General features: G+C 66.5%; 203 protein-coding genes, 1 rRNA gene and 3 pseudogenes (1 of these 207 only partly in view). 86 read left to right on the top strand and 121 right to left on the bottom strand.

The window, feature by feature from the left end:
* From zapE to LRS53_RS01025, 3 genes are all read right to left on the bottom strand, one after another.
* Nucleotides 1–940, bottom strand: partial view of a cell division protein ZapE gene (zapE, locus tag LRS53_RS01035; RefSeq protein ID WP_017640912.1) — the 5' portion only. It extends 155 nt beyond the left edge of the window; 940 of the gene's 1095 nt are visible here — the first part of the coding sequence; its start codon is at nucleotides 938–940; its stop codon lies beyond the left edge, outside the window.
* Between the two features lie 86 nt (nucleotides 941–1026).
* Nucleotides 1027–2373, bottom strand: coding sequence for a tryptophan--tRNA ligase (locus LRS53_RS01030; protein WP_231354648.1), 1347 nt, complete (start codon nucleotides 2371–2373; stop codon nucleotides 1027–1029).
* Between the two features lie 33 nt (nucleotides 2374–2406).
* Complete coding sequence (locus tag LRS53_RS01025) at nucleotides 2407–3042, bottom strand: alpha/beta hydrolase (protein ID WP_231354647.1); 636 nt, start codon at nucleotides 3040–3042, stop codon at nucleotides 2407–2409.
* A 185-nt stretch (nucleotides 3043–3227) separates the two neighbouring features.
* Here LRS53_RS01025 and LRS53_RS01020 point away from each other — a divergent pair, with 185 nt between their 5' ends.
* From LRS53_RS01020 to LRS53_RS01000, 5 genes are all read left to right on the top strand, one after another.
* Nucleotides 3228–3668: a YhcB family protein gene (locus tag LRS53_RS01020; RefSeq protein ID WP_064307427.1), complete on the top strand. Its 441-nt coding sequence runs from the start codon at nucleotides 3228–3230 to the stop codon at nucleotides 3666–3668.
* Between the two features lie 276 nt (nucleotides 3669–3944).
* Complete coding sequence (locus tag LRS53_RS01015; RefSeq protein ID WP_007160615.1) at nucleotides 3945–4307, top strand: ArsC family reductase; 363 nt, start codon at nucleotides 3945–3947, stop codon at nucleotides 4305–4307.
* 73 nt (nucleotides 4308–4380) lie between these two features.
* Complete coding sequence (dapD, locus tag LRS53_RS01010; RefSeq protein ID WP_042137936.1) at nucleotides 4381–5415, top strand: 2,3,4,5-tetrahydropyridine-2,6-dicarboxylate N-succinyltransferase; 1035 nt, start codon at nucleotides 4381–4383, stop codon at nucleotides 5413–5415.
* A 50-nt stretch (nucleotides 5416–5465) separates the two neighbouring features.
* On the top strand, nucleotides 5466–6674 hold the full coding sequence (locus LRS53_RS01005) for an aminotransferase class V-fold PLP-dependent enzyme (protein WP_231354646.1): 1209 nt from the start codon (nucleotides 5466–5468) through the stop codon (nucleotides 6672–6674).
* On the top strand, nucleotides 6671–7069 hold the full coding sequence (locus tag LRS53_RS01000; RefSeq protein WP_093254558.1) for a SufE family protein: 399 nt from the start codon (nucleotides 6671–6673) through the stop codon (nucleotides 7067–7069). Before LRS53_RS01005 ends, LRS53_RS01000 begins: the two co-directional genes overlap by 4 nt.
* Here LRS53_RS01000 and tadA read toward each other — a convergent pair.
* The gene (gene tadA, locus LRS53_RS00995; protein WP_231354645.1) at nucleotides 7066–7569 is read right to left on the bottom strand and encodes a tRNA adenosine(34) deaminase TadA; all 504 of its coding nucleotides are present in this window, start codon (nucleotides 7567–7569) and stop codon (nucleotides 7066–7068) included. The two genes, LRS53_RS01000 and tadA, sit on opposite strands and share 4 nt — an antisense overlap.
* Before the next feature lie 253 nt (nucleotides 7570–7822).
* On the opposite strand from tadA, the gene LRS53_RS00990 reads away from it, so the two are divergent.
* Nucleotides 7823–10045 carry an ATP-binding protein gene (locus tag LRS53_RS00990; RefSeq protein ID WP_231354644.1) on the top strand — a complete coding sequence of 741 codons (2223 nt, stop codon included), beginning with the start codon at nucleotides 7823–7825 and terminating at the stop codon, nucleotides 10043–10045.
* A 206-nt stretch (nucleotides 10046–10251) separates the two neighbouring features.
* Nucleotides 10252–10839 carry a LysE family translocator gene (locus LRS53_RS00985; protein ID WP_231355391.1) on the top strand — a complete coding sequence of 196 codons (588 nt, stop codon included), beginning with the start codon at nucleotides 10252–10254 and terminating at the stop codon, nucleotides 10837–10839.
* Here the strand turns inward: LRS53_RS00985 and LRS53_RS00980 are convergent.
* From LRS53_RS00980 to LRS53_RS00960, 5 genes are all read right to left on the bottom strand, one after another.
* On the bottom strand, nucleotides 10819–11655 hold the full coding sequence (locus LRS53_RS00980) for an AraC family transcriptional regulator (RefSeq protein ID WP_231354643.1): 837 nt from the start codon (nucleotides 11653–11655) through the stop codon (nucleotides 10819–10821). The two genes, LRS53_RS00985 and LRS53_RS00980, sit on opposite strands and share 21 nt — an antisense overlap.
* 69 nt (nucleotides 11656–11724) lie before the next feature.
* Nucleotides 11725–12606, bottom strand: coding sequence for an NAD(P)-dependent oxidoreductase (locus LRS53_RS00975; protein ID WP_231354642.1), 882 nt, complete (start codon nucleotides 12604–12606; stop codon nucleotides 11725–11727).
* A gap of 72 nt (nucleotides 12607–12678) precedes the next feature.
* Entirely contained in the window at nucleotides 12679–13434 is a 756-nt protein-coding gene (locus LRS53_RS00970; RefSeq protein WP_017640012.1) for a molybdopterin-dependent oxidoreductase, read from the bottom strand.
* Nucleotides 13421–14047, bottom strand: coding sequence for a cytochrome b/b6 domain-containing protein (locus LRS53_RS00965; RefSeq protein ID WP_017640013.1), 627 nt, complete (start codon nucleotides 14045–14047; stop codon nucleotides 13421–13423). Before LRS53_RS00965 ends, LRS53_RS00970 begins: the two co-directional genes overlap by 14 nt.
* Before the next feature lie 66 nt (nucleotides 14048–14113).
* The gene (locus LRS53_RS00960; protein WP_017640014.1) at nucleotides 14114–14725 is read right to left on the bottom strand and encodes a hypothetical protein; all 612 of its coding nucleotides are present in this window, start codon (nucleotides 14723–14725) and stop codon (nucleotides 14114–14116) included.
* Between the two features lie 120 nt (nucleotides 14726–14845).
* On the opposite strand from LRS53_RS00960, the gene LRS53_RS00955 reads away from it, so the two are divergent.
* The 3 genes from LRS53_RS00955 (at nucleotide 14846) to LRS53_RS00945 (ending at nucleotide 22175) form a co-directional block, all read left to right on the top strand.
* Nucleotides 14846–15517, top strand: a complete 672-nt coding sequence (locus LRS53_RS00955) for a heavy metal response regulator transcription factor (protein WP_093254533.1) — start codon at nucleotides 14846–14848, stop codon at nucleotides 15515–15517.
* Nucleotides 15514–16896 (top strand): heavy metal sensor histidine kinase, encoded by a 1383-nt coding sequence (locus LRS53_RS00950; protein WP_231354641.1) that lies wholly within the window; start codon nucleotides 15514–15516, stop codon nucleotides 16894–16896. The genes LRS53_RS00955 and LRS53_RS00950 overlap by 4 nt, the downstream gene beginning before the upstream one ends.
* Before the next feature lie 140 nt (nucleotides 16897–17036).
* Nucleotides 17037–22175: a DUF4011 domain-containing protein gene (locus LRS53_RS00945; protein WP_231354640.1), complete on the top strand. Its 5139-nt coding sequence runs from the start codon at nucleotides 17037–17039 to the stop codon at nucleotides 22173–22175.
* Nucleotides 22176–22565: 390 nt separating this feature from the next.
* On the opposite strand, the gene LRS53_RS00940 is transcribed toward LRS53_RS00945, so the two are convergent.
* Nucleotides 22566–23921, bottom strand: coding sequence for an OprD family porin (locus LRS53_RS00940; RefSeq protein ID WP_231354639.1), 1356 nt, complete (start codon nucleotides 23919–23921; stop codon nucleotides 22566–22568).
* 153 nt (nucleotides 23922–24074) lie between these two features.
* Between LRS53_RS00940 and LRS53_RS00935 the strand changes: the two genes are divergently transcribed.
* Nucleotides 24075–25013, top strand: coding sequence for a DNA/RNA non-specific endonuclease (locus LRS53_RS00935; RefSeq protein ID WP_231354638.1), 939 nt, complete (start codon nucleotides 24075–24077; stop codon nucleotides 25011–25013).
* Between the two features lie 380 nt (nucleotides 25014–25393).
* On the opposite strand, the gene LRS53_RS00930 is transcribed toward LRS53_RS00935, so the two are convergent.
* Nucleotides 25394–26401, bottom strand: coding sequence for a YrzE family protein (locus LRS53_RS00930; protein WP_231354637.1), 1008 nt, complete (start codon nucleotides 26399–26401; stop codon nucleotides 25394–25396).
* Nucleotides 26402–26526: 125 nt separating this feature from the next.
* Nucleotides 26527–27873 (bottom strand): Nramp family divalent metal transporter, encoded by a 1347-nt coding sequence (locus LRS53_RS00925; protein ID WP_269216607.1) that lies wholly within the window; start codon nucleotides 27871–27873, stop codon nucleotides 26527–26529.
* A 218-nt stretch (nucleotides 27874–28091) separates the two neighbouring features.
* On the opposite strand from LRS53_RS00925, the gene mntR reads away from it, so the two are divergent.
* Both mntR and LRS53_RS00915 read left to right on the top strand, forming a co-directional pair.
* Entirely contained in the window at nucleotides 28092–28541 is a 450-nt protein-coding gene (gene mntR / locus LRS53_RS00920; protein WP_231354636.1) for a manganese-binding transcriptional regulator MntR, read from the top strand.
* A gap of 101 nt (nucleotides 28542–28642) precedes the next feature.
* The gene (locus LRS53_RS00915; RefSeq protein ID WP_231354635.1) at nucleotides 28643–29956 is read left to right on the top strand and encodes a methyl-accepting chemotaxis protein; all 1314 of its coding nucleotides are present in this window, start codon (nucleotides 28643–28645) and stop codon (nucleotides 29954–29956) included.
* A gap of 20 nt (nucleotides 29957–29976) precedes the next feature.
* On the opposite strand, the gene LRS53_RS00910 is transcribed toward LRS53_RS00915, so the two are convergent.
* Nucleotides 29977–31137, bottom strand: a complete 1161-nt coding sequence (locus tag LRS53_RS00910; protein ID WP_231354634.1) for an MFS transporter — start codon at nucleotides 31135–31137, stop codon at nucleotides 29977–29979.
* Nucleotides 31137–31670, bottom strand: a complete 534-nt coding sequence (locus tag LRS53_RS00905; protein WP_231355389.1) for a GNAT family N-acetyltransferase — start codon at nucleotides 31668–31670, stop codon at nucleotides 31137–31139. Before LRS53_RS00905 ends, LRS53_RS00910 begins: the two co-directional genes overlap by 1 nt.
* A 64-nt stretch (nucleotides 31671–31734) precedes the next feature.
* Between LRS53_RS00905 and LRS53_RS00900 the strand changes: the two genes are divergently transcribed.
* The 10 genes from LRS53_RS00900 to LRS53_RS00855 all read left to right on the top strand — a co-directional run bounded on the left by LRS53_RS00900 (nucleotide 31735) and on the right by LRS53_RS00855 (nucleotide 44456).
* Nucleotides 31735–32658, top strand: a complete 924-nt coding sequence (locus LRS53_RS00900; RefSeq protein ID WP_231354633.1) for a LysR family transcriptional regulator — start codon at nucleotides 31735–31737, stop codon at nucleotides 32656–32658.
* A gap of 71 nt (nucleotides 32659–32729) precedes the next feature.
* On the top strand, nucleotides 32730–33053 hold the full coding sequence (locus LRS53_RS00895; RefSeq protein ID WP_231354632.1) for an ArsR/SmtB family transcription factor: 324 nt from the start codon (nucleotides 32730–32732) through the stop codon (nucleotides 33051–33053).
* Nucleotides 33054–33136: 83 nt separating this feature from the next.
* A complete protein-coding gene (gene arsB, locus LRS53_RS00890) occupies nucleotides 33137–34183 on the top strand; it encodes an ACR3 family arsenite efflux transporter (RefSeq protein ID WP_231354631.1) in 1047 nt (348 codons plus the stop codon).
* Nucleotides 34180–34605 carry an arsenate reductase (glutaredoxin) gene (arsC, locus tag LRS53_RS00885; protein WP_231354630.1) on the top strand — a complete coding sequence of 142 codons (426 nt, stop codon included), beginning with the start codon at nucleotides 34180–34182 and terminating at the stop codon, nucleotides 34603–34605. Before arsB ends, arsC begins: the two co-directional genes overlap by 4 nt.
* Nucleotides 34606–34615: 10 nt before the next feature.
* The gene (gene chrA / locus LRS53_RS00880) at nucleotides 34616–35791 is read left to right on the top strand and encodes a chromate efflux transporter (RefSeq protein WP_231354629.1); all 1176 of its coding nucleotides are present in this window, start codon (nucleotides 34616–34618) and stop codon (nucleotides 35789–35791) included.
* 177 nt (nucleotides 35792–35968) lie between these two features.
* Nucleotides 35969–37219 (top strand): hypothetical protein, encoded by a 1251-nt coding sequence (locus LRS53_RS00875; protein ID WP_231354628.1) that lies wholly within the window; start codon nucleotides 35969–35971, stop codon nucleotides 37217–37219.
* 146 nt (nucleotides 37220–37365) lie between these two features.
* On the top strand, nucleotides 37366–38043 hold the full coding sequence (locus LRS53_RS00870) for a type 1 glutamine amidotransferase domain-containing protein (protein ID WP_231354627.1): 678 nt from the start codon (nucleotides 37366–37368) through the stop codon (nucleotides 38041–38043).
* Nucleotides 38044–38458: 415 nt separating this feature from the next.
* Nucleotides 38459–40405 (top strand): putative bifunctional diguanylate cyclase/phosphodiesterase, encoded by a 1947-nt coding sequence (locus tag LRS53_RS00865; RefSeq protein WP_231354626.1) that lies wholly within the window; start codon nucleotides 38459–38461, stop codon nucleotides 40403–40405.
* Between the two features lie 276 nt (nucleotides 40406–40681).
* The gene (locus tag LRS53_RS00860; protein WP_231354625.1) at nucleotides 40682–41116 is read left to right on the top strand and encodes a hypothetical protein; all 435 of its coding nucleotides are present in this window, start codon (nucleotides 40682–40684) and stop codon (nucleotides 41114–41116) included.
* The gene (locus tag LRS53_RS00855; RefSeq protein WP_231354624.1) at nucleotides 41076–44456 is read left to right on the top strand and encodes an SIR2 family protein; all 3381 of its coding nucleotides are present in this window, start codon (nucleotides 41076–41078) and stop codon (nucleotides 44454–44456) included. The genes LRS53_RS00860 and LRS53_RS00855 overlap by 41 nt, the downstream gene beginning before the upstream one ends.
* A 327-nt stretch (nucleotides 44457–44783) precedes the next feature.
* On the opposite strand, the gene guaA is transcribed toward LRS53_RS00855, so the two are convergent.
* Nucleotides 44784–46361, bottom strand: coding sequence for a glutamine-hydrolyzing GMP synthase (gene guaA / locus LRS53_RS00850; protein WP_208692242.1), 1578 nt, complete (start codon nucleotides 46359–46361; stop codon nucleotides 44784–44786).
* Between the two features lie 87 nt (nucleotides 46362–46448).
* On the bottom strand, nucleotides 46449–47918 hold the full coding sequence (guaB, locus tag LRS53_RS00845; protein WP_017638609.1) for an IMP dehydrogenase: 1470 nt from the start codon (nucleotides 47916–47918) through the stop codon (nucleotides 46449–46451).
* A gap of 165 nt (nucleotides 47919–48083) precedes the next feature.
* On the opposite strand from guaB, the gene LRS53_RS00840 reads away from it, so the two are divergent.
* The 6 genes from LRS53_RS00840 (at nucleotide 48084) to LRS53_RS00815 (ending at nucleotide 55365) form a co-directional block, all read left to right on the top strand.
* Nucleotides 48084–50210, top strand: coding sequence for a TonB-dependent siderophore receptor (locus LRS53_RS00840; protein ID WP_231354623.1), 2127 nt, complete (start codon nucleotides 48084–48086; stop codon nucleotides 50208–50210).
* A 295-nt stretch (nucleotides 50211–50505) separates the two neighbouring features.
* On the top strand, nucleotides 50506–51450 hold the full coding sequence (locus LRS53_RS00835) for an ABC transporter substrate-binding protein (RefSeq protein WP_231354622.1): 945 nt from the start codon (nucleotides 50506–50508) through the stop codon (nucleotides 51448–51450).
* 59 nt (nucleotides 51451–51509) lie between these two features.
* Nucleotides 51510–52487 (top strand): FecCD family ABC transporter permease, encoded by a 978-nt coding sequence (locus tag LRS53_RS00830; protein ID WP_442968475.1) that lies wholly within the window; start codon nucleotides 51510–51512, stop codon nucleotides 52485–52487.
* A complete protein-coding gene (locus LRS53_RS00825) occupies nucleotides 52484–53497 on the top strand; it encodes a FecCD family ABC transporter permease (protein ID WP_231354620.1) in 1014 nt (337 codons plus the stop codon). Before LRS53_RS00830 ends, LRS53_RS00825 begins: the two co-directional genes overlap by 4 nt.
* Nucleotides 53479–54285 (top strand): ABC transporter ATP-binding protein, encoded by an 807-nt coding sequence (locus LRS53_RS00820; protein WP_231354619.1) that lies wholly within the window; start codon nucleotides 53479–53481, stop codon nucleotides 54283–54285. Before LRS53_RS00825 ends, LRS53_RS00820 begins: the two co-directional genes overlap by 19 nt.
* A gap of 108 nt (nucleotides 54286–54393) precedes the next feature.
* Complete coding sequence (locus tag LRS53_RS00815) at nucleotides 54394–55365, top strand: D-2-hydroxyacid dehydrogenase family protein (RefSeq protein WP_231354618.1); 972 nt, start codon at nucleotides 54394–54396, stop codon at nucleotides 55363–55365.
* A gap of 93 nt (nucleotides 55366–55458) precedes the next feature.
* Here LRS53_RS00815 and LRS53_RS00810 read toward each other — a convergent pair whose 3' ends face one another.
* The 3 genes from LRS53_RS00810 to LRS53_RS00800 all read right to left on the bottom strand — a co-directional run bounded on the left by LRS53_RS00810 (nucleotide 55459) and on the right by LRS53_RS00800 (nucleotide 58485).
* Nucleotides 55459–56346 carry an alpha/beta fold hydrolase gene (locus tag LRS53_RS00810; RefSeq protein WP_231354617.1) on the bottom strand — a complete coding sequence of 296 codons (888 nt, stop codon included), beginning with the start codon at nucleotides 56344–56346 and terminating at the stop codon, nucleotides 55459–55461.
* Nucleotides 56347–56548: 202 nt separating this feature from the next.
* The gene (locus LRS53_RS00805; RefSeq protein WP_231354616.1) at nucleotides 56549–57319 is read right to left on the bottom strand and encodes a sulfite exporter TauE/SafE family protein; all 771 of its coding nucleotides are present in this window, start codon (nucleotides 57317–57319) and stop codon (nucleotides 56549–56551) included.
* Nucleotides 57320–57420: 101 nt separating this feature from the next.
* On the bottom strand, nucleotides 57421–58485 hold the full coding sequence (locus LRS53_RS00800; RefSeq protein ID WP_173149498.1) for an SDR family oxidoreductase: 1065 nt from the start codon (nucleotides 58483–58485) through the stop codon (nucleotides 57421–57423).
* A 165-nt stretch (nucleotides 58486–58650) separates the two neighbouring features.
* Here LRS53_RS00800 and LRS53_RS00795 point away from each other — a divergent pair, with 165 nt between their 5' ends.
* From LRS53_RS00795 to LRS53_RS00780, 4 genes are all read left to right on the top strand, one after another.
* Complete coding sequence (locus tag LRS53_RS00795; protein WP_231354615.1) at nucleotides 58651–59649, top strand: LysR family transcriptional regulator; 999 nt, start codon at nucleotides 58651–58653, stop codon at nucleotides 59647–59649.
* 174 nt (nucleotides 59650–59823) lie between these two features.
* Nucleotides 59824–60891 carry an NAD(P)-dependent alcohol dehydrogenase gene (locus tag LRS53_RS00790; RefSeq protein ID WP_231354614.1) on the top strand — a complete coding sequence of 356 codons (1068 nt, stop codon included), beginning with the start codon at nucleotides 59824–59826 and terminating at the stop codon, nucleotides 60889–60891.
* 118 nt (nucleotides 60892–61009) lie between these two features.
* Nucleotides 61010–61870 carry a KPN_02809 family neutral zinc metallopeptidase gene (gene ypfJ / locus LRS53_RS00785; protein WP_017638621.1) on the top strand — a complete coding sequence of 287 codons (861 nt, stop codon included), beginning with the start codon at nucleotides 61010–61012 and terminating at the stop codon, nucleotides 61868–61870.
* 18 nt (nucleotides 61871–61888) lie between these two features.
* Entirely contained in the window at nucleotides 61889–62911 is a 1023-nt protein-coding gene (locus tag LRS53_RS00780) for an alpha/beta hydrolase (RefSeq protein WP_231354613.1), read from the top strand.
* A 3-nt stretch (nucleotides 62912–62914) separates the two neighbouring features.
* Here LRS53_RS00780 and LRS53_RS00775 read toward each other — a convergent pair whose 3' ends face one another.
* Together LRS53_RS00775 and LRS53_RS00770 are read right to left on the bottom strand one after the other, a co-directional pair.
* Nucleotides 62915–65104 (bottom strand): ATP-binding protein, encoded by a 2190-nt coding sequence (locus tag LRS53_RS00775; protein ID WP_231354612.1) that lies wholly within the window; start codon nucleotides 65102–65104, stop codon nucleotides 62915–62917.
* A 92-nt stretch (nucleotides 65105–65196) separates the two neighbouring features.
* Nucleotides 65197–65784: an HAD family hydrolase gene (locus tag LRS53_RS00770; RefSeq protein ID WP_231354607.1), complete on the bottom strand. Its 588-nt coding sequence runs from the start codon at nucleotides 65782–65784 to the stop codon at nucleotides 65197–65199.
* A 99-nt stretch (nucleotides 65785–65883) separates the two neighbouring features.
* Between LRS53_RS00770 and LRS53_RS00765 the strand changes: the two genes are divergently transcribed.
* From LRS53_RS00765 to LRS53_RS00740, 6 genes are all read left to right on the top strand, one after another.
* Complete coding sequence (locus LRS53_RS00765) at nucleotides 65884–66633, top strand: haloacid dehalogenase type II (protein ID WP_017638625.1); 750 nt, start codon at nucleotides 65884–65886, stop codon at nucleotides 66631–66633.
* 54 nt (nucleotides 66634–66687) lie between these two features.
* On the top strand, nucleotides 66688–67314 hold the full coding sequence (locus LRS53_RS00760; RefSeq protein ID WP_064309382.1) for a CatB-related O-acetyltransferase: 627 nt from the start codon (nucleotides 66688–66690) through the stop codon (nucleotides 67312–67314).
* A gap of 69 nt (nucleotides 67315–67383) precedes the next feature.
* Complete coding sequence (locus tag LRS53_RS00755) at nucleotides 67384–67656, top strand: hypothetical protein (RefSeq protein WP_231354604.1); 273 nt, start codon at nucleotides 67384–67386, stop codon at nucleotides 67654–67656.
* 31 nt (nucleotides 67657–67687) lie between these two features.
* Nucleotides 67688–68383: a tRNA (N6-threonylcarbamoyladenosine(37)-N6)-methyltransferase TrmO gene (tsaA, locus tag LRS53_RS00750; protein WP_231354601.1), complete on the top strand. Its 696-nt coding sequence runs from the start codon at nucleotides 67688–67690 to the stop codon at nucleotides 68381–68383.
* 119 nt (nucleotides 68384–68502) lie between these two features.
* A complete protein-coding gene (gene ppnN / locus LRS53_RS00745) occupies nucleotides 68503–69879 on the top strand; it encodes a nucleotide 5'-monophosphate nucleosidase PpnN (RefSeq protein WP_231354600.1) in 1377 nt (458 codons plus the stop codon).
* Between the two features lie 351 nt (nucleotides 69880–70230).
* Nucleotides 70231–72456: a putative bifunctional diguanylate cyclase/phosphodiesterase gene (locus LRS53_RS00740; RefSeq protein ID WP_231354598.1), complete on the top strand. Its 2226-nt coding sequence runs from the start codon at nucleotides 70231–70233 to the stop codon at nucleotides 72454–72456.
* Here LRS53_RS00740 and LRS53_RS00735 read toward each other — a convergent pair.
* Both LRS53_RS00735 and fpr read right to left on the bottom strand, forming a co-directional pair.
* On the bottom strand, nucleotides 72453–73139 hold the full coding sequence (locus tag LRS53_RS00735; protein ID WP_231354597.1) for a dihydrofolate reductase family protein: 687 nt from the start codon (nucleotides 73137–73139) through the stop codon (nucleotides 72453–72455). The two genes, LRS53_RS00740 and LRS53_RS00735, sit on opposite strands and share 4 nt — an antisense overlap.
* Before the next feature lie 137 nt (nucleotides 73140–73276).
* Entirely contained in the window at nucleotides 73277–74056 is a 780-nt protein-coding gene (gene fpr, locus LRS53_RS00730; protein WP_007160677.1) for a ferredoxin-NADP reductase, read from the bottom strand.
* A 120-nt stretch (nucleotides 74057–74176) separates the two neighbouring features.
* Between fpr and LRS53_RS00725 the strand changes: the two genes are divergently transcribed.
* The gene (locus LRS53_RS00725) at nucleotides 74177–75106 is read left to right on the top strand and encodes a LysR family transcriptional regulator (protein WP_231354596.1); all 930 of its coding nucleotides are present in this window, start codon (nucleotides 74177–74179) and stop codon (nucleotides 75104–75106) included.
* Here LRS53_RS00725 and LRS53_RS00720 read toward each other — a convergent pair whose 3' ends face one another.
* Nucleotides 75107–75544: a DUF4345 family protein gene (locus LRS53_RS00720; protein ID WP_160923307.1), complete on the bottom strand. Its 438-nt coding sequence runs from the start codon at nucleotides 75542–75544 to the stop codon at nucleotides 75107–75109.
* 196 nt (nucleotides 75545–75740) lie between these two features.
* Here LRS53_RS00720 and pdxY point away from each other — a divergent pair, with 196 nt between their 5' ends.
* Nucleotides 75741–76634: a pyridoxal kinase PdxY gene (pdxY, locus tag LRS53_RS00715; protein ID WP_231354595.1), complete on the top strand. Its 894-nt coding sequence runs from the start codon at nucleotides 75741–75743 to the stop codon at nucleotides 76632–76634.
* Between the two features lie 377 nt (nucleotides 76635–77011).
* Here pdxY and dksA read toward each other — a convergent pair whose 3' ends face one another.
* Nucleotides 77012–77416, bottom strand: coding sequence for an RNA polymerase-binding protein DksA (gene dksA / locus LRS53_RS00710; RefSeq protein ID WP_231354594.1), 405 nt, complete (start codon nucleotides 77414–77416; stop codon nucleotides 77012–77014).
* Between the two features lie 193 nt (nucleotides 77417–77609).
* On the opposite strand from dksA, the gene LRS53_RS00705 reads away from it, so the two are divergent.
* The 6 genes from LRS53_RS00705 to otnI all read left to right on the top strand — a co-directional run bounded on the left by LRS53_RS00705 (nucleotide 77610) and on the right by otnI (nucleotide 83557).
* Nucleotides 77610–78314 (top strand): FadR/GntR family transcriptional regulator, encoded by a 705-nt coding sequence (locus LRS53_RS00705; RefSeq protein WP_017638637.1) that lies wholly within the window; start codon nucleotides 77610–77612, stop codon nucleotides 78312–78314.
* A 21-nt stretch (nucleotides 78315–78335) separates the two neighbouring features.
* Nucleotides 78336–79229 (top strand): L-threonate dehydrogenase, encoded by an 894-nt coding sequence (ltnD, locus tag LRS53_RS00700; RefSeq protein WP_231354592.1) that lies wholly within the window; start codon nucleotides 78336–78338, stop codon nucleotides 79227–79229.
* A 5-nt stretch (nucleotides 79230–79234) separates the two neighbouring features.
* Nucleotides 79235–80527, top strand: a complete 1293-nt coding sequence (gene otnK / locus LRS53_RS00695) for a 3-oxo-tetronate kinase (protein WP_231354590.1) — start codon at nucleotides 79235–79237, stop codon at nucleotides 80525–80527.
* The gene (gene otnC, locus LRS53_RS00690; RefSeq protein WP_231354589.1) at nucleotides 80524–81162 is read left to right on the top strand and encodes a 3-oxo-tetronate 4-phosphate decarboxylase; all 639 of its coding nucleotides are present in this window, start codon (nucleotides 80524–80526) and stop codon (nucleotides 81160–81162) included. The genes otnK and otnC overlap by 4 nt, the downstream gene beginning before the upstream one ends.
* A 139-nt stretch (nucleotides 81163–81301) precedes the next feature.
* Complete coding sequence (locus LRS53_RS00685; RefSeq protein WP_027601498.1) at nucleotides 81302–82762, top strand: GntT/GntP/DsdX family permease; 1461 nt, start codon at nucleotides 81302–81304, stop codon at nucleotides 82760–82762.
* Nucleotides 82763–82777: 15 nt separating this feature from the next.
* Nucleotides 82778–83557 carry a 2-oxo-tetronate isomerase gene (gene otnI / locus LRS53_RS00680; protein ID WP_231354588.1) on the top strand — a complete coding sequence of 260 codons (780 nt, stop codon included), beginning with the start codon at nucleotides 82778–82780 and terminating at the stop codon, nucleotides 83555–83557.
* A gap of 351 nt (nucleotides 83558–83908) precedes the next feature.
* On the opposite strand, the gene LRS53_RS00675 is transcribed toward otnI, so the two are convergent.
* Nucleotides 83909–84460 (bottom strand): sugar ABC transporter ATPase, encoded by a 552-nt coding sequence (locus LRS53_RS00675; protein ID WP_231354587.1) that lies wholly within the window; start codon nucleotides 84458–84460, stop codon nucleotides 83909–83911.
* 102 nt (nucleotides 84461–84562) lie between these two features.
* On the opposite strand from LRS53_RS00675, the gene xseA reads away from it, so the two are divergent.
* On the top strand, nucleotides 84563–85942 hold the full coding sequence (gene xseA / locus LRS53_RS00670; RefSeq protein WP_231354586.1) for an exodeoxyribonuclease VII large subunit: 1380 nt from the start codon (nucleotides 84563–84565) through the stop codon (nucleotides 85940–85942).
* 10 nt (nucleotides 85943–85952) lie between these two features.
* Here xseA and LRS53_RS00665 read toward each other — a convergent pair whose 3' ends face one another.
* Nucleotides 85953–86147: a hypothetical protein gene (locus LRS53_RS00665; RefSeq protein WP_231354582.1), complete on the bottom strand. Its 195-nt coding sequence runs from the start codon at nucleotides 86145–86147 to the stop codon at nucleotides 85953–85955.
* Nucleotides 86148–86307: 160 nt separating this feature from the next.
* Between LRS53_RS00665 and LRS53_RS00660 the strand changes: the two genes are divergently transcribed.
* The 3 genes from LRS53_RS00660 (at nucleotide 86308) to LRS53_RS00650 (ending at nucleotide 88614) form a co-directional block, all read left to right on the top strand.
* Nucleotides 86308–87414, top strand: coding sequence for an SMP-30/gluconolactonase/LRE family protein (locus LRS53_RS00660; RefSeq protein WP_231354580.1), 1107 nt, complete (start codon nucleotides 86308–86310; stop codon nucleotides 87412–87414).
* A gap of 76 nt (nucleotides 87415–87490) precedes the next feature.
* Nucleotides 87491–88312 (top strand): M23 family metallopeptidase, encoded by an 822-nt coding sequence (locus tag LRS53_RS00655; RefSeq protein ID WP_231354579.1) that lies wholly within the window; start codon nucleotides 87491–87493, stop codon nucleotides 88310–88312.
* Between the two features lie 95 nt (nucleotides 88313–88407).
* Nucleotides 88408–88614, top strand: a complete 207-nt coding sequence (locus tag LRS53_RS00650; RefSeq protein ID WP_064309397.1) for a hypothetical protein — start codon at nucleotides 88408–88410, stop codon at nucleotides 88612–88614.
* Nucleotides 88615–88619: 5 nt separating this feature from the next.
* Here the strand turns inward: LRS53_RS00650 and LRS53_RS00645 are convergent, their stop codons facing one another.
* Together LRS53_RS00645 and LRS53_RS00640 are read right to left on the bottom strand one after the other, a co-directional pair.
* Entirely contained in the window at nucleotides 88620–89174 is a 555-nt protein-coding gene (locus LRS53_RS00645) for a DUF488 domain-containing protein (protein WP_231354578.1), read from the bottom strand.
* Between the two features lie 6 nt (nucleotides 89175–89180).
* On the bottom strand, nucleotides 89181–89570 hold the full coding sequence (locus LRS53_RS00640) for a DUF6491 family protein (protein WP_231354576.1): 390 nt from the start codon (nucleotides 89568–89570) through the stop codon (nucleotides 89181–89183).
* Nucleotides 89571–89682: 112 nt separating this feature from the next.
* Between LRS53_RS00640 and LRS53_RS00635 the strand changes: the two genes are divergently transcribed.
* Together LRS53_RS00635 and LRS53_RS00630 are read left to right on the top strand one after the other, a co-directional pair.
* Nucleotides 89683–90963, top strand: coding sequence for a mechanosensitive ion channel family protein (locus tag LRS53_RS00635; protein ID WP_017640651.1), 1281 nt, complete (start codon nucleotides 89683–89685; stop codon nucleotides 90961–90963).
* Nucleotides 90964–90991: 28 nt separating this feature from the next.
* Nucleotides 90992–91660 carry a glutathione S-transferase family protein gene (locus tag LRS53_RS00630; protein WP_231354574.1) on the top strand — a complete coding sequence of 223 codons (669 nt, stop codon included), beginning with the start codon at nucleotides 90992–90994 and terminating at the stop codon, nucleotides 91658–91660.
* A gap of 174 nt (nucleotides 91661–91834) precedes the next feature.
* On the opposite strand, the gene LRS53_RS00625 is transcribed toward LRS53_RS00630, so the two are convergent.
* The gene (locus LRS53_RS00625; protein ID WP_231354571.1) at nucleotides 91835–92266 is read right to left on the bottom strand and encodes a DUF4174 domain-containing protein; all 432 of its coding nucleotides are present in this window, start codon (nucleotides 92264–92266) and stop codon (nucleotides 91835–91837) included.
* 363 nt (nucleotides 92267–92629) lie between these two features.
* Between LRS53_RS00625 and leuA the strand changes: the two genes are divergently transcribed.
* From leuA to LRS53_RS00610, 3 genes are all read left to right on the top strand, one after another.
* Complete coding sequence (gene leuA, locus LRS53_RS00620; RefSeq protein ID WP_231354570.1) at nucleotides 92630–94300, top strand: 2-isopropylmalate synthase; 1671 nt, start codon at nucleotides 92630–92632, stop codon at nucleotides 94298–94300.
* Between the two features lie 142 nt (nucleotides 94301–94442).
* Nucleotides 94443–97748, top strand: coding sequence for an EAL domain-containing protein (locus LRS53_RS00615; protein WP_231354568.1), 3306 nt, complete (start codon nucleotides 94443–94445; stop codon nucleotides 97746–97748).
* A 53-nt stretch (nucleotides 97749–97801) separates the two neighbouring features.
* Nucleotides 97802–98752, top strand: coding sequence for an aldo/keto reductase (locus LRS53_RS00610; protein ID WP_231354567.1), 951 nt, complete (start codon nucleotides 97802–97804; stop codon nucleotides 98750–98752).
* Nucleotides 98753–99204: 452 nt separating this feature from the next.
* Here LRS53_RS00610 and LRS53_RS00605 read toward each other — a convergent pair whose 3' ends face one another.
* Nucleotides 99205–99666, bottom strand: coding sequence for an Lrp/AsnC family transcriptional regulator (locus LRS53_RS00605; protein WP_231354566.1), 462 nt, complete (start codon nucleotides 99664–99666; stop codon nucleotides 99205–99207).
* 131 nt (nucleotides 99667–99797) lie between these two features.
* On the opposite strand from LRS53_RS00605, the gene LRS53_RS00600 reads away from it, so the two are divergent.
* A complete protein-coding gene (locus LRS53_RS00600; RefSeq protein WP_231354565.1) occupies nucleotides 99798–100946 on the top strand; it encodes an aminotransferase class V-fold PLP-dependent enzyme in 1149 nt (382 codons plus the stop codon).
* On the opposite strand, the gene LRS53_RS00595 is transcribed toward LRS53_RS00600, so the two are convergent.
* From LRS53_RS00595 to trmJ, 20 genes are all read right to left on the bottom strand, one after another.
* Complete coding sequence (locus LRS53_RS00595) at nucleotides 100947–101738, bottom strand: amidohydrolase (RefSeq protein ID WP_231354564.1); 792 nt, start codon at nucleotides 101736–101738, stop codon at nucleotides 100947–100949.
* A complete protein-coding gene (locus tag LRS53_RS00590; RefSeq protein WP_231354563.1) occupies nucleotides 101726–102874 on the bottom strand; it encodes a pyridoxal phosphate-dependent aminotransferase in 1149 nt (382 codons plus the stop codon). The genes LRS53_RS00595 and LRS53_RS00590 overlap by 13 nt, the downstream gene beginning before the upstream one ends.
* Before the next feature lie 525 nt (nucleotides 102875–103399).
* The gene (gene der, locus LRS53_RS00585; protein ID WP_093256019.1) at nucleotides 103400–104887 is read right to left on the bottom strand and encodes a ribosome biogenesis GTPase Der; all 1488 of its coding nucleotides are present in this window, start codon (nucleotides 104885–104887) and stop codon (nucleotides 103400–103402) included.
* Nucleotides 104888–104965: 78 nt separating this feature from the next.
* Complete coding sequence (bamB, locus tag LRS53_RS00580; protein ID WP_231354562.1) at nucleotides 104966–106108, bottom strand: outer membrane protein assembly factor BamB; 1143 nt, start codon at nucleotides 106106–106108, stop codon at nucleotides 104966–104968.
* Nucleotides 106108–106749, bottom strand: a complete 642-nt coding sequence (locus LRS53_RS00575) for a tetratricopeptide repeat protein (protein ID WP_231354554.1) — start codon at nucleotides 106747–106749, stop codon at nucleotides 106108–106110. Before LRS53_RS00575 ends, bamB begins: the two co-directional genes overlap by 1 nt.
* An 11-nt stretch (nucleotides 106750–106760) precedes the next feature.
* Entirely contained in the window at nucleotides 106761–108068 is a 1308-nt protein-coding gene (gene hisS / locus LRS53_RS00570; RefSeq protein ID WP_231354551.1) for a histidine--tRNA ligase, read from the bottom strand.
* Nucleotides 108069–108092: 24 nt separating this feature from the next.
* The gene (gene ispG / locus LRS53_RS00565) at nucleotides 108093–109205 is read right to left on the bottom strand and encodes a flavodoxin-dependent (E)-4-hydroxy-3-methylbut-2-enyl-diphosphate synthase (RefSeq protein ID WP_231354549.1); all 1113 of its coding nucleotides are present in this window, start codon (nucleotides 109203–109205) and stop codon (nucleotides 108093–108095) included.
* Nucleotides 109206–109232: 27 nt separating this feature from the next.
* Nucleotides 109233–110216 (bottom strand): RodZ domain-containing protein, encoded by a 984-nt coding sequence (locus tag LRS53_RS00560; RefSeq protein WP_231354543.1) that lies wholly within the window; start codon nucleotides 110214–110216, stop codon nucleotides 109233–109235.
* Nucleotides 110213–110983 (bottom strand): type IV pilus biogenesis/stability protein PilW, encoded by a 771-nt coding sequence (gene pilW, locus LRS53_RS00555; RefSeq protein WP_231354542.1) that lies wholly within the window; start codon nucleotides 110981–110983, stop codon nucleotides 110213–110215. The genes LRS53_RS00560 and pilW overlap by 4 nt, the downstream gene beginning before the upstream one ends.
* A gap of 10 nt (nucleotides 110984–110993) precedes the next feature.
* Complete coding sequence (gene rlmN / locus LRS53_RS00550) at nucleotides 110994–112133, bottom strand: 23S rRNA (adenine(2503)-C(2))-methyltransferase RlmN (RefSeq protein ID WP_231354541.1); 1140 nt, start codon at nucleotides 112131–112133, stop codon at nucleotides 110994–110996.
* Between the two features lie 93 nt (nucleotides 112134–112226).
* On the bottom strand, nucleotides 112227–112658 hold the full coding sequence (ndk, locus tag LRS53_RS00545) for a nucleoside-diphosphate kinase (protein WP_007162425.1): 432 nt from the start codon (nucleotides 112656–112658) through the stop codon (nucleotides 112227–112229).
* 91 nt (nucleotides 112659–112749) lie between these two features.
* A complete protein-coding gene (gene iscX / locus LRS53_RS00540; protein ID WP_017639750.1) occupies nucleotides 112750–112950 on the bottom strand; it encodes a Fe-S cluster assembly protein IscX in 201 nt (66 codons plus the stop codon).
* A gap of 11 nt (nucleotides 112951–112961) precedes the next feature.
* On the bottom strand, nucleotides 112962–113300 hold the full coding sequence (gene fdx, locus LRS53_RS00535; protein ID WP_017639751.1) for an ISC system 2Fe-2S type ferredoxin: 339 nt from the start codon (nucleotides 113298–113300) through the stop codon (nucleotides 112962–112964).
* Between the two features lie 7 nt (nucleotides 113301–113307).
* Complete coding sequence (hscA, locus tag LRS53_RS00530; protein ID WP_231354539.1) at nucleotides 113308–115167, bottom strand: Fe-S protein assembly chaperone HscA; 1860 nt, start codon at nucleotides 115165–115167, stop codon at nucleotides 113308–113310.
* A 45-nt stretch (nucleotides 115168–115212) separates the two neighbouring features.
* Entirely contained in the window at nucleotides 115213–115734 is a 522-nt protein-coding gene (hscB, locus tag LRS53_RS00525) for a co-chaperone HscB (RefSeq protein ID WP_017639753.1), read from the bottom strand.
* 8 nt (nucleotides 115735–115742) lie between these two features.
* Nucleotides 115743–116066 carry an iron-sulfur cluster assembly protein IscA gene (iscA, locus tag LRS53_RS00520; RefSeq protein ID WP_231354537.1) on the bottom strand — a complete coding sequence of 108 codons (324 nt, stop codon included), beginning with the start codon at nucleotides 116064–116066 and terminating at the stop codon, nucleotides 115743–115745.
* Nucleotides 116067–116075: 9 nt separating this feature from the next.
* The gene (gene iscU / locus LRS53_RS00515) at nucleotides 116076–116462 is read right to left on the bottom strand and encodes a Fe-S cluster assembly scaffold IscU (RefSeq protein ID WP_007162419.1); all 387 of its coding nucleotides are present in this window, start codon (nucleotides 116460–116462) and stop codon (nucleotides 116076–116078) included.
* Nucleotides 116463–116489: 27 nt separating this feature from the next.
* Nucleotides 116490–117704: an IscS subfamily cysteine desulfurase gene (locus LRS53_RS00510; protein ID WP_017639754.1), complete on the bottom strand. Its 1215-nt coding sequence runs from the start codon at nucleotides 117702–117704 to the stop codon at nucleotides 116490–116492.
* Nucleotides 117705–117735: 31 nt separating this feature from the next.
* A complete protein-coding gene (gene iscR / locus LRS53_RS00505; RefSeq protein ID WP_017639755.1) occupies nucleotides 117736–118233 on the bottom strand; it encodes a Fe-S cluster assembly transcriptional regulator IscR in 498 nt (165 codons plus the stop codon).
* A gap of 84 nt (nucleotides 118234–118317) precedes the next feature.
* Entirely contained in the window at nucleotides 118318–119106 is a 789-nt protein-coding gene (gene trmJ, locus LRS53_RS00500) for a tRNA (cytosine(32)/uridine(32)-2'-O)-methyltransferase TrmJ (RefSeq protein WP_017639756.1), read from the bottom strand.
* Nucleotides 119107–119246: 140 nt separating this feature from the next.
* Between trmJ and suhB the strand changes: the two genes are divergently transcribed.
* Nucleotides 119247–120062, top strand: coding sequence for a type III secretion system regulator SuhB (gene suhB / locus LRS53_RS00495; protein ID WP_007162415.1), 816 nt, complete (start codon nucleotides 119247–119249; stop codon nucleotides 120060–120062).
* Nucleotides 120063–120147: 85 nt separating this feature from the next.
* Here the strand turns inward: suhB and LRS53_RS00490 are convergent, their stop codons facing one another.
* The 16 genes from LRS53_RS00490 to LRS53_RS00415 form a co-directional block, all read right to left on the bottom strand.
* On the bottom strand, nucleotides 120148–120552 hold the full coding sequence (locus LRS53_RS00490) for a ClpXP protease specificity-enhancing factor (protein WP_160923278.1): 405 nt from the start codon (nucleotides 120550–120552) through the stop codon (nucleotides 120148–120150).
* 11 nt (nucleotides 120553–120563) lie between these two features.
* Nucleotides 120564–121178, bottom strand: coding sequence for a glutathione S-transferase N-terminal domain-containing protein (locus LRS53_RS00485; protein ID WP_017639758.1), 615 nt, complete (start codon nucleotides 121176–121178; stop codon nucleotides 120564–120566).
* Nucleotides 121179–121249: 71 nt separating this feature from the next.
* Nucleotides 121250–121915 (bottom strand): cytochrome c1, encoded by a 666-nt coding sequence (locus LRS53_RS00480; protein WP_231354535.1) that lies wholly within the window; start codon nucleotides 121913–121915, stop codon nucleotides 121250–121252.
* On the bottom strand, nucleotides 121912–123105 hold the full coding sequence (locus tag LRS53_RS00475; RefSeq protein ID WP_231354533.1) for a cytochrome b: 1194 nt from the start codon (nucleotides 123103–123105) through the stop codon (nucleotides 121912–121914). The genes LRS53_RS00480 and LRS53_RS00475 overlap by 4 nt, the downstream gene beginning before the upstream one ends.
* The gene (petA, locus tag LRS53_RS00470) at nucleotides 123102–123680 is read right to left on the bottom strand and encodes a ubiquinol-cytochrome c reductase iron-sulfur subunit (protein ID WP_231354531.1); all 579 of its coding nucleotides are present in this window, start codon (nucleotides 123678–123680) and stop codon (nucleotides 123102–123104) included. Before petA ends, LRS53_RS00475 begins: the two co-directional genes overlap by 4 nt.
* The gene (gene murB, locus LRS53_RS00465) at nucleotides 123677–124699 is read right to left on the bottom strand and encodes a UDP-N-acetylmuramate dehydrogenase (protein WP_231354529.1); all 1023 of its coding nucleotides are present in this window, start codon (nucleotides 124697–124699) and stop codon (nucleotides 123677–123679) included. The genes petA and murB overlap by 4 nt, the downstream gene beginning before the upstream one ends.
* The gene (locus LRS53_RS00460) at nucleotides 124689–125156 is read right to left on the bottom strand and encodes a low molecular weight protein-tyrosine-phosphatase (RefSeq protein WP_231355388.1); all 468 of its coding nucleotides are present in this window, start codon (nucleotides 125154–125156) and stop codon (nucleotides 124689–124691) included. The genes murB and LRS53_RS00460 overlap by 11 nt, the downstream gene beginning before the upstream one ends.
* 6 nt (nucleotides 125157–125162) lie before the next feature.
* Nucleotides 125163–125927: a 3-deoxy-manno-octulosonate cytidylyltransferase gene (gene kdsB, locus LRS53_RS00455; RefSeq protein ID WP_231354525.1), complete on the bottom strand. Its 765-nt coding sequence runs from the start codon at nucleotides 125925–125927 to the stop codon at nucleotides 125163–125165.
* Nucleotides 125924–126109, bottom strand: coding sequence for a Trm112 family protein (locus LRS53_RS00450; protein ID WP_007162406.1), 186 nt, complete (start codon nucleotides 126107–126109; stop codon nucleotides 125924–125926). The genes kdsB and LRS53_RS00450 overlap by 4 nt, the downstream gene beginning before the upstream one ends.
* A 14-nt stretch (nucleotides 126110–126123) precedes the next feature.
* On the bottom strand, nucleotides 126124–127131 hold the full coding sequence (gene lpxK, locus LRS53_RS00445) for a tetraacyldisaccharide 4'-kinase (RefSeq protein ID WP_231354524.1): 1008 nt from the start codon (nucleotides 127129–127131) through the stop codon (nucleotides 126124–126126).
* Nucleotides 127128–127568 (bottom strand): ExbD/TolR family protein, encoded by a 441-nt coding sequence (locus tag LRS53_RS00440; RefSeq protein ID WP_017639766.1) that lies wholly within the window; start codon nucleotides 127566–127568, stop codon nucleotides 127128–127130. The genes lpxK and LRS53_RS00440 overlap by 4 nt, the downstream gene beginning before the upstream one ends.
* Nucleotides 127565–128200, bottom strand: a complete 636-nt coding sequence (locus LRS53_RS00435) for a MotA/TolQ/ExbB proton channel family protein (RefSeq protein ID WP_064309423.1) — start codon at nucleotides 128198–128200, stop codon at nucleotides 127565–127567. Before LRS53_RS00435 ends, LRS53_RS00440 begins: the two co-directional genes overlap by 4 nt.
* 48 nt (nucleotides 128201–128248) lie before the next feature.
* Nucleotides 128249–130489: a DNA internalization-related competence protein ComEC/Rec2 gene (locus tag LRS53_RS00430; protein WP_231354522.1), complete on the bottom strand. Its 2241-nt coding sequence runs from the start codon at nucleotides 130487–130489 to the stop codon at nucleotides 128249–128251.
* 104 nt (nucleotides 130490–130593) lie between these two features.
* The gene (locus LRS53_RS00425; RefSeq protein WP_231354520.1) at nucleotides 130594–131835 is read right to left on the bottom strand and encodes a lipoprotein-releasing ABC transporter permease subunit; all 1242 of its coding nucleotides are present in this window, start codon (nucleotides 131833–131835) and stop codon (nucleotides 130594–130596) included.
* A 7-nt stretch (nucleotides 131836–131842) separates the two neighbouring features.
* Nucleotides 131843–132544 (bottom strand): lipoprotein-releasing ABC transporter ATP-binding protein LolD, encoded by a 702-nt coding sequence (gene lolD, locus LRS53_RS00420; protein WP_231354518.1) that lies wholly within the window; start codon nucleotides 132542–132544, stop codon nucleotides 131843–131845.
* Nucleotides 132537–133787, bottom strand: a complete 1251-nt coding sequence (locus LRS53_RS00415; protein ID WP_231354516.1) for a lipoprotein-releasing ABC transporter permease subunit — start codon at nucleotides 133785–133787, stop codon at nucleotides 132537–132539. Before LRS53_RS00415 ends, lolD begins: the two co-directional genes overlap by 8 nt.
* Nucleotides 133788–133894: 107 nt before the next feature.
* Here LRS53_RS00415 and LRS53_RS00410 point away from each other — a divergent pair, with 107 nt between their 5' ends.
* The 3 genes from LRS53_RS00410 to LRS53_RS00400 are packed head-to-tail and all read left to right on the top strand — an operon-like array spanning nucleotide 133895 to nucleotide 135465.
* Nucleotides 133895–134446, top strand: coding sequence for a PilZ domain-containing protein (locus LRS53_RS00410; RefSeq protein WP_231354514.1), 552 nt, complete (start codon nucleotides 133895–133897; stop codon nucleotides 134444–134446).
* Complete coding sequence (locus tag LRS53_RS00405) at nucleotides 134443–134733, top strand: outer membrane protein assembly factor BamE (RefSeq protein ID WP_231354512.1); 291 nt, start codon at nucleotides 134443–134445, stop codon at nucleotides 134731–134733. The genes LRS53_RS00410 and LRS53_RS00405 overlap by 4 nt, the downstream gene beginning before the upstream one ends.
* Before the next feature lie 15 nt (nucleotides 134734–134748).
* Complete coding sequence (locus tag LRS53_RS00400) at nucleotides 134749–135465, top strand: glycerophosphodiester phosphodiesterase (RefSeq protein WP_231354510.1); 717 nt, start codon at nucleotides 134749–134751, stop codon at nucleotides 135463–135465.
* Between the two features lie 327 nt (nucleotides 135466–135792).
* Here the strand turns inward: LRS53_RS00400 and sthA are convergent, their stop codons facing one another.
* Both sthA and LRS53_RS00390 read right to left on the bottom strand, forming a co-directional pair.
* Nucleotides 135793–137187 (bottom strand): Si-specific NAD(P)(+) transhydrogenase, encoded by a 1395-nt coding sequence (gene sthA / locus LRS53_RS00395; protein WP_064309428.1) that lies wholly within the window; start codon nucleotides 137185–137187, stop codon nucleotides 135793–135795.
* 209 nt (nucleotides 137188–137396) lie between these two features.
* Nucleotides 137397–138839 carry a glyceraldehyde-3-phosphate dehydrogenase gene (locus LRS53_RS00390; protein WP_017639775.1) on the bottom strand — a complete coding sequence of 481 codons (1443 nt, stop codon included), beginning with the start codon at nucleotides 138837–138839 and terminating at the stop codon, nucleotides 137397–137399.
* Nucleotides 138840–138993: 154 nt separating this feature from the next.
* On the opposite strand from LRS53_RS00390, the gene mfd reads away from it, so the two are divergent.
* Nucleotides 138994–142443 (top strand): transcription-repair coupling factor, encoded by a 3450-nt coding sequence (gene mfd / locus LRS53_RS00385; RefSeq protein ID WP_231354507.1) that lies wholly within the window; start codon nucleotides 138994–138996, stop codon nucleotides 142441–142443.
* A gap of 45 nt (nucleotides 142444–142488) precedes the next feature.
* Here the strand turns inward: mfd and LRS53_RS00380 are convergent, their stop codons facing one another.
* The 3 genes from LRS53_RS00380 to LRS53_RS00370 all read right to left on the bottom strand — a co-directional run bounded on the left by LRS53_RS00380 (nucleotide 142489) and on the right by LRS53_RS00370 (nucleotide 145024).
* Complete coding sequence (locus LRS53_RS00380; RefSeq protein ID WP_231354506.1) at nucleotides 142489–143229, bottom strand: S-methyl-5'-thioinosine phosphorylase; 741 nt, start codon at nucleotides 143227–143229, stop codon at nucleotides 142489–142491.
* An 11-nt stretch (nucleotides 143230–143240) separates the two neighbouring features.
* Nucleotides 143241–144233 (bottom strand): beta-N-acetylhexosaminidase, encoded by a 993-nt coding sequence (nagZ, locus tag LRS53_RS00375; protein ID WP_231354505.1) that lies wholly within the window; start codon nucleotides 144231–144233, stop codon nucleotides 143241–143243.
* Between the two features lie 80 nt (nucleotides 144234–144313).
* On the bottom strand, nucleotides 144314–145024 hold the full coding sequence (locus tag LRS53_RS00370) for a TetR/AcrR family transcriptional regulator (RefSeq protein ID WP_160923262.1): 711 nt from the start codon (nucleotides 145022–145024) through the stop codon (nucleotides 144314–144316).
* Nucleotides 145025–145260: 236 nt separating this feature from the next.
* On the opposite strand from LRS53_RS00370, the gene lexA reads away from it, so the two are divergent.
* Both lexA and sulA read left to right on the top strand, forming a co-directional pair.
* The gene (gene lexA / locus LRS53_RS00365; RefSeq protein ID WP_026083698.1) at nucleotides 145261–145872 is read left to right on the top strand and encodes a transcriptional repressor LexA; all 612 of its coding nucleotides are present in this window, start codon (nucleotides 145261–145263) and stop codon (nucleotides 145870–145872) included.
* 184 nt (nucleotides 145873–146056) lie between these two features.
* Complete coding sequence (gene sulA / locus LRS53_RS00360; RefSeq protein ID WP_017639780.1) at nucleotides 146057–146557, top strand: SOS-induced cell division inhibitor SulA; 501 nt, start codon at nucleotides 146057–146059, stop codon at nucleotides 146555–146557.
* Between the two features lie 63 nt (nucleotides 146558–146620).
* On the opposite strand, the gene LRS53_RS00355 is transcribed toward sulA, so the two are convergent.
* The 6 genes from LRS53_RS00355 to fadB form a co-directional block, all read right to left on the bottom strand.
* A complete protein-coding gene (locus tag LRS53_RS00355) occupies nucleotides 146621–146857 on the bottom strand; it encodes a hypothetical protein (RefSeq protein WP_007162387.1) in 237 nt (78 codons plus the stop codon).
* A gap of 130 nt (nucleotides 146858–146987) precedes the next feature.
* On the bottom strand, nucleotides 146988–147506 hold the full coding sequence (locus LRS53_RS00350; RefSeq protein ID WP_231354503.1) for a DUF6586 family protein: 519 nt from the start codon (nucleotides 147504–147506) through the stop codon (nucleotides 146988–146990).
* Nucleotides 147507–147564: 58 nt separating this feature from the next.
* Nucleotides 147565–150171, bottom strand: coding sequence for a type I DNA topoisomerase (gene topA / locus LRS53_RS00345; RefSeq protein WP_231354502.1), 2607 nt, complete (start codon nucleotides 150169–150171; stop codon nucleotides 147565–147567).
* A 149-nt stretch (nucleotides 150172–150320) separates the two neighbouring features.
* A complete protein-coding gene (locus tag LRS53_RS00340) occupies nucleotides 150321–150572 on the bottom strand; it encodes a DUF1653 domain-containing protein (protein WP_026083700.1) in 252 nt (83 codons plus the stop codon).
* Nucleotides 150573–150644: 72 nt separating this feature from the next.
* Nucleotides 150645–151823, bottom strand: coding sequence for an acetyl-CoA C-acyltransferase FadA (gene fadA / locus LRS53_RS00335; protein ID WP_017639784.1), 1179 nt, complete (start codon nucleotides 151821–151823; stop codon nucleotides 150645–150647).
* A 15-nt stretch (nucleotides 151824–151838) separates the two neighbouring features.
* Nucleotides 151839–153986, bottom strand: a complete 2148-nt coding sequence (gene fadB, locus LRS53_RS00330; protein WP_231354501.1) for a fatty acid oxidation complex subunit alpha FadB — start codon at nucleotides 153984–153986, stop codon at nucleotides 151839–151841.
* A 413-nt stretch (nucleotides 153987–154399) separates the two neighbouring features.
* Here fadB and LRS53_RS00325 point away from each other — a divergent pair, with 413 nt between their 5' ends.
* Nucleotides 154400–154840, top strand: coding sequence for a universal stress protein (locus LRS53_RS00325; protein WP_017639786.1), 441 nt, complete (start codon nucleotides 154400–154402; stop codon nucleotides 154838–154840).
* A gap of 18 nt (nucleotides 154841–154858) precedes the next feature.
* Here the strand turns inward: LRS53_RS00325 and LRS53_RS00320 are convergent, their stop codons facing one another.
* Nucleotides 154859–156775 carry an ATP-binding cassette domain-containing protein gene (locus tag LRS53_RS00320; RefSeq protein WP_231354498.1) on the bottom strand — a complete coding sequence of 639 codons (1917 nt, stop codon included), beginning with the start codon at nucleotides 156773–156775 and terminating at the stop codon, nucleotides 154859–154861.
* 220 nt (nucleotides 156776–156995) lie between these two features.
* Here LRS53_RS00320 and LRS53_RS00315 point away from each other — a divergent pair, with 220 nt between their 5' ends.
* From LRS53_RS00315 to phnE, 5 genes and pseudogenes are all read left to right on the top strand, one after another.
* Nucleotides 156996–158924: a transglycosylase SLT domain-containing protein gene (locus LRS53_RS00315; RefSeq protein WP_231354497.1), complete on the top strand. Its 1929-nt coding sequence runs from the start codon at nucleotides 156996–156998 to the stop codon at nucleotides 158922–158924.
* Nucleotides 158925–159121: 197 nt separating this feature from the next.
* Nucleotides 159122–159970 (top strand): putative selenate ABC transporter substrate-binding protein, encoded by an 849-nt coding sequence (locus tag LRS53_RS00310; RefSeq protein WP_231354494.1) that lies wholly within the window; start codon nucleotides 159122–159124, stop codon nucleotides 159968–159970.
* Nucleotides 159967–160776 (top strand): phosphonate ABC transporter ATP-binding protein, encoded by an 810-nt coding sequence (locus LRS53_RS00305; protein WP_231354490.1) that lies wholly within the window; start codon nucleotides 159967–159969, stop codon nucleotides 160774–160776. The genes LRS53_RS00310 and LRS53_RS00305 overlap by 4 nt, the downstream gene beginning before the upstream one ends.
* Nucleotides 160770–161582: pseudogene (locus LRS53_RS00300) on the top strand (PhnE/PtxC family ABC transporter permease); the annotation flags it as partial. The gene LRS53_RS00305 and the pseudogene LRS53_RS00300, both read left to right, overlap by 7 nt.
* Nucleotides 161583–161633: 51 nt before the next feature.
* Complete coding sequence (phnE, locus tag LRS53_RS00295) at nucleotides 161634–162365, top strand: phosphonate ABC transporter, permease protein PhnE (protein ID WP_231355387.1); 732 nt, start codon at nucleotides 161634–161636, stop codon at nucleotides 162363–162365.
* Between the two features lie 8 nt (nucleotides 162366–162373).
* On the opposite strand, the gene selA is transcribed toward phnE, so the two are convergent.
* Nucleotides 162374–163783: an L-seryl-tRNA(Sec) selenium transferase gene (gene selA / locus LRS53_RS00290; protein WP_231354487.1), complete on the bottom strand. Its 1410-nt coding sequence runs from the start codon at nucleotides 163781–163783 to the stop codon at nucleotides 162374–162376.
* Between the two features lie 276 nt (nucleotides 163784–164059).
* Between selA and LRS53_RS00285 the strand changes: the two genes are divergently transcribed.
* Nucleotides 164060–165085 (top strand): hypothetical protein, encoded by a 1026-nt coding sequence (locus tag LRS53_RS00285; RefSeq protein ID WP_231354484.1) that lies wholly within the window; start codon nucleotides 164060–164062, stop codon nucleotides 165083–165085.
* A 340-nt stretch (nucleotides 165086–165425) separates the two neighbouring features.
* On the top strand, nucleotides 165426–165950 hold the full coding sequence (locus LRS53_RS00280) for an ankyrin repeat domain-containing protein (protein WP_231354482.1): 525 nt from the start codon (nucleotides 165426–165428) through the stop codon (nucleotides 165948–165950).
* Here LRS53_RS00280 and LRS53_RS00275 read toward each other — a convergent pair whose 3' ends face one another.
* The 8 genes and pseudogenes from LRS53_RS00275 to LRS53_RS00240 all read right to left on the bottom strand — a co-directional run bounded on the left by LRS53_RS00275 (nucleotide 165951) and on the right by LRS53_RS00240 (nucleotide 181912).
* The gene (locus tag LRS53_RS00275; RefSeq protein ID WP_231354479.1) at nucleotides 165951–166874 is read right to left on the bottom strand and encodes an SdiA-regulated domain-containing protein; all 924 of its coding nucleotides are present in this window, start codon (nucleotides 166872–166874) and stop codon (nucleotides 165951–165953) included.
* 67 nt (nucleotides 166875–166941) lie between these two features.
* Nucleotides 166942–170936 (bottom strand): annotated as a pseudogene (locus LRS53_RS00270) (Pls/PosA family non-ribosomal peptide synthetase).
* Nucleotides 170937–171166: 230 nt separating this feature from the next.
* Complete coding sequence (gene katG, locus LRS53_RS00265; RefSeq protein ID WP_231354476.1) at nucleotides 171167–173428, bottom strand: catalase/peroxidase HPI; 2262 nt, start codon at nucleotides 173426–173428, stop codon at nucleotides 171167–171169.
* A 493-nt stretch (nucleotides 173429–173921) separates the two neighbouring features.
* Complete coding sequence (gene fdhE, locus LRS53_RS00260; protein WP_064309442.1) at nucleotides 173922–174839, bottom strand: formate dehydrogenase accessory protein FdhE; 918 nt, start codon at nucleotides 174837–174839, stop codon at nucleotides 173922–173924.
* A gap of 188 nt (nucleotides 174840–175027) precedes the next feature.
* Nucleotides 175028–175639, bottom strand: a complete 612-nt coding sequence (locus tag LRS53_RS00255; protein WP_231354467.1) for a formate dehydrogenase subunit gamma — start codon at nucleotides 175637–175639, stop codon at nucleotides 175028–175030.
* Nucleotides 175640–175684: 45 nt separating this feature from the next.
* Nucleotides 175685–176644: a formate dehydrogenase subunit beta gene (gene fdxH / locus LRS53_RS00250; RefSeq protein WP_231354465.1), complete on the bottom strand. Its 960-nt coding sequence runs from the start codon at nucleotides 176642–176644 to the stop codon at nucleotides 175685–175687.
* Nucleotides 176644–179722: pseudogene (gene fdnG, locus LRS53_RS00245) on the bottom strand (formate dehydrogenase-N subunit alpha). Before fdnG ends, fdxH begins: the two are co-directional and overlap by 1 nt.
* Nucleotides 179723–179848: 126 nt before the next feature.
* Nucleotides 179849–181912: an acyltransferase family protein gene (locus tag LRS53_RS00240; protein ID WP_231354463.1), complete on the bottom strand. Its 2064-nt coding sequence runs from the start codon at nucleotides 181910–181912 to the stop codon at nucleotides 179849–179851.
* A gap of 461 nt (nucleotides 181913–182373) precedes the next feature.
* Here LRS53_RS00240 and LRS53_RS00235 point away from each other — a divergent pair, with 461 nt between their 5' ends.
* Nucleotides 182374–183834, top strand: coding sequence for a SulP family inorganic anion transporter (locus tag LRS53_RS00235; RefSeq protein ID WP_231354461.1), 1461 nt, complete (start codon nucleotides 182374–182376; stop codon nucleotides 183832–183834).
* Nucleotides 183835–183894: 60 nt separating this feature from the next.
* Nucleotides 183895–184740, top strand: a complete 846-nt coding sequence (locus LRS53_RS00230) for a universal stress protein (protein WP_231354459.1) — start codon at nucleotides 183895–183897, stop codon at nucleotides 184738–184740.
* A 17-nt stretch (nucleotides 184741–184757) separates the two neighbouring features.
* On the opposite strand, the gene arfB is transcribed toward LRS53_RS00230, so the two are convergent.
* The 5 genes from arfB to LRS53_RS00205 all read right to left on the bottom strand — a co-directional run bounded on the left by arfB (nucleotide 184758) and on the right by LRS53_RS00205 (nucleotide 187835).
* Nucleotides 184758–185168 carry an alternative ribosome rescue aminoacyl-tRNA hydrolase ArfB gene (arfB, locus tag LRS53_RS00225; RefSeq protein WP_037063345.1) on the bottom strand — a complete coding sequence of 137 codons (411 nt, stop codon included), beginning with the start codon at nucleotides 185166–185168 and terminating at the stop codon, nucleotides 184758–184760.
* Between the two features lie 2 nt (nucleotides 185169–185170).
* Nucleotides 185171–185806, bottom strand: coding sequence for a DsbA family protein (locus LRS53_RS00220; protein WP_017639807.1), 636 nt, complete (start codon nucleotides 185804–185806; stop codon nucleotides 185171–185173).
* A 1-nt stretch (nucleotide 185807) separates the two neighbouring features.
* The gene (trhO, locus tag LRS53_RS00215) at nucleotides 185808–186761 is read right to left on the bottom strand and encodes an oxygen-dependent tRNA uridine(34) hydroxylase TrhO (protein ID WP_064309448.1); all 954 of its coding nucleotides are present in this window, start codon (nucleotides 186759–186761) and stop codon (nucleotides 185808–185810) included.
* Between the two features lie 123 nt (nucleotides 186762–186884).
* A complete protein-coding gene (locus LRS53_RS00210; protein ID WP_231354457.1) occupies nucleotides 186885–187196 on the bottom strand; it encodes a BolA family protein in 312 nt (103 codons plus the stop codon).
* Between the two features lie 102 nt (nucleotides 187197–187298).
* The gene (locus tag LRS53_RS00205; RefSeq protein ID WP_017639810.1) at nucleotides 187299–187835 is read right to left on the bottom strand and encodes a DUF2059 domain-containing protein; all 537 of its coding nucleotides are present in this window, start codon (nucleotides 187833–187835) and stop codon (nucleotides 187299–187301) included.
* 169 nt (nucleotides 187836–188004) lie between these two features.
* Between LRS53_RS00205 and LRS53_RS00200 the strand changes: the two genes are divergently transcribed.
* The 3 genes from LRS53_RS00200 (at nucleotide 188005) to LRS53_RS00190 (ending at nucleotide 190811) form a co-directional block, all read left to right on the top strand.
* Nucleotides 188005–189399 (top strand): class II fumarate hydratase, encoded by a 1395-nt coding sequence (locus LRS53_RS00200; RefSeq protein ID WP_017639811.1) that lies wholly within the window; start codon nucleotides 188005–188007, stop codon nucleotides 189397–189399.
* On the top strand, nucleotides 189386–190006 hold the full coding sequence (locus LRS53_RS00195) for an NAD(P)H-dependent oxidoreductase (protein ID WP_007162355.1): 621 nt from the start codon (nucleotides 189386–189388) through the stop codon (nucleotides 190004–190006). The genes LRS53_RS00200 and LRS53_RS00195 overlap by 14 nt, the downstream gene beginning before the upstream one ends.
* Before the next feature lie 244 nt (nucleotides 190007–190250).
* Entirely contained in the window at nucleotides 190251–190811 is a 561-nt protein-coding gene (locus LRS53_RS00190; protein WP_231354451.1) for an RBBP9/YdeN family alpha/beta hydrolase, read from the top strand.
* A gap of 14 nt (nucleotides 190812–190825) precedes the next feature.
* Here LRS53_RS00190 and LRS53_RS00185 read toward each other — a convergent pair whose 3' ends face one another.
* The 12 genes from LRS53_RS00185 to LRS53_RS00130 are packed head-to-tail and all read right to left on the bottom strand — an operon-like array spanning nucleotide 190826 to nucleotide 202089.
* Nucleotides 190826–191518, bottom strand: coding sequence for a hypothetical protein (locus tag LRS53_RS00185; protein WP_231354449.1), 693 nt, complete (start codon nucleotides 191516–191518; stop codon nucleotides 190826–190828).
* Entirely contained in the window at nucleotides 191515–191937 is a 423-nt protein-coding gene (locus tag LRS53_RS00180) for a hypothetical protein (protein WP_231354439.1), read from the bottom strand. The genes LRS53_RS00185 and LRS53_RS00180 overlap by 4 nt, the downstream gene beginning before the upstream one ends.
* Entirely contained in the window at nucleotides 191934–193100 is a 1167-nt protein-coding gene (locus LRS53_RS00175; RefSeq protein WP_231354436.1) for a general secretion pathway protein GspL, read from the bottom strand. Before LRS53_RS00175 ends, LRS53_RS00180 begins: the two co-directional genes overlap by 4 nt.
* A gap of 4 nt (nucleotides 193101–193104) precedes the next feature.
* Nucleotides 193105–193692, bottom strand: coding sequence for a prepilin-type N-terminal cleavage/methylation domain-containing protein (locus tag LRS53_RS00170; protein WP_231354433.1), 588 nt, complete (start codon nucleotides 193690–193692; stop codon nucleotides 193105–193107).
* Complete coding sequence (locus LRS53_RS00165) at nucleotides 193689–194033, bottom strand: type II secretion system protein (protein WP_231354422.1); 345 nt, start codon at nucleotides 194031–194033, stop codon at nucleotides 193689–193691. Before LRS53_RS00165 ends, LRS53_RS00170 begins: the two co-directional genes overlap by 4 nt.
* Nucleotides 194030–194488: a GspH/FimT family pseudopilin gene (locus LRS53_RS00160; RefSeq protein ID WP_231354420.1), complete on the bottom strand. Its 459-nt coding sequence runs from the start codon at nucleotides 194486–194488 to the stop codon at nucleotides 194030–194032. Before LRS53_RS00160 ends, LRS53_RS00165 begins: the two co-directional genes overlap by 4 nt.
* Nucleotides 194489–194494: 6 nt before the next feature.
* Entirely contained in the window at nucleotides 194495–194935 is a 441-nt protein-coding gene (gspG, locus tag LRS53_RS00155) for a type II secretion system major pseudopilin GspG (protein ID WP_017639819.1), read from the bottom strand.
* A 23-nt stretch (nucleotides 194936–194958) separates the two neighbouring features.
* The gene (gene gspF / locus LRS53_RS00150; RefSeq protein ID WP_231354417.1) at nucleotides 194959–196164 is read right to left on the bottom strand and encodes a type II secretion system inner membrane protein GspF; all 1206 of its coding nucleotides are present in this window, start codon (nucleotides 196162–196164) and stop codon (nucleotides 194959–194961) included.
* A 24-nt stretch (nucleotides 196165–196188) separates the two neighbouring features.
* Complete coding sequence (locus LRS53_RS00145; protein ID WP_231354409.1) at nucleotides 196189–197646, bottom strand: GspE/PulE family protein; 1458 nt, start codon at nucleotides 197644–197646, stop codon at nucleotides 196189–196191.
* Complete coding sequence (gene gspD / locus LRS53_RS00140) at nucleotides 197646–199655, bottom strand: type II secretion system secretin GspD (protein WP_231354407.1); 2010 nt, start codon at nucleotides 199653–199655, stop codon at nucleotides 197646–197648. The genes LRS53_RS00145 and gspD overlap by 1 nt, the downstream gene beginning before the upstream one ends.
* Entirely contained in the window at nucleotides 199652–200419 is a 768-nt protein-coding gene (locus tag LRS53_RS00135; protein ID WP_231354399.1) for a hypothetical protein, read from the bottom strand. The genes gspD and LRS53_RS00135 overlap by 4 nt, the downstream gene beginning before the upstream one ends.
* Nucleotides 200419–202089 (bottom strand): lipoprotein UxpA, encoded by a 1671-nt coding sequence (locus LRS53_RS00130; RefSeq protein ID WP_231354395.1) that lies wholly within the window; start codon nucleotides 202087–202089, stop codon nucleotides 200419–200421. The genes LRS53_RS00135 and LRS53_RS00130 overlap by 1 nt, the downstream gene beginning before the upstream one ends.
* 196 nt (nucleotides 202090–202285) lie before the next feature.
* Here LRS53_RS00130 and LRS53_RS00125 point away from each other — a divergent pair, with 196 nt between their 5' ends.
* The gene (locus LRS53_RS00125; protein WP_231354387.1) at nucleotides 202286–204322 is read left to right on the top strand and encodes a PhoX family protein; all 2037 of its coding nucleotides are present in this window, start codon (nucleotides 202286–202288) and stop codon (nucleotides 204320–204322) included.
* 255 nt (nucleotides 204323–204577) lie between these two features.
* Here LRS53_RS00125 and gspK read toward each other — a convergent pair whose 3' ends face one another.
* From gspK to LRS53_RS00085, 8 genes are all read right to left on the bottom strand, one after another.
* Complete coding sequence (gene gspK / locus LRS53_RS00120) at nucleotides 204578–205597, bottom strand: type II secretion system minor pseudopilin GspK (protein ID WP_231354385.1); 1020 nt, start codon at nucleotides 205595–205597, stop codon at nucleotides 204578–204580.
* Between the two features lie 212 nt (nucleotides 205598–205809).
* Complete coding sequence (locus LRS53_RS00115) at nucleotides 205810–206025, bottom strand: TOBE domain-containing protein (RefSeq protein ID WP_010795839.1); 216 nt, start codon at nucleotides 206023–206025, stop codon at nucleotides 205810–205812.
* Nucleotides 206026–206048: 23 nt separating this feature from the next.
* On the bottom strand, nucleotides 206049–206858 hold the full coding sequence (ssuB, locus tag LRS53_RS00110) for an aliphatic sulfonates ABC transporter ATP-binding protein (protein ID WP_231354382.1): 810 nt from the start codon (nucleotides 206856–206858) through the stop codon (nucleotides 206049–206051).
* Nucleotides 206855–207643 carry an aliphatic sulfonate ABC transporter permease SsuC gene (ssuC, locus tag LRS53_RS00105; RefSeq protein WP_093255924.1) on the bottom strand — a complete coding sequence of 263 codons (789 nt, stop codon included), beginning with the start codon at nucleotides 207641–207643 and terminating at the stop codon, nucleotides 206855–206857. Before ssuC ends, ssuB begins: the two co-directional genes overlap by 4 nt.
* Nucleotides 207644–207654: 11 nt before the next feature.
* Nucleotides 207655–208803 carry an FMNH2-dependent alkanesulfonate monooxygenase gene (gene ssuD / locus LRS53_RS00100; RefSeq protein ID WP_017639829.1) on the bottom strand — a complete coding sequence of 383 codons (1149 nt, stop codon included), beginning with the start codon at nucleotides 208801–208803 and terminating at the stop codon, nucleotides 207655–207657.
* Between the two features lie 23 nt (nucleotides 208804–208826).
* Complete coding sequence (locus LRS53_RS00095; protein WP_231354379.1) at nucleotides 208827–209792, bottom strand: sulfonate ABC transporter substrate-binding protein; 966 nt, start codon at nucleotides 209790–209792, stop codon at nucleotides 208827–208829.
* A 15-nt stretch (nucleotides 209793–209807) separates the two neighbouring features.
* Nucleotides 209808–210395 carry an NADPH-dependent FMN reductase gene (gene ssuE / locus LRS53_RS00090; RefSeq protein WP_064309467.1) on the bottom strand — a complete coding sequence of 196 codons (588 nt, stop codon included), beginning with the start codon at nucleotides 210393–210395 and terminating at the stop codon, nucleotides 209808–209810.
* A gap of 163 nt (nucleotides 210396–210558) precedes the next feature.
* Nucleotides 210559–211197, bottom strand: a complete 639-nt coding sequence (locus LRS53_RS00085) for a peroxiredoxin (protein WP_059315912.1) — start codon at nucleotides 211195–211197, stop codon at nucleotides 210559–210561.
* 297 nt (nucleotides 211198–211494) lie between these two features.
* On the opposite strand from LRS53_RS00085, the gene LRS53_RS00080 reads away from it, so the two are divergent.
* Nucleotides 211495–211710, top strand: a complete 216-nt coding sequence (locus tag LRS53_RS00080; RefSeq protein ID WP_231354376.1) for a DUF6316 family protein — start codon at nucleotides 211495–211497, stop codon at nucleotides 211708–211710.
* Nucleotides 211711–211765: 55 nt separating this feature from the next.
* Nucleotides 211766–213703: a bifunctional tRNA (5-methylaminomethyl-2-thiouridine)(34)-methyltransferase MnmD/FAD-dependent 5-carboxymethylaminomethyl-2-thiouridine(34) oxidoreductase MnmC gene (mnmC, locus tag LRS53_RS00075; protein WP_231354374.1), complete on the top strand. Its 1938-nt coding sequence runs from the start codon at nucleotides 211766–211768 to the stop codon at nucleotides 213701–213703.
* Here mnmC and LRS53_RS00070 read toward each other — a convergent pair.
* Entirely contained in the window at nucleotides 213700–214533 is an 834-nt protein-coding gene (locus LRS53_RS00070; protein ID WP_093255913.1) for an aldo/keto reductase, read from the bottom strand. The genes mnmC and LRS53_RS00070 overlap by 4 nt on opposite strands.
* Nucleotides 214534–214699: 166 nt before the next feature.
* Here LRS53_RS00070 and LRS53_RS00065 point away from each other — a divergent pair, with 166 nt between their 5' ends.
* Nucleotides 214700–215683 (top strand): DctP family TRAP transporter solute-binding subunit, encoded by a 984-nt coding sequence (locus tag LRS53_RS00065; protein WP_231354373.1) that lies wholly within the window; start codon nucleotides 214700–214702, stop codon nucleotides 215681–215683.
* Here LRS53_RS00065 and LRS53_RS00060 read toward each other — a convergent pair.
* Nucleotides 215680–215889: a hypothetical protein gene (locus tag LRS53_RS00060; RefSeq protein WP_017639836.1), complete on the bottom strand. Its 210-nt coding sequence runs from the start codon at nucleotides 215887–215889 to the stop codon at nucleotides 215680–215682. The genes LRS53_RS00065 and LRS53_RS00060 overlap by 4 nt on opposite strands.
* Before the next feature lie 100 nt (nucleotides 215890–215989).
* On the opposite strand from LRS53_RS00060, the gene LRS53_RS00055 reads away from it, so the two are divergent.
* Nucleotides 215990–217096: an alpha/beta hydrolase gene (locus tag LRS53_RS00055; protein WP_231354371.1), complete on the top strand. Its 1107-nt coding sequence runs from the start codon at nucleotides 215990–215992 to the stop codon at nucleotides 217094–217096.
* A 51-nt stretch (nucleotides 217097–217147) separates the two neighbouring features.
* On the opposite strand, the gene LRS53_RS00050 is transcribed toward LRS53_RS00055, so the two are convergent.
* From LRS53_RS00050 to LRS53_RS00030, 5 genes are all read right to left on the bottom strand, one after another.
* The gene (locus LRS53_RS00050) at nucleotides 217148–217585 is read right to left on the bottom strand and encodes a DNA methylase (protein ID WP_231354356.1); all 438 of its coding nucleotides are present in this window, start codon (nucleotides 217583–217585) and stop codon (nucleotides 217148–217150) included.
* A 78-nt stretch (nucleotides 217586–217663) separates the two neighbouring features.
* Nucleotides 217664–218089: a group I truncated hemoglobin gene (locus tag LRS53_RS00045; RefSeq protein ID WP_231354350.1), complete on the bottom strand. Its 426-nt coding sequence runs from the start codon at nucleotides 218087–218089 to the stop codon at nucleotides 217664–217666.
* Entirely contained in the window at nucleotides 218089–218940 is an 852-nt protein-coding gene (locus LRS53_RS00040; protein WP_231354348.1) for a DUF3034 family protein, read from the bottom strand. Before LRS53_RS00040 ends, LRS53_RS00045 begins: the two co-directional genes overlap by 1 nt.
* On the bottom strand, nucleotides 218937–221252 hold the full coding sequence (locus LRS53_RS00035; RefSeq protein ID WP_231354346.1) for a putative bifunctional diguanylate cyclase/phosphodiesterase: 2316 nt from the start codon (nucleotides 221250–221252) through the stop codon (nucleotides 218937–218939). The genes LRS53_RS00040 and LRS53_RS00035 overlap by 4 nt, the downstream gene beginning before the upstream one ends.
* Nucleotides 221236–221901: a methylamine utilization protein gene (locus tag LRS53_RS00030; protein WP_231354343.1), complete on the bottom strand. Its 666-nt coding sequence runs from the start codon at nucleotides 221899–221901 to the stop codon at nucleotides 221236–221238. Before LRS53_RS00030 ends, LRS53_RS00035 begins: the two co-directional genes overlap by 17 nt.
* A gap of 228 nt (nucleotides 221902–222129) precedes the next feature.
* Between LRS53_RS00030 and lon the strand changes: the two genes are divergently transcribed.
* The 4 genes from lon (at nucleotide 222130) to cmoB (ending at nucleotide 226740) form a co-directional block, all read left to right on the top strand.
* Complete coding sequence (lon, locus tag LRS53_RS00025) at nucleotides 222130–224520, top strand: endopeptidase La (protein WP_231354341.1); 2391 nt, start codon at nucleotides 222130–222132, stop codon at nucleotides 224518–224520.
* Between the two features lie 61 nt (nucleotides 224521–224581).
* Nucleotides 224582–224974 (top strand): protease inhibitor I42 family protein, encoded by a 393-nt coding sequence (locus tag LRS53_RS00020; protein WP_231354338.1) that lies wholly within the window; start codon nucleotides 224582–224584, stop codon nucleotides 224972–224974.
* Nucleotides 224975–225037: 63 nt separating this feature from the next.
* A complete protein-coding gene (gene cmoA, locus LRS53_RS00015) occupies nucleotides 225038–225775 on the top strand; it encodes a carboxy-S-adenosyl-L-methionine synthase CmoA (protein WP_231354335.1) in 738 nt (245 codons plus the stop codon).
* A complete protein-coding gene (cmoB, locus tag LRS53_RS00010; RefSeq protein WP_231354325.1) occupies nucleotides 225772–226740 on the top strand; it encodes a tRNA 5-methoxyuridine(34)/uridine 5-oxyacetic acid(34) synthase CmoB in 969 nt (322 codons plus the stop codon). Before cmoA ends, cmoB begins: the two co-directional genes overlap by 4 nt.
* 476 nt (nucleotides 226741–227216) lie before the next feature.
* Here cmoB and rrf read toward each other — a convergent pair.
* A 5S ribosomal RNA gene (rrf, locus tag LRS53_RS00005) occupies nucleotides 227217–227332 on the bottom strand.
* Between the last annotated feature and the right edge of the window lie 5 nt (nucleotides 227333–227337).

The following is a 227337-nucleotide window of genomic DNA, read 5'->3' as shown; positions in this document are numbered from 1 at the left end:
ATTCGTCGACCAGGTTGATGAAGCGCCGTGCCATGTCGTCCTTGAGCGCATCCATCTGCTCGACGTTGCTGACCAGCACCGTCTGGAAGATCTTGCCCAGCTCGATGTAGTCGTTCTGGCTGCGCGGACCGTCGCACAGGGCGCGGAAATCGAACCAGGCGACGTCTTCGCAGGTGCGGCGGGCGCGAATCTCGCGATTCTCGATCATCAGCGGTACGTCTTCGCAGAGGTCGTTGCACTCGACGGTGAGCGAACGGAAGCTCTTGGCCATCGCGGCCTCGACCTCCTCACTCAGTGGATAGTGAAAGAGCTGGGCCTGCTCCAGGGCGCGCAGGCGATAGTCCACGCCGCTGTCGACGTTGACGATCTCGGTGTGCTCCTTGAGCAGCGCGATGGCCGGCAGGAAGCGCGCGCGCTGCAGACCGTCCTTGTAGAGGCCGTCGGGCACGATGTTCGAGGTGGCGACCAGACTCACGCCGTTCTTGAACAGCTCTTCGAGCAGGGTCGCCAGGATCATGGCGTCGGTGATGTCGGAGACGAAGAATTCGTCGAAGCAGATCACCCGCGCCTCGTCGGCGAAGCGCCGGGCGATGATGGTCAGGGGATTCTTCTCGCCCTTGAGGGTGCGCAACTCTTCATGCACGCGCTTCATGAAGCGATGGAAGTGAGTGCGCATCTTCTGCTTGAACGGCAGGGCGTCATAGAAGGTATCGACCAGATAGGTCTTGCCGCGCCCTACCCCACCCCAGAAATACAGCCCCTTGACCGGCGTGACCGTCTTGCGCCCGAGCAGCTTGCCGAACAGGCCGCCCTTGGCCGCGGGCTCGGCGAGCAATTCATCATAGAGGCGCTGCAGATGGCGGACGGCCTCTTCCTGGGCAGCATCGTAGAAAAACTCCGGGCGCTTGAGGTCGGCCTGGTAACGCTCGAGGGGGGTCATGGCGGCTTCTGGTCGGGTGGGAAAAAAGGGTGGTCACTGTAATGGCGGTCCCTGGCGTTGACAACGCCGGGGACCGCGGGTGCCCTTTAGGCTTCGGCCAATTGCGCCAGGGCGGCGCGGGTGCGCTCGACAAGGGCGTCACGGGCGGCGGGGGAATCGCTGGCGACGCCTTCGGCCACCACCTGATCGTCCAGCAGCAGCTGGAAGCCGTTGCCGTCTCCCGCCACGACACTGGCCGGCGTCGCGACCAGCTGCTTGCTGGTGATGCCGGCGGTCTTGGCTTCGGCGAAGGGGATCGACAGCGCCAGTTCGGTGCCGTCGGTGTCGAGCAGGCGGAAGCGGAAGCTATCACCCTCACGGAAGCTGACGAAGCGGGCGGTCTTGCTGGTCTTCTTCTTGGTGCTGCCGACGGCGACCTGGGTCTTGAGCGAGCGCAGGCCCACGGCTTCGCGCAGTTCGCCGAGGAAGGGCGTGGCATCGCGGCGGGCCTTGGCGGCGCCGGCCAGCAGGATGTCTTCCAGATCGTCGGGACGGGCGATCAGCGCCGCATAGCGCTCGCGGGCTTCGCCCAGCTCGGCATCCAGTACCTCGAACAGCTGACCCTTGGCTTCGCCCCAGGCCAGGCCATCCTGCAGGGCCGCGCGGAAGGCCGCGCTCTGCTCGGGGGTGGCGAAGGCCTGGTAGAGGGTGAAGAGATGGGCGCTGTCAGGATCCTTGGGCTCGCCGGGCAGGCGCGAATCGGTGACGATCCGGGCGATGGCGTCCTTGAGCTGCTTGGCGCTGCCGAACAACGGGATGGTGTTGTCGTAGCTCTTGGACATCTTGCGGCCGTCGAGACCGGGCAAGGTGGAGACGCTTTCCTCGATGACCGCTTCGGGCAGCGCGAAGTAGTCGCGACCGTTGCCGAACAGGTGATTGAAGCGCTGACCGATGTCGCGGGCCATTTCCACGTGCTGGATCTGGTCCCGCCCGACCGGCACGCGCCGGGCGTTGAACATGAGGATGTCCGCGGCCATCAGCACCGGGTAGCTGTAGAGGCCCATGGTCACGCCCGCGTCGGGATCCTCGCCCTGCTCCAGGTTGCGATCTACCGCGGCCTTGTAGGCATGGGCGCGATTGAGCAGGCCCTTACCGGCGACGCAGGTGAGCAGCCAGGTCAGTTCGGGGATCTCGGGGATGTCGGACTGGCGATAGAAGGTCACGCGCTCCGGATCCAGGCCGCTGGCCAGCCAGGTGGCGGCGATCTCCAGGCGCGAACGCTGGATGCGCGCGGGATCGTCGCACTTGATCAGGGCATGGTAGTCGGCGAGGAAATAGAAGGAGTCGGCATCGGCGGCCAGGCTGGCGCGGATGGCGGGACGGATGGCCCCGGCGTAGTTGCCCAGGTGCGGGGTACCGGTGGTGGTGATGCCAGTGAGGATGCGAGTGGTCATGGAGGCGCTGGGAATCCGAGAGACTAACGAGGGTCAGGCCTGCAGGCGCGGCAGGACCAGATCTTTGAGTTCGACGAGTTTGCCATGGAAGAAATGGCTGCACTCGGCGACGCGGAGCAATTCGTGCGGCTGTTCGAGTGCGGCGGACCAGGCATAGACCCGCTCAGGGGTCACCACCTCGTCGGCTTCGGGCTGGATCACCGTGAGGCGCGCCCGCTGTGGCAGGCGACCGTCGACCGCGAAGCGCTCCACCGGCGGCGCCAGCATGAACAGCCGTTCCACCGCGACGCCCTCGCCTTCCAGGCGGCCGCCCAGGCAGGCGGCGACACAGGAACCGAAGGAGAAACCGCAGAGGGTCAGCGGCAGGTCGGGATGGTGCTCGCGCAACCAGGCCACGGCGGCCGCGGCATCGTCGATCTCGCCTTCACCGCCGGCATGCACACCGGCGCTGGCGCCGACGCCGCGAAAGTTGAATCTGAGGGTGGCCTGGCCGGCGTCCCGGGCGATGCGCTGCAGGGTGGCGACCACCTTGTTCTGCATGGCGCCGCCATGCAGCGGATGGGGATGGCAGAGCAGTACAGCGCCGGCAGGGGCGTCCGGGCTCTGGTACAGCGCTTCCAGAGTGCCCGCGGGGCCCTCCAGTAGCAGAGATTGTTCACGGGCTGACACGCTTGACTCCGTGACCCCGGACGAACAGTGCTCATCCAAGGAGTTGATTTTGATAGGGTCGATCCTGCGCGATGCCTGAGTGCGGGGTATGATGACGCCCAGCGAATGGCAGATGACGCAACCCAGTGTACAGGCTCGCCGGTCTGCCGTTACCGTAAAGCAAAGCCGCTCATAGAGGAAGTTTCGTGGAACAGTCGCTCACTACCTGGTTGTTGCCCCTGATCGCGCTGCTGATCGGGGTCGGGATAGGTTTTCTGCTGGCGCGCCTGGTGCCGGGTGCCGCGCCGAGCCGCGTGCAGCGCCAGCTGGATGACCTGCAGAAGAAGTTCGACGACTACCAGCACGAGGTCACCAGCCACTTCAGCACCACCGCCGGCCTGGTGCGCAAGCTCACCCAGACCTACCAGGACATGCAGTCGCACCTGTCCGAAGGCGCCGAGCGTCTGGCACAGGATGAGCTGACCCGTCAGCACCTGCTGGCCTCGCTGCACAGCGCCGAGCAGCGTTACCCGTCCAGTCGCGAGCGCATCGACGGTCCGACCGAAGCGCCGCGGGACTACGCGCCCAAGGGTGACGGCACCCCCGGCACCCTCGACGAAACCTACGGCGTGAAAAGCCGCGGTTGATCGCCAGGGCCGGGGACTCCCCGGCCTTCTGCTTTCCGGCGCCCGCCCTCGTCACTCGGGGCGCGACGTCCGGCCCTTTTCCGGCCCGTCATGGCATAATCCGCGGTTGTTAGAGCCTGTTCAAAGGCTCGCGAGCTAGAGCCAAACAAGGCAAAAATGGCTGAGGAAGCGGAGTTTACGAGTGGTAAATGAGCATTCCGAATGCCATTTTTAACGCCGTTTGGCCGACGCGCAGCAGACTTTGAGCAGGCTCTTAGTCTTTCGCAGGAGAACACCATGCCCGCAGCGGCCAGTGGCCTGAGCCTCTACGGCATCAAGGCCTGTGACACCATGAAGAAGGCCCGCCTATGGCTCGACGAGCACGGCCAGGCCTATCACTTCCATGACTACAAGCAGAGCGGCATCGACCGCGAACGGCTGGCGGCCTGGTGCGCGGAACATGGCTGGGACAAGGTGCTCAATCGCGCCGGCACCACCTTCCGCAAACTCGACGACGCCCAGAAGGCCGACCTCGATACCGCCAAGGCCATCGACCTGATGCTGGCGCAACCCTCGATGATCAAGCGCCCCGTGCTCGATCTCGGCGACCGTACCCTGCTGGGCTTCAAGCCCGAGCTCTATGCCGCGGCCCTGAACTGACCCCGCGGGCTCCGCCCCTACTACCGAACATCTCGCACCGACCGGATCGGTGCCTCTGCACAGGAACAGTCATATGTCGAATGCCCTCTTCAGTATCGCCTTCGGTGTCGGCACCCAGAATCGCCAGGACGCCTGGCTGGAAGTCTTCTATGCGCAGCCCCTGCTGAATCCCCCGGCGGCGCTGGTCGAGGCGGTCGCACCGCTGCTGGACTACCAGGGCGGCAACCAGGCCATCGCCTTCGCGCCGGCCCAGGCCCGCGGTCTGGCCGAAGCCCTCAAGGGCATCGATGCCGTGCAGTCGGCGTTGCTGACCCGCCTGGCGGAAAGCACCAAGCCGCTGGTGGCCACCCTGCTGGCCGAAGACGCCGCCCCCGCCTCCACCCCCGAGGCCTACCTGAAGCTGCATCTGCTGTCCCATCGCCTGGTCAAACCCCATGGCCTGAACCTCAGCGGCATCTTCGCCCTGCTGCCCAACGTGGCCTGGACCAACCAGGGCGCCGTGGACCTGGCCGAGCTGCCGGCCGAGCAGTTGGAAGCCCGTCTGCGCGGCAAGTTGCTGGAAGTCTTCTCGGTGGACAAGTTCCCCAAGATGACCGACTACGTGGTGCCGGCCGGCGTGCGCATCGCCGATACCGCCCGCGTGCGTCTGGGTGCCTACGTGGGTGAAGGCACCACCGTGATGCACGAAGGCTTCGTCAACTTCAACGCCGGTACCGCCGGCCCCGGCATGATCGAAGGCCGCGTTTCCGCGGGCGTCTTCGTCGGCAAGGGCTCGGACCTGGGCGGTGGCTGCTCCACCATGGGCACCCTGTCGGGTGGTGGCAACATCATCATCAGCGTCGGCGAAGGCTGCCTGATCGGCGCCAACGCCGGCATCGGCATCCCGCTGGGCGATCGCTGCACCGTGGAATCCGGTCTGTATGTGACCGCCGGGACCAAGGTGGCGGTGCTGGACGACCAGAACCAGCTGGTGCGGGTGGTCAAGGCTCGCGAATTGGCCGGTCAGAGCGATCTGCTGCTGCGCCGCAATTCGGAAACCGGCGCGGTCGAATGCAAGACCAACAAGACCGCCATCGAACTCAACGAAGCGCTGCACGCGCACAACTGAGTCCACAACCGGGCAGCCCGCGCCATGCGGGCTACCCCGGAGCTGTCGCCATGTCGCTACCCTCTCCCTGGAGAGCCGAGTTTCCGGCTTTCACTGCCTTCGCCGCCGACGGCATCACCTACCTCGACAGTGCCGCCACGGCGCAGAAACCCCAGGTGGTGCTGGATGCCCTGCTGGCCAGCTACTGCCTGGGCGCGGCCAATGTGCACCGGGCCCAGCACTGGGCTGCCGAGCGCGCCACCGCCGCCTACGAAGGCGCCCGGGGGCGGATCGCCGCCTGGCTGGGCGCTACCTCGCCGCACGAGGTGGTGCTGACCCGCGGTGCCACCGAGGCGCTCAACCTGCTGGCCTATGGTCTGGAAGACGCCCTTGCCGCCGGGGATGAGATCCTCATCAGTGCCCTGGAACATCACGCCAACCTGCTGCCCTGGCAGCAGTTGGCCCGGCGTCGAGGCCTTGAACTCAGGGTCATCCCCCTGACCCCGAGCGGTCATCTGGACCTGGAAGCCGCCGAGCGGTTGCTGGGGCCGAGAACGCGCGTGGTCGCGGTCAGCCAGCTGTCCAATGTCCTTGGTACCTGGCAACCGCTGGCGGAACTCGCCGCCCTGGTACGGGCGCGCTCGCCGGCCTGGCTGGTGGTGGACGGTGCCCAGGGCGCGGTCCACGGACGTCATCGCCCAGGCGACTTCGACGCCGATTTCTATGTCTTTTCCGGCCACAAGCTCTATGCGCCCGAGGCCATCGGTGTGCTCTGGGGCACGACCGACTGCCTGGCGCAGCTCAAGCCCTGGCAATTCGGTGGTGAGATGGTGCAGCACACCTCCTTCACCGACGCCCGCTTTCACGCCGCCCCCATGGGCTTCGAGGCGGGGACGCCGCCCATAGGGGCAGCCATCGCCCTGGGCGCGGCGGTCGACTGGTTGCAAGGCCAGGATGAGACGCTGATCCGCGGTCACGAGCAGGCCCTGAGTCTGAAGCTGCTGGCCGGGCTGGCCGCCCGCGAGGGTGTCCGGGTACTGGGCGAGCCGCAGATCGCCCTGGCCAGTTTCCAGGTAGCTGGCGTCGATGTCGGCGATCTTTCCCACCTGCTGGGTGAACAGGGCATCGCGGTGCGTGCCGGTCAGCACTGCGCCATGCCGCTGTTCCAGACCCTGCAGACGCCTGGTGCATTGCGGGTGTCCCTGGGCCTGTACAACGATGCCGAAGACCTGCAGCGCTTTTTCACGGCACTCGACAACGCCTTGGAGCTCTTGCGATGAATTTGCTTCCCGATGCAGCGGAAGCCCGCCGCGCCTTCGTCATCGCCAAGGGCTGGGAAGCGCGCTCGCGCCTGCTGCTGCAGTGGGCCGAGCGCCTGCCGGCGGTGCGCGAAGAACGCGACGAGGATCTGGTACAGGGCTGCGAGAGCCGGGTACGACTGACCCATGAAGCCCAGGGCGATCGCCACTTCTTTCGCGCCAGCAGCGAATCCCGGGTACTCAAGGGGCTGCTCGCGGTGGTGCTGGTGCGGGCCAATGGCCTGACCCGCGACGAGTTGGGCCGTCTCGATATCCATGGCTGGCTGACCGAGCTGGGCCTGGAACGGCAGCTGTCGCAATCGCGCAGCAATGGCCTGAATGCGGTGCTCACGCGGATGCGCGAACTGGCGGCCTAACCCTCGCCAGCCACCGGATGGCGTCGCGCGCGAAAGAACTCGGTCAGCACCTGGCCGCAGGCCTCGGCCAGCACCCCACCTTCCACCAGCACCCGATGGTTGAGAAAGTCCTGCTCGAAGAAGCGCCCGCGACTCTTGGCCATGCCGGCGCGGGGCTCGCTGGCGCCATAGACCAGCCGCTGGATGCGACTGTGGACGATGAGGCCGGCGCACATGCTGCAGGGTTCGAGCGTCACATAGAGGGTCGCCCCCGGCAGCCGGTAGTTGGCCAGGCGCGCGGCGGCATCGCGGATGGCCTGCATCTCGGCGTGGGCGCTGGGATCATGGGCCCCGATGGGCCGATTGAAACCGCGGCCTATGACCTCTCCATCCAGCACCACCACCGCGCCGACCGGCACCTCGCCCTGCCCCGCGCCCTGCTCCGCCAGGGCCAGGGCCTCACGCATGAACAGGTCATCCCGGCTGCGGTCGATGATGGGCAAGGGACGGAAGCGGGCCATGTCAGGACTCTGGGCAAAAGCCCATGATACCGCCGTCAGGCAGGGAGGCCAGCCAGGACATCTCAGGTCAGTCCAAGAACCCTTCGTCCGAAAGAGAAGCGCAGTAATCGTTATCGGATACTGCGAATGCGAAACTAGTGCAACGGATGCTGAAACTGCGTGACCGGCATCACATTCACAGCCATTCGGTGCTAAAGCTTTAACAGGATCGCCCTGGAGCGGTCCTATTCAAGAGTTCATTTGAGACAGTCGCATGATTGCTGCACCTTCCGGTCAGTCGCAGCAAAGCTGCGAAAGCGAGCCGATCCGCATTCCAGGCGCTATCCAGGCGCACGGCTATCTCCTCGCGTTCGACGAAAGAGAGCAGCTGATCAAGCACATCAGTCGCAACCTGACCGACCTGCTGGGCAAAGCGGAAAGCGAGTTGTTGAATCAGCCTCTGGCGCGGACCCTGCCGCCCGAGCTGTTCGAACAGGTGCAGCACGCCCTGACCTTGGAGCATCTGGAAGAGGTCAATCCGCTGGCCTGGGCACGCTCGACCCGGGACATGGATGTGATCCTGCATCGCAATCGTGGCCTGGTCTTCATGGAGTTCGAGCCGGACGACCATGGCGGCGTCGAACCAGCCGGTCTGGCTCGCGCTTTGGCGCGCCTGCAGCAGGCCCGTACCTTGCCGGAACTGTGCGAAGGCGCCGTGCGGGAGGTGCGAGCCCTGACGGGCCTCGACCGGGTGGTGGTCTATCGCTTCGACGACGGTGGCGATGGTCAGGTGGTGGCCGAGAGCCGCGTCGAGGACATCGACAGCTATCTCGGTATGCACTTCCCCGCTGCCGACATTCCCGCTCAGGCACGCGCCCTGTATCACGAGAACTGGATTCGCAACATTCCAGACGCCAATTACGAGGCGGTGCCGCTGGTACCGGCCTTCCTGCATGGCACCACCAAGGATCCCATCGATCTGACCCATGCCGTGCTGCGCAGCGTATCGCCCATCCATTGCCAATACGTGCGCAATCAGGGCCTGCGCGCTTCCATGAGCGTGTCGCTGATCAGCGATGACAAGCTCTGGGGCCTGATCAGCTGTGGCCACCGCGAACCCCTCTATCTGCCCTTCCGCACCCGCATGGCCTGCCGGTCAGTGGGGGTGCTGGTCTCGTTGATGATCCGCGCGCTGGAGAATCGTCAGGTCCAGCGCGAGATCGACGCCCGAGAAGCGCAATTGGCCGCGCTGATCCAGGGCATGTGCGACAGCAAGGGCGAGGTGCTCAGCGGTCTCTGCGAACGGGCGACGGATCTGCTGGAACTGGTGGATGCCAACGGTGCCGCGGTCCTGGTGGAGGAAGAACTCTGCACCCTGGGTGAATGCCCGAATGCGGAAGACATCCGCATGCTCGCGGCCTGGGTGACGGCGGAAATGGATGCCTCGGGCATCTATGCGACCCGCTGCCTGACCGACGAACTGCTGGAGGCACGGCGCTACAGTGACAGGGCCAGCGGTGTGCTGGCGCTGTCACTGCCCAAGCCGGTACGCAATCTGGTGCTCTGGTTCCGCCCCGAGATCGTGACCACCGTGGTCTGGAGCGGCAATCCTGCCAAGCTGGAACCCACGACCTCCGCCTCGGGCTCAGGCCTCAACTATCCTCACCCGCGGCGCTCCTTCGATGCCTGGAAGGAACTGGTACGACTGCGCTCCGAGCGCTGGCGGCCCTCCGATCTGTTCGCCGCCAAGGATTCGCGCCGCTCGGCGGTTGAGCTGGATCTGGCGCGTCAGGTGGAGCGCGAACGTCAGGCGGTGCGACTGCGCGATGAGATCGTCGCGGCCGTCTCTCATGACCTGCGCAGCCCCATCACCATCATCCTGATGAAGGTGGGAATGATCCACCGCATGCTGGAAAAGCTGGCGCTGGGCGATGACCGATTGCCCAGTTCTCTGGAGGTGATCGAGACGGCCGCCAATCGCATGAACGCCCTGATCAACGATCTGCTGGATCTGTCGAAGATCGAATCGGCTCGACTCGCATTGGACCTGAAACCCGCGCGTCTGACAGACGTCTGCGCTCAGCCCATCCTGCTGTCGCGTCCGCTGGCGGAGATCAAGAACATCAGCCTGGAGTATGCGGTCGACCCGGATCTCCAGGTACTGGTGGAGGCCGAGCGCATCTTCCAGGTACTGATGAATCTGCTGGGCAACGCCATCAAGTTCACCGCGCCGGGTGGTCTGGTCCAGCTGAGCATGCAGCGGGTCGGTCCCATGGCCCAGATCAGCGTGAGCGACAACGGTCGTGGCATGAGCCAGGCGCAGCAGGCGCGGGTCTTCGAGCGTTTCTGGCATGTGCAGGAAGACAACCCCACCGGCCATGGGCTGGGGCTGTATATCGCCAAGGGCATCGTCGAGGCCCATGGGGGCGAACTGAGCGTCGTCAGTGCCCTGGGCGAGGGCAGTACCTTCAAGTTCACCCTGCCGGTCGCGCCTTAGCGAGGCAGGACACAGAAAGGGAAAGCCCCGGTGGCCGACAGCGACGTTGAAACCACCGGGGGAGCCAAGGCTCGCTGTAATGGACGTTAGCGAAACGCCGTGAATTCCCACCTTTCGTCGGCATTGAAGGTCATTTTCTTCAATACGGCAGGCGGTCACGCTCGCTAGGGTCAGGTCTCCTCAATCGACGAGACCTAGCGATGACCCTGACCCTGATCCTGTCCATGGCCACCTTTGCCCTGGTGGCTTCCCTTTCGCCCGGCCCGGTCAACCTGGTGGGCTTCAATACCGGCCTGACCCATGGCTGGCGCCCGGCCCTGTGGCATGTCGCGGGTGCCACCCTGGGCTTCGTGGTGTTGCTGGTGGCGGTCGGCCTTGGCCTGCATGGGGTGCTGGCGACCTGGCCGATGCTGCTCTGGGTCTTGCGCGCGGCCGGCGCGCTCTTTCTGCTGTACCTGGCGTGGAAACTGGCGAGGGCCTCCGGGGACCTGGGCACCGGCCAGCTGCGGCACTGTCCGGGCTTTCGTGATGGCGCCCTGCTGCAGTGGCTCAATCCCAAGGCCTGGCTGGCCGCCGCGGCCGGGGTGGCGCTGTTCGTCGGCGAGGATCGCGGGCGCCTGGTGCTGTTCGCCGTCCTCTATCTGGTGATCTGCTTCGCCTCGCTCGCCTGCTGGGCGGTGGCCGGCGAATGGCTGCGCGGTCGCGCCCTGGCGGCGCCCCGCCTGCGCCTGCTCAATCGCGGCCTGGCGGTGCTGCTGGTGCTGTGCGCCGCCTCACTGCTGTGGGAGGGTTGAAGCGGTGCGGTACTGGCCAGGGGTGGCCGCCACCAGGCGCTTGAAGGTGCGCTGCAGATGCGCCTGGTCGGCGAAGCCGGTGGCCAGGGCGACCTCCGCCAACTCCTCGCCCTGGCGCAGTCGTTGCCGCGCCAGCCGGATGCGGCGGTCGATCAGATAGGCGTGGGGCGTCAGGCCATAGCGCCGGCGAAAGCTGCGAATCAGCTGAGTGGGCGAGAGATCCGCCACCTGGCTGAGCTGGTCGAGACTGACGCCCTCGCCGCAGTGGGCATCGAGAAACTCGGCGGCCCGGCCCAGGCGACGATCCTCGCGCTCCCGCACGGCGGCGACGGACGTACGTCCCAGCCGCGCCAACACGGCTTCGAAATACAGCAGCGCCTGGCTCTGGCGCTGCAGGGTGAGGCTGTCGGGATCGACCAGGCAGGCATGCAGCGCCTCCAACCCGGCGTACAGCTGGCCGTCCTGGGACAGCTGCACCGCCAGCGGCTGGAAGTCGTCGGCACCCGGGCGCTGCAGCTCGGCCAGCCAGCCGGCGTCCACGTGCAGCATGCGATAGCGCCAGGCGTCCTCGCCCTGGGGATTGCAGGCATGGACGTCGCCGGGATTCATCAGCACCAGGGTACCCGCCCCTACCAGTTCGCGGGTCGGTCCATTGTGATAGCGGCTGCGCCCACCCAGCACGGTGCCGATGGAAAAGGTCTCATGGGAATGGGGGGCATAGCAGAGCGCGCGACCGTCCTGGATGGAACGGGCTTCGAGAAAGGGCAGCGCGGGATCGCGCCAGAAGTGGGGTACGGCGGTGCCGGTAGCGGTCATGCGGCGGGAATTCCGGGACGACGGACCGGATCAGTCTAGACGTCGTCCCGGAAGGGGGAAAGCCAGGCGTCAGCGCGTGGCGGCGTCCTCGGCCTCTTCCAGCAGGACATCGGCCGTGATGACGTAGTCGGCGTCGGGATGCAGCTCGGCACCCAGCGCCAGTTGCTGCGCCGCGGCGGCCAGAGTCGGTGCGCCCTGGAAGGTGGCATTGAGTTCGGCCAGCAGGAGGCCCATGTCCTTGTGCATCAGGGCGGCGGGGAATTGCGGCGCGAAGTCGCCCTCGCGCAGGGCCGCCAGCTTGCGCTGGTGGTGGGGCGAAAGCACTGCCAGATCACCGAACACCTCGAACAACACCTCGGCATCGAGACCGGCGCGGGTGGCATAGGCCAGGGCTTCGGCCAGGGCGGCGAGACCCGCGCCCATCAGGCCGTTGATGGCCAGCTTGATGGCCGCGCCTTGCCCGGTCGGACCGACGTGATGCACGGTCTTGCCCAGGGTTTCGAGGATCGGCCGCGCACGCTCCACCGCCTCGGGTTCGCCGCCGGCCAGGACCACCAGTTGCGCCTGTTCCGCCTCGGGGGTGCTGCCGGACACCGGTGCCTCGACCACGGCGATGCCACGGGCGCGGCCGGCCGCTTCCAGGCGCAGCGACAGCGCGGGCGAATTGGTGCTGGTATTGATCAGCAGGCGCCCGCTTTCCAGACGGGCGACGACGCCGTCGGCACCGAGCAGCACCTGTTCGAGGATGGCGTCATTGGGCAGAGAAACGATCACCACTTCCGCCTGGGGCAGCAGGGTCGCCAGGGGCTCCATGGGCGTGCCGTGGCGCTCGCCGTCCTGCTGGTGTTCGGCGTAGGCGCGGACCGGATAACCGGCCTCGCGCAGGTTGGCGCCCATGCGCTGGGCCATGGCGCCAAAGCCGATGAAACCGATCGAGGGATGAGCGGACATGAGGGGAGCTCCCGGTAGAGGATGGTGGTATCTCGACTCTACCTCCGGGCCGGGGTTCCGCCCTGCCAGGCCCTATATCCCGCTGAACCAGTTGTAGCCCTGGTCCTCCCAGTACCCGCCGGGATAGTCGTTGGTCACGAACAGCGCCTGGATGTGCTTGGGATTCTTGAAACCGAGCTTGGTGGGCACCCGCAGGCGCAGCGGATAGCCGTAGTCCGGCGGCAAGGCCACCTGGCCGAAGTCCAGCGCCAGCAGGGTCTGAGGATGCAGCGCCGAGGCCATGTCGATGCTGGAGTAGTAGCGGTCGGCGCACTTGAAGCCGACGTACTTGGCCGTGGTGTCGGCGCCGATGCGTTCGAGGAAGGTACGCAGGGGCACCCCACCCCACTGGCCGATGGCGCTCCAGCCTTCGATGCAGATGAAGCGGGTGATGTCGGCGCGCTGCGGCAGGCGGCGCAGGTCTTCCAGGGTCCAGGCCTGCTTGTTGGCGACCAGGCCGGAGACCTCCAGGCGGTAATCGCTCAGGTCGACTTCCGGAACGTTGTATTCGGGATAGAAGGCGTTGAAGGGAAAGGGATCGGTGATCTGGCTGGCGGCATAGGTCGGCGCCAGGCGTTCGCGGCCGAACAGCCAGGCCTGCACCCGGTCGTTGAAGCGCGACATGGACCAGAGCACCTTGTCGACGCTGTCGCCGTCCTGCAGGTTGCAGCCGCTGAGCATGGCCAGGGCGCCCACCGTCAGGCCCTGCTTGAGCAGCAGGCGTCGCTGCAGATTCTCCACCTGCCGCTGTTGCGCCGGTTCCAGGCGCAGGCGTTCACGCCGACTCATCGTTAACCTCCTCGTGCGCCCGACCGGTGATCATCGGCGGCAGGGTGCGGGGGACCAGGATGACCAGGGCCAGGTGCACGACGACGAAGGCGCCGATGCCGGCCATGGCGAAGAAATGCACGTAGCGAGCGGTGTCGAAGCCGCCGAGCAGGGCCGCCAGCCCCTGCAATTGCACCGGTTTCCAGATCGCCAGGCCAGAGAGCACCACCAGCACGCCGAGGGCCAGTACGCCCCAGTAGAGCAGGCGCTGCACGGCGTTATAGGTGCCGAGGTGATGACCCAGACGCAGGCGCACGGCCGCGGCGAAATCACGGCCGATGGCGCGCGGTGACAGCGGCAGGAAATCCCGCCGGAAGTGGCCGCTGAACAGGCCATAGAGCAGATAGATCAGGCCGTTCGCCAGCAGCAGCCAGAAGACCGCCAGGTGCCAGGCGATGGCGCCGCCCAGCCAACCGCCAAGGGTCGCCCAGGCGGGAAAGGTGAAGGGGAACAGCGGCGAGGCGTTGTAGATCGCCCAGCCGCTCATGAACATGCAGGGCATTGCCAGGGCGTTGAGCCAATGGGTGAGGCGCACCGGCCAGCGGTGCACCAGACGCCGTCGCGAGGTGGTCATGATCTGTCCCTCTTCACCGCGAGATGGAGGCGGTCGCCATCCCAATCAGGCGACCGCGGGGGGGTCTTACATGGGCGGGGTGAAACCGTCCTTACCTACGGCTACGCCCTTGGCGTGCTTGCCGTCTTCGGCGGGGAACAGCACCACCTTGGCGCCGGGCTTGAGCAGGCTGCGGTCGCCCTTCTCGACATAGGCGATGGGCACGTCTTCCGGTACTACCAGCTGCTTCTCGCCGCCTTTGTACTGCACGGTCAGGGTACGGCCATTGGCCTTCTTGAGTTCACCCACGGTACCGTTGGTCATGGTGCCGGTGCTGCCGTCAGCGTTTTCCCAGCCGTAGTGGCCTTCACCGGAGCCGCGCAGGCTGGCCTCGAACACGGTCACCTCCAGCGCCTTGAGGGTGCCATCGGGTTGGGGGGTGGCGGCGGAGCCGATGAAGCTGTTGGCTTCGATGCGATCCAGGTTGGCCTTGGATACGGCGCGGTAGCTGGTCTTGTCGTCCAGCATTAGCGTCTGGTGGGCACCATTGCGGGTGGTGAAGGCCAGGGTGTCGCCCTGGACGCTGTCCACGGTGCCACGCATGGGCTTGACGGTGGGCATGGGCGCGGCCTGGGCCAGCAGGGCGCTGCTGGCGAGCAGCAGGGCAAGGGAACCGCGGAGCAGGGTCTGGGTACGCATGAAACCTCCTGGGATAGGGAATCGCCCCGCCACAGTGCGACGCGTGGGGGGTCAGCAAGATGACCGGCGAATGACAAAAATGTCACCCAGCGAGGCGACCGGAAGCCCTACCATTACGCCATGCACATTCTCCTCATCGAAGACGACCAGAAGACCGGCGAGTACCTGAAAAAGGGCCTCGGCGAATCCGGCTACGCGGTCGACTGGACCCAGCACGGCGCCGACGGCCTGCACCTGGCGCTCGACGGCCGTTACGACCTAGTCATCCTCGACGTCATGCTGCCCGGCATCGACGGCTGGCAGATCATGGAGGTGCTGCGCAAGAAGCTCGACGTGCCGGTGCTTTTCCTTACCGCCCGCGACGGTCTGCAGGATCGCATCCGCGGCCTGGAGCTGGGCGCCGACGACTACCTGGTCAAGCCTTTCTCCTTCGTCGAGCTGTTGCTGCGCATCCGCACTCTGCTGCGCCGTGGCGTGGTGCGCGAGCCTGAGCACTTCCACCTGGCCGATCTGCAGCTGGACCTCCTGCGGCGGCGGGTGACCCGTGGCGACGACCTCATCGTCCTGACCAACAAGGAATTCGCCCTGCTGCACCTGCTGCTGCGCCGCGAAGGCGAGGTGCTGTCGCGCACCCTGATCGCCGCCGAGGTCTGGGACATGAATTTCGACAGCGACACCAACGTGGTGGACGTGGCCATCAAGCGGCTGCGCGCCAAGGTCGACAATCCCTACCCGGTCAAGCTGATCCATACCGTGCGCGGCATCGGCTATGTCTGCGAGGTCCGGCCTTGAGTGCACGTGCGCCTTCGCTGATCCTACGCGCCACCCTAGGTTTCGCCCTGGTGGCGTTGCTCGCCGTGGGTGGCGCAGGCATTTTTCTCTACCACAGCCTGGAACGCACCGTGCTGGAGCGCGCCGACTACGCCCTGCTCGGTCGCCTGGCGCACTTTCGCAGCCTGCTCAGTGCCGACCTGTCCCTGGAGACCCTGGGCCGCAGTCCGCAGCTGTTCGCCAATATGCTGGGCAACGAGCAGGATGTCTTTCTCATCGGCGCGCCGGGCGCCAAGCCGGTGATCGCCTCCAACCCGCTGCAGATCGCCCTCCCCGATCTTCCCGTCATCCCCCAGACCCGGCGGCCGACCCGGGCCGATCTGCGCGAAGGGCGGCTGGCCGACGGTACTCGCTGGCGTGCGGCACGGGTCGCGGTGAACACTCCCGAAGGTCCGGTGGAACTGACCGCCGCCCACGTGCTGCGCAACGAGGACACCACCCTGGCCGATTTCCGGCTGGGCCTGCTCGGCGCCGTGACCCTGGCCTTCCTGGCTACCGCCGGGCTTGGCTATCTGCTGCTGCGCCGGGGCCTGGCCCCCTTGCGGCGCATCGCCCGCCATGCCGGTGGCATCACCCCGACCCGGTTGGCTGCCCCCCTGGAACTGGCCGATGCTCCGCGCGAGCTGCAACCGCTGGTGGAAAACTACAACGCCATGCTGGCGCGGCTGGCCGACGGCTATGGTCGGCTGGTGCAGTTTTCCGCTGACCTCGCCCACGAGATCCGCACCCCGATCAATGCCCTCATGGGCCATACCGAGGTCGCTCTGCGCCAGGTACGCAGCAGCGAGGAATACCAGACGCTGCTGGCCTCCAACCTGGAAGAGCTGGAGCGCATCTCGCGCCTGGTGGAAAGCATCCTCTTCCTTGCCCGCGCCGACGACGCCCAGGCGGTGCTGACCCCGCAACCGCTGCAACTGGACGAAGAGCTGGCACGCATCGCCGACTATTTCGAAGGGCCGGCCGACGAGCGCGGCCTGCGCCTGGTCGTGGCAGGCGGCGGTGAGGTGATCGCCGATCCGCTCCTGCTCCGTCGCGCCTTGAGCAACCTGGTGGCCAATGCCATCCGCTATGCCGACCCGGATGGCGAGATCCAGCTGCAGGCGGACGGCGGGCGCATCCGCGTCAGCAATGCCGGTCCCGCCCTGGCGCCGGAACACCTGCGACGGCTATTCGATCGCTTCTATCGCGCCGATCCCTCGCGTCATCAGCCCCATGATTCCAACGGTCTGGGCCTGGCCATCGTCGCCGCGATCATGCGTCTGCATGGTGGGCGTGCCGAGGTCGAGCAGGATGCGCGGGGCATCCATTTCAGCCTGGTCTTCCCGACCCCGGCCGCCTGAACCGCGACCTGCCGCTCAAACCACGCAACCGCCCGTCACCAAAGGACTTTTTCCGCTTGCCCAGGCAGGCTATGGGCTGCATCGACCCGCCCACTACTGTACATTCATCTACCTTAGGCAATAAGCAAGGGTGGTAGGCGATGAGCGTGGATGTCGAACTGGTGCTGGCCGGCAAGATCGGCTTCGCGGCGCACCAGAACGCGGTGCCCGTGCTGCGTGAATTGCGCCTCACCCACAGCGGCCCTGAATCCCTGGCCGACCTCAGCCTCACGGTGACCGCCGAGCCGGCTTTCGTGGTGCCGCGCACCTGGCACCTGGAGCGCCTCGATCCCCAGGGCACCCTCTATCTCGATGATCGCGACCTCGAATTCGACGCCGCCCTGCTCGGCAGCCTCCAGGAAAGCCTGGTCGCCCAGCTGACTTTCACGGTGCGCCAGGGTGACGAGATCCTGCAGACGCGGCGCTATCCGGTCGAGCTGCTGGCCCGCAACCAGTGGGGCGGCGTGGACAGCATGCCGGAACTGGCGGCGGCCTTCGTCATGCCCAACGACCCGGCGGTGGATCGCCTGCTGGGGGCAGCCGCCGAGGTGCTGCGCCGCGCCGGCAAATCCACGGCGCTGGATGGTTACGAGGGGGAGTCGCGCCGCCGGGTCTGGGAGCTCGGTTCGGCACTCTGGTCGGCCCTGTGCGGCTTGCAGCTGACCTACGCGGTGCCGCCGGCCAGCTTCGAGCGACAGGGCCAGAAGATCCGCACGCCCGGCGCCATCCTCGACGGTGGCCTGGCCACCTGCCTGGATCTCGCCCTGCTCGCCTGCGCGGCGCTGGAACAGGCCGGCCTCAATCCGCTGCTGGTCATTACCCGCGGCCATGCCTTCGCCGGCGTCTGGCTGCAGCCCCAGGAATTCGCTCAGCTGCTCACCGACGACGCCGAGCCGGTTCGCAAGCGGGTGGCGCTCAAGGACCTGCTGGTATTCGAGACCACCCAGGCCACCGCCTCACCACCGCCGTCCTTCAGCCAGGCGGTGCAACTGGCCGAGCGCCAGCTGGACGACGACAGTTTCGTACTGGCCCTGGATGTCCGCCGTGCCCGCCTGCAGCGCATCCGCCCGCTGGCGGTGCCCGGACAGCTCGCCACCCCCTTGGACGGCCTGCTGCTGCCGGGCGAAGCCCTGGAAGAGGCTCCGCCGTTGCCAGCCTTCGATGTGGACGTCGAGGCCGCGCCCACCACCCCGGTCGGTCGCCTGGCGCTCTGGCAACGCAAGCTGCTCGACCTCACCACCCGCAATCGCCTGCTGCATGTGCCGGAAAACGCCCGCAGCGTACCCCTGCTCTGCCCCGAACCGGCGGCGCTGGAAGATCGTCTGGCCGAGGGCCGGGCGCTGCGCCTGGTGCCGTTGCCGGATCTGGCGGTGAGCGGGCGCGACGCGGTGCTGCACGAGGCCCGCGAGCATGAGAATCTGCAAGATGAGTACGCCCGCGGCGCCCTGGCCCGCGGCGAGGTGGTCGCCCCCCTGGATGCGACCAAGCTGGACGCGGCGCTGGTGGAGCTCTATCGGCGCGCCCGCAGCGACCTCGACGAGGGCGGCGCCAATACCCTCTACCTGGCGCTAGGCTTCCTGCGCTGGAAAAAGGCCGCCGACGATCCCAAGCATTACCGCGCGCCGCTGATCCTGCTGCCGGTGCGCCTGGAACGGCAGAGCGCCGCCAGCGGCATCACCCTGCACCTGTTCGAGGACGAGCCGCGCTTCAACCTCACCCTGCTGGAACTGCTGCGCCACGATTTCGACCTGGACATCCCCGGGCTCGACGGCCCCCTGCCCGGGGATGGCAACGGCATCGACGTGGACGGGATCTGGACCAAGGTCCGCCGTGCGGTACGCGACCTGCCCGGCTTCGAGGTCAGTAGCGAGCTGCTGCTCGGCCAGTTTTCCTTTGCCAAGTACCTGATGTGGAAGGACCTCACCGAGCGCAGCGACCAGCTGATGGAAAGCCCGCTGGTGCGGCACCTGCTGGAGCGCACCACGGAATCCGGCGCCTACCTCAGCGGCGGCAGCTTTCCTCGCGAGCGCGAGCTGGATCGCCAGGTGACCCCGGCCGAACTCTTCACCCCGCTGCCGGCGGATTCCTCGCAACTGGCGGCGGTGCTGGCCTCGGCCGGTGGCCAGGATTTCGTCCTCGACGGCCCGCCCGGCACCGGCAAGTCCCAGACCATCGCCAACATGATCGCCCACAACCTGGCGCTCGGCCGGCGGGTCTTGTTCGTCGCCGAGAAGCGCGCGGCCCTGGACGTGGTGTATCGCCGTCTTGAGGCCCAGGGGCTTGGTGAATTCTGCCTGGAACTGCATTCGAGCAAGGCCTCCAAGGCCGAGGTGCTCAAGCAGCTGGAGCGCGCCTGGGACACCCGCGACGGCCTCGACGAAGAGGAATGGCTGGTCGAGGCCGCCGAGGTGGAGCGCCTGCGGGATCGTCTCAACGCCGTGGTGGAGCGCCTGCACCGCCGCTGGCCCAATGGCCTGACCCTGCAGCAGAGCATTGGCCGCGTCTTGCGTGACGCAGCTCCCGATACCCCACGCCTGGCATGGTCCCAGGCCGATGCCCACGACGCCGAGGCCCTGGCCGAGTTGCGCAGCGCCGTGCGCCGCCTGGCCCTGCACGCCGAAACCGGGCGCAGCCTGGCGGCGGATTTCGCCCTCTTGCCGGCGCATCCCTGGTCCAACGCCTGGCAGGACGCCCTGGTCACCGCTGCCGAACGGCTGCGCGACACCCAACAAGCCTTGCAGCAGGCGCGGCAACGCCTGCGCGATGTCCTCGGTCTGCCACTGGCCGACCAGGTGGCGCCCCGCCGCCTGCTGGACTTCGCTGAACTTCTGCAAAGCGCCGCCGGCCAGGACCTGGCCTTCGCCTTCGGGCCCGGCGCCGCCGAGCGCCAGCGTCACCTGGGACGCGCCCTGGAATTGCTGCGGGACTACCAGGCGCTGGAGCGCGAGCTGTCGGTGCCCTATGCCGCCGAAGCCTGTCGCCGCGTCGCCCTGACCCAGCTGGAAACCGCCTGGGATGCCGCCGCTCGCCGCTTCTGGATCTTCGCCAGCCGCGCCCAGCGACAGGTCACCCAGGACCTCGCCCGCCAGGGCGAAACCCAGGGCCAACCCGATGTCGCCGCCGACCTGCCGCGCCTGCGCCGCCAGCGTACCCTGCTCACCGAGCTGGACGATCTGGCGCCCACCCTTGGCGGTATCGCCGGCTGGCAGGGCGTCACCAGCGACCTCGACGCCCTGCTCGCCCGCCGCGCCTTGGCGGAAAGGCTGAGCACGGCGCTGCCAACCCTGGCGGAAACGCCCGAGCAGCTGCTGGCCCTACGCCAGGCGGCAGCGCGGCGGTTGCAGCATCCCGAGGATCAGCCGATGGACAACACCCTGGCCCCGGCCAGCAGTGCCTTCGCCGAGGCCCTGGATGCAGCCGAAGCCGCTCGCCAGGCATTCGCCGCGCAGGCGGGACTGGCCGGTGATACCGCCGCCGCCGAGCTGGTACGCACCGCCGCCGCGCTGCTGCGGCAGCCCGGTCGACTCAAGGCCTGGTGTGACTGGCAACGCGTCCGCGAAGAAGCCGACGCCCTCGGCCTGGCACCCCTGATCGCCCGCGCCACGACCGCCGCGGCCGACGATCTCCCGACCCTGTTCGAGACCGCCTATGCCCGCTGGTTCGCCGCCACCGCCCTGGACGCCGAGCCGCTGCTGCGCGATTTCGTCCCGGCCGAGCACGAGAGCGACATCCAGGCTTATCGCCGGCTGGACGACCGTCTGCAGACTCTCGCCGTGCGCCATATCCGCGCCCTGCTCTGCCATGGCCTGCCGCCGAAGAACGATGCGGCGCGCCAGGGTGGCGGCTTCGCCGTGCTCAAGCACGAGTTGCAGAAGCAGCGCCGACACCGGCCGCTGCGCCAGTTGGCCCTGGAAATGGGCGACGCCCTGGCGCGACTGGCGCCCTGCATGCTGATGAGTCCGCTGTCGATCGCCCAGTACCTGCCCCCGGACGGCGGCCTGTTCGACCTGGTGATCTTCGACGAAGCCTCGCAGATCGCGCCTTGGGACGCCGTAGGCGCCATCGCCCGGGGCGTGCAGGTGGTGATCGCCGGCGACCCCCGGCAGATGCCGCCAACGCGCTTCTTCGACCGCGCCGCCGGCGAGGACGACACCGCCGAGGACCTGGAAAGCATCCTCGACGAATGCCTGGGTGCCGGCATCTACAGCCACAGCCTCAACTGGCACTACCGCAGTCGCCACGAGAGCCTGATCGCCTTTTCCAACCATCACTACTACGACGGCAAGCTCATCACCTTTCCCGCCCCGGAGATCCGCCCGAGCGCGGTGGAGTGGCGGCGGGTGGACGGCGTCTACGCCAAGGGCAAGGGGCGCCACAACGCCCTGGAAGCCCAGGCCATGGTCGCCGAGGCGGTCAAGCGCCTGCTGGATCCGGCCTTCGCCGGGCTGAGCCTGGGCATCATCACCCTCAACAGCGAACAGCAGCGGCTGGTCACCGACCTGCTCGACCGTGCACGCCAGCAGCACCCGGAGATCGAGGCGCACTTCGCCGAGGACCTGGCCGAGCCAGTGGTGGTCAAGAACCTGGAAACGGTCCAGGGCGACGAGCGCGACCTGATCATGCTCGGCATCGGCTTCGGTCCCACCGAGCCGGGCGCCAATACGATGTCGATGAACTTCGGTCCGCTGAACAAGGACGGTGGCTGGCGCCGCCTCAACGTGGCCGTGACCCGGGCGCGGCGGGAGATGCTGGTGTTCTCCTCCTTCGATCCGGGGCTGATCGACCTCAACCGTACCAATGCCCGCGCCGTGCGCGATCTCAAGCTGTTCCTGGAATTCGCCCAGCGCGGTCCCCAGGCCCTGGCGGCCGCGGTCAAGGGTTCGCTGGGCGGGCACGACTCGCCCTTCGAGGAAGCCGTGGCCCAGGCGCTGGAAGCCAAGGGCTGGCGCGTGGTGCCGCAGATCGGCGTCTCGCGCTTCCGCATCGACCTGGGCATCGTCCATCCCGACCGCCCGGGGGACTACCTCGTCGGCATCGAATGCGACGGCGCCACCTACCACAGCGCCGCCACCGCCCGCGACCGCGACAAGACCCGCAGCGCCATCCTCCAGGGTCTCGGCTGGACGCTGCTGCGCGTCTGGTCCACCGAGTGGTGGATCGACCGTGCCGGGGCGACCGAGCGGTTGCATGGGGAGATCGAGCGGCTGCTGGAAGAATCGCGGGCGAAGGCCCGAGGGTGAGGCCTGTTGGGCTTCGCTGCGCTCAGCCCAACCTACGGCGGTTTGCCTGATGCCGTAGGTTGGGCTGAGGCGGCTCCATCGCCGAAGCCCAACAAGCCGGGCGCGACCTCGGTACCGTTGGGCTTCGCTGCGCTCAGCGCCAACCTACGAGAATGGTACGTAGGTTGGGCTGAGGCAGCTCCATCGCCGATGCCCAACAATCCGCGCCCGACCTTGGCACCGTTGGGCTTCGCTGCGCTCAGCGCCAACCTACGGCGGTTTGTCTGGAACCGTAGGTTGGGCTGAGGCGGCTCCATCGCCGAAGCCCAACAAGCCGCGCTGACCTCGGCACCGTTGGGCTTCGCTGTGCTCAGCGCCAACCTACGGCGATTTGCCCACCACTCGGCGGTATCAAAGAATATTCAGCGGATACTCGGTGATCAGCCGCGTCTCGGCCACGGTGCCGCCAGTGCTTTGGCTGCCGGAATGCCAGGCCTGGCGCAGGCGGAAGCTCAGGTCCTTGGCCGGGCCGTTCTGCAGGACGTACTTGGCCTCCAGATCGCTCTCGTGTTCCTTGTCGCCGTCGCCATAGAGCCCGGCATAGGCCGAATCCGCCGCAACCTTGCTGCCGTCGATGCCGCTGCCACGGGTATGGCGCACCATCAGGCTCAGCCCCGGCACGCCGTAGCTTTCCATGTCCAGGTCGTAGCGGGCCTGCCAGCTGCGCTCGCCCGGACCGTTGAAGTCGGAGAACTGCATCGAGTTGCCGAGCAGGATGGAGTCACCGAAGGCACCCGGCACCGGCGCGCCAAAGACCGCGTAGTCGAAGGGCTGGTCGCCATGGATGCGCTGGTGGATCAGGGTGAAGGTGTGGGCGCCGGTTTGGAAGGCGGCGGCCAGCGAGCCGGCGGTGTTGGCGATGCTGCCGGCCTTGGCGCTGCCGGCGTCCAGGGTGCGGTAGAGGTTGGCGTCGAAGGTCAGACTCTGCTCGGCGGCCAGCGGCAGCACATAGTTGAGGTTGCCGTAGTACTGGTCCCAGACGTCTTCGAAGTGCCCGGCGTAGAGCGAGGCACTGAGATGATCGCTGAACTTGTAGACGCCCCCGGCATAGCTGGCCGAGGCCGCTTCCACGCCGGCGTAGCCGGCGAAGATGCCGCCGTCCGCGCCGGTGGTGCGCGGCGCCGTGGCGGCGGTGAAGTGACCGCCTTCCAGCATCAGGTGATCGACCTCCTGGCTCACCAGGCTCCAGCCACGGGCGGTCTGGGGAAACAGCCAGTTACCGCCCGCCGCCAGTACCGGCGCCGTGGGTTGCTGGTCGCCGTACTTGAGCACGGTGTTGGAAACGCGCAGCTTGACGGCCGCTCCGCCCTTGCTGAATTCGCTGCGCTGGCTGCCGTCACCGTCCACCGGCATGTTCGGGGTGTTGGCGTGGCCATCGCCGCCATCCAGCTTGAGGCCCAGGTAGCCATAGGCATCCACCCCGACCCCCACGGTGCCCTGGGTGAAGCCCGAGGTGTAGTTGAGCAGAAAGGCCTGGGTCCAGCTGCGCGGATCCCGGCTGTTGCGTGCCTCGGCGCCATGACCGTCGCCTTCGTTCTGGCGCAGGTAGTAGTAGTTGCGCAGCAGCAGGGTCAGGTCACCGTCTTCGACGAAGCCCTTGGCATCGGACTGCTGACTGGCCAGGGCGGCGCCGCTGAGGAGCAGGCCGGGCACGCCGAGCAGCCAGGTACGCCGATGGGCAAAGGGGGAAAACAGCGATAGCTTCATGGGCGGTTCACTCGGGGATCTCGGTGGGAATCGTTAGGTCGCGAACGAGTTTGCCAGCTAGCGCCGGCGCATACCACTTCGCTGACCGTGGTCATCGTCCGGTCACCTTCCTGTGCTGCGCTGACGGTTCGCCCTCTGCACCCGAGATAACCCATGCCCAGCCAGCCCTTTGCCGTCGATCTCGCCTATCGCCCGCGCCTCGCCGACCTGCGTCCCCTGTTGCCGGCGCAACCCGCCGGTCTGAGAAGCGCCGAGCCGCGGATCACCCCCGCCGCCAGCCTGGCGGATCGCCAGGGTTACCAGGCCGACTTCCTGGGCGCCTTCCAGGTCCCCTGGCCAGGCCCGAGCGCCGCCCTGGCCACCGACGTCCATCCCCTGCCCGCCTCGGGCGATCGCCTGGACTACACCCATTTCTCGGTCACCCTCTCGCGCAGCCGACGGATGGCGCTCTGGGTCGGGGTCAATATCGATGGCGGTCAGCACCGGGACGTGCCGCGTAGCCGCGACGCCTGGGCCTATGACGGTCGAGTGCCGCTGGAGGCCCAGCTCGGTGAGGCGCTCTATGCCGACAACCTGCTCGACCGGGGCCACCTGGTGCGGCGCCAGGATCCCAACTGGGGCCCCGCTGCCGCCCAGGCCAACCGTGACACCTTTCACTTCACCAATTGCGCGCCGCAGATGGCCGCCTTCAACCAGCGGACCTGGCTGGAACTGGAAGACTATCTGCTCGACAACACCCAGCGCTGGCAGGCACGTATCACCGTCTTCAGCGGCCCGGTGCTGCGCCCGGACGACCGGGTCTATCGCGACGCCCGGATTCCCGAGGCCTTCTGGAAGGTGGTGGCCTTTCTCGGTGACGACGGCAAACCCTCTGCCAGTGCCTACCTCATCGACCAGCGCCGGGAGCTGGACGAGTTATCCATCGCCTTCGGCCGCCTGCGCACCTACCAGTGCAGCGTCGTGCGCATCGAACAACTGACCGGCATCGACTTCGGTCCGCTGCGCGACCATGACGGCTTTTCCAACGAAGAGCGCGCCACGGGCCAGGCGGTGGAGAAGGCCATCCAGGGACCGGGGGACATCCTGCTCTAGCTGAGCTGGCCGCAGGCGCGTGACAGGCTGTTGCGCAGCCCCAGCAGGAGAGCCCGGCCAGGTAGAGTTCGGCAGCATTCGCCAACCCCAGGCGCAGCGCCCAGGTGCTCACCGCCAGGGCCGGTCGGTAGAAGGCCAGGTCGCTCAGCACTTAGCAGGCCGCCAGCAGTCCAGTCCAGTGCGGCCAGGCCAGGCTCAGGCAGGCTCAGGCTCAGGCTCAGGCCCACCCTGGTCGCCCCGCTGACCTATCGCCACCTGTTCGTGCCGAGCGGCCAGACAGCTAGAAAAAGCGATCACCCAAAAACGCCGATGCCCGGACCGTCGCCAGTCCGGGCATCTAGTCCTACAGCGGAAGCCGAAGGATCCGCCAGAGGGGGCGCTTAGGCAGCGACCACCTTGTTGGCCGGCTGGGTACGACGACCCAGGGCACCACCGATGGCGCCGACGATGCCACCGATCACCAGGCTGATCAGCAGCACCCAGCTGGCCTGGGAGACCTTGCGGGCGGCCACGTCAGCGGCTTCACGAGCCTTCTGCTCGGCCTGGGCCTTGAGCTCCTGGTACTTGGCATAGGCCTGCTGGTAGGTCTGCTGGGCCTTGTCGACGATGGCATTGGCCTCGGCGTCGCTCTTGCCGGTACGGGCCTTGATCAGGTTGACCAAGGCCTGACGGTCGGCGGCGTTCCAAGCCTGGTCGCCACGGGCCTTGAGACGGTCCAGCAGTGCGGTCAGCTGGTCATCGGTCTGCTGCGGATTGTTGGCGCTGTTCTGGGCGGTGTTCTTGGCATCCTGCTCGGCGCCCTGGGCCTGCTGCTGCAGATTCTCCGGCTGCAGTTCGGTTTTGCCGGTCTGGCGCAAGGCGGTTTCCAGTTCGTTCTGCAGATCGCCCAGGTCGAGCTGGATGCCCTGCTGGCGCAGTTGGTCCTGAACCTGATTGGTCAGCGCCGGTGCGGCCTGGGAAAGGCCACTGCCGATCATCGACAGGCCGCTGCCCGCCACGTTGAGGCCGGTACGCACCACGCCGCTCATCGCGCTGGACACCAGATAGACGCTGACCAGGGTCACACTGGCCCAGACCAGGATGCCGTGCAGGGCGCCTTCGCGCTGGGCCAGGCGACCGGCGATCCAGGCACCGATGAAGACCGAGACCACGGCGCTGACGCCGACCCAGATGCCGGTGCCCTTGCCCAGGCCATCCAGCGGATTGGCTTCCTGCTGCGGATCGATGGAGGCGGAACCGATGGCGGTGCCGAGCAGGCTCAGCAGCAGCGAAACCGTCAGGGCGATGACCACGCCGGCGATGATCGAGCTCCAGGAGATACGCTTGAGCAAGGGGGCGGTGGCCGTGGTGGCCGCATAGGCTGGGGTTTGGCGGGCGTCGTAGGACATGGCGAGTGCTCCGGGGTGGTTAGGGGAAGAACTTATTGTGGTAACGGATGGATACCCTTCCGCTTTCACAAGTTCCCAAACCAGCACGCCAGAGCCACCGAAGGTCATCAGACCTCAGATATCCTCTAACCCAACAGGATATCGGCCAGCAGCTTCACATTGAGCACCACGATCAGTCCGGCGATCGCCCAGGCCAGCACCTGCGTGACCCGACCGATCACGAAAGAACCCATCAGCTGGCGATCCGAGACGAAACGCACCAGCGGGATCACCGCGAAGGGCAGCTGCATGGACAGCACCACCTGGCTCAACACCAGCAGCTTGGCCGTGCCGCTCTCGCCATAGAGACCGGTCACCACCACCACCGGGATGACAGCGATACCCCGGGTAATCAGCCGCCGCGCCCAGTCGGGGATGCGCAGCGACAGAAAGCCTTCCATGACGATCTGGCCAGCCAGGGTCGCGGTGACCGTGGAGTTGATACCCGACGCCAGCAGGGCGACCGCGAACAGCAGCGAAGCGATACCCACGCCCAGCATCGGCGACAGCAGGTGATAGGCGTCCTGGATCTCGGCCACGTCGGTGCGCCCGGCACTGTGGAACACCGCCGCGGCGGTGATCAGGATGGCGGCGTTGACGAACAGCGCCAGCATCAGCGCCAGGGTGCTGTCGGCCACCGCCCAGCGCAGCCCCATGCGCCGCCCCTCCTCCGTGCGCGGATAGGCGCGGGTCTGGACGATGGAGGAATGCAGGTAGAGGTTATGGGGCATCACGGTGGCACCGATGATGCCGATGGCCAGGTAGAGCGCGGCCGGATTGGTGACGATTTCCGCCTTGGGCAGGAAGCCGTCGGCGATCGCGGCGATGGACGGCTGGGCAAGCACCATCTGCACGCCAAAGCAGACGAAGATCAGCGTCAGCAGCGCGATGACGAAGGCTTCCAGCCAGCGAAACCCGCGATTCATCAGCAGCAGGATGAGAAAGACGTCCAGCGCCGTGAGGATGGCGCCCCACATCAACGGGATGCCGAACAGCAGATTGAGGGCGATGGCGGTACCGATCACCTCGGCCAGGTCGCAGGCGATGATGGCGATCTCGCAGGCGATCCACAGCAGCAGACTGACCGGCCGCGAATAACGTGCGCGACAGGCCTGGGCCAGGTCCAGCCCAGTGGCGATGCCCAGCCGCGCGGCCAGGGCCTGCAGCAGGATGGCCATGAGGTTGGAGAGCAGGATCACCGACAACAGCAGGTAGCCGAATTGCGAGCCCCCGGCCAGGTCGGTGGCCCAGTTGCCCGGATCCATGTAGCCCACCGAGACCATGTAGCCCGGGCCGACAAAGGCCAGCAGCCGGCGTAACCAGCTGCCACCCTCGGGTACCGGCACGCTGGCATTCATCCGCCCCAGACTGGGCTGGGCGGAAGGCGCGGACTCCTGCCAGGCTGGCTCGACATAGCTGGCGGATTCTTTCATAGCTGACTCGTGCGGCAAAATAGGAATACCCTTTGGAGAATTTAGCCTAGGCTAAAATTCACACATTCAGCAATAAAAAATCTCTATCTCATCCGTCGATAACGCCCATTGGCGAAGGAATCTTTGGTATTCGCCCGCAACTCGGTCAAAATGGCGCCCGAACGCGTCCTCTTGACGCGCCTCAGGTCTTTGCGGAGAAGGTCATTCAGGTGGGCAACATGACAAAGGACGACGAACTGCTGAATCGGTTGGTCGATCCATCCATTCATATGGAAGGTTTTCAACAGGTCCGCGAGGCGCATCGTCAGGAGCTGATCGAAGACTATGTCGAGCTCATTTCCGATCTCATCCGGGACGGCGGTGAAGCGCGCCAGGTGGACATCGCCGCGCGCATCGGCGTGGCCCAGCCGACCGTGGCCAAGATGCTCAAGCGCCTGGCCGCCGCCGGCCTGATCGTGCAGCGGCCCTATCGCGGCGTCTTCCTCACCCCTGAAGGCGAGGCCCTGGCCGAAGCCAGTCGCGCGCGCCACCATGTGGTGGAGACCTTCCTGCTGACCCTGGGCGTGGACGCCGATACCGCGCGCCGCGACGCCGAAGGCATGGAGCACCATGTCAGCGAGGCTACCCTGGCAGTCTTCCGGCGCTTCATCGCCGGTCGTCAGGCATAGGCTGCGGCTTTAGTCGAAAGTCGCCACGGCTCCCCCTTCAGAAAATCCGGGTACCGTCGAAGTAGTGGAAGTCATACTTTCACTCCTCTTGGTGCCCTGCCATGTTCAATCGCCCTCTCAAGACCGAAATCGCCCAACTGCGGGCCGAGGTCGCCGAACTGCGTCAGCTGCACGCCGGCTTCGAAAGCCAGGCGCTGAGTCTTACCGTGGATGACCGCGGCAATATCGAACGCGTCAACGAGCGCTTCTGCCGCGAGATGGGCTACCGCTCCGAGAACGTGGTGGGGCGTCCCCTGGACGCCTTCATTCCGGAATACGTCAAGCAACTGCCCTGCTATCGTGACCTCAAGAGCGCGCTCAGCCAGGGCAACCAGACCAGCGGCATGTACCGCCTGCTGCGGGCCAACGGCCAGGAAGCCTGGCTCTATGCCACCTGGCAGCCGCTGCGCGACGCTAACGGCCGCATCCACAAGACCATCTGCTACGGCAACGACCGTACCGAACAGGTCGAGACCTCCACCGAGCACTCCGGGCTGATCAACGCCCTGCTGCGCTCCACCGCGGTCATCGAATTCAACCTGGCCGGCGAGGTGCTCACCGCCAACGACCGCTTCCTGCAGGGCATGGGCTATTCGCTCAAGCAGATCCAGGGCAAGCACCACCGGCAGTTCTGCACCAGCGAAGATGCCAATTCCGCCGACTACCAGGCGTTCTGGGCGCGGCTCAATCGCGGCGAATTCATCGCCAGCCGCTTCAAGCGCATCGACAGCCATGGGCGTACCGTCTGGCTGGAAGCCTCCTACAACCCGGTACTCAACACCCGCGGCGAACTGTACAAGGTGGTGAAGTTCGCCACCGTCATCACCGAACAGGTCGAGCAGGAACAGGCGGTGGCCGAGGCGGCCAAGGTGGCCTTCGACATTTCCCAGCAGACCGACGAGAGCGCCCGTCAGGGGGCGGAGGTGGTGCAGGACACCGTCTCGGTGATGCGCAAGATCGCCGAGGAGCTGCAGGTCGCCTCCAACGGCATCGAGGCCCTGGGCGAGCAATCGCTGGTGATCAGCACCATCGTCAAGACCATCAGCGGCATCGCCGAGCAGACCAACCTGCTGGCGCTCAACGCCGCCATCGAGGCGGCGCGGGCCGGTGAACAGGGCCGCGGGTTCGCCGTGGTGGCCGACGAGGTCCGTCAGCTGGCCGGTCGTACCAGCAAGGCCACCGAAGAGATCGTCGGCGTGGTGCAGCAGAACCAGCAACTGGCGCAGACCGCGGTCGCCAACATGGCCGCGAGCAAGCACCAGGCGGAACAGGGCCTGCAGCTGGCCAACGCCGCGGGCACCCGCATCACCGAGATCCAGGACGGGGCCCAGCGTGTGGTCGGTGCGGTGGGTCAGTTCGCCCGGCGCCTGAACTAGCTCGCGGGCCGGCTCCCGCCTCAGGCTGGCGCCGGACGCCGCCGCTCGAGCAGCCCCAGCGCCGCCAGGGTCACGCCCAGGCTGACCAGTAGGCACAGCCCGAGCAGGCCCCGATCACCCCAGCTCTCCCGCGCCAGGGCATAGCACCAGGGCGCGGCCGCCGAGAGCAGAAAACTCGGCGCCAGCAGCTTGCCGGTCAGGCGTGCGTAGAGCGCCCGGTCGAACAATTCCAGCGGCAAGCTGGCCCGCAACACCGCCACCAGGCCGTTGAGGGCGCCATAGAGAAAGACGAAGCCGGCGGTGAGGCCGAAATGGCCTTCGCTCGCCAGCGCCAGGGCGAAACTCAGCGGCAGGCCGAGGCCCAGCAGCAGATTGAGCTGACGCGCCGACAGCCGCTGCCCGGAGGCCAGTTCCACCAGCCGCGCGCAGACCTGGCCGATGCCCCACAGCGCCGCCACCCCCACCGGCACCCCACGCTCGGCCAGCAGCGCCGGCAGATGCGCCGACAACCCCGCCGAAAGAAAGCCGATCAAGGCCATCCCGGTGGCGAACAGCACGCCGGCGAGGCGTGGCGAGCCACCCCCCGCCGTGGGCGGTAGCTCGGCACTGGGCAAGCGTCCGCGCACATTGGGCAGCGGCAGGAGCAGTAGCAGGCCGGCCAGGGCGATGCCGGCATAGACCACCAGCCCCAGGCGCCAGCCCAGCGCCTCCAGCAGCCAGTGCCCCAGGGGCCAGAACACCGCCGACGCCAGCCCGCCGAGCAGGGTGATGCGCACCATCACCGCCCGCGAGCGTTCGCCGGCCAGGCGCGCCAGGGTGGCGAAGGCGGCGTCGTACAGCGACAGCCGCATGCCCACCCCCAGGGTCACCCAGGCCAGATAGAACAGCGGCGCCGACTGAGACGCGGCAAGGCCCAGGCAACCGAGGGCGTCGAGCACCAGGCCGAGTTGCAGGGTGCGGCAGCCACCCAGGCGTTCGATCACCGCGCCGCTGAAAGGCGACACCAGCCCCATGGTCAGCATCGCCAGGGAAAAGCCGCCATAGACCCAGCGCGCATCCCAGCCTAGTCCCGCGGCCATCGCCGGGCCATAGACCCCCGGCAGATAGAAGGCCAGGCCCCAGGCCAGCAACTGCATCAACCCCAGCTGCCAGATGGCGCGATCGCTCGGCATCGGCGTCATCAGCGTGTCCCCGGGGTACGCTCGCCCTCGCCCAGGCTGAGTTGCATCAGGACCGTGTCCACCCAGCGTCCATGCTTGAAGCCCACCGCCGCGAAGGTGCCGACGGTGCGAAAGCCCAGCCGCTGGTGCAGGGCGATGGAGCCCTGGTTGGCGCTGTCGCCGATCACCGCTACCAGTTGGCGAAAGCCCGCCGCCGTGCAAGCCGCGACGATATCCTCCAGCAGCCGCCGGCCGATCCCCTGACCACCCAGGCCGTCGCGCACGTACACCGAGTCTTCCGCGGTATGGCGATAGGCCGGGCGTGGGCGATAGAGCACCGCATAGGCATAGCCCAGCACCTCACCGTCCCGCTCGGCCACCCGATAGGGCAGCCCGGCCTGACGCACCGCCGCCAGGCGCCGTTCCAGCTCGGCCACGTCCGGCGGCTCCAGCTCGAAGCTGGCGCAGCTGTGCAATACGTGCTGGGCATAGATGGCCTGGATGAAGGGAAGATCGGCGGAGGTGGCGTCACGCAATTGCAGGGCGGTGTTCAAGAGGGCGGTCCATCCAGGGGTCGATGGGGCGATCATGCCGGGACGCCCAGCCAAAGATAAAGCTATGCTCGGTTATCCTCGGTATAAGCGAAACCTTGGCATGGCCGACCTCAACCTCACCCAACTGCAGACCTTCGTCCAGGTGGTCGCCACCGGCAGCTTTTCCGCCGCGGCCGATCGCCTGGGGCTGAGCCAGCCGGCGGTCAGCCTGCAGATTCGCCAGCTGGAGCGGCGCCTGGGGCTCAAGTTGCTGGAGCGCCTGGGGCGCGGTCTCAAGCCCACCGCGGCGGGCAGTCTGCTGCTGGAACACGCCGACCATATCCAAACGGCGGTGGACCAGGCCCTGCAGGCCCTGGCCAGCCATGGCGAGACGGTCAGCGGACGGGTCGCCATCGGCACCGGCGCCACCGCCTGCATCCATCTCCTGCCGCCGCTGCTGGGCCAGTTGCGCCAGCGTTTTCCCCAGCTGGATGTGCGCGTCAGCACCGGCAACACCCTGGACGTCTTGCGCGCGGTGGAAGACAACCGCCTCGACCTGGGGCTGGTCACCCTGCCCGCCAGTGGCCGCAACCTGCAGGTAGAGCCGCTGCTGGAGGATGCCTTCGTCGCCCTGCTCCCGCCTGCCAGTCCGCTGCCCAGGGGCGCGCTGGCGCCGGCGGCCCTGGCCGAAGCGCCGCTGCTGGCCTTCGAGACCGGCAGCAGCACCCGGTTGCTGATCGACGACTGGTTTCGCCGCGCCGGCCAGGCCAGCCGGCCGGTGATGGAGCTGGGCAGCATCGAGGCGCTCAAGGAACTGGTGGCCGCCGGACTCGGCTACAGCCTGGTGCCCGGCATCGCCGTGGCCACCGAGCACCATCGCCACGGCCTGAGGGTCCAGCCGCTGGCGCCGCCCCTGACCCGCACCCTGGCCCTGGTGCTGCGCCGCGACAAACCCCTGAGCCGTCAGCTGCAGCAGGTACTGGAAGCGCTGCGGCGGTTGCGCCGCTGAGCGAGAGACTCGACTTGGCAACGAACACGCCTTATCATTCAATGATTCAACGATCCTTGAATTATCGAATCATGCATGAAGACAGTGCCGTATCCGCCCTCGCCGCCCTCGCTCACGCCCAGCGCCTGAGGGTTTTTCGCGCCCTGGTGGTGGCGGGCACGGGTGGCCTCACCCCCAGCCAGTTGGCCGACCAGCTCGAAGTGAGCCGCAGCAACCTTTCCTTCCACCTCAAGGAGCTGGCCACCGCCGGCCTGGTCTCGGTGGAACAGCAGGGTCGCAACCTCATCTATCGCGCGGCCTATGACCAGATGAACGCCCTGCTCGGCTACCTGACCGAGCACTGCTGCGCCGGCGGCGACTGCATGGTCAGCGAACCCTTGCGCTGTTCCTGCTGATCCTCGACCAACCCCCATCCACCGACCGCAAGACCAGGCCCGCCATGCACAGTCCTCACGCCTGCCCACCGGCAGCACCCTCAATGAACAGCTTCGAGCGTTACCTCAGCCTCTGGGTAGCGCTCTGCATCCTCGCCGGCATCGCTCTCGGCCAATGGGCGCCGGATCTGTTCCGCTTCATCGGCCGGATCGAGGTGGCCCAGGTCAATCTGCCGGTCGGCCTCCTGATCTGGGTGATGATCGTGCCGATGCTGCTCAAGGTGGATTTCAGCGCCCTCGGCCAGGTGCGCCAGCACTGGCGCGGGATCGGCGTCACCCTGTTCGTCAACTGGGCGGTCAAGCCCTTCTCCATGGCGCTGCTCGCCTGGCTGTTCATTCGGGAAGTCTTCGCCCCCTGGCTGCCGAGCGACCAGCTGGACAGCTATATCGCCGGGCTCATCCTGCTGGCGGCGGCGCCCTGCACGGCGATGGTCTTCGTCTGGAGTCGCCTCACCCAGGGCGATCCGCTGTTCACCCTGTCCCAGGTCGCGCTGAACGACACCCTCATGGTGTTCGCCTTCGCCCCCATCGTCGGCCTGCTGCTGGGGCTGTCGTCGATCGCGGTGCCCTGGGCCACCCTGCTGCTTTCGGTGATCCTCTACCTGGTGCTGCCGGTGATCCTCGCCCAGCTCTGGCGACGCGCGCTGCTGCGCCAGGGCCAGGCTGCCTTCGAGCGCACCCTGGCCCGCCTGGGACCCTTCTCGATGGGCGCCTTGCTGGCCACCCTGGTACTGCTGTTCGCCTTCCAGGGCGAGGCCATCCTGGCGCAGCCGCTGGTAATCGCCCTGCTGGCCGTGCCCATCCTGATCCAGGTGCTGTTCAATTCGGCGCTGGCTTATTGGCTGAATCGCCTGGTGGGCGAGAGCCACAGCGTCGCCTGTCCGTCGGCGCTGATCGGCGCGAGCAACTTCTTCGAACTGGCGGTGGCCGCCGCCATCAGCCTGTTCGGCTTCCACTCGGGCGCCGCCCTGGCTACCGTGGTGGGAGTCCTCATCGAGGTACCGCTGATGCTGCTGGTCGTGCGCCTGGTGAACGGCTCGCGCGGCTGGTACGAACGCGGCGCCCTTTCCTCTCGTCGAGACCGTCCATGAACAGCGACATCACGATCTATCACAATCCCGCCTGCGGCACCTCGCGCAACGTGCTGGGCCTGATTCGCAACAGCGGCGTCGAGCCGACGGTGATCCACTACCTGGAGACACCGCCCGACCGGGCGCAGCTGGAACGGCTGATCGCCAGCCTGGGCATGCCGGTACGCGAGCTGCTGCGCCAGAAGGGGACGCCCTATGCCGAACTGGGTTTGGACAATCCGCAGTTAGACGACGCGGCCCTGATCGCCGCCATGCTGCAGCATCCTGTCCTGATCAATCGACCCATCGTGGTGACCCCCTTGGGTACCCGGCTCTGCCGGCCCTCGGAACGGGTGCTGGAGATCCTGCCCGCGCCGCAACGCGGCCCCTTCGTCAAGGAAGACGGCGAGGTGGTAGTACCACCGGCCGCGCCGCACGCCTAGGGAAGCCACCATGCGCGAAGCCGCCCACGGCCAGGAGAGCGCCTGGCAGGTCTTTGTGATCTTTCTGCGCCTGGGCTGCACCAGCTTTGGCGGCCCCATCGCCCACCTGGGCTATTTCCGCCAGGCCTTCGTCGCCCGTCGCCAATGGCTGGACGAGCCCGCCTATGCCGAGCTGGTCGCGCTCTGTCAGCTCTTGCCCGGTCCGACCAGCAGCCAGGTCGGCATGGCCCTGGGCCTGGGCCGCGCCGGGGGCTGGGGCCTACTGGCAGCTTGGCTCGGCTTCACCCTGCCTTCGGCCCTGCTGCTGATCTTCTTCGCCCTGGGCCTGGCCCACTATCCTGGGCTGGCCGACTCGGCGGCGGTGCATGGCCTCAAGGTCTTTGCCGTGGCGGTGGTGGCCCAGGCGGTCTGGAGCATGGGCCGCAGCCTATGCCCGGATACGCCGCGCCGCCTCCTCGCGCTGGTCGTCGCCGGCCTGGCGCTCTGGCTGCCCGGTTCGGCGGGGCAACTGCTGGGGCTGGGCCTGGCCGCCCTGGTCGGTCGCCTGGTACTGGCGCCGACCGCCACGCCGCCGGCCCTGGGCCTGCAAACGGGAACCTCCCGGCGCCTGGGGGTGGTCGCCCTGCTGCTGTTCCTGTTGCCGCTGCTGCTGTTGCCCGCCTGGAGCAACTTGGCCGAGGGTGTCTATCGCGCCGGCGCCCTGGTCTTCGGTGGTGGCCATGTGGTGTTGCCACTGCTGCAGGCGGTGGTGGTGCCCAACGGCCTGGTCAGCGATGGCCAGGTCATGGCCGGCTATGGCCTGGCCCAGGCGGTACCGGGCCCCTTGTTTACCTTTGCCGCCTACCTCGGCGCCCTGGTGCCCTCGGCCTTGCCCGCCTGGCTCAACGGCTTACTCTGGACCCTGCTGATCTTTCTGCCCGGCGCCCTCGTCCTGCTCGCCGCCCTGCCCTTTTGGCAGACCCTGCGCCAGAACCCCGGCTGGCAGCGCGCCCTCACCGGGCTCAACGCCGGCGTGGTCGGCCTGCTGCTGGCGGCGCTCTACGATCCGGTCTGGACGGGTGCCATCCACGGCCTGCTGGACGTCGCCCTCGCCGCGCTGGCCCTGGCGCTGCTCTTGCGGACCCACTGGTCGCCGGTGCTGATCGCGCTATTGGTCGTTCTATTCGTCAGTCTATTGAACTTTTAGCGCACTACCGTTTGGCGGCGTGCCACTAGTGGCCCGATGAAATTGCGGCGTGGTTCGCTGTAGCTCCGTGGAAAGCTAGGCACTGTCAGCGTGACGTTCAGCTGTATGAAACGTCTTGCCCTGCGCGAGAACGTGTCCAGCGAGCGCTCGGCCTGACATGCATTAAGGATGACCGCCATGACCTACAAGAACCCCCTGGACACCACCGCCCCGCTGTTCACCGCTGCCCTCGCCAAGGCGCCCCTAGTCGCCGCGCCCGCCAAGCCAGCCGGCACCTTTGATGGCGTCACCTACTACGCCTTCCAGAGCCAGCCGCGGCTCACCCTCGATGTCAACGCCGCCCCCGAATACGTCGGCTTCGCCAAGACCTTCGATGCCAAGGGCCCGCACTTTGCGGCCGCCTCGACCCTGAGCGAACTGACCCTGACCGGTCATTGGGAAGGCCAGCTGACGCGCCTCGACGGCCATACCCGCGGCGCCACCGCCAGCGACAGCACCCTGGATTCGTCCATTGCCAAACTGACCGTCAGCCTCACCGACACCGCGGACAACCAGTTCCAAGAGAGCGACCTGATCACACTGGACAACTTCGACGGCTTGCAGACCTTCGACGGCTCTACTTCCACTGCCGGCCTGTCGATTGACTTCCTGCATGGCTACACCGAAGGCCATGACTACACCTATGCCAGCCAGAGCGCCTTCCTCAAGAACGTGACCACGGGCAGCGGCGGCGATCTGCTCCAGGTCAGCACCATCACTGCCCCGGAGCTGGACAGCGTCGCCGCGCTCGCCCACTCCCGGGTCAAGGCCATCACCGTCGATAGCGGCGCCGGTGGCGACCAGATCGGCGCTCATATCCAGCAGGCCGACGTCATCATCAACGCCGGCTCCGGCAATGACTATGTCGACCTGCTGTTCGTCAAGGGCGTGGCCGCACACAACGCCAACCTGAGCGGCAGCTTCGGCCACGGCGCCACCGTCACCCTGGGTGAGGGTCACGACGTCCTTACCGTCGATCCCAGCCTGGTCAACTTCGATGGCAGCAGCACCGTCGCCGCCAATCGCTCCCTGGCAGCCAACCATGTGACGGTCACCGACTACAACGCGAACGATGACCACATCATCTTCGGCTTCGCGGTGTACGACGAGAAAGCCGTGGTCACCATCCAGGACGCCGCCCTGGCGAAGGCCACTAGCCTGTTCGCCGCGCTCAACACCGTGACCCATTCCACCACCGGTCTGGTCAATGCCGCCGTCTTCCACTACGGCCAGGACACCTATGTCTTCCGTGACGCAGGCTACGAAGGCCAGGTCGACAACCTGGACTCGCTGATCAAACTGGTAGGCGTTCATAACCTCGATGACGTCGCCAGCACCGTTTCCGCTCGTGAGCGCTATGAGCCGGGCGGCACGCTTGGCTGGGGTTGATCGCCCCTGAACGCCACGGCCGCCCCAATCGGGCGGCTCGCCGGCTGCTTCTGTGAGGTATTCGTGGCTTACCACAAGAGCCGGGCACTCACAGCAGGAACCCAGGGTCTGTCTAGCGATACCCTTCCGAACACGAGGAACGCGCGATGAAGATCCTGATGGTCCTGACCTCCCACGACCAGCTCGGCGACACCGGCAAGAAAACCGGCTTCTGGCTGGAAGAATTCGCTGCCCCCTACTACGTGTTCAAGGATGCCGGTGCCGAGATCACCCTGGCCTCCCCCGCCGGTGGCCAACCGCCGCTGGACCCCAAGAGCGACGCCCCCGACGCCCAGACCGAGTCCACCGAGCGTTTCAAGAACGATCCCGAGGCGCAAAAGGCGCTGACCGGCACCGTCAAGCTCGCCGAAGTGCACGCCGACGACTACGACGGCCTCTTCTATCCTGGCGGCCACGGCCCGCTCTGGGATCTCGCCGAATCCCGCGACTCCATCGCCCTGCTCGAAGCCTTCGCGCACGCCAACAAGCCCTTCGGCCTGGTCTGCCACGCTCCCGGCGTGCTGCGCCACGTCAAGGCAGCCGATGGCACCCCGCTGGTCAAGGGTCGCACCGTCACCGGCTTCACCAACAGCGAAGAAGCCGGGGTGCAACTCACCGACGTGGTGCCCTTCCTGGTGGAAGACGAGTTGAAGAAGCTCGGCGCCCGCTACGAAAAAGGGCCGGACTGGGGCGAGTTTGTGGTCGAGGACGGCAACCTGGTCACCGGCCAGAATCCAGCCAGTTCGGAAGCCGCGGCGGATGCCTTGCTGACCAAGCTGGGTTGAGCGTCCCGAACCTGAAAACGCCCGCCTAATGGCGGGCTTTTTCGTTGTGGTCCATCACCACCGACCTGGCGGCTCGCGCACGGGAGAGCTGAGCACAAGGCTGCCCCCGTTTCCCGAATGCTCAGACGGACCGGCCAGGCACGCGCATCTTCATCGCTGAACGACCACTGGAGGTCTACGCCAAGCGTTTGATCGCCGGCAATCGTCAAGGCTGTTCACCAGCGCTCGCCTCGCCTATAACTATGACGATTGGCAATTCGAACAAGATCAAAGTGCCATTAGTCGCCAAGGTTGCAGAAATCCAGGCGCCAGCCGACACCCCTTCCATGAGCGCAGCCTTCAACCCTGCTCCGCCCAGGCTGGAAAGGATATCCGTGCAGTTGGTTACCTGGTCGTATTTTCAGAGCATTGCCCGATGAAGAGAATCCTGCTCGGCGTGCGCGTCCTGATGTCGGTGCCCAAGGACAATCCCGGCCTGGTCAAGGCGCAATACCTCGCGCTGTCGCGCCAGCTGCCGATGATGTATTTCATCCTGCTGACCAACACCCTGATGCTGGCCGGCACCCACTATGCCGTCGCGCCGCGCTGGCTGGTGGTGTATTGCCCGTTGCTCATGACGCTGTTCGGCGTGATCCGGGCGGCCGAATGGTTCCGCACGCGCAATCAGCCGCGCAATCCGGCGCAGATGCTCTCGGCCCTGAAGCGCACCAACAGGCTCGCGCCCATCGTGGCCTCGGCCTTCACCGCCTGGGCGCTGGCGCTGTTTCCCTATGGCGACAGCTATACCCAGGCGCATGTGGGCTTCTACATGGCGATCACCGTGATCGGCTGCATCTTCTGCATGATGCACCTGCTGCCAGCGGCCTTGGCCACCACCGCCGTGGTCAACACGGCCTTCGTGGTGTTCTTCGCTTCCACCACCATCGGCACCTTCGTGGCCACGGCGATCGACGTCCTGCTGGTGTCCATCGCCATGCTGGTCATCCTCAAGGCGCAGTACGGGGACTTCACCCGGCTGGTGAACATGCAGGCGCAAACAGCCAAGCTCAGCGAGGAAAACCTCAAACTGGCCAATCAGGACAGCCTGACCGGCCTGGCCAATCGACGGCAGTTCTTTGCCCGCCTCGATACCCTCCTGGCCGACGCGCGTGCCCAGGGGACCCGCCTGGCCGTGGGCCTGATCGATCTGGACGGCTTCAAGCCGGTCAACGATCTCTATGGCCACAGCGTGGGCGACCGGCTGCTCTATCAGGTCGGCCAGCGCCTGAGCACGCTGCTGGGCGAAGACGTCCACCTGGCCCGACTGGGCGGCGACGAATTCAGCCTGATCATCACCGGGGTCTTGAACGATGAGCAGCTGCGGGCGTTTGGCGAAAGGGTCTGCGCCAGCCTGCGCGAGCCCTTTCTGCTGGTGGACCTGCCCATCCAGATCAGTGGCTCGCTGGGCCTCGCGACCTTTCCCGACCAGGCCTTTACCGCCACGGACGTCTATGAATACGCCGACTACGCCCTGTACCAGAGCAAGCGCCACCGCCCCGGCACGGCCTGCCTGTTCAGCACCGCCCATCGCCAGCAACTCAATCGCGAAGGCCTGACCGAACAGGCCCTGCGCCGGGCCGACCTGGAGCGCGAGTTCTACATGGTCTTCCAGCCCATCGTGGACATCCACAGCAAGCAGACGGTGGCCTTCGAGGCCCTGGCGCGCTGGGAAAGTCCGGAGCTGGGCAACGTGCCACCGGGTGATTTCATCGCCACCGCCGAGCGCGTCGGTATGGTCAATCGCCTTACCCTGCCCCTGCTGAGCAAGGCCCTGAACGCGGCCGCGCGCTGGCCCGCCGGCATCCGCCTGGCCTTCAACCTCTCCGCCCACGACTGCGGCTCGGAAGACGCCGCCCAGCAGATCGTCGAACTGATCAAGCGAAGCGGCTTCGACCCGGCCTGCCTCGACCTGGAAATCACCGAAACCGCCGCCATCCAGGACCTGCCCCAGACCCAGCGCGCCATCAGCCGCTTCCGCGAACTGGGCTGCGGCATCTCCCTTGACGATTTCGGCACCGGCTATTCCAGCCTGAGCCAGATCCACGCCCTACCCCTGACCAAACTCAAGGTGGACCGCACCTTCGTCACCGACCTCCACCTCGACCCGGCCAGCTTCAAGATCGTCAAATCCCTGATCGCCCTGTGCCAGGACATGCAGCTGGAATGCATTGTGGAGGGGGTGGAAACGGCAGCAGAACTGGGTGCGCTGAAGAATCTTGGCTGTACTAGGGCGCAGGGCTATCTGTTCGCCAAGCCGATGCGGGCGAGTGAGATTGGGAGTTGGTTGGAGGGGGAGCATTTGGCTGAGGTGTTGGCGGTTTGATTTGTCGAGAGGGCCAAGTGCAACTAATGCCCTTCTTGAGAGCTTCTAAATCGGACCGGTTGGACATCGTGGCTAGTACGTCTAATCTTTTGAGATAGTGCTATAGTCTCAGTTGCTCTAAAAATTGCGGCCCTCGCGATACCAATCAAGCAACATTATTGATGGATTGCAAAGATACGTCAGCACTTGACTTTGCATGACTGAAAATTCTTGGTCAATCTTCCCCGACCCCGCTCCAAATTCTTGTATTTTCAATTTTCTTGGTCATATTAAGAAATGCGCTTTGTCGAAAATGGTCCATCACTACCTGCCCACCTGCTTGAGGAACAAGCTAAAGGAAATGTAATCTTTTTCTGCGGTGCAGGGGTATCAATACCCGCCGGGCTTGATAGCTTCTGGGCTCTGACCAACCGCATTATCGATACGCTTGACGCGACCAAGGCACGCCAAGCGATGGTTGATAAGGAAAGCTTTGATCGCGTCTTCAACGTGCTCGTACGCGAATTCGGACGCGAGGAAATCGACAGCCAGATCTATGCCGCGCTAGGTGTCAGTACTCCTCGTACGCTCAAACATCATTGCGATATCCTCGCGCTGTCGCGTGGCGCAAGCGGCAATACCCAAATTGTTACCACCAATTTCGATAGGCTATTCGAACAAGCAGGCCAGAATGTTCTGGCCAATCGTTCCGCCGGGCCTGCCCGACATTGAACTTAATCAGCCGATCCGCGGCGTTGTCTACCTGCACGGGCGCCTTGCCGACCCGCGACAACCAGAGGAAATCCCAAGTTACGTTATTAGCAGTAGCGACTTTGGGCTAGCCTATCTTGCCGAAGGATGGGCAACACGCTTCGTAAAGGCACTGCGTGAAAAGTACACGATCGTATTGCTTGGATACAGCGCGGACGATCCACCGATGCGCTACCTGCTTGAGGGACTCAACGTCCGTGCGGGCTTCATCTATCAATCACCAATTTACGTCTTTACTGACCGGTCGACCGACGACGCGGAAGAAATTTGGCAGGATCGCGGGGTCACGCCGATCTGCTACACGCCAGACAAAACACATTCGGCATTGTGGCGGACCGTCGCCGGCTGGGCACAGGCGGCACGCTCGCCGGATCGCTGGATTGATAGGGTTCTCTCGCTGGCGCGACAATCACCGGCTGACCTCAAGCCGTATCAGCGTGGACAGGTTGTTCAGCTGGTCAGCACATCGAAAGGCGCGAAGGCGTTTGCCGATGCTGATCCCGCGCCCGGCGCAGAGTGGCTGGCAGTATTCGACCCTAACGTGCGCTACCTCAAACCTGCCCGGGGATTGCAAGATCGCGATGCTAAGGAAATCGACCCTCAAGATTTCTATGGACTAGACGACGATCCCCTACGACCTTCGCCCAGTGAGCACAGGCTGGTTCCTGAAAATGCTCGCAACACCCTCGCCTGGCAGAAAGGGGACGGCGCTCAACCGGAGCGCATGACGCTACAGGGTGGCAGCTCCTTGTGGAGTTATACCCTACCAGACCGCCTCCATCATCTGGCACGTTGGTTCGGCAAGCAAAGTCACCAGCCGGCCGCCTTATGGTGGGCATCTGCCTATTATCGTCCCAATCCGTTACTGCTCCGGTTTGTTTCGAACCGAGTCCGTAGCCGGCATGGTAAAGAGATGCCACCGACTGCACAGACGCTGTGGAGCCTCTATCTTGAGGCGCTCGATATGCTACCCGAGGAAGAGCGCAGCGACCGCTGGTTCGCGTTCGAAGGCATGCTGAAGCGATCCGGCTGGACACCGGCGGTGGCGCGATTCTTCGAACGCTGCGTCACACCCTTCGTTGAAATCTCCCGGCCATTGATGTCGCCACCGCGTCCGCCTCTTGATGATTGGGACAAATTGCGCCTGCGCGACGTCGTCGACCTCAAGGTCGCATCACTCGACCGGCATGGTCATGATGTGAAGTACCCGCCCGAGGCACTGGCGCAAGTCGCCCAGATCGTTCGGGGATCCCTTGAGCGCACCTCAGCGCTACTCGACGAGATTGGGGACCTTTTTTGGCATCCACCGACGTTGCTGCCCGAGACGGACAGGAACGGATTTTCGGGTAAGGAGACGCACAACGTCCTATGGTTCAGGGAAATATACCTAGCCCTAGCCGCGCACAATAGCGACCTTGCGCGCCGCGAGTTTCTTGCCTGGTCAACCACAGAGACGCGAATCTTTTCCAAGTTCCGGCTCTGGGCGGCAGCAGATCCGAAGCTTGCCACCGCAGCCGAAGCGCTAGCGGTCATCGCGTCGTTGCCGCGAGACGCAATGTGGAACGCCTATAATCAGCGCGAACTACTCCATCTGATCAAGGGGCGATGGGGCGAGTGGTCATACCGACAGAAGCGGACGGTCGAGCGGCTCCTGGAAGCTGGCCCGCCAACCTATCACGACGAGAAACGCCGGCAATATCGTGAGCGCCGCGCCGCCTACGCCGCCACCAATTTGCGTTGGCTTGAGCTGCATCAATGTCAACTGACCACCGCCGGTCAGCACGCTTTAGCCAAGCTGAAGCTGATCCATCCCAAGTGGACCGACAGATGGGCGGACCATGCTGACGAAAGTTATGAGAGCCGTGGGGGCTGGGTCCGGGAGATCAGCGATCCCGGCGATCTCGACCTCCTACCGCTTGATCAGGTGGTCGACACCGCATTGGCGCGAACCAAGCGCCCGGTGCGGGAATTGGCGAGCCATCACCCTTTTCGCGGACTGGTAAATGAACACCCCTTTAAGGCGCTGGCTGCGCTCCGCTCCGCTTATCGCAAGGGCGCGTTCCCCGCGGAGCTGTGGCGCGACCTGCTCAACAATTGGCCCGAAGACACAACGCCCAAACTGCGATGTTTGCTCGCGCATTCGGTCGTGCGGCTCATCCCGGCACAAGCGATCACGCTACGATATGAAGCACCGAACTGGCTCAAACAGCATCTTCCCGCGCTATACGCAAATGGCCGTACCAACGCGCTCGCTATCTTCGACGGATTTCTGCACCCCTTCCTGTCGAGTGCGGCCGACGCGACCGATAGCGGGATCGGCGCAATTACGATCGGCGGTGTCGAACAGCAGCAGTCGGAAGTGTCGATTAACAAGGCGATCAACAGCCCGATCGGGACGCTTACCCAGGCGCTGTTGAAACTGACGCCCCAGAAGGCCACGCGCCACAAGTCGTTGAACCGCAATCTCGCCATCCGTTTCGAAGCGCTAGTCGCTGCGCCCGGCCACGGCGGTGGCCATGCCGTCGCCGTCCTCACCCAGCATATGGGCTGGATCAACTACTGCTTCCATGAATGGGCAGAGGCGTTCCTGTTGCCGATGTTTCAAATTGATCATCCGCTCGCCGAAGCAGCTTGGCATGGTCTCGCCTTCAATAGAAACGCCATGCCCGCGCCATTCTGGCAGCAGCTCAAAGCGCCAATGCTCAAAATCCTGAAGGGCGAAGCCGGCTGGACACTCGACGAACAGGAACGCGACTCTTTTGGCTCTCTGCTGGTCTGGTTGTCGCGGCCGGCGCCTAATTTTACCCCGCTGTTCAGCTCTGAAGAAATTCGAGACGTGCTCACCGCGATTGACGATGATCTGCGCGGCAGGATTCTCTGGACGCTAGGCAATAGCCTCCAAAAGCATGGTCAATGGGTCGAGTTCATCAAGCCGTTCATCCAGAACAGTTGGCCCCGCGCCATGCGCTATCGCAGTGATGAAACTACTCGTGGCTTCGTCCAGATCGCCGAACAGGCAGGCGACCATTTTCCCGACGCGGTGAAGACGATCCTGCCGCTGATCCGCCCGGCGCCAAATGCTGACATGCTGACCTATCGCATCTCGAGAGACCGCGAAGACAAAGAGAATATTGCCCGCAACCACCCGAAAGAGGCGATGCGACTGCTCAACGCGATCATGCCCGATGACCGTGCCCGAATGCCTTATGAACTGGCGGGGGCGCTCGACGCGCTTGCCGAACTTGATCCGCATATCAAGGACATGCCTGAATATCGTCGATTAAAAGACATACTCGACTAAAACATGCGATGCCCCAAAGACTGCTATCACTGCAATCTGACATTACCGCGACTGAAATGAACGACGTGTACTGGCCACTAGCCGACACCGCATAAGCGTCAGCTATCTTTACAAGTCTTCTCCGAACCGAACATTAAAAAGAGGGGAGCAGATTTATTTAACCACTCACTTTCTTCTAACTTGCGCTTGATCTTGGCCAGCTCGGTACTCTGCCAGACCAGCAATATGACGCTGATGTAGAATACTGCGGAAATTTGGCGGACAAAAATCTAAGCCCGCCGTTAAGCGGGCTTCGGAGCATTTTTCGCTAGATCGTACCGAGCAGCATCACTCCCACTCAATCGTCGCCGGCGGCTTGCTCGAGACGTCGTAGGTGACGCGGGAGATGCCGTCGATTTCGTTGATGATGCGGTTGGAGACCTTTTCCAGCAGCTCATAGGGCAGATGGGCCCAGCGGGCGGTCATGAAGTCGATGGTTTCCACCGCGCGCAGGGCGACGACCCAGGCGTAGCGGCGGCCGTCGCCGACCACGCCGACGGATTTCACCGGCTGGAAGACGACGAAGGCCTGGCTGACCTTGTGGTACCAGTCGGCCTTGCGCAGCTCGCTGATGAAGATGTCGTCGGCGCGCCGCAGCAGGTCGGCGTATTCCTTCTTCACTTCGCCGAGGATGCGTACGCCCAGGCCCGGACCGGGGAAGGGGTGGCGGTAGACCATGTCGTAGGGCAGGCCCAGTTCCAGGCCGATCTTGCGCACCTCGTCCTTGAACAGTTCGCGCAGCGGCTCGACCAGCTTGAGGTTCATTTCCTCGGGCAGGCCACCGACGTTGTGGTGGGACTTGATGACGTGGGCCTTGCCGGTCTTGGCGCCGGCCGACTCGATGACGTCGGGATAGATGGTGCCCTGGGCCAGGAACTTGATGTTGTCGAGCTTGCTGGCTTCGGCGTCGAAGACGTCGATGAAGGTGCGGCCGATGATCTTGCGCTTCTTCTCCGGGTCGGCTTCGCCTTCCAGATTGGTCAGGAAGCGCTGCTCGGAGTTGGAGCGGATCACCTTGACGCCCATGTTCTCGGCGAACATGGCCATCACCTGGTCACCCTCGTGCAGGCGCAGCAGGCCGTTGTCGACGAAGACGCAGGTCAGTTGGTCGCCGATGGCCTTGTGCAGCAGGGCCGCGACCACGGAGGAGTCGACGCCGCCGGAGAGGCCCAGCAGCACGTTGGCGCTGCCGACCTGGGCACGCACCTGGGCGATGGCGTCCTCGACGATGTTGGCCGGGGTCCAGAGGGCTTCGCAGCCGCAGATGTCCTTGAGGAAGCGCGAGAGGATGCGCCCGCCCTGCTTGGTGTGGGTCACCTCGGGGTGGAACTGCACGCCGTACCAGCCGCGCTCGTCGTCACCCATGGCGGCGATGGCGCAGCTCGGGGTGCTGGCGACGATGTGGAAGCCGTCCGGCAGCTTGCCGACCTTGTCGCCATGGCTCATCCAGACGTCCAGGCCGAGTACGCCGTCGTCGTCGAGGTGGTCCTGGATGCCTTCGAGCAGGCGGCTCTTGCCGACCACGTCGACCTTGGCATAGCCGAATTCACGGATGTTGGAGCCTTCGACCTTGCCGCCGAGTTGCTCGGCCATGGTCTGCATGCCGTAGCAGATGCCGAACAGCGGTACGCCCAGATCGAACACCGCCTTGGGTGCGCGCGGGCTGCCGGCCTCATGGACCGACTCGGGCCCGCCGGCGAGGATGATGCCGCGCGGAGCGAAGGCGCGGATGTCGGCGTCGTCCATGTCGAAGGGGTGCAGCTCGCAATAGACGCCCAGTTCGCGCACGCGGCGGGCGATGAGCTGGGTGTACTGGGAGCCGAAGTCGAGGATGAGGATGCGGTGGGCGTGGATGTCTTGGGACATGGCCAGGTCTCGATAGCGCTAGGTTCAGACGATTCGGGGCTGTCTAGACAGCCCCGAATCGCAACGATAAGAACGACAGATTAGGAATCAGCTAACGCGGTAGTTAGGCGCTTCCTTGGTGATCTGCACGTCGTGGACGTGGGATTCGGCCATGCCGGCGCCGGTGATGCGCACGAACTGCGGCTTGGTACGCATCTGCTCGACGGTGGCGCAACCGGTGTAGCCCATGGAGGCACGCAGGCCGCCCATCAGCTGGTGGATGATCGCCGCCAGCGGGCCCTTGTAGGGAACGCGGCCTTCGATGCCCTCGGGGACCAGCTTCTCGGCGCCGGAGGCGGAGTCCTGGAAGTAGCGGTCGCTAGAGCCCTGGGTCTGGGACATGGCGCCCAGGGAGCCCATGCCGCGGTAGGACTTGTAGGAGCGGCCCTGGAACAGCTCGACCTCGCCCGGAGCCTCTTCGGTACCGGCGAACATGGAGCCCATCATCACGCAGTAGCCACCGGCGACGATGGCCTTGGACAGGTCACCGGAGAAGCGGATGCCACCGTCGGCGATCAGCGGCACGCCGGTGCCTTCGAGGGCGGCGGCGACGTTGGCGATGGCGGAGATCTGCGGCACGCCGACACCGGCGACGATGCGGGTAGTGCAGATGGAGCCCGGGCCGATGCCGACCTTGACCGCGTCGGCACCGGCGTCAGCCAGGGCCTTGGCGGCTTCGGCGGTGGCGATGTTGCCGCCGATCACCTGCACCTGGGGGTAGGTCTGCTTGACCCAGCGCACGCGCTCGATCACGCCCTTGGAGTGACCGTGGGCGGTGTCGACCACGATGACGTCGACGCCGGCGGCGACCAGGGCGGCCACGCGCTCGGGGGTCTCGGCACCGGTACCGACGGCGGCACCGACGCGCAGGCTACCGGCGTCGTCCTTGCTGGCGTTGGGATAGGCCTTGGCCTTCTCGATGTCCTTGACGGTCATCATGCCCTTGAGCGCGAAGGCTTCGTCGACGATCAGCACCTTCTCGATGCGGTGCTTGTGCAGCAGCTCGCGGACTTCCTGCTTGTCGGCGCCTTCGCGCACGGTGACCAGGCGATCCTTGGGGGTCATGACTTCGCGCACCGGCACGTCGAGACGAGTCTCGAAGCGCACGTCGCGGGAGGTGACGATACCCACCAGGTCACGACCGGAGATCACCGGTACACCGGAGATGTTGTGCAGGCGGGTCAGGTCGAACAGATCGCGCACGCTGGCGTCGGCGTCGATGGTGATGGGGTCCTTCACCACGCCGGCCTCGAAGCGCTTGACCTTGCGGACTTCCGCGGCCTGCTGCTCGACGGTCATGTTCTTGTGGATGATGCCGATGCCGCCTTCCTGGGCCATGGCGATGGCCAGACGGGACTCGGTCACGGTGTCCATGGCGGCGGACACCAGGGGAATGTTCAGCTCGATGCCACGGGTCAGGCGGGTCTTGAGACTGACGTCTTTCGGCAGGACATCCGAATAGCCGGGGATGAGGAGAACGTCGTCGAACGTCAGGGCTTCTTGGCTGATGCGCAGCATGGCGGGCGCTCCCGGGCGGGAAAATTTAGGAGCGCGACATTATACCTGCGCTTGGGGATGGGCGGCAACGCACCCGAGCATCAACGGTATGAGGATTCGATTTACGTGAGAATGACTATCAACATAGAATCGCCGCCACCTTTTCCGCTCCTCCCGAGATCGCCCTTGAACACGCCGCCCAGAGCCCTTCGCCGTTTCGCGCCCTTCGCCTTCAGCACCCTGGCCCTGGCGACCAGTTCGGGCCTGCTGGCCGCGGAAAACGCCAGCCTCGCCCCCATGGACATTTCCGCCACGGCCAGCGAGGCGGACGACAGCTATCGGGCGACCCGCGCCTCGACCGCGAGCAAGAGCGACGTGCCGATCAAGGAAGAGGCGCAGTCGGTGCAGACCGTGACTCCGCAACTGCTCCAGGACTACGAGGTGCGGACCCTGGACGACGCCTCCAAATTCGTCAGCGGCGTGACCCAGAGCAATACCTTGGCCGGGACCAAGGATGCCTTCGTCAAACGCGGCTTCGGGACCAACGCCGATGGCTCCATCTTTCGCGATGGCGTGCGCTCGAATCTGTCGCACAACTTCGATGCCACCGCCGAGCGGGTCGAGGTGCTCAAAGGGCCGGCCTCCCTGCTCTATGGCGCCCTGGAACCGGGTGGGCTGATCAACGTGGTCAGCAAGCAGCCGCAATACCAGCAACGCACCACCCTGAGCGGCTCGGCCTACAGCGAAGGCGGCGGCAATCTCGGCATCGACACCACCGGCCCCCTGGGTGACAGCGGCTTCGCCTATCGGCTGATCGCCGAGCGCCAGAGCGAGGACTATTGGCGTAACTACGGGGTGGATCAGCACAGTCTGGTGGCGCCGTCGCTGTCTTGGACCGGCGAGCGCGCCAGCCTGACCCTGGCCTATTCCTACAACGATTACAGCGGCCCGGTGGATCGGGGGACGGTGTTCGTCAATGGGCATCCCAGCAGCGCCAGCTACGACAAGCGCCTCGACGAGAAATGGGCCGAGACCAAGGGCATCACCGAGACGGCTAGTGCTCGCTACGAGTACCAGCTCAGTGATGACTGGAAGACGCGGCTGATCTATGCCTGGAACAACGACCGCTACAGCCTGGACTTCGCCCAGCCGGTCTCCTTGGCCGCGAATGGCAATCTGCTGCGGACGGCCAATGGCGCCCATTACGATTACGAGACGACGTACGCTAGTTGGGACGTCCTCGGCCGGCAGGATCTGCTGGGCCAACGCCATGATCTGCTGGTGGGCCTCGATCACGAGGATAACGACCAGTACCGCGGCAACACCTACCGCAACAACAATGCCTCGCGCCGCAACATCAATATCAACGCGCCGGTGTACGGCAGCCTGGCAGTACCCAGCCTCCTGAGCACGACCCAGAGCGATCAGGACAGCAGCCTGGAATCCACTTCGCTGTACTTCAAGGACAACTGGCACCTGAACGATCGCTGGATCCTGGTGCTGGGCGGCCGCTACCAGACTTTCAAGCAGTACAGCGATCAAGGCCTGGGCCGGGATTATGTCGTCAATCTGGACAAGCGCGATCACGCGGCCCTGCCGCTGGCCGGTGTGGTGTTCCAGGCCACCGATACCCTGTCGCTATACGGTAACTACAGTCGATCCTTCGTGCCGAACACCACCGTCGACGACCGCGGCAACACCTTCGATCCCGAAGAAGGCCGCAGCTTCGAGGTGGGTGCCAAGTACGACCTGACGCCTGGTCTGAATCTGAACGTGGCGCTGTACGACATCCAGAAGAAGAATGTGGTGACCACCAGCAACGTGGCGGGTGTGAGCGTGAGCGAAGCCGCCGGCAAGGTCGGCTCGCGGGGCCTCGAAGTGGACCTCACCGGCCATCTGGCCGAGCGCTGGGACATGATTGCCACCTACGCCTACGATCACACCGAGGTGCTCGATGATCCCAGCAACGAGGGCAAGCGCCTGCCCCAGGCGCCCAAGCACAGCGGCAGTCTCTATCTGACCCACCACCTGCTGGTGCCGTCCAACCTGGGTGGCTGGCACCTCGGCGGCGGCGCGCGCTACGTCGGCGAGCGGGCCGGCGATGCGGCGAACAGCTTCTACATGAGCAGCTACACCGTGGCCGACGCCTTTTTGCGCTGGGACCTGCCGGTGACCGGCTACCAGACCCGCCTGCAGCTGAACGTCGACAACCTGTTCGACAAGCAGTACTACCCGTCGAGCGCCAACAGCCCCTTACAGGTGGCGGTGGGCGAGCCGCGGACGGCGCGGTTGAGTGCGACGGTGAGTTTCTAAGCCAGCGACCTGCCCTCACCCCAGCCCTCTCCCGGGGGGAGAGGGGGCGGATCGAAACGTGCAACACAGTGGAAAACGCTTCGCGGTTTTCCACGCTACGCCCAAGTTTGCATCACCTGTAGGAGCGGCCCATGGCCGCGATCCGCTAGCAGCCTGCGCTAACACCAAAGGGAGAGGGACCGGCCCGGCGTCCTTAGCGGATGCCAGGCCCGTAGCGATGCTCTATCCTAGCCGCCCCGCCGTGGGGCCTCGGCCCGCCTGGCGGGCCTCTTTCCGTCTTCAGCCAGTCTCCGTCATGCTCGATCGTCGCGCCCTTCTTCGATTCGCCGCCGGTAGCGCCCTGCTCGCCGGGTTGCCCGCAGGGGTGTTCGCGCGTGCGTCGGCGGCGGATGGTGAATTCCCGCGGCAGGTGGCGCATGTGGTGGGCAGCACCCTTATCCCACGCCAACCCCAGCGGGTGGCCGTGATCTCCACCGGCCAGCTGGACGCCGCTCTGAGCCTGGGCGTGATCCCGGCCGGCACCACCCGGGTGGACAATCGCGAACTGGCACCCGGCTATCTGCGCACCGCCCTCGCCAGCCGCCCCAGCGAGCTGGACGCCATGGTCGATCTGGGCAGTCGCCAGGCGCCGGATCTGGAAGCCCTGGCGCGCCTGGCGCCGGATCTGATCATGCTCAATCGCACCGTGCTCAAGGCCGGCGGCCTGGAGCTGTTTTCGCGCATCGCCCCCACGGTGGTGGCGCGCGGCACCGGTGGCAATTGGCGGCCGGACTTCCTAGTGCTGGCCGATGCCCTGGGGCGGCGCCAGCAGGCCGAGCGCCTGCTGGCGGAGCTGGATCGGGATCTCGCCGGCATGACGCAGCACCTGGGAACTCAGCCGCCCTCCGCCTCCCTGCTGTTTTCCAGTGGCGCCCGGCTGCGCCTGATGGGCGCGGATTCCTTTGCCGGCGGCTTGCTGCAGGCCATGGGCGTGACCCGCCCGGCAGCGCAGCGCTTCAAGGGCACCTCGCGGGATGTCAGCGCCGAGTTGCTGGATCTGGCAGACGCCGACTGGCTGTTCTACGCCGAGCAGGGCACCGCCCTGGCCAGCCTGGCGCGGCAACCGATGTGGCCGCGGCTGACTGCGGTGCGTCAGTCCCGGGCCGTTCGCGTGGATACCGACGCCTTCTATCTCAACGCCGGGCCCCTCGCCGCCCGCCAGGTGATCGGCACGGTCGCCGGCGCCCTGGGGATGACATGACCCCGCCGGCCCGCCCCGCGCCTCTTGCACAACGGGCATCCGCCGCCCGCGGTGGCCTGGTGCTGGTCCTGCTGCTGATCGTCCTGGCGCTGGCGGTGGTGGCGAGCCTGGGCATAGGCGCCCGGCCGCTGTCGGCGGCTCACCTCCTGCACCTGCTCTTCGCCCCCGATGACTCCACCGATGCCGTGGTGCTCTGGGAACTGCGGCTGCCGCGCACCCTGCTCGGGCTGCTGGTGGGCGCCGCCCTAGGCCTGGCCGGTGCCCTGATGCAGGCGCTGACGCGCAACCCCCTGGCCGATCCCGGGCTATTGGGCATCAACGCCGGGGCGGCCTTCGCGGTGGTGGCCGGGCTGTCGCTGGTGGGGCTGGACGATGCCCCGACGCGCCTGGCCTGTGCCCTGCTGGGGGCGGCCCTGGCCGCCGGCCTGGTCTATCTGCTCGGCGGCAGCGCGCCGGCTCGCGGCCAGCCGCTGCGGCTGATCCTCGCCGGCATCGCTCTGAGCGCCAGCCTCAACGCCTGCACCGGCATCATCACCCTGTTCGACAGCGCGGTGTTCGACAGCTACCGCTTCTGGGCGGTGGGCGCCCTGAGCGGCCAGACGCCGGGTGGCGCCCTCGGCATCCTGCCGCTGCTGCTGATCGGCCTGCTGCTGGGTCTGCCCCTGGGCGGTCGCCTCAATGCCCTGGCCCTGGGCGACGACCTCGGGCGCGCCCTGGGCGCCCGCCCCGGGCAACTGCGGCTGCTGGCCTTCGTCGCCATCGTGCTGCTGTGCGGTGCGGCCACCGCGGTGGCCGGCCCCATCGGCTTCCTGGGGCTGGTGGTGCCCCACGCCCTGCGCCTGCTGGTGGGCGCCGACTGGCGCAGGATCCTGGCGCTGGCGCCCCTGGCCGGTGCCAATCTGCTGTTGCTGGCCGATACCCTGGGCCGCCGCGTGGCCCTGCCAGGGGAGCTGGAGGCTGGAATCGTCTGCGCCCTGCTCGGCACCCCGGTGCTGCTCGCGCTGATCATCCGTTCCGCCCGGCGGGTGCGCCCTTGAGTCGTCATCGTTTCGCCCCGCGCCGCTCGGCACGCTTCCAGGCCTGCCTGTTGCTGCTCGGGCTGGCTGCCATCGGTATCTGCGCCCTGACCCTCAGCGGCGGCGCCTTCGCCCCGACGCCGCACCGGGTGGTCGCCACCCTCATGGGTCAGGGTGATGCCCTGGCCAGCCTGGTCCTGCTGGATCTGCGCCTGCCGCGGCTGCTGGCGGCCTTTGGCGTCGGCGCGGCTCTAGGCGCCAGTGGCGCCATCTTCCAGCGGCTGGCGCGCAATCCCCTGGCCAGTCCGGATCTGGTGGGGTTCACCGTCGGCTCGGCCAGTGGCGCCCTGATCACCCTGCTCTGGCTGCAACTGGGCGGCGCGGCGCTGATGGTGGGTGCCCTCAGCGGCGGGCTGCTGGCCGCGGTGCTGGTGGCCGGACTCGCCGCCCTGGCCGGCATCCGCGGCGAGCGGATGATCCTGCTCGGTATCGCCATCAGCGCCCTGCTCGCCTCGCTCAACGAATACCTGCTGACCCGCGCCGAGCTGGATGAAGCCCAGGAGGCCCGGCTCTGGCTGTTCGGTAGCCTGGACATGCTGACCTGGAGCCGCACCCTGACCCTGCTCGCCGGCTGCCTGTTGCTGCTGCCGCTGGCCGCCTGGCTGGCGCGCCGGCTGCGCCTGCTGGAGCTGGGTGACGACCTGGCCCGCGCCCTGGGCCTGGCCGTGCTGCCCAGCCAGAATCTGCTGCTGACCGTCGCCGTGGCCCTGGCCGCCCTGGCCATCGCCACCGCCGGTCCCATCGGCTTCGTCGCCCTGGCGGCGCCCCAGCTGGCCCGGCGCCTGACCCGCAGCGCCGATCTGGGTATCCTCGCCCCCGCCCTGCTCGGCGCCTGCCTCACCGCCCTGGCCGACCTGCTGGCCCAGCGGCTGCTGGCGCCCTTCCAGATTCCGGTCGGGTTGCTCACCGGCGCCCTGGGCGGCCTCTATCTGATCTTCTTGCTGAGCCGCGAATGGCGGCGGACCTCATGACCCAAGACGCCCCCTACAGTCGCCTCGCCGCCCACGGTCTCACCGTCGGTTATGGCGGCCAGCCGATCTGCGCCGACCTCGATGTGCGGCTGCCCGATGGCCGCTTCACCGTGATCATCGGCCCCAATGGCTGCGGCAAGTCGACCCTGCTGCGCAGCCTGGCACGGCTGATCCGTCCCAGTGCCGGCGAGGTGCGCCTGGACGGCCGGCTGATCCGGGATCTGCCGACCCGCGAGGTGGCCCGTCGCATCGGCTTGCTGCCGCAGAGCGCGGTGGCACCGGAGGACATCCTGGTCAGCGATCTGGTGGCGCGCGGGCGCCATCCCCATCGCCAGGCCTTCGCCGGCTGGACGGATGCCGACGAGCGCGCGGTGCAACATGCCCTGGAAGCCACCAATACCCTGGCACTGGCCGAGCGGGCGGTGGACAGCCTGTCCGGCGGCCAGCGCCAGCGGGTGTGGATCGCCCTGGCACTGGCCCAGGAGACCCCGCTGCTGCTGCTCGACGAGCCCACCACCTACCTGGACATCGCCCACCAGGTGGAGTTGATGGAGTTGCTCTGCCGGCTCAATCGCGAGGGTGGTCGCACTCTGGTGGCGGTGCTGCACGACCTCAACCAGGCCTGTCGCTACGCCGACCACATCATCGCCCTGCGCGCCGGGCGCATCCTCGCCGAGGGGCCACCGGCGGAAATCGTCACGCCCGAGCTGATCGAGGCGCTGTACGGCCTCAAATGCGCGGTGATCGAGAATCCCCTGGCGGGCACGCCGCTGGTGATTCCTTATTAGGCTCTGAACGTTGGGTTTTGACGGTGAAGCGGTCTCAGCGGCGCCCGAGCTTGTCGGACGACCTTGCAGGTGCTCCACTGGCGGTCCAGAACAACAACGGAGCCCGCCATGCATATCGTCATCCCGGACGACTACCAGCACGTCGTCGAAACCCTGGATTGCTATCCCCTGCTCCAGCGCGCCGGGCACCAGGTGACGCTCTATCACGATGCCGAGCGCGATCCCCAGGTGCTGGTGGAGCGCTTCCGCGATGCCGATGCCCTGGTGCTGACCCGCGAGCGTACCCGTATCGACACCGAGCTGCTGGCGCACCTGCCGCGGCTCAAGCTGATCAGCCAGACCGGCAAGGCCACCGCCCATCTCGATGTGGCCGCCTGCACTCGCCAGGGCGTGGCGGTCTGCGAAGGCAGCGGCTCGCCGGTCTCCACCGCCGAGCTGACCTGGACCCTGATCCTCATGGCCCGCCGCCGGCTCAAGCCGGCCATCGACGCCCTCTATGCCGGGCGCTGGCAGGTCAATCTGGGCGAGCGGCTGGATGGACAGATCCTCGGCATTTGGGGCTACGGCAAGATCGGCCAGCGCCTGGCGCGCTACGGCCAGGCCTTCGGCATGCCGGTGCTGGTCTGGGGCAGCGAAGCCTCGCGTGCCCGCGCCGAAGCCGACGGCCATCGCGCCGCCGCCAGCCAGGACGCTTTCTTCGCCGAGGCCGATGTCATCAGCCTGCACCTCAGATACAGCGAGCGCAGCCGCGGCTGCGTGCGCGCCGAGGACTTGGCACGGATGAAGAAGAGCGCCTTGCTGGTCAACACCGCCCGCGCCGGCCTGATCGAGCCCGGCGCCCTGCTCACGGCGCTGGAGCGAGGGCATCCCGGCCAGGCGGCGCTGGATGTCTTCGAGCAGGAACCCGTGGCACCGGACGATCCGCTGCTCGCCCATCCCCAAGTGCTCTGCACGCCGCACCTGGGCTATGTGGAAAAGCACAGCTACGAACTCTATTTCGGCGAGGCCTTCGCCAACCTGGTGGGCTTCTTCGCGGGTGAACCGACGGGTGTCGCCAACCCGGAGGTGTTGGGGCGGTAGCCTCGAATACGCACGCCAAGGCGGCAGCGTTTTCACCACCTTGGCTTAGCTGCATCCGTTGAGCTTCGACGATGGACCCGTCTCAGCGCCAACCTACGGCAGCCGTTCCCTTACCGCGGCGGCGAAGGCGGCCGGGGCTTCCTGGGGGATGTTGTGGCCGCAGCGTGGCAGCATCTTGTAGCGGAAAGGTCCATGGAAATGCCGCGCCACGGCAGCTTCGCCCTGCACCGGGGTCACCCCGTCGTCGGCGCCGGCCAAGACCGTGGTGGGCACGCTGATGGGTGGCTGCGCGGCGAGCCGGCGCTCGGTCTCGGCATAGGTTGGATCGTCCGATGCCAGGCCGTAACGGTGGCGATAGGAGTGGATCACGGTGTCGACGAAATCGGGATTGTCGAAGGCCGCGGCGGTAAGCGCGTAGGTGGCGTCGCTGAAGCGCCAGCTGGGCGACCACAGTGACCAGAGCAGTCGACAGAAGTCGCGGCGATGTTCCGCCAGGCCGGCGCGCCCCCGTTCACCGTGGAAATAGTACTGGTACCAATAGCGCAGCTCCGCCGCCGGCTCGGCCGGCTGGGTCGCCGCGGCGGCGATGTCCTGGATCGGATAGCCGTCGCCCAGCACCACCCCCGCGACCCGCTCGGGCCAGAGGGCGGCGACGATGCCAGCGGCGCGGCCACCCCAGTCGTAGCCGGCCAGGGTCGCCCGCTCCAGGCCCAGGGCATCGAGCAGCGCCAGGACGTCATGGGCCAGGGCCGCCTGCTGGCCGGAGCGCGGGGTATCGGCGCTTAGGTAACGGGTGGCGCCGTAGCCGCGCAAATAGGGCACATAGACCCGGCAGCCAGCGGCGGCCAGTTCGTCGGCCACCTCGGTGTAGGCGTGGATGTCGTAGGGAAAGCCATGCAGCAGCAGGACCGGCGCTCCAGTTTCCGGTCCCTGGACCTGATAGGCCACGTCCAAGACGCCGGCCTGGATAGAGGTGAGCATGAGAGTTCTCCGCCGTTGGGGGTATAGAGCGGAGAGGGATGAGAGGTTGGGAGTTCCCGCCGTTGGCCTGCGCGTGGAAAACGTCGGCGGTTTTCAACTTAAGGCATCCACGCCTATCGCGGCCATGGGCCGCTCCTACAAAAGCCCGATCATCCGTAGGAGCGGTCGCTACGGCGCACCGGCATGGCCGCGATAAGCCTGCTTACCCTGCCAGATACCGTCCGATCAGGGTCACGCCGGAGACCAGCACCAGCCAGGTCACCAGGCGGGTGAAGCGTTCGCGGGACAGGCGCCGCTGCAGGTGGCGACCGATCCAGCCACCAAGCAGCATGGCGGGCAGCAGGCAGACCGCCAAGAGCAGCAGGCTGCCGTCGCTGTATGCACCGGCGATCAGCAGCAGGACGATGCGAATGGAAGCGCTGCAGCCGATGAGAAAGCTCTGGGTGCCGCGGATGGCGTTCTTGTCCTGCAGGCGGCCATTGAGATAGAGCGCATAGAGAAAACCGCCGCTGCCGAACAGGGCGCCGCACAGGCCCCCGACGCCGCCCGCCGGGATCGACCAGGCCGGCGCCAGTTGGCGAAAGCCCTTGGGACTGAGCAGGCTGTAGGTGGAATAGGCGACCACGAAGAGGCCCAGCCAGAGCATCAGCAACCGGGCATCGGTGCGCATCAAGAGATAGGTGCCCAGGGCGGCGCCGAGCAGCAGCATGGGCAGCAATCGCTTGAGTTCGCGCCCGGCGATGGCACGGCGATCCGGTAGCCAGTTGTGGAAGGAGGCGAGGAAATCCAGCATCACCAGCAAGGGCACGATGCGCGATAGCGGCATCCAGCTGGTGAGCAAGGGACCGGCGACCAGGGCACTGCCGAAACCGGCCACGCCGAAGATCAGATAGGCCAGGACCACGATGGCTTCGATGAACAGCCAGTCGAGCGGACTGAAGGCGGGAACGAGGGCAGCGAGGGTTTCGAGCATGGGGCGCATCCTGCGACAGGAAAGCGCATTCTGCGCCCCGGGAATGGCCTATGAAAACCGCCGGCTGCCCGCGTTCACGGGAACCGGCGATCCAGAGCGACTCAGGGAATCAGGCGCTGAGCTCTGAGGCGGGTGAAGAGGTCGAGAAAGCTCGCCCGGGTGTCGCGATAGCCGAAGAAGCCCAGGTCGCGGCTCTTGGTCATGTCGTTGAGGCACTCGATTTCACGGCCAAGGTCGGCGTCGCTGTGCCACCAGGAGGCGAGCTTGTCGACATCGGCCTCCACCAGGCCATGTTCCTCGGCCAGCTTGCGCCACTGCGCCGGGGCCGTGTCCTTCATCCGCGCTTCCAGCGGCATGGGCTGCTCGGGATAGGGTGCCGGCTCCAGGTCGAAGAAGGCAGCGATCTCGCTCCACAGCCAGCGCCAGCGGAAGACGTCGCCATTGACGGTGTTGAAGGCCTGGTTGCGCGCCGCAGGCGCCAGGGCCGCCCACTCCAGCTGCTCGGCCAGCAGGCCGGCGTCGGTAACGTCGGTCAGGCTGTCCCACTGGGTACGGGAGCCGGGAAAGACGAAGGGTTGGCCGGTGGCCTTGCACAGGGAGGCGTAGACCGCCAGGGTCAGGCCCATGTTCATGGCGTTGGTGCCCTTGGCCTGGCCGATCATGCTGTGGGAGCGGTGCACGCTCCAGCCGAAGCCATGCCGTTCGGCGGCGGCGAAGAGGATGTCTTCCAGGGTGTAGTAGAAGTTGGCACCGGGCTGGCGCGGCTCGCTTTCGCGGAAGGGCGTCTCGGCCTTGCCGCTGCCGTATTCCTCGAAGGAGCCCAGGTAATGCTTGGTACCGGTGACCAGCGCCAGGTGCTGCAGCGGCGCGCCGGCCAGGGCCTGGCAGAGGTTGTTCATCATGGCGCCATTGGCCTCGACGTTTTCCTTCTCGGTGTCACGGCGGGTCCAGGTGCAGAAGAACACGTGGCTGATCGGCAGGCCGGCCAGGGCCTGGCGGGTGGACTCGGCGTCGAGCAGGTCGGCGGCGACCGGGATGACGCCTTCCTGGGCCACGGGTTTGCGGGCCAGACCATAGACGGTCCAACCCGAGGCCACCAGGGTATGGGCCAGGTTGTAGCCGGAAATGCCGGTGACGCCGACGATAAGAGCGGTGCCCTTGCGCATGAAACCTCCAGATAGGGAAGGATAGGGGCCTGCGGCAGTGCAGGCGCTGTAGATAAGGGAGTGCCTTGTCTCAGGGTTGATTCCAGCCTATTGGAGAATTAACGGCGTATCCTGGGTATAAATTCCTATTCAATAGGAATCACATTCCATAATAGCAAGCCAGCCTTGTATTCCTCCGAACGCCTCAAGGGCCTCGACGTCTTCGTCACCGTGGCCGATCTCGGCAGCTTCACCGCCGCCGGCGAGCGCCTCAACCTCACTGGTTCGGCCGTCGGCAAGAGCGTGGCGCGGCTGGAAAGCCGACTGGGCGTGCGGCTGTTCCAGCGCACCACCCGCCGTCTGCGCCTGACCGAGGCGGGCGCCAGCTTCTATCGCACCTGCACCGGGGTGCTGGCCGAACTGGAACAGGCCGAGCTGGGGCTGACCGCGCAGGACGGCGAGCCCCACGGCCGGGTGCGCATCGACCTGCCCGCCTCCTATGGTCGCCTGCACGTACTGCCGCTGATCCTGGAGCTGCTGCATCGCTATCCCCTGCTGCAACCGGATCTGTCGCTGTCGGATCGCTTCGTCGATCCGGTCCACGAGGGCATCGACATCCTGGTACGCATCGGCGGCTCCGATGCCTGGCCAGCCAGCCTGGGGCATCGCTTCCTCGGTACCCAGCGACAGGTCTTTTGCGCCGCTCCGGCCTATCTCGCCCAGCATGGCCGACCCCAGACCCCGGCTGACCTGGTCGAGCACCAGTGCATCGGCTTTCGCCAGGCCGACGGCCTGATCAGCCCCTGGCAGTTGCGCGGCGAACAGCCGGGCGACAGCGAACGCTGGATCTTCCAGCCACGCCTGGTGGTGGGCGATGGCGAAGGCGAGGTGCTGGCCGCCCTGGCCGGCCATGGCATCGCCCAGTTGCCGACCTGGCTGATCGCCACGCACCTGGCCAGTGGCGCCCTGGTCGATGTGCTGCCCGAGCATGGCGTCGAGGGCTCGCCGATCAACCTGGTATGGCCACGCAGTCGCGAGACCCTGCCCCGGGTCCGGCTGCTGCTCGACCACCTGGCCACGCGCCTGTTGACCCACCGTGGCGCCCAGGCTGTCCCGCTAGGCACGACCGGTCGACGGCGGGCCGTGGCAAGGGCGGGAACATCCGCTCCGGCACCCCGGTCGTAAGACCTCGTGCCCTGCCCGCCCATGAGTTCCATCGATGGGCGGCATGACCGATATCGAGACGATCGATTGGTGCCGCCGTGCCTGGCTGCGCAGGATCGACGGTTTGCTAGCTGGCCAGGCCCGCCTGGCCGCCCCGCTCCACCCTGCAGTTCCACCATCTAGATGAGGTATCTCATGAGCCAAGCCCAAGGCTACGCTGCCCAGTCCGCCGACCAGCCCCTGGCGCCCTTCTCCTTCGAGCGGCGTGAACCCGGCGCCCACGATGTGCAGATCGACATCCTCTTCTGCGGCGTCTGCCATTCCGACCTGCACACCGCACGCAACGAGTGGAACAACACTCTCTATCCGTCCGTGCCCGGCCACGAGATCGTCGGTACCGTCACCGCGGTCGGTGCCCATGTGAAGAACTTCAAGGTCGGCGATACCGTCGGCGTCGGCTGCATGGTCGACAGCTGCCAGCACTGCGCCCCCTGTGATGCCGGCGAAGAGTCCTATTGCGAGAACGGCTTCACCGGCACCTACAACGGCAACCTCTACGGCGGCAGCGAAAACACCCAGGGCGGCTACTCCGACCACATCGTGGTCAACGAGAAGTTCGTGCTCAAGGTGAGCCACACCGAGAACCTGGCCGCCGTGGCGCCGCTGCTCTGCGCCGGCATCACCACCTACTCGCCGCTGGCCCACTGGAAGGTCGGCCCGGGCAAGAAGGTCGGCATCGTCGGTCTGGGTGGCCTCGGCCACATGGGCGTGAAGATCGCCCACGCCATGGGTGCCCACGTGGTGCTCTTCACCACCAGCGCCAACAAGAAGGACGACGCCCTGCGTCTGGGCGCCGACGAGGTGGTGGTGTCGAAGAACGAAGACGAGATGGCCGCGCACGCGAACAGCTTCGACTTCATCCTCAACACCGTGGCCGCGCCGCACAACCTGGACGCCTTCCTCACCCTGCTCAAGTGGGACGGCACCATGACCCTGGTCGGCGTACCCGCTGAGCCGCACCCGGCGCCCAGCGTCTTCAACCTGGTGATGAAGCGCCGCCAGCTGGCCGGCTCGCTCATTGGCGGCATCCGCGAGACCCAGGAGATGCTGGACTTCTGCGCCAAGCACGGCATCGTTTCGGACATCGAGCAGATCGCCATCCAGGACATCAACGACGCCTATGAGCGCATGCTCAAGAGCGATGTGAAGTATCGCTTCGTGATCGACATGCAAAGCCTCAAGCAGGGCCAGACCGCGGCCTGATCCCGCGCTCCGCTCCGCTGACAACGCCCGCGCCCGTCGCGGGCGTTGTCATTTCCGGTAACGCATTTTTGCTGTGACCTGCGGTCTTAGCGATAGCAAAGATCAGGAGGCAAGCGCCATGCAGTGGGACAAGGGACAACGTAGCGACAACGTGCAACAGGCCAGCGGCGGACGCGGCATGAAGATCGGCGGCGGCCTGGGCCTGGGTGGCGTGGCCCTGGTGGTGGTGTTCGGCCTGCTCAGCGGCCAGAGTCCGACGCAGATCCTCGGCAACCTGATCAGCCTCAGCGGCCAGAGCGCGCCCAGCCAGCAGGAGACCACCGCCCCGGCCGACAATCGCCAGGTGGACTTCGTCCGCGTGGTGCTGGGCGAGACCGAAAACACCTGGACGCGCATCTTCCAGGCCCATGGCGAGCAGTACCAGCCGCCCAAGCTGGTGCTGTTCAACGGCCAGGTGCAATCCGGTTGCGGTGGCGCCACCGCGGCCAGCGGCCCCTTCTATTGCCCGGTGGACAGCAAGGTCTACCTGGACCTGACCTTCTTCCAGGAACTGCAGCAGCGCTTCGGCGCCGACGGCGACTTCGCCCGCGCCTACGTCATCGCCCACGAGGTCGGCCACCACGTGCAGAACCTCACCGGCACCACCAACAAGATGGAAGCAGCGCGCCGTCGCGGTATCCCCACCGAAGGCGCCACCGGGTTGTCGGTGCGGTTGGAGTTGCAGGCCGACTGCTATGCCGGGGTCTGGGCCAACGACGCCCAGAAGCGTTTGAACTGGCTGGAGCCGGGTGACCTGGAGAAGGCGCTGAACGCCGCCAACGCCATTGGCGATGACCGCTTGCAACGCCAGTCCCAGGGTCGCGTGGTACCGGATTCCTTCACCCACGGCAGCTCCGCGCAGCGGGTCAAGTGGTTCCGTACCGGCTTCGACAGTGGCAAGGTGGAGAGCTGCGATACCTTCGCCGCCAAGGCACTCTAACGTCACCGGGAGCCTCCCATGCGTCGCCTGCTCGCGCTGTGCCTGGCCTTGGCCTGGGGCTCCGCCCTGGCGGCGCCTCATGAGGGGGTCGCCCGTATCGTCAGCGACCGCTTGCCGCTTGCCGCTTGCCGCTTGCCGCTTGGTCAGGCGCAGGCCGCGTTGCAGCTATCCACCGACTGGAATCAGCCGCATCCGGAAATTCGCCGCGCGCTGGTGATCGTCCATGGTCGCCTGCGCAATGCCGCGACCTATTTCCGTTCCGGCGAGACGGCCACCGCGGCGGCCGGCGCTGCGGCGGACACCCTGGTGATCGCCCCGCAATTTCTCAACGAAAAGGACGTCCAGCGGCATCGCCTGCCGGACGACCTGCTGCGCTGGCAGGGCAATGCCTGGATGGGTGGCGAACCCGCCCTGGGTCCGCAGCCGCTGAGCAGCTTTGCCGTGTTCGACGCCCTGCTCGCCCGCCTGGCGGACCGCCAGCGCCTGCCCAATCTGCAGGAGGTGGTGCTCGCCGGCCATTCCGGCGGTGGCCAGGTGGTGCAACGCTACGCCGTGCTCGGCCACGGCGAGCGCGCCCTCGCCGCCACGGGCATCCGCCTGAGATACGTGGTGGCCAATCCGTCGTCCTATGCCTATTTCGATGCCCGTCGCCCGGATGCGCAGGGCCAACCCGTGCCCTTCGCCGGCGCGGCCAGTTGCCCGGATTTCGACACCTGGAAATACGGCTTGCAGGGCCTGCCGGCCTATGCCGAAGGACGCTCGGCGGCCAGCCTGGAGCAGCACTATGCGGGGCTCGACGTCACCTATCTGCTGGGCGCCAAGGACACCGACCCCAACCATCCGGCGCTGGACAAGGGCTGCGCCGCCGAGGCCCAGGGCCCCTATCGCCTGGCCCGCGGACTGAACTACTACCGTTACCTGCAGGGCCGTCATCCGGAGCTGCGCCAGCAGCTGGTGGAGGTGCCGGGCGTCGGTCACAACGGCGATGCCCTTTTCACCTCGCCCGAGGGTCGTCGGGCGCTGTTCGGCGCTGGCGGCTAGCGCTCAACCCTCCAGGGTTTCGGGCTTGCCCAGCAGCTCCTGTACCCGGTCGACCAGGACCTCCAGGGTGAAGGGCTTGCCCAGCACGGCCATCCGCTCGCCGACCAGGGGCACGGGTGGCGCGTTGCCCGCCGCATAACCGGTGATGAAGAGGATCGGTAGATGCGGTCTGAGGGTACGGGCCGCGTTGGCCAGCAAGCGGCCGTTAAGCCCCGGCAGCCCGACATCGGTGATCAACAGGTCGAAGCCTTCGCCTTCGCGCAGCGCTGCCAGCGCCGCTTCGGCATCGACGGCGTCACGATACCGCCAGCCCAGTTCGACGAACAACTGCACCAGCAACGTGCGAATGACCGCATCGTCTTCCACCAGCAGCACCCGGACGCTGGGTAGCACGCGGCCGGTCGTGGCGCTGGGGAGCGCAAGCGGCGCGCGGATCGGCGTGGCCGGATGACGCGGTAGCAGCAGGCTCACCCGGCAGCCCTGTCCTGGCGCACTGGTCACGCTCACCTGGCCGCGGGACTGGCGGACGAAGCCATAGATCATGGACAGTCCCAACCCCGAGCCCTGGCCCACCGGCTTGGTGGTGAAGAAGGGCTCGAAGACTCGCTCCAGTACCTCCGGCGCCATGCCCACGCCGTCGTCAGCCACTTCGATCAGCAGGTAGTCGCCCGCTGGCAGCGCCGCGTCGTCGTCGGGCTGCACCCAGTTGCGCGCACCTATGGTCAGGGTGCCCCCCGCCGGCATGGCATCGCGGCTGTTGATGGCCAGATTGAGCAGGGCGTTTTCCAGCTGGTGGGGATCGGCGTCGACCGACCAGAGCCCGGCGTCCAGCTCGAGCTGGCAGCGGATCTGCGGCCCCAGGCTGTGCAGCAGCAACTCCTGGAAATCGCCGATCAGCCGGGCGACGTCGACCGCCTGGGGATTGAGCGTCTGGCGACGGGAAAAGGCCAGCAGCCGATGGGTGAGACTGGCGCCTCGGCCCACCGACTGGGTGGCGGTGTCGAGCAGACTACCGACCCCGGCGAGGACCTCCGGCGCCAGGCGGCGACGCATGAGGTCCAGGCTGGCCTGGATGCCGGCCAGCAAGTTGTTGAAATCGTGGGCGATGCCGCCAGTGAGCTGCCCCACGGCTTCCATCTTCTGCGCCTGGCGCAGCAGCTCCTCGGCCTGGGCGCGACTTTGCATCTCCTCGCGCAGCTGGCGATTGCTCTCCTCCAGTTCGGCGGTCCGCGCCTGGACCTGAACCTCCAGGGTGGCGCGCTCGCGGCGCAGGGCCTCTTCGGCCTCGCGGCGGTCATCGATGTCTTCGCTGGTGCCGTACCAGCGGATCACGGTGCCCGCCGCATCGCGCCGCGGATAGGCACGGGTGCGCAGCCAGCAATGGCTGCCATCCGCCACCTGTACCCGGTGTTCCTGGTCGTAGGGCCGACCGGCGCTGCGCGCCGCGTCCCAGGCCTGCCGGGTCGCCTGGCGATCGCCCGGATGCACCACCGTCCAAAAGCTATCGGCTTCCAGCATCGGCTGGCCGGTCAGCTGCTGCCAGCGCGGCGAAAAGACCATGTGCTGACCGCTGGGATCGCAGGTCCAGGTGTACTGGGGATTGAGCTCCACCAAATGGCGATAGTGGTCTTCGCTTTCGCGCAGCTGAAGATCCGCCTGATAGCGCTCGATGGCCAGGGCGGCGGTCTCGGTGACCAGGCGGAAGGCGTTGCGCTCGGCCGCCAGGGGGTGCCGTGGCTCGAGGAAATAGTTGGCGAAGGTGCCCAGCAGCCGGCCATCCAGGGCCAGCAGCGGCATCGACCAGCAAGCCCGCAGGCCGTAGCGTAGCGCCAGGTCACGGGCGCCCGCCCATAGCGGATCGCAGGCAATGTCCTCGACATAGACGGCTTCGCGCCGGTAGGCAGCAGTGCCACAGGAGCCCGCCAGCGGGCCGATCTCCAGCCGACCGAGATCGCGGCTGTAGGCTTCCGGCAGACTGGGCGCGATGCCGTCCTGCAGATAGCGGCCGTCCTCGCTGAGCAACAGGATGCAGGCATGCAGGCGAACCTGGGCCAGAGCCTCCACCCGCTGCATCAGCGCGTGCAGCACGCTGGTCAGAGGCAGCCCGGTGGCAAGGCTTTCCAGCGTCTGGCGCTCGTACTGGCGCAGATCGCTGGCAGAGGGCTGATCGCTGGAAGCGGCGTGGAGGCTCATAGGGCTGGCCCGACATGGATCCGAAGCCGGCATCTTAGCCAGCCCCCAGACAAACGACAGACTATTTACGCCTAACGGACAAATTTCCAGCGTCAGAGCGCCGCCAGGATCTCCGCACAGGTCTCGAAGCGCTGGTCACGCGCCGCGGGCCAGGGATCACCGGGCTGATTGACCTGCAAGGTGCGACACCCCACCGCCCGCCCACACTCCAGGTCGTAGCGGTGATCACCGACCATCACCAGACTGGCGGGCGCCACCCGCCAGCGCTCGGCCAGCCGCAGCAGACCGCCCGGATCGGGTTTGGGCGCCGCCTCGTCGCGGCCCAGTACGGCAGCCGGATCGAAGCAGTCCTCCAGGCCGATGGCAGCCAGGGTCAGCAGTGCCAGGTCGCGAGCATTGCGGGTGAGGATGCCCAGGTGGCAGCCGCGCTCATGCAGCGCGCGCACCAGCGCCGCCGCGCCCGGCGCCGGGCGGGCGGCCACCGCCAGTTCGCGCTCGTGCTCGAACAGCCAGGCGTGCTTGGCCTCGCGCTCGGTGGCGGGCAGCTCGGCCAGGTGGTGGAGGATGTCGGCCTGCTCGGGAATGCCCAGGTGCCGGCGAATGGCGGCGAAGTCGTGTACCGCCAGGGTCAGGGTGCCGTCCATATCGAACACCCAGTGGCTGAGGTGGCGCAGCGTCATGCAGAGATCCTTTGGCTAGGGTGACCTTCGGGCACTCCGGGGGAACCCCCGTCACCCGTGATCCGTCTGGTGGAGACAACCTTCTGCAGGAGTCTACCCATGACGACGACCGTTCGGGCGCTACTTTTCGATGTCTTCGGCACCGTGGTGGATTGGCGCGGCAGTCTGGTCACCGGTCTGCAAGGACTGTCCGCCAAGCACGGCGTCCAGGGCGACTGGGAGCGGCTGGCCGATGCCTGGCGCGCCGAAGCCTATGAGGCCATCCTGCCGCAGATCGCCGCCCGCAGCCTGCCCTGGTTGCCCCTCGACGAGGTCCATCGTCTGGCGTTGGACGAATTGCTGCCACGCCACGGCCTGGTCGGCCTGACCACCGCCGAGGTGGCCTGGATCAATCGCCTCTGGCACCAGCTGACGCCCTGGCCCGATGCCGTACCGGGTCTCACGCGGCTGCGCCAGGGTTATCCGGTCTGCGCCCTGTCCAATGGCAATGTCAGCCTGTTGCTGGACATGGCCCGCCACGCCGGTCTGCCCTGGGACATGCTGTTCGGCGCCGATCTTTTCAAGCGCTACAAACCGGCCGCGGAGGTCTACCTTGGCGCCTGCGCCCTGCTCGACCTGCAACCGGAACAGGTGATGCTCTGCGCCGCCCACAATGGCGACCTGCAGGCGGCCAAGGAGCTGGGCCTGGCCACCGCCTTCATCCAGCGCCCACGGGAAAAGGGTCCGGCGGGTGGCGAGGTGTCCAGCGGCGGCTGGGATCTGGAAGCGAGCGACCTGCAGGACCTCGCCGACCAGTTGGGCATGGCGGCCATCGAGCGAGATCCGGCAGAGCCCGAGCCCGGCGATTGAGCGCGGCCCGGGCGCTTCGGTATCCTGCCGGATACCTTTCGCCAGGGCACCGCCATGGGTTTTCTCGACAAGCTGCGCAAGAAACGTGAACGCCAGGCGCTGGCCGCCCTGCCCCGCCTGCACCAGCGCACGGCGCGCCTGCGCCGCGAGCTGCCCGACTACGAGATCGGTGCCGGCACCTACGGCGCGCCCAGGGTGTTCGATCTCAAGGAAGGCGCCACCCTGCGCCTGGGACGCTACACCTCCATCGCTGAGGGGGTAAGGATCCTGCTCGGCGGCCTCCACCGGCTGGACTGGGTGACTACCTATCCCTTCCCTGCCTTCGTCGACGACCTGGCCCACATCACCGACTACGGCGGCACCCGCGGCGACGTGGTGATCGGCAGCGATTGCTGGATCTGCACCGATGCGCTGATCCTCTCCGGCGTCACCATCGGCCATGGCGCCGTGGTCGCCGCCGGTGCCGTGGTCACCCGTGACGTGCCGCCCTATGCGGTGGTGGGCGGCAATCCGGCGCGCTTCATCCGCTGGCGCTTTCCCGAAGCCACCTGCCAGGCGCTGCTCGACATCGCCTGGTGGGACTGGCCCGAAGCGGAGATCCTGGCTGCCGGCGAACACCTGTGCAGTGCCGATATCGAGGGCTTCATCGCCTACGCGCGGGCGCGCCATCCGGCGCCCTGAAGCCGTCGCCTGGAACTCGGAACCGCTCCCAGGGTTCACCTTCATTAGTCACTTCGTTGAAGGTTCTCCATGGAAGCGCTCGATCTGTTGCAATGGCCGGCCATGGCCATCACCCTGCTCGCCGCCTGGCTGGTAGCCTCTCAGCGTCAGGGCCGGCGCAACCTGGGCTTCTGGGTCTTCCTGCTCAGCAACGGCCTGTGGATCGCCTGGGGCCTGCAGGCCGAGGCCTATGCTCTGATCGTGCTGCAGCTGGGCCTGGCGGCGATGAATCTGCGCGGGGTGCGCCGCAACGCCAGCGAAGCGCCGGCTGCTGCGGTCGCGGAGGCCTCGGGCAGGGCATAATGACCGGCCCTGCGTCAGACGGCCCCCGCCCATGCAGTACAGCGTCACCCCCATCGGCCACGTCCGCTCCTGCTTCAAGGAGAAATTCGCCATTCCCCGGCAACCCGCGCTGGCCCCGGCCGCCCGTGGCGTGCTGGAACTGCTGCCGCCCTTCGACCGGCCCGAAGCGGTCGCGGGCCTGGAAGGCGTCAGCCATGTCTGGCTGCTGTTCCTGTTCCACCAGGCCCTGGAAAGCCAGCCGCGGCTGCGGGTGCGGCCACCACGGCTGGGTGGCAATCGCTATCTGGGCGTCTTCGCCACCCGCGCCACCCACAGACCCAATGGCATCGGCCAGTCGGTGGTGCGCCTCGACGGCCTGGAACCGGGACGGCTGCTGCTCTCGGGGATCGATCTGCTCGACGGCACCCCGGTACTGGACATCAAGCCCTATGTGCCCTATGCCGACAGCCCCCCGGGCGCCCTCAACGCCATCGCGGAGGCGCCCCCGCTGGCCCTCGCGGTCAGTTGGGCGGACGCGGCGCGGGTCCAGGCCGAGGCTCATGGCCAGCGCCTGGGCGAGCCCCTGGCCGAACTGATCGAGCAGTGCCTGGCCCAGGATCCACGCCCGGCCTACCAGACGCCGACGCCCGAGCGGCGCTACGGGGTGCGGCTGTGGGATGTGGAGGTGCACTGGCACTATCCAACCGCGACCTCCATCCAGGTGCTGAACGTCACCGCCGCGGTCTGACACGGCCCCGTTTGCATTCCGGCGCCCGCGCCCCCAACAATGACAGTGCCGGATCGCATGAAGTGGTCCGCACCCGGCTACGGCCGCCGTTCGGCCGTATCACCGATAGGGAAGCATCTATGGCTCCAAGCAGACAGGTCATCAACGCTCAGGTCAGCCCCAAGGGCAGCCTGGAGACCCTTTCCCAGCGCGAGGTCCAGCAGCTCAGCGCCGCCGGCTCGGGCAACCTCTACCAGCTCTTTCGCCAGTGCGCCCTGGCCATCCTCAATACCGGCGCCCACAGCGACAACGCCAAGACCATCCTCGAGGCCTACCAGGACTTCGAGATCCGCATCCACCAGCAGGACCGCGGCGTGCGCCTGGAACTGGTCAACGCCCCGGCCGATGCCTTCGTCGACGGCGAGATGATTGCCAGTACCCGCGAGATGCTGTTCAGCGCCCTGCGTGACATCGTCTACACCGAGAGCGAGCAGAGCAGCCTGCGCATCGATCTGGAGAGCTCCGAGGGCATCACCGATTACGTCTTCCACCTGCTGCGCAATGCCCGCACCCTACGCGCCGGCGTGGAGCCGAAGATGGTGGTCTGCTGGGGCGGTCACTCCATCAGCACCGAGGAATACAAGTACACCAAGAAGGTCGGCCACGAACTCGGCCTGCGCAACCTGGACATCTGCACCGGCTGCGGCCCGGGCGTGATGAAGGGCCCGATGAAGGGCGCCACCATCGCCCACGCCAAGCAGCGCCTCCAGGGCGGTCGCTACCTGGGCCTCACCGAGCCGGGCATCATCGCCGCCGAGGCACCCAATCCCATCGTCAACGAACTGGTGATCCTGCCCGACATCGAGAAGCGCCTGGAAGCCTTCGTCCGCGTCGGCCACGGCATCATCATCTTCCCGGGCGGCGCCGGCACGGCAGAGGAATTCCTCTATCTGCTGGGCATTCTCATGCATCCGGACAACAGGGACATTCCCTTCCCGGTAGTGCTCACCGGACCGCAGAGCGCCGCGCCCTATCTGGAGCAACTGCACGCCTTCATCGGCGCGACCCTGGGCGAAGCCGCACAACGCCACTACCAGATCGTGGTCAACGATCCGGTCGAGGTGGCCCGGCTGATGGCCCAGGGCCTCAAGGCGGTCAAGCAATTCCGCCGCGACCGCCACGATGCCTTCCACTTCAACTGGCTGCTGCGCATCGAAGAAGGCTTCCAGCGGCCCTTCGATCCCACCCACGAGAACATGGCCGCCCTGCAGCTGACCCATGCCGTGCCACCCCATGAACTGGCCGCCAACCTGCGCCGCGCCTTTTCCGGCATCGTCGCCGGCAACGTCAAGGCCAAGGGCATCCAGTTGATCGAGGAGCGCGGGCCCTACGAGATCCATGGCGATCCCGACATCATGCGGCCGCTGGATCGGCTGCTGCAGGCCTTCGTCGAGCAGCACCGCATGAAGCTACCCGGTGGCGCGGCCTACGAGCCCTGCTATCGCGTGGTCAGCTGAATCCTTTCACGCGGGCCTTTTTCGGCCGGTTTCCAGCTTCCATGACCGTTCGTCAGCGTCCTGTTCGACGAACGGTCATCATGCTGGCTAGGTGATATCAAAAATTCGCTAGCTAGCTATCTAGAGCGCTTTGCTGACCTTTCTCTGCCGGGTGACGGAGTGACTTTGTCGCTCCAAAAAAACCTCGCGCGCTAACTGCATGACACTGGCCTCAAGCCCCTCTTCACCACGCCGATAGGGCAAGGCAAGCTAACCTCAGAGCGCGGGTTGCCGTGGTGAAATCTACCCGGACGGAGAACCCGTCGGGCCGTCTTCCTCCAGCCGCGCCAGACTTCCTGCCGAGGCCATGGAATGAACAACTGGCTGGGACTCGACTTTCTCGTCGCTCCTCTCGACCACACCCAGATCCACCTCCACGGTCAGTACGACGGCTGGCTGGTCGCCCTCGCCTATCTGGTCGCGGTCAGTGCCTGCTACGTGACCCTGGTATTCGCCGAGCGCATCGGCCAGACCCGCACCCTGGCGCGGCGGCGGGCCTGGAGTCTGATGGGCGCCCTGAGCTTCGGCTTCGGCGTCTGGGGCATGCACTTCATCGCCATGCTCGCCTTCACCGTGCCCACCCGGGTGCACTACGACCTCTTCATCACCATCGCCTCGCTGCTGATCGTGGTACTGGCCGGACTCATGGCCATGCCCGCCCTCAGCCAGCCCGACCTCACCCTTGGGCAGCGCCTCAAGGCCGGTATCGTGCTGAGCGTGGGCATCGTGCTCATGCACTACACCGGCATGGCGGCGGTGCATACCGAGGCTGTGGTGCTCTATCGACCACTGCCCTTCCTGCTGTCGATCGGCATCGCCGTAGGGGCCAGCTTCGCCGCGCTGCAACTGATCCAGATCTTCCGTCGCCACTACACCGGCATCTATCGCTGGCTGCGCATGGCCACCGCCCTGGTGATGGGACTGGCCATCGCCGCCATGCACTTCACCGGCATGTGGTCCATGGTGCTGATCGCACCGACCCAGACCGAAAGCATCCTGCAAGGCGCCAGCAATTCCTGGCAGCTGGGGGTGGGCATCGCCATCATCGCCCTGTTGCTGGGGGTGGGCGGCCTGGGCGCGGCCTGGGCGGATCGCCAGCTGCAACGTAAGGAAAACGACCTGGAGCGGGTCAACTCCCTGGTCGGCCAGCTCGACGAGGCCCGCGCCTCACTGCAGCAGGCGGCGCACTACGACCCCCTCACCGATCTGCACAATCGCCGCGCCTTCAACCAGGCCTTCGCCGAGATCCTCGAACGCCACGCCCAGCAGGGGCGCAACCTGGGAGTGATGTTTCTCGACATCGATCACTTCAAGCGCATCAACGACAGCCTTGGCCACGATGCCGGTGACCAGCTGCTGGTGGCCATGGCCAAGATCATTCGCGATGCGGTGCGCGAAGGCGATCTGGTGGCGCGCTTCGGCGGTGACGAATTCTGCATCCTGGCCAGCCTCGCCGGGCCCGAAGAGGCCCGGCAGCTGGCCCAGCGCATTCTGGAACGCCTGCGCAACCCCGTCACCATCGGCAGCCGCACCCTGGTCATGACCACCAGCATCGGCATCAGTCTCTATCCCCGCGACGGCGGCTGCTGCGAGGAACTGCTCAAGAGCGCGGATCTTGCGCTCTATCTGTCCAAGGGCAATGGCCGCAACACCTACAGCTTCTTCGACGAGACCCTGCGTGAGAAGATCTCGCTGCAACTGGAGCTGGAGGCCGAACTGCGCGAGGCCCTGGTCGAGGAACGCGGGCTGCAGCTCTACTATCAGCCGATCCTCGATGTCGCCAGCGGCCAGCTGGACAAGGCCGAAGCCCTGATCCGCTGGGATCACCCCCGCCTCGGCATGCTGGCACCGAACTGCTTTCTCGGCGTGGCCGAGGCCAATGGGTTCATCGAGGACCTGGACGCCTGGGTGCTCAGACGTGCCTGCCAGGACCTCGCCGAGCTGACCTCCGCCGGTCTCACGGAGTTGCGTCTAGCGGTCAACTGCTCGGCCTTGAGCCTGAGCAATGACGCCCTGCCCGGACAGATCGCCTGGCGGCTGGACGACCATCGGCTGTCGCCGCGGCGCCTGGAACTGGAGGTGACCGAGAATGCCCTGGTCAAGAACGTGCAGCCTACCGCCGAATTGCTGCAGCGCATCCGCGACTTGGGCGTGACGGTGTCCATCGACGACTTCGGCACCGGCTATTCGTCGCTGGCCTATCTCAAGCGCCTGCCGATCGACACCGTGAAGATCGACCGCTCCTTCGTCACCGGGTTGGCCGAGGGCAATGCCGACCACCAGATCGTCCAGGCCATCATCGGCATGGCCCGGCCGCTCAAGCTCAAGGTCACCGCCGAGGGCGTCGAGCACCTGGAGCAGCTGCGCCTGCTCTGCGACCTGGGCTGCGACTTCATCCAGGGCTATCACATCAGCCGACCGGTCCCCCTGGCCCAGGTGCCCGAGGTGATCGCCCGCTATGCCAGCGGAGTCTGTCCACTGCAGGCCCAGGCCGAAGCGGACGCCGATGCCCTGGCCCTGGCCAAGGCGCTCGGCTAGCCGCGCCGATAGCGCAGCCAGACGCTGCCGTCGTCCTGGGCTACGGCCGAATCCAGCGTGAGGTAGAGCGGCTGCTGCCAGGCCTGCTCGGCGATCTCGAAGGACGCCGGATGGGCGCCGCGACCGTCCACCAGCGGAATGATCAGCACGCTGATCTCGTCCACCAGCCCGGCGGCGACAAAGGAGCCGCTGACATGGGGACCGCCTTCCACCACCAGTCGCTCGATGCCCAGCTCGGCGTTCAGCAGTTCCAGCACCGCGGCCAGGTCCAGTTCCTGCTTGCCGCCGAAGACATAGGAGGCGCCGATGTTCTGCAGGTGGGCCAGGTAGTCGTCGCTGACCCCTTCGGTAAGCACTGCCACCACATGGGAATCCAGCGCCTCGTTCTTCTTCCAGGCCACCTTGCCCTGGGGATCGATGGCGATGGCGTATTTGGCGGCGTCGCGCTGGGCGAAATGGTGGGTGCGCGGGATGGGCGCCTGGGCGACGCCGGTGGGATAACCCTCGCCGTGGGCGATCTCTTCCATGGTCACCCGGCCACAGGCCCAGGCGTCGAAGTCGAAGCGCTCGGCCAGGCGCTCGTAGGTCGCATCGGCCTGTTTCTTGACGGTACGGTCCCAGCCGTCGGTGAGGGCGTGACCGTCGACCGACGACATCATATGGCAGATCACATAGGGCTTCATGGGGGCTCCCGGCAATGGCGTGTCGCCATGACACGCCCTGCAGAAACCGACCGGCCCGGCGCCGGAGGAGTTCAGCCCACCGGGCCGCGGAAACGAAAAACCCGCCGGAGGGCGGGTCTTCGTGGAGCCGGGTCGCGTTACTTCTCGACGAAGGCGCGCTCGATCAGGTAGTCGCCCGGATCGCCCATGCGCGGCGAGATGGTCAGGCCGAATTCGTTCAGCACGGCGCTGGTCTCGTCCAGCATGCTCGGGCTGCCGCAGATCATCGCGCGGTCGTCCTGGGGATTGATCGGCGGCAGGCCGATGTCCGCGAACAGCTTGCCGCTGCGCATCAGGTCGGTCTGACGACCCTGGTTGCGGAATTCTTCGCGGGTGACCAGGGGGTAGTAGATCAGCTTCTCGCGGACCAGGTCGCCGATGAATTCGTGCTCCGGCAGGGTCTTGGTGATGAAGTCGGCGTAGGCCAGCTCGTTCACGTAGCGCACGCCGTGGACCAGGATCACCTTCTCGAAGCGCTCGTAGGTCTCCGGATCCTGGATGGTGCTCAGGAAGGGCGCCATGCCGGTGCCGGTGCTCAGCAGATAGAGGTGCTTGGCGGGCTTGAGGTCACTGAGGATCAGGGTGCCCGTGGGCTTGCGACTGACCATCAGGTTGTCGCCTTCCTTGAGGTGCTGCAGGCGCGAGGTCAGGGGGCCGTCCGGCACCTTGATGCTGAAGAACTCCAGGTGCTCTTCGTAGTTGGGGCTGGCGATGCTGTAGGCGCGCATCAGCGGGCGACCGCCCTCGGTCTCCAGGCCGATCATCACGAACTGACCGTTCTCGAAACGCAGGCCCGCGTTGCGGGTGGTCTTGAAGCTGAACAGGGTGTCGTTCCAGTGATGAACGCTCAGGACGCGCTCGGTGTACAGGTTGCTCATCGATGACTCCAGGAAAAATCGGTACAGCCCGGGGCTGGATAGAAATTGCGCGACAGTTTATAGAGGGGGAAAATATCCGTGAAATGAATAATTCGAATATAGGTTATCCAAAAGGCAGATATGAGATTCACGTTGCGTCAACTCGAGGTCTTCGTCGCCGTGGCCCGCCAGGAAAGCGTTTCCCGCGCGGCCGAGGCGCTCAGTCTGTCGCAGTCGGCCACCAGTACCGCCCTGGGCGAACTGGAACGGCAATTCGACTGCCGGGTGTTCGACCGCGCCGGCAAGCGTTTGACGCTCAACGCCCTGGGTCGTCAATTGCTGCCCAAGGCGGTGGCCCTGCTGGACCGCAGCGCCGAGGTGGAAAACCTGTTGCGCGGCAAGACCGGCTTCGGCTCCCTGGAGGTCGGCGCGACCCTCACCATCGGCAACTACCTGGCCACCCTGCTGCTGGGCGACTTCATGCAGCGCCATCCCGATTGCCGGGTGCGGCTGCACGTCCACAACACCGCCAGCGTGGTGCAGCGTATCGCCAACCATGACATCGACCTCGGTCTGATCGAAGGCGATTGCCAGCATCCGGACCTGGAGGTGCAGCCCTGGATCGAAGACGAACTGGTGGTGTTCTGCGCGCCTGGGCACGTCCTGGCAGGAAAGCAGGCCACCCAGGCCGAGCTGGAAGCCCAGGCCTGGATCCTCCGCGAACAGGGCTCCGGCACCCGCCTGACCTTCGACCAGGCCATGCGGCATCACGCCCAGCCGCTGGACGTGCGCCTGGAGCTGGAGCACACCGAGGCCATCCTGCGGGCGGTGGAGTCGGGGCTGGGCATCGGCTGCCTGTCGCGGCTGGCGCTACGCGACGCCTTCGCCCGCGGCACCCTGGTGCCCATCGCCACCCCGACCCTGGATCTGCGTCGCCAGTTCTGTTTCATCTGGCACAAGCAGAAGTACCAGACCGGGGCCATGGTCGAATTCCTCGACCTCTGCCGCCAGCTCACTCAGGGCCTTAGCCGCAGCGATCAGATCGACACCACGCGGCCCCGATCCTACTGATCACTGGCCTTGGTAGATCCGGCGATTCTCCAGCTCCCGCTGCTCGTGGCGGCGGTGGGCGCGCAGCGCCAACAGGGCCAGGATGCCGATGATCAGGCGATAGCCCTGGGAATAGAGATCCAGCTCGGCGGTGGCCGACTCGCCCAGCACGCCGCTGATCAGCCGCACCACGAACAGCGTCAGCTGCACGAAGGCCACCAGCAGCAGGCCGGCCGACAGCCATTCCGCCCGGCGAAAGGCCAGCACGGCGAACAGCGCCAGGGCGAACTGCATGCCGCCATACCAGACCCGCGCCTCGGCCACCGACGCCGAATCCATCAGCACCATGCCGCGGGCATTGGCCATCTCGTAGGGATAGAACCAGTGCGCCAGGGCGAGTCCAAACCAGACCAGGGCCTGCAGACCCAACACCAGACGTGCGAAGCGAAGCTCGGACATTCCCCGTTTCTCCTTGGGGCCAGAGGTGGATGACAGCCGCTCCAGTGTAGCCAGCCAAACGAGCTGGCGCAGGTAGCGATCCGCTGCCGATGCAGACCGCCGCAGCCGGGTTAGGGTTCGCCGGAAGGGCTGGGGTAAGCTGCAAAGACCTTTCGTTTTCGGCTCGGATCGCGAGCCCGCTGCCCAGGTGACCGCCATGCCCGCCACCCTGCCCGCCCAGCCGCCGCTGGTGCTGTCCATCCAGTCCCATGTCGCCTATGGCCACGTCGGCAACGCCGCCGCCACTCTGCCGCTGCAACTGCTCGGCCTGCAGCCGGTGGTGGTCAACACGGTGCAGTTCTCCAATCACACCGGCTACGGCGAATTCAAGGGCCAGGTCTTTCCGCCCGAACACATCCACGACGTGCTCGACGGCCTGCGCGCCCGCGGCGTGCTGGAGCGCTGCGTAGCGGTGCTCTCCGGCTACCTGGGCGACGCCGCCATCGGCGAGGTGATCCTTGGCGTGGTCCAGGAGATCCGTCGCCAGCGCAGCGATCTGCACTACCTCTGCGATCCGGTGATGGGCGATGTCGGTCGCGGCATCTTCGTGCGTCCCGGCATTCCCGACTTCCTGCGCCGCCGCGCCATCGAACAGGCCAGCCTGATCACCCCCAACCAGTACGAATTCGAATTGCTGCACGGGCAGCCGCTGGCGGATATCGTCGACGCCGTGAGCGCCGCCCGCCTGCTGCTGGGGCGCCCGGGCCAACCAGGGCCGGCGACCATCGTCATCACCAGCCTGCGCACCCCGGACCTGCCCGCCGACGTCCTCAGCACCCTGGTGGTGGAGGCCGCGGATGCCTGGCTGGTACAAACGCCCTACCTGGACCTGCAACCGCTGCCCAATGGCATGGGCGATGTCTTCTCGGCGGTGCTGCTCGGCCAGTTGCTGAACGGCCAGTCCACGCCCGCCGCGGCGTCCCATGCGGTCAGCGCTCTCTACGCCCTGGTCGCCCGCACCGCTCCCGGCAGTCGCGACCTGCCGCTAATCGCCGCCCGCGAGCAAATCGTGCGACCAGGCGAGTTGTTCGAGGCACAGCGGCTCGCGTAGGTTGGGTTGAGCGTCAGCGAAGCCCAACGGTGCCACGTTTGCAGCGCTCTGTTGGGCTTCGACGGAGGAGCCGTCTCAGCCCAACCTACGCGCCAGGGTTCGAGGCACTGCGGCTCGCGTAGGTTGGGTTGAGCGTCAGCGAAGCCCAACGGTGCCACGTTCAAGTCTGCCTGTTGGGCCAGGGTTCGAGGCACAGCGGCTTGCGTAGGTTGGGTTGAGCATCAGCGAAGCCCAACGGTGCCTATTGCGAGTCTGCCTGTTGGGCTTCGACGATGGAGCCGTCTCAGCCCAACCTACGGGTGCCCCCTTCCTGCGCCATACCGCCCCCTCTCCTCAGGGGAGAGGGTTGGGGTGAGGGATGCCCAACCGCGAAGCCCTCACGACGACTGCATATGCCGCTCGCGCTGCTCCTGGCGTTCCTTGGCTTCCACGCTGAGGGTGGCGGTCGGTCTCAGCAGCAATCGCGCCAGGCCGATGGGTTCGCCGGTTTCCTCGCACCACCCATACTCATCACGGGCCAGGCGCTCCAGGGCCTCGTCGATCTTGTCCAGCAGCTTCTTCTCCCGTTCCAGCTGGCGCAGTTGCCATTGCCGCTGCTGCTCGGCGTTACCGACATCGGCGGGATCGCCATGGGCGTCCATGCCGCGCAGATCCTCCACCTGCTCGTCGATCAGCCGTTGCAGATCGCCACGCTGACCGAGCAGCAACTGGCGGAAGAAATCACGCTGGGCCTCGTTCATATAGGCCGACTCGGGTTGGGCCAAGAGTTCTTCAGGGGTCATGCGACAGTGCTCCTCAGCATAAACGTTATATTATAACACTAAGAGAGAGCTCTAGCCTGGCCCTTGTACCTCACGACGCCATCACAAAAATTCCGTAGTGCCTCAGCCAAAACCACTACACAAAGCCAAAAGCCTATGAGAAAGTAGCTTGACAACCTGTATGACAACCTTACAACCACAACAGCAGGTCTCCATGTTCGCCAAGGTCCCCGCCAATGTCCTGAGCGATAATGTCGCTCAGCAACTGCTGGACAAGATCGAAGCCGGTGTTTTCGCCCCCGGCAGCAAGATCCCCAGCGAAGCCCTGCTCTCCGAAGCCTTCGGCGTCAGCCGTACCGTGGTACGCGAAGCCATCTCGCGGCTGAAGAACGAAGGCGTGCTGCAGCCCCAGCAGGGGCGCGGCATCTTCGTCACCACCCACGCCAGCATCCGCCCGCTGCGTATCGATGCCGACGAAGCCAGCCTGCCCGGCAGCGTCTTCCACCTGCTGGCCCTGCGCCGCGCCGTCGAGGCGGAAATCGCCTCCGAGGCCGCCATCAACCGCAGCGAGGCCGATCTGGTGGCCATCGACGAGGCCCTGGCGGCCATCGACGAAGACGTCGCCGACGGCCATGACGGGGTACGCGCCGATGTGGCCTTCCACCGCACCATCGCCCAGGCCGCCGGCAACCCCTACTTCATCAAGACCCTGGAATTCGTCAGCCAGTACCTGGAGACGGCCACGCGCATCACCCGCACCAACGAGGCGCGGCGCGAGGATTTCTCCCGTCAGGTGCATGAAGAACACCAGGCCATCGTCGCCGCCATCCGCCTCGGCGATCCCCTGGCGGCCGCCAACGCCGCCCGCCAGCACATCTACAACGCCGCCCGCCGCCTGCGGCAGGCCGGCTTCGCCTGACCTTTTCTGGAGAACAACAAGATGCAAGACAACGTCGGTGTCATCGGCCTTGGGGCCATGGGTCTGGGCGTCGCCCGTTCGCTGCTGCGTGCCGGCTTCGCCGTGCATGCCTGTGACGTGCGCGCCAGCGTGCTGGAAAGCTTCGCCAGCGAAGGCGGCGTAGCCTGCACCTCGCCTGCGGCCCTGGCCGACAGCTGCGACATCCTGATCACCGTGGTGGTCAACGCCGAGCAGACCGAGGCGGTGCTGTTCGGGGAAGGCGGCGCGGCGGCGGCCCTGCGGCCGGGCAGCCTGGTGATCGCCTGCGCTACCGTGGCCCCGGCCTACGCCGTGGAGCTGGGCGAGCGCCTGGCCCAGCGCGGCATCCTGCTTTTGGACGCCCCGCTCTCCGGTGGCGCGGCCAAGGCCGCCAGCGGCGAGATGACCATGATGACCTCCGGTACCGCCGAGGCCTATGCCAAGGGCGAAGCGGTCCTGGCCGCCATGGCCGGCAAGGTCTATCGCCTGGGCGATGCGCCCGGCCAGGGTTCCAAGGTCAAGATCATCAACCAGCTGCTGGCCGGGGTGCACATCGCCGCCTCCGCCGAGGCCATGGCCCTGGGCCTGCGCGAAGGCGTCGATCCGGACGCCCTCTACGAGGTCATCACCCACAGCGCCGGCAATTCCTGGATGTTCGAGAATCGCGTGCCGCACATCCTCAAGGCCGACTACACCCCGCTGTCCGCCGTGGACATCTTCGTCAAGGACCTGGGCCTGGTGCTGGATACCGCGCGCACCTCGAAATTCCCGCTGCCGCTGTCGGCCACCGCCCACCAGATGTTCATGCAGGCCTCCACCGCAGGCTTCGGTCGTGAAGACGACTCGGCCGTGATCAAGATCTTCCCGGGCATCGAGCTGCCCAAGGCCGCGGAGTGACACCCATGAGCCAGACCGAGACCCGCCCGCTGCTGGGCTGCATCGCCGACGACTTCACCGGCGCCACCGATCTCGCCAACATGCTGGTGCGTGGCGGCATGCGCACCGTGCAGGTAATCGGCGTGCCCGCGGCCGATGCCGAACTGGACGCCGCCGACGCCGTGGTAGTGGCGCTGAAATCCCGCACCACGCCGGCCGCCGAGGCGGTAAGCGAATCCCTGGCCGCCCTCGCCTGGCTGCGCCAGCGCGGCTGCCGGCAATTCTTCTTCAAGTACTGCTCCACCTTCGATTCCACCGCCGCAGGCAACATCGGCCCGGTAGCCGAGGCGCTGCAGGAGGCGCTGGACTGCGACTTCACCCTGGCCTGCCCGGCCTTCCCGGAAACCGGGCGCACCCTGTTCCGCGGCCATCTGTTCGTGCAGGACCAGTTGCTCAGCGAGTCCGGCATGCAGCACCACCCGCTGACGCCCATGGCCGACGCCAACCTGGTGCGGGTGCTGCAGGCCCAGAGTCGCGGCAAAGTCGGACTGCTGCGCTATGACCAGGTCGCCCAGGGCCCCGAGGCCGTGCGCGCGGCCATCGCCGAACTGCGCCGCTCAGGGCATCGCCTGGCCATCGCCGATGCCCTGTCCGACGCCGACCTGCATACCCTGGGCGCGGCCTGTGCCGAGTTGCCCCTAGTCACCGGCGGCTCGGGCATCGCCCAAGGCCTGCCGGAGAACTTCCGCCGCGCCGGGCTGCTCCAGGCCCATGATGCCGCCGCCCTGGAGCTGCCCACCGGTGGCGAGGCGGTACTGGCCGGCAGCGCCTCCCAGGCCACCAATGGCCAGGTTGCCGCCTGGCTGGAAGCCGGCCGCCCGGCCCTGCGCCTGGATCCGCTGGCCCTGGCCCAGGGTGACGACACTATCGACGCCGCCCTCGCCTGGGCGCGTGACCAGGGCCAGGCCGTGCTGATCTACGCCACCAGCCCCGCCGACGAGGTCAAGGCTATCCAGCGCGAGCTGGGCGTGGCCCGCGCTGGCGAACTGGTGGAACGCGCCCTCGGCCTGATCGCCCGCGGCCTGTTCGACAGCGGCGTACGCCGCCTGGTGGTGGCCGGCGGCGAAACCTCCGGCGCCGTGGTCCAGGCCCTGGGCGTGCAAAGCCTGCGCATCGGTGCCCAGATCGATCCGGGCGTGCCGGCCACCCTCGGCCAGGTCGAGGGCGAACCCCTGGCCCTGGCGCTCAAGTCCGGCAACTTCGGTAGTCGCGACTTCTTCGCCAAGGCCCTGCGCCAGCTGGCAGGAGAACAGCCATGAGCGCCGAAGCCCGCCTGCGCGAAGAGATCTGCACCGTCGGCGCCAGCCTCTATGCCCGCGGCTACACCGTAGGCAGCGCCGGCAACATCAGCGCCCGCCTGGAAGACGGCTGGCTGATCACCCCCACCGACGCCTGCCTCGGTCGCCTCGATCCGGCGGCCATCGCCAAGGTCGGCCTGGATGGCGACTGGGTCTCCGGCGACAAGCCATCCAAGACCCTGGCCCTGCATCGCCAGGTCTACGACCGCAATCCCGGCGTGGGCGGCGTGGTGCACACCCACTCCACCCACCTGGTGGCCCTGACCCTGGCCGGGGTCTGGCGCCCGGACGACATCCTGCCACCCATCACCCCCTACCAGGTGATGAAGGTCGGCCATATCCCGCTGATTCCCTATGCCCGCCCCGGCGCCGCCAGCGTCGCCGAGCAGGTGGCGCAACTGGCCAACCGGGTAAGGGGCGTGATGCTCGAACGCCTCGGTCCGGTGGTCTGGGAAAGCAGCGTGAGCAAGGCCAGCTTCGCCCTGGAGGAGCTGGAAGAAACCGCGCGGCTGTGGCTGCTCAGCGAGCCACGCCCGGCGCCGCTCGATGCCGCCGCCCTGGCCGAACTGGCGGAGACCTTCGGCGCCGTCTGGTGACCTGAAGCCCGCGCTACCGCAACACCCCCACGATGGCCCTCGCCGGCCGTCGCGGGATCGGTTTGCCCTGGAAAAACAACAATAGCGAGGAAAGTGCCATGTCCCACGTCGTCAGCCTCACCTGCCCGGAGTCCCGCTCATGAGTCCGTTGCTGCTGGTCCTCATCGCTGCGGCGGGCATCGCCCTGCTGCTGTTCCTGGTTCTCAAGTACAAATTCCAGCCCTTCGTGGCGCTGATGCTGGTGAGCATCCTGGTGGCCCTGGCCGCTGGCGTGGAACCGTCCAAGCTGGTCGCCACCATCGAAGGCGGCATGGGCAAGATCCTCGGCCACATCGCCATCATCATCGCCCTGGGCGCCATGATCGGCCGCATCATCGAACTCTCCGGCGGCGCCGAGGCCCTGGCCAAGACGCTGATCGAGCGCTTCGGCAACAGACGCACGCCGCTGGCCCTGACCCTGGCCGGCTTCCTGGTCGGCATCCCGGTGTTCTTCGAAGTCGGCGTGATCGTGCTGATGCCGCTGGCCTATGGCATCGCCCGCACCGCGCGCAAGCCGCTGATCGTCTTCGCCCTGCCGATGTGCGCCACCATGCTCACGGTGCACGCCATGCTGCCGCCCCACCCGGGCGCCGTGGCCGCCGCCGGCCAGCTGGGCGCCGACCTGGGTCGGGTGCTGCTGTTCGGCCTGCCGATCACCGCCGTGCTGGCTCTGATCGGCTGGTGGGTGGCCGGGCGCATGACCCGCCGTCACTACCCCATGACCGACGACATCCGCAGCGACGTCTATGGTCCGCAGATCACCGACACCCATCTGCAGCAGTGGGGTCGCGGCCAGGACATGGCCCCCGGCCTGCCCAGCCTCGGCGCCGCCGCGGTCAAGGTCGACGAGACCCCGGCCGGCCTCGCCGCCGGTCTGCCGCCCGCGCCGGCCCCTGGCTTCGGCCTGGTGGTGACCCTGATCCTGCTGCCCATCGTGCTGATCCTGCTGGGCACCCTGGCCACCAGCTGGCTGCCCGCCGGCAACCTGCTGCGGGACATCCTCACCGTGGTCGGCGCGCCCCTGGTGGCCCTGCTGATCGACACCCTGCTGTGCGCCTATGTGCTGGGCTTCCGCCGCGGCTGGTCGCGTGAGCAGGTCTCGGACGTCATCGGCTCGGCGCTGCCCGGCGTGGCCATGGTCATCCTCATCGCCGGCGCCGGCGGCGTCTTCGGCAAGGTGCTGGTGGACACCGGCATCGGCGCGGTGGTCTCGGAGCTGCTTCGCGCCACCGGCCTGCCGGTGCTGGCGCTGGGCTTCGTGCTGACCCTGCTGCTGCGCGCGGTCCAGGGTTCCACCACCGTGGCCCTGGTCACCACCGCCGGCATCCTCGGTCCGCTGATCGCTACCCTGGACCTCTCGGCCAACCACATGGCCCTGCTCTGCCTGGCCATGGGCGCCGGTGGTCTGGCCGTGTCGCACATCAACGACGCCGGCTACTGGATCTTCACCAAGCTGGTCGGCCTGAGCGTCGCCGACGGCTTGCGTACCTGGACCGTCCTGACCACCCTGCTGGGGTGCCTGGGCTTCGCCATCACCCTGCTGCTCTGGCCCTTCGTCTGATCTGGGAGACAAGCCATGCCCCGTTTCGCCGCCAACCTCAGCATGCTCTACCCCGAGCATGCCTTCCTCGACCGCTTCGCCGCCGCCGCGGCGGATGGCTTCCAGGCCGTGGAATACCTCTTTCCCTATGAGCACTCCGCCGCCGAGATCAGGACCCGGCTGGACGCCGCCGGCCTGACCCAGGTGCTGTTCAACGCCCCGCCTGGTGACTGGGCCGCGGGCGAACGTGGCCTGGCCGCCCTGCCCGGTCGCGAGGCCGAGTGCCGCGCCGGCATCGACCGCGCCCTGGACTACGCCGCCGTGCTGGGCAATCGCCTGATACACGTCATGGCCGGGCTGCTGCCCGCCGAGGTCGACCGGGCCCGCGCCCGCGACACCTACCTGGGCAACCTGGCCCACGCCGCCGAACAGGCGGCCAAGGCCGGGGTGACCATCCTCATCGAGCCCATCAACGGGCGCGACATGCCCGGCTACTTCCTCAATCGCCAGGACGACGCCCAGGCCATCCGCCAGGCCATAGGCGCCAGCAATCTCAAGGTGCAGTTCGACTGCTACCACTGCCAGATCGTCGAGGGCGACGTCAGCAAGACCTTCGAACGCGACTTCGCCGGCATCGGCCACGTGCAGATCGCCGGCGTGCCCGATCGCCACGAACCGGACCTGGGCGAGTTGCACTATCCCTATCTGTTCGAGCGCTTCGACGCCCTCGGCTACGACGGCTGGATCGGCTGCGAGTATCGTCCGCGGAGCGACACCTCCGCCGGACTGGAGTGGCTGCGCAAACTGAAGGCTTGAAAGCCGTAGGTTGGGCTGAGCGCAGCAAAGCCCAACACCTCGCAACGCCAGTCGCGTGCCCCTGTTGGGCTTCGACGAAAGAGCCGTCTCAGCCCAACCTACGATCAGGCACCGTGCCCGGCGAGGCTGGAGTGGCTGCGCCAGTTGCAGGCGTAAACCCGTAGGTTGGGCTGAGTACAGCGAAGCCCAACACCTCGCAACGCCGGTTGCGCGCTCTTGTTGGGCTTCGACGAAAGATCCGTCTCAGCCCAACCTACGGTTGAGCCCTATTCACCCTCGTGTATCGATGCCTAATCGCGGCCGCGAGGCAACCGTAGGAGCGGCCCATGGCCGCGATAGACTTACCCGCCCCTACACCTCCACCACCGCCAATGGCTGCCCCAGTCGCCGCCGGAACTCCTCCAGGAAGGCCGGGGCGAAGGCTCGCGCCGGCCAGTGGTTGAAGATGAAGCCCAGGTCGGAAAAGGCGCAGGGCTGGGGGAAGTCGAAGCCGTTGATGTCGTCTTCGTGATCGCATTCCGGGCAGGCGAAGTTGTCGCTTTCCGCCGGCATCCAGACTTCCAGGTGTTCGAACAGCGCCTCGCCGATCTCGCGGCGGCAGGCGGGGCAACGCGCGCGACCCTCGAAGCCGTCCAGCGGAGTGAAGATGCAGCGCTCGGTGACGATCTCCAAGCCACCGTCGGGATAGTCGCGCGGATCGTCCATGCCCGGCGTCAGGTGCAATACCTCGGTCAGCCGCGGTCCCGGCGAATGGCCGCGCCGTCCGCGGCTGGGCAGGCAGGGCGAGGCTTCGGCCCTGACCACACCGCTGGCGGCGAGCCAGCCAAGGATCTCCACGGCGGTACGCTCCACTCGCGGATGGCTGGAAATGCGGGGAGCGAGGATGGTCTGGCGCAGGGTCATGGAACGCGGGTCTCGAAGGAAGGGGCGCGCAGCTTAATGGGCTGCTCGCCCCACGCCCAGAGCTGCTAAGGTGAGGCCGACGAAAGCCACAGAAAGCGCCCCATGTTCAAGGATCCCTTCGCCCGCCTCGGTCTCGATCGCGAGGTGCTCAGCGTCAGCCAGCTCAACAGCCGCGCCCGGGTGCTGCTGGAAGATGTCTTCGCCCAGGTCTGGGTCGAGGGCGAGATCTCCAACCTGGCCAAGCCTGCCTCGGGCCATCTGTATTTCACCCTCAAGGACGGCCAGGCCCAGGTGCGTTGCGCGCTGTTCCGCCAGCACGCCGGTCGGGTACGGCAAGCCCTGCGCGACGGCCTGGCGGTCAAGGTACGCGGCAAGGTCTCGCTGTTCGAGGGCCGCGGCGACTACCAGCTGATCCTCGACAGCGTCGAGCCGGCCGGCGACGGCGCCCTGCGCCTGGCCTTCGAGGCGCTCAAGGAGCGCCTGGCCGCCGAAGGACTGTTCGCCGCCGAACGCAAGCGCGCACTGCCCGCCCATCCGCAGCGCATCGGCATCGTCTCCTCGCCCACCGGCGCGGTGATCCGCGACATCGTCAGCGTGTTCAAGCGACGGGCGCCCCAGGTCGAACTGACGCTGATCCCCACCGCGGTGCAGGGCCGCGAGGCCACCGCCCAGATCGTCCGCGCCCTGCAACTGGCCGATCGCCAGGGCTTCGACGCCCTGATCCTGGCCCGCGGTGGTGGCTCCCTGGAAGACCTATGGTGCTTCAACGAAGAACCCGTGGCCCGCGCCCTGGCGGCCTGCCAGACCCCGGTGGTGAGCGCCGTGGGTCACGAGACGGACGTTTCCATCGCCGACTTCGTCGCCGATGTCCGCGCGCCCACCCCTTCGGCGGCGGCGGAATTGCTCGCCCCCCACAGCGCCGATCTGCGCCAGCGCCTGGATGGTCTGCATCGCCAGTTGCTCCTGCGCATGCGCGAGCGCCTGGCGCGCGAACGCCTGCGCCTGGAGGCCTGCAGCCGGCGCCTGCGCCATCCCGGCGAACGGCTGCGCCAGCAGGCACAGCGCCTGGATGATCTGGATCTGCGTCTGCGGCGCGCCTATGTCATCGCCCAAAATCGCCGCCGCGATCGCCTGGCGCACCTGGATACCCGCCTGGCCGGCCAGCATCCCGGGCGCCAGCTGGCCCTGCTGCGCCAACGGCTGGAGCAACTGGCCGACCGCCTGCCGCGAGTCATGCAGCGGCAACTCAAGGAGCGCCAGCAGCGCCTGGCCGGCACCGTCCAGACCCTACAGATCGTCAGCCCCCTGGCCACCCTGGGCCGTGGCTACAGCATCCTCCTCGACGAACGCGGCCAGGCCGTGCGCGTGGCCAGCCAGGTACAGCCGGGCCAGAAACTCCACGCTCGCCTGGCCGAGGGCGAGCTGGAGGTGCGGGTGCTGGACAATCACCAGGCGCCGGTCACCCTGTCGCTGCTGGACTGACGCCAGCGCCTCAGGGTGCCTTGGTCCCCGGATTACCATGCTCCACGGTGCGATCAGGCGACGGAGTGGCCGGATCGCTGCCGGGCGCGCTCTTCTGCACCACCTCGCTGCGCTGGGGCGACGGGGTCTCCGGTGATTTGTCGCAACCGGCGAGTAGCGCACTCAGGGTAAGCAGGGCCAGGCTGCTGGCGATGGGACGGAACATGGTCTTCTCCTCTGGGGTTTGAAGGAGGACCCCAGGATTTCCACGGGCGCTCCCGCCCTGGCCAACGGCCGCCCGGCTGTCGGCCCTGGCGATCTTCCAGGCGGGCGGCGCAGTCGTACCTGCAGGACCGGTCCCTCCGGTCGCCTACCAGGATCCCACCATGTCCAGACCCGCCCTCAGCCGCCTCGCCCTGGCCACGCTATTGACCGCCCTGCCCCTGGCCCCTGCCACCTTTGCCGCCGAGTCCAGCGCCAAGCTGGAAAAGGTCGCCAGCTTCGATCACCAGGTCACTGGCGTCACCGTCAGCGAGAACGGTCGGATCTTCGTCAACTTTCCGCGCTGGACCGAAGACAGCGAGGTCTCGGTCGCCGAACTCAAGTCCGACGGCAGTCTGGTGCCCTATCCGGATCCGGCCTGGAACGGCTGGCGCAATGCCAAGCGCGATGAGCTAACGCCAGGCAACCACTGGGTGTGCGTGCAATCCGTGGTGGCCGACGGCCGTGGCAATCTCTGGGTGATCGACCCGGGCGCCCCAGCCCAGGCTCTGGTGGTGCCCGGTGCACCCAAGCTGGTCAAGATCGACCTGGCCAGCAACCAGGTGAGCAAGGTCTATGCGCTGGACGAGAGCGTGGCGCCCCAGGGCAGCTATCTCAACGACATGAGATTCAGCCCGGACGGTCGCCATGCCTACATCACCGACTCCGGTGCCCGCGGCGCCCTGGTGGTGCTGGACCTGGAGAGCGGCAAGGCCCGCCGCGCCCTGGATAGCGACCCCAGCACCCAGGCCGAGAAGGGCGTCAAGGTCAAGGCCGACGGCAAGCCGCTGATGCGCCCCGATGGCCGCGGCGTGGAATTTTCCGCCGACGGCATCGCCCTTTCCCCGGCCGGTGACTACCTCTACTGGCAAGCGGTCAAGGGCAACACCCTCTATCGCATCGCCACCGCCAGCCTGCAGAGCGACGACCTCGCCAGCCTGTCGGCCAAGGTGGAAAAGGTCGGTGAGAACGGTCCGGCCGATGGCCTGCTGATGGATCCGCAAGGGCGCCTCTATGTGAGTGCCGTGGAAGAGCATGCGGTGAAGATCCGCGAGAACGGCCAGCTCACCACCCTGGTACAGGACAAGAAGTTGATCTGGCCGGACACCTTTGGTCGCGGTCCGGATGGCACCGTCTATGTCACGGACTCGCGCATCCCCGAGATGAATTTCTTCGATCCCAAGCAGAAGCCGGCGCTGGAAACCGTGCTCTACAAGATCGTCCCCAACTGACGAACAGAGCCGCAGGTGCCTTGCCCTGCGGCCCTCGCCTGCTCCAGCATGGGCGTTTTCGCCGTTGGAAAACCCCATGTCCCGCCTGCTGCCGCTGCTCTGCTGCCTGTTCCTCGCACTGCCCGCTCACGCCGGCACCTACCTGCAACGTCTGCTGGACAAGCCGGTGCAGGGCGGTGTCGCCGTGGTCCCCATCCCCGGTGACGCCGCGCCGCGGGTGCGCTACCAGGGCAAGCCGGTGCTGGTGGTCAAGGATGGCAATGGCTGGGTGGCCATCGTCGGTATCCCCCTGGGCACGGCCACAGGCCGCCAGCCATTGGAGGTCGCCGGCGCCGCGCCCCAGGCCTTCACGGTTGGCAGCCGCCACTACGCCGAGCAGCGCATCACCCTGAAGAACCAGCGTCAGGTCACGCCCAATCCCGAAGACCTGAAGCGTTTCGAGCGCGAACTGGCCGAGCAGCAGGCCGCCTACCGACTGTTCTCCCCCAACCAGCCCAGCAATCTGCTGCTGGACAAACCCGTGGACGGCCCGCTCTCCAGCCCTTTCGGCCTGCGCCGCTTCTTCAACGGCCAGGAGCGCAACCCACATTCGGGGCTGGACTTCGCCGTGCCCGCCGGCACCCCGGTCAAGGCCCCGGCCGCCGGCAAGGTGGTGCTGGTGGGCGACTACTTCTTCAACGGCAAGACGGTGTTCGTCGACCACGGCCAGGGGCTGATCAGCATGTTCTGCCACCTGTCCCGCGTCGACGTCCAGGTCGGCCAGGAGATGCCCCGCGGTGGCGTGGTCGGTCGCGTCGGCAGCACCGGGCGCGCCACCGGTCCGCATCTGCACTGGAACGTCAGCCTCAACGACGTGCGCGTCGACCCGAGCATCTTCATCGGGGCCTTCAAGCCCTGATCGACAACAAACAATTGGTTGCAGTCAGGGGCATTGCCAGGCGTCCGGCGCTGGCTTAAAAGAGACGCCCTCCTCTGCCCAGACCTGGAACCGCCATGACCCCAAGACCCCGCTTCGGCAGCGCCCTCGGCAGCATCCTACTGGTCGCCGCCGCCTGCTACCTGCTCGTGGGCTTCTCCCAGGGCTTCGTCTTGTCGGCCTGGTCCTGGCGCACCTGGGTGGTCTACGCCGTGCTGGTCAGCGTCTATCCCATCGGCCTCTACGCCGGCTGGTGGAAGAAGCGCGAGCCGGCGGAGCGCTAGGCGGGCTACCGCCAGCCGTGGCGGGCATAGGCCCGTTTCAACCGCTCCTCGCGCGAGCTGAACAGATCGCCATCCGCCAGGCCGCTCGCGGCCAGTAGCCGGTCTTCCAGCTCGGTCTGGCTTTCGAGCCGACCGTCCGGGTGGATATGCGTCACCGCCAGGCCTCGCTGCATCAGACAGGGCGCTACCAGCAGGCCACGATGACAGGTTAGGGGATCGCGCTCGGCGCACAGCAGGGCGATCCGCCAGCGCGCCTGGCCCTGCTCCAGGCGCAGCAGTCCCTGCTGAAAAAGCGCGCTGGCGGCCAGAAGGTCATAACGTACCTGCCCGTCCTCGTAGTGCGCCGGATCCGGGCTGCGCGCACCCAGCTCCCGGCCCAGGAACACATAGGCGAGCCCGGCCGCGGCCAGCCCCTCGCGCAAGGCCTCCCGGCGATACTGGGGCACATGACGGCTATAGGGTTGCGAGCGCACATCGGCCACCGCCGTCACCCCCTGCGCCTGCAGCAGTTCGACATAGCGCGCCAGCGGATGATTGGAATGGCCGAGGGTCAGGATCATGGCCGCTCAACGCCGGGAGTCGAGGCGATACAGCCCGCCGATGGGGCACTCCAGGCGGTTGCCCCGGGCATCGGTGGAGACCAAGAAGTCGCCCGGACGCAGGCCGGCGGCTCGCGAGCGATAGCCCAGCCGATTGCCGGCGGCCAGGTTGCGGCAGGGCACGGCGAAGTCCACCAGATAGGCGCGGCCGAGCCCGGTCCCCAGCGCCAAATGGCGGGTGTCCAGGTAGTGCCAGCCGGAGAGATCGAAGCCCAGGATGGTGTCCACGGCAGCGCCCTGCCGATAGCCCAGATCGGCCAGGCGATCATCCAGGGTCGGTGGAGCGAAGGGACGCCCGGCGCACCCGGCGAGCAGCAGTGTTGCGGCGACGGTAAGAAGAGCAGCTAAGGGACGCATGGATATCTTCCTGAAAGGGCTGAACCTAGGACCGACCGCAGATGACGAATACGGCAAGCAGGGCGCAGCTTTGCTAACGTGGCGTCCGTAGTATCCCGTCAAGAGACCCCCTATGCCCACGGCCCTGACCCGACTGATCGACGACCTCGAAAAACACCCTCAACTGCTCACCCTGGTCGCCTGCCTCGGCCTGTTGCTGGCGGCCTGGGTTCTCAACTGGATCGTCAAGCGCATCCTGGTGCGCGGCTTCTATCGCCTGCTGCGCAGCACCTCCTTCGGCCAGGATCACGAACTCAATCACCACAGGGTCATCGGCCGGCTGGCCAACATCGTCCCGGCCCTGGTGCTCTCGATCGGCATCGAGCTGGTGCCGGGTCGCCCCGATGCCCTGGTCACCGTGGTGCAGAACGTCTGCAGCGCCTTCATCGTGCTGACCATCGCCCTGGCCCTGGGCAGCGCCCTGAACATGGTCAACGTGCTCTATTCGCGACGGCCCTCGGCGCGGCTCAAGCCGATCAAGGGCTACGTCCAGGTCAGCAAGATCGTCATCTACGCCATCGCGGTCATCCTGATGATCGCCACCCTGATCGACCGCTCGCCGCTGATCCTGCTCTCCGGCCTCGGCGCCATGGCCGCGGTGCTGCTGTTGATCTTCCAGGACACCCTGCTCTCCCTGGTGGCCAGCGTGCAGATCTCCAGCAACGACATCATCCGCGTCGGCGACTGGATCGAGATGCCCCAGCTCAACGCCGATGGCGACGTCATCGACATCGCCCTGCACACGGTCAAGGTGCAGAACTTCGACAAGACCATCACCACCATCCCCACCAAGAGATTCATCACCGATTCCTTCCGCAACTACCGCGGCATGCAGGAAGCCGGCGGCCGGCGCATCAAGCGGGCGCTCAACATCGACCAGAACAGCGTGCACTTCCTCAGCGACGCCGAACGCGAGCACCTGCACCGCTTCAACCTGCTGGACGACTACCTCACCGCCAAGGAACAGGAACTGGCGGACTGGAACCGCAAGCTGGAAAAGCGCGGCCAGGAACCGGTCAACACCCGCCGGGTGACCAACCTGGGCACCTTTCGCGCCTATGTCGAACGCTATCTGCGCGCCCATCCCGGGGTCCACCAAGGCATGACCCTGCTGGTGCGCCAGATGCCGCTCTCCGGCGAGGGTCTGCCGGTGGAGATCTACTGCTTCACCAACACCACGGTGTGGGCGCAATATGAGGGTATCCAGGGGGACATCTTCGATCACCTGCTCTCCATCCTCCCGGAATTCGGCCTCCATGTATTCCAGCACCCGAGCGGACGCGACTTCCGCGGACGCCTGGAACCACGCGAGGCCATGACCTCCCTGGGCGAACCGGGCACTCCGGCACCCTGATCGTCCGTCCCCGGCCTAAGGAAAGACCATGATCGTCGTCCACCACCTGAACAACTCCCGCTCCCAGCGGGTGCTCTGGCTGCTCGAAGAGCTCGGCATCGAGTATCGGGTGCAGCGTTACGAACGGGCCGCCGGCGGGCTGTTCGCGCCGCCGGAATTGCGCAAGGTGCACCCGCTGGGCAAGTCGCCGGTGATCGTCGACGGCGACCTGACCCTGGCCGAATCCGGTGCCATCGTCGACTACCTGGCGCGGCGCTACGGGCCGCAACTGCTGCCGGCCCAGGACAGTCCCGAGTTCGTGCGCTACACCTACTGGCTGCACTACGCCGAAGGCTCGGCCATGACACCGCTGCTGCTCAAGCTGGTATTCGACCGCATCGCCACCTCGCCTATGCCCTTCTTCGCGAGACCCATCGCCAAGGGCATCGCCGCCAAGGCTACCGCGAGCTTCATCCAGCCCCAGCTGGACCTGCACCTGGACTACCTGGAAAGCCAGCTGGGCACCAGCGGCTGGTTCGTCGGCGACAGCTTCACCGCCGCCGACATCCAGCTCAGCTTCCCCCTGGAAGCCGCCGCCGCCCGCGCCGGCCTCGACAACGGCAAGCGCCCCAGGCTGGTGGACTTCCTCAAGCGCATCCATGTCCGCCCGGCCTATCAGCGGGCGCTGGAACAGGGCGGCCCCTACGTCTACGCCTGAGACTCGAACGCCGATACCGGCACCCCGTAGGTTGGGCTGAGGCAGCTCCATCGCCGAAGCCCAACAGACACAGTGTTGGGCTTCGCTGACGCTCAACCCAACCTACGCCGCATCCGGCTGCCTCGACAGGCCCCCTCTCCCCCTGGGCGAGGGTTGGGGTGAGGGTCCCCTCCCTCACTGCCGCATCGGCATCCGATCGACCGTGCCGAACAAAGCCTTGAGCGACCACCCCTGCTCTTCGCGCACCTTGACGCCACCATCCTTGCCCACCAGATAGAGCGTCGCCGGCTGCCCGGCGCGCGCGTCAAGCGCCTGGAGCAGCGCCTGGCTTTGTTCCGGGCGCAGCGGCTGGTCGTTGCGGCTGCCAACGCCGACCACCACGGTATAGAGCACCATGTCCCGCTCGACGAAGGCTTCGCGATTCGCTGGCTGCGCCAGCTCCTCGCGCAGCTTCACCACCTGGGGATCGTTCGCCGTCGGCGCGACCAGGATCAGCGGTCGGGTCTTCCAGCGTTCCGCCTCCAGGGGGTTGTCGGCCGCCTGGGCCGTCGAGACCAGACCGGCGATCAGGGTGGTCGCCAGGCCTACCAGCGCGAGGGTCTTCATGGACGCTTTCCTTCCGTTCGGTTGCCAAGAGTCGTCCAGCATTGACCTCGGTCCGGCGTCAGGGATCGCCCTGGCGATTTCGGGTTACACAAAAACCGCCCGGCCCGCTGTTCATAAATCACCAATAGGAAGCCCCACATAGCAATAAATCGTCAGAAAAAAGATCTAGGCGACCATTCCTGCCAATTTTAAAAAGAAGATTGCGAGCCCTACACTGAGCGGACTACCGTTAGCGCCATGCACAACGCCCATACCCTCATCCTCCTCCGGCAGCACCGCTGCCTGCGACTGGTCAGTCCACGACTGCGAAGCTCGACCGCGCTCGCTTCGTAAGTCCCGACCACGCCCAAGGAAAGAATCGCCATGACCATGCTCAAAGATCCCTCGCAGAAGTACCGTCCCTTCACGCCCGTCGCCCTGCCCGACCGCACCTGGCCGGACAAGGTCATCGACAAGGCGCCGATCTGGCTGTCCACCGACCTGCGCGACGGTAACCAGTCGCTGATCGAGCCGATGGACGCCGAGAAGAAGATGGCCTTCTTCAAGTGCCTGGTCGCCGTGGGCCTGAAGGAGATCGAGGTGGGCTTCCCCTCCGCCTCCCAGACCGACTTCGATTTCGTCCGCGAGCTGATCGAGGGCGGGCACATCCCCGATGACGTCACCATCCAGGTGCTGACCCAGGCCCGCGACGACCTCATCGAGCGCACCTTCGAGTCGCTCAAGGGCGCCAAGCGCGCCATCGTCCACTACTACAACGCCTGCGCACCGAGCTTCCGCCGCATCGTCTTCAACCAGGACCAGGCGGGCGTCAAGGCCATCGCCGTGGCCGCCGGCCAGACCATCGTGCGCCTGGCCGCCGAGCGCCCGGAGACCCAGTGGGGCTTCGAGTATTCCCCCGAGGTGTTCAGCTCCACCGAGACCGACTTCGCCGTCGAGGTGTGCAACGCGGTGATCGCGGTGTTCGCGCCGACCCCGGCCAACAAGCTGATCCTCAACCTGCCCGCCACCATCGAGTGCGCCACGCCCAACAACTACGCCGACCAGATCGAGTGGTTCGGCCGCCACATCGATCGCCGCGACAGCGTGCTGATCAGCGTCCACACCCATAACGACCGCGGCACCGGCGTCGCCGCCTCGGAACTGGCGGTGATGGCCGGCGCCGATCGCGTCGAAGGCTGCCTGTTCGGCAACGGCGAGCGCACCGGCAACGTCTGCCTGGTGACCCTGGCGCTCAACCTCTACACCCAGGGCGTCGATCCCGAGCTGGACTTCTCCGACATCGACGCCGTGCGCAAGACCGTCGAGGAGTGCAACCAGCTGCCGGTACACCCACGTCATCCCTATGTCGGTGACCTGGTCCATACCGCCTTCTCCGGCTCCCACCAGGACGCCATCCGCAAGGGCTTCGCCCAGCAGAAGCCGGATGCGCTCTGGGAAGTGCCCTACCTGCCCATCGACCCGGCCGACATCGGGCGCGACTACGAGGCGGTCATCCGCGTCAACAGCCAGTCAGGCAAGGGTGGCATCGCCTTCCTGTTGGAACAGGAATACGGCATCAGCCTGCCGCGCCGCATGCAGATCGAATTCAGCCAGGTGGTGCAGCGCGAGACCGATCGCCTGGGCCTGGAGATGACCGCGGCGCAGATCCATGGCCTGCTCGAACAGGAATACCTGCAGGCCAAGAGCCCCTATGCGCTGGTCAGCCATAAGCTGCGCGAGGAAGACGGCACCTCCACCGTCGACATCAAGGTCGCCGTCGAGGGTCGCACCGAGCATTGGCACGGTACCGCCAAGGGTCCGTTGGAAGCCTTGGTCGCCTGCCTGCCCCAGGCGGTGGAGATCATGGACTACCACGAGCACTCCATCGGCGCCGGCGCCAATGCCAAGGCCGCCTCCTACATCGAGGTTCGCCTGGAGGGCCAGCGCCCGCTGCATGGCATCGGCATCGACGAGAACATCACCACCGCCAGCTTCCGTGCCCTGCTCAGCGCCCTGAATCGCGCGGTCACCCAGGCCCAGGCCAAGGCTGCCTGAAACTGACATTCGTCAAACTAAAGGGAATACCTGTCGGTGTTCCCTTTTTTTATGGTGCCTCTGCCTAGATACTGATCGCTTTGAGGAATTTCCGCTCCCGCCGTGCAGCGCCACGCCGAAAGCGGTCCGTTACGGACGGTCGATGAACGTATCTTTGCTTCGGTTTCCGCCCGCCCTGGGTAGCGCCTTGGCACTCTGCGGCGTGTTCCTGCTTTCTTCTCTGCTGTGCCTGACACTGACCGGCCAAGATCCCAGTGCGGTACCGGCGCTGTGGTTACCCAACGGTCTGGCGCTGGCGTGCCTACTGCGCAGTCCGCCACGACATTGGCCGCTACAGGCTGGGGCAATCTTGGTTGCCGCCGTTCTGGCGGATCTCCTAACGGGCGGAACAGTGCTGCCTGGTCTGGGATTCGGCGCCAGCAATCTGGCCGAGATCGTGCTGGGCGCGGCGTTGCTACGACGCCAGAGTCTAGCCTTCGATCGCAATGTCGCGGCCATGGGCCGCCTGCTCATCTATGGCGTCCTCCTGCCGCCGCTGCTGGGGGCGGCGTTGGGGACCCTGATGATGGGTCTGACCGGGGAAGCCAGGCTGCTGACCGTTGCTGTGCATTGGTACATCGGCGACGCCCTCGGCCTACTCACGGTATTACCCCTGGCGCTGCTGCGCTGGCCGGTGACGCTGGCCACCTTCACGCCATATGGGCGCAAGGAATTCATCGCCCTGCTGGGCCTGAGCCCCCTACTGGCGATCTGCATCCTGAGCTACCTGCCCTACCCCTTCGTCTACCTGGCGATGCTGCTGCTGATGCTGACCATGCGGCTCACAGTAGCGGGTACGGCGTTGATTGGCGGACTCAACATCTTCCTGCTGGGCAACCTGCTGGCCTACGACCATGTCATCGATCTAACCGGCGCCTCCCTGGCCATCCAGGCGCTCACCTACATACCCGTGGCGTTGATGCAGATTCCACCGCTATTGCTGGCATCAGCAGTGCAACAGAGCCGCCATCAGCATCAGCGGCTGCTGCGCAATCAGGCACGCTATCGGCACGCCATGCAGACCGCGCCCTATGGCATGGCGCTGGTGTCGACCCAGGGGCTGCTGTCGGACGTCAACCCGGCTCTGGAGACCATGCTGGGCTATCCGCGCCATGCCCTCGAAGGCCATCCTCTGGGCGAGCTGCTGGCCGACTCCCGAGCCGAGCCCGACCTTGGCGAACATGAGCAGACGTTGCAACTCCGTCACCATGACGGCCATACCCTCTGGGTGATGATGGCCTGCTCGCCAGACCACAACGACCAGGATCTACTGACGGGCTATCTGCTGCAGGTTCGGGATATTGATGCCGAGCGGCGCGCCGATGAAGTTAGCGCGCATCTGCGCGAGCGATTGCAACTGGCGATTCGCGCCAGCAACGTCGGCATCTGGGAGTGGGACAGCCGCAGCCGTCAATTCATCGCCGATGCCAAGGTTCACCAGCTCTATGGCCTGCCGCTGAGCGATGGCAATTACGAGCTAGCGACCTGGATCGAAGCCCTGCACCCTGAGGATCGCGAAGCCTCCATGAGGCTCTTCCGTGCATCTATCAGCAATCTGTCCTCTTACGAGCACGAGTTTCGGATCGTTCGCCGGGATGGTGCCGTTCGCTGGATCCGTTCTGAAGTCATCGCCATCGAAAGCGGCGACGGCTTTTGCCGAATGGTCGGCAGCAACCGTGACGTCACCGAGCACCATCAGCTGACCACGGCGCTCTACGAGGAAAAGGAACGGCTGCAGGTCACCCTGGCCTCCATCGCCGACGCCGTCCTGACCACCGACGTGGACGGTCGCATCCTCTTTCTCAATCCGGTCGCCGAGCAGCTCACCGGCTGGTCGCTGGCGGATGCCCAGGGGCGCCCCCACGAGGAGGTGTTCCTCATCCACGACAGCCAGAGCGATGAGGTGCTGCCCAGCCCGGTCGCGCGCTGCCTGCGCGAGCAGACCATCACCTCGCTGGACGAGGGCGCGGTGCTGCTCAGCCGCCAGGGTGAAAGGCACGAGGTGCAGGACTCCGCCGCGCCATTACGCACGGTGGATGGCCACATCATCGGCGCGGTACTGGTGTTCCAGAACGTCACCCATGCCCGCAACCTGCAGCGCGAATTGAGCTACAACGCCTCCCACGACGCCCTGACCGGACTCTTCAACCGCCTGAAGTTCGAGCAGGAGCTGGACGCCGCCTGGCAACAGGCCCAGACCGGCACCACCCAGCATGCGCTGTGCTTCATCGACCTGGATCGCTTCAAGGTGGTCAACGATTCCGCCGGCCATGCCGCGGGCGATCTGCTGCTGCGCGAGCTGGGCACCCTGCTGCGCGATTCCCTGCGTGGCTCGGATGCCGTGGCGCGCATCGGGGGTGACGAATTCGCCCTGCTGCTGCGTGATTGCAATCTGGTGCAGGCCGAGGCCGTCGCCGAAAAGCTCATCGCCAGCATTGGCGCCGTGCGCTTCAACTGGCAGAGCCGGATCTACGACGTCGGTGCCAGCGCCGGCATCGTCGCCATCACCGCCGAGACCCGCAGTCCGGCCGAATTGATGAGCCAGGCCGATGTGGCCTGCTACACCGCCAAGCATGCCGGGCGCAATCGTGCGGCGCTCTATCGCGCCGGCAGCGAGGACGTGGAGCGCCAACACCGCGAGATCCTCATGGCCAGCGGCCTGCGCGAGGCCCTGGAGCAGCACCGCTTCGAATTGCACGCCCAGACCATCGTCCCCACCCGTAGCCGCGGCAGCGCGGCGCAGCATGTCGAGTTGCTGCTGCGCCTGCGCGATGTCCAGGGCCAACTGATCTCGCCGGCCACCTTCATCCCGGCCGCCGAACGCTTCGGTCTGATGAGCAGCATTGACCGCTGGGTGGTACGTCAGGTGCTGGTCGAACTGGTGCCCTGGCTGCAGGCACGGCCCCACCTGCACGTGGGCATCAATCTCTCGGGCAACAGCCTGAGCGATCCCGACTTCCTGCCCGAATTGCTGGAGCTGATTGCCGCCTCGCCGCTGGATCCGCAGCGCCTGCTCTTCGAGCTGACCGAGACCGCGGTGATCAACAAGCTGTCGGTGGCCTCAGCGCTCATCAGCCAGGTGCGCGAACGCGGCTGCCGCATCGCCCTGGACGACTTCGGCGCCGGCCTCAGCTCCTTCGCCTACCTCAAGCATTTCCGCGTCGACTACGTGAAGATCGACGGCAGCTTCATCCGCACCCTCGACCAGGATCCGCTGGATCGTGCCATCGTCGAGTCCATCAACCAGGTCGCCCACCACCTGGGCGCCGAGACCATCGCCGAATTCGTCGAATCCCAGGCTACCTTCGAGTTGCTCGGCACCATCGGCGTGGACTACGCCCAGGGCTATGCCCTCGGCAAACCCCTTCCTCTGCGCGAGTGGCCGGGGCCGTCGCGTCTCGAACCTTGAGTCGTGGCCATCGGTCGTAACCTGCATGACTTCTCCAACCCGATGAGGATCCCATGCAAACACGTACCCTTGGCCATTCAGACCTCCAAGTGCCGCCGCTCTGCTTTGGTGGCAATGTCTTCGGCTGGACGCTGGACGAGGCCCAGTCCTTTCGCATGCTGGACGCCCTGCTCGAAGCGGGTCTGAATTTCATCGACACCGCCGACGTCTATTCGCGCTGGGCACCGGGCAACAGCGGTGGCGAATCCGAGACCTTGCTGGGCAAGTGGTTCGCTCGCAGCGGCAAGCGTGATCAAGTGATCCTGGCCACCAAGCTGGGCATGGATATGGGTGAGGGCCGCAAAGGCCTCAAGGCCAGCTATGTGCAGCAGGCGGTGGAAGCCTCGCTCAAGCGTCTGCAGACCGATCGCATCGATCTCTATCAGGCGCATTGCGATGACGAGAACACGCCGCTGGAGGAAACCCTGGGCGCCTTCGCCCGGCTGGTGGAACAGGGCAAGGTGCGGGTGATCGGCGCCTCCAACTACGGCGGCCAGCGCCTGCGCGAAGCGGCCCAGGTCGCCGAACGCCTGGGCGTGCCGGCGTACCAGAGCCTGCAGCCTCACTACAACCTGCATGCCCGTCAGGATTACGAGACCGACCTGGAACCGGTGGTCGAGGAGCTCGGCCTGGGCGTGATCAGCTACTTCTCCCTGGCCAGCGGCTTCCTGACCGGCAAGTACCGCACCAAGGACGACCTGCAGGGTTCACGCGCGGACATGGTCAAGGGCTACCTGGACGAACGCGGCATGGCCATCCTGGCCGGCCTCGACGAGATCGCCGAAAAGCACGACGCCACCCCGGCCCAGGTCGCCCTCGCCTGGCTGATCGCCCGCCCCAGCATCACCGCGCCGATCGCCAGCGCCACCTCCCAGGCCCAGCTCGACGACCTGGTGGCCGCCACCCGGCTGCAGCTACCGGCCGACGACATCACCCTGCTGAATCAGGTCAGCGCCTATCGCTGAGGTGTCGCGACCACCGACGCGCCGGAGCCCCCCGCACGAACAATCCCCTCTCCCTCCGGGAGAGGGTTGGGGTGAGAGAGATACCACGCAGCTGATATCGAGAGTGGAAAAGGCTGCGCCGTTTTCCACGCTACGCACCAGCCACCTCCGCAGCCGCTGATGATCTACCTGGCCGCCAAAGCCAACTTCCCGCTCGAACAACCCCCTCTCTCAGGGAGAGGGTTGGGGTGAGGGCAACCCAAGCAGCTGATATCGAGAGTGGAAAAGGCTGCGCCGTTTTCCACGCTACGCATCAGTCACCTCCGCAGCCGCTGATGATCTACCTGGCCGCTAAAGCCGACCCCCGCTCGGACACCCCCTCTCCCTCAGGGAGAGGGTTGGGGTGAGGGTGGCCGCAGCAGCTGCTATCGAGAGTGGAAAAGCTGCGCCGTTTTCCATGCTACGGCCCTGCCCTACCGCACATAATCCAGCGGCAAAGCCGTGCTGTACTTGATCTGCTCCATGGCGAAGCTGGAGCTGACGTCGAGCAACCCCGGTACCTGGATCAGCCGTTTGTACACACCATCATAGGCGGCGATGTCCGGCACCACGATGCGCATCAGGTAATCCGTGTCGCCGGCCATGCGATAGAGCTCCACCACCTCCGGAATGGCCGCCACCGCCGCGTGGAAGCGCTGCAGCCAGTCCATGGCGTGCTGGTTGGTGCGCACCGAGACGAACACCGTCACCCCCACGTTGAGCTGGCGGGGATCGAGCAGCGCCACCCGAGCGCGGATGACCCCCTGCTCCTCCAGCTTCTGGATGCGCCGCCAACAAGCGGTGGTGCCCAAACCGATGCGCTCGGCGATATCGGCTACCGACCGGGTGCTGTCCTGCTGGAGGATGTCGAGAATGGCACGATCTAAGCGATCCATGAAATGCTTTTCCCCAAAAAGGCTCTACAGAGGAATTCTATTCGCATAGACCCCACAGTTAGCGATCGAAAAGCAAATTCCTTTCGAGATGAAGACGCTAGCCTATTCTCATCTGATCGCTCGAGGCCGCCATGGACGCTTATCCCCTGTATTTCGATTACGCCGCCACCACCCCTGTCGACGATGTCGTCATCGAGGCCATGCTGGGTTGCCTGGGGCGCCAGGGCGTCTTCGGCAATCCCGCCTCCCGCGGCCATGCCTTCGGCAACGACGCCCAGCAGGCTGTGGATAGCGCTCGCCAGCAGGTAGCCGCCCTGGTCGGCGCCCAGCCCGCGCAGCTGGTCTGGACCTCCGGCGCCACCGAATCCAACAACCTCGCCCTGCTCGGCGTGGCCCGTCGTCGCGGGCGCGGCCACCTGATCACCAGTTGCCTGGAACACCGGGCGGTGCTCGATACCGCGGCCCAGCTGGAAGCCGAAGGCTTCGCCGTCACCTACCTGGCGCCGAACGCGGCAGGTCTCATCACCCCCGATGCCGTCGCCGAAGCCTGGCAGGAGGACACCTGCCTGGTCTCGCTGATGCTGGTGAACAACGAGCTGGGCACCCTGACCGACATCGACGCCATCGGCCGGCTGGTCCGCGCTCGTGGCGCCCTCTTCCACGTGGACGCCGCCCAGGCCACCGGCAAGGTCGCCATCGACCTGACCAGCCTGGAGGTCGATCTGATGTCCTTTTCCGCGCACAAGACCTATGGGCCCAAGGGCATCGGCGCCCTCTACGTCGGCCCGCGGGCGGAGGGTGCCCTGCAGGCGCAGATCCATGGCGGCGGCCATGAGCGCGGCCTGCGCTCGGGGACCCTGGCCACTCACCAGATCGTGGGCATGGGCACCGCCTTCGCCCTCGCCGGCCAGGCCATGACGCGGGAGAACGAGCGGCTCGGCCAGTTGCGCGAGCGGTTCCTGGCCGGTGTCCAGAACTTGCCTGGCATGCAGTTGAACGGCTGCGCCCGGCAGCGCATCCCCCATACCCTCAACCTGACCTTCGCCACGCCACTGGACACCGCGGCGCTGCAACGTCAGTTGGCCTTCTCGACGACCTCGGCCTGCAGTTCGGCCAAGGCGGCACCCTCTCATGTGCTCCTGGGCCTGGGCCTATCTGCCGAACAGGCCGCGCGCAGCTACAGATTCAGCCTGGGTCGCTACACCACCGCGGCGGACGTGGACCAGGCCATCGCCCTGATCCATCAGCATGCCGCCCAGCCCGCGCCCTTCTGGGCCTGATCAGTCCAGGCGGAAGGCGTCGGCATCGCGCTGCGCCGGGAAGCGCTCGCGATAGCGGACCAGCTCCGCGGCGGACAGGGTCGTGTGGAAGATACCGGCCGCCGCGCCGACCTCGACCAGGGGTTCACCCTGAAAGTCCAGCACCTGGCTGTCACCGGCATAGGGATGACCGTTGCCGTCACTGCCGATGCGGTTCACCGCGGCGACATAGCAGAGATTCTCGATGGCCCGCGCCGGCAGCAGGCGATTCCAGTGGCCGCGGCGCGGCGCCGGCCAGTTGGCGACATAGAGCAGCAGATCGGTATCGTCCTGGGCGCGACTCCAGACCGGGAATCTCAGGTCGTAGCAGATCAGCGGGCGGATTCGCCAACCCTTGAGCGTCACCACCAGGCGCTGCTCGCCAGGCGCGTAATGCTCGTGCTCGCCGGCCATGCGAAACAGATGACGCTTGTCGTAGTGCAGCAACTCGCCTTCGGGCGTCGCCCACAGTAGCCGGTTGCGATGCTGTCCAGCTTCGTCCTGCACGATCAGGCTGCCCGTCACCACGGCGCCGATACGTCGGGCCTGTTCTCGTAGCCAGACGGCGGTCGGCCCATCGGCGGGTTCGGCGAGGGCCGCCGATTCCATGGAAAAGCCGGTGGTGAACATCTCCGGCAGGATGACCAGGTCGGTCTCGCCCACAGCCGTCAGCAGACGCTCGAAATGGGCGCGATTGGCGGCCGGGTCATGCCAGGCCAGTTCGCTCTGCAGCAGCGCCAGGCGCAGGTCCTGGGTGGGGGTCAGATCGCGCATAGCCGCTCCGCTGCCTGACGCAGGGTGTCTTCGCACTTGGCGAAGCAGAAGCGCACCAGGCGCAGGTCAGCGGGCGGTGTCTGGTAGAACACCGACAGCGGAATGGCGGCGACGCCATGCTCGCGGGTCAGCCATTCGGCCATGGCCACGTCGTCCAGATCCGGGCGGATGGCGGAATAGTCCACCACCTGGAAATAGGTGCCGGCGGCGCGCTGGAAGGTGAAGCGCGAGTTGCCCAGGAGGTCGCAGAAGAGATCGCGCTTGGCCTGGTAGAAGGCCGGCAGCTCGCTGAGGTGCTCGGGATGGGCGGCCATGAAGTCGGCCAGGGCGGCCTGGATCGGCGTCACCCCGCAGAAGCTCACGTACTGGTGCACCTTGCGCAACTCGGCCGACAGCGCCGGCGGCGCCACCACATAGCCGGTCTTCCAGCCGGTGACGTGATAGGTCTTGCCGAAGGAGCTGACCACGAAGGCGCGGGCATAGAGTTCGTCGTGGGCGATGACGCTGGCATGGCGCTCGCCGTCGTAGACCAGGTGCTCATAGACCTCGTCGCTGACCAGATAGAGATCGCGCCCGCGGATCAGCGCGGCCAGGCGGTCCAACTCGGCGGCGCTGACCAGGGCCCCGCTGGGGTTGTGCGGGGTATTGAGCACGATGGCGCGGGTACGCGGACTCAGGGCCGCCTCCAGGGCCGTCCAGTCGATACCGAAGCTCGGCAGCGTCAGGGGCACATGCACGCAGCGCCCGCCGGCCAGTCGCACCGAGGGTTCGTAGCTGTCGTAGCAGGGGTCGAAGACGATCACCTCGTCGCCTGGTCGTACCAGCGTCTGCAGGGCGCAGAACAGGCCCTGGGTGGCCCCGGGCACGATGGTGACCTCGGCCTCGGCATCCACCTCGCGGCCATAGAAGGCGGCAACCTTGGCCGCCACCTGCCGGCGCAGCGCCGGCAATCCGGTCATGGGCGCGTACTGGTTGTGGCCGGCCGCGACATGGCGACCGACCGCCGCGAGCAACTCGGCGGGGCCGTCGAAGTCGGGAAAGCCCTGGGACAGATTCAGCGCACCGGTCTGGGCGGCGAGCTGGGACATGCGGGTAAAGATGGTGACGGCGAGGTCGGGAAGCTTGCTCTGGATCATCGCGCGGGCACGGGTCTGGCTGGAAGGAGATCGGCAGACTGCGATTTTTTGCGCGAGAGGGCAAGTAGTGCTATGCCGATCAGCCAGCCAGCGGTCTCGGCATAGCCTGGGTACAAGGCTTGATCCAAACATCCCCTCTCCCTCCGGGAGAGGGCCAGGGTGAGGGCAACCGCAGGCAGTCAGGTTACCCGTTAGCGACGCGAAGGGGCCGAGGCTACGATCTTTTTCACTGCTAGGCCGTCGCAGGGATCACCCTCACCCCAGCCCTCTCCCAAAGGGAGAGGAGGTTGTTTCGTCCACCCGGACGCATCAATGCACCGCCGCTGCCGCGAAGAGGAACCACCGTAGCGTGGAAAACGGCTCAGTCTTTTCCACTGGAACAAACGTCGTACGGGATGCCCGCACCCCAACCCTCTCCCAAAGGGAGAGGGGGAAGTTCGGTGCGCGAGTAGCCTCCTTGCCCCAATCCTCTAACAAAGAAAAAGGGGGCTATTAGCCCCCTTCCCTTCACAACGCCCGACCGACTTACCGGCGTTTGTCCTTGCGCTTCTTCTCGGCCTTCTTGTGGTGGCTCATCAGGCGGCGCTTCTTGTTGACCTGGCGCTCGGTGAGGGTGTTCTTCTTGCCCTCGAAGGGGTTCTCGCCACCGCGGTATTCGATGCGGATCGGCGTACCCACCAGCTTGAGCACCCGACGATAGGTCTTTTCCAGGTAGCGGGTATAGGACTTGGGCACCGCTTCCGTCTGGTTGCCGTGGATGACGATCAGCGGCGGGTTGGCGCCGCCCAGGTGGGCATAGCGCAGCTTGATGCGCCGGCCGCTGACCATCGGCGGCTGGTGCTCCTGCACCGCATCCTCGAGGATCTGGGTGAGGCGGCTGGTGGGCCAGCGGGTGGTGGCCGAGGCGAAGGACTGCTGCACCGACTTGTACAGGTGACCCACGCCGGTGCCATGCAGCGCCGAGATGAAGTGGATGTCGGCGAAGTCGACGAACAGCAAGCGGCGTTCCAGCTCGGTCTTGACGTAGTCGCGCTCGCCGGACTCCATGCCGTCCCACTTGTTGAGGGCGATCACCAGGGCACGCCCGGTCTCCAGCACGAAGCCGAGCAGGTTGAGGTCGTGCTCGACCACGCCTTCGCGGGCGTCCATGACGAAGATCACCACGTTGGCGTCCTGGATCGCCTGCAGCGTCTTGACCACCGAGAACTTCTCGACCGCTTCAAAGACCTTGCCGCGGCGGCGCACGCCAGCGGTGTCGATCAGGGTGTAGCGTTCTTCGTTGCGCTCGAAGGGGATATAGATGCTGTCGCGCGTGGTGCCGGCCTGGTCATAGACGATCACCCGCTCTTCGCCGAGCATGCGGTTGACCAGCGTCGACTTGCCGACGTTGGGCCGACCGATCACGGCGATCTTGATGCCGGTGGTCTCGTCGATGCCCTGCACGCGACGGAAGACGTCGCCACCCTCCTCCGCGGCAGCGCGCACCTGCTCCTCGGTGAGCTCCTCGACCTCGACCTCATCCTTGGGAAAGACGCCCAGGGCGTCTTCCAGCAGGTTGTTCACGCCGCGCCCGTGGGCCGCGGCGATAGGATAGGCGTCGCCGATGGCCAACGGGCTGAATTCCGCCCGGGCGATATCCGGGTCGACGGTATCGACCTTGTTGGCCACCAGGAAGGTGCGCTTGTTTCGCTTGCGCAGGTGCTCGGCGATCATCTGATCGGCGACGGTCATGCCGTCGCGGGAGTCCACCAAGAACAGCACCGCATCGGATTCTTCGATGGCCTGCAGCGACTGCTCGGCCATCTTCAGGTCGATGCCTTCCTCGTCACCGGAAATACCGCCGGTGTCGACCACAATGTAGGTGCGCCCCTGCCACTTGGCTTCGCCGTACTTGCGATCGCGGGTCAGGCCGGCGAAGTCGGCGACGATGGCGTCCCGGGTCTTGGTCAGGCGGTTGAAAAGCGTGGATTTGCCGACGTTCGGCCGCCCCACCAGGGCAATTACGGGAACCATGCGGCTCTCCCAGAGCAGAAAACACGATGGCCGCTACCGAACTTCACGGTAGCGGCCATCGGTTGAGGATAATAGTTTCTAGCGCAGACGATAGGCGACGAGTTTACCGCCATTGCCGTAAACGTAGAGCATGTCGCCGACGACCAGTGGCCGTACCCGGACGCCGTCACCGTCGACCTTGGTCCGACCGACGAAACGACCGTCGACCTGGCTCAGCAGATGGATGTAGCCGGCGTAGTCGCCCACCACCACGTTGCTCGACCAGACCACCGGACCGGTGAGCTGGCGACGGGCCAGATCGGCATTGGTCCAGAGCGCGGAGGTGGAGGATTCCTCGACCGCTTCCACGGTGCCGTTGTCCAGGCTCAGGTAGACGTTGCCGAAACCTTCGGCGACGCCGTCGTAGCTGGAGGCGTCACGCTGCCAGAGGATCTGGCCGTTGGCCGGATTGAGCGCGACCACGCGGCCGTTGTAGCTGACCACATAGAGGGTGTCGCCGGACAGCGACAGGCCGCCGTCCACGTCGACGATCCGCTCCAGTTCGGAACGACCCTTGGGCACGGCGATCTGCTGTTCCCACAGCGGCAGGCCGCGCTGCACGTCCAGAGCGACCACCTTGCCGCTGGCGAAACCGGCCATGACCACCTGGTTGGTGACCAGGGGAGCACCGGTGCCTCTCAGACTCAGCACCGGCTGGGTGTCTTCGTAGATCCAGCGACGGGTACCACTGCCCAGCTCGAAGGCCTGCAGCTTGTCGTCCTGGGACTGCACCACCACCACGTCATTGTTGACCACCGGGGCGGAGAGCACTTCGCTGGACGCCTGGGCGCGCCACTTCTCGTCGCCACTGGCACTGTCGAGGGCGATCACCTGGCCACGCAGCGTGCCGACCAGCACCAGGCCGGAGCCGACCCCTACCCCGCCAGACACCGGCAGGTCCAGGTCCTTCTTCCACAGCACCTGGCCGGTCTCGCGATTCATCGCCATGACCCGGCCATCGGCATCGGCGGCAAAGATCGTCTGGCCGTCGACGGCCGGTACCAGGCGGTTGTATTCCTTGCCCTGGCCGTCGCCCACCGAGCGACTCCAGACTTCATCCAGGCGAACTTCAGCCTTGATGTCCTTCAGCTCGGCCGGCGGCAATTCCTTCTTGCCGGTGCTGCTGCACCCGACGACCGCAAGGGCGAGACACAGTACCGCGATAGGCTTCCAGCGCAACATCAGGCGTCTCCTTTGGCGAGATCATCGAGTTTCATCTGCAGCACGCCTTCGGCTGCGTCGTTGGGCAGCGCGGCGCGGGCTTTTTCATAGGCGGCGCGAGCCTCGGCCGGCTTCTTCAGCGCCACCAGCAGGTCGCCACGCAATTCTTCGCGATTGGCGACATAGGCCTTAGGCGCCTCGCCATCCAGCAGCTTGAGGCCCTCTTCGGCCTTGCCCTGGGCCGCCAGCACCCGGGCCAGGCGCTGACGCGCCAGCTCGCCGAGTTCGGCGTCATGGGGCTTGTCCGCCACGGCCTTGAGTTCGGCGGCGGCGTCGTCCAGGCGATTGTTCTCCACCGCCACCTTGGCGACGAAGAGGCTCCCGTACTGGGCGTAGGCGGTACCGGAATAATCCTGCTTGAGCTTGCCGTAGGTATCGGTCACCCGGGCGGTGTCGACCTTGCCACCGGGCGCCAGGGCGGCTTCCACCAGTTGCTGATAGAGCACCGAGGCGCCCTGCGCCTGGTTATTCTGATAACGCTGCCAGCCCTGCCAGCCCAGTACCGCGACCAGAGCGATGACGCCACCGGCCACCAGCGGCTTGCCGTTACGCTGCCACCAGGCCTTGGCGACCACCAGATTGTCGTCGTCGATGGAACTCAAATCCGTTCTCCTCAATTCCCGCGACCGGAACCGGCCAGGGGCAAAATCTCGTCCAGACGGGCGGCCAGGGCCGCGAAATCGACCTTTTCCTGGGGCGCATCGCCACGCAGCGGCTTGAGCGCCACCTGTTGCGCGGCCAGTTCGTCTTCACCCAGGATCATGGCCCAGAGCGCGCCGCTCTTGTCGGCCTTCTTGAATTGGCTCTTGAAGCTGCCGGCGCCAGCGTTAACCAGCAGACGCAGGTCGGGACGGGCATCGCGCAACTGCTCAGCCAGCTTGAGGCCGGCCAGTTCGGCCGCCTCGCCAAAGGCGCAGAGATAGAGATCGGCGGGACGCTGCAGATCGCCCGGCAGGCAGGCCAGGGTTTCCAGCAGCAGCACCAGGCGCTCGACTCCCATGGCGAAGCCGACACCCGGGGTGGGCTTGCCGCCGAACTGAGTGATCAGGCCATCGTAGCGGCCACCGGCACAGACGGTGCCCTGGGCGCCCAGCTTGTCGGTGACCCACTCGAAGACCGTACGGCCGTAGTAGTCCAGGCCACGCACCAGCTTGGGATTGATCTGGTAGCGAATGCCGGCGGCGTCCAGACGGGCCCTGAGGCCGTCGAAGTGCGCGCGGGATTCGTCGTCCAGATAGTCGGCCAGGGTCGGGGCGTCCTGCAGCAGCGCCTGGGTCTGGGCGTTCTTGCTGTCGAGGATGCGCAGCGGATTGGTGGTCAGCCGACGCTGGCTGTCTTCGTCGAGCTGCTCGAAGCGTTCCTGCAGATAGGCCACCAGGGCCTCGCGATAGCGGGCGCGATCGGCGCTGGAACCCAGGCTGTTGAGCTGCAGGGTCACGGCGTCGGTCAGGCCCAGGCGCTGCCAGAGACGTGCGGTGAGCACGATCAGTTCGGCATCGATGTCCGGACCGGGCAGGTTGAACACCTCGACGCCGATCTGGTGGAACTGGCGATAGCGGCCCTTCTGCGGCTTCTCGTAACGGAACATGGGCCCGGCGTACCAGAGCTTCTGCACCTGGCCACCGCCGGTCATGCCATGTTCGAGCACGGCCCGCACGCAACCTGCGGTGCCTTCCGGACGCAGGGTCAGGGACTCCTCGTTGCGGTCGAGGAAGGTGTACATCTCCTTGTCCACCACGTCGGTGCCCTCGCCGATGCCGCGGGCGAAGAGTTCGGTGAACTCCATGATGGGCAGACGGATCTCGTGGTAGCCATAGCCGTCGAGCAGCGTCGCGAAGGTACGTTCCAGGTAGCGCCAGGCCGGAGTCTGCTCCGGCAGGATATCGTTCATGCCACGGATGGCTTGCAGGGACTTGCTCACGAAAGGGCCTTATTCCTTGATCTTTCAGCTGCGCGCGATGAGCGCGGCATCCGCTTCGGCCTTTTCGGCCGCCTTGCGGCGGATGAGCCCTTCCAGCTCGTCCACCAGATTGTCGTTGTTCAGCTTGGAGGCCGGCTTGCCATCGATGTACACCAGGTTGTTGGGCGTACCCCCGGTCAAGCCGACATGGGCTTCCTTGGCTTCGCCGGGACCGTTGACCACGCAACCGATCACCGCGACGTCCAGGGGCACCAGCAGGTCCTCCAGGCGCCCTTCCAGTTCGTTCATGGTCTTGACCACATCGAAGTTCTGCCGCGAGCAACTCGGGCAAGCGATGAAGTTGATCCCACGCGAACGCAGGCGCAGGGACTTGAGGATGTCGAAACCGACCTTGATCTCCTCGACCGGATCGGCCGCGAGCGAGATGCGGATGGTGTCGCCGATGCCTTCGGCCAGCAGCATGCCCAGGCCCACGGCGGACTTCACTGTACCCGAGCGCAGGCCGCCAGCTTCGGTGATGCCCAGGTGCAGCGGCTGCTCGATGCGGGTGGCCAGCTGACGGTAGGCTGCCACGGCCATGAAGACGTCACTGGCCTTCACGCTGACCTTGAAGTCCGGGTAGTCCAGCTTTTCCAGGTGGTCGACGTGGCGCATGGCCGACTCCACCAGAGCTTCCGGGGTGGGCTCGCCATACTTCTTCTGCAGGTCCTTTTCCAGCGAACCGGCGTTGACGCCAATGCGGATCGGGATGCCGCGCTCGCGGGCCGCGTCGACCACCGCCCTGACCCGGTCTTCGCGACCGATGTTGCCAGGGTTGATGCGCAGGCAGTCCACGCCCAGCTCGGCCACGCGCAGGGCGATCTTGTAGTCGAAGTGAATGTCGGCCACCAGCGGCAGGCTGACCCGCTGCTTGATGCGGCCGAAGGCTTCGGCGGCGTCCATATCGGGCACGGAGATGCGCACGATGTCGGCACCAGCGTCCTGCAGGCGCTGAACCTGGGCCACGGTGGCGTCGACGTCGCAGGTTTCGGTGTTGGTCATGCTCTGCACGGCGATGGGAGCATCGCCGCCGACCGGCACCGAGCCGACCCAGATCTTGCGGGACAACCGACGTTTGATGGGCGATTCGCTATGCATGCTGGTTTCCCATGGGGTCGCCGGACGTCATTGTCCGGCCTGACCGAGTTTGATGCGGGCGGTCTCGCCCTTGGTGTAATGCGCGAGGTCGACGACCTGGCCGTTGTAGGTGATCTGGGCACCGCGAGCGAAGCCGAGACGGATATTGACCGGCGCCTTGATCGAGGCGTAGTCGAGGCTCTCGCCGCCCTTTTTCACGCCGCTGAAAAGGATCTTGCCGGTACCGTCGCTGACCTGCGTCCAGCAGTTGGCGGTGAAGCGGATGTTGAGGCTGTCGCTGCCGGCGACGGGCGCTGCGGCAGGCGCGGTGGCCGGGGCGGCAGGCGCCGTTGCAGCCGGCGCCGGAGGGGTGGACGTGCTCGAACCGCTGGCCGGGGCCGGAGTCGGGGTGGGCGCGGCGGTCGGGGTGGTCATGGTGGCCACGGCATTGGCATCCGGCGTCGGCGTGCCTACCGGAGACGGCAGGGTGACGGCGGGCTGCTGAGCAGTGACCGGAGGCTGTTCTTCCGGCTCGTCGATGGGATGGATCTCGGTCTTGCCGTCGGCACCCTCGACCTCGACATGCTCCATGCTCACGGCGCTGCTGCTGGAAGTCTGACGACTGCGCTCCTGCCACCAGAACAGACCCATGGCGATGATCAGCACCACCAGGACGAAACTGACGAATCTGAGGACATTGCGCGACAGCCGCACCGGCTCGTCGAGGCGCCCCAGGCTGTGCACGGTGCTGCCCTTGGCATCGGTGCCGGTGTAGCTGTCGAAGGTACGCACCAGTTCGACCTGGTCCAGGCCCAGCAGCTTGCCATAGGCCTTGGTGTAGCCACGGGCAAAGGTGTGCCCCGGCATCTGCTGATAGTTGCCGGACTCGAGCTGCTCGATGATGCGCTCGCTGAGATTGAGATTCTGGGCGACCTGGGCCTGGCTCCAGCCAAGCGCCAGTCGCTTCTGACGCAAGATCTCACCGGGATTGCCCCGTCCGGCGTGTACCGCTTCGGATTGCACTGCGGTCATTTCTGCTCCGACTGAAGTTGACGATATTCAGGTGAGTTCGGGTAGAGGCGCTTCAGCTGCAGGGCATAGCTCGCGGCGGTGTTGCGATCGTTGAACACCTCGGCGAGGCGGATCCCGAGCAACAGGCTGCGGGCATTCTGGGGGCTGAGCTGGCTGAAGGCCTGGTAATAGCTGCGAGACGGCACGTAGTCGCGCGTCTGATAGGCCAATTGAGCCAATTCGAACAGGGCCCTGGGCTGATTGCGATCCAGCCGCAGGGATTTTTCCAGATTTTCCTTGCCCAAGTCGACCTGATTGAGTCGCAAGGCCGTCAGGCCGAGATTCTCGAACACCCTAGCGCGCTCGGGGTAGAGGCTGTCTTCGGCGGCCTGGGTGAAGCGTTCGTAGGCATCCTTGTAGTGCCCCTGCTCATAGAGGAAGCTGCCATAGTTGTTGAGGATGCGGGCATCGCGGGGCCGCTCGCGCAGGGCCAGGCGATACTCCTGATCGGCCAGTTCGGTCTCGCCCTGGGCCTGGAACACCAGCCCGAGGGCGGCATGGGCGTCGGCGCTGGAGGAATCCAGTTCCAAGGCCTTCTTCAACGGCACCTTGGCTTGTTCGGTGTTGCCCTGCTGGACATAGCCGAGGCCAAGCTGGATGTAGGCATCACGGGCCTGCATCCGTCCCTGGCGGGTATCCATGGGGTTGCGGTCACCCTCGGTCACGCAGCCGGCCAGGCTACCGACCACCAGGGCGAGCGCGACAGCCGCAAAGCGCGTGATCGCCATGATCGCGCCCTCAGCCCTGGAGCGGCGTCACGGTTTCGGCACCGTCGAGCTGGCGAACGGCGATGTAACGCTGGCTGCGGCGGGTACGGTCCACGACCTGCCCCACCAGCTGGCCGCAGGCGGCATCGATGTCGTCACCGCGGGTAGTCCGCACCGTGACGTTGAAACCGGCCTGCACCAGCAGCTCCTGGAACCGGCGGGTGGCGTTCTTGCTCGGCCGCTCGTAGCCGGAGTGCGGGAAGGGATTGAAAGGGATCAGGTTGATCTTGCAGGGCACGTTGCGCAGCAGCTCGATCAGCTGCAGGGCGTGCTCGGGCAGGTCGTTGACGTCCTTGAGCAGGGTGTACTCGATGGTCAGGACGCGCTTCTCGCCCAGTTGCCGGATGTATCTCTGGCAGGCATCGAGCAGCATGGCCAAGGGATACTTGCGGTTGATTGGGACCAGCTCGTTGCGCAACTCGTCGTTGGGTGCATGCAGCGACAACGCCAGGGAGACGTCGATGTGCTTGGCTAGCTCTTCGATCATCGGCACCACGCCCGAGGTGGACAGAGTGACCTTGCGCTTGGAGATGCCGTAGCCCAGGTCGTCCATCATGATGCGCATGGCGGCGACGACGTTGTCGAAGTTCAGCAGCGGTTCGCCCATGCCCATCATCACCACGTTGGTGATGGCGCGGTCGATCTTGGCCGGTACGCTGCCAAAGGACTTGTTGGCGATCCACACCTGACCGATCACTTCGGCGGCGGTGAGGTTGCTGTTGAAGCCCTGCTTGCCGGTGGAGCAGAAGCTGCAGTCCAGGGCGCAACCGGCCTGGGACGACACGCACAGGGTGCCACGGCCGTTCTGCGGAATGTAGACGGTTTCGACGCAGCTGCCGGAGGCGACGCGGATCACCCACTTGCGGGTGCCGTCGCGGGAGATGTCCTCGCTGACGATCTCGGGGCCACGGATCTCCGCGGCGGCCTTGAGCTTTTCCTTGAGCGCCTTGCCGAGGTTGCTCATGGCGTCGAAATCATCGATGCCGAAGTGATGGATCCACTTCATGACCTGGCCGGCGCGAAAGCGCTTCTCCCCGATGGACTCGAAGAACGACTCGAGTTGCGGCTGGGTCAGGCCCAGCAGATTGACCTTATCGGTGGCTGTGGTCATGGGATCACCTCGACGAAATCTGTTTGAAGCCCGCGCAGGACGCGGGCGGTGCCAGGAAGGCGGGCTGGCCGCTTTCCTGGCCAGCGCTCATCCTTAGCGGATGCGCTCGCAGACTTCGGTGGCTGCGAAGAAGTAGGAGATCTCGCGCGCGGCGGACGCTTCGGAATCCGAACCGTGGACGGCGTTCTCGTCGATGGAAACGGCGAAGTCGGCACGGATGGTACCGGCGTCGGCTTTCTTGGGATCGGTGGCGCCCATCAGCTCACGGTTCTTGGCGATGGCGTTGTCGCCTTCCAGCACCTGGACCACGACCGGACCGGAGGTCATGAAGGAGACCAGGTCCTTGAAGAAGGGACGCTCTTTGTGTTCGGCGTAGAAGCCACCGGCTTCGCGCTCGGACAGCTGGACCATCTTGGCAGCGACGACGCGCAGGCCAGCCTTCTCGAAGCGGGTGACGATCTCACCGACGACATTCTTGGATACGGCATCGGGCTTGATGATCGACAGGGTACGTTGAACAGACATGTGAACTCCGAATGTGGGAATAGAGCAAAAACGAAACCCGCGGATTATACGCGGGTCCCGGTGAAAAGCGTAGCGCGGTACGGGCGATGCGTCAGGCGGATTCGTCGATCCAGGCGGCCTGGATGGCCTCCAGCACCTTCTCGCCACCGCGCTGGGGATCGTCGTCGAATTCCGGCAGGTCCACGACCCAGTTGCGCAGCTTGACGAAGTTCACGTAGCGCGGATCCACGTCGGGATGGGCGTCGTTGAGTTCGATGGCGATATCCAGCACATCGGTCCATTTCAGTGCCATGACAGCTGTCCTCAGTGACCTTCGGAAACCTGGTTGATGGTGTAGCGCGGAATCTCCACCACCAGGTCTTCGCTGCCAACTACCGCCTGGCAGGACAGGCGCGAACGCATTTCCAGGCCCCAGGCCTTGTCCAGCATGTCGTCTTCGAGCTCATCGGAAGGCTCGAGGGAATCGAAGCCTTCCTGGACGACCACGTGACAGGTGGTGCAGGCACAGGACATCTCGCAGGCGTGCTCGATGTCGATGCCGTTGCGCATGGCCGCGGCAATGATGGTTTCGCCTTCACTGGCTTCGAAGACTGCGCCCTCGGGGCAGTGCTCGGCGTGGGGCAGCAGGGTGATCTGCGGCATGATGGAACTACTCCTCGATATCGTTGAGACGGCGACCCGCCAGGGCCGCCTTGACCGAGGCGTTCATCCGCCGGGCGGCGAAGGCATCGGTTACGTGAGAAAGACGCTTGGTCTGGTCTTCGAGCGCCTGGAGGTCGGTGGCGTCCAGCAGCTCGGCCAGCCGGCCGATTTCCAGCTCGATCACCTGACGCTCCTCGGCGTCCAGCAACCGCTCGCCATCGGTGGCGACCGCGGCGGTGACCGCCTCGATCAGCCGCCGCGCCTCGACCTGCTGCTCGCGTAGCGCGCGGGCCTGCATGTCGTCGCCGGCGTGACGGAAGGAATCCTGCAGCATGTTGGCGATCTCGCCGTCGGTCAGACCGTAGGACGGCTTGACCTGGACACTGGCTTCCACCCCACTGGACAACTCACGCGCACTGACGCCGAGCAGGCCGTCGGCGTCGACTTGGAAGGTGACGCGGATCTTGGCGGCGCCGGCGACCATGGGCGGGAAGCCGCGCAGCTCGAAGCGGGCCAGCGAACGGGCGTCCTTGACCAGTTCGCGCTCGCCTTGCAGCACATGCACCAGCATGGCGGTCTGGCCGTCGCGATAGGTGGTGAAGTCCTGCCCCCGCGCCACCGGAATGGTGGTGTTGCGCGGAATGATCTTCTCCATCAGGCCGCCCATGGTCTCGAGTCCCAGGGACAGCGGGATGACGTCCAGCAGCAGCAGTTCTTCGCCAGCGCGATTGCCGGCCAGGGAATCGGCCTGCAGGGCCGCGCCGATGGCGACCACGCGATCCGGATCGATGTCGGTGAGCGGGGTGCACTCGAACAGTTCGCCCACGGCTTCGCGCACATAGGGCATGCGGGTGGAGCCACCGACCATGACCACGGCAGCGATCTCCGCCGGCTCCACTTCCGCATCACGCAGGGCGCGGCGGCAGGCCTTGAGGCTGCGCGCCACCAGCGGGGCGATGAGCTCTTGGAAGGTGCTGCGCTCCAGCACGCCCGACCAGTCGCCATGGCTGACCTCGACGCGCTCGGCAGCCGACAGGGCTTCCTTGGCCGCGCAGGCGCTCTGCAGCAGGCGCCGCTGGGTGCCCGGATCCAGATCGCTGGACAACCCGGCCTGCTGGACGATCCAGCCGGCGATGGCATGATCGAAGTCATCACCGCCCAAGGCGCTGTCGCCGCCGGTGGCCATGACTTCGAAGACGCCGCGGGTCAGGCGCAGGATGGAAATGTCGAAGGTGCCGCCACCCAGGTCGTAGATGGCGACCACGCCCTCCTCGCCCCGGTCCAGGCCATAGGCCACGGCGGCCGCGGTAGGCTCGTTGAGCAGGCGCAGGACGTTCAGTCCGGCGAAGCGGGCGGCGTCCTTGGTGGCCTGGCGCTGGGCATCGTCGAAGTAGGCCGGCACGGTGATGACCGCGCCGACCAGTTCGCCACCCAGGGTGGCTTCGGCCCGCTCGCGTAGCACCCGCAGGATATCGGCGGAGACCTCCACCGGACTCTTGCGCCCGGCAGCGGTATCGATGAAGGGCATTTCCGATTCACCGGCGACGAAGCGATAGGGCAACTGCTCGCCCAGTTGCTTGACGTCGGCGATGCCACGCCCCATGAGGCGCTTGACGGAGAGAATGGTATTGAAGGGATCTTGGGCGGCAGCGGCCTTGGCGCCTGCCCCCACGTCCACCCCATCGGCGGCATAGCGCACGGCGGAGGGCAGGATCACCTCACCCTGCAGATCGGGCAGGGTCTCGGCCACGCCACTGCGGACGGCAGCCACGAGGGAATTGGTGGTGCCCAGATCGATGCCTACCGCCAGCTTGCGCTGGTGCGGCTTGGGCGCCATTCCGGGTTCGGCTATCTGCAATAGAGCCATTGGCTAGTCGGCTTATGGTTGTCGGTGCCTGAGCGACACCTGTGATTAATCGTCCAGACGCTCTTCGAGCTGGCGGATCTCGCTGGCCAACTTGTCGAGAAACTGCATGCGACGGACCAGGCGTTCGGCAGACTCGCGCTGGGCGGGATCCTGCCAGATCGCGGCGAAGGCCTGCTCGATGTCGCGCTGCGCCTCCTTGAGGCGCTGGCGGAAGGCGGGAATGCCCGCGCTGTCGCCGGCGTCCTGCAGGTCTTCCAACTCCTCGCGCCACTGCAATTGCTGCATGAGGAAATCGGTGTCCTGGATGGTCGCCTCGAGCGGCATCTCGTGGCCTTCGAGCTCCAGCAGATAACGCGCGCGGCGCGACGGCGCGCGCAGCACGTGATAGGCCTCGTTGAGCTCGGCCGACCGCTCCAGCGCCTGACGCCGTTCGCGCTCCGGCGCATCGGCGAACCGATCCGGATGGACCGTGCGGGCCAGGTCGCGATAGCGCGCGGCCAGACCCGCCTGGTCGATCTCGAAGGCGGGCTTGATCTCGAACAGCGCGAAGTGACAGGGCTTACCCATGGCGGGCCTCAGATGTTGAAGCTTTCGCCGCAGCCACACTCGCCACGCACGTTGGGATTGTTGAACTTGAAGCCCTCGTTGAGGCCTTCACGCACGAAATCCAGCTCGGTGCCGTCCAGGTAGACCAGGCTCTTGGGGTCGATGATGACCTTGACGCCATGGCTTTCGAACACCTGGTCCTCGGCCGCGAATTCATCGACGAACTCGAGTACGTAGGCCAGCCCCGAGCAACCCGTGGTACGAACGCCCAGGCGGATGCCCTCCCCCTTGCCGCGCCCATCGAGGAAACGCTGCACGTGGCGGGCGGCGGACTCGGTCATGCTGATCGCCATGGTTCCTCCTTAGAGCAGGCCTTTCTTCTGCTTGTAGTCGCTGACCGCCGCCTTGATGGCGTCTTCGGCGAGTACCGAGCAGTGGATCTTCACCGGCGGCAGGGCCAGTTCTTCGGCGATCATGCTGTTCTTGATCGACGCCGCTTCCTCGATGCTCTTGCCCTTCATCCACTCGGTGGCCAGGGAGCTGGAGGCGATGGCGGAGCCACAGCCGTAGGTCTTGAACTTGGCATCTTCGATGATGCCCTGCTCGTTGACCTTGATCTGCAGACGCATCACGTCGCCACAGGCCGGAGCGCCGACCATGCCGGTGCCGACATCGGGATCGGCAGCATCGAACTTGCCGACGTTGCGCGGGTTTTCGTAGTGGTCGATGACCTTTTCACTGTATGCCATGGTTCAATCCTCGCTTATCAGGGTGGGTCAGTGGGCTTGCCACTCGACCTGACTCAGGTCTACGCCTTCTTTGAACATGTCCCACAGCGGAGACAATTCGCGCAACTTGTTGACGGCTTCGGTGACCTTGCTCGCGGCGTAGTCAACGTCTTCTTCGGTGGTGAAGCGGCCGAAGGTGAAGCGGATGGAGCTGTGCGCCAGCTCGTCGTTGCGGCCCAGGGCACGCAGGACGTAGGACGGCTCCAGGGACGCCGAGGTACAGGCCGAACCGGACGAGACCGCCAGGTCCTTGAGCGCCATGATCAGCGACTCGCCTTCGACGTAGTTGAAGCTCAGGTTCAGGTTGTGCGGCACACGATGGATCAGGCTGCCGTTCAGGTAGACCTCTTCCAGGCCTTCGAACTGACGGTAGAAGCGATCGCTCAGGGCCTTGATGCGGGCATTTTCCTGGACCATCTCTTCCTTGGCGATGCGGAAAGCCTCGCCCATGCCGACGATCTGGTGGGTCGCCAGGGTACCCGAACGCATGCCACGCTCGTGACCGCCACCGTGGGTCTGGGCTTCGATACGGACGCGCGGCTTGCGGCGGACGTAGAGGGCGCCAATGCCCTTGGGACCATAGGTCTTGTGCGCCGAGAAGGACATCATGTCGACCTTGAGCTTCTCCAGATCGATCTCGACCTTGCCGGTGGACTGGGCGGCGTCGACGTGGAAGAGAACGCCACGGGAACGGGTCAGCTCACCGATGGCGGCGATGTCGTTGACGGTACCGATCTCGTTGTTGACGTGCATGATGGACACCAGGGTGGTGTCGTCACGCAGGGCCGCCTCGACCATGTCGGGGGTGATCAGGCCGTCTTCGCCCGGCTCGAGATAGGTGACCTCGAAGCCTTCGCGCTCGAGCTGGCGGGTGGTGTCCAACACCGCCTTGTGCTCGATCTTGGAGGTGATCAGGTGCTTGCCCTTGTTCTGGTAGAAGTGCGCGGCGCCCTTGATGGCCAGGTTGTCGGATTCGGTGGCACCGGAGGTCCAGACGATCTCGCGCGGGTCGGCGTTGACCAGTTCGGCCACCTGACGACGAGCGTTTTCCACGGCTTCCTCGGCCTTCCAGCCGAACAGGTGGGAGCGCGATGCGGGGTTGCCAAAGTTGCCGTCCACCAGCAGGCACTCGCTCATCTTCTGAGCGACGCGCGGATCGACGGGCGTGGTGGCGGAATAGTCTAGGTAGATCGGCAATTTCATCGGTTACTCCTAATCAGACGGGCGTCTCTGCTCAGTCGATGGTGGACGCTTCGATTTTTTCGACCGCTAAGGGCGATTGCTTACTGGCACAGGCCTTGGTGTCCTGACGCTTGGCCACCTGCTGGATCTCGTTGCGGGCAACCAGGTCGGCCAGGGTGATGCCACTCAAAAAGGTGTGGATCTGATCGCTCAGATCGCACCAGAGGTGGTGGGTCAGGCAGGTATCACCCTGGTGACAGCCCCCACCGCCCTGGCAACGAGTGGCATCCACGGATTCGTTGACGGCATCGATCACCTGGGCCACATGGATACCGCCCATGTCGCGCGCCAGCTGATAACCGCCGCCGGGACCGCGTACGCTGTTGACCAGTGCGCCGCGGCGCAGCCGGGCAAACAGCTGCTCCAGATAGGACAGCGAAATGCCCTGCCGCTCGGAAATGTCGGCCAGCGACACCGGTCCCCGCTGGGCGTGCAGCGCCAGGTCGAGCATGGCGGTTACGGCATAGCGGCCTTTGGTGGTCAGTCTCATGATGAACTCGAGCGGGTTGCATCGGATGACCCTGATTATCGGATTCCCGACAAAAAAGGTCAACTTTAAAACCGACCAAATCACTCAGGCATTATCTATCGGGGGGATAGTCCGCGGGTGGGATTCGCCGCGGGCGGCCTTCTGGGTTTCGGTGAGGATGCCGCGCAGGATGTTCATTTCCAGCTTGCTGATGCCGGCACGACCGTAGAGCCGCCGCAGCCGACTCATCAGGTGGCGCGGCTTGGCCGGATCGAGGAAGCCAATCTCCACCAGGGTCTGCTCCAGGTGCTCGTAGTAGAGCTCCAGCTCCTCCACCGTTACCGGCTGGGTGTTGAGCATGGCGGTGGCTTCGACCTTGTTCATCTTGGTCGGCTGGTTCTGCGCCGCGAGCCAGGCCATGCGCACCTCGTACACCAGCACCTGGACCGCCGCGGCGAGATTGAGCGAGCCGAAGGCCGGATCCGAGGGGATGTGCACATGGTAGTGGCAGCGCTGCAACTCTTCGTTGGTCAGGCCGGCGTATTCGCGACCGAAGACCAGGGCCACCTCGCCGCCCTGCTCCACCTGGGCTAGGGAGGTGGTGGCGCATTCGCGCGGATCCAGCAGCGGCCAGGGGATGCGGCGGTCCCGGGCGCTGGTGCCCAGCACCAGACTGCAGCCGGTCAGGGCCTCTTCCAGGGTGTCGACCACGATGGCGGCGTCGAGCACGTCATTGGCCCCGGACGCGCGGGCATTGGCCTCGCCGCTGGGAAAGTCCTCGGGATCGACCAGATAGAGGCGCGACAGGCCCATGTTCTTCATTGCCCGGGCGGCACCGCCGATATTGCCGGGATGGCTGGTATTGACCAGAACGACGCGGATGTTGTGCAGCACGTGGCTATCCTCGAACGGACGCGGGAAATCGGCGCCGTATACTACGCCCACACGCGCCCGCTGGCCACGAATACCCCTTTCAGCGCCGCGAAGTCTGCTATCATTGCCGGCTTTCCTTATACAACCCAGGTGATTTATCCATGCAGCCCATGCTGAACATCGCACTGCGCGCGGCCCGCAGCGCCGGTGAACTGATTTTCCGTTCGATTGAGCGCCTGGACGTGATCGCCGTCGACGAAAAAGGCGCCAACGACTTCGTCTCCGAAGTCGACCGTGCCGCCGAGCAGACCATCCTCGCCACCCTGCGCAAGGCCTATCCCACCCATGGTTTCTACGGTGAGGAATCCGGCTACCTGGCGGGCGAAGGCGAAGGCGCCGATTATGTCTGGATCGTCGACCCGCTGGACGGCACCACCAACTTCATTCGTGGCGTCCCGCACTTCTCGGTGAGCATCGCCTGCAAGTACAAGGGTCGCCTGGAACACGCCGTGGTCCTGGATCCGGTGCGTCAGGAAGAATTCACCGCCAGCCGTGGCCGCGGTGCCGCCTTGAACGGCCGGCGCATCCGCGTCACCAACCGTCGCAGCCTGGAAGGCGCTCTGCTGGGTACCGGCTTCCCCTTCCGTGCCAATGACGTCGACCACCTGGACAACTACCTGGGCATGTTCCGCAGCCTGATCGGCCAGACCGCCGGCATCCGCCGCGCCGGCTCCGCCGCCCTGGACCTGGCCTATGTCGCCGCCGGTCGCTTCGACGCCTTCTGGGAAATGGGCCTGTCGGAGTGGGACATGGCGGCAGGCGCCCTGCTGGTGCAGGAAGCCGGTGGCCTGATCGGCGACTTCAATGGCGGCCACGACTTCCTCGAGAAGGGCCACATCGTCGCCGGCAATCCCAAGTGCTTCCGCGGTCTGCTGACCCAGATCCAGCCGCACCTGCCGGCCTCGCTCAAGCGCTGAGTTTGCAAGGCTAACGAAAAAGCCCCTGCCGGCAGGGCTTTTTCATGCCTGCTGCAGAAGGCCCTGCAGCAGGTGTCGGCCAGGTTTACTTGACGACTTTCAGACTCGGCCGCGTCGGTGCCGGCTTGGGCGCCTCGGGCTTGCTGCCGCCGTTGTCGGGACCCTGGTCATCCGGCGGGCTGGGTTCGCTGTCGAAGACCATGCCCTGGCCGTTCTCCCGGGCGTAGATGGCCAGGATGGCACCGATCGGGACATAGAGGTTGTAGGCGACGCCACCGAAACGGCCGTTGAAGCTCACCGCTTCGTTGTCCATGTGCAGGTCACGCACGGCACTGGGCGAGGCGTTCAGCACGATCTGGCCGTCGTTGGCATAGCCCGGCGGCACGCGCACCTCGGCGTAGTCGGCGTTGACCAGCAGATGGGGCGTGCAGTCGTTGTCCACGATCCACTCGTAGAGCGCGCGGACCAGGTAGGGGCGACTGGAATTCATGGGGTTCTCCTCTAGCGCATCTCACGCTCGGTGACCGAAAGACTGGATCGGAAACTGTCGCGTGCGAACATGCGATCCATGTAGTCCTGCAGCGGCTTGGCGGCCCGGGGCAATTCGACGCCCAGGCGCGGCAATCGCCACAGGATGGGGAGCAGGCAACAGTCCACCAGGGAAAAGTCGTCGCTCAGGAAAAAGGCTTTTTCCGCGAAGATGGGCGCCACGCCGGTCAGGCTTTCCCGCAGTTCCTTGCGCGCGGCGGCGAGGTCGGCGCCCGGCGCGGCCTGCAGGATACTGTCCACCAGGGTGCACCAGTCGCGCCCGATACGGTGCATCAGCAGCCGCGACTGACCCCGGGTGACCGGATAGGCCGGCAGCAGCGGCGGATGCGGATAGCGTTCCTCGAGGTACTCCATGAGTACCTCGGTGCCATAGAGCACCAGGTCGCGATCCATCAACGTCGGCACGGTGCCATAGGGATTGTGCTCGGCCAGCTGCCGCGGGCACTCGCCACGGCGCACGGCGATCAGCTCGCACTCGACGTTCTTTTCCGCCAGGATCAGACGGATCCGATGGCTGTAGTGATCCTCGGGATCATGGAAACAGGTCAGGCGGGTTATGGCGCCCATGGGTCCCTCCCCCGTCAGGGGCGAAGCTGCAAAGGGGGATTATCTCGCACCTTGCCGCCTGCCACCTAGTCTCATCGCTCACTGTCGGGCAATCGCCGCCAGAATTCGCGCTTGAGCCAGAAGGCCAGGATGGCGAACAGCACCAGATAGCCCAGCACCCAGGGTGCGAGCCGCCAGGCGAGGCTACGTTCGGGTGCGGCGGAATAGCCCAGGTAGGCGACCAGATCGTCGACGGTATGGGCGAACTGCTCGGGGGTCTGGGCGCCACTGCCCGCCTCCAGGCGCAGCACGCAGCGCCCTTCGTGGCAGTCGCGCAGCTGGCGACCGCGCAGGGCGGCCAGGACGTCGGGCATGCGGGTGCCGGGCGCTGCGAGATTGTCGACCCCGAGCGGACGTCCGGGCGCCACATAGAATTCCTGCAGGAAGGCGCGCAACCAGGCTTCGCCGCGCACCGCGGCGATCAGGGTGAGGTCCGGCGGTACGCTGCCGAAGGCGCGGCGGGCATCCTCGGGTTTGAGCAGGCCGAGCATGGGCGCACTGGCGGTGCGCCCGGGCGCCCAGCTGGCGAGGTCCAGGTGAAGATCGGCGGCGACGCGATCGAAGCGCTGGTACTCCTGGCCGTGGCAGGCCAGGCAATAGCGACCGAAGGTGAGGGCACCGGCTCGGGGATCGCCTTCGGCACCGATGACCAGACCGCTGCACAGCAACAGCAGACCCAGGAGCAGGCCACGCATCATGAGCCGAGCTCCAGCAGCGTTCGCGGACGACCCAGCCTACTGTACCAGGGCATGCCCAGCAGACTGGCGAAATAGACGCCAGCCGCCAGGCGCGCCAGCAGCAGGCGCTGGTCGGTAAGCGCGACCACGCCCAGCACGCCCAGAGCGGCAAAGGCCAGACAGCCCAGATACAGCCCCAGCCGCGCCGGCCAGGCCTTGTGGCGCACCGAGCGGACCGTGCTGCGATCCAGCCAGGGCAGCACGAACAGCAGGGCGATGGCCAGGGCCGCCAGGCCGAGACCGCCGGCCTTGCTCGGCACCGCCCGCAGCAGCGCATAGAAGGGCGCCAGGTACCAGGGCGGGGCGATATGCGCAGGGGTCACCAGCGGATCGGCCGGCTGCTGGTTGGCCGGCTCCAGCACCAGCCCACCCAGGTCCGGCGCCAGCAGTACCACGGCGAGAAAGACCAGCAGGAAGATCGCCAGGCCGCAGAGGTCCTTGAGGGTCAGGTAGGGGTGGAAAGGCAACCCCGCCGCACCGCTGACATCGCGCTCATCACCCTCGGGATTGTTCGAGCCGGTCTGGCGCAGGGCGACGACGTGCAGCGTCACCAGCGCGAGGATCAGCAGCGGCAGCCCTACCACATGCAGGGCCTGGAAGCGCCGCAGGGTGGCATCGGACAGCACCACCCCGCCCCGCAGCAGATCGGCCAGGCTCGGGCCTACCAGGGGCAGCGCCTCGACCGCGCTCAGGGACACCTGGGCGCCCCAGTAGGACAGTTGGCCCCAGGGCAGCAGATAGCCGAAGAAGGCCTGGGCCAGCAGCAGCACATAGAGCAGCACGCCAAAGCTCCACACCAGCTCCCGCGGCGCGCGATAGGAGCCATAGAGCAGGCCGCGCAGCATGTGCAGATAGAGACAGACGAACAGCGCCGAGGCGCCCACCGCGTGCAGATAGCGGATCAACCAGCCAAAGGGCACCTCGCGCATGAACAGCTGGACCGAGGCGAAGGCGCCCTTCACCGTCGGCTCGTAGCCGAACAACAGCCAGAGCCCGGTCAGCACCTGCAGCGCCAGGATGAAGACCAACAGCGAACCGAACAGATAGAAGACGTTGAGGTTGCGCGGCACCCGGTAGTCGCTGATATGGCGTCGCCAGAAGGCGCCCAGGGGCAGCCGTCGCTCCAGCCAGCCGGGCTCGTCGCTCTTCATGTCGCCCCCTCCTCGTCGCTGCCGATCACCAGCAGGGTGTCGCCGCGGAAATGATAGGGGGGCACGGCCAGATTCAGCGGTGCCGGCTGGTCGCGAGAGACCCGCCCGGCCAGGTCGAAATGGGAGCCATGGCAGGGACAGAGATAGCCCCCCTCCCGCTCTGCCGCGCCTGGCACCAGGGAGGGAATGCAGCCCAGGTGGGTGCAGATCGCGGTGACCACGAAGATATCCGGTCGCCGCGATCTCAGGCGCGGATCGACATAGGGTGGCTGGCTGGATTCCCGGGAGTCCGGGTCGGCCAGCCCCGCCTCGTCGGCCAGGAGCCGCGCCTGGTCCGCGGCACTGCGACGCAAGACGCAGACCGGCTGGCCGCGCCACTGCACGGTGAGCTGTTCGCCTTCGCGCAGCCCCTTGAGGTCCACCTCGACCGGCGCCGCCGCCACCTCTGCCGACCGACTGGGCCGCAGGGCGCAGACGAAGGGCACGCTGCCCGCCACCAGCCCCAGGCCGCCGACGGCGGAGGTGGTGGCGATCAGCAGGCGGCGGCGCTGGACATCGGGCGAATCGTCAGTCACGTCAGGCTTCCCGGCTCCATCTCCAGCGTCACCCCGAAGCGCTCGCGCACCGAGGCGCGGATGCGCTCGGCGAGGGCCAGGACATCCCGGCTACAGGCGCCGCCGAAGTTGACCAGCACCAGCGCCTGGGCGGCATGCACCCCCACGGCGCCGTCGCGATGGCCGCGCCAGCCAGCCTGGTCGATCAGCCAGCCGGCGGCGAGCTTGACGCTGCCATCAGCCTGGGGATAGGTCGGCAGCCCTGGATAGTCTTCCTTTAGCGCGGCGGCGGCGGTCGCCGTCACCACCGGATTCTTGAAGAAACTGCCGGCATTGCCCAGCACCGCCGGGTCGGGCAGTTTGCTCTGGCGGATGCTGCAGATGGCCGCACTGACGGCTTCGGGCGTGGGCTGGGTGACACCCGCTTCGGTCAGGGCCTGGCGCACGGGACCGTAGTCCAGCACCAGCTGCGGCTGGCGACTGAGGTGAAAACGTACCCGCAGCACGATCCAGCGCCCGGCCTCGGCCTTGAAGCGGCTCTCGCGATAGGCGAAGGCGCAATCGGCCGGGGTGAGGTCGTGGAGTTCGCCGCTGTGGCGGTCGAGCGCCGTGACCCCGGCGCATCTGTCCTTCAATTCGACGCCATAGGCGCCGATGTTCTGGATGGGCGAGGCACCGACGGTGCCGGGAATCAGGCTGAGATTTTCCAGGCCGTACCAGCCGTTGGCCAGGGTCGCCATGACGAAGGGATGCCAGGGTTCGCCGGCTTCGGCTTCCACCAGCAGGGCATCGCCCTCCTCCGCCAGCAGGCGGATACCGCGGGACGTCAGCCGCAGCACCAGGCCCTCGACTCGCTCGGGCAGGACCAGGTTGCTGCCACCGCCCAGCACCCGCAGGGGCACGTCCAGTTGCCGGGCCAGCGCCAGGGCCGCGCGGACCTCGGCGTCGCTGGCGGCCTCCAGATAGCGATCGGCTTGCGCCACCAGGCCGAAGGTATTGAGCCCCTGCAAGGGGACCTGCCGTTGCAGCTCAGCGACCATGACGGGCAGCCACCTCGGCGACCAGGCCATCGCAGGCGCTTTCCAGCAGGTCGAGGACGCGCTCGAAGCCGGCCGCGCCGCCGTAGTAGGGATCCGGCACCTCATCCACCGCCAGTCCCTGACGAGCCAGGAACAGCTCGGGTACTGCACCCTGGTCGGGCCGCAGCTGCTCCAGCCAGGCGAGGTTGTCCTGATCCATGGCCAGGATCAGGTCGAAGCGTTGGAAATCGTCCGCGGTTACCTGGCGCGCACGCAGGGCGCCGAGGTCATAGCCGCGACCCGCCGCGGCCTGGATCGTGCGGGCATCCGGGGCCTTGCCGACATGCCAGTCGCCAGTGCCAGCCGAGTCCAGCTCCACCGCCTCGGCCAGGCCGGCGGCGTCCAGCTTGGCCCTGAGGATGCCTTCGGCGGTGGGCGAGCGGCAAATGTTGCCCATGCAGACGAACAGGATGCGCAGGGTCATCTAGGCTCCCAGCAGGCGTCTGACGCGCTCGAGGTCATCCAGGGTATCCACCCCGGCCTGGGGCGCTTCCAGGGCATCGGCGACATGGATGCGGACGCCGTGCCAGAGGGCACGCAGCTGCTCCAGGGCTTCGGTCTCTTCCAGGGCGCAGGGACCCCAGCTGACGAAGTCGGCGAGAAAACCGGCGCGATAGGCATAGATGCCGATATGCCGGCGATAGGGAAAACCCTGGGGCAGCTGCGCGCGATCACTGGCGAAGGCATTGCGTGCCCAGGGCAGCGGCGCCCGGCTGAAGGTCAGCGCCAGGCCGTTCACGTCGGTGCTCACCTTGACCACATTGGGATTGAACAGGCTGTCGACGTCCGCGATCGGCTCGGCGAGGGTGGCCACGCCGGCTTCGGGATGGGCGGCGAGATTACCCGCCACCTGGTCGATCACCGCCGGCGGAATCAGCGGCTCGTCGCCTTGGACGTTGACCACCAGGGCATCGTCGGCCAGACCGAGCAGCTCGGCCACCTCGGCCAGGCGATCGGTGCCCGAGGCATGATCGGCCCGGGTCAGCAGGACCCGGGCGCCAAAGCCTTCGCAGGCACGCAGGATGTCGTCGTGGTCGGTCGCCACCACCACCTGCTCGGCGCCGCTGCGCCGCGCCTGCTCCCAGACGTGCTGGATCATCGGCTTGCCGGCGATGTCGAGCAGCGGCTTGTTGGGTAGCCGGGTGCTGGCAAGGCGCGCCGGAATGACGACGGTGAAGGCGGTGCTCATTTATCCAGACGCTCGTCCGTGGTGATGATGCGCGCCTCGCTTTCCAGCATCACCGGGATGCCATCGCGAATCGGGAAGGCCAGGCCGGCGGCCTTGCTGATGAGTTCGGTCTTGTCGTCGCTCAGGATCAGCGGACTCTTGGTCAGGGGGCAGGCGAGGATGTCCAGCAGCTTGAGATCCATGGGCAGAGGTTCCGTCAGTGAGAGTGTTCGGGTAGGAGCCGGTCGAGACGCCCATCCAGCCAGGCGACGAAGGCGGCCGAGGGCTGGGCGTCCACCGCCAGGTACCACCAGTCGGCGGCGGCGAAGGACCGGCACTTGACCGCGTCCTTCTCGGTCATCACCAGCGGCAGCTCGGGCGTGAAGGTCAGGTCTGCGGCGCTGTAAGTGGCGTGATCGGCGAAGGCATGGGGCAACGGCTGCCAGTGTAGTCCTTCGAGGGTGGCGAAGAAACGCCCGGGGTTGCCGATGCCGGCCAGGGCATGCAGGCGCTGCCCTGGCGGAAAAAAATCCAGCGGCCGGGTCTCGCCGCTGCGCAGATTGACCAGGGCACTGGGCTGCAGGGTCAGGCCGTAGCCGTCGGCAGGATCGACGGCGGCGCCGTTGTGGATCACGGCGTCCACCTCGGCCAGGCGCTCCAGGGGTTCGCGCAGCGGCCCCGCCGGCAGGCAGCGGCCGTTGCCGAAACCCCGCGCCGCATCGACCATCACCAGTTCCAGATCCCGCGCCAGGCGATAGTGCTGCAGGCCGTCGTCGCTGAGGATGACATCGAGCGACTCTTCGGCGAGCAGGCGTTCGACGGCGCGACCACGATCAGGATCCGTGACCAGGGCCACCCCGGTGCGCTGCACGATCAGCAGCGGCTCGTCGCCGGCGACGGCGGCGGTGTCAGTAGCCCGCACCCGCCAGGGCAGGCTCGGCGGCGTGGCGCCATAACCGCGGCTGACTACGCCGACCCTGAGGCCGCGCGCGCGCAGATGATCGATCAGCCAGAGGATCATGGGCGTCTTGCCGGTCCCGCCGACGGTGAGATTGCCCACCACGATGACCGGCACCGGCGCGCGATGGATGCTGCCCTGCCCCGCCAGGAACCGCCGGCGCTTGCGCCGGGCGACCTGCCGATAGAGCGCTTCGAGCGGCGCCAGCAGGCTCAGGGCCAGATGCCCCTGGTACCAGGCGCGGACCAGGCGCTCGCCCAGGCTCACGGGCGTTTCGCCTGGGCCTCGAGGGTGGTGATGCGCAGCTGGCTGAAGCCGAGCTTGCCGGCGGCATCCATGGCCATGACCACCGCCTGGTGGGTGGCGCGGCCATCGGCGGTGATCACCAGCGGCAGGCTGTTGTCGCCGCCGGATTCACGCTGCAGCGCGGTGGTCAGGCCGGTCAGGTCGTTGCGTGCCAGGGTCTGGCCGTTGAGCGCCATCTGGCCTTCGGCGGTGATGCTGATTTCCAGGGTCTTGGCCTGGTTGGCGGCTGCCGCGGCGCTATCGGCCTCGGGCAGCTCGATCTTCAGCTGGCTGGGCCGGCTGAAGGTCGCGGTCACCACGAAGAACAGCAGCAGGACGAAGATGACGTCGATGAAGGAGGCCAGGTTGATATAGACCTCTTCGCGAGCGGCGCCCCCGGCGCGACGACGGAATTTCACGCCGGGGCTCCTTCGCGGACGTCCACCTCGCGATCACCGTGGAGGATATCCACAAGCTTGACCGCTTCTTGTTCCATTCCCACTACCAGCTCGTCCACCCGACGCAGCAGATAGCGATGAAAGAACACCGCGGGAATCGCCACCAGCAGACCGGCGGCGGTGGTGACCAGCGCCTTGGAGATGCCGCCGGCGAGAATGGGCGCATTGGCCATGCCGTCGTTCATGAAGGCGCTGAAGATATCGATCATGCCGAACACCGTGCCGAGCAGACCCATCAGCGGCGCCAGGGCGGCGATGCTACCGAGGGTGTTGAGATAGCGCTCGAGGTCGTGCACCACGCGGCTGCCGGCTTCCTCGATGGCTTCCTTCATGATGTCGCGACCATGACGGGAATTGGTCAGGCCCGCGGCGAGGATGTCGCCCAGGGGCGAACCGGCGCGCAACTCGCGCAGGCGTTCATTGTTGAGCTGTTTGTCCTGGATCCAGCGCCAGACCTGGGCGAGCAACGTGGGCGGGGCGACCCGACCGCGCCTCAGGGTCCACAGCCGCTCGGCTATGATGGCCGTGGCCAGGATGGAACTGAGGATGATCGGCAGCATCATCCAGCCGCCAGCTTTGACCATTTCGAACACGAGACCGTTACCCCTGCCGCAAAATGCGGCCACTCTAGCACGAACGCCTTAGGGTGTCGGCGGGGGTATTCGCCACCAGTGACGCTCCTGGCGCTGACCACGCGGTGCCTCCCAGCGACCGAGGGTCCAGGTCAGGGCGCCTAGCGCGGCGGTGTCGTAGGGCAGCACGCCGCGCTCGCGATAGCGCGCCAGCACCTGGGGATGGGGATGGCCATAGCGATTGTTCAGCCCGCGGGAGATCAGCACGCCGCGTGGCTGGACGGCGTCGATGAAACCGGCGCTGGAGCCACTGCGACTGCCGTGGTGCGGGGCGACGAGCCACTCCGCCGCCAGGGGCTTGCCACTGGCCACCAACTCCGCCTCGCGGCGAGCATCGATATCGCCGGTCAGCAGCAGGCGCTCGCCTCTGGCCTCAACGCGGAGTACACAGGAGGCGGCATTGGAATCCGCGTCGGGACGCCACCAGGTGGTGAAGCCGACCCCGTTCCACTCCCAGCGGGCGCCGTCTTCACAATCCCGGGCGCGCAATTGCGGCTGCAGGCGACCCACCTCACCACTGAGCACCCGGCCCGGCGGCAGCCCCCTGGCCACGGCCAGCGCACCGCCGGCATGGTCGGCATCGGCATGACTGAGCAGCATGACATCCAGGGTATCGATGCCGGCGGCCTTCAGGTTGGGCAGGACGACCCGGGCGCCGCTGTCATAGCTGCCCTGGCGCGGACCGGCGTCGTAGAGCAGGGCATGGTCACGGGTGCGCACCAGTACGGCCAGCCCCTGCCCCACGTCCAATACGGTGATCCGCGCCAGCCCCTCCCCGGGCGCAGGCACCGGGGGAAACAGCCCGGGCAGCATCAGCAGTGCGCCAAGGCCGCGCAGCGGCACGCCCGCGGGCAGCAGGGCCAGCAACGCCCCCAGTCCCGCCAGCCACAGCGTCCAGGCGGGCGCCAATACGGGCTGCCAGGCGGCGGCCAGATGCGCCAACCCGGTCAGTACCCAGAGCAGTCCCTGCAACAGCCCACCGGCCAGCCACAACGCGGGCTCGCCCAGCGGCGACCAGAGCAGCGACAGCAGGGTACCCACCAACGCCAGGGGCACGATGGCCAGGTCCATCAGCGGTACGGCCAGGGCGTTGGCCAGCGGGCCGCTCAGACTCAGGGGCAGGCCCAGCGCCAGAAGCAGCGGCGCCAGTCCCACGGCCATGCACCACTGGGCCCGCCCAAGGGTAGTCCACCAGGGCAGTCGGCCCAGACGGCCGGCGAAGCTCCAGAGCAGCAACAGCACGGCGCCAAAGGAGAGCCAGAAACCCGCCAGCAGACCGACCAGGGGATTGGCCGCCAGCACTAGCACCAGGGCCAGCAGGACGGCGTCCGCCAGGCGGACCTGCTGACGACCCAGTTGCCAGAGCAGCCCCAGGGTAACCATGACGCAGGCGCGCTGTACCGGCACCTCGAAGCCGGCCAGCAGTCCGTAGCTCAGCGCGGTGGCGATCGTCAGCACCGCGGCCGACAGGCGCCAGGGCAACCGGCTTGGCCAGAGACCACGACGCACCAGGAGGACCACCCCGGCATAGACGCTGAGGGCGATTAGGCTGATGTGCTGCCCGGAGATTACCATCAGGTGCACGGTGCCGGTGTCCTGGAACAACTGCCACTGGGCATCGGTGATGCCCGAGCCATCGCCCACCACCAGGGCGGCCAGCAGCCCGCCCTGCCCGGCCGGATTGCGGGTCTGTAGGTATTGCCGGATACCGTCGCGCCAGGTCGCCAGGCCACTGGCCGCCGCCAGGCGCTGGCCATCCTTGACGCTGCCGGTGGCACCGATGCCCTGGGCCAGCAGCCAGGCTTCGCGATCCTGGCCCAGGGGGTTGACCAGGCCCGCGGGGCCGCGCAACTCCGCCGCCAGGCGCCAGCGTTCGCCGGCCAGTGGACGGGGACCACCGTGCCAGTTCAGGCGGATCCGCGCCGGTAGCTTCAGGTCGCGGCGGCTGGTCGCCCCGGCGAGCACGAAGGCCACCGCGTCGGCGTCCACCGCGGGCAGGCCGCTGATCTGGCCTTCGATCCACAGCACCCGCTGCTCCAGCGCCGGATCCAGGCGATCGTCCAGGGCCCAGTGGGCATTGAGCAACGCCCAGGCCAGGCCCAGGCAGCAGGCGCCAAGGGCCAGGAAGCGGGTCAGCAGCAGCCCCAGGGCCACCGCCGCGAGGGCCGCCAGCAGCGGCAACGACGGCAGCGAGGCGAAGGCGCGCAGGAGCAGCACGCCGAGGGCGAAGGACAGCAGAGCGGCGCGCATCAGGACTCCATCCTTGGAGAGCCGAAAGGGCTTAGGAAGCGCGGATTAGAGCAGCTTGGACGCCGTAGGGCCAGGGGCGTAGCGCCACCTGGCCCGGCAGGAGATCAGTCGTAGCGCAGCGCTTCGGCCGGTGAGGTGCGGGAGGCGCGCCAGGCGGGATAGAGGGTCGCCAGGAAACTCATGCTCAGGGCGGCCACGGCGATCAACACCACGTCTTCCAACTCCAGCCGCGACGGCAGGTTGCTGATGAAGTACATGTCGCCGCCGAACAGCTTGTGGCCGACCAGGCGCTCCAGGGCGGCGATCCAACTGCTGACGTTGAGCGCCGCGATGACGCCCAGCACACCGCCGATCAGGGTGCCGACCAGGCCGATCACCGTGCCCTGGACCATGAACACCGCCATGATCTGCCCGGGCGTGGCGCCCAGGGTGCGCAGGATGGCGATGTCGGCCTTCTTGTCGGCCACCACCATGATCAGGGTGGCGATGATGTTGAAGGCGGCCACAGCGACGATCAGCAGGAGCAGCAGGCCGATCATGGTCTTTTCCATCTGCATGGCCTGGAACAGGCTGCCCTGGGAGATCGTCCAGTCACGCGCTTGATAACCGTCGCCCAGGGCCTTGGCCACCTCACGGGAGATGCGCGGCGCCTGGAAGAGATCGTCCAGCGCCAGGCGGATGCTTTCCACCTGCCCCGGCTGCCAGCCCTTGAGCGGGGCGGCATCGGCGACGTTGATCAGGGCCAGGGAGGCATCCAGCTCGGCGCCGACCTTGAAGGTACCGACCACGGTGAAGCGGCGCAGCCGCGGGGTGATGCTGCCGGTGGCACCGACCTCGGGGATGATCACCGTGACCTGGCTGCCCAGCTCCAGCTGGAAGCGCCGCGCGGCGATCTCGCCCAGCACGATGCCGAATTCGCCCGGCTTGAGGGCGTCGAGACTGCCCTGGGTCATGCGTTCGCCGACGATGGACACGCGCTTTTCCTGGGCCGGATCGATGCCGTCCACCAGCAGCGGCTGCATGCGGCCACGCACCGAGAGCATGCCCTGCAACTGGGTGTAGGGCACCGCCGCCTGCACATGGGGCTGCTGCTCGGCCTTGGCCGCCAGCGGGCGCCAGTCGTCCAGCGGCTGGGCGCCGCTGATGAAGGCATGGGGCACCATGCCGAGGATGCGGCCACGCATTTCCTCCTGGAAGCCGTTCATCACCGACAGCACCAGGATCATCGCCAGCACGCCCAGGGCCAGGCCGAACATGGAGACCAGCGAGAAGAAGGAGATGAACGACTTGCGCCGCTTGGCGCGGGTATATCTCAGGCCGATGAACAGCGAAAGAGGTCTGAACATGACGACCTCAGACCTGCCGGGCCGGCGTGGCGTCGACCAGATGGCCTTCGTCCAGGCGCAGCATCCGGTCCATCTGGCCGGCCAGCACCTGGTCGTGGGTCACCACCAGGAAGGCCGTGCGCAGCAAGGTGGACAGTTCCAGCATCAGGTCCTGGATCCCATGGGCGGTGTGCTGGTCGAGGTTGCCGGTGGGCTCGTCGAGCAGCACCAGCTTGGGCTGGTTGACCAGGGCTCGGGCGATGGCCACGCGCTGGCGCTCGCCGCCGGACAATTCGGCCGGCTTGTGACCCAGGCGATGACCAAGGCCGACCCGCTCCAAGAGCTTGGCCGCGCGCTCACGGGCTTCGCCGATGGAGGCCTTGCCGATCAGCAAGGGCATGCAGACGTTTTCCAGGGCGCTGAATTCGGGCAGCAGGTGGTGGAACTGGTAGACGAAGCCCATGGCGCGATTGCGCAAGAGGCCGCGGGCCTTCTCGTTCAGCGCCGACAGCTCCTCGCCGTCGAGCCAGACACTGCCGCTGCTGGGGGTATCGAGGCCGCCGAGCAGGTTGAGCAGGGTGGTCTTGCCCGACCCCGAGCTGCCGACGATGGACACCCGCTCGCCCGGTTGCAGGGTCAGCTGGACGTTGCTCAGCACCTCGACGGTCTGGGGGCCTTCCTCGTAGCGCTTGCCCAGGTCCTGGCAACGCAAAACGGCTCGATCATTCATAACGCAGGGCCTCGGCGGGTTGGGTACGGGCGGCGCTCCAGGAGGGATAGAGCGTGGCCAGGAAGCTCAGGGCGAAGGACGCGCCGCAGACCAGCAGGACGTCGTGCAGCTGCAGCTGCGCCGGCAGGTAGTCGATGAAATACACCTCGGCGTTGAGGAACTGGTGCCCGGTGACCCGCTGCACCCAGGCCAGCGCGGCGCTGACGTTGAGCGCGGCGAGCACGCCCAGCAGGCAGCCGATGGCGGTGCCGATGACGCCGATGAAGGTCCCCTGGACCATGAACACCGCCATGATCTGCCGGGGCGTGGCGCCCAGGGTGCGCAGGATGGCGATGTCGGACTTCTTGTCGGTCACCACCATCACCAGGGTGGAGACGATGTTGAAGGCGGCCACGGCGACGATCAGCAGCAGCAGCAGGCCGATCATGGTCTTTTCCATGCCGATGGCCTGGTAGAGGTTGCCATGGGTGCGGGTCCAGTCGCGGGCGTACCAATCATTGCCGGGCAACTGGCGGGCGATGTTCCAGGACACGTCCGGCGCCTGGAACAGGTCATGCAGCTTGAGCCGCACCCCCTGCACCGCAGTCGCCGGCCAGCGTTGCAGCCGTGCGGCATCCTCGATGTCGATCAGGCCCACCGAGCCGTCCAGTTCGCCGGCGCCGACGCTGAAGATGCCCACCACGGTGAATCTCTTCATGCGCGGAAACATGCCGGCGGGGGTCACGGCCACTTCCGGAGCGATGTAGGTGAGCTTGTCACCGACCTTGACGCCCAGTTTCTCGGCGGCCAGGGAGCCGATGATGATGCCGAATTCGCCCGGTTTGAGGTCGTCGAGCCTACCCTCGCGCATGAAGCTGGCGATGATCGAGACCTTGGATTCCTCGGCCGGATCGATGGCGTTGAGCAACACCGTCTGCACCGCCTTGTCGTGGGCCAGCATGCCCTGCAACTGGGTGAAGGGCGCCACCGCGGCCACCTGGCTGTTCTGCAGCGCCAATTCGCGCACGCTGCGCCAGTCGGGCACCGGCTGGTAGGACTCCACCGTGGCATGGGGAATCATGCCGAGGACGCGATCGCGCATCTCGCGATCGAAGCCGTTCATGACCGACAGCACCACGATCATGACGACCACGCCGAGGGCCAGGCCGATCATGGAGGTGAGCGAGATGAAGGAGACAAAATGGTTGCGGCGCTTGGCGCGGACGTAACGCAGGCCAAGGTAGATCGGCAGGGGTCTGAACATAGGCTCGCTTGCACGGCGGAAAGACGTAGGCGCCCTGCGGGTTGGACGGCGACACCGTGCCGGCTCGCCGGCTACACTCGGGGCCATCACCCACGGAGCGGCCCGACATGACCACCCCAGACGCGCGTGAACGGCGGGAATACTATCGCATCACCGACCGTATCGCACTGCAAATCAGCCCTGCCGACGGGGTCCCCGGCGAGACCGCGCCGCTGTTCGCACTCCTGAGCGAACTGCATCAGCTGGAATTCGAATCCCGTCACCTGCTGCGCAATCTGGACGAGCGCGATCGCGCCGTTACCGCCTGCCTGCGCCTGGTGCACAAGCGCCTCGACCTGCTTGGCCAGGCTTTTACCTGGAATCTCTTGCACGACAGCGGCGCCACCCGCGACGTGGTGCTCTCCGAAGGGGGCCTGGCCTTCGTCGATGCCGAGCCCTATGCCCTGGGCACCCGGCTCGACCTGCGCATGGCGCTGCCACCCCAGGGCCTCGGCCTGCAGGTGCTGGCTGAGGTGACCGGTTGTCAGGCCGTCACCGGCGGTTACGAGATCGGCACCAGCTTCATCGACCTGGAAGACGCCCAGCGTCAGTTGCTGGCGCGCCATGTCCTGCGCCAGCAGGCCCGAGTGCGCCGCGCCGACCGCGGAGAGGAGGCGTGAAACGTCCCTGGCTGGCCGCCTTGCTGCTCGGCATTGCCCTCCCCGGCTGGGCCGAGACCCTGCAGATCCCGCTGGGCCAGCAGGGCCAGGCCGGCACACCGCTGCCCTTGCGCGGCGACAGTCGCAGCCAGGTGCTGGAGCGCTTCGGCCTGCCCGACCAGGAGCATCCTCCGGTCGGCCGCCCGCCCATTCGCCGCTGGGACTATCGCGATTTCAGCGTCTATTTCGAAAACGATCGGGTGTTGGATGCGGTTCGTGAACCGCGTCGCCCCGCCCCTTCACCCTAGCGTCTAGGAGCCTTCATGACCCTCATCTATGGACACCGCGGCGCCCGCGGCGAAGCCCCGGAAAACACCCTGGCCGGTTTCGAGCTGTGCCTGGAACTGGGCGTCAGGCGCTGCGAGTTGGACCTGCACCTCTCCCGTGACGGCGAACTGGTGGTGATCCACGACCCGACCCTGAAACGCACCACCGGCCGGGGCGGCAAGGTCAGCGAAAAGGCCGTCGCCGATCTGGTCGCCCTGGATGCCCGCCAGGGTGGCCCGGTCTGGCCACGTCCCAGCCCCATCCCGACCCTGCGCGAGCTGTTCGAGAAGTGCCCCTTCGAACACTGGCAACTGGAAGTGAAGAGCGCCTCGCGGGTGCGGGCGGCGCAGACCGTGAAGGCCATCGCCCAGCTGGTCGAGGAATTCGGCCTGCAGGAGAAGATCACCGTGACCAGCGCCTCGCGCGAGGTCCTGGGCGCCCTGCATCGCGATACCCCCCATCTGGCCCGTGGCCTGGTGGCGGAATACGCCTGGCTGGATCCGCTCAAGGTGGCCGCCCACTACGATTGCCACCTGCTGGCGCTGAACTGGACGCTGTGCACCCCGGAACGCCTGCTCAAGGCCCAGCGGCAGGGACTGCACGTCTCGGTCTGGACGGTGAACGACGCCAGCCTGATGCGCCGTCTGGCCGACTTTGGCGCGGACAGCCTGATCACCGACTTCCCAAGCCTGGCGCAGCGGGCGCTGGGGTAGGACCTGACGAATCGAATCCGGGCATCGTTGGGCTTCGCGGCGCTCAGCCCAACCTACGGGTGCCGCGTGGCAGCGTAGGTTGGGCTGAGACGGCTCCATCGTCGAAGCCCAACGGCCCGCGTTGAACCCAGGCATCGTTGGGCTGAGACGGTTCCATCGTCGAAGCCCAACATGCGGGCTCGACCTGAGCAGCGTTGGGCTTCGCTGCACTCAGCCCAACCTACGGCTACTCGCATTATCGCGGCCATGGGCCGCTCCTACAGAAGCATCACACCCTGTAGGAGCGGCCCATGGCCGCGATTGTGTCGGCGAGTAAAGCCGTCTCGGTCAAAACAACCGATTCAAGCCATCGAAAGCCGCCACCCGATAGGCTTCGGCCATGGTCGGGTAGTTGAAGGTGGTGTTGACGAAATAGCGGATGCTGTTCGCCTCGCCTTGCTGGTTCATGATCGCCTGGCCGATGTGCAGGATCTCCGAGGCCTGGTCGCCGAAGCAGTGCACGCCCAGCACCTGCAGGGTCTCGCGGTGGAAGAGGATCTTCAGCATGCCCACCGGTTCGCCGGAGATCTGCGCCCGCGCCATGCTCTTGAAGAAGGCCTTGCCGACCTCGTAGGGCACCCGCTCCTGGGTCAGCTCACGCTCGGTCTTGCCCAGCGAACTGATCTCGGGAATGGTGTAGATGCCGGTGGGGATGTCGTTGACTACCCGCCCGTTGTTGTCGTGCAGGATGTTGTCCGACGCCGAGCGGCCCTGGTCGTAGGCGGCACTGGCCAGGCTCGGCCAGCCGATGACGTCGCCCGCCGCATAGATGTTGGCAACCGAAGTCCGGTAATTCTCGTCGACGGTGACCTGGCCGCGGCTGTTCACCGAGATGCCGACGTTCTGCAGCCCGAGCTGATCGGTGTTGCCGGTCCGGCCGTTGCACCACAGCAAGGCATCGGCGCGCAGCTTTTTGCCGGACTTCAGGTGCAGGACGACGCCGTTTTCCTGGCCTTCGATGCGCTCGTATTCCTCGTTGTGACGAATGAGCACATTGTTGTTCTGCAGGTGATAGCTCAGGGCGTCGGAGATTTCGTCATCGAGGAAGCTAAGCAGCTGGTCGCGGTTGTCGATCAGGTCGACCAGTACGCCGAGGCCGCTGAAGATGGAGGCGTATTCGCTGCCGATCACCCCGGCGCCGTAGATGATCAGCCGGCGCGGTGTGTGGGTCAGCGACAGGATGGTGTCGCTGTCATAGATGCGCGGATGGCTGAAGTCCACGTCCACCGGGCGATAGGGCCGCGAGCCGGTGGCGATGACGACCTGCTTGGCCACCAGGCGCTCCAGATCGCCACGCAGGTTGACGATCTCGATGGTGTTCTCGTCGGCGAAGCTGGCGGTACCGAAGAACAGGTCGACCCGGTTGCGCGCGTAGTAGCCGGTACGGGATGACACCTGACGGGCGATCACCCGCTCGGCGCTGCGCAGGACATCGGGAAAGGAGAACCAGCGTGGCTCGCCGATGGAGCGGAACATCTCGTTGGTGTTGAACTGGATGATCTGCTTGACCGAATGGCGCAGGGCCTTGGAGGGAATGGTACCCAGATGGGTGCAGTTGCCGCCGACCACCTGGCGATTATCCACCACCGCCACGCGGCGGCCATTCTTGGCGGCGTTCATCGCCGCGCCCTCGCCTGCCGGTCCCGAACCCAGTACCACCACGTCGTAGCTATAGACCGCCATGCTTTCTCCTCAGAAGGTTAGCCGTCCGCAGGCGACGGCTGGAGCCGGATCGCCTCGCGAGAGGCCAAATCCGGCGCGAGATCGCCCCAGGGGGCTGCGACCTCTTGTCACGGGTCGCTATTGTGGCGCAAAACCCGACCAAAACGAAAACGGGAGCCGCCTGGGCTCCCGCTTTTTCTTGCAAGTCAGCCTTGCCTAGGACGCAAGACTCAGGCCGGGAAGGCCGGCGGATTGACCCCCGCCATCTCTTCCAGCACCCGCACGACCTGGCAGCTGTAGCCGAACTCGTTGTCGTACCAGACATAGAGCACGACGCGGTTGTCGCTGACGATGGTGGCACCGGCGTCGACCACGCCCGCATGGCGGGAGCCGACGAAGTCGCTGGAGACCACTTCCGGCGAGTTCACGAAGTCGATCTGCTTGTGCAGCGGCGAGTGCAACGCCATCTCACGCAGGTACTCGTTGATCTCGTCCTTGCTGGTACCGTTTTCCAGGTTCAGGTTGAGGATCGCCATGGAGACGTTGGGCGTCGGCACGCGGATGGCGTTGCCGGTCAGCTTGCCAGCCAGTTCCGGTAGCGCCTTGGCCACGGCCTTGGCGGCGCCGGTCTCGGTGATGACCATGTTCAGCGCGGCGCTGCGGCCACGGCGATCGCCCTTGTGGAAGTTGTCGATCAGGTTCTGGTCGTTGGTGTACGAATGCACGGTCTCGACGTGACCGTTGACGATGCCGTACTTGTCATTGACCGCTTTCAGGATCGGCACGATGGCGTTGGTGGTACAGGACGCCGCGGTAACGATGGTGTCTTCGGCGGTGATAGTGTCATGGTTGATGCCATGCACGATGTTCTTCAGGCTGCCCTTGCCCGGTGCGGTCAGCACCACGCGGGAGACGCCCTTGCACTTGAGGTGCTGGCCCAGACCTTCGGCATCGCGCCATCTGCCGGTGTTGTCGACCACGATGGCATCCTGGATGCCGTACGCGGTGTAGTCGACGGTGGTGGGATCGTTGGAGTAGATCACCTTGATCAGGGTGCCGTTGGCACACAGGGTGCTGTTGGCTTCGTCGACGGTGATGGTGCCGTCGAAGGAACCGTGCACGGAATCGCGACGCAGCAGGCTGGCACGCTTGACCAGGTCGTTGTCGGCGCCCTTGCGCACGACGATGGCGCGCAGGCGCAGGCCGTCGCCGCTACCCTGGTGCTCGATGAGGATGCGCGCCAGCAGGCGGCCGATGCGACCGAAGCCGTAGAGTACGACGTCCTTGCCCTTGCGCTGCTCGACGCCCTGCTTGCCGACCACGGCGGACAGCTCGCTGCGCAGGAAGTCCTTGAGGTCGCGACCGGCACCCTCGGCCTTGAACTTCAGGCTCAGGCGGGCCAGGTCGATGGAGGCGGCGCCCAGTTCCAGCTCGCTCAGGGCCTTCACCAGCGGGTAGGTGTCCTGCACGGACAGCTCGACGTTGTCGATCTGGCGGGCGAACCGGTGGGCCTTGAGAATGGAGATCACCGAACGGTTGACCAAACCGCGACCGTAAATCGAGGTCACAACATTGTTGTTACGGTACAGCTGACCAATCAGGGGAATCATGGCCTCGGCGAGCGCTTCGCGATCGATCCATTCTTCAAGGCACTGCTCAGGCTTCTGACTCACGACAAATCCTTCCCTATGTAGGAGCTGAAAAAAGGAACTACATTATGACCGCGCTGCCTGTCCCAGGCAATCGACGCGCGTCGCTGCACTGACAGCGCGAAAGCCCGGTCGTTACAATCCCAACCCTCCCAAAATCCACCGGAGTTCCGCCCGCGTGTCAGTTTTGCGTACCCCGTCAATTCCTGAAACCGCCGGCCGCCAGCAGTGGGGCAATCTGCCCGGCGCCGCGCTAGCCCTCGCCATCGCTGAAGCCGCCAAGGCCGCGACCCGCCGCTTCACCCTGCTGATCACCCAGGACAGCCAGACCGCTGATCGCCTGGAGCAGGAACTGCGCTTCTTCGCCCCCGAATTGCCGGTGCTGAATTTCCCCGATTGGGAGACGCTGCCCTACGATGTCTTCTCGCCACACCAGGACATCATCTCCCAGCGCGTCGCCACCCTTTATCGGCTGCCGGAGCTTTCCCACGGTATTTTGGTAGTCCCTCTGGCGACCGCCCTACACCGCCTGGCACCCACGCGCTTCCTGCTCGGCAGCAGCCTGGTGCTGGACGTCGGCCAGCGGCTGGACGTGGAAGCCACCCGCGCGCGCCTGGAAGCAGCCGGCTATAGATATGTGGATACGGTGTACGAACATGGCGAGTTCGCCGTGCGCGGCGCCCTGATCGATCTCTTTCCCATGGGCAGCAACCTGCCCTACCGGATCGACCTGTTCGACGACGAGATCGAGACGCTGCGCACCTTCGATCCGGAGACGCAGCGTTCCATCGACAAGGTCGACAGAGTCCGCCTGTTGCCGGCGCGGGAATTCCCACTGCATAAGGAAGCCGTGACCGGCTTTCGCGCGCGATTCCGTGAGCGCTTCGACGTCGACTACCGTCGTTGCCCCATCTATCAGGATCTCGCCAGCGGCATCACCCCGGCGGGCATCGAGTACTACCTGCCGCTGTTCTTCGACGAGACCTCGACGCTCTTCGACTATCTGCCGGCCAACACCCAGGTGTTTTCCCTGCCGGGCATCGAACAGGCCGCCGAGCAATTCTGGACCGACGTCCGCAATCGCTACGAAGACCGCCGAGTCGATCCGGAGCGACCCTTGCTGCCGCCGGCCGATGTCTTCCTGCCGGTGGAAGACTGTTTCGCCCGGCTGAAGAACTGGCCGCGGGTGGTCATCGGTGCGGACGATCTGGAATCCGGTGTGGGCCGCGAACGTTTTACCGCGCGGGCGTTGCCGGATCTGGCCATCGACGCCAAGGCCAGCCAGCCCTTGGCGGCACTGGAGCACTTCATCACCGATTTCCCCGGTCGCGTGCTGTTCACCGCGGAAAGCGCCGGCCGCCGCGAGGTGCTGCTGGAATTGCTGGCCCGGTTGAATCTGCGCCCTGGCCAGGTCGAAGGCTGGGCAGCCTTCCAGGCCAGTGCCGAGCGAATCGCCATCGCCCTGGCGCCGCTGGACGAGGGCCTGGTGCTGGATGACGCCGGCGTCGCCCTGATTCCGGAGAATCCGCTGTTCGGCCAGCGCATCATGCAGCGCCGCCGCCGCGAGAAGGGTCGTGACGCCGGCGAGAACGTCATCAAGAACCTCACCGAACTGCGCGAAGGCGCGCCGGTGGTGCACATCGATCATGGCGTAGGCCGCTACATGGGTTTGATCACCCTGGAGCTGGACGATCAGCCCCAGGAATTCCTGCTGCTCGAATACGCCGACGACGCCAAGCTCTATGTGCCGGTGGCCAACCTGCACCTGATCGCCCGCTACTCGGGCACCGACGATGCCCTGGCGCCGCTGCACAAGCTGGGCTCCGAAACCTGGCAGAAGGCCAAGCGCAAGGCCGCCGAGCAGGTGCGCGATGTGGCCGCCGAGCTGCTCGACATCTATGCCCGCCGTGCCGCACGCAAGGGCTATGCCTTCAAGGACCCAGCGGCGGACTACGCCACCTTCTCCGCCGGCTTCCCCTTCGAGGAGACGCCGGACCAGCAGGCCGCCATCGAGGCGGTGCACAAGGACATGCTGGCGGGCACGCCCATGGATCGCCTGGTCTGCGGCGACGTGGGCTTCGGCAAGACCGAGGTGGCCATGCGCGCGGCCTTCATCGCCGTGCACGGTGGACGCCAGGTGGCGGTGCTGGTCCCCACCACCCTCCTCGCCCAGCAGCACTACAACAGCTTCCGCGACCGCTTCGCCGACTGGCCGGTGCGGGTCGAGGTGATGAGCCGCTTCAAATCGGCCCAGGAGGTCGCCGCCGCGGCGCGCGAACTGGCCGACGGCAAGATCGACATCATCATTGGCACCCATAAGCTGCTGCAGGGCGATGTGAAGTTCAAGGACCTCGGCCTGGCCATCATCGATGAGGAACACCGCTTCGGGGTACGCCAGAAGGAACAGCTCAAATCGCTGCGCAGCGAGGTGGACATCCTCACCCTCACCGCCACGCCGATTCCACGCACCCTGAACATGGCCGTGGCCGGCATGCGCGACCTGTCCATCATCGCCACCCCGCCCGCACGGCGCCTCTCGGTGCGCACCTTCGTCATGGAGGAGCAGAACGCGGTGATCAAGGAAGCCCTGCTGCGCGAACTCCTGCGCGGCGGCCAGGTGTACTTCCTGCACAACGAGGTCAAGACCATCGAGAAGCGGGCCCGCGAACTGGCCGAATTGGTGCCCGAGGCCCGGGTCGGCATCGGCCACGGGCAGATGCGCGAACGCGATCTTGAACAGGTGATGAGCGATTTCTACCACAAGAGATTCAACGTGCTGGTGGCCTCGACCATCATCGAGACCGGTATCGACGTCCCCAACGCCAACACCATCATCATCGAGCGCGCCGACAAGTTCGGCCTGGCCCAGCTGCACCAGCTACGCGGCCGGGTTGGTCGTAGTCATCACCAGGCCTATGCCTACCTGCTCACCCCACCGCGCAAGGGCATGACCCCGGACGCCGAAAAGCGCCTGGAAGCCATCGCCGGTGCCCAGGACCTGGGGGCCGGTTTCATCCTGGCGACCCACGACCTGGAGATCCGTGGTGCCGGCGAATTGCTCGGCGAAGGCCAGAGCGGCCAGATCCAGGCGGTGGGCTTCACCCTCTACATGGAAATGCTGGAGCGCGCGGTCAAGGCCATCCGCAAGGGCGAGCAACCCAACCTCGAAAAACCCCTGGGCGGCGGTCCGGACATCAACATGCGCGTCCCCGCGCTGATTCCGGAGGACTACCTGCCCGACGTCCATGCGCGGTTGATCCTCTACAAGCGCATCGCCTCGGCGCCGGACGAAGACGCACTAAAGGAGCTGCAGGTGGAGATGATCGACCGCTTCGGGCTCCTGCCGGAACCAACCAAGAACCTGGTACGCCTGACGCTGCTCAAGCTGCGTGCGGAGGGCCTGGGCATCGTCAAGGTGGATGCGGGACCCCAGGGCGGACGGCTGGAATTCGCCGCCGATACCCAGGTGGATCCGCTGGTGCTGGTGAAGATGATCCAGGCGCAGCCGAAGAAGTATCGACTGGAAGGCGCGACCCTGTTCAAGTTCCAGGTGCCGATGGAGCGGGCGGAAGAACGCTTCAACGTCCTGGAAGCCCTCTTCGATCGCCTGACGCCCGCCGCCAGTTGAGCGAAGAGCCGCTCCCGGGTCATCCTGGGAGCGGCTCGGGTGCTATCAGCCCGTCAGCACCTCGGCCAGCACCTGCCGGACCTCGTCGATGCCGCTGGCGAGGACGGCTTCGATCTCAGCCATGGTGATTTCCCGCTGCACCTTGCCGGCGGCCGGATTCACCACCAGCGCCAGGCAGGCATAGGGCAGACCCAGTTCCCGGGCCAGGGCCGCTTCCGGCATCCCGGTCATGCCGACGATGTCGCAGCCGTCGCGCTCCAGGCGGACGATCTCCCCTGCAGTCTCCAACCGCGGCCCCTGGGTCGCGGCGTAGACGCCGTGGTCGCTGTGCGCCAGTTGCAGCTTGCGCAGTGCGCTCAGCAGCCGCTGACGCAAGGGCTCGTCGTAGGGAAAGCTGAAGTCGATGTGGGTGACCTGCTCCAGGTCCGCGCCTTCGAAGAAGGTATGGCCGCGCCCCCAGGTGTAGTCCACCAGTTGATGGGGCACGCACAGATGGCCGCTGCCCATGGCCGCATGGATACCGCCCACGGCATTCACCGCGACGATGGCCTCGGCACCGGCCTCCTTGAGCGCCCAGAGGTTGGCGCGGTAGTTGACCTGATGCGGCGGAAGGCGATGGGGATGGCCATGGCGCGCCAGGAACAGCACCTCGCGGCCAGCATAGCGACCGCGCTGCACGGGTGCCGAAGGCACTCCCCAGGGCGTTTCGAAGGTCTGGGCCTGGTCCAGCTCCAGGCCGGCGAGCGCGGTGAGGCCGGTGCCTCCGATGATAGCGTAGGTGGTCATGGATACGTCCTCTAGATGAGTTCAGCCTGGCGCAGCCGCTGCAGGGCAAGACTCCACTGCGGCTGCTGCCGATAATCGAGATCGACGTGGCGACGAGCCCTCATGCTGGCCAACCGTGGCGCGGGCGAAACGCCCAGCTGCTGTACCCGGGTCAGGGCCAACTCGGCCGCCGCGCGATCGTTACAGACCAGGCCCATGTCGCAACCAGCGCTGAGGGCCGCTTCGACGCGCTGACCGGCATCGCCGGCCACATGGGCACCGGCCATGGACAGGTCGTCGCTGAAGATCACCCCCTGGTAATTCAGTTCGCCGCGCAGGATGTCCTGCAGCCAGCGTCGGGAAAAGCCGGCCGGCTGGGGATCCACGGCAGGATAGATGACATGGGCGGGCATGACGCCGCCCAACCTCGGCAGCAGGGCCCGGAACGGTCGCAGGTCGGTGCGCAGCAGGGTGTCCAGATCGCGCTCGTCGGTGGGAATGGCATAGTGGGAATCGGCTTCGGCCCAGCCATGCCCGGGAAAATGCTTGCCCGTGGCGGCCATGCCGGCGTCACCCATGCCGGCGATGAAGGCATCGCCCAGCCTGATCACCTGCTCGGCATCGCCGAAGGAGCGCAGGCCTATGACCTGGCTGCGCCCATGGTCGACGTCCAGTACCGGGGCGAAGCTGAAGTCCAGCCCCACCGCCAGGATCTCGGTCGCCATGATCCAGCCACAGAGTCGGGCCAATTCCAGGCTGTCCGCGCGACCGCCCAGCTGCCCCATGGCCGGCAGCCGTACCACGTCGCGGCGCAGGCGCTGCACGCGACCGCCTTCCTGGTCCACGGCCAGCAACAGCTCCGGGCGCACTGCGCGGATCGCGCGGCACAGTTCGCGGACCTGCCCCGGGGTTTCGATGTTGCGGGCGAACAGGATCAGTCCGCCCACCTCTGGCTGGCGCAGCAGCTGACGATCCTCGGCGGTGAGCCAGGTGCCAGCGATATCGACCATCAGGGAGCCTTGCATGGGTACCTCGTCCGAATGCTCCGGCGCATGGCGCCGTGAAAGGGACGCAAGCTTACCCCAGCCACCCTCGATGCCGCAGCCTAGTAGGTCTCGGCCGTCTCCACCGCGACTGGCCGCCGCGGCCGATACTGGGCCTGGGCCAGCTCCGGTGCGTGCATCGCCGTCGGCGCCCGCATGCCGGTGGCGAGGAAGGGGACCATCAGCCGCAGCACCTGGTCGGTGTGGGTATCGACGCCGAAATCGTTCTCGCCGATCGCCCGCAGTGCCTTGATGCCGGACATGCTGAACACCGCCGCGCCCAGCATGAAGTGGGCGCGCCAGAACAGCTCCAGGGGCGGAATCTCGGGCACGGCGCGGTTCACCAGCAGCAGGAAGCGGCGGAAGGCACGCCCATAGGTCTGTTCCAGGTATTTGCGCAGGTGGCCCTGGCTCTGACTGAACGCCAGACCCAGCAGACGCATGAACACCGAGAGGTCATTGCCATGCCGTGGCTTGATGGCCAGCGAGTGGTCCACCAGCAGATTCAGCAGCGCTTCCAGGCTCACCTCTTCCCCGCTCTTCGGCTGCCACTGATCCAGATCCCGCTCCAGGTTGAAGCAGAAGGGATCGAGAAAGCGCGAGAACACCGCCTGGATCAGGGCCTTCTTGGAGCCGAAGTGATAGTTGACGGCCGCCAGATTGACCCCGGCGCGGGTGGTGATGAGTCGCAGCGAGGTTTCGGCAAAGCCGCGCTCGGCGAACAGTTGCTCGGCCGCATCCAGAATGCGCTCCACGGTATCCGACTGCGCCATGACCTTCCTCTATAGATGAATTTCCGTTTGAAACATATGTTTCAAACGCTATCCAAGTCAATCACAGTTCGGGCGGTGAGCCTGACCCGAAAGCGCTGGAGCACTCGTCTTTCCGCTGTTTGCGGGCTATTCGCCACGAATCCGGCCTGTCGTCCGAAGCCGGGCCAGGTGCCCTTGCCTACCACCTGGAGTTACTGTATATAATCACAGCATCATTAGACGACGCGACGTGCATCATGCTGAAACTGACACCGCGACAAGCCGAGATCCTGGCCTTCATCAAGCGTTGCCTCGAAGCCAATGGCTTTCCGCCTACCCGCGCGGAGATCGCGCAGGAGCTTGGTTTCAAATCGCCGAATGCGGCCGAGGAGCACCTCAAGGCCCTGGCCCGCAAGGGCGCCATCGAGATGACGCCGGGCGCCTCTCGTGGCATCCGCATCCCGGGTCTGGATACCACGCGCAAGGCCGACGAGAGCCTGCCGGTCATCGGTCGGGTCGCCGCGGGCGCCCCCATTCTGGCCGAGCAGAACGTCGAGGAAAACTGCGCCATCAACCCGGCCTTCTTCCAGCCCCGTGCCGACTACCTGCTCAAGGTCAAGGGCATGAGCATGAGAGACGTCGGCATCCTCGATGGCGACCTCTTGGCCGTCCATGTGACCCGTGAGGTGCACAATGGCCAGATCGTCGTGGCCCGGGTGGGCGACGAAGTCACCGTGAAGAGATTCAAGCGCTCGGGCAACCAGGTCACCCTGCTGGCGGAAAATCCCGAGTTCGCCCCTATCGAAGTCGATCTTTCCACCCAGGAATTCGCCATCGAAGGGTTAAGCGTTGGCGTCATCCGCCGCTAACGTCTAGGGCTGGCCTGCGGGCCAGCCTCTTGTCACCGCTATTTGCCTTACGCCGAAGTCTTGATCGGGGGTATCGGTTCGCGCTCCGAAAAAGCTCTCAAGACCAGGCTGAGCACAGTGACGTCATGTATCCATGGTACATGACGTCAAGTGGATTTGATCGAGTCGCCTCCAGGAGGTCGCCATGCAATTTCCCCTGATGTTCGATGCCCCGCGTTCGTTGGTTCAAGAGCTGGATCTGGCACCTGAGCTCCTGCTGCAGGAGCTGACCGCCTTTCTGCCCAAGGCCGGCAAGCCAGCCCGGGAGCTGCCGGCCGCCCCGCTGCCGGACACCTTCAGCGAGATGTCGCTGCACGGTAGCCAGGAACAGTGCCTGCAGTTGCTGGCGCCCATCCTGCGCCAGCTGAGCGACAAAGACGATGCTCGCTGGCTGACCCTGGTCACGCCGCCGTCGCTGCTCAGCAACGCCTGGTTGCGCAGTACCCATCTGAATCCGGAACGGGTGCTCCTGCTGCAGACGCCGAGCGCGGCCAAGACGCTGCAACTGGCCTGCGAAGTGCTGCGCAAGGGGCAGAGTCATACGGTGATCAGCTGGCTGCACGACCTCAGCGATGCGGGCAAGCAGCAACTGGCACGCGCCGCGGCCCAGGGCAACAGCCAGAGTCTGAACGTCAGATTCGCCTAGGCAGCGGACAAGAAGGGATGTAGCAGCGGCATTCCCGCACGGAATGCCGGATCAGGCGGAGAGTCAGTGCAGGACGCGGGGTTGATCGTCACGCTGAAGGCTGTCGCCTTCGGCCAAGCGACCCGCCATCTGCACGCCCAGGTTGAACATGGCCTTGGCCACCTCTATCTGCTGTCCATGCAGGAAATCCTTGGCATCGCTGGAAAACTCAAGGGTCACGAGGGCTTCCTCGTCGTCCGCACGGCGCAACACAATGCGACCATCGGAGAGTTCAACGATTTCCAGGTAGGCAGTAGTCATTCAGTATCTCCACAGCTAAGCGGATAGTGTAACAGCGTGGGGTCTGGGAGGCTGACTTGCCTGAGCCTTTTTCGACGGTCTGCAAGGCCATCGTCCTGACGGCCTCTGCGGCATGCTAGCTGGACGGCTCCTACCACTCGGTCATGGCACCGCGGAATCTGAGCGCCGTCTGCTTGAGACTTTCGCGCCAGGCTTCCACTTCTTCAAGACCCAGTTCCGGTTCGGCCGGTTCCAGGCTGACCGCTTCGATGAGGGCCAAGGTCGGGTCCTGCTTGGGCCGCCGTGGCGCCTGGGGCGGTTGCAGCAGCCGCTGGTATTCGGCGATCAAACGCGCCAGCCAAGTCTCCGAATTGCCAGCCAGCTCCAGCAGTTCACCCATTTCCGGACTGGGCGCCTCGTTCAAGGCGTCGGGTGAGAGCAGGACGGCGAGCGACGTGGCTTCCATAGTGGGATGACGGTAGAAGCCTGCCACCTCCTGACAGAGCCCCAGCAGGGCGCCATGCAGGTGAAACAGGCAGGCCTCGCGCTCGGCCATGATGCGGCCCTGGCTTTGTGCGGAGGGTGCCGCCTGAGCCGAGCGCCAGCTGTCCAGCGCCAGACCGGCGAAATAGAGCTTCTGGTTGGTGCGGGTGTAACGCTCGTTGGCCATGCCCTTCTCCTCGGGCCGGCTCACGCCGACCGCCTGTCTCGCGCCGGAGCCAGAGGCCCTAGCGCTTCTCTTCGACCTGCCACTTCTTGCCGTCGTAGAAGGCCTTCCAGCCGGTGGGCTTGCCCTCGACCTCGGTCTGCACGTACTGCTCCTTGGTCTTGCGGCTGAAGCGGATCACCGCCGGGCGGCCTTCGGCATCCTTCACCGGGGCACTCAGCAGATAATGGTACTTGGGATCGATCTCGTCGCGATGGGGCAGCAGTTCACTGACCAACGGCGCACGGGTCTCGCGATTCTTCGGGAAGCCACTGGCAGCCAGGAACAGACCCGAAGCGCCATCACGCAACACATAGGTGTCGTCGACCTTTTCGCAGCGCAGCTCAGGCATGGGCACGGCATCCATCTTCGGCGGAGCCGGCTCGCCGTTCTTGAGCAACTTGCGGGTGTTCTTGCAGGCCGGATTGGTACAGCCGAAGAACTTGCCGAAGCGGCCGGTCTTGAGCTGCATCTCGCTGCCGCACTTGTCGCATTCCAGCGAGGGGCCTTCGTAGCCCTTGATGCGATAGCTGCCCTCTTCGATTTCGTAGCCCGGGCAGTCCGGGTTGTTGCCGCAGACATGCAGCTTGCGGTGCTCGTCGATCAGATAGGCATCCATCGCCGTGCTGCAGATGGGGCAGCGATGCTTGCCGCGCAGGACCAGCGATTCGGACTCGCCCTCGTCGTCTTCGGCGATCTCGTCACCCGGCACCAGGTTGATGGTGGCCTTGCAGCGTTCCTTGGGCGGCAGGGCATAGCCCGAGCAGCCGAGGAAGACCCCGGTGGAGGCGGTCCGGATCATCATTGGCCGGCCGCAGAGCTGGCAGGGAATGTCGGTCAGGGTGGGCTGATTGGCCCTCATGCCCTTCTCGCCTGCTTCGGCGTTCTCCAGCTTCTGCTTGAAGTCGCCATAGAATTCGTCGAGCAGATTCTTCCAGTCCCGCTCGCCCTGGGCGACGTTGTCCAGATTGCCTTCCATGTTGGCGGTGAAGCTGAAGTCCATCAGGTTGGCAAAGCTTTCGTTGAGGCGATCGGTGACGATGTCGCCCATCTTCTCGGCATAGAAACGGCGATTGTGCACCGTCACGTAGCCACGATCCTGGATGGTGGAGATGATGGCGGCGTAGGTGGACGGCCGGCCGATGCCGCGCTTCTCCAGTTCCTTGACCAGGCTGGCTTCGGAGAAGCGGGCCGGCGGCTTGGTGAAGTGCTGGCTCGGGTCGAGCTTGATCAGGCCGAGGTCCTCGCCCTGCTTCATCTCCGGCAGGACGTCGTCGTCACCCGGCTTGCTCTGCTGCGGCAGGACGCGGGTGTAGCCATCGAACTTGAGGATGCGACCGCGGGCACGCAGCTCGAAGTCGCCCGCCGCGGCGGTCACCGTGGTGGACAGGTATTCGGCCGGCGGCATCTGACAGGCCAGGAACTGGCGCCAGATCAGTTCGTACAGGCGCTCGGCGTCGCGCTCCATGCCCGACAGGCTGTTGGGCTTGACGTTGACGTCGGACGGGCGGATGGCCTCGTGCGCTTCCTGGGCGCCTTCGCGGCTGCCGTAGACGTTGGCCTTTTCCGGCAGGTACTGCTTGCCGAATTCACTCTCGATGTAGCTACGAGCCATGGCGATGGCATCGCCCGACAGGTTGGTCGAGTCGGTACGCATGTAGGTGATGTAGCCGGCCTCATAGAGACGCTGGGCCATCATCATGGTCTTCTTCACCCCGAAGCCCAGGCGATTGCTCGCCGCCTGCTGCAGGGTGGAGGTGATGAAGGGTGCGGAGGGCCTGCTGCTGGTCGGCTTGTCTTCGCGCTTGGCGATGCGATAGGCGGCCTTTTCCAGCTTGGTCAGGGCGGCCTTGGCCTGGGCTTCGTTCAGCGGCTTGAAGGCTTCGCCCTTCTCGCGCACCACTTCGAAACGCACCTGGGCCTTCTTCGGCGTGGCCAGGTCCGCATGGATCTCCCAGTATTCCTCGGGGACGAAAGCGCGGATCTCGCGCTCGCGCTCCACCACCAGCTTGACCGCTACCGACTGAACTCGACCGGCGGACAGGCCACGGGCGATCTTCGACCACAGCAGCGGCGAGACCATGTAGCCGACCACGCGGTCAAGAAAACGCCGCGCCTGCTGGGCGTTGACGCGATTGATGTCCAGTTCGCCGGGCTGGGAGAAGGCCTCCTGGATGGCCTTCTTGGTGATCTCGTTGAAGACCACGCGCTTGTAGCGCGAGTCGTCGCCGCCGATGGCTTCCCGCAGGTGCCAGGCGATGGCCTCCCCTTCGCGGTCCAAGTCGGTCGCGAGATAGACGGTATCGGCGTCCTTGGCCAAGCGGCGCAGTTCCTCGATCACCTTTTCCTTGCCGGGCAGGATCTCGTAGTGCGCCTTCCAGCCGTGCTCGGGATCGACACCCATGCGGGCGAACAGCTGACGCCGGGCCTTTTCCTTGGGTGACAGCGCGGGCGCCTCGGCGGCGGTCTTGCGCGTCTTGGCGGCGGGCTCCTTGGCGGTGCCGGCGCCGCTGGTGGGAAGGTCGCGGATGTGGCCGATGCTCGACTTCACCACGTACTGGTTACCCAGATACTTGTTGATGGTCTTGGCCTTGGCCGGGGATTCCACGATGACCAGCGATTTACCCATGGGAGAGTCAGATTCCTGCTTGAAAGCGATGAGCGAGCGAAAGGCGAGCGCCAATACGGCGGATGGAGGACCAGAACGACTTCAGTCTGGTGCGCCGGGGGCGGTCGGCCAACGCGGCACCGCTATATATAGTGGCGATGTCGGCAAGGTCAAGGCTGCGGCGTGGCATCCAGACCCAAGGGATCGGCTTCGACGCTGATCAGCGCGAAGCGCGGCACCTGCTCGCCATCGACCTGGACGCTCTCGCGAAACATGCTCAAGGGGCGGGCCCAGAGACCATATTCGCCATACAACGCCTGATAGATGACCAGCTCTTCCTCGGTCTCCGAATGCCGGGCCAGACCCAGCACCCGATACTGCTGACCCTTGTAGTGCCGGTAGAGTCCCGTCTGCAATGCCATGTTCCACCTCGAAAAAAGAAAACCGGGGCAGCCCTGGGGGCGCCCCGGTCGGATGACGCACGCTGCGGCGGATCAGCGCAGGCGTTCGAACACCGTGGTGATGCCCTGGCCGAGCCCCACGCACATGGTGGCCAGGCCGAAGGTGCCGTCATTCTGTTTCATGACATTTAACAGCGTGCCTGAAATTCTGGCGCCAGAGCAACCGAAGGGGTGACCCAGGGCGATGGCACCGCCGTGCAGGTTGACCTTTTCCTCCATCTTGTCGAGCACCTTGAGGTCCTTGAGCACCGGCAGGGCCTGGGCGGCGAAGGCTTCGTTGAGTTCGATGAAATCGATGTCGGCGATGGTCAGGCCGGCGCGCTTGAGCGCCTTCTGCGAGGCCGGCACCGGACCGTAGCCCATGATCGCCGGATCCACGCCGGCCACGGCCATGGAGCGGATCTTGGCAAGCGGTTGCAGGCCCAGGTCCTGGGCGCGCTGGGCGGACATGACCAGCATGCAGGAGGCGCCATCAGTGATCTGCGAAGAGGTGCCGGCGGTCACGGTCCCGCCCTTCGGGTTGAAGGCCGGCTTCAGGGCCGCCAGTCCTTCGAGGGTGGTTTCCGGACGGATGGTCTCGTCCTGGCTGAAGACCTTGAGGAAGCCGTTCTCGTCGTGACCTTCCAGGGGAATGATCTCGTCCTTGAATTTGCCTTCCTGGGTGGCCTTCCAGGCCAGTTGATGAGAGCGGTAGCCGAACTGGTCCTGGGCTTCGCGGGTGATGCCATGCATCTTGCCCAGCATCTCGGCGGTCAGGCCCATCATGCCGGAGGCCTTGGCGGCGTGCAGCGACAGCTGGGGATTCGGATCGACGCCGTGCATCATGCCGACGTGGCCCATGTGCTCCACCCCGCCGACGACGAAGACGTCGCCGTTGCCGGTCTGGATCGCCTGGGCGGCGGTGTGCAGGGCGCTCATGGAGGAACCGCACAGGCGGCTCACCGTCTGGGCGCCGCTGGTATGGGGGATGCGGGTCAGCAGCGAGGCCATGCGGGCGATGTTCCAGCCCTGTTCCAGGGTCTGGTTGACGCAGCCCCAGATCACGTCTTCCACCTCGGCCGGGTTGACCTGGGGGTTGCGGTCGAGGACCGCGTCGATCAGCCGCGCGGACAGGGTCTCGGCGCGGGTGTTACGGTGCATGCCGCCCTTGGAACGGCCCATGGGCGTGCGGGCGAAGTCGACGATGACGACGTCTCTCGGATTCAGACTCATTTCTTTACTCCAGGCTCAACCGAAGAAGCGTTGGCCAGCGGCGGCCATTTCGCGGAGTTTGGGGGTCGGGTGGTACAGCGGCCCGAGGTCGGCGTACTTGTCGGCCATGGCGACGAATTCGGCCACGCCGAGGCTGTCGATGTAGCGCAGCGCACCACCACGGAAGGGCGGGAAGCCGATGCCGTAGATCAGGCCCATGTCGGCCTCGGCGGCGCTGTCGACGATGCCGTCTTCCAGGCAGCGCACGGCTTCCAGACACAGCGGCACCATCATCCGCTCGACGATCTCCTCGTCGGTGAATTCACGCTGTTCGTAGGTGACCGGTGCCAGCACCTCGGCCACGGTCGGATCGGCGACCTTCTTCGGCTTGCCCTTCTTGTCGGTCTCGTAGACATAGAAGCCCTTGCCGTTCTTCTGGCCGAGGCGCTGCGCTTCGTAGAGGGCGTCCAGCGCGGTCTTGCGGCTTTCCTTCATGCGCTCGGGGAAGCCCTCGGCCATGACGTCGCGGGCGTGGTGGGCGGTGTCCATGCCGACCACGTCCATCAGGTAGGCTGGGCCCATGGGCCAGCCGAACTTCTCCATCAGCTTGTCGACGCGCTGGAAATCGGCCCCCTGGGCCAGCAGCGCGGCGAAGCCGCCGAAGTACGGGAAGAGAATGCGGTTGACCAGGAAGCCGGGGCAGTCATTGACCACGATGGGGTTCTTGCCCATCTGGCGAGCGTAGGCCACGGTGGTGGCGATGGCTCTTTCGCTGGTCTTCTCGCCACGGATCACCTCGACCAGGGGCATCATGTGCACCGGGTTGAAGAAGTGCATGCCGCAGAAATTTTCCGGACGCTTGAGCGCCTGGGCCAGGAGGCTGATGGAGATGGTGGAGGTGTTGGAGGTGAGGATGGCGTCCTCGCGTACCTGGCCTTCCACTTCGGCCAGCACGGCCTGCTTGACCTTGGGGTTCTCGACCACCGCCTCGACCACCAGGTCGACGCTCTTGAAGTCGCCATAGGACAGGGTCGGGCGGATGCGATTGAGCGCCTCGGCCATCTTCACCGGCTCCAGGCGGCCCTTCTCGACACGCTTGTTGAGCAGCTTGCTGGCTTCGTTCAGGCCCAGCTCCAGGGCTTCGTCACGAATGTCCTTCATCAGGATCGGGGTGCCCTTGAGCGCGGACTGGTAGGCGATGCCGCCGCCCATGATGCCAGCGCCCAGCACGCTGGTCAGCTTGACCGGCGCAGCCTGCTTTTCCAGCACCTTGGCCTTGCGCTTGAGCGCCTGGTCATTGAGGAACAGGCCGACCAGGCTGGCGGAGACCGAGGTCTGGGCCATCTTGGCGAAACCGGCGCCTTCGACTTCCAGGGCCTTGTCACGACCGTAGTTGGCGGACTTCTGGATGGCCTTGATGGCTTCCAGCGGCGCCGGATAGTGCGGACCGGCCTGACTGGCGACGAAACCCTTGGCCGACTCGAAGGCCATCATGGCTTCGATGGCATTGAGCTGCAGCTTTTCCAGCTTGGGTTTGCGCCTGGCCTTGTAGTCCAGCTCGCCGGCCGCAGCGCGGCGGACCAGATCCAGGGCGGCGTCGAACAGGTGCTCGGGGGCGACCACGGCGTCGGCCACGCCGACCTTGAGGGCGGTGGCGGCGTCGTTTTCCTTGCCGGAGGCGATCCACTCGATGGCGTTGTCGCTGCCGATCAGGCGCGGCAGGCGAACGGTGCCACCCCAGCCCGGATAGATGCCCAGCTTGACTTCCGGCAGGCCGATGCGCGCGGCGGTGCTCAGCACCCGGTAGTCGGCGGCCAGGGTCATCTCGCAACCACCACCCAGGGCGATGCCGCCCACGGCGGCCACGGTGGGCACCGGCAAGTCTTCGAAGTCGTTGAAAATGCGGTTGATCTCGGCGATGCCGGCCTGCAGCTCTTCGGTCGGCCGGCCGAACATCTCGACGAATTCGGTGATGTCGGCGCCGACGATGAAAACGTCCTTGCCGCTGGTGACGATGACGCCGCGCAGGCCGGCGTGGGCTTTCAGGGCATCCACGGCCTGGCGGAATTCGCGCAGGGTGATGGCGCTGAACTTGTTGACCGATTCGCCTTGGAGGTCGAAGCGAAGTTCGGCGATGCCGTCCTCCACGTCGCGCACCGAAAGGGCTTTGCCTTCGAAAATCATCAGCGGTCTCCCTTGAGTCCTGGTCGCGAGGCGGGCGGCGGCTTGGGTGGAAGCCGAAAATCGCCAGCCCCGATATTGTTCTGTGGAGGGCACCGGCCGGGCCGGGGCGAAAATTCATACAACCGTTTGAACGGCTCGCACAACCTTCTGGCAAAAGCGGGCGCTTGTCAATTGGGACACGCGGGGAAAGCGCAACCGGAGGTTCGCGTGGTGGGCGCTTGAGCTTGGCGCGCTTCTGTGCAAGATAGCCGTGGAGCTATCCCCGACTCCTGGAGTCGAAACTACAAGTGGGCGAGCCTCTGCCTGAACAGCTGCCGAGCGACAGCCGGTTCTTTCCAGGCAGAACCTGAAGCCTGCGAATCGAGCGCCAGCCACGGTACGGCCTGGCGCCCCATCATGAAGGAGAGATGTGTATGGCCTACCAACACATATTGGTTGCCGTCGACCTGACCGACGATTGCCAGCCGGTGATCCGCCGCGCCGTGGCCCTGGGTCAGTGCTGTGGCAGCAAGGTGTCCCTAGTGCACGTGGTCGAGCCCATGGCCATGGCCTTTGGCGGTGACGTGCCCATGGATCTGTCGTCGCTGCAGCAGCAGCAGATCGAGCAGGCCCGCGAACGACTGGATGGTTTTACCACCCAGTATGCAGAGTTGGCCGGCAACTGCGTGCTGGCCTACGGGCAACCGCGCCAGGAGATCCACCGCATGGCCAAGGAGCAGGGCTGCGACCTGATCGTGGTCGGCAGCCATGGTCGTCACGGTCTGGCCTTGCTGCTGGGCTCGACGTCCAACGACCTGCTGCACGGCGCGCCTTGCGATACCCTCGCGGTGGCCCTGAACAAGGACAAGACCTGATCCCGCGGCCGGGTTGGATCACTCCAACTCGGCCCAGCGCTCGATGAGGCGATCCAGTTCCGCTTGCAACGCCTCCATGCGGGCAAGCTTGCCGCGGCTGACCTCGGCAGGTAGCTGATAGAAACCCGGATCCGCGATGGCGGTCTGCAAGGCCTCCAGCTCGATCTCCGCGGTCTCGATGGCACCTGGCAAAGCGTCCAGCTCGCGCTGCTCCTTGTAACTGAGCTTGCGCTTGGCCGGCGCGGCTGCAGCAGCCACGGGAGTGGCGACCGGCGCAGGTTCACTCTTGCTAGCCGGTTGTGCTGACTTGCCGTCTTCACGGGTCTGCACGCCCAGCAGACGTGGCGAGCCGCCCTGGCGTAGCCAGTCGTGATAGCCGCCGACGTATTCCTGTACCCGTCCTGCCCCTTCGAACACCAGGGTGCTGGTCACCACGTTATCGAGGAAGGCCCGGTCGTGGCTGACCATCAGCACGGTGCCCTCGAAACTCAGCAACACCTCTTCGAGCAGTTCCAGGGTCTCGACGTCGAGATCATTGGTCGGTTCGTCCAGCACCAGCAGGTTGGCAGGCTTGCTGAACAGCTTGGCCAGCAACAGCCGGGCCCGCTCACCACCGGACAGCGCCTTGACCGGCGTACGGGCACGCTGCGGACTGAACAGGAAGTCCCCCAGGTAGCTCAGTACGTGGCGATCCTGGCCATTGATGGTGATGAACTCGCGACCCTCGGCGAGGTTGTCGATCACCGTCTTTTCCGGCTCCAGTTGCAGGCGCAACTGGTCGAAGTAGGCGATCTCCAGCTTGGTGCCGTACTGGATCTTGCCGGCGGTGGGCTGCAGGTCACCCAGCAGCAGCTTGAGCAGGGTGGTCTTGCCCGAGCCGTTGGGGCCGAGCAGACCGATACGATCGCCGCGCTGGATCATCAGGGTCAGGTCGCGGATCAATGGCTCGCCGCCAGGATGGGCATAGCTCATGTGCTCGGCGAGGATGACCTGCTTGCCGGACTTGTCGGCCGTTTCCAGCAGGAGATTGGCCTTGCCCTGACGCTCGCGGCGCTCGCTGCGTTCGTTGCGCATGGCCTTGAGGGCACGGACCCGGCCTTCGTTGCGGGTCCGCCGGGCCTTGATACCCTGGCGGATCCAGACCTCTTCCTGGGCCAGGCGCTTGTCGAACAGGGCATTGGCGGTCTCTTCCGCCGCCAGCTGCTGCTCCTTGTGCACCAGGAAGCTGGCGTAGTCGCCCTGCCAGTCGATCAGGTTGCCGCGGTCCAGTTCGAGGATGCGGGTGGCCAGCGCCTGCAGGAAGGCCCGGTCGTGGGTGATGAACAGCACGGCGCCGGGATAGCCGCGCAGGGCGTCTTCCAGCCAGGCGATGGCCCCGATGTCCAGGTGGTTGGTGGGTTCGTCGAGCAGCAGCAGATCGGGCTCGGCCACCAGGGCCTGAGCCAGCAGCACGCGCCGCCGCCAGCCGCCGGAGAGTTCGGCGAGGGTCTTCTCCGCCGGCAGCTGCAGCCGGCTCAGGGTGCTCTCCACCAGTTGCTGCAGGCGCCAGCCATCGCGGGCCTCCAGCTCCTGCTGGACGTGCATGAGGCGGTCCATGTCCAGTTCACCGCTGGTGTCCTGGGTCAGGTGGTGGTATTCGGCGAGCAGCTCGCCAACGCCCGCCAGGCCGGCGGCCACCACGTCGAACACCGAGCGATCGTCGGCGCGCGGCAATTCCTGCGGCAGTTCGCCGATCTTCAGCGCCGGCGCGCGCCAGACCTCGCCGTCGTCGGCCTGCTGCTCGCCCTTGACGATGCGCAAGAGGCTGGATTTGCCGGTGCCGTTGCGGCCGATGATGCATACCCGCTCGCCCCGTTCGATCTGCCAGGACACCCCGTCCAGCAAGGGGGTGACGCCAAAGGCCAGGGATACGTTGGTGAACTTGAGCAGCGCCATGGGTTTCTCCGCGAAAAAGGCCAGCCAGTCTAGCAGAGACGCCTACCCCGGCGCCGGTCGACACGACCCGGCGAAACGCCCGGACCGCCCGACGGCAGGCCATGGCCAACGCTTTCGCCGCCTGGCGCCGGCACGTAAGCTAGACTGCCCCGTGACGGTCGGCCGCTGGCCCTGAGCCTGGCGCGCCGCCTCCTCCGCATTCAGCTTTTACGGAATTCCCATGCGCGGTCGCCTGTTCGTCATCCTGCCCCTGCTCCTCGCTCCCCTGATCGGCTCCACCACCTCGCAAGCCGCTCCCCTGGAGCAGCAGCGGCAACTCTACGACCAGGCCAAGGCGGCGCTGGACCGCGGCGACGCCAGTGTCTACCTGGCCAATCGCGGCGAATTGCGCACCTATCCGCTGGAGCCCTACCTGGCCTACGACGAGCTGATCAAGCGCGTCCCCGGCGCCAGCGACGCCGAGATCGAGACCTTTCTCGCCGAGCACGGCGACCTGCCGCAGTCCAACTGGCTGCGTTTGCGCTGGCTGCGCAGCCTGGCCGATCGCGGCGACTGGAATCGCTTCGAGAAATACTATTCGCCCGACTACAACTTCACCGAACTGGACTGCCTGCACGGCCAGTACCTGATCGCCCAGGGCAATGCCAGCGAGGGCTTCAAGCTGGCGGAGAAGTACTGGCTGGTGGGCAAGGCCCAGCCGACCAGCTGCGATGGCCTGTTCCAGGCCTGGGCGGCGCGCGGCCAGCTCACCGAGGAGCGGGTCTGGGAGCGCGCCAAGCTGGCCGCCGACAAGGGCGAATACGGCCTGGTGCGCACCCTCTCCGCCCAGTTGCCGACCCTATCCGGCCAGGCCCAGCGGCTGATCGACGTGGCGCAGAAGCCCCAGCAGATCGCCAATGTCCAGGCCTTCGCGCCGGCCAGCGAAAGCCTCGCCGACGTGGTCGGCCTGGGACTGCGCAAACTGGCCCGCCAGGATCCGGAACAGGCCATGGGTCTGCTCGACGTCTACAGCCAGCGCATGCCCTTCACCCGCGATGAAAAGGTCGCCATCGCCCGCCAGATCGGCCTGACCCTGGCGAAGAACTTCGATCCGCGCGCCCTGCTGTTGATGGAGCGTTACGATCCCGAGCTGCGTGACGATGACGTCAGCGAATGGCGCGCCCGACTGCTCCTGCGCCTGGGTCGCTGGAGCGATGCCCATGCCCTGATCGAGCGCTTTCCACCCAGCCTGGCCAAGGCCAATCGCTGGGAATACTGGCGCGCCCGCACCCTGGAGCTGATGCAGCCGCAGAGTCCGGCGGTGCTGCGCGAATACGCCGTAGTCAGTCGCGAGCGTGACTATTATGGCTTTCTCGCTGCCGACCGCAGCAAGGCACCCTATCAGCTCAACAACAAGCCGCTGATGCTCAGCGACGCCCTCAAGCGCAAGGTACGCAACACCCCGGGCGTGCAGCGGGCCCTGGAATTCATCGCTCGTGGCGAGCCGATCAATGCCCGCCGCGAGTGGTTCTACGTCAGCCGTCACTTCAACCGTGACGAACTGGTGGCCCAGGCGCGCATGGCCTACGACATGCAGTGGTACTTCCCGGCGATTCGCACCATCAGCCTGGCCAAGTACTGGGACGACCTGGATATCCGCTTCCCCATCGCCTATCGCGAGAGCTTCGTGCGCGAGGCCCAGACCCGCGGCCTGCACAGCAGCTGGGTGTTCGCCATCACCCGCCAGGAGAGCGGTTTCATGGCCGATGCGCGCTCCGGCGTGGGCGCCATGGGGCTGATGCAGCTGATGCCGGCCACCGCCAGCCATACCGCCAGCAAGTTCGCCATTCCCCTGGCCTCGCCGCAGCAGGCGCTGACCCCGGAAAAGAACATCCAGCTGGGCACCGCCTATCTGTCCATGGTCCATGCCCAGTTCAACGGCAACCGCGTGCTGGCCTCGGCCGCCTACAACGCCGGTCCGGGCCGGGTGAAACGCTGGCTGAACGGCGCCCGCCACTTGGCCTTCGATGTCTGGGTGGAGACCATTCCCTTCGACGAGACGCGGCAATATGTGCAGAACGTGCTGGCCTACGCGGTGATCTACGGGCAGAAGCTCAATTCGCCACAACCCCTGGTGGACTGGAACGAGCGCTTCTTCGACGAGACCTGAGCGCCTGCCGGCTAAATCTCCCCCTCCCTGGCGGACTCGAACGCTGGTTCGAGTCCGCCGCGCAGTCGCCGTCCAGAGCGTTTCCGTCGCTGCGCCGCACGTTCCGGCAAGGCCTCCGGCCCCGTGACGGCTGCGCAATCGAGCGTCACCCCCTATACTGCAGCCCCTTTTTTTCCGCTATTGAACCGGAGAAACCCATGCTCAAGCGTTCGCTGGCCCTGGCAGCAGGCCTGGCCCTGTCCCTGACGTCCCTGCTTTCCCATGCCGCCGACGAATTGCGCGTCTCGGCCATTCCCGACGAGGCGCCCACCGAGCTGATCCGCAAGTTCAAGCCGCTGGGCGAATACCTGGAGCAACGCCTGGGCATGCCGGTCAAGTTCGTGCCGGTGTCCGACTATGCCGGCGTGGTGGAAGCCATGGCGTCGGATCGGCTGGACCTGGCCTGGTTCGGTGGCTTCACCTTCGTCCAGGCGCAGCGTAAGGCGCCGATGAATCCCCTGGTACAGCGCGAGGAAGATCAGCAGTTCACCAGCAAATTCATCACCGCCGATCCGGCCGTGAAGAGCCTGCAGGACCTCAAGGGTAAGACCTTCGCCTTTGGTTCGGTCTCCTCCACTTCGGGCAGCCTGATGCCGCGCTACTTCATGCAGCAGGACGGCATCGTTCCCGAGCAGTTCTTCTCGCGGGTGGCCTATTCCGGCGCCCATGACGCCACCGTTGCCTGGGTTGCCGCGGGCAAGGCCGATGCCGGGGTGCTCAACGCCTCGGTGTGGAAGAAGCTGGTCGACGCCGGCAAGGTCGATACCAGCAAGGTGCGGGTGATCGCCACCACCCCGGCCTACTACGACTACAACTGGACGGTACGCGGCAATCTGGATCCGCAACTGGCGGCCAAGATCAAACAGGCCTTCCTCGACCTGGATCCGGCCAAGCCCGCCGACAAGGCGATCCTCGACCTGCAGGCGGCCAGCCGCTTCGTGCCGACTTCGCCGGACAACTACAAGAGCATCGAGGCTTCCGCCCTGGCAGCCGGCCTGCTCAAGTGAGTCTCGCCCTCAGGGGCGTGACGCTGGTACACGCCGACGGCTCGCCTGCCCTGGCCGATCTCGACCTGCACCTGGAACAGGGTGAGCAGGTCGCCCTGATCGGCCCGTCCGGGGCGGGCAAGACCAGCCTGCTGCGGCTGCTGGCCACCGGGCTGCGGCCCGTGACGGGTCAGCTGCAGCTACTCGGGGAAGATCCCTGGACGCTGGGCAACCGCGCACGGCGCCACCTGCGCGCCCGTATCGGTCTCATCCACCAGGCCCCGCCGCTGCCCGCACGCCAGAGAGTCATCACCGCGGTGCTGGCCGGACGGCTCGGCCAATGGTCGCTGGTGCGTAGCCTGGTCAGCCTGGTGCATCCCCTGGATCGCGCCGGTGCCGCTGCGGCCCTGGCGCCGCTGGATCTCGCCGACCGTCTCTACGCCTCCTGCGATCAGTTGTCCGGTGGCCAGCTGCAGCGCATCGGCATCGCCCGGGCGCTCTACCAGCAACCGCAGCTGCTGCTCGCCGACGAACCCGTGTCGGCCATGGACCCGGTGCTGGCCGGCCATACCCTGGAGGTGCTGAGCGACGCCGCCGGGCGCCAGGGCAGCACCCTGGTCACCAGCCTGCACAACGTCGAACTGGCGCTGCAGCGCTTTCCGCGCATCCTCGGTCTGCGTGCCGGCCGGCTGCTGTGGGACAAGCCCGCCAGCGCGGTGAGCGAGGCCGATCTCGCGGCGCTCTATGCCAATGACGGCCTGAGCACCACTCTACCGCCCGCCGCGCCGACTCCGGCCGAGACACCGCTCGATCTGCCACGATGCTGAATCCGCCTCGTCGGGACCCCGCTGCCCGGCCCCGCCTGCTGCTCACCCTGCTGGCCCTGGTGCTGGCCTGGCCGACGCTGCGCCTGGCGGAATTCGATCTGCTGGGCCTCTTCACCGGCGACAATGCCCGCACCATGGGCAACTTTCTCGCCGGCTTCTGGCCACCGGCCCATGACGCCGACTTTCTCGCCGTGCTGGGTCGCGCCACCCTGGAAACCCTGGCCATCGCCACCTTGGGCATGGCTCTGGCGGCACTGATCGCCCTGCCCGCTGCCCTGCTGGCCACCCGCGCGCTATCGATCTCCGCCCTGCCCCGCGCCGGTCGCCCCGGTCGGTTGCCGCGCCTGCTCCGCGGGTTGGTCCGCGGGGTACTGATCGTCCTGCGCAGCGTGCCGGAGATCGTCTGGGCGCTGCTGTTCGTCCGCGCCGTCGGCCTGGGCCCCACGGCGGGGGTGCTGGCCATCGCCATCACCTACGGCGGCATGCTGGGCAAGGTCTATGCGGAGATTTTCGAATCGGTCGATCCCCGCCCGGCGCGGGCCCTGCTACTGCAAGGCGCCGGGCGCCTGCAGGCCTTCGTCTATGGCGTGCTGCCCAATGCCGCGGGCGAGATGATTTCCTATAGCGTCTACCGCTGGGAGTGCGCCATCCGCGCCTCGGTGGTGATGGGCTTCGTCGGCGCTGGCGGTCTCGGCCAGCAGGTCGACCTGTCGCTGCGCATGTTCGCCGGTGGCGAGGTGGCCAGCCTGCTGCTGACCTTCCTGGTGCTGGTGCTCCTGGCCGATGTGCTCAGTCGCCTGCTGCGCCAGGTGGAGCGCGGTCAGGGCCGGGGCCGTGGCACTCTGACCGTGCTGGCCATGGGCGCCGCCCTGGTGGCGTCCGCCAGCTACCTGGGCACCGCCTTCGGCGAATTGCTGAGCGCCCGCGCCCTGGGTCAGATGGGTAGCTTCCTAGCCGATTTTCTCAAGCCGGATTTCTCCCTCGCCCAGCTGTCGGCCGTGGCCCACGGCGCGGTGGAAACCCTGGCCATGTCGGCCCTGGGCACCCTGCTCGCCGGGCTGCTCGGCATCCTGCTAGCGCTGCCGGCGGCCGGTCGCCTAGGCTTGGGCGCCCTGGCGCTGGCGCGGCTGTTGCTCAACGCCCTGCGCGCCGTGCCCGAACTGGTCTGGGCGGCGCTGATGGTGCTGGCTGCCGGACTGGGACCAAACGCCGGCACCCTGGCCCTGGCCCTGCACACCGCCGGGGTGCTTGGCCGATTGTTCGCCGAAGCCTTGGAAAACACCCCCAAGGCACCGGCCGAGGCCATCCGCCTGGCCGGCGGCGGTGCGCTGACGGCCTTTCTCTACGGTACCCTGCCCGCGGTCTGGCCACAGCTGCTGGCCTATCTGCTCTATCGCTGGGAAAACAACATCCGCATGGCCAGCATCCTCGGTTTCGTCGGCGCTGGCGGCCTGGGGCAGCAGCTGTATTTCAGCCTGAGCCTGTTCCAGCAGGCCCAGGCGGCCACGGTGATCCTCGGCATGCTGGTGCTGGTGCTGGGGGTGGATCTGCTGAGCAATTGGGCCCGGCAGCGCTGGGTGGTGCGCTAAGCCAAGCCCTAGCGAATCTCCGGCAGCAGCAACGCCGGCAGTTGGGCGAGAAAGGCGGTTTCGTCGTCGAGCTGGCGCAGGTCCAGCCAGAGGGCGTCGGCGTCGATGCGTCCCACTACCGGGATGGGGAGCTGACGCAACCCCTCTTCCAGCTGCCGCAGGGCGCGGCCGCGCAAGCGCTTGCTGACCTGGGGGCGACAGCACAGCGCCGCCCCGGGCAGGCGTGCCACCGGCTGGGCGCCGCTGCCGATCATGCCCAATGCCGGTTCCACGCTGACCGCATAGGTCGCGCCCAGGACGGCGGCGAAGGCCGGCAGCAGGCGCTCGGCCTGGGTGCTGATGTCAGCCGCCGGACGAGATAGCAGACGCAGGCTGGGCAGCCGCTTGGCCAGCCGATCCGGATCGCGATAGAGCGCCAGGGTCGCCTCCAGGGCGGCCAGGGTCAGCTTGTCTACCCGCAGGGCGCGCTTGAGCGGATTCTTCTTGATGCGTTCGATGAGGTCGCGCCGGCCGACGATGAGGCCACACTGGGGTCCGCCAAGCAGCTTGTCGCCACTGAAGGTCACCAGGTCCGCGCCATCGCGCAGGGCCTGCTGCACCGTGGGCTCGGCGGGCAGGCCCCAGCGGGTCAGGTCCACCAGGGTGCCGCTGCCCAGGTCTTCCAGCAGGGGGACCTCATGGGCGCGGGCGATGGCGGCCAGCTCGGGGGTAGCGACGCTGGCGGTGAAACCCTGGACGCTGTAGTTGCTGGTGTGCACGCGCATCAGCAGCGCGGTACGCGGCCCGATGGCCGCCTCGTAGTCGCGCGCATGGGTACGATTGGTGGTGCCCACCTCCACCAGCTTGACCCCGGCGCGGGCCATGATGTCGGGGATGCGAAAGGCGCCACCGATCTCGATCAGCTCACCACGGGACAGCACCCCTTCCTTGCGTGCGCCTATGGCATGCAAGGCCAGCAGGACCGCCGCGGCATTGTTGTTGACCACGGTCACCGCCTCGGCGCCGGTAAGTTCGCGCACCAGGTCGGCGACCAGGTCGTCGCGATCGCCGCGCTTGCCGGTGGCCAGGTCGAATTCCAGATTCATCGGCTGGCGCGCGGCCTCGGTCACCGCGGCGATGGCCTCTTCCGCCAGCAGCGCCCGCCCCAGGTTGGTGTGCAACACCGTGCCGGTGAGGTTGAACACCCGCCGTACCCGTGGCTGGCTGCGCAGTGCCAGGCGCTCGCCCAGGCGGCCGGCCAGCACGCCCTCCTCTACCTCCACGGCGGTCAGGGTGCCGGCCTTCAGGGCGCCGCGCAGATCGTCCAGCAGCGACCGATAGCCGCCCAGGACCTGCTCGCGACCGTGGCGCTCCTCCAGCGGACGCGACGCGGGATGGCGCAGCAGGCGGTCGATGGACGGCAGGCGAATGGCGGTCATGGGAGCCTCTGGAGTCTAGTCGATCCCCAGTGTAGCCCGAACCGCCGGCGGGTCGACCAGGGTACGCCGGGCACGCGCTTGCCTGGCCCACTCCGGGTGGAAGGGCGTGAGTCCGGACCTCGGTCGTCTGGAAATGACCCCTGGGTTCCCGGTTTGCCACGTGCCAGAGCCCGTCCTAGGATGGAGGGCGAGGGCTTTCCCGAGCATCGACGCCTGCCGTGGAGCGGAAAGTCCTGGCCACTACGTCCACCTCACGACAATAACAAAGGTGCCGTCATGTCCAAGAAAACCTCCCCCTGGGCCAGCAATGGCCTGTTCGACCACAGCGACATCGTCAGCCTCGGCAACTTCACCTATCTGCACACGCTGAAGAGCGCTGCGGCCACGCCGCTGGCGCAGACCAGTTCGGCCAGCACCCCCACCGTCAGCGAATTCCTCAACGGCGCCATCAGCGAGTACGTGCTGGGTGGCACGCCCGACGGCATGCGGCCCTTCCTGGTCGATGGCCATCAACTGACGCTGCACAACTCGCTCAACGGCGCGACGGCCCACACCTGGATCACCGCCGAGAACCAGGTGCTCATCAGCTATGCCGGCACTACCAGAGGCGAGAATCTGCTGATCGACCCCCTGTCCACCGCCGGTGGCCTGCTGAGCGATCTGCAGATCCTCGGCCAGCAGGTGTCCAGCGCCCAGCACCAGTCGCTGGACTTCGCCCACCAGGTGATCGAGGCGGCGGCCAAGCAGGGCTATGGCACCCAGGACATCTTCGTCACCGGTCACTCCCTGGGTGGCATCTCGGCGGCCTACGTCGCCCAGCAGACCGGTCTTGGCGGCATCAGCTTCGAGGCCTCGGGCATTCCCCGCGATGCGCACGCGGCGGGTCACGGAGGCAACTTCGTCAATGTGGTTACCCTCGGCGATCCGGTGGCCAACTACAGCTCCGACATCCGCGGCGAGCAGCCCTTCGCGCCCAGCTTCGTCAGCCAGGCCGAGGGCGGCGGCAGCCTGCCGCACTATGGCTCGCTGTTCCTGATCGGCGCCCAGGCCGACCAGCACGACCTGACCCAGGCGGCAGCCAAGGTCGGCCACCTGTTCAGCGGCGACAAGGGTGGCCAGGTCAATCCGCTGGGGGCCGCCCTGCATCCAGTCAGCGTGGCCGCCGGCATCGCCGAAGCGGCGCGCCTGATCGCCGAATTCCATCTGCCAGCTGCCGAATACACCAACCTCGGGGTGACCCCTACCGGTGGTTTCTCGACACGCTGCCCGCGCAGATCGGTACCGCCCATGGCCCGGTGCTGATGGTCGGCAACTACAGCGTGGCGGAGTTGCAGGCCTTCGCCGAGACCCACGCGACCTTCGGCTGAGAGCCGCTTATAAAACTACTGCGCGTCCGCCATACAGGCACGTGCGGTGCTCGGAATCCTCATGTACTACTCGTACACTCGTACGCGAGCCCGGTCCGGTTCCTGCGCGCCGCACACACCTGTCTGACAACCGCTCGCGACGTTTTATAACCGACTCACGCCTTTGCGGCGGGCTTCTTTCGCCGTCGCGCGAGAACTCCCCCCAGCCGTTCGGGTCTGCCCTCCTATCGCCCGGGACCCTCAGGGTCCCGTCCGCCTTAGCCCAGGAGAGCACCATGACCGCAGACGGTCCCCAGCGCATGACCGATGAAGAAGCCCAGGAATTCGCCACCGAGGTGTTCAACCTCGCCCGCACCGGCAATGCAGAGGTGCTGGCCCTGGTACTGGAAAAGGGCCTGACGCCCAATCTGCGCAATCACAAGGGCGACAGCCTGTTGATGCTGGCCAGCTACCACGGCCACCTGGAGGCCAGTCGCGTGCTGCTGGAGCACCGGGCCGACCCGAATCTGGCCAACGACATGGGCCAGTCGCCCCTGGCCGGCGCGGCCTTCAAGAACAATCTGCCCATGGCCGAGTTGCTGCTGGAGCACGGCGCCGCCGTGGAAGGCGCCATGCCCGACGGCAAGACCGCGCTGATGATGGCAGCCATGTTCAATCATGTGCAGATGGTGGAATTGCTGGTAGCCCGCGGCGCCGACCCCAAGGCGCGGGACGCTGCCGGCAACACCGCGCTGAGCGTGGCCCGCGCCATGGGTGCCCAGGACACCCCCGCCGTGCTGGAGCGGCTGGGCGGCCGCTGATCAGTCCTTCTGGTAGCGATAGAACAGATTGGGTTCGCTGACCACATAGAGGTTGCCGGCCGTATCCAGGGTGACGCCTTCCGGCTGGCGGATCCGCCGTGACAGGCCGCCGAAGGGCGCCACCAGGGAACGGGTATCCAGGGTATGGCCCTGGTCGTCGAGTTCGATCAGCACCCGTGACTCGTCGCTGAGCAACAGCAGGTGACCGGTACGGCGATCGACGTGGACCGCGGAGAGATCGCCGGTACTGGGCGCCTGGTCCAGCCAGGCCTGGCGATCGATGATGCGCAGGGCGAAATCGCCATCGAAGCTCTTGAGCAGGCCACGGATCTCATAGAGCTTGCGCGGCGAGTGCTCCTTGACCACGAACAGGCGATCGCGGGCGGCGTCGTAATCCAGGCCTTCGAAGCCCTGGTTGGCGCGGGGGAAGAGATCCAGGGTCAGGCTGCGATAGTCCTTGTGTCTGAGTACGTCGTCACCTTCGGGAATGTCCACCAGGGTCAAGGCGTTGGCGCCCTCTTCCGCCAGCAGCAGGCGGTCGTTGCCTAGATAGGTCACGCCCTCGACATCGTCGAAGCCCTCCAGGCGGTGCCGTTGCAGCAGCTCGCCGTCGCGACTCAAGGCCAGAAGCTCCGGCGGATTGTTGACCACTGCCCAGAGTCGATCCCGCACGGGGTCATAGCTGAGGTCGGACAGATTCTCGGTAACGCCGGCCACCGGCTTGGCCTCCACCGTGACGCGATAGCGGCCCAGTTCCAGGGAAGTCCTAGGTTCGCTTTGCCACTGCTGGCCGAGCCAGAACAGCAGCTGGCTGTCCAGGTGGCTGCTGCGCAGGCCCTGGGTGAGCCCCAGCGCCAGCAGCAGGGCCAGGCCCAGCCGCCAACCGTTCCGCCCAACCCTGATCCGTCGTACCCACGCCGTCATCGCCTTGTCCCGTCATTGTTGTACGGGGCGAAGTATCCAGGTCTGTCTTTATGGTTGTGTGACAGTCCTAGCGACGGGGCTGAACGGGGTTGCCCTCCCAACGCGAGCGACCCGGCAGGGTTTCGCCCTTCATCACCAGTGACAGCGGGCCCAGTTCCACGTCGTCACCGACCCGGGCGCCATAGAGCACCACGCTGCGCGGCCCCAGGTTGACCCCGGCCCCCAACTCGACTTCGCCCACCTTCATCACCCGATCTTCGAACAGGTGGGTCTGGGGCCCGGCCAGGGCATTGAGTTCGCCATGGTCACCGAGGCGCACGCAGTCGAATTCGGTGAGGTCGGTGGTATCCAGGTAGGTGCCCCGGCCCAGGCGGGCGCCGAGCAGGCGCAGAGCCAGCGGCAGCCAGGGCGTACCGCGCAGGGTGCCGAGCAGATTGGGTACCGCCAGGGTTTCGTAAAGGCTGGTGATGGCCTCGCTGCGCCAGACGAAAAAGGTCCACATGGGCGCCGAGCGCGGGCGGTAGCGTCCGACCACCAGCCACTTGAGGCCCAGCACCACCAGAAAGCTGGCCAGAGCGAAGGCGCTGCCGGCCAGCAGGGTCTCGCCCAGCAGCTGCAGCCAGGCGCCCTGCTGCCACAGCGGCACCAGGGCCTCGGCGATGGCGCAGCCGGCGGCCACGGTGAAGCCGGTTGGCAGCACGATGCGCAGGGCTTCGATCAGGCCACGCGCCACCCGGCGCCAGGGGGCTGGGCGGAACGTCAGGCTTTCCGGGTAACCGGTGAGGGTTTCGCGCGCCGGCAGCCGGACCGCCGGCGAGCCGAGCCAGGTTTCGCCCTGGCGCAGGGGCACGCCTTCGTCGAGTCGACCCAGGACACCGATCAGGGCGTCTTCGGGGATATGGCAGCCGTCGGCGACATAGGCGCCGTTGCCGACGAAACTGCGGCGGGCGATGGAGGTGCGCCTGAGGGTCATCCAGCCCTGGGCCACCTGTTCGTCACCGAGCATCACGGCATCGGCGATAAAGGTCTCGGCGCCCAGCTCCAGGAGCGAGGAGACCGGGCCCTGGGCGGTGGAAATTTCCGCATCGCGGCCGACCCGGGCACCCAGCAGGCGATACCAGAGCGCCGAATAGACCGTGGCATAGAGGCCTTGCAGACTCTGCAGCGCCGACTCCTGGATCAGGTTGGCCAGCCATTTGCGCCAGTAGAAGAGGCTGTCGACCGACCACCGGCCTTCGTCCAGGCGCGGCAGGATCAGCCGGCGCGCCAGGGCGCAGCCGAGCAGGGTCAGGGCGACGCTGACCACGCCCAGTGGCAGTGCCAGCACCCCATACTGCAGGGCGTCGAGCAGCAGCGAAGAGGTTTGCCACCAGGGCAGCCCACCCAGGTTTTCCAATTCGTCGATCAGCAACGCCAGGGGAAACAGCGGCATGAAGAACAGCACCGAGACCACCAGGCCACTGAGGGCATAGAGCCCTTTGAGCAAGGTACGTTGGGTGCGGGACACCGGGGCCGGCGGCAGGACGCGGGAGCCGGCGGCACCCTGGTCATGGGCCGGCGCGCCGCCCCAGTTGCGTCTGGCTGGGACGCGCTGACCGCTGCGCAGGGCAGACTGGGCCTGCAGACGAGCACCGTCACCGAGGGCGGTATCGCCTTCGAGGATGGCATAGGAGCCGACCTGCGCCTCCTGGCCGAGGGTCACGGGGCCAAGCAGCAACTCGCCGCGCAGCACCCGGGCGTTCTCGAAGTTGACCCCGTTGCCCAGGCTGGCGCCCTGCCCCAGGGTCAGCAACTCGGGGACGCGCAGGGTCAGGGTGCCGACGAAGGCCTCGGCACCGACCTGGGCGCCCAGCAGTCGTAGCCAGCCACGGGCCAACGGCGAGCCGCTGAGCAGGTAGGCCGGCGCCAGGGCGAGAAAGTGTTCGCCGAGCCACCAGCGGTAGTAGGTCAGGCCCCAGAGCGGATAACGACCGGGCTGCAGGCGACCGGTCAGACGCTTGCCCAGCAGGGCCACGGCGAATTCCAGGCCGATGGCCAGAACGAACAAACTCAGGGCGGTCAGCATCGCCAGGGGCAGCGCGGTGCCGGAATGGATCAGCAGCGGGAAGGCCAGAAAGGGTGCCAGCCAGCGTCCCAGGCGCAGGGTCAGCAGCGGCGGCAAGGCCACCGCCTGGGCCAGGCCACAGCGCCAGCGCCGCCAACGGCTGGGCGGTGCCCAGGCCTCGGTGGCCGTCGCCGCGCCTGCCTCGGCGGCGTCGGCCTCCAGGGCCTCGGCGATGGCGCCCAGGGTGCGGCCGGCATAGACCGCCTTGACCGTGGCGCTGGCATAGCGCGGCTCCTGGCGCAGGCGCGAGACCAGGCGGGCGGCGAACAGCGAATGCCCGCCCAGGTCGTCGAAGAAATCCATCTCGGCGTGCAGCGGCTGACCAGGGAAGAGTTCGGCGGTGGCCGCCAGCAGCGCACCCAGGGCGCCATTGGCCGGGGCGACCGGCGCCACGGCAGCGATGGCCAGGGGGCGGGCCCGCAGTTGCTTGCGGTCGATCTTGCCGGAGTTCAGCCGCGGCATCTCGCCGAGCCACTCGAAGCGACTGGGCACCATGTACAGCGGCAGGCAGCCGGCCAGCTCGGTCCGCAGCAGGTCGCTGCGCGGCAGCGGGCCGCCATCGCCGACCAGAAAGGCCACCAGTTGCTCCACGCCGCCCTCTTCGCGCAGCACCACCGCCACGGTCCCGACGCCGGGTTGCCGCGCCAGGGTGGCCTCGATCTCACCCAACTCGACCCGATAGCCGCGGATCTTCACCTGGTCGTCGACCCGGCCCAGGCAATGCACCTGGCCGTGTTCGTCGACCCGTGCCAGATCGCCGGTGCGATAGAGCTTGAGGTCGTGGCTGCCAGTGCTCCAGGGATTGGGCAGGAATTTCTCAGCGGTCAGTTCGGGACGCCCCAGGTAGCCATCGGCCACGCCGGGACCGGTGATGCAGAGTTCGCCCACCTGATCGCGTGGCAGCAGCGCCAGCGGCAGGCTGGCATCGGCGTGCACCACCAGCAGGCTGTAGTTGGGCAGCGGCCGGCCAATGGTCACCGGCTCGCCCGGTTGCAGTTGCGCCAGACTCGCCGAGACGGTGGCCTCGCTCGGGCCATAGGTGTTGAACAGCCGCCGCTGCGGCCGACTCCAGCGCGCCACCAGGGGTTCGGGGCACATCTCGCCGCCGAGGTTGATCAGGCGCAGGCTGGGGACGTCTTCCGGCAACAGGCCAACAGGGTCGGCACCACGTGCAGCACGCTGATGCGATTGGCGGTCAGGGCGCGGGCCAGGGCCTCGGGGTCGGCGGTGATCTCCCGCGGCGCCAGCCAGAGGGTGGCGCCCACCAGGTAGCTGATCCAGATCTCTTCGAAGGACATGTCGAAGGCCACCGAGAAACCCTGGTAGACCCGGTCGCCGGCCTCGATGCCGAGCAGCGAATTCTCACTGCGCAAGAAGTGGCAGATGCTGTCCTGGCGGATGCCGATGCCCTTGGGCTTGCCGGTGGAGCCGGAGGTGTAGATCAGGTAGGCCAGGTGGTCCGGAGAGACCTGGCCACGCCGGCGCAGGGTCTCGCCCTGGGCTAGGCCGACGCTCAGCTCGTCGGGGGTCCAGCAGCCGAGCCCGGGACGCGCCAGCAGATCGGCGAAGGGCGCCCCGGTGATCACGCCCACCGCCTGGGCATCTTCCAGGCAGAGGGCCACGCGATCGGCCGGGGTTTCGGCATCGCAGGGCAACCAGGCGGCGCCGGTCTTGGCGATGGCCAGCTGCATCACCAGCAGCTCGATACCACGCGGCAGCCAGAGGCCGACCACGCGGCCAGGCCCGGCACCGGCGGCCAGCAGCCGCGACGCGGCGCGATCGGCCCAGGCGTTCAGTTCGCCGTAACTCAGGCTGCGCTCGCCTTCGAGCAGGGCGGGCCGCTCGGGCGCCCGCGCCGCGGTGGCCTCGAACAGATCGGCGAGGACTTCATCGCGGCACAGATCGGGGCGGATGGGGCCTTCGACCAGACTGAGGGAGAGTTCGGCAAGCGCTTCCATGGGGGACAGCCTCTGGGTGTTTAGCGCAGTGTGTATCTCCCGGGTTACGCGCTCCTTAAGGCGCGCTTAGGGTTTGCTTAAGGCTGGCGGGTCCTCGCGTCGCGGGCGCCGGAACAGCTCTGAGCTGCGCCTTTTCATCGATCTGCCATTGATCGGCGATGGACGGCGGTTCGCTGGCGAGGCCAAAAAAACGCCTCCCGGAGGAGGCGTTTTCAGTTACCGCTTGGCGATCAACGCAGATCGAAACGGTCCAGCTCCATCACCTTGGTCCAGACCTTGACGAAGTCCCGGACGAACTTCTCCTGGGCGTCGGCACTGCCATAGACCTCGCTCAGGGCGCGCAGCTGGGCATGGGAACCGAACACCAGGTCGACCCGGGTGCCGGTCCACTTAAGCTCGCCGCTCTGGCGATCACGACCTTCGAAGGTGGCCTTGTCCGGACCGGTAGCCTTCCACTCGGTGGCCATGTCCAACAGGTTGACGAAGAAGTCGTTGGTCAGGGTCTGCGGTCGCTGGGTGAAGACGCCGTGCTTGGCGCCGCCTACGTTGATGTCCAGCACGCGCAGGCCGCCCAGCAGCACCGTCAGCTCGGGCGCGGTCAGGTTCAGCAGGTGCGCCTTGTCCACCAGCAGGAATTCCGGCTTGACCTTGAACTCCCCGCCCACATAGTTGCGGAAGCCATCGGCCCAGGGCTCCAGGTGCCCGAAGGAATGGACGTCGGTCTGCTCCTGGGAGGCATCCACGCGACCCGGGGTGAAGGGCACGCTGATCGAATGACCCGCCGCCTGGGCGGCCTTTTCCACCCCGACGCTGCCGGCCAGCACGATCAGGTCGGCGATGGAGACCTGCTTGCCCTGACCCTGGACGTCACGCTGGATGCCTTCCAGCACGCCCAGCACCTTGGCCAGTTGCGCCGGCTGGTTGACCTCCCAGTCCTTTTGCGGCGCCAGGCGCAGACGGCCACCGTTGGCCCCGCCGCGCTTGTCGGAACCGCGGAAGGTAGAGGCAGCCGCCCAGGCGGTGCCGACCAGTTCGGACACGCTCAGGCCGGACGCAGCCAGTTTGTCCTTGAGCGCCTTGACCTCGGCCTCGCCCAGGGGCGCGCCTGCGGCCTTGGGCAGCGGGTCCTGCCACAGCAGCTCTTCGTTCGGGGTTTCCGGGCCCAGGTAGCGGGCCAGGGGACCCATGTCCCTGTGGGTCAGCTTGAACCAGGCACGGGCGAAGGCATCGGCCAGTTGGTCCGGGTTTTCCAGAAAGCGACGGGAGATCTTTTCGTAGGCCGGATCGAAGCGCAGCGCCAGGTCCGAGGTGAGCATGGTCGGCTGGTGACGCTTGTTGGGATCATGGGCATCGGGCACGGCATTGGCACCGGCGCCGTCCTTCGGTCGCCACTGGTGGGCGCCGGCGGGACTCTTGAACAGCTCCCACTCGAACTTGAACATGTTCTCGAAGTACTCGTTGCTCCAGCGGGTGGGCGTGGAGGTCCAGGTCACTTCGAGACCGCTGGTGATGGTGTCGGCGCCCTTGCCGGTGCCATAGCTGTTCTTCCAGCCAAGGCCCTGCTGCTCCAGATCGGCCGCTTCCGGCTCGGCACCGACGCTGGTGGCGGGTCCGGCGCCATGGGTCTTGCCGAAGGCGTGGCCACCGGCGATGAGGGCGACGGTTTCCTCGTCGTTCATGGCCATGCGGCCAAAGGTCTCGCGGATGTCGTGGGCCGATGCCACCGGATCGGGATTGCCCTCCGGGCCTTCCGGGTTCACGTAGATCAGGCCCATCTGCACCGCGCCCAGGGGATTTTCCAGGGTGCGCTGCGGATTATCGTTGCGACTGTGCTCCACCGGATGCTGCTCGGGCTGTGCGGTCAGCACACCGTCACCGGGCTGCTCCATCTTCTTGTGCGCGCCATAGCGTACGTCGCCACCCAGCCAGACGGTTTCCGAACCCCAGAACACCGCATCGTCCGGTTCCCAGACGTCCTGGCGACCGCCGGAGAAGCCGAAGGTCTTGAAGCCCATGGATTCCAGGGCGACGTTGCCGGTGAGGACGATGAGGTCGGCCCAGGAGATCTTGCGCCCGTACTTCTGCTTGACCGGCCAGATCAGCCGGCGTGCCTTGTCCAGGTTGACGTTGTCCGGCCAGCTGTTCAGGGGCGCGAAGCGCTGCTGGCCCTGACCGGCGCCGCCGCGGCCGTCACCGACCCGATAGGTACCGGCGCTGTGCCAGGCCATGCGCACGAACAGCGGACCGTAGTGCCCGAAGTCGGCCGGCCACCAGTCCTGGGAATCGGTCATCACGGCGCGCAGGTCAGCCTTCACCGCCTCCAGATCGAGGCTCTTGAATTCGGCGGCGTAGTCGAAGTCCTCGCCCATGGGGTCGGACAACGAGGAATGCTGGTGCAGGAAGTTGAGATTGAGCTGATTCGGCCACCAATCCTTGTTGGTGGTACCGCCGCCGGCGGCGTGATTGAATGGGCACTTGGATTCGGTCGACATCTTCTTGGCACCTCAGGGTCTTGTTCATCCGGTTGTCAGCCGCGACGGCAGCACGGCCTTCAGAAGGCAGGGTTCCGGTCGTGTCGGCCCTAGGGGCTCGACAGACACAGCTGCCGGCGTCGAGCCGGCGCCGGGGGAAGCACCACCCTGGACAAAACGGACGTTGCGGTCATTGTTATCCCCTCATCAGATGGGCACACCGACGAAGCGGCGTAAGATCCATACTAGACGGCTTCGCCGCCTGGCGTGATAGAAGGTTTTGCGTCCCTCGATAGACTGGCTCTGCAAGATGACCCCGGAGTGACAAGGAATTGCCAGCCGACTCTTGTCGCGATAAGCAACGTTGGCGACCACTTTGCAGAGGTTCGCGCGGCATGGCTTCAGGAAGCGGAATCGAGGGCGCGTTTGGGCACCGCCAGGGCGAGGCAGTCCGCCATATGCGGAAACAGAAGGAACGGCGACCACCCTGCCCCGGGCGGTCGCCTTGCGCGGTCTAGCCCGGGGCGAACAGCAGGTTGGGCGCGTGACGCTCGTAGCCCTCTTCCGCCAGGCGCACGTCCAGCGCCAGGCTGGCGAGATCGGCGGACAGGGGTTCGCTGCGGGTATCGTGGTCGCGATAGAGGTGCTTGAGGTAGGTCTTGCAGTGGGCGCAGGTCTCGGCGCGTAGCGGTGCTTTCTGGGCGTTGGCGTCGTCGGTGCTCAGGGAGTAGTAGCCCAGGCCCTTGCCGGTCTCGCAGTGGCTGCACTTGACCCGCACGAAGTGCCACTCACAGGCGCACAGCGAGCAGGTGAGATACCTCAGGCCATTGGCCTTGCCCAGGTGATGGATGATGCCGGCCATGGGCGGTGCGCCGCAGCAGGGGCAGAGGGTCTGGCTGCCCTGTTCGCGCAGGGCGCTGAAGTCACTGCGCTGCAGCCAGTGGGTCCAGGCCACCTGCAGGGCGGCGCCGAGGAAGGGCACCACGCCGGCCGGCACCAGTTCGTAGCTGCCGGCCAGCAGGGCGATGGCCCAGGCCTTGCGCTGGCCGGCATCGGCCTGGCGCAGTTCGTCCAGGGCGGCCTGCACTGGCGCCTGCGCGAGCTTGAGGTTCTCCAGTAGGGCATCCAGTGCCGGCAACCAGTCGCCTTCGCGGACCAGGGTGTCGTAGCCCAGCGGCGGTAGGCCGTGCTGCAGACTCTGGGCGCTGCGGGCCTCGTCCAATGGCAGAGGGGCGAGGCGGTCGAAGACCCCTTGCTGGGCCTCGCACAGGTCGGCCATCAGCAGCAGGTAGTCACTCAGCGCATTGTCGGTGGCCAGCAAGCGCAGGCGGTCGGCGCGATAGCCGAACAGCTCGCCACCAGGCAGGAGGATGAAATCGGGATTGACGGCCGCGGCTTCGATTTCGCCGGGCTCGAGGATCTGGCCCGCCATGGCAGGGCTCCTTAGAAAAACGGTGGAAGATAGAGGATTCGGGATAGCGGGCGGGTCGAGATATTGGGCTCCGCTGCCCTCACCCCAACCCTCTCCCGGAGGGAGCGGGGGTCAGATCGGTGCGCAGGAGAAATCCCGCTCTCCTAATCCGTAGGTTGGGTTGAGCGCAGCGAAGCCCAACAACAGCCTCATTTCTTCTCGCGGGTGACCTTCTCGTACCACAGCGAATGGTGCTTCTTGGCCCAGGCGCGACTGACCCAACCGGTCATCATCGCGGTCACCGAGCCCTTGATCCAGATCCCCGCATAGCTGTGCACGATGATCGACAGCACCAGCACGAAGGCAGCGACGGCATGGGCCAGGGCGCCCAGGCGGATCACCGGGATGGGGAACAGGTGGGCGAAGTACTGCCGCCAGATGACCAGCAGGATCAGCATGCAGGCCAGTAGCACCCAGAACAGGATCTTCTGCCCGGGGTTGTACTTGTCGATCGGCGGCAGCTTCTCCTCGCGGTTGTTCAGCACGTCGTTGATCTGCTTGAGCCACTGGGCGTCTTCGCGGCCGATCTTGTTGTGCCGCCAGAAGCGGATCACCAGAAAGGCGAAGAACAGGAACATCGCCACACCCATGAAGGGATGCAGGATGCGCGTCCAGGTGCCGCCGCCGAACAGGCTCGACAACGGAAACAGCGCCGGGTGGAACAGCGCCAGTCCCGACAGCCCGGCCATGAAGAACAGGATCGCCACGATCCAGTGGTTGGTCCGCTCGTTGGCGTTGTAACGCTGGATTTCAGGTTTCATCTCGATCTCCCAGGACGCCCCCGGCTAACCGGGGGCGTACCCCTGTTAGGGCTGCTTGTCGTGCGGATCGAAGATCTGCACGGACGGACTCAGCTGCTTGACCTCGCCCTTGGGCGCATCGCCCTCATGACGGGGCGGCGCCTCGACCACTTCGTCGTCGTCATCGGTCCGGTTGGGACCGACGCGCACGTAGTGGAAGAAACCGGCCAGCACCGCCGCGCCCATGGCGAACAGCGCCAGGGGGTTGGTAGAGCCCTTCCACAGCCCCACGGTGGGGCTGATGGTCGGATCCTTGGGCAGGTGGTTGTACAGCTGTGGCTGGTCGGCATGGTGCAGCACGTACATGACGTGGGTGCCCCCTACCCCCACCGGGTCGTACAGACCGGCGTTCTCGTAGCCGCGGCTCTTGAGATCGACGATGCGCTCGGCGGCGTGCTCCTTCATGGCGTCCTTGGTGCCGAAGACGATGGCGCCGGTCGGACAGGTCTTGACGCAGGCGGGCTCCAGGCCGACCCCGACCCGGTCCGAACACAGGGAGCACTTGTAGGCCTTGTTGTCATTCTTCGAGATCCGCGGGATGTCGAAGGGGCAACCGGCGATGCAGTAGCCGCACCCGATGCAGTGGTCCTGGTTGAAGTCGACGATACCGTTGGCGTACTTCACGATGGCCCCCGGACTCGGACAGGCCTTCAGGCAGCCCGGCTCGGCGCAGTGCATGCAGCCGTCCTTGCGGATCAGCCACTCCAGCTTGCCGGCCTCGTCCTCGTGCTCGGTGAAACGCATCAGCGTCCAGGAGTCCGCGGTGAGGTCCGCCGGGTTGTCGTAGGTGCCGTGGGTATGGCCCACCTCGTCGCGCAGCTCGTTCCATTCCGAACAGGCGACCTGGCAGGCCTTGCAGCCGATGCACTTGGACACATCGATCAGCTTGGCCACTTCCGTCTGATTGCGCACGGACGGATAAGCCGTAGTCGTCGCGGAGCGGGCGTAGATATCTTGGCTTGCCATCACGCTTTCTCCACGTTGACCAGGAACGACTTGAACTCGGGCGTCTGGGTGTTCCCGTCACCCACGAAGGGAGTCAGGGTATTGGCCAGGTAACCCATCCGCGCCACGCCGGAGAAGCCCCAGTGGATGGGGATGCCGACATGGTGCACCGTTTCGCCATTGACCTGCAGCGGACGGATCCGCTTGGTCACCACCGCCTTGCAGACGATGTGGCCGCGCTTGGAGCTGACGCGTACGAGATCACCCGCGGCGATGCCCTTCTGCTTGGCCAGCACCTCGCCGATCTCGACGAACTGCTCGGGCTGGATGATGGCGTTGAGGCGGCAGTGCTTGCTCCAGTAGTGGAAGTGCTCGGTCAGGCGGTAGGTGGTAGCCGCATAGGGGAAGTCCTTGCGATCGCCGAAGTCCGCCCAGTCGTCCTTGAGCACCCGCGCCGCCGGGCTGTTCAGCGCCTTGCGGTTGTTGGGGTGCAGCGGGTTGACGCCGATGGGCGTTTCGAACGGCTCGTAGTGCTCCGGGAAGGGTCCCTCGGCCATCTTGTCCAGCGAGAAGAAGCGCGCTACCCCTTCCGGGTTCATGATGAACGGACTCATCCCGTCGCCAGGCTTGCCGTCGATCTTGAAGTCCGGCACGTCGGTACCGCCCCACTTCTGCGCCTTGTCGTTCCACCAGACCAGCTTCTTGCTCGGGTCCCACGGCTTGCCGCTAAGATCCGAGGAGGCACGGTTGTAGAGGATGCGGCGGTTGTTCGGCCACGACCAGGCCCAGCCCAGGGTCTGCCCCATGTGGAACGGATCGCTGTTGTCGCGCCGCGCCATCTGGTTGCCCTGCTCGGTCCAGGCGCCGCAATAGATCCAGCAGCCCGAGGCGGTGCTGCCGTCGTCCATCAATTGGCCGAAACCGGCAAGCTGCTGGCCGGCCTTGGCCGAAACGGCGCCCTTGGCATCGAGCACGTCGGTCACAGCGTAGCCGTTGAACTCCTTGGCCAACTCCTCCGCCGAAGGCTCTCCTGGTTTGGCATAGGGCCAGGAAAGGCCCAGGATTGGGTCAGGAAAGGCACCGCCGTCCTGGCGATAGGCCTCGCGCAATCTGAGGAACAGTTCAGACATGATGACGATGTCGCTTCGGCCCTCGGCAGGCGCTTCGGCACCCTTGAAGTGCCACTGCAGCCAGCGACTGGAGTTCACCAGGGAGCCGTCTTCCTCGGCGAAGCAGGTGGTGGGCAGGCGGAACACCTCGGTCTGGATTTCCGCGGTATTCACATCATTGTGATCGCCGTGGTTGCGCCAGAACTCGGAGGTCTTGGTAGCCAGCGGATCCATGATCACCAGCCACTTGAGCTTGGACAGCCCGCGCATCACCTTGGCCTTGTTGGGGAAGGCGGCGATGGGGTTGAAACCCTGGCAGAAATAGCCGTTGACCTGACCCTTGCCCATCATGTCGAAATAGCGCAGCACATCGTAGCCAGCACCCGTGACGTCGACCTTGGGCAACCAGTGGTAGCACCAGTCGTTATCCTTGGTGGCATTGTCGCCGTACCAGGCCTTCATCAGGCTGACGTGAAACTTGCCGTAGTTCTGCCAGTAGCTCATCTGTCCCGGGCGCAGCGGCTTGCTGGCGCGTCGGTCGATGAAGGCGTGGTAGTCCTGCTCGGCGTCGGCGCCGATGGTCAGGTAGCCCGGCAGCTGGATCGACAGGAGACCCAGGTCGGTAAGGCCTTGGATGTTGGAGTGACCGCGCAGGGCGTTCATCCCGCCACCGGGCATACCGATGTTGCCAAGCAGCAGCTGCACCATGGCGCCGGCACGAATGATCTGGGCGCCAATGGAGTGCTGAGTCCAACCTAGGGCATAGAGGATGGTCATCGTGCGACCGGGCGCCGACGTCTCGGCAATCTCGGCCCAGACCTTCTGGATCGCCTCAACGGGCGTACCACATACCTGACTGGCCACTTCCAGGGTGTAGCGGCTGTAGTGCTGCTTCATCAACTGGAAGACGCAACGCGGGTGCTCTAGCGTTGCATCGATCTTGACGAAGCCGTCGTCGCCGATCTCGTAGCCCCATTGAGTCTTGTCGGTATAGGTACGTTTTTCAGCGTCGTAGCCGGTATACAGGCCGTCTTCGAAGGAGAAGCCTTCCTTCACGATAAAGCCTACGTCGGTGTAGTTACGGACGTATTCGTGTTGGATCTTGTCGTGGGTGATCAGGTAATTGATCAACCTGCCCAGGAAGGCAATGTCGCTGCCGGTCCGGATGGGGGCGTAGTAGTCCGCAACCGAGGCAGAACGGGTATAGCGCGGATCGACCACGATCAGCCGGGCGTTGTTGTGCGCCTTGGCCTCGGTGACCCACTTGAAACCACACGGGTGCGCTTCAGCGGCATTGCCGCCCATGATCAAGACGAGGTTAGTTCTTGATGTCGCTCCAGTGATTTGTCATGGCGCCACGGCCAAACGTCGGGGCAAGACCTGCCACCGTCGGGCCGTGTCAGACGCGCGCCTGGTTATCGAAGGCCAACAGACCTAGATTCCGCGCGATCTTGTGCGTCAAATAACCGGTTTCATTGGAGGACGCCGAGGCGGCCAGGAAGCCCGTGGTCAGCCAGCGATTGACCGTCTGGCCCTTGTCGTTGGTGGCGATGAAGTTGGCATCGCGGTCTTCCTTCATCAGGGTGGCGATGCGGTCAAGCGCCTCGTCCCAGCTGATGCGGGTCCACTCGTTGCTGCCAGGCTTGCGCACCTCGGGATACTTGAGGCGATTGGGGCTGTGGATGAAATCCAGCAGGCCGGCGCCTTTCGGGCAGAGGGTGCCACGGTTGACCGGATGGTCGGCGTCGCCCTCGATGTGAATGATGTTCTGGGCCACCTTCTTGGCCCGGTCGCCCATGCTGTACATGATCAGGCCGCAGCCGACCGAGCAGTAGGGACAGGTGTTGCGGGTTTCCACAGTGTGCGCCAATTTGAAATGGCGCACCTGGTCGGCAAAGGCGGCTGTGGGAGCCATGCCTAACGCCGCCAGGCTGGATCCCGCAAGGCCGACTCCAGCGACCTTGAAGAATTGCCGACGGTTCATATCCACGTTTTCTTGTCCTCGTTCAGGCTGGGCCTGGTGCATAGCCAGGCCCTGAGGCAAGAGTAACTAATCGTTTGGCTTATCGAGCGCTTCGCCCTTGTCGCCGATCAATGGAAGTCGGCCTTCCCTCCTCTAGTCCGATGCGACCTGACGAATGGCCTGAGCATCCAGCTCGGTCGTCGCCCCTTCCACCTGCAGCGGATTGTCGCCCCGCGCCACCAGTCGTTTGCCAATCAGCCGTGAACCCCTGACGTTGAGGTGGTTGCCATCCTGGTACAGCGGCGTGCCGTCGAGTGCCGAATGGCAGCGCTGGGCATCGCAGGTAACGGCCTTGGGATCCAGGGTCAGCAGCTGCGGGTAGCGCTGCTTGAGGTCGTCGAGGATCAGGGTGAAGGATTCCTGGCGCCGCGCCACGTCGCCCAATTCGACGGAACAGTCGTTGGCGGTGTGGAACAGCCGATTCTTGACCTGACAGGTGTCGCGCCCGGCACCGATCTCGGGGATGCCGGCCAGGATCACCGGGGTGGCGCCGCTCTGGACGATGATGCGCAGGGCGTTGTCCAGGCCCTCCCGCAACAGCTCGGCGGGCGTCGCGCTGCCCCCCGGGCGCTGCAGCACGTTGTAGGCCGAAAGGCCAGCTTCGCTCATGCCTTCCAGGTACATCGGCCAGCGTCCGCCCAGCACCACATAGCGATAGCCGCCGGTACGGATGGCCTGGGTCACCACCGGTGCGGTGAGCTGGATCGACGGATCCAGGCGATTGCCCGGGCGGGTGATGTGGACGTCGTCGAGACCGGGCAGGTAGAGGGTGCCACTGCGGGTCATGTCATAGCCGCGCAGGCCGGCGTCCTTGAGCAGGACATCGAGCATGCCGGTGCTGGCGGCGGCGTGGCTATCGCCCACCAGCAGCACCTCCGCCCGCGGCCGGTCGACGGCGCCCAGGCGGCAGCGGTCCGGCGACCACTGGGTCGCCATGGTGCCGAACTCCTCGATGAAGCAGCTGCCCCGTGCCTTGGCGAAGGTGCTGTCCAGCGCCTCGACCATGGCGGCGGTGTTGGCGTCGTAACGCTGCGGAAAACCCTGGAACTTGAGCGTCAGCCCGACCGCCAGCGCACCCACCAGCAGCGGCGCGGCATAGAGGCCGGCGAAGATCAGTCGTGGCGAATGACGCGGCCGACCGCGGAAGGGTTGTTCGACGAAGCGCCACGACAGTGCGCCCAGCACCACCGAGGCCGCCACCAGGGCCAGTTGCAGCCCCAGCTCCTTGGGCACTTCCATGTAGTTCGTGAAGGCCATCAGCGGCCAGTGCCAGAGATACAGCGAATAGGAGATCAGGCCAATGAACACCAGGGGCCGTTGGGCCAGCAGCCAGCGCGCGGGGCCCCGACCGTTTTCTCCGGTCCAGATCAGCAGGGCAGCGCCCAGGCAGGGCCAGAGGGCATTCACCCCTGGGAAGCGACTGTGGTGATCGAGGGTGAAGGCCGGTACCAGGATCAACGCCAAGGCCACCAGCCCAAGCACACTGGCCTGCCCGGCGCTGGCGCGCGGCAGGCGCTCCCAGTACAGCGCCAGCAGGCTGCCCACCAGCAGTTCGAAGGCGCGGGCATGCAGCAGGTAGTAGGCGGCATTGGGTTGCGCCCGTGCGGCCCACTCCGACAGGGCCAGCCCACCGAGCGCCAGCAGCAGGGCGACCTGGCCGCAGCGGCGCACGCCCAGCAGGCGATAGCCCAGCAGGAGCAGCACCGGCCAGAACAGGTAGTACTGCTCCTCTACCGCCAGCGACCAGGTATGCAGCAGCGGCAGCTCATCAGCCGTGGGCGAGAAATAGCCATTGCTGGCGCGCCAGAAGAAGACGTTGGCGATGGACAGCAGCGCGGCCATCAGGCTCTTGCTGTAGCTGGCGAGATCCCGCGGCAGCAGGATGCAGGCAGCCGCGACGCTGGTGACCACGGCCATGGCCACGAAGGCCGGTAGCAGCCGCCGCACACGGCGCAGATAGAAGTCGGCAAAGCTGAAGCGGCCCTGGGCGATGGCGGGCGCGGTCTTGCGAGTGATCAGATAGCCGGAGATGACAAAGAAGACATCGACGCCGATATAGCCGCCACCAAAGGCGCTGAAGCCGACGTGATTGAGAACGACCAGCAACACGGCGATGGCGCGCAGGCCATCGATGTCCCTGCGGTAGTTAAGCTCCATGGTACAGACTCCTGCTCAAGGCCTCGACGGTCCAGCGAGCGGGGCGTGCCATAGGTGCCGAGACAGCCCCGGCAAAAGGGTGGCACGGCCCCACCGCTACAAGGTTGGCTGCGCATCCCGTCGCGCAACGCGCCTTTGAGCCCTTGATAGAACAGAGGTTCTCAGCACAATATCCTTACAATTCAATAGTTTGAACTCATTCACTGATGGCGATTTGCTGCCAGCGAAACGGTCACCAATCTCGCTGATTCGGCAGTATCTGCAAGTCATGCTAAGCTCGCTAACTTTCCTTGCGATACCTACGGACCCTCCGTCATGTCCAATCGCCTGCCGACGCCGCCATAGTCGAGCGCGCTACCATCCTGCCTGGTAGCCGCGCCTGCGGCGCGTGACCTTTCCGTACCGCCCTATGGTTTCTCCGCGACCGTACCCCTCGTGCCGTCGCCCGTTCTGGATACGCCATGAAAAGTGTTTCTCCCCGCGCCGACATCCTGGCCGGTCTCACCACGTCCTTCGCCCTGGTGCCCGAGTGCATCGCCTTTGCCCTGGTTGCCCATCTCAATCCGCTGATGGGGCTCTATGGCGCCTTCTTCATCTGTACCCTCACGGCCCTCTTCGGCGGTCGGCCCGGCATGATCTCCGGCGCGGCCGGCTCCATGGCGGTGGTGATCGTCGCCTTGGTGGTGCAGCACGGCGTGCAGTACCTGCTGGCCACGGTGGTGCTGGGCGGCCTGCTGATGATCGCCTTCGGCCTCCTGCGCCTGGGCAAGCTGATCCGCATGGTGCCGCACCCGGTCATGCTGGGCTTCGTCAACGGCCTGGCCATCGTCATCGCCCTGGCCCAGCTGGAACACTTCAAGCAGGGCGACACCTGGCTCAGCGGCGCCCCGCTGTATCTGATGATCGGCTTGACCCTGGCGACCATGGCCATCATCTGGCTCCTGCCCCGCCTGACCCGTGCCGTACCGCCAGCGCTGGCGGCCATCCTTGGCGTGGGGCTGGCGGTGTATTTCCTCGACCTGCCGACCCGCACCCTGGGCGACATGGCTCACATCGCCGGCGGATTGCCGCAGCTGGCCCTGCCTGATATCCCCTGGAATCTGGAAACGCTGCAGATCATCCTGCCCTATGCGGTGCTGATGGCCCTGGTCGGCCTGCTGGAGACCCTGCTGACCCTGAATCTCACCGACGAGATCACCGAGAGCCGCGGCAGGCCCAATCGCGAGTGCGTGGCCCTCGGCGCGGCCAATATGGCGTCCGGCCTGTTCGGCGGCATGGGCGGTTGCGCCATGATCGGCCAGACCATGATCAACCTGAGTTCGGGTGGGCGTGGCCGACTGTCGGGGATAGTCGCCGGGATCCTGATGCTGCTCTTCGTGCTGTTCCTGTCGCCGCTGATCGAGCGCATTCCGCTGGCGGCACTGGTCGGCACCATGTTCGTGGTCGCCCAGCAGACCTTCGCCTGGGCCTCGCTGCGGGTGCTGCACCGGGTGCCGCGCAGCGACATGCTGATGATCATTGCCGTCACCGTGATCACCGTCTTCGCCGACCTCGCCACTGCGGTGCTCTGCGGCATCGTCCTGGCGGCACTCAACTTCGCCTGGCAGCACGCCCGCCGCCTCTATGCAGACAGCCACTTGGAAGCCGACGGCAGCAAGAGATACCAGGTGCACGGCACCCTGTTCTTCGCCTCCACCGCCACCTTTCTCAACCAGTTCGATCCGGCCGGTGATCCGCCAAAGGTGGTGGTGGACTGCCGCCACCTGAGTTTCGTCGACTACTCCGCCGTGGCGGCACTGCGCACCCTGCACGAGCGCTATGCCAAGGCCGGCAAGCGGGTGCGGGTGCTGCACCTGTCCGCCCGCTGCAAGCAGCTGCTGCGGCGTGGCGGCGTGACGGACGACCTCGCCCTCGGCGATTGAACCCGAAACGGCGCCGCCGGGTCTCTCCCAGCAATATCCTGTTCCCGGAGACCCGCGGCCATGTCCAAGATCCTCGCCTGCCTCGACGGCTCGGCCGTGAGCGCCGCCGTCTGTGACTTCGCCGCCTGGGCCGGCACCGCCCTGGATGCCCCGCTCACCCTGCTGCATGTGCTGGATCACCGACGCTTCCCCCGACCAGGCCAGGCCACCTCGCCGCTGCTGGTCAATCGGGAACAGCTGCTCACCGAGCTGGCCGCCCTGGATGCCCAGCGCGGCACGCTCGCCGAAGACCAGGGCCGGCTACTGCTCGATGCGGCCCAGCTACGGGTGGAAGAGCAGCAGGCGCGCTGCGCCGGCGCCGTGCTGCAACATGGAGATCTGATGAGCTCGCTGGAGAGCCTGCAGGAGGATTTCGACCTCATTGTGCTGGGGCGCCAGGGTGAGGACAGCCCGCCCAAGCGGCTGATCGGTCGCCACCTGGAAAGCGCCATCCGCCTCCTGCACCGCCCGGTGCTGGTGGCCGGCCACCTGTTCGTCAAACCCAGCGGCGTGCTGCTGGCCTATGACGACAGCAGTAGCGCGCGCAAGGCGGTGACCTGGGTGGCCAACTGCCGGCTGTTCGACGGCCTCGCCTGCCACCTGGTGACCGTCGGCCGCGACCGCGAAGAACGCCGCGCCGCCCTCACCCGCGCCGCCACCGAACTCAGGGCGCAGGGCCGCACGGTCACCACCGCCATCACCGACGGCGACGTGGAACTGGGCCTGGAGCGCTATCGCAAGCAACACGGCCTGGAGCTGGTGGTCATGGGCGCCTTCGGCCACTCCCGCCTGCGCCACTTCTTCATGGGCAGCAACACCCGCAACATGCTGGAAGCGGCCGGCAGTGCGCTGATCGTGGTGCGCTAAAGGGGCTTGAGCTCACCCTAGAAATCCACCCGCCCGCGACTGGCCTTGAGGCCGCTGCGGCGCGACTTGCCTTCCAGGCGGCGCTGCTTGGAGCCATAGGTGGGCTTGGTCGGGCGCCGCGGCTTTTCCTGGACGTTGGCCGCCGCGATCAACGTGGCCAGGCGTTCCAGGGCGTCGGCGCGATTCTGTTCCTGGGTGCGGTATTGCTGGGCCTTGATCACCACCACGCCGTCGCGGCTGATGCGCCCGTCGCGCAGCGCTAGCAGCCGCTCCTTGAGCGCTTCCGGCAGCGACGAGGCCTGGATGTCGAATCTCAGGTGGACGGCGCTGGAAACCTTGTTGACGTTCTGCCCACCCGCACCCTGGGCGCGAACCGCGGTGAGCTGTATTTCCTGCTCGGGCAGCGTCAGACGCTCGTCGATGACCAGACTCACGCCAGGTGCGCGCCGCGGCTGAGCCAGGCGTCCAGCAGCGGTTCCAGTTCCTCCAGCGGCTGGTAGCCGTTGGTGACCAGCGCCAGCTGACCATCACGCTCGGCCAACAGCGTGGGGAAGCCGGCGATACCCAGATTCAACGCCCAGTCGAAGTCGGCCTGGGTGGCCTGGTGCGCCGGCTCGCCATCGAACAGCGGGGCGAATTCGATACGCGGCAGGCCACAGGCTTCGGCCAGCTCCACCAGCAGCGCCGGCTGGGTGACGTCGCGGGCTTCGACATAGAAGGCCCGCTGGATACGCTTGGCCAGTGGCCAGACGGCCTCTTCGTCGAGCTGGCGGGCGGCGACCAGTGCGCGGCAGGCCGGCTCGGTGTCGTACACCAGGCCTTCCGGCGGACCCTGGTCCAGGGCGAAAGGCTGGCCCGTGGTCTCCTGTACCGCCTGCCAGTAGGCCAGGGTGCGTACCCGGCTGGCGGTGTCCTGGGCCACCCGCTCGCGGCGCAGGCCGCCCACTACCAGGTGCAGGGGAATGCCCTGGGCGGCCGCCCGCTCGGCCAGGCGCTCGACCACTGGGGCGAAGCCCCAGCACCAGGAGCACATGGGGTCCATCACATAGAGCAGGCGACCGGGCATCCTAGACCTCCTCGGGGCTGGGGGTGGCGTTCAGCCGCGGATCGCGGCCGATGGGATGGGGTTCGTTGCGCAGGCGCGCCAGCTCGATCTGCTTCTGCCGCTCGCGAGCACCGGCGCGGGTCTTTTCCGACAGCGAATCCCAGCAATGCGGGCAGCTGATGCCAGGGCTGTAGTGCGGCGACTGCATGTCTTCCGGCGAGACCGGCGTACGACAGGCATGGCACTGGTCGTAGACCCCTTCGGCGAGGTCATGGGTCACGGTGACGCGGTTGTCGAAGACGAAGCACTCGCCTTCCCAGCGGGATTCCTCCGCCGGCACCTCTTCGAGGTACTTGAGGATGCCGCCCTTGAGGTGGAAGACCTCGGGGAAGCCTTCCTGCAGCATGAAGCTCGACGCCTTTTCGCAGCGGATGCCACCGGTGCAGAACATGGCGACCTTCCTGTGCCGGGCCGGATCGAAGTGCTCGCGGATATAGGCCGGGAAATCGCGGAAGCTCTTGGTCTTGGGATCGATCGCCCCCTTGAAGCTGCCGATGCCCACCTCGTAGTCGTTGCGGGTGTCGATCACCAGCACCTCGGGGTCGTCGACCAGGGCGTTCCAGTCCCGGGGTTCGACATAGGTGCCCACGCGGCGGTTGGGATCGACGCCGGGCACGCCCAGGGTGACGATCTCCTTCTTCAGCTTGACCTTGGTGCGATAGAAGGGCTGCTCGGCGCAGTAGGATTCCTTGTGGTCGATGTCAACCAGGCGCGGATCGGCGCGCAGCCAGGCCAGTACCGCATCGATGCCTTCGCGGCTGCCGGAAACGGTGCCGTTGATGCCTTCCTCGGCCAGCAGCAGGGTGCCCTTGACGTCATGGGTCAGCAGAGTCTGCAGCAGGGGTTCACGCAATTGGACGTAGTCGTCCAGGGTGACGAACTTGTACAAGGCCGCCACGACAATCTTGTCGGTCATCTTCGGGTTCCCAGGGGTCGCCCTCGCAAAGGGCGGACCGGTTAGACGAAAACGCCGGCAAGAATGCCGGCGCCGATCAAATTTTAACCAATTAGCAAGGCGCCGAACAATGGCGCCTTGAGATCAACCCGCCGGGTCGTGCTTGCTGCCGCCGCGACAGGTGGGCGAATCCGGTGCCTGCCCCTGGGCCGCCCACTCCGCCGGGGTATAGGTGTGCAGCGCCAGGGCGTGGAACTGGCCCATGAGTTCGCCCAGGGTGCCGTAGACCTTCTGGTGGCGTTTCACCGCGTTGAGCCCGGCGAAGTGTTCGCTCACCACCACCGCCTTGTAATGGGTCTCCTGGCCGCGGCTGTGCATGTGGCTTTCGTCCAGCACCTCCAGGTGCTCGGGTTGCAACAGGCCCAGGCTGGACTGGATACGTTCGCGCATGCTCATGGGAATACCTCGACTGTGAGAAACGTCATTCTAGCGAGCCTGGGCCCCGCCCGGAAACGACGAAGCCCGGAACGGGTCCGGGCTTCGTGGCAAAGGCTCGACTCAGCGCTTGGCGGGCGGCGGCGCGTTCTCGGCACCGGCCGGCGGCTTCACGCCCAGCTCCTTGTCCATCTCGGCGAGGATACCGTTGACCTTGGGTACCGCCTGCTCCAGCTTGGCCTGGGTCAGCTGCGCGGACTGGGCCGACAGCCGCGGCAGGGTGGCGATCATCTTCTTGCCCAGATCGGACTGGTAGAACTTGATCAGGCCTTCCAGCTCGTCTTCGGTGAAGTTGTCGGTGTACAGCTTGACCATCTCGGGCTTGATCTTTTCCCAGCCGATGGTGCTGTCCAGCGCCTGGTTGGCACGGGCGGTATAGCTTTCCAGCACGGCTTTCTTGGCCGGCGCCTTGGCCTGCTCGAAGTGCTGGGCGAACAGTTGCTGGACCTGGGCGTAGACCGGGGTGGTCAGCTTGTCGGCGTTGGCCAGCTTGAGAAAGCGCTCCGCGTCGGCCGCGTGGCTCTTGGCGTCGGCCAGGGCGAAGCTGCTGGCGCTGGCGAGCAGCACTACGGCGCCAAGCGTACGGAGAGTCTTTTTCATGGACGTCCTTGGGGATGCGAAAAATGGACGGGAAGTCTGGCAGAGATGGGCTGAATGCCAGCTGAACTGCCCACGGCCCTCACAATTGAGAATACTTCCCATTTGGGAACCCTGGCGCTAAGCTGCTGCCCAAGCTAGCTGGACCCACACTCTATAAGCGGAGACCGCCATGAGCCGTACCGAAACCGATAGCATCGGCCCCATCGAAGTAGCCGACGACGTCTACTGGGGCGCCCAGACCCAGCGATCGCTGGAGAACTTCGCCATCGGCAACCAGCAGATGCCGCTGGCGGTAGTGCATGCCCTGGCGACGGTGAAGAAGGCGGCCGCGCGGGTCAATCTGCGCCTTGGCGAATTGCCGGAAGATGTCGCCACCCTGATCGAAAAGGCCAGCAGCGAGATCCTCGACGGCTTCCACGATGACCAGTTCCCCCTGGTGGTCTGGCAGACCGGCAGTGGCACCCAGAGCAACATGAACGTCAACGAGGTCATCGCCGGGCGCAGCAACGAACTGGCCGGCAACGGCATGGGCGGCAAGAAGCCGGTCCATCCCAATGACCACGTCAATCGCGGCCAGAGCTCCAACGACTGCTTCCCCACCGCCATGCACATCGCCACCGCCCTGGCGGTGCAGAACGACCTGCTGCCGGCCATCGCCGAGCTGTCCGGCGGCCTGGCGCTGCAATCGGCGCGCTACCAGAACCTGGTCAAGACCGGCCGCACCCACATGATGGATGCGACGCCAGTGACCTTCGGCCAGGAGCTGTCGGCCTTCGTCGCCCAGCTGGATCTGGCCGAGCGGGCCATCCGCAACGCCCTGCCGGCGGTCCTGGAACTGGCCCAGGGCGGCACCGCCGTGGGCACCGGCCTCAATGCACCCAAGGGCTTCGACGAAGCCATCGCCAAGGAAATCGCCGAACTCACCGGCCTACCCTTCGTCACCGCGCCGAACAAGTTCGCCGCCCTCGCCGGCCATGAACCGCTGGTGGCCCTGCACGGCGGGCTCAAGACCCTGGCCGTGGCCCTGATGAAGATCGCCAACGACCTGCGTCTGCTGGGCTCCGGTCCGCGCGCCGGTTTCGCCGAGGTGAAGCTGCCGGCCAACGAGCCGGGCAGTTCCATCATGCCGGGCAAGGTCAACCCGACCCAGTGCGAGGCCCTGTCGATGCTGGCCTGTCAGGTGATCGGCAACGACGTCACCGTGGGTTTCGCCGCGAGCCAAGGTCATCTGCAACTCAATGTCTACAAGCCGGTGATCGCCCACAACGTGTTGGAATCCATCCGCCTGCTGGCCGATGGTAGCCGCAACTTCAACACCCATTGCGTCACCGGCATGGAGCCGGACGAGCACAAGATGGCCGAGCACCTGGAACAGGGATTGATGCTGGTGACGGCGCTCAATCCGCACATCGGCTACGACAAGGCCGCCGAGATCGCCAAGAAGGCCTATGCCGAGAACAAAACCCTGCGCGCCGCCGCGCTGGAGCTTGGCTACCTGACCGACGAGCAGTTCGATCAGTGGGTACGCCCGGAGACCATGCTGGAAGCCGGTGGCCGTGGCTGAGGCCCGCGGCGCCACGCCGCTGGAGGGAGATGGCCGGCGCCTGCTGGTCATCCAGGGCAATCCCAAGCGCACCAGTTTCTGCCAGTCGCTGGCCGACGCCTATGTCCAGGGCGCCCAGGCTAGCGGCCAGGTGGTGCGCCAGCTCAAGTTGGCCGATGCCCAGTTCGATCCGGTGCTGCGCGAAGGCTATGACCTCTCCCAGACCCTGGAGCCGGATCTGCTGGAAGCCCAGCGGCAGATCCACTGGGCCGAGCACCTGGTGTTCATCTACCCGGTGTGGTGGAACGGCTTGCCGGCGGTATTGGCGGGCTTTCTTGAACGGGTGCTGCAACCGGGCTTCGCCTTTGCCCAGCGCGACCAGACCTGGGGCGGCGAACCCCTGCTGACCGGCCGCAGCGCCGAGTTGCTGGTGACCTCCGACACCCCGCCCTCCCCCTGGCAGCGCCTGCGCAACCAGGCGCCCCATCGCCAGGGCATCCAGGAGGGCCTCGAGGCCTGCGGTATCCAGGTGCTGCAGGTCCACGAGTATTCGCCAGTGCGGGCAGCCGACGAGGAGCAGCGGTTGCGTTGGTTGCAGGAAGTGGAGCGGTTGGGGCGGAACGAGTAGTTGCACGTTTTCTATCGCGGCCATGGGCCGCTCCTACACCTTGGACAATCCGTAGGAGCGGCCCATGGCCGCGATCAGCAAGACGCCTGAGTTCCGTAGGAGCGGCCGCATCGGCGGACCGGCATGGCCGCGATTTCGTCGCTGCAAACCGAAGCCTGGCATAACCAAAGCGCCTTTTATTCTTTCTCCTGCGGATCATCCATCGGCACTATCGGCTCTCCTCTTTCGTCCGCGGAGATCCGCCATGACCCGCTATCTCATCCTTCCCGGTTGGCAGGGCTCTGGCCCTGAACATTGGCAGACCCACTGGCAACGCCTGCTGCCGGACGCCCGTCGTGTCGAACAAGACGACTGGCAACGCCCCGATCCGCAACGGTGGGTGGATGCCCTCGACCAGGCCATCGCCAGCTCGCCCTCACCCGTGGTGCTGATCGCCCATAGCCTGGGCTGCGTGACCGTCGCGCGCTGGGCCGCCAGCGCTCCGGTGGCGCGTCGGCAGCGGGTGCTGGCCGCCTTGCTGGTGGCGCCGGCCGACGTCGAGCGCCCGAGTTGCCCGGCGGAGCTGGTGGGTTTCGCGCCCTTGCCCCGCCAGCCGTTGCCCTTTCCCTCGCGGGTGGTGACCTCGGACAACGACCATGCCATCAGCCTGGCGCGGGCCGAAGCCCTGGCGCAGGCCTGGGGCAGCGAGCTGGACATCCTGTCCGGCGCCGGCCATATCAATACCCGCTCGGGGCATCGGCAGTGGGAAGAGGGTCTGCTGCAGCTGGCGAAGCTCGGATCGGCCCAGGGCCTGCGGGTCGCCTGAGCCGCGCTCAGCGCTCAGAAACGCCCCATGACCTGGGTCTGGCCGGCCCTGAGCCAGCCGATGCTCTGCAGCACCGGTGCGATGTCGCTGCCGGGCTGCGCCGTACCCTGCACCTGACCCCGCCAATTGGCCAGGCTCAGGCGCAAGTCCAGACGATGCTGGCCGGGGCGCTCGAAGAGGCCCTGCAACCAGGGTGCGGTCTGGCAATCCACCTGCAGCCGAACGTCGCCCAGGCTGAGTCGCCGGGGCACCAGGATCTGCAGGCCATCGCCCTGCCAGGCGCCACCGGTCGCCTGGCAACGGCGCCAGCTGCCCCCGAGGCGGACGTCGCCGACCAGCCGACCGGCGAGCAGTGCGCTCCCCGGTGTTTGCACCCAGCGCAGATCGCCACCGGCGAGATCGGCCCGCCACTGCCAGGGCCAGCCGCTCAGGGTCAGTCCCCAGGGTGCACCTTCGGGCTCGCCTACCGTGACCTGCAGCCTGCCCGGCCAGCGCAGGTGCCACTGCCAGGGCCCGGCGCCACCACCGGGCCAGGCGAGGCGCTGCATGCCGCCGCCGAGCAAGGAGCCCTGCAAGCCGACCGGGGTGACCTGGGGCGGCAGCAGGCGTGGCAGCCAGTCCGCGGCCGGCCAGTAGAGCAGGCAGCCCAGGGCGAAGATCAGGCAGGCGAACAGGGTGAACGCCAGGCGCACGAGCCAGCGAGTCATGGCGCGCGCTCCACCAGCACCGCCAGGACTTCCAGTTCGAAGGCCACGCCCGTCGGCTGGCTGTGGATCCTAAGGGTCTTGGGCAACCAGCCACGCGCACGCGCCCAGGCCTGCAGCCGCTCCACGGCGGCCACATTCACCGCGTCTCCGCGCAGGTGCCAGACCGGCTCGCCCAGGGTCAGGGCGCTGAAGGTCACACCGTCAACCGCACCGCGCCAGTCCGCCTCCTGCAACGGCTGGGCGACGGGCAGCGCCCGAGCCTCTTCGGCGAGGCGGACCCAGTCCACCGAGACGGGTCGACCGCCTGGCGCAGGGCGCAGCAACAGGATGGCGGCCAGCAACAGGATGACCAGGCCGCCGAGGACCAGTCGCTGGTGCTCGGCGGGCAGCCGCTGCCAGCGCTGCAAAAGGGTGCTCATGGTCGCTTCTCCGTCGGGGCCGCCAGGCGCAGGGTCAGGCGCCCGGCCTGCCGTTGCCACTGCAGGGTAGCGAATTCCTCGCCGAGTCGGGTGCGCAAGGCCTTGTCCAGGCTGGCTGGCCCGTCCAGCACCACCCGGATGCCCTGCTCGTCCAGCGACCACTCCACCAGGCGCAGGCCGGGCTGAGTATTCAAGACGGCGCCGAGCGGACCCCCGAGCCGCTGCCAGAGGCGCCACTGGCCCTCCAGCTGCCGTTGGGTCCGGCTGGCCAGCTGGAGTTCGCGCGCGGCGCGGCCGGCATCGAGCCGGTCGCTAGGCAGGCCCAGACGCTGGGCGACATAGGCCCGGTCCGTCTGGGCCTGGCGCCAGTGCTGCACCTGCTGCAGCCCCAGGTGCATCGCAGCCAGCACCGCAGCGGCGGCCATGCCCAGTACCAGGGGCCGTGGCAGCCCCAAGGACGCTCGACGGCGGCGCTGGCCTTGCCGTGGCCAGAGATCCTGGGGCGCCACGCCGGCGGCGGGCTGGGGCCAGAGGGGTGCGACGGTGGCCTCGGGATCGGCGTCGAGCAGAGTGGCCAAGGCTGGCGGCAGACTCGCCTGGAGCGCGCTGGGCCAGGTCAGCCAGACGTCGCGATCCGCCACGCGGGTCTTGAATCTCAGACTGTCGCCCAGGCGCACGCCGATCCCACCCTCCGCGGTGGGCTCGGGCAAGAACTGGAAGTCGACCCAGCAGCCGGCCACCGTCCAGCCGCAGGCGGCGCAGTGCTCACGCCAGGCCTCCAGCAGCGCCCGGTCGAGGGCCAGCAGGCGCAACCGGCCAGGAGCGCGACCCAGGCAGACCAGTTGCTGGCCGCTGGCGTCCGCCAGCAACTGGTCTTCCAGCAGCAGGCCCCACTCGTGGGGACGCAGACCCTTGGGCGCGGCGACGTCGAACAGGCTGCAGTCCTCACCGTGCAGCAGCAGGGTCACCGGCTGGGCGGCCTCTGGCAGCGCCGCCGCGGCTTGCAGCCGGTCGTCCTGGAGGCGCGCGGCCACCAGCGGATTGTCCGGGCCCGGCGGACCGGGTCGCCGCGTGCGCAGGAGCAGGCGCGCGGAACTCTGGGCCGGGCTGAGGTCGCGGCGCAACAGGGGCAGCAGGCGCCCGAACGGGAGGGAGGCGAGCATGGGGTCAACCTGTCTGAGGCAGGGCGAAGGTGCAGACATAGCCGGCACCCTGCACGGTAAAGGTCAGCCGTACCCCATTGGCGGGTTCGGCCTGGGGCGGATAGGCGAGCCAGCGCCCGCCGCCGTGGAATTCCAGTTGCAGGCGCTCGATGCCAGGTTGGTTGAGCACCGGTTGCCAGACCGGGGCCTCCACCGCATCCAACTCGGCGCTGCGCCACAGTCGCAGCCGCTCCTGGTCGGCATCCCATTCCAGGCGCTGGCGGCGCAGGCGACCGGCGCCCTGTCCCTCACTCAGCGGCAGGGCATCCAGGGCGACCCAGTCCAGCCGGTGCTCGTCGGGGTGCCAGTCCAGCAGGGCGTTGTGCAGCGGCAGACGGTGCTCCTGCAGCGGGCGCAGGACCAGGCCACCCAGGCGGCGATCCAGCAGGCCGCAGAGGTCCAGTACCCGCGCATCGGTCGACTCCCGCGCAGCCAGGCGGCCGCGGGCGTCGAGCCAGAGATTGACCAGCCCACCCAGCAGCACGGCGAGCAGCGCCGTGAGGGCGATGGCCAGCAGCACCTCGATCAGGGTCATGCCCGCCTGGCCCCTCATGGTTGGGCTCCGGCATGGATCGGCCAGTCGCCCAGGCTCCGACCGAGGGCGGCATCGGCATAGAGCGCCAGGCGTTGCCCGCCCAGGGGCCCGCCCGCGCCCTCCAGCCGCCAGTAGCAGCGCTCGCCGCCCCGGCTCAGTTCGCCCTGACTGGCGGTCAGGCCTTCCACCTGCCAGCGGGCCTGGAGTTCGCGGGCGCAGAGCTGGGCCCGTTCGCGGGCCTGGGCGACGCCGGCGATGTCCAGCCGCTGGCCGATCACCTGGCTGACGCCCACCGCCATGAAGGCGACGATGGCCAGGGCCACCAGCACCTCCAGCAGGGTGAAACCGCGCTGGTTCATGGACGCTCCACCGCGGCACGACCCCGCGCATCGACCACCAGCAGCCATTGCCGCTCTTCTTCGGCGAAGGCCAGGTGCTGGCCTTGGGTATCGCCGTTCGGCCACCAGACCAGCCGCGGCTGCGCACTCACCGGCTCGGCCAATTGCAAACCGCTGGGCCAGCGCCCGTCGGGTAGATCGGCGCTGCCCAGGGGTTGCCAGCGCGGGCCCTGGGCATCGGCCACCAGCTGCAGATAGCGAAAGCCGCTGGCGTCGGCCTGCCAGCCGAGGATGCGCCCGCTGTGACGGGCGCTGTCCCGCGCCAGCTGGAAGTCGCCCGCGAGGCTTTCCAGCCGCCACTGCCCGGCCGGACTGCCGCCGCCCAGGCGCGCCACGCCCACGGTGGTCAGCAGCCCGACGATCAAGAGCACGACCATCAGCTCCAGCAGGGTGAAACCGCCCTGGCGCCCTGGCATGGCAGTTCAGAGGGTCCAGTTGCCGATGTCGGCATCGCTGCCCTCGCCGCCTTCGCGGCCGTCGGCGCCGAGGCTGTAGAGATCCACCCGGCCATGCTCGCCGGGGATGCGATAGCGATAGGCGGCGCCCCAGGGGTCCTCCGGCAGGCGGCGGATATAGCCGTCGGCGCGATAGTTGCGCGGCTCGGGGGCCTGGGTCGGCTTGCTCACCAGGGCGGCGAGACCCTGCTCGGCGGTGGGATAGCGCAGGTTGTCCAGGCGGTACATGTCCAGCGCCTGCTCCAGGCTGGCGAGATCGGCGCGGGCCTTCTGCTGCATGGCCTTGTCCTGGTTGTCCAGCACATTGGGCGCGACGATGGCCACTAGCAGGCCGATGATGAAGATCACCACCATGATCTCGATGAGGGTGAAGCCGGCCTGGCGGGCGGGTACGGCATGGGAAGGCATCGCGAAAGTCTCCTTGGGGTGCATCAGAGGTTGAGCGCCTGGTTGAGCTGCATGATGGGCAGCAGGATGGCGAGCACGATGGCCAGCACCACCCCACCGAGCACCAGGATCAGCACCGGCTCGAACAGCGCCAGGGCCAGGTCCACCTGCTGGTTGAAGTCGCGCTCCTGGGCATCGGCGACCCGTTCCAGCATGGCGTCCAGGGTGCCGCTGGCCTCGCCGCTGGCGACCATGTTCACCAGCAAGGGGGGAAAGACGCCGCTGCGATCCAGCGCCCGGCCAAGGCCAGTGCCGGCGGTGACCTGCTCGATGGCGGCTTCCAGGGCATCGCGCAGCACCTGGTTGCCCAGGGTGGCGCGACTGACCTGCAGGCCTTCGAGCACCGGGATGCCGCTGCCAACCAGGATCGCCAGGCTGCGGGTCAGGCGGGCGCTGTCGAGGGTGCGCAGCAACTCGCCCAGGCGCGGCAGGCGCAGCAGCTGCCGGTGCCAGCGTCGCCGCCACTCAACCTGGCGCAACAGGCGCTGCACACCTAGGCCGACCAGCAACACCAGGCCCAGCAACCAGGGTCCGAAGACCAGCAGACCGTCGCTGACGGCCACCAGGGCGCGGGTGATCCAGGGCAGTTGCAGGCCGCTGTGGATGAATTGCTCGGTGAGCTTGGGCACCACGAAGGTCATCAGCCCCGCCACCACGGCGATCGACACCAGGGCCAGCGCCAGCGGATAGATGAGCGCGGTGCGCGCCTTGTGGCGTTGGCGCTGCACCCGTTCGAGATAGTCGGCCAGGCGTTCCAGCACCGGGCCCAGGCGCCCGGCCCGTTCGCCAGCGGCCACCAGGGTCAGGTACAGCGGATCGAAGGTGCCCGGATGGCGCCCCAGGCTGTCGGCCAGGGTGTAGCCCTCGCGCACCTGGCCCAGCAGATCCAGCAGCAGCGCCTTGAGCGCCGCCTGGCGACTCTGGCGCTCCAGCATCTGCAGGGCCTCGGCCAGCGGAATGGCGGCGCCCACCAGGGTCGCCAGCTGGCGGGTGAAATCGGTGCGGCTGTTGGCGTCCAGCCGCCCGGCACGGTTGCGGATCCCCCGTGCCGGACCGGTCGCCTGCACCTCGCGGGGAAAGAGGCCGCGCTCGCGCAGCAACTGGCGGGCATGGCGCTCGCTCTCGGCCTGGATGATATCGCGCTGGCGACGCCCGTCGCCGTCCAGCGCCAGGTAGCGGTAGGCCGGCATCAGCGCAGCGCTCCGCCAGGGACCTTACTGGTGCACCGCACGCAGCACCTCCGCCAGGCTGGTCTCGCCTGCCGCCAGGCGCTCCAGGGCGCTCTCGGCCAGGCTGGCGCGGCGGCCTTCCAGCAACCGGGCCATCTCGCCTTCACCGGCGCCGCGATAGATGAGCTCGGCCAGTTCGGCGTCCAGGGCGACGAATTCGTAGAGCCCCAGGCGACCGCGATAGCCGCTGCCATTGCAGCTTGGGCAACCCTGGGGCTCGCGCAGCCGTTCGAGCCCGGCCAGCCCTGGCAGCAGCGTCTGTTCGGCCGCCCGCAGTGGACGCCAGGCCGCGCAGCTGCACAACCGTCGTACCAGCCGTTGGGCCAGCACGCCCTTGAGGCTCGACGCCAGCAAGAAGGGCTCCACGCCCATGTCGCGCAGCCGGGTGATGGCGCCCAGGGCGCTGTTGGTGTGCAGGGTGGAGAGCACCAGGTGGCCGGTGAGACTGGCCTGCACGGCGATGCCGGCGGTCTCCACGTCGCGGATCTCGCCGATCATGATGACGTCCGGATCCTGGCGCAGGATGGCCCTCAGGCCGCTGGCGAAGGTCAGGCCGGCACGAGGGTTGACCGGCGTCTGGCCGATGCCGGGCAAGGCGTATTCCACCGGGTCTTCCACGGTGAGGATGCTGCGGCTGCCTTCGTTGAGCAGCCCGAGGCTGGCATAGAGGGTAGTGGTCTTGCCCGACCCGGTGGGGCCGGTGACCAGCAGGATGCCATTGGGCTGGGCCAGGGCACCGCGCAGGCCGGCATCGATGGCCGGTGGCAGGCCGAGGCGCGAGAGCTCCAGCAGGCTGGCCTGCTTGTCGAGGATGCGCATGACCACCCGCTCGCCATGGACGCCGGGCAGGGTCGAGACGCGGATGTCGACGTCGCGACCGCTGGCTCTGAGGGTGATGCGGCCATCCTGGGGCTGGCGCTTCTCGGCGATGTCCAGCCGCGCCATGACCTTGATCCGCGACACCAGCATGGCCGACAGCGCCCGCGGCGGGCGCAGCAGCTCGCGCAGCACCCCATCCACCCGCACCCGCACCACCAGCGCCTGCTCGAAGGTCTCCACGTGCAGGTCGGAGGCGTCCAGGCGCAGCGCCTCGGCGAACAGGGCGTTGATCAGGCGGATCACCGGCGCCTCGCCAGCGCTGTCGAGCAGGTCCTCGACCCGTGGCAATTCCTCCATCAGCCCGGCCAGGTCGACGGTCTCGCCGAGCCCTTCCACCAGCGCCTCGGTGCTGGCCTGCCCGGCTTCATAGAGCGGGCCCAGGCGCTGCTCGAAGACCTCGCGCGGGAGCCATTCGCAGCCTTGCGGGGGACCGTGGCGACGCTGCACCTCCTGCAGCAACGCCAGGTCCGCATCCAGGCGGCACAGCAGCCGATAGCCCTCGGGTGCTGCGGCCAGGGCGATGCCGGCCTGGCGCGCCAGACGATAGGGCAGCGTCGGCGTCATCAGAGGCCGTCCAGGCGCGCCCGCGCCGAGGGATAGAGACTCTGCAGGGTGGGCGCACCGCGCGTACCCGGCGGTGTGGCCGGCAAAGCCGCGGCCGGGGCGGCGGCGCGCATGCCGCGGTACTTGTCCTCGCTGATCTGCTGCACCAGCGCCGGATCGCGCAGGATGCGCGGGCGGATGAACACCACCAGATTCTGCTTGGTGCTGGAGCGGGTACGCGACTTGAACAGATTGCCCAGCACCGGCACGTCGCCCAGCAGCGGCACCCGCTGGTCGCTGTCGTTGCCCTCGTTGCTGATCAGGCCGCCCAGGACGATGAGGCCATTGTCCTCCACCATCACCGTGGTCTTGATCTCGCGCTTGTTGGTGACCACGTCGCTGGCACGCACGTTGTCGGCCAGGGACGAGACCTCCTGGACGATCTCCATGCGCACCGTGTCGCCCTCGTTGATCTGCGGCTTGAGACGGAGCTTCACCCCCACTTCGCGACGCTCGATGGTCTGGTAGGGATTGGCGTTGTTGCTGGTGACCGAACCCGTGACGAAGGGCACCTCCTGGCCGACCATGATGGAGGCTTCGGCGTTGTCCAGGGTCAGCAGGGTCGGTGTCGACAGCAGGTTGAAGCCGCTCTCGCTGCGCATGGCCTGCAGCAGGGTGACGAAATTCAACCCGCTGCCGCCGATGCGCCCGACGCCGGCGGAGATGCCCTGCATGCCCGAGAGCAGACTGCCCAGGGCACTGGTGTCCTGGTTGGCCGCGGCGGCGGCGATACCGTTGATGGGCGTGCCATTGGTGAAGTTGACGCCGCCCGCCGGCAGGTTGCCATTGCGGTCGAGGAACAGCCACTGGACGCCCAGCTGGTTGGCCTTGGTGTCGGTGATCTCGGCGATGATGGCTTCCACCACCACCTGGGCGCGGCGGATATCCAGCTGGCTGATGATGCGTTTGTAGCCGGCCAGCTCCCGCGGCGGGCCGATCAGCACGATGGAATTGGTGCCCATGTCCGCTTCCAGGCGAATACCGGGCGCTCCCGGCGCCAACGCCCCGCCGCTGCCCTTGGGCAGAGGAGCCTCCCCCTCTCCACCACCGTCCACAGGGGTGGTATTACCGACAGGGGCGGCCACGGGGATCTCCACCCGCGCCTCCTGGGTGACCTCGCCGCTCAGGCCGCGCAGTACCTTGACCACCTCGCCGGCCTTGGCATGGTGCAGATAGACCACCTCGGTGTCGCTGGCGGCATCGCGAGAGACGTCCAGTTCGGCCACCAGTCGGCGCACCTGGCGCCGCACGCTTTCGTCGCCACGCACCATGAGGGCATTGCTGCGGGCGTCGGCCAGCACTTGGACGCCGCCACCGGCCTGGCCGCGACTGGCCAGCAGGCGCTCCACCAGCGGCGCGGTGTCGCGCGCCTGGGCATGGCGCAGGCTGATCATCTCCACCGGCTCGTCGCGCCCGCGATCCAGCCGCGTCAGCAGCTGGCCGATGCGGCTGAGGTTGCTGCGCCAGTCGGTCACCACCAGCAGGTTGCTGGCCGGATAGGGCGTGGCCACTCCGACCCGGGCGTCCATCAGCGGGCGGACGATGCCCAGCAGCTGTTCGAGATTGCCGCCGCGCACGGCGAATACCCGGGTCGCCACGGTATCCCCGGCGCCGGGCTTGGCCGGGGCGCCGTCGTCCACCTCCACCGGCAGCGGCTCGGTGCGCGCGGCCTGGTCCGGCAGGATCTTCACGCTGCCGTCGTCCAGCTCCACCGCGGCGTAGCCATTGGCGCGCAGCTGGGCCAGGGCCAGCGCATAGACGTCATCGGCGGCCAGGGGCTGGGCGCTACGTACCGTCAGGGTGCCGCGCACCCGGGGATCGATGACGAAATTGGTGCCGGTGATGCGCCCCACGCTTTCGATGAACAGATCGATCTCGGTGTTCTCGAAATTGACCTCGAAGCGTTGTTCGGCCTGGGCGCCGAGCAGCCAGAAGGCGAGGAGCAGGCCGCAATAGCTGCGTTTCTTCACAGGGACAGTCTCACGGGTAGGGCCAGGGCGCGGCCCTGACGTTCCAGTTCCAGGGTCAGGGCGCCGGTGGCGCGCCAATGCGGCAGGCGTTGCAGCAGCGTCCGGGTATCGGCCACGGGGACGGCGTCCACCCGGCGCAGCACGTCGCCGGGCTCAAGTCCGAGGCCACTGAAAAAGGCCGGCTCGGCGCCGGGTTGCAGGCGGTAGCCGGTCAACTCGCCGTGTTCGCGCACGGGGGTAGCGCGAATGCGTCTGAGCAGATTGGCGAGGTCACCCTCCTCCGCCGCTGGCGTAGACGGCGCCTTGACTGTGGCCGGCTTGGCCGTATCGCTAGCGGCCAGGCCCACCAGCGCTCGCGGCGCCGGCCAGGGCAGCCGCTCTTCGCGGCCGGCGCGGCTGAAGACCAGGCCCTGGGCGTCGATGGCGGTCAGCACCAGCCCCGGCGCCAGGCTGTCGCCCAGGACCAGCGACCGCTGGCGATCGCCGTGGCGCAGGACCACCACGGAGCCGTCGATGGGCACCGCCTTGATTGCCCCGACCCACTGGATCGGCAGGGTGCTGGGCGCCGCCTGGCTGGCGGCGCGCCAATGGCCGGCGAGCAGATCGGTGGCGGGAGACGCCTCGACCTGGACACTGGGTACGGGCGTCGGCAGCCACAGCAGGCGCAGATCGCAGACCACCCGCGCCGCCAGCCAGGCGGCGATGCCCAGCCACAGCAGGGTCAGCAGCCGCAACGCCAGGGGATGGATGAGCAGGCGCGCCATCAGGCCAGAGACTCCAGACGGCGGCGCAAGGCGGCCAGCGGATGCCAGCCCGGATGGCCTTCGACGAACTCCAGGCGTGGCACGGGTAGCGGCGCCACGCCCCAGTCGGCGGGCCGGGCGCGCAGAAAGGCTTCGAGGCGTTGCCACAGCGCCTCACCGGCGCCGAGCTCGCGCCCCAGGGCGAAGGTGCGACAGGTAAAGGAAACGCCCAGGGGCGCCTGCACCGGTCCGATGCGCTGGCCACGCGGCGCGCCGTAGCGGCAGGTCCACTGGACGCCCGTCAGCCGCGGCAGATCCTGGCTGTTGTCCAGCAGCAGGGGTTCGCCGAAGCGATTGTCCGCGGCTTCCTCCAGCAGCGTGTGCAGGCCGTCGGCCGAGGTGGGCAGGTCCAGCACCGTGGCCTCGTGGCCGCCACAGAGGGCGATCAGGTGCTCGCGGGTGATCCAGTCGCCGCGTCGCAGCGGCTGGTCGTATCTCAGGCCGGGCAGGAGCACCGGCTGCGCATCGCCACCGCCCAGGGCCGCGGCGATCAGGGCGTCCCAGCTGCCGCCGAGCAGGTCACGGCGCCAGAGGTCCACCGGCGCCCGTGCCAGACGCTGGTCGAGCCAACCGGCATGGGGCGCGCGGGCGACGGCCAACTGACGCTGGTGGCTTTCCAGCAGGGCCCGGTCGAGCACCCGCTCGGCCTGCACCGGATGGAAGACGGCGTCCAGGCGCCAGCCGTCGCGACCACCCCGGCAGCGGATCTCGAAGATACCGACGCCGCGGCAACCCGGCAGGCACACCGGCAGCGGCCGACCGCTGCCGCGCATCACCGGGATCAGCTCCGGCCAGAGATCCTGGCCGCGGGCGCAGAGCAGCAGGTCCGCTTCCTCCAACCGCTCGGCCAGCCACAGGCCCGGTCCGCTGCCGACATCGGCCAGCACCACCAGCAGATCGGCCTTGCCCCGTGCCTCGGCCAGCACCGGGCGCAGCCGGGCATACCAGTCGGCCAGGGGCGCCTGCTGATCGCTGGCATAGGGATCGGTCACGCCGACCAAGGCGATGCGCACCCCGTCGCGCTCAATCAGGGTGAAGGGGGCGACGCCCAGGGCGCTGCGCTGTTCCTCGGTGAGGGTGGCGCCCAGTACCGGACGACCATAACGGCGATAGAGGGCGGCGCTGCGCTCGGGCCAGAGCAGGCGTTCGTCACTGCTGACCCGGACCTCGCTGCCCAGCAATTGACTGCCATCCACCCCGGCTTCGCCGCGAGTGAGCTGGGTCAGGCCGCTGCCGTTCCAGCACTGGCCATTTTCCAGGGTCAGGCTGCGGGTCTTGCCCTGACGGGTGCGCAGCTGGATCAGCTGGCAGGCCAGGGCGGCATAGCCACCGTAGCGCTGGCCATCGCCACGCCCGGCATCCAGCAGAGGCGCCAGCGTCGGGGCCAGGCGCGCGGCATCTGCACCGGTGCGCCAGGGCGCGGCGCCGATGCGCCCGGCCGGGCCGAGGCGTACCCGTGGCACCACCGGCCAGCCGGGTTCGCGGGCGTCCAGGGTGTCGGCCACATAGAGCAGTTGCAGATCAGCATCCCCCGAGCGAGTCGAGAGGCCCTGGGCACAGCCGCCCAGCAGCGGCACCGTGGCGCCCGCCGCGAGCCAACCCAAGACCTGGCGTCGTGCCCAGTTGCTCATCCGATGTCTGCCCTGCGCGCTAGAGAGGGCGGCATCCTAGGCGGCGAAAAGCTACAAATTCATGACAAAACAGCAAGTTACAAACTGTTACAGATGGTCTGCCGGGAAATGACCGGCTGTAACCTTTCAGTCACCAGACCATCACAGAGGCTTCCTACAGTCGCCGCTCCCGTGATTAATCAAGGAAGCTTTGCGCATGAGCACTTTCACGAGCGACGACCGTAACCGTAATGAAAGCGGCAACGAACCGCTGGACGCCGTCGTCGACCGTTACCTGTCGCGCCGCAGCGTCATGAAGGGCGGCCTGGGCGCTGCGATCGCCATGATCGCCGGCGGCGGGCTGACCGCCTGCTTCGACGGCGGTGGCGGCTCGAACGACGATCCGGCTCCCAGCCAGCCGACCCCGGCGCCGCAGCTCAAGCTTGGCTTCGAATCCATCCGCGGCGCGCGCCTCGACGCCATCGTCCTGGCAGCCGGCTACAGCGCCCGCACCCTGGCGCCCTGGGGTACCCCGCTGAACAACCTGGCCAACGCCTGGCGCAGCGATGGCAGCAATACCTCCACCGACCAGGCCAACGCGGCCGGCATGCACCACGACGGCATGCACTTCTTCCCGCTGAACAACTCCAGCAGCGACGGCCTGCTGGCCATCAACTACGAATACATCGACCAGAAGGTGCTGCACCCCAACGGCCCGACCACCACCAACGGCAAGCGCCCCGCCGAGGAAGTGCGCAAGGAAATCAACGCTCATGGCGCGGCGGTGATCCGCATCCGCAAGGTCGACGGCATCTGGCAGGTGGTCACCAACGACGCCCTGAACCGTCGCTTCACCAGTGCCACGCCGATGGAAATCGCCGGTCCGCTGCGCGGCAACGCCAACCTGATCACCCCCTACTCGCCCGATGGCACCCGTACCCGCGGTACCAACAACAACTGCGGCAACGGCTTCACCCCCTGGGGCACCTACCTCACCTGCGAGGAGAACTGGCCGGGCATCTTCATCAACAAGGGCACCCTGCCGGTCGACCAGAAGCGCATCGGCATCACCAACAAGAGCAACTACGGCTGGGAGACGCCGGCGGGTGACGCCAGCGAGGTGGACAACGAATTCCGCCGCTTCGACCTGACCCCCACCGGCGCCAGCGCGACCCAGGACTTCCGCAACGAAGCCAGCGGCTACGGCTACATCGTCGAGATCGATCCCTACAACAGCGCCGCGCCCGCCACCAAGCGCACCGCCATGGGCCGCTTCCGCCACGAGGGCTCGGCCTACGGCATTCCGGTCGCCGGCCAGCCGCTGGCCTTCTACATGGGCGACGACTCGCGCAACGAATACATCTACAAGTTCGTCTCCGCCGCCGCCTGGGATCCGGCCGACGCCAACTCGGCCAACCGCCTGGCCATCGGCGCCAAGTACCTGGACAACGGCACCCTCTACGTCGCCCGCTTCGACGACGGCGGCAACGGCAAGTGGCTGCCGCTGACGGTCAATGCGCCGACCAAGGACGGCCGTACCCTGGGCGCCCTCTATGGCGACCTGGCCGGCATCATCCTCAACACCCGCGGCGCCGCCGATGCGATGGGCGCGACCCCCATGGACCGCCCGGAGTGGACCACCGTCAACCCCTTCACCGGCGAGGTCTACGTCACCCTCACCAACAACTCGGCGCGCACCGCCGCCAACGCCGCCAACCCGCGGGTGCCCAACGTCAACGGTCACATCGTGCGCTGGAAGGACAACAGCAACCAGACCGACTTCACCTGGGACATCTTCGTCTTCGGCTCGGACGCCGGTGCGGCGCCCGACATCAACCGCTCGGGCCTGACCGAACTCAACCAGTTCGCCAGCCCCGACGGCCTGGCCTTCGACAGCCGCGGCATCCTCTGGATCGAGACCGACAACAGCGACAACGCCGTGGCCGAGTACACCAACGACCAGTTGCTGGCGGTCATCCCGGCCCAGGTGGTGGACGGCAGCGGCAAGCAGGTCGCCCTCTCGGCCACCAACCAGACCGCGCTGCGCCGCTTCCTGGTCGGGCCCAACGGCTGCGAGATCACCGGCATCACCTGGACGCCGGACCTCACCACCATGTTCATCAACGTCCAGCATCCGGACAACTGGCCCTTCAGCGAAGTAGCCACCGAGGCCACCCCGGCTGGGACCAAGGTACGCCCCCGCGCCTCCACCGTGGTGATCCAGAAACTCGACGGCGGCCCCATCGGCGTCTGATCGCGTCGGCGATAGCCAGGCTCCCCGGTCGGCGACGACCGCGGGAGCCTTTTGCTTTGTAGCGGATTCGAAATCCGTCCTGTGGCGTTTTCACCTCCTGGCGCCAGATTGACCGTAGGTAGGGCTGAGACTGCTCCATCGTCGAAGCCCAACATTGCCGGCACCCAAGCCCCGCTACGTTAGGCTTCGCTACGCTCAACCCAACCTACGACGAGCGGTGACAACGCCGCTTCAGCGTGCGCTGGCCGCGATCAGCTACTGCAACACCTCAGCCCCACCAGGCCCCGGCACCCAAAGGGTGGTGTCCCGCGTCGCCAGCCAGCGCACCCGTTGCGCCGGCACCGCCGCATGCCAGCGACTCACGCCCTGGGCCGCCAGCTGCCGCACCTGGCGAAAGACCTGGCCATCGCGACGCACCTCGACCCCGAGCAGGAAGTCGCCGCTGTTGAGGATCAGTCGCTGGGTCAACAGGCTGAAGGTCTCCTCCCCTACCCCCGGCAAGGCCTGGCGCAGGGCCTCGACAGTGGCGTAGCCCTGGGCCGGCCGGGCGGTGATCAGCAGTTGCAGCGTCTCCCGTGGCACCTCACCGAGAAACAGCGCCTCCAGCAGCGGCAGGTGGCTCATCCCCAGGGCATTGGCATTGAGGCGCCAGCCTGAGGTTTCCGGCAGCGCGCAGAGTTCGCGCAAGTGCAGATGCCGACCGGGTCGCGCCGGCACGATCAGATCCAGCTCACCTATCTCGGCCAAGGGCAGATTGGGCACCAGCACCGGTGGCGCCAGGCGCAGGGCATCGGGAGTCTCCAGACCGAATTCACGGGTCTCGCCATCGGCATCGACCCAGTCGGCGAGGCGTTCGGCGAAGCCCTCGGCCGTCAGTCCCGGCTCACCCAGCCCACCAGGACGCTGCGCCAGCAGCCGCTTCAGCTGGCGCAAGGCCAGGTCCCGCTCCGGACCGGCCAGGGCGTTGACGTTGAAGCAGCCATGCAGATCGCGCAGCTGGGCACGGACCTGGGCGCCTTCCACCTCATAGGCCAGCACCTCGCCGCTCAGGCTCCGCCAGAACTCGGGGCGCTGCCGCGCGCCAGCTTGCACCAGCCCCTGCGTGACCACCTGCTCGGCGCCAGTCGCCAGCGCCCGCGCCAGGGTCTCGTGCTCCAGCAACCGCGCCCGCTGCAGCTCGGCCCGCCCCTCGGCCAGCAGCACCGGCAACAGCGCCGCCACCAGCGCCAGCGCCCAGAGCGCCATCAGCAGGGCCACGCCCCTTTGTCGCCGCACCCCTGTTCCTCCAGGCAAAAGCGGCATTGGAACCGACTCAGGTTGCAGAATCGTGGCAGTGACGCAGATGCCTGTTGGGCTTCGACGATAGATCCGTCTCAGCCCAACCTACAAAGCCTAGGTAGGTTGGGTTGAGCGCCAGCGAAGCCCAACAATCCAACGCCCAACAAAAAACCCGCCACCAGGGCGGGTTCCTCACCACTAAGGCCTCATCACAGCTTGGCGATGGACACCTCGGTGGATTTGACGAAGGCGATCACCTCGCTGCCCACCACCAGTTCCAGCTCCTTGACCGAGCGGGTGGTGATGACGGAGGTGACGATGCCGGCGGCGGTCTGGACGTCGATTTCGGAGAGCACCGAGCCTTCGATGATTTCCTTGATGGTGCCCTTGAACTGGTTGCGAACATTGATGGCCTTGATGGTCATGGCAAAACTCCTCGGATGAGCGATCAGTAGGCCCAGCGCAGTTGCGTGGGCAGGGGTTGCACGATTTCCGGTAGATCGGGATTGAGCGGTTGCTGCAGCACCCGGGCCAGCACCTCGGCTTCCAGGCGGGCCAGCTGGGCATCGCCGGCGGCCCGGGGGCGCGCCAGGGTGACGTCGAGATCCAGGCCGACATGGCCGTCTTCGATGAGCACCACGCGGTCGGCCAGGGCCACCGCCTCGCCCACGTCGTGGGTCACCAGCAGCACGGTGAAGCCGTGGCGTTGCCAGAGACCTTCGATGAGCTGCTGCATCTCGATGCGGGTCAGGGCATCCAGGGCGCCGAGCGGCTCGTCCAGCAACAGCAGGCGTGGCTGGTGGATCAGGGCACGGGCCAGGGCCACGCGCTGCTTCTGGCCGCCGGACAGCGCCGAGGGCCACTCCTGGGCACGATCGGCCAGGCCGACCGCCGCCAGGGCTTCCAGGGCGCGCGGTTTCCAGTCGCCCTTCAGGCCCAGGCCGACGTTGTCGATGATGCGTTTCCACGGCAGCAGGCGTGCGTCCTGGAACATCAGCCGGGTGTCTTCGCGATGCTCCGCCAGGGGTTCCTTCTGCCCCAGCAGGGTGCCGCCACTGGCGCAGTCGAGTCCCGCCACCAGGCGCAGCAGGGTGCTCTTACCGCAGCCACTGCGACCCACCACGGCAACGAACTGGCCGGCCGGGATTTCCAGATCGATCCCATGGAGCACGGTGCGCTCGCCAAAGGTCTTCACCACCTGTTGCAGCTTCAGGGCGATGCCCCGCGCCAGCGGCGGAACGGCTTGCAGACTGGTCATGCGTGGGCTCCTTTCTGATAGGCCGGGTGCCAGCGCAGCCAGGCACGTTCCAGGCCGCGGGCGGCCAGATCCGCCAGCTTGCCCAGTACGGCATAGAGCAGGATGGCCAGCACCACGATGTCGGTTTGCAGGAATTCCCGGGCGTTCATCGCCAGGTAGCCGATGCCGGAACTGGCGGAAATGGTCTCGGCGACGATCAGCGTCAGCCACATCAGGCCGAGGGCGAAACGTACCCCCACCAGGATGGCCGGCAAGGCACCCGGCAGCACCACGTGCCAGAACAGCCGCGCCCCGGAGAGGCCGTAGCTGCGGGCCATCTCCACCAGCGCCGGGTCGACGTTGCGGATGCCGTGGTAGGTGTTGAGGTAGATGGGGAAAAACACCCCTAGGGCCACCAGGAACAACTTGGCCGACTCGTCGATGCCGAACCAGAGGATCACCAGCGGGATCAGTGCCAGGTGCGGTACGTTGCGCACCATCTGCAGGGTGCTGTCGAGCAGGCGCTCGCCCCATTTCGACAGCCCGGTGATGAAGCCCAGCGCCAGGCCGATGCTGCCGCCGATGGCGAAGCCGATGCCGGCGCGCCAGCCGCTGATGGCCAGGTGTTGCCAGAGCTCGCCGCTCTTGACCAGACTCCAGCCCGCCTCCAGCACCGCCGCCGGCGACGGCAGGATGCGGCTGGAGAGCAGGCCGCTGCTCACCGACAGCTGCCAGGCGGCGAGCAGGGCCACGGGCACCAGCCAGGGCGCCAGGCGCTGCAATTGACGTTCGGTCGTGCTGCTCATGCCCGCCCTCCTCAACTCTGAGCCGCTTTTTGCGGCAGGATGTCGTTGGCCACCATCTCGCCGAAGGGACTCACGTAGTTGGCGCCTTCCACTTGGGTCGGGCGCTTGACCGGCAGGTGCGGGAACAGCAGCTCGGCCACCCGGTAGGATTCCTCCAGATGCGGATAGCCGGAGAAGATGAAGGTGTCGATGCCCAGGGCGGCGTATTCCTTGACCCGCGCGGCCACGGTGGGACCGTCGCCGACCAGGGCCGTCCCGGCACCACCACGCACCAGGCCGACACCGGCCCATAGGTTGGGCGCGATCTCCAGGTTGTCGCGACGGCCCCCGTGCAGGGCGGCCATGCGCTGCTGGCCGACCGAGTCGAAGCGGGCGAAGGCGGCCTGGGCCTTTTCGATGGTGGCATCGTCCAGGTTGGCGATCAGCCGGTCGGCGGCCTTCCAGGCCTCTTCATTGGTCTCGCGGACGATCACGTGCAGGCGGATGCCGAAGCGCACCGTGCGGCCCTGGGCGGCCGCCTTGACCTTGACCGCCTCGATCTTCTCGCGCACCGCGTCCAGGGGCTCGCCCCAGGTCAGGTACAGCTCCACCTGCTCGGCGGCCAGGTCCTGGGCGGCATCGGAGGAGCCGCCGAAATACAACGGTGGGCGCGGTTGTTGCAGCGGCGGATAGAGCAGCTTGGCGCCCTTTACCTGGATGTGCTTGCCGTCGTAGTCCACCGTCTCGCCTTCCAGCACACGACGCCAAATGCGGGTGAACTCCACCGAGGCTTCGTATCTCTCGCTGTGAGACAGGTGCAGGCCGTCGCCGGCCAGTTCGTCGGGATCGCCGCCGGTGACCAGGTTGAACAGCGCCCGGCCGCCGGACAGGCGATCCAGGGTGGCCGCCTGCCGCGCCGCCACCGTGGGCGAGATGATCCCTGGGCGCAGGGCCACGAGGAACTTGAGTTTCTGAGTGACCGGAATCAGCGAAGCGGCCACCAGCCAGGAATCCTCGCAACTGCGGCCGGTGGGGATCAGCACCCCGCCGAAGCCCAGGCGATCGGCGGCCTGGGCGACCTGGGTCAGGTAGCCGTGGTCGACCGCGCGGGCGCCTTCGGCGGTACCTAGGTAGTGGCCATCGCCGTGGGTCGGCAGGAACCAGAAGATATCGAGACTCATAGGGCGTTCTCCAGGAGGCGAAATCAGGGTTGGGCGGCGGCGGTCTGCAGACTGGCGGGCGGGGTCCACACCACGTCGCGGATGACCAGCGGCTTGGGAATCAACTTGAGGGCGGTGAAGGCATCGGCGATCTTCTGCTGTTGCGCAACGACCTCGGGACTGATGAACCGGGCGCCATAGCCCTGCCGCTTGACCACCCGCTCGGCGGTGTCCAGCGGCAGGTTCAGCAGGGGCGCCACCTGGGCAGCGACCTCATCCGGGTGCGCCTTGGCCCACTCGCCCACCGAGCGCACCTCGTCGACGATGGTGCCGACCTGTTCGGGATGGGCCTTGGCGAAGCTGCGGGTGGCCAGATAGAACTGGTGGTTGTCGGCAAGGCCGGTGGCATCGGTCAGGGTACGTGCCTGCAACTGGGTCTCGGCGGCGGCCTGGTAGGGATCCCAGATCACCCAGGCATCCACCGCGCCGCGCTCGAAGGCGGCCCGGGCATCGGCGGGCGGCAGGTACACCGGCTGGATGTCCTGGTAGGGGATGCCGGCCTTGGCCAGTGCCTGCACCAGCAGATAGTGGACGTTGGAGCCCTTGTTCAGGGCGATCTTCTTGCCCTTGAGATCGGCCAGCGAGCGGATCGGCGAATCCTTGGGCACCAGGATGGCTTCGCTGGTGGGCGCCGGCGGCTCATGGGCCACATAGACCAGATCGGCGCCGGCGGCCTGGGCGAACACCGGCGGTGTCTCCCCGGTCACGCCGAAGTCGATGCTGCCGACATTGAGGCCTTCCAGCAGCTGGGGGCCGCCGGGGAATTCGGTCCACTGCACCTTGACGCCGTCCTTGGCCAGGCGCTGCTCCAGGGTGCCGCGGGCCTTGAGGGTGATCAGGGTGCCGTACTTCTGGTAGCCGATGCGCACCGTCTCTTCCGCCTGCGCCAGGCCGGCGGCCAGGGTCAGCAGGGAAACGGCGAGCAGCGAACGGGTGAAGGAGAACTGCATGACTGAGGCTCCGGGTCAGATGCCCCAGCGCGCCTGGCCGATACGATCGGCCAGCAGCTCGGGAGTCAGGGGTTGGGGACGCCGCACCAGGGCCGCGTGAAATTGTTCGAGGGATTCGTGGAGGCGCTGCTCCAGCGCCGGGGTCAGGGCGACGCCGGTCTCGGTGTAGCTGACCTGGCTGTCGTCGGCGAAGACGCCATTGAGGATTTCCTGGGCCTTGAGCGCCGAGAGCACCGGCTTCAGTGCATAGTCGATGGCCAGCAGGTGACCGCTGGAACCGGCGGTGGCCAGGGGCAGCACCACCTTGTGGGTCAGGGCCCGCTCGGGCAGCAGGTCCAGCAGGGTCTTGAGGGCGCCGGCCAGGGAGGCCTTGTACACCGGGGTGGCGATCACCAGGCCATCGGCGGCCTGCAGCTGGGCGATCAGCTCCACCACCGGCGGGCTGTCGAAACGGGCGCCGATGAGGTCGGCGGCGGGAAAGTCCTGGATACGCCAGCGCGACAACTCCACGCCACGCGTCTGCAGCCAGTTCGCCGCCAGATCCAGCACACCGGTAGAGCGCGAACGCGCTCCCGGACTGCCTGCCAAAGTCACCACCTGCATCGCCGCCTCCAGGATAAAAAGGAGCGGTGTCGCGCCGCTCGAAAAGGATTGAGCGGACCTTAGCAAGGGGCACTTATTCCCTAAAAATACCCTTTAGGCACTTGGTTATAACCAGAAAACAAAAACCCCGGCCAGGGCCGGGGTTTTCTTGTCACCAGAGGTGTCAGCGATTGGGCTGCGGGGTCAGGCGCAGATAGGGCTTCACCGCGGTGTAGCCCTTGGGGAAACGCCGCTTGAGCTCTTCTTCGTCCTTGAGCGACGGCACGATGACCACGTCATCGCCATCCTTCCAGTTGCCCGGGGTCGCCACCTTGTGATTGTCGGTAAGTTGCAGGGAATCGATCACCCGCAGGATCTCGTCGAAGTTACGTCCGGTACTGGCCGGATAGGTGATCGACAGCCGCACCTTCTTTTGCGGATCGATGATGAACAGCGAGCGCACCGTGAGGGTGTCGTTGGCATTGGGATGGATCATGTCGTAAAGGGTCGACACGCTGCGATCGGCGTCGGCCAGGATTGGAAAGCCCACGGCAGTGGCCTGGGTTTCCTCGATGTCCTTGATCCAGCCTTGGTGCGATTCCAGACCGTCCACCGAGAGGGCGATCACCTTGACGTCGCGCTTGGCGAATTCGTCCTTGAGCTTGGCGGTGAGGCCCAGTTCGGTGGTGCAGACCGGGGTGAAGTCGGCCGGGTGGGAGAAGAGCACGCCCCAGCTGTCGCCCAGCCACTCGTGGAAGCGGATGCGACCCAGGCTGGAATCCTGTTCGAAATCGGGGGCGATATCGCCCAGACGGATGGTCATTGGCAGTTCTCCTGATGCAGGTAGGGATAGCGGCACTATGCCGCCCATCAGCATGGGCGGGAAAGATCGGATCACGCTGTGGTTATAACGCGAAAGATGGCCCATCCAGGGCCATCCACTAGCGGCTACACCCTGTGCCGCGTGATCATCCTCACAATTTCGCCGCGCTTTTTCCACCCAAGCGCAGCGGCCGCTAGGGTGCTACACCTAAGGAAGATCGACGGACCGCAATTCGGCCGAACGGGGCAACCCGCAGCGCTCGGCATGGTCTGTTGGCAAGACGAGGAGGAGATTCTCATGTTCGGCAAACGCAATGACGACCCCGGTGCCAGCACCCATTTCCGTAGCGAGCGCGTCAGCGTGGTCAACGGCCAATTCTTCTTCACCACCCGCGAGGGCACCCTGGAAGGCCCCTTCTTCAGCCGCGAAGAAGCCCTCAACCAGATCGATCGCTATGTCGAGCGGCTGCAGACCGCCCAGGGCCTGATGCGCCAATCCGTCAGCAACATCTGACCGCCTGTCCTCGATCCTTTAGACTGCGCGCCCTGAACTCCAGGCCGCGCCGCTCATGACCGACTTCCAGCACGCCCAGCTCGACTGGGACGCCTCCGGGCAACCGTTCTCCCGCGCCTATGGCGATGTCTACTTTTCCCGTGCCAGCGGCCTGGAAGAAACGCGCTACGTCTTTCTGCAGCAAAATCGCCTGGGCGAGCGCTTCGCCGCGTTGACGGCAGGAGAGGTCTTCACCATCGGCGAAACGGGCTTTGGCACCGGCCTCAACTTCCTCTGCGCCTGGCAACTGTTCGATGCCGTGGCGCCCAAGGATGCGCGCCTGCATTTCGTCAGCGTCGAGCGCTTTCCACTGACCGCCGCCGATCTCGCCCAGGCACTGACCCTCTGGCCAGAACTCGCCCCCTACAGCGCGGCGCTGCAGCGGCAGTACCAGGCCATCCATCCGGGCTTCCAGCGTCTGATCCTGGACAACGGGCGCGTCACCCTGACCCTGCTGGTCGGTGATGTGCTGGAGCGCCTGCCCGAGCTGGATGCCCGTTGCGACGCCTGGTTCCTGGATGGCTTCGCCCCGGCCAAGAATCCCGAGATGTGGACGCCCGCGCTGTTCGCCGAACTGGCGCGGCTGTCCCACGCCGGCACCACCCTGGCGACCTTCACCTGTGCCGGCTTCGTCCGTCGCGGGCTGAAAGAGGCCGGCTTCGCCATGGCCAAGGTGCCTGGTTTCGGTCACAAGCGGGAGATGCTGGCCGGCGTGCTGGAGCGTCCTGTCACCCCGCCCCAGCTGCCCTGGTATGCCCGGCCACCGTGCCCCCAGGGACCGCGCACGGCACTGGTCATAGGCGCTGGTCTCGCCGGATGCGCCACCGCCGCCAGTCTTGCCCGCCGCGGCTGGCAGGTCAGGGTCGTCGAACGCCATGGCGCCCCAGCCCAGGAAGCCTCGGGCAATCCCCAGGGCGTGCTCTACCTCAAGCTGTCCGCTCACGATACCCCGCTGAGCCGACTGATCCTCGACGGCTTCGGCCTGACCCTGCGCGAGCTCCAGGCCCTGCCTCCGGGCGCTGCCTGGTCCCCTTGCGGGGTGCTGCAACTGGCGCTGACGGCCAAGGACGCCCAGCGGCAGGCGCAATTGGCGGCGCACTTCCCCGCCGATCTGCTGCAACCGCTGGATAGGGAAGCCGCCAGCAATAGGGCCGGCATCGGTCTGACGGCGGGCGGCCTGTTCTTTCCGGAAGGGGGCTGGGTGCATCCGCCCGCCCTGTGCGCGCACTGGCTGGCCCATCCGGCGATCGAACTGCTCACCCATACCGAGGTGACGGCGCTGCGGCAAACCGAGCACGGCTGGCAGGTCAGCACCCGAGGTGCCACGCTGGAAGCGACGGTGGTCGTGGTGGCCAGCGCCGCCCAAGCCAGGACGCTGCTGCCCGACCTGCCGCTCAAGGCCATTCGTGGACAATTGTCCGCGCTGCCGGAAACGCCAGCCAGCCAGCCACTGGCAACCGTAGTCTGCGGCGAAGGCTATCTCGCGCCGGCCCGTGACGGTCAGCATTGCCTGGGCGCCAGCTTCGTCTTCGACCGGGACGATACCGAGCCCAGTCAGGCGGAACACCAGAGCAATCTGCAGCTGCTCGCCGAGCTGTCACCCAAGCTGGCCGCCGGCTACCAGGCCGAGACCCTGGACGGCCGGGTGGCCTTTCGCTGCACCTCGCCCGACTACCTGCCCCTGGTCGGCCCGGTCGTGGATCAGGACCGCTTCGCCCAGCATTACCAGGCGCTGACCTATGATGCCCGCCAGGTGCCCGAGCAGGCAGCACCCTGGCGTACCGGGCTCTATGTGAATCTGGCCCACGGCTCGCGTGGGCTCGTCACCACCCCATTGGCCGCCGAACTGCTGGCGGCCTGGCTGGAAGACGAACCCCTGCCAGTGGCACGACGGGTGGCCGAAGCCTGCCACCCCAATCGCTTTCCCCTGCGCCGGCTGATTCGCGGCGGCTAGATGATCGCCAGCGGACTCTTGGCTTGCGGCGGCGGGAAGGCGCCATCGAGCAGGGCGAAGTCTTCATCGCCCAGACGCAGATCCAGGGCCCGCGCATTCTCTTCCAGATGTCCAGCGTCGCCGGCCTTGGGAATGGCGATCACGCCCGGCTGACGCAGTACCCAGGCCAGGGCGATCTGCGCCGGGGTAGCCTGATGCCGTTCGGCCAGGGTAGCCAGGGTCGGGTGTCGCAGCAGATCGCCACCCTGCCCCAGCGGACAATAGGCCATCAGCGGCATCTGCTGACGCTGGCACCAGGGCAGCAGGTCGTGCTCGATGCCGCGCTGCTCCAGGTTGTAGAGCACCTGATTGGCGCTGCAGCGGTCGTCGTTCAGCTCCAGCATGTCGCTGGTGTCGAGGTTGGACACGCCCCAGTGACGGATCTTGCCTTCGTCGCGCAGCTTCTCCAGCGCCATGACCGTCTCGATCAGCGGCACCTGGCCGCGCCAGTGCAGCAGATAGAGGTCGATGACCTCGGTGCCCAGGCGCTTCAGGCTACGTTCGCAGGCCAGGGGTACGCCCGCTTCGGTGGCGTTCTTCGGATAGAACTTGCTCACCAGGAAGACCTCGTCACGCCGTCCGGCGATAGCCTCACCCACCAGCTCCTCGGCGCGGCCTTCGCCATACATCTCGGCGGTGTCGATCAGGGTGAGTCCCAGGTCCAGCCCCTGGCGCAGAGCACTGACCTCCTGGCGGTGCAGGTCGGCGTTTTCGCCCATGCGCCAGGTACCCTGTCCCAGCGCCGGAACGGTAGTGCCATCGGGCAAGCGAACGGTTTGAGCGGTATTCATGGACGCATCCTTCTCATGGGTGTTGCCGTTAGAACGCCAGCGCGACGCCGATTCTCCCGGTCATCCGCCAAACGGCAGCCAACGTCTTCCCACAGGCCCTGTGACCTGACGTCGCACTGGTAAAGTACGCCTATAAGGATTCCAAGAATAACCACCAGGACCTGCCATGAAACCGTCGATCCTGGGCCTCTGCGCCCTGCTCTCCGCTGCCCTGCCCATGACGTCCAGCTACGCTGACGTCATTACTCTGAGGTTTTCCCATGTGGTGGCACCGGAGACCCCCAAGGGCAAGGGGGCTCAGCTGTTCCAGCAACTGGTGGCGCAACGCCTCGCCGGTCAGGTCCAGCTGGAGGTGATGCCCAGCGGCACGGCCTTCGACGACGCCAGCGAATTGCAAGCCCTGCAGGACGGTAAGGTCGATATCCTGGCACCGGCGATCAGCAAGCTCACCGACCTCAGCCCCAAGCTCAAGCTGTTCGACCTGCCCTTCCTCTTCGAGAGTCGCGCGGCCCTCGATCACTTCCAGGCCCGCCCCAGTGGTCGCCAGCTGCTGCAGAGCCTGGAACCGGCCGGCATCATCGGCCTGGCCTACTGGCCCAACGGTCTCAAGCAACTGTCGGCGCGCAAGCCCTTGCGCGAACCCGTCGATGCCAAGGGGCTGGTGTTCCGCATCCAGAATTCCGAGGTCTTGCAACGCCAGTTCGAGGCCCTCGGCGCCACGGCGGTCAAGCTGCCCTTCAACCAGACCCTGCAGGCGCTCACCAGCGGCACCGTCAATGCCACCGAGAACACCTGGTCCAACTACTGGAGCCAGCGCCTCGACCAGCAGCAACGCTATTTCACTGAAAGCAATCACGGTGCCCTGGACTACCTGCTGATCGTCAAGGCCGACCGTTGGCGTACCCTACCCTTCGCCGTGCGCAGCACCCTGGAGGAGATCATCGACCAGGTGACCTTCGAGGTGAAGAAGCAATCCGAGGCGGAAAACCAGCGTGATCGCGCGCGCATCGCCGCCGCGGGCGGTAGCGAGATCATCACCCTCACCCCCGAGCAACGGACGCGCTGGCGTGAGGCCGTGCGTCCGGTGTGGCAGCGCTACGAAGGCGAACTCGGCGCCTCCCTGCTCAAGGCCGCCGAGAACTCGAACTAGAACCGTTGCTGCGGCGGCTCGGCCCAGCGGCGCAGGGGCAAGCTACCCGGCTCGCGGCACTGCAGATCGCGAAAGGGGCCGGCGACTCGGACCCAGCCCGGCCCCGGCGGCGTCTGAGTACAGAATTCCTGACCGTCCGCGTTGCTCCGCCAGCGCCAATAGGCCGCTGGCTCGGCGAAGGCCTCGGTGCCCAGCAGACCCAGCACAATGATCGCCAGACGCCTGCTAGCGGCCCATCGGAACCTCTCGCGCGATAACCATGTCGAGTTCAGGGTAAGCCTCCCGAATTCGCACAGGATCTCTGCCATGTCGCTGTCCCTCTTGCGTAGCAAACCTACCCTCCTCGCCCTGGCTCTGGTGGGTGCCGGCCTTGCCCTGACCGGCTGTGCCCGCGATCCGGAAAAACGTTCACTGGGCGCCGAGGCGGTCAGCAATGCCAAGAGCATGGCGCGCACCGATGCCGACATGCAGAAGGTGCTGAACAAGTACGCCAGCTTCGATCCTAAAGCCGTGGAGAAACTCACTGCCCAGGAGGCACGCAAACAGCCTACCATCGCCGATGCGGTCAAGGGTGTCCTGCAGGACCAAGGTCGTCCCACCCAACCCGAGGCGCTGGTCCCAGGCGTGACCAGCGTCGACCGCGCCGTGGACGGTGCCGCCGGCGTGCTGCCGGCGCGCATCTACACCCCCGAAGGTCAGGGTCCCTTCCCGGTCATCCTCTACTTCCACGGCGGCGGCTGGGTGTTCGCCGATCGCAACGTTTACGACGCCGGCGCCCGCAGCCTGGCCAAGCAGGCCAATGCCATCGTGGTCTCGGTGGATTATCGCCAGGCGCCCGAATACAAGTTTCCAGCGGCCCACGACGACGCCCTGGCCGCCTACCGTTGGGTGACCACCCACGCCGGCTCGCTCAATGGCGATCCCCAGCGTCTGGCCCTGGCCGGTGAAAGCGCGGGTGGCAACCTGGCGGTAGCGACCGCGGTCGCCGCGCACAAGGCCGGTCTCACCGCACCCAAGCACGTGCTGTCGGTCTATCCGGTGGCCCAGACCAACACCCACACCCCATCCTATGAGCAGTACGACGATGCCAAGCCGCTCAATCGCCCCATGATGCTGTGGTTCGTCGAGCAGGTGACCCGTTCGCCCGCGGACCTCAAGGATCCACGCCTGGATCTGACCAAGGCCGATCTCGCCGGCCTGCCGCCGGTGACCATCGTCAATGCCGAGATCGATCCCCTGCGTGACGACGGTGGCTTCCTGGAGACCGCCCTGCGCCAGGCTGGCGTCCAGGTGGAGCGCAAGGTCTATCCAGGCGTCACCCATGAGTTCTTCGGCACCGCTGCCGTGGTGCAAAAAGCCAAGGACGCCCAGGCCTATGCCGGCAGCCGCCTCAAGGCCGACCTGGGCAAATAATCGCAGCTCGCTCGTCCTGACCACCGCCGGCCCAGTGCCGGCGGTGTGCATTCAGTCAGGAAATAATAGCGGCCCTGCTTCGCGCATGAAGATCTCACAGGTCTTGGGCCCTACCCCCTTCAGCCGCTGCAGACGTGACTCGAAATCCACACGGTCCGTACTGGCGTCACGCAATCTCACAAAGCTCCCGCCATACGCCTCCTGCAGATGGTGACAGACGTCCAGCAGGCGCGTCGCCGTGCTCTCGTCATAACGCCGGTAATGCCCTTCGCCAAGATAGCCGACCAGTTGCCGCCAGCTGAGATCGAGCAGCTTGCGCGGCGTGTCGCGACCGTACTTGCGATAGAGCACCGTCCAGGCTTGAGCGGCGATATCCTGGGAGATGCGTTTGCCGAACAGGTAACTCGCCAGGAACCAGCCAAACAGCGCCGGTTCGTCGTCCACCGCCAGCGTCAGGCCGAGATCGGCCGCCGAAGTCGTCTTGCTCAAACCGTATCCCTCGCGTAGGCGTCTTGCCTAGGAAGGCTCTCTGCCGCCTGGGGTTCGACATCGGCGACGGCCGGCAGGCTACTGGCGGATCACCTGGCCGCGTTGCGGCGCGAGGCGCGCCAGCAGGGCATTCTGTGTCCGCTCCGGGACGCCCTCACGCTGCATGGCCAGTTGCAGGTCTTCTACCAGCGCATTGAAGTCGGCGGGTTGCAGGTTCAGACCGCGATGACTTTCGTTCATGCTCGCCCCTTCATAGCGACAGGGACCGCCCGCATCAGCGCAGAATTTCTGGATGAGCAGACTGCGCAGGCGCGCGATATCGACATTGGCGAAGTAGTGCCGGATCCGCCCGTCACGCGCTACATTGAGCAGCATGCCCTCGACGATTCGGGTGATGCCGGGCTGGCCACCCAGCTCCTGATAGAGCCGATCACTCGCCGGCGGCTGGGGCGTGCACCCCAGCATCAGCAGCAGCGCCGCCAGTACCAGCGTTTTCCCCTGCATCAGTAGCTCCCCTGCAGCGACAGATAGAGACCCTGCTGATCGTCCAGGGTGGCGATCTCGCCCAGCCAGGCATAGGCCAGCACCAGCGACAGGTGCTTGTTGGGGAAGTAACCGACGAAGGTATCCACCCAGTCACTCTCCCGGGTGAAGGACAGATTCTGCGGCTTCTCGCGATACTCCATGCCCACCGCCCAGCGAGGATTGAAGAACACCGCGGCCGAGCCTTCCTTGAGCCATTGACGGCTGTCGTTGCGATCGCCGCCGAAGCCCAGCAGGCCCATCTCGTTGGCGCGGCTGTACCTGAGACCGACGTTGATCAAGAGGTTGTAGCCGAAGGCGCCGCCCAGCAACAGCCGACTGGCGCCCAGGTAGCCCTCGACATCGCTGTCGCGCCGTGCGCCCACGGCAGCAGGAATGCCGAAATCCCGTTGATGCTTGTACTGCACGCCCAGGGCGATCTGCGGCAGCCGGTCGTAGATCAGGTCGCCCGCCAGGCGCACCTTGGCGCCGACGATATCCTGGCTGAGGCTGTCTTCTTCGAGCTTCATCAACCGCCGCAGGGTCGGCATGTCCAGCCGCTGCCGCGCATAGGAAATCTCCACCCGATTGTCGTAGGCCACCGCCAGGCCGGCCGCATCGAGCCGGTAGTCACCGGTCCACACCCGGCTGGCGAAGGCGGTCGCGCCGGGCTGACCGCTTTCGCCATAGCCACCGATCACCGCCCAGGGCGTGATGCCACCGCCCGCGGCGCCTTCCAGACTGCTGGCTCCCCCAGTGGCCAACAGCTTGCCGCCATCTGCCTGGACGCCGGTCGCCAGCAGCAGCCCGGCCAGTAGCCAGCCGCGGCTCATGACAGCGCTTCCAGCACCGGCATGCTCTGCCGTTCCATCCAGGCTTCGAATTCAGCGGCCGGCACGGGACGGCTGATGTAGTACCCCTGGATCACATCGCACCCCCAACTGCGCAGCAGGGCCAGCGCCCGCGCCTCCTCGACACCCTCGGCGACCACCTCCAGGCCCAGGTTGTGGCCCATCTCGATGGTCGAACGCACGATGACGGCGTCATCGTTGCCCGGCGCCAGCTCCTTCACGAAGGACTGGTCGATCTTCAATTCGTCCACCGGCAGCCGCTTGAGGTGCGCCAGCGACGCCTGGCCGGTGCCGTAGTCGTCCACCGATAGCCGGATGCCGAGGATGGACAGCCGCGTCAGCAGCGCGATGGCCGCTTCGGGATCGGCCATGATGGCGCTCTCGGTGATCTCGAAGGTGAGCTGCCGCGCCGAGACGCCGGCGTCATCGAGCCAACCCATCACCCGCTCGGGCAGCTGGGTATCGGCGAGATCCACCGCCGAGACATTCAGCGACACCTTTACCTCGCGGCCCTGGGTCTGCCAGAGCGCCAGCTGCCGGATCGTCGCCTGGATCACCCAACGGGTGAGTCCGGCCATGCTGCCGCTGCGTTCGGCCAGAGGAATGAATTCGCCCGGCGAGACCATGCCCAGCTCGGCATGGCGCCAGCGCAGCAAGACCTCGGCCTGGTGCGGTCCGCTGCCCTGCAGGGCCACCTTGGGTTGGAACACCAGCATCAATTCACCCCGCTCGCCCGCCAGCGGCAGATCCTGGACCAGTTGCAGACGCCGCTGCTGGGCCGCATCGCGCCCTTCATCATAGACCCGCAGGCGATCCGGCAACTGCCCGGCGTCGAGCATGGCACTGCGCGCCCGCTCGATCAGCTGGTTAGGGTCGCCGTGGCGCGGATACTCGACGACGCCGATCCGGCAACTGAGGCGGAACAACTGCCCTTCCCACTCGATCGGCTCGGCCAGCGACAGGCGCAGCTGCTCGGCGAGTCCCACCGCGCCCTCCAGGCCCATGCGACAGGCCTGGACGAGAAATTCGTCACCTACCGGGCGCGAAACGCAGCCCCGGCCGGCCAGCAGCACCTGGGCGCGCTCGGCCACCATCCTGAGGATGCGATCGCCCCCGGCGACCCCGGCGCTTTCATTGATCGCCTGGAAACCATCCAGCCCCAGGTACAGCAGCGACACCTGGGACTGGGTGGCGATAAAGACCCGCAGCCGCTCTTCGGCCAGCAAGCGATTGGGCAGACCGGTCAGGGCATCGTGCAGGGCATTGTGATTGAGGCGCTGCTCACGCTCGGCGATTCCCTGGCGCATCTCCTCGAGCACCTGCGCCAGCCGACCGAATTCGTCCTGCCGCGGCACTTCCACCTTGACCGCGTAATCGCCCTGACCGATCCGCCAGGACATGACCGACAGCCGCCGCAGCGGCTGGGCCAGGTTGCGCGCCAGCCATAACGCCCCCAGCAGCGCCGCCAGCAGCGCCCCTCCGGCGATCAGCGCCAGCTGCCTGAGCAAGGGCTCGAACTCCGCCAGGGCGACGTCGAGGGCGCGCAGCAGATAGACGTACACCGGATGGTCCTGGGTCCCCAAGGTCAATCGCTTGACCTGATAGAGCCGGCCACCCAGGGTCAGCTGCCAACCGTCGTCGGTCCCTGATGCCCGCGCGAGTTCCTGCACCAGCTGCCGCCCCTGCTCGTCCGGCAGGGTACTGGCCATGAGCGCGGCTTCGCCAAGGAAGACCACGTCCAGGTTGATCAGCGAGCGAAACTCCTGGGCCATGGCCTGATCCATGGCAAAGCTCATCACCACCTGGGCGATGGGCAAGGGCGCGCGGACCGGAACGGTGACCCGCAACTGTGGCAGGCCGGTGCCCGCCAGCACACAGCTGCCATCATTGACCGCCCCCACCGCGCCGGGGAGGCGCTCGCCTTCGCTGTGCGCGGCCACGGTGCTGGCGATCAACCGACCGTCCATATCCAACAGATAGGTATCGCCCGCGCCGACCCGGGCGCCATGGTTGGCCAGCACCGAGCGCAGCGTCGGTACATCGCCACTGGCCACGGCGTCGCGAAAGCCGAAATCGGCGGCGAGCACGCGCACGGCGTCGTTCAGCCGCCGGCAGTGACCGTCCAGTACCTGGCGGAACACCCGCGCCCCGGTATCGAGCTGGTCATAGGACTGCCGTACGGCACTGGCCTCGGTGGCGGCCTTGACCGTCAGATAGACCAGGGTGATGACCACCAGCATCAGCAGGAAGAGACTGCCGGCGATGCGGGTCTGGAAACTATGGATGAGCTTCATCGTGCGTGGCCTTGTGGAAGGCATCCTCGAAAGCCGAGCTCGCCGGTTCCTCCGGCTGCGGCTTCGGCTGAATCGCCAGCTGGAGTTTCAGGGTCACCGGCTTGCCCGCCACATCCAACGCGGGCTGGGCGACCTCCTGCCGGTCGCTGAGGTCGGGATGCCAGAGCGCCAGCTGATAGTGACCGTCCGGCGCCTCCAGGCGGGCGCGGCCCTGGCTGTCGGTCACGGCAGAGCGCCCGGCAGCGGTCACATAGACATAACCCACCATCCAGTCGTGGATGTTGCAGCCCACCACCACCACGCCCGGCTGGTCGAACACCACCGGGGTGCTGGGAATCCCGTGATAGAGCGGCAACTCGAAGCGCTTCGGGCTGGAAAAGGAATAGACCTGGTGGCGGATATCATCGGTATTGGGAAAGCTCACCGCCGTCCCGGTGGCGACTGCCAGGACATGGGGGACGAACCGCCGATTCTGCTGATCAATGGCCGCCGGCTGCCGCTCGGGCACCAGCCCCTGGCCCGACAGCATCACCACGGCATTGGCCAGGGGAGCGCCCTGGCTGTCGACCACCTGTACCGCGACCTCAGCCGCCTGTGCCGTCCCCAGGCCCAAGGCCAGCCATCCCGCTACCACCCAATGCTTGTCCACCCGCTGCTCTCCACCGCGCGCCTTTCGGATCTCTCACCGGCTTTGCGGCGTGACCTCAGCTTTAGCGGCAGTGCCGGGGGAATCTTTATCGTGGCAGCGACCACTCGTTGCGCCGACCGTCGCACTTCGAGCGGTACCCGGCGGTCAAGAAGGACAGATCTTTGCCTGCGTTGAAAAACCAGCGCCCTCGCCCCATGTTGGCCCTACATCCAAGCCCAAGGTACGCCAATGAGCGATCAGGATAACCAAGCGGACATTCTCAGCGAAGAAGCCGGCCAGACTGGTCTGGTGCTGCCCGGCCAGAATCTTCCCGACAAGCTCTACGTCATTCCCATCCACAACCGCCCCTTCTTTCCGGCGCAGGTTCTGCCCGTCATCGTCAACGAAGAGCCCTGGGCGGAAACCCTGGAGCTGGTGGCCAAGACCGACCACCACTGCCTGGCGCTGTTCTACATGGAGCAGCAGCCCGGCGATGCCGAGGGCTTCGATCCCGACCAGCTGCCGCAGCACGGCACCCTGGTGCGCATCCACCATGCCACCCGTCAGGACGGCAAGCTGCAGTTCGTCGCCCAGGGCCTGTCCCGGGTGCGCATCCGCGGCTGGCTGCGTCGGCAGCGCCCACCCTATCTGGTGGAAGTCGAACACCTGCGCCCCAGCCCCGATCCCAGCGACGAGGTGAAGGCCTACGGCATGGCGCTGATCAACGCCATCAAGGAGCTCTTGCCGCTCAATCCGCTCTACAGCGAAGAGCTGAAAAACTATCTCAATCGCTTCAGCCCCAACGATCCCTCGCCGCTGACCGACTTCGCCGCCGCCCTCACCACGGCGCCGGGCGACGAATTGCAGCAGGTGCTCGATACCGTGCCCATGCTGCAACGCATGGAAAAGGTTCTGCCGCTGCTGCGCAAGGAGGTCGAGGTCGCACGTCTGCAGAAGGAGCTGTCCGCCGAGGTCAATCGCAAGATCAACGAACGCCAGCGCGAATTCTTCCTCAAGGAACAGCTCAAGCTGATCCAGCAGGAGCTGGGCATCACCAAGGACGATCGCAGCAGCGATATCGAAAGCTTCCGCCAGCGCCTGGAGGGCAAGGTCCTGCCCGAGGCAGCGCAGAAGCGCATCGACGACGAGCTGAACAAGCTGTCCATCCTCGAGACCGGCTCGCCGGAATACGGCGTCACCCGCAACTACCTTGACTGGGCCACCGACCTGCCCTGGGGCGTCCATGGCCAGGACAAGCTCGACCTCAAGCACGCGCGCAAGGTGCTCGACCGCCACCACGCCGGGCTCGACGACATCAAGAATCGCATCCTCGAATTTCTTGCCGTGGGCGCCTTCAAGGGCGAAGTGACCGGCTCCATCGTGCTGCTGGTGGGTCCGCCCGGGGTGGGCAAGACCAGCATCGGCAAGTCCATCGCCGAATCCCTCGGCCGGCCCTTCTATCGCTTCAGCGTCGGCGGCATGAGGGACGAAGCCGAGATCAAGGGCCATCGCCGCACCTATATCGGTGCCATGCCCGGCAAGCTTGTCCAGGCGCTGCGCGACGTCAAGGTGATGAATCCGGTCATCATGCTCGACGAGATCGACAAGATGGGCCAGAGCTACCAGGGCGATCCCGCCTCGGCGCTGCTGGAGACCCTGGACCCGGAACAGAACGTCGACTTCCTCGACCACTACCTGGATCTGCGCCTGGACCTGTCCAAGGTGCTGTTCGTCTGTACCGCCAACACCCTGGACTCCATCCCCGGCCCGCTGCTGGACCGCATGGAGGTCATTCGCCTCTCCGGCTATATCGCCGAAGAGAAGCAGGCCATCGCCAAGCGCCACCTCTGGCCCAAGCAGCTGGACAAGGCCGGGGTACCCAAGGATCGCCTGACCCTCACCGACAGCGCCCTCAAGGCCCTGGTGGAAGGCTATGCCCGCGAAGCCGGCGTGCGCCAGCTGGAGAAGCAACTGGGCAAGCTGGTGCGCAAGGCGGTGGTCAAGCTCATCGAAGAGCCCAAGCTCAAGGTCAAGATCGGTGCCTCGGATCTCGAGGACTATCTGGGCATGCCGCCCTTCCGCAAGGAGCAGGTGCTGTCCGGGGTGGGCATCATCACCGGCCTGGCCTGGACCAGCATGGGCGGTGCCACCCTGCCCATCGAGGCGACGCGCATCCATACCCTGAACCGGGGCTTCAAGCTCACCGGCAAGCTGGGTGACGTCATGAAGGAATCCGCCGAAATCGCCTACAGCTACGTCACTGCGCACCTCAAGGACTTCAAGGGCGATCCGAGTTTCTTCGATCAGGCCTTCGTCCACCTGCACGTCCCTGAAGGCGCCACGCCCAAGGACGGCCCTAGCGCCGGCGTCACCATGGCCTCCGCCCTGCTGTCGCTGGCGCGCAACCAGGCGCCGAAGAAGAACGTGGCCATGACCGGCGAGCTGACCCTTACTGGTCAGGTGCTGCCCATCGGCGGGGTCCGGGAAAAGGTCATCGCGGCACGCCGCCAGAAGATCGGCGAACTGATCCTGCCGGAGGCCAACCGCGGTGACTTCGAAGAGCTGCCGGCCTATCTCAAGGAAGGCCTGACCGTTCACTTCGCCAAGCGCTTCGCCGACGTGGCCAAGGTGCTCTTCTAGTCTGACCGCTCGACCTCTTGGGGTATGCTCTGCGTTTTGCCGTCATACCCCGGAGGTTTTCATGTCCAACCGTCTTCTGTTCTGCGGCTGTCTGCTCCTGGCCGGCTGCAGCAGTACCCAGCCGAGTGGCAACCTCATCCTGGGTGACGACAGCGACTGCACCCCGCTGGTCATGCACACCGGCCAGGAACTGACCCTGACCCTGCCCAGCGATCCCACCAGTGGCTACCGCTGGACCATCCTCCAGCGCAGCGACAACCTCAAGCAACTTGGTCCGGAAGTCTTCCGCGAAAGGCGCCAGGATCAGGGCGGCATCGGCAGCGCCGGGCAGTCCCTCTGGCGCTTCCGCGCCCAGAGCGCCGGCAGCGCCCAGCTCGAACTCCAGGCGCGCCAGCCCTGGGATGCCGAAGCCGAACCCCAGGCCCGCTTCGACTGCCGCATCGAAATCCGCTGACGCCACGTCCTGCGGTGCCTGCGGGGGGTACAATGCCCCCTTTCGATTTTCCAGGTACCGCCCATGAGCGAAGCCGACCGCCTGTTCGCGTCGCCGCAGCCTCCTGCCGACTTCACCTTCAACGAAGACGTGGTGCGCGTCTTTCCCGACATGATCAAGAGATCCGTGCCGGGCTATCCCACCATCGTCGAGAATCTCGGCGTCATCGCCGCACGGTTCGCCCAGCCCCATAGCCGTCTCTATGACCTCGGCTGTTCCCTGGGCGCCGTGACCCAGGCCCTGCGCCGCCATGTCCGCGCCGAGGGTAGCCGGGTGGTGGCCATCGACAATTCCACCGCCATGGTCACCCGCTGCCGCGAATACCTCAGCGCTCAGGATTCGATGCACGAGGAGTTGCTGCCGGTCGAAGTGGTGGAAGCCGATATCCTCGACGTCCCGCTCGAATCGGCCTCGGTGATCGCCCTCAACTTCACCCTGCAATTCATCGCCCCGGAACAGCGCCTGGACTTGCTCAGTCGACTGCGCGCCAATCTGCTACCCGGTGGCGCCCTACTGCTGTCGGAAAAGATCCGTTTCCCGCAGGCCCAGACTCAGGAATTGCTCAACGGCCTGCACCTGGACTTCAAGAGAGCCAACGGCTACAGCGAACTGGAAATCGCCCAGAAACGCACCGCGCTGGAAAACGTCATGCTGACCGACACCCTGGACGAACACCGGGCGCGCCTGCAGGGTGCCGGCTTCACCACCGTCGTGCCCTGGTTCCAATGCCTCAACTTCACTTCCCTGATCGCTCTGCCATGACCGCACCTGCCTACCTCGCAACCCTACAACAAACCCTGGCGGACACACCGCTGGCCGGCTGGTCCCAGGGGCTCGAAAGCGTTCTGGCCGCCAAGTACGCCCGCGGCCATGGTGACCTGCAACGCTGGCAAGCTGGCGTCGACGCCCTGCCCGAGATCGCGGTGGAAGGTATCGACCTGCGTGAGGCCGTGCGCCTCGCCGGCTTTCCTTCCGCAGAGCAGCACCAGGCCCTGCGCGAAGCGCTGCTGCAACTGCGGCCCTGGCGCAAGGGCCCCTTCCAGCTGTTCGATCTTCATCTGGACACCGAATGGCGCTCCGACTGGAAATGGGACCGGGTCGCCCCCCATCTGGATCTGCAGGGCAAGCGTGTTCTGGATGTCGGCAGCGGCAACGGCTACTACCAGTGGCGCATGCTCGGCGCGGGGGCCAGCCTGGTCCTGGGCGTCGATCCCAACTGGCTGTTCCACTGCCAGTTCCAGGCCCTGCGGCGCTATCTCCCCGACCTGCCCACCTGGCACCTGCCGCTGACCCTGGAAGAGCTGCCTGCCCTGAACGGCGGCTTCGACACCGTCTTTTCCATGGGCGTGCTCTACCATCGCCGCTCGCCCATCGATCACCTGCTGGACCTGAAGAACTGCCTCGACAGCGGCGGTGAGCTGGTCCTGGAAACCCTGGTCGTCGAAGGCGATGCCACCACCGTCCTGGTCCCCGAAGACCGTTATGCCCAGATGCGCAACGTCTGGTTCCTGCCCTCCGCGGCCGCCCTGCAACTCTGGCTGCAACGCGCCGGCTATCGTGACATCCGCCTGGTGGACCTTACCCCTACGACCGTAGACGAACAGCGCTCCACCGAATGGATGGGCTTCCAGTCGCTACCGGACTTCCTCCACCCCGAGGACCCCAGCCGCACCGTCGAGGGGCTTCCCGCCCCCTTGCGCGCCACCCTGATTGCCCGCAAACCCTGAACGCAAAAAGCCCGGCGCAGGCCGGGCTTTTTCTTGCTCTCGTAGATTGGGCTGAGCACAGCGAAGCCCAACATCCGGAAGCCAACCTCGCCCCCTCAACGCCCCTTCGCAGCTCGCTTGATCCCTGCAGCAGACCTGATCGTTGGGCTTCGCTGTGCTCAGCGCCAACCTACACCGGCCCCTTGCCGCGCTTCAAACACGACAGCCCGGCGCAGCCGGGCTGTCTGCGCTCTTGCTCTTGCAGGCCCCAAGCAGCACCCTGTTTGTCGGTTAGCCCTCAAGCCTCTCGTTGCACCGCTCTAGTCCACTCTCCCCCCGGGAGAGGGCTAGGGTAAGGGCAACCTCAGCCGCATGACTGCCCGGCTTCCGCTGGCAGGGCTATCGGCCCAGACGCCTTGGCGTCCAGCCAAACTTTTCCCGCCCCAAAGACAACACCCCCGCCAGAATGAACTGAGCGGGGGTGCTGGGTATTAGGCGCTTGACGATGACCTACTCTCACATGGGGAAACCCCACACTACCATCGGCGATGCATCGTTTCACTTCTGAGTTCGGGAAGGGATCAGGTGGTTCCAATGCTCTATGTTCGTCAAGCAATT

Origin of the sequence: Pseudomonas sp. PLB05 (assembly GCF_021106615.1) — a bacterium.
Taxonomy (GTDB): Bacteria; Pseudomonadota; Gammaproteobacteria; order Pseudomonadales; family Pseudomonadaceae; genus Chryseomonas; species Chryseomonas benzopyrenica.
Note: the sequence above shows the minus strand (reverse complement) of the source record. Positions and strands in the feature narration are given on the sequence as shown.

Excerpts from the sequence above, each read along its gene's own strand:
- LRS53_RS00160 (WP_231354420.1), bottom strand. The coding sequence starts at position 194,488 with ATGCCAGGGCGCCAGGGCGGTTTCACCCTGCTGGAGCTGATGGTCGTG.
- phnE (WP_231355387.1), top strand. The coding sequence starts at position 161,634 with ATGGGCGCCGCCCTGGTGGCGTCCGCCAGCTACCTGGGCACCGCCTTC.
- LRS53_RS00180 (WP_231354439.1), bottom strand. The coding sequence starts at position 191,937 with ATGAGCACCCTTTTGCAGCGCTGGCAGCGGCTGCCCGCCGAGCACCAG.
- LRS53_RS00055 (WP_231354371.1), top strand. The coding sequence starts at position 215,990 with ATGTCGCTGTCCCTCTTGCGTAGCAAACCTACCCTCCTCGCCCTGGCT.
- trhO (WP_064309448.1), bottom strand. The coding sequence starts at position 186,761 with ATGACCGACAAGATTGTCGTGGCGGCCTTGTACAAGTTCGTCACCCTG.
- LRS53_RS00735 (WP_231354597.1), bottom strand. The coding sequence starts at position 73,139 with ATGAAGCCCTATGTGATCTGCCATATGATGTCGTCGGTCGACGGTCAC.
- iscA (WP_231354537.1), bottom strand. The coding sequence starts at position 116,066 with ATGGCGATCAGCATGACCGAGTCCGCCGCCCGCCACGTGCAGCGTTTC.
- LRS53_RS00430 (WP_231354522.1), bottom strand. The coding sequence starts at position 130,489 with ATGCGCGCCGCTCTGCTGTCCTTCGCCCTCGGCGTGCTGCTCCTGCGC.
- LRS53_RS00860 (WP_231354625.1), top strand. The coding sequence starts at position 40,682 with ATGCGCTTTGTCGAAAATGGTCCATCACTACCTGCCCACCTGCTTGAG.
- LRS53_RS00065 (WP_231354373.1), top strand. The coding sequence starts at position 214,700 with ATGAAACCGTCGATCCTGGGCCTCTGCGCCCTGCTCTCCGCTGCCCTG.
- LRS53_RS00235 (WP_231354461.1), top strand. The coding sequence starts at position 182,374 with ATGAAAAGTGTTTCTCCCCGCGCCGACATCCTGGCCGGTCTCACCACG.
- LRS53_RS00560 (WP_231354543.1), bottom strand. The coding sequence starts at position 110,216 with ATGACCGCAGTGCAATCCGAAGCGGTACACGCCGGACGGGGCAATCCC.
- LRS53_RS00660 (WP_231354580.1), top strand. The coding sequence starts at position 86,308 with ATGTCCAGACCCGCCCTCAGCCGCCTCGCCCTGGCCACGCTATTGACC.
- LRS53_RS00350 (WP_231354503.1), bottom strand. The coding sequence starts at position 147,506 with ATGGCCAACGAGCGTTACACCCGCACCAACCAGAAGCTCTATTTCGCC.
- LRS53_RS00355 (WP_007162387.1), bottom strand. The coding sequence starts at position 146,857 with ATGACTACTGCCTACCTGGAAATCGTTGAACTCTCCGATGGTCGCATT.
- LRS53_RS00815 (WP_231354618.1), top strand. The coding sequence starts at position 54,394 with ATGCATATCGTCATCCCGGACGACTACCAGCACGTCGTCGAAACCCTG.
- LRS53_RS00190 (WP_231354451.1), top strand. The coding sequence starts at position 190,251 with ATGACCCGCTATCTCATCCTTCCCGGTTGGCAGGGCTCTGGCCCTGAA.
- LRS53_RS00800 (WP_173149498.1), bottom strand. The coding sequence starts at position 58,485 with ATGCGCAAGGGCACCGCTCTTATCGTCGGCGTCACCGGCATTTCCGGC.
- lon (WP_231354341.1), top strand. The coding sequence starts at position 222,130 with ATGAGCGATCAGGATAACCAAGCGGACATTCTCAGCGAAGAAGCCGGC.
- LRS53_RS00810 (WP_231354617.1), bottom strand. The coding sequence starts at position 56,346 with ATGCTCACCTCTATCCAGGCCGGCGTCTTGGACGTGGCCTATCAGGTC.
- LRS53_RS01005 (WP_231354646.1), top strand. The coding sequence starts at position 5,466 with ATGTCGCTACCCTCTCCCTGGAGAGCCGAGTTTCCGGCTTTCACTGCC.
- LRS53_RS00510 (WP_017639754.1), bottom strand. The coding sequence starts at position 117,704 with ATGAAATTGCCGATCTACCTAGACTATTCCGCCACCACGCCCGTCGAT.
- LRS53_RS00135 (WP_231354399.1), bottom strand. The coding sequence starts at position 200,419 with ATGGCGCGCCTGCTCATCCATCCCCTGGCGTTGCGGCTGCTGACCCTG.
- LRS53_RS00685 (WP_027601498.1), top strand. The coding sequence starts at position 81,302 with ATGAGTCCGTTGCTGCTGGTCCTCATCGCTGCGGCGGGCATCGCCCTG.
- LRS53_RS00925 (WP_269216607.1), bottom strand. The coding sequence starts at position 27,873 with ATGAAAGAATCCGCCAGCTATGTCGAGCCAGCCTGGCAGGAGTCCGCG.
- LRS53_RS00705 (WP_017638637.1), top strand. The coding sequence starts at position 77,610 with ATGTTCGCCAAGGTCCCCGCCAATGTCCTGAGCGATAATGTCGCTCAG.
- LRS53_RS00835 (WP_231354622.1), top strand. The coding sequence starts at position 50,506 with ATGCTCGATCGTCGCGCCCTTCTTCGATTCGCCGCCGGTAGCGCCCTG.
- selA (WP_231354487.1), bottom strand. The coding sequence starts at position 163,783 with ATGACCGCCATTCGCCTGCCGTCCATCGACCGCCTGCTGCGCCATCCC.
- fpr (WP_007160677.1), bottom strand. The coding sequence starts at position 74,056 with ATGAGCAACCTGTACACCGAGCGCGTCCTGAGCGTTCATCACTGGAAC.
- LRS53_RS00675 (WP_231354587.1), bottom strand. The coding sequence starts at position 84,460 with ATGACCCTGCGCCAGACCATCCTCGCTCCCCGCATTTCCAGCCATCCG.
- nagZ (WP_231354505.1), bottom strand. The coding sequence starts at position 144,233 with ATGCAAGGCTCCCTGATGGTCGATATCGCTGGCACCTGGCTCACCGCC.
- LRS53_RS00200 (WP_017639811.1), top strand. The coding sequence starts at position 188,005 with ATGAGCCGTACCGAAACCGATAGCATCGGCCCCATCGAAGTAGCCGAC.
- LRS53_RS00145 (WP_231354409.1), bottom strand. The coding sequence starts at position 197,646 with ATGACGCCGACGCTGCCCTATCGTCTGGCGCGCCAGGCCGGCATCGCC.
- fdxH (WP_231354465.1), bottom strand. The coding sequence starts at position 176,644 with ATGGCAAGCCAAGATATCTACGCCCGCTCCGCGACGACTACGGCTTAT.
- LRS53_RS00930 (WP_231354637.1), bottom strand. The coding sequence starts at position 26,401 with ATGTCCTACGACGCCCGCCAAACCCCAGCCTATGCGGCCACCACGGCC.
- LRS53_RS00070 (WP_093255913.1), bottom strand. The coding sequence starts at position 214,533 with ATGAATACCGCTCAAACCGTTCGCTTGCCCGATGGCACTACCGTTCCG.
- LRS53_RS00965 (WP_017640013.1), bottom strand. The coding sequence starts at position 14,047 with ATGACCACCTCGCGACGGCGTCTGGTGCACCGCTGGCCGGTGCGCCTC.
- LRS53_RS00475 (WP_231354533.1), bottom strand. The coding sequence starts at position 123,105 with ATGAAGAGCGACGAGCCCGGCTGGCTGGAGCGACGGCTGCCCCTGGGC.
- LRS53_RS00775 (WP_231354612.1), bottom strand. The coding sequence starts at position 65,104 with ATGAGCCTCCACGCCGCTTCCAGCGATCAGCCCTCTGCCAGCGATCTG.
- LRS53_RS00655 (WP_231354579.1), top strand. The coding sequence starts at position 87,491 with ATGTCCCGCCTGCTGCCGCTGCTCTGCTGCCTGTTCCTCGCACTGCCC.
- LRS53_RS00875 (WP_231354628.1), top strand. The coding sequence starts at position 35,969 with ATGACCTACAAGAACCCCCTGGACACCACCGCCCCGCTGTTCACCGCT.
- LRS53_RS00480 (WP_231354535.1), bottom strand. The coding sequence starts at position 121,915 with ATGATGCGTGGCCTGCTCCTGGGTCTGCTGTTGCTGTGCAGCGGTCTG.
- LRS53_RS00280 (WP_231354482.1), top strand. The coding sequence starts at position 165,426 with ATGACCGCAGACGGTCCCCAGCGCATGACCGATGAAGAAGCCCAGGAA.
- LRS53_RS01015 (WP_007160615.1), top strand. The coding sequence starts at position 3,945 with ATGCCCGCAGCGGCCAGTGGCCTGAGCCTCTACGGCATCAAGGCCTGT.
- suhB (WP_007162415.1), top strand. The coding sequence starts at position 119,247 with ATGCAGCCCATGCTGAACATCGCACTGCGCGCGGCCCGCAGCGCCGGT.
- LRS53_RS00895 (WP_231354632.1), top strand. The coding sequence starts at position 32,730 with ATGCATGAAGACAGTGCCGTATCCGCCCTCGCCGCCCTCGCTCACGCC.
- iscU (WP_007162419.1), bottom strand. The coding sequence starts at position 116,462 with ATGGCATACAGTGAAAAGGTCATCGACCACTACGAAAACCCGCGCAAC.
- dksA (WP_231354594.1), bottom strand. The coding sequence starts at position 77,416 with ATGACCCCTGAAGAACTCTTGGCCCAACCCGAGTCGGCCTATATGAAC.
- LRS53_RS00095 (WP_231354379.1), bottom strand. The coding sequence starts at position 209,792 with ATGCAGTTCTCCTTCACCCGTTCGCTGCTCGCCGTTTCCCTGCTGACC.
- LRS53_RS00805 (WP_231354616.1), bottom strand. The coding sequence starts at position 57,319 with ATGCTCGAAACCCTCGCTGCCCTCGTTCCCGCCTTCAGTCCGCTCGAC.
- LRS53_RS00080 (WP_231354376.1), top strand. The coding sequence starts at position 211,495 with ATGTTCGGCAAACGCAATGACGACCCCGGTGCCAGCACCCATTTCCGT.
- LRS53_RS00640 (WP_231354576.1), bottom strand. The coding sequence starts at position 89,570 with ATGCGTCCCTTAGCTGCTCTTCTTACCGTCGCCGCAACACTGCTGCTC.
- LRS53_RS00915 (WP_231354635.1), top strand. The coding sequence starts at position 28,643 with ATGTTCAATCGCCCTCTCAAGACCGAAATCGCCCAACTGCGGGCCGAG.
- xseA (WP_231354586.1), top strand. The coding sequence starts at position 84,563 with ATGTTCAAGGATCCCTTCGCCCGCCTCGGTCTCGATCGCGAGGTGCTC.
- ispG (WP_231354549.1), bottom strand. The coding sequence starts at position 109,205 with ATGCATAGCGAATCGCCCATCAAACGTCGGTTGTCCCGCAAGATCTGG.
- sthA (WP_064309428.1), bottom strand. The coding sequence starts at position 137,187 with ATGGCGGTCTATAGCTACGACGTGGTGGTACTGGGTTCGGGACCGGCA.
- LRS53_RS00040 (WP_231354348.1), bottom strand. The coding sequence starts at position 218,940 with ATGAGCCGCGGCTGGCTACTGGCCGGGCTGCTGCTGGCGACCGGCGTC.
- LRS53_RS00625 (WP_231354571.1), bottom strand. The coding sequence starts at position 92,266 with ATGAAGACCCTCGCGCTGGTAGGCCTGGCGACCACCCTGATCGCCGGT.
- LRS53_RS00490 (WP_160923278.1), bottom strand. The coding sequence starts at position 120,552 with ATGAATTCCAGTCGCCCCTACCTGGTCCGCGCGCTCTACGAGTGGATC.
- LRS53_RS00175 (WP_231354436.1), bottom strand. The coding sequence starts at position 193,100 with ATGCTCGCCTCCCTCCCGTTCGGGCGCCTGCTGCCCCTGTTGCGCCGC.
- LRS53_RS00205 (WP_017639810.1), bottom strand. The coding sequence starts at position 187,835 with ATGAAAAAGACTCTCCGTACGCTTGGCGCCGTAGTGCTGCTCGCCAGC.
- LRS53_RS00210 (WP_231354457.1), bottom strand. The coding sequence starts at position 187,196 with ATGAGCATGCGCGAACGTATCCAGTCCAGCCTGGGCCTGTTGCAACCC.
- sulA (WP_017639780.1), top strand. The coding sequence starts at position 146,057 with ATGCAATTTCCCCTGATGTTCGATGCCCCGCGTTCGTTGGTTCAAGAG.
- otnC (WP_231354589.1), top strand. The coding sequence starts at position 80,524 with ATGAGCGCCGAAGCCCGCCTGCGCGAAGAGATCTGCACCGTCGGCGCC.
- LRS53_RS00940 (WP_231354639.1), bottom strand. The coding sequence starts at position 23,921 with ATGAAGCTATCGCTGTTTTCCCCCTTTGCCCATCGGCGTACCTGGCTG.
- LRS53_RS00600 (WP_231354565.1), top strand. The coding sequence starts at position 99,798 with ATGGACGCTTATCCCCTGTATTTCGATTACGCCGCCACCACCCCTGTC.
- fdx (WP_017639751.1), bottom strand. The coding sequence starts at position 113,300 with ATGCCGCAGATCACCCTGCTGCCCCACGCCGAGCACTGCCCCGAGGGC.
- LRS53_RS00595 (WP_231354564.1), bottom strand. The coding sequence starts at position 101,738 with ATGCGCGATCTGACCCCCACCCAGGACCTGCGCCTGGCGCTGCTGCAG.
- LRS53_RS00415 (WP_231354516.1), bottom strand. The coding sequence starts at position 133,787 with ATGTTCAGACCCCTGCCGATCTACCTTGGCCTGCGTTACGTCCGCGCC.
- gspF (WP_231354417.1), bottom strand. The coding sequence starts at position 196,164 with ATGCCGGCCTACCGCTACCTGGCGCTGGACGGCGACGGGCGTCGCCAG.
- LRS53_RS00720 (WP_160923307.1), bottom strand. The coding sequence starts at position 75,544 with ATGTCCGAGCTTCGCTTCGCACGTCTGGTGTTGGGTCTGCAGGCCCTG.
- arsC (WP_231354630.1), top strand. The coding sequence starts at position 34,180 with ATGAACAGCGACATCACGATCTATCACAATCCCGCCTGCGGCACCTCG.
- LRS53_RS00900 (WP_231354633.1), top strand. The coding sequence starts at position 31,735 with ATGCTCGGTTATCCTCGGTATAAGCGAAACCTTGGCATGGCCGACCTC.
- LRS53_RS00255 (WP_231354467.1), bottom strand. The coding sequence starts at position 175,639 with ATGAAACCTGAAATCCAGCGTTACAACGCCAACGAGCGGACCAACCAC.
- lexA (WP_026083698.1), top strand. The coding sequence starts at position 145,261 with ATGCTGAAACTGACACCGCGACAAGCCGAGATCCTGGCCTTCATCAAG.
- rlmN (WP_231354541.1), bottom strand. The coding sequence starts at position 112,133 with ATGACCACAGCCACCGATAAGGTCAATCTGCTGGGCCTGACCCAGCCG.
- bamB (WP_231354562.1), bottom strand. The coding sequence starts at position 106,108 with ATGTTGCGCTGGAAGCCTATCGCGGTACTGTGTCTCGCCCTTGCGGTC.
- LRS53_RS00285 (WP_231354484.1), top strand. The coding sequence starts at position 164,060 with ATGTCCAAGAAAACCTCCCCCTGGGCCAGCAATGGCCTGTTCGACCAC.
- LRS53_RS00980 (WP_231354643.1), bottom strand. The coding sequence starts at position 11,655 with ATGACCGCTACCGGCACCGCCGTACCCCACTTCTGGCGCGATCCCGCG.
- LRS53_RS00130 (WP_231354395.1), bottom strand. The coding sequence starts at position 202,089 with ATGAGCAACTGGGCACGACGCCAGGTCTTGGGTTGGCTCGCGGCGGGC.
- LRS53_RS00910 (WP_231354634.1), bottom strand. The coding sequence starts at position 31,137 with ATGACGCCGATGCCGAGCGATCGCGCCATCTGGCAGCTGGGGTTGATG.
- iscR (WP_017639755.1), bottom strand. The coding sequence starts at position 118,233 with ATGAGACTGACCACCAAAGGCCGCTATGCCGTAACCGCCATGCTCGAC.
- ssuE (WP_064309467.1), bottom strand. The coding sequence starts at position 210,395 with ATGCAGGTGGTGACTTTGGCAGGCAGTCCGGGAGCGCGTTCGCGCTCT.
- fadA (WP_017639784.1), bottom strand. The coding sequence starts at position 151,823 with ATGAGTCTGAATCCGAGAGACGTCGTCATCGTCGACTTCGCCCGCACG.
- LRS53_RS01030 (WP_231354648.1), bottom strand. The coding sequence starts at position 2,373 with ATGACCACTCGCATCCTCACTGGCATCACCACCACCGGTACCCCGCAC.
- LRS53_RS00170 (WP_231354433.1), bottom strand. The coding sequence starts at position 193,692 with ATGAGGGGCCAGGCGGGCATGACCCTGATCGAGGTGCTGCTGGCCATC.
- katG (WP_231354476.1), bottom strand. The coding sequence starts at position 173,428 with ATGTCGACCGAATCCAAGTGCCCATTCAATCACGCCGCCGGCGGCGGT.
- LRS53_RS00425 (WP_231354520.1), bottom strand. The coding sequence starts at position 131,835 with ATGTTCAGACCTCTTTCGCTGTTCATCGGCCTGAGATATACCCGCGCC.
- chrA (WP_231354629.1), top strand. The coding sequence starts at position 34,616 with ATGCGCGAAGCCGCCCACGGCCAGGAGAGCGCCTGGCAGGTCTTTGTG.
- LRS53_RS00045 (WP_231354350.1), bottom strand. The coding sequence starts at position 218,089 with ATGCAGGGGAAAACGCTGGTACTGGCGGCGCTGCTGCTGATGCTGGGG.
- cmoA (WP_231354335.1), top strand. The coding sequence starts at position 225,038 with ATGAGCGAAGCCGACCGCCTGTTCGCGTCGCCGCAGCCTCCTGCCGAC.
- LRS53_RS00315 (WP_231354497.1), top strand. The coding sequence starts at position 156,996 with ATGCGCGGTCGCCTGTTCGTCATCCTGCCCCTGCTCCTCGCTCCCCTG.
- fadB (WP_231354501.1), bottom strand. The coding sequence starts at position 153,986 with ATGATTTTCGAAGGCAAAGCCCTTTCGGTGCGCGACGTGGAGGACGGC.
- LRS53_RS00870 (WP_231354627.1), top strand. The coding sequence starts at position 37,366 with ATGAAGATCCTGATGGTCCTGACCTCCCACGACCAGCTCGGCGACACC.
- arsB (WP_231354631.1), top strand. The coding sequence starts at position 33,137 with ATGAACAGCTTCGAGCGTTACCTCAGCCTCTGGGTAGCGCTCTGCATC.
- hscA (WP_231354539.1), bottom strand. The coding sequence starts at position 115,167 with ATGGCTCTATTGCAGATAGCCGAACCCGGAATGGCGCCCAAGCCGCAC.
- LRS53_RS00400 (WP_231354510.1), top strand. The coding sequence starts at position 134,749 with ATGACCCTCATCTATGGACACCGCGGCGCCCGCGGCGAAGCCCCGGAA.
- LRS53_RS01000 (WP_093254558.1), top strand. The coding sequence starts at position 6,671 with ATGAATTTGCTTCCCGATGCAGCGGAAGCCCGCCGCGCCTTCGTCATC.
- der (WP_093256019.1), bottom strand. The coding sequence starts at position 104,887 with ATGGTTCCCGTAATTGCCCTGGTGGGGCGGCCGAACGTCGGCAAATCC.
- iscX (WP_017639750.1), bottom strand. The coding sequence starts at position 112,950 with ATGGCACTGAAATGGACCGATGTGCTGGATATCGCCATCGAACTCAAC.
- LRS53_RS00320 (WP_231354498.1), bottom strand. The coding sequence starts at position 156,775 with ATGGCGCTGCTCAAGTTCACCAACGTATCCCTGGCCTTTGGCGTCACC.
- LRS53_RS00380 (WP_231354506.1), bottom strand. The coding sequence starts at position 143,229 with ATGACCACCTACGCTATCATCGGAGGCACCGGCCTCACCGCGCTCGCC.
- tsaA (WP_231354601.1), top strand. The coding sequence starts at position 67,688 with ATGCAGTACAGCGTCACCCCCATCGGCCACGTCCGCTCCTGCTTCAAG.
- pdxY (WP_231354595.1), top strand. The coding sequence starts at position 75,741 with ATGCCCGCCACCCTGCCCGCCCAGCCGCCGCTGGTGCTGTCCATCCAG.
- LRS53_RS00485 (WP_017639758.1), bottom strand. The coding sequence starts at position 121,178 with ATGGGCGCCATAACCCGCCTGACCTGTTTCCATGATCCCGAGGATCAC.
- LRS53_RS00370 (WP_160923262.1), bottom strand. The coding sequence starts at position 145,024 with ATGGCGCAGTCGGATACCGTGGAGCGCATTCTGGATGCGGCCGAGCAA.
- LRS53_RS00275 (WP_231354479.1), bottom strand. The coding sequence starts at position 166,874 with ATGACGGCGTGGGTACGACGGATCAGGGTTGGGCGGAACGGTTGGCGG.
- LRS53_RS00960 (WP_017640014.1), bottom strand. The coding sequence starts at position 14,725 with ATGCGTACCCAGACCCTGCTCCGCGGTTCCCTTGCCCTGCTGCTCGCC.
- tadA (WP_231354645.1), bottom strand. The coding sequence starts at position 7,569 with ATGGCCCGCTTCCGTCCCTTGCCCATCATCGACCGCAGCCGGGATGAC.
- kdsB (WP_231354525.1), bottom strand. The coding sequence starts at position 125,927 with ATGAGCACCGCCTTCACCGTCGTCATTCCGGCGCGCCTTGCCAGCACC.
- LRS53_RS00610 (WP_231354567.1), top strand. The coding sequence starts at position 97,802 with ATGCAAACACGTACCCTTGGCCATTCAGACCTCCAAGTGCCGCCGCTC.
- fdhE (WP_064309442.1), bottom strand. The coding sequence starts at position 174,839 with ATGGCGGGCCAGATCCTCGAGCCCGGCGAAATCGAAGCCGCGGCCGTC.
- LRS53_RS00970 (WP_017640012.1), bottom strand. The coding sequence starts at position 13,434 with ATGAGTCGGCGTGAACGCCTGCGCCTGGAACCGGCGCAACAGCGGCAG.
- LRS53_RS00590 (WP_231354563.1), bottom strand. The coding sequence starts at position 102,874 with ATGATCCAGAGCAAGCTTCCCGACCTCGCCGTCACCATCTTTACCCGC.
- LRS53_RS00755 (WP_231354604.1), top strand. The coding sequence starts at position 67,384 with ATGGAAGCGCTCGATCTGTTGCAATGGCCGGCCATGGCCATCACCCTG.
- LRS53_RS00820 (WP_231354619.1), top strand. The coding sequence starts at position 53,479 with ATGGCGGCGGACCTCATGACCCAAGACGCCCCCTACAGTCGCCTCGCC.
- LRS53_RS00645 (WP_231354578.1), bottom strand. The coding sequence starts at position 89,174 with ATGATCCTGACCCTCGGCCATTCCAATCATCCGCTGGCGCGCTATGTC.
- LRS53_RS00855 (WP_231354624.1), top strand. The coding sequence starts at position 41,076 with ATGTTCTGGCCAATCGTTCCGCCGGGCCTGCCCGACATTGAACTTAAT.
- ssuC (WP_093255924.1), bottom strand. The coding sequence starts at position 207,643 with ATGAGCAGCACGACCGAACGTCAATTGCAGCGCCTGGCGCCCTGGCTG.
- LRS53_RS00615 (WP_231354568.1), top strand. The coding sequence starts at position 94,443 with ATGAACGTATCTTTGCTTCGGTTTCCGCCCGCCCTGGGTAGCGCCTTG.
- LRS53_RS00780 (WP_231354613.1), top strand. The coding sequence starts at position 61,889 with ATGCGTCGCCTGCTCGCGCTGTGCCTGGCCTTGGCCTGGGGCTCCGCC.
- LRS53_RS00790 (WP_231354614.1), top strand. The coding sequence starts at position 59,824 with ATGAGCCAAGCCCAAGGCTACGCTGCCCAGTCCGCCGACCAGCCCCTG.
- LRS53_RS00325 (WP_017639786.1), top strand. The coding sequence starts at position 154,400 with ATGGCCTACCAACACATATTGGTTGCCGTCGACCTGACCGACGATTGC.
- LRS53_RS00635 (WP_017640651.1), top strand. The coding sequence starts at position 89,683 with ATGCCCACGGCCCTGACCCGACTGATCGACGACCTCGAAAAACACCCT.
- gspG (WP_017639819.1), bottom strand. The coding sequence starts at position 194,935 with ATGCCTTCCCATGCCGTACCCGCCCGCCAGGCCGGCTTCACCCTCATC.
- LRS53_RS00765 (WP_017638625.1), top strand. The coding sequence starts at position 65,884 with ATGACGACGACCGTTCGGGCGCTACTTTTCGATGTCTTCGGCACCGTG.
- hscB (WP_017639753.1), bottom strand. The coding sequence starts at position 115,734 with ATGGGTAAGCCCTGTCACTTCGCGCTGTTCGAGATCAAGCCCGCCTTC.
- lolD (WP_231354518.1), bottom strand. The coding sequence starts at position 132,544 with ATGAATGATCGAGCCGTTTTGCGTTGCCAGGACCTGGGCAAGCGCTAC.
- LRS53_RS00935 (WP_231354638.1), top strand. The coding sequence starts at position 24,075 with ATGCCCAGCCAGCCCTTTGCCGTCGATCTCGCCTATCGCCCGCGCCTC.
- guaB (WP_017638609.1), bottom strand. The coding sequence starts at position 47,918 with ATGCTGCGCATCAGCCAAGAAGCCCTGACGTTCGACGACGTTCTCCTC.
- LRS53_RS00990 (WP_231354644.1), top strand. The coding sequence starts at position 7,823 with ATGATTGCTGCACCTTCCGGTCAGTCGCAGCAAAGCTGCGAAAGCGAG.
- mnmC (WP_231354374.1), top strand. The coding sequence starts at position 211,766 with ATGACCGACTTCCAGCACGCCCAGCTCGACTGGGACGCCTCCGGGCAA.
- LRS53_RS00630 (WP_231354574.1), top strand. The coding sequence starts at position 90,992 with ATGATCGTCGTCCACCACCTGAACAACTCCCGCTCCCAGCGGGTGCTC.
- LRS53_RS00340 (WP_026083700.1), bottom strand. The coding sequence starts at position 150,572 with ATGGCATTGCAGACGGGACTCTACCGGCACTACAAGGGTCAGCAGTAT.
- LRS53_RS00650 (WP_064309397.1), top strand. The coding sequence starts at position 88,408 with ATGACCCCAAGACCCCGCTTCGGCAGCGCCCTCGGCAGCATCCTACTG.
- LRS53_RS00770 (WP_231354607.1), bottom strand. The coding sequence starts at position 65,784 with ATGACGCTGCGCCACCTCAGCCACTGGGTGTTCGATATGGACGGCACC.
- otnK (WP_231354590.1), top strand. The coding sequence starts at position 79,235 with ATGAGCCAGACCGAGACCCGCCCGCTGCTGGGCTGCATCGCCGACGAC.
- LRS53_RS00035 (WP_231354346.1), bottom strand. The coding sequence starts at position 221,252 with ATGAAGCTCATCCATAGTTTCCAGACCCGCATCGCCGGCAGTCTCTTC.
- LRS53_RS00220 (WP_017639807.1), bottom strand. The coding sequence starts at position 185,806 with ATGCCCGGTCGCCTGCTCTATGTGATGGACCCCATGTGCTCCTGGTGC.
- LRS53_RS00020 (WP_231354338.1), top strand. The coding sequence starts at position 224,582 with ATGTCCAACCGTCTTCTGTTCTGCGGCTGTCTGCTCCTGGCCGGCTGC.
- topA (WP_231354502.1), bottom strand. The coding sequence starts at position 150,171 with ATGGGTAAATCGCTGGTCATCGTGGAATCCCCGGCCAAGGCCAAGACC.
- LRS53_RS00115 (WP_010795839.1), bottom strand. The coding sequence starts at position 206,025 with ATGACCATCAAGGCCATCAATGTTCGCAACCAGTTCAAGGGCACCATC.
- LRS53_RS00230 (WP_231354459.1), top strand. The coding sequence starts at position 183,895 with ATGTCCAAGATCCTCGCCTGCCTCGACGGCTCGGCCGTGAGCGCCGCC.
- ltnD (WP_231354592.1), top strand. The coding sequence starts at position 78,336 with ATGCAAGACAACGTCGGTGTCATCGGCCTTGGGGCCATGGGTCTGGGC.
- ypfJ (WP_017638621.1), top strand. The coding sequence starts at position 61,010 with ATGCAGTGGGACAAGGGACAACGTAGCGACAACGTGCAACAGGCCAGC.
- LRS53_RS00665 (WP_231354582.1), bottom strand. The coding sequence starts at position 86,147 with ATGTTCCGTCCCATCGCCAGCAGCCTGGCCCTGCTTACCCTGAGTGCG.
- LRS53_RS00760 (WP_064309382.1), top strand. The coding sequence starts at position 66,688 with ATGGGTTTTCTCGACAAGCTGCGCAAGAAACGTGAACGCCAGGCGCTG.
- LRS53_RS00240 (WP_231354463.1), bottom strand. The coding sequence starts at position 181,912 with ATGGAGCTTAACTACCGCAGGGACATCGATGGCCTGCGCGCCATCGCC.
- LRS53_RS00945 (WP_231354640.1), top strand. The coding sequence starts at position 17,037 with ATGAGCGTGGATGTCGAACTGGTGCTGGCCGGCAAGATCGGCTTCGCG.
- pilW (WP_231354542.1), bottom strand. The coding sequence starts at position 110,983 with ATGGCGATCACGCGCTTTGCGGCTGTCGCGCTCGCCCTGGTGGTCGGT.
- cmoB (WP_231354325.1), top strand. The coding sequence starts at position 225,772 with ATGACCGCACCTGCCTACCTCGCAACCCTACAACAAACCCTGGCGGAC.
- otnI (WP_231354588.1), top strand. The coding sequence starts at position 82,778 with ATGCCCCGTTTCGCCGCCAACCTCAGCATGCTCTACCCCGAGCATGCC.
- mntR (WP_231354636.1), top strand. The coding sequence starts at position 28,092 with ATGACAAAGGACGACGAACTGCTGAATCGGTTGGTCGATCCATCCATT.
- ssuB (WP_231354382.1), bottom strand. The coding sequence starts at position 206,858 with ATGACCAGTCTGCAAGCCGTTCCGCCGCTGGCGCGGGGCATCGCCCTG.
- leuA (WP_231354570.1), top strand. The coding sequence starts at position 92,630 with ATGACCATGCTCAAAGATCCCTCGCAGAAGTACCGTCCCTTCACGCCC.
- ndk (WP_007162425.1), bottom strand. The coding sequence starts at position 112,658 with ATGTCTGTTCAACGTACCCTGTCGATCATCAAGCCCGATGCCGTATCC.
- ppnN (WP_231354600.1), top strand. The coding sequence starts at position 68,503 with ATGGCTCCAAGCAGACAGGTCATCAACGCTCAGGTCAGCCCCAAGGGC.
- LRS53_RS00865 (WP_231354626.1), top strand. The coding sequence starts at position 38,459 with ATGAAGAGAATCCTGCTCGGCGTGCGCGTCCTGATGTCGGTGCCCAAG.
- LRS53_RS00125 (WP_231354387.1), top strand. The coding sequence starts at position 202,286 with ATGAGCACTTTCACGAGCGACGACCGTAACCGTAATGAAAGCGGCAAC.
- LRS53_RS00410 (WP_231354514.1), top strand. The coding sequence starts at position 133,895 with ATGACCACCCCAGACGCGCGTGAACGGCGGGAATACTATCGCATCACC.
- guaA (WP_208692242.1), bottom strand. The coding sequence starts at position 46,361 with ATGTCCCAAGACATCCACGCCCACCGCATCCTCATCCTCGACTTCGGC.
- LRS53_RS00975 (WP_231354642.1), bottom strand. The coding sequence starts at position 12,606 with ATGTCCGCTCATCCCTCGATCGGTTTCATCGGCTTTGGCGCCATGGCC.
- LRS53_RS00310 (WP_231354494.1), top strand. The coding sequence starts at position 159,122 with ATGCTCAAGCGTTCGCTGGCCCTGGCAGCAGGCCTGGCCCTGTCCCTG.
- ssuD (WP_017639829.1), bottom strand. The coding sequence starts at position 208,803 with ATGAGTCTCGATATCTTCTGGTTCCTGCCGACCCACGGCGATGGCCAC.
- LRS53_RS00740 (WP_231354598.1), top strand. The coding sequence starts at position 70,231 with ATGAACAACTGGCTGGGACTCGACTTTCTCGTCGCTCCTCTCGACCAC.
- LRS53_RS00085 (WP_059315912.1), bottom strand. The coding sequence starts at position 211,197 with ATGACCATCCGTCTGGGCGATATCGCCCCCGATTTCGAACAGGATTCC.
- LRS53_RS00605 (WP_231354566.1), bottom strand. The coding sequence starts at position 99,666 with ATGGATCGCTTAGATCGTGCCATTCTCGACATCCTCCAGCAGGACAGC.
- LRS53_RS00185 (WP_231354449.1), bottom strand. The coding sequence starts at position 191,518 with ATGACTCGCTGGCTCGTGCGCCTGGCGTTCACCCTGTTCGCCTGCCTG.
- LRS53_RS00165 (WP_231354422.1), bottom strand. The coding sequence starts at position 194,033 with ATGAACCAGCGCGGTTTCACCCTGCTGGAGGTGCTGGTGGCCCTGGCC.
- LRS53_RS00725 (WP_231354596.1), top strand. The coding sequence starts at position 74,177 with ATGAGATTCACGTTGCGTCAACTCGAGGTCTTCGTCGCCGTGGCCCGC.
- murB (WP_231354529.1), bottom strand. The coding sequence starts at position 124,699 with ATGGTCGCTGAGCTGCAACGGCAGGTCCCCTTGCAGGGGCTCAATACC.
- LRS53_RS00450 (WP_007162406.1), bottom strand. The coding sequence starts at position 126,109 with ATGGATCTCAAGCTGCTGGACATCCTCGCCTGCCCCCTGACCAAGAGT.
- LRS53_RS00955 (WP_093254533.1), top strand. The coding sequence starts at position 14,846 with ATGCACATTCTCCTCATCGAAGACGACCAGAAGACCGGCGAGTACCTG.
- dapD (WP_042137936.1), top strand. The coding sequence starts at position 4,381 with ATGTCGAATGCCCTCTTCAGTATCGCCTTCGGTGTCGGCACCCAGAAT.